Source organism: Janthinobacterium rivuli, assembly GCF_009208735.1.
GTDB lineage: Bacteria > Pseudomonadota > Gammaproteobacteria > Burkholderiales > Burkholderiaceae_D > Janthinobacterium.
In genome coordinates this window covers 1-228,180 of sequence record NZ_WFLJ01000004.1, presented here as the reverse complement: position 1 = coordinate 228,180, position 228,180 = coordinate 1, and the positions used below count along the sequence as shown (strand labels likewise).

Here is a 228,180-nt window from a genome sequence, read left to right as displayed (position 1 = left end):
ATGATGCCCACCATCGTGATGAACACGCCAAGATACGCTGCCGTGTAGCTGCCCGCGTTCATGCCCACGTTCCAGCCCATCAGGGCGACGAACAGCACGTTCGGGCCCGGTGCGGCCTGGGCGATGGCGATCGATTCATTGAATTGTGCCTGCGTCAGCCAGCCGTGCTGCTCGACAAGGAAACGGTGCATTTCGGAGGTGGTGGAAATGGCGCCGCCGATCGACATCAGCGACAGCATCAGGTAGTGGCCGAACAGGTTCAGCCAGTCGCCCGTGCTCAACACCAGTTGCAAGGGTGGATTCATGCGGACAGCTTTCGATACGTGAGCAGGCAGCCGATGCCGCCCAGGCCCAGCAGGATGTACAGCAGGGGCCAGCGCAAGACCGCCACCATCAGCACGCCCAGCACGGTGATGGGCAAGGTCAGCCACAGGGGCAGCGGATGCCTGGCCAGCGCGGTCGCCAGTTTCACGCCCGTGGCGGCGATCATGCCGGCCGACACGGCCGCCATGCCGCGCAGGGCGCCCGCCATCTGCGGGTTATCGCCAAAGCGCGTGTACAGCACCCCCAGCACGAGCACGATGACGAGGGGCACGGTCAGCATGCCGGCCAGCGCCGTCAGCGCGCCTCGCAAGCCGAAATAGCGCCCGCCCACCATCAGGGACAGGTTGACGACATTCGGCCCGGGCATGATTTGCGCCACGGCCCAGTCTTCCAGGAATTCCTCCTGCGTCAGCCAGCGCTTGCGCTCGACCATCTCGCGCTGGATCACGGCCAGCACGCCGCCAAAGCCTTGCAAGGCCAGCCAGGTGAACGAGAAGAACAGGTCGGCAAGCGAGGCGGGCTGCGGGCGGAGCGGGGCGGGCGGAAGGGCGGGCGATGAGGGCATGGCTGATTATCGCCGTGGCCGCGCGCGCTTGTCCATCGCTTTCGGCCGCGCTTGTGCCTGCAAGAAAAAAACCGTGGCACATGTTTCCCTGCCATTGACATCGTGAGTTTATCGGCAATACTTTTAGCGGCAACATGACCGCCGTCCCTGTCCGCGCTGTCGCGGTTCGCGCCGCCACGCCGTCTCCACCCCTCCGTCCCCCTTCGCAGGAGTTGCTTATCATGCCTCATTCCACAGAAACGCTGCATATGCCCGTCAAAACCGTGGTGCCGCATGTCCGGACCGACCAGAAGATGTGCGACATCGTCAACCTGGGCATCGCCGTGCAGGCGGCCTTCAGCACCTTGTGCGCACTGGAATACCTGAAGTCATACAATGTCGCTCCAGAATTGATCGAGCGCGTGCTGCTGCACCCGGAGCAGCGCCGCCAGGCCGTGCATTGAGTATCCGCACAGCAACTGTGTTGCCGGCAGCGTTATTCCGGCGTTGTCGGATTGATCATTACGGCTCAGTTATGCACAAATGATGGGTTAGCGAAATTATTGAAATAATTTTCTTGTGATTATGTGTGAGTTTCTAAGTGATTGATTTTAAAGGTGTTTATTTTTGCCGTTTGATTGAGCAGTTTATTGAAAGCCGCACGGGCTGTGGCTTTGAAGCCTGTCAATAGGCCCTTATCCACAAAGATATCCACAGTCCGTGTGGATATCTGAAAAAGCGCTTAACAATCCGCCACTTAGATACTGACACCGGATCGGCGCGGCAAATCCGGCCTCGTGGCGACCCAAAATGGGGCATCGCACAAGCCTGTATGCCCATCCAGTATTCTTGTTTTATGACTAAAAGTAGCGGCGGCGGTTCAGGGGGTGCCGCCGGCCGGTTCCGCTGGCGCATCGCCGCACTGGGCCAGGGCGGCGGCGAGCTCGGCGACCTGTTGCTGCGCTTCGCGCAAGGCGGCGTAGGTACGCAGCGAAGCGATGACGGTGGTAAACAACTTGCGCGTGGTGAGGTCGGTCTTGCACCAGAAGTCGTTGATGTCGTAGTCGATGATGATGCGGTGTTCCAGCGCCTGGCCGGGCTGGCCCGTGCGCAGGATGATGCGCACGGCGCTGTTGTGCAAATCTTCGCGGATCTGGCGCGCCACTTGCAGCCCGGCATCCTGGGTTTCCATGATCACATCGAGCAGCACCACGGCGATGTCGGGAGTGCCGCGCAGCAAGGCCAGCGCCTCGGCACCTGAATATGCATGCAGAAAGCTCAGCCTGCGGCCCTGGAAGCTGGCCTGGCTGAGGGCGAACTTGGTCACCACATGCACGTCGACATCGTCGTCGACAATCAGCACGCGCCAAGGCGCCGCATTGGCAGGTTCCGCCACCGCGTCAGCCCGTTCCAGCGGCTCGTCGACCAGCCAGTCGGGTTCGTCCGCCCCCTTGGCGGCGCTATCGCTATCCATGTTCATGCGTTTATCCACCGTTGATCGTGCTTGCTACTCCACACTATGCCAGTCTGCGGGGTTTGTCAAAACAATGCTGTTCAAGCAAGACGGCCTGGCGCCTGGACTGCTTATGCACAGAAAAATATATTTTCATGGTGGTAGCGTAACTTTGCGCTAGCGCAAAATCATGATTCTAAGTCATTGATTTCATTGGAGTAAAAAAATGCCTGTGAAATCAGCAAATTGTTGAAACCCGCATCAGTACTGGTTTTGCGGCTTGTCAAGAGGGGCTTATCAACAACTTTATCCACAGTTGCTGTGGATATCTGAAAAAGCCGTGCAAAAACCGGGGCTTAGCGTCCGTTCGTGCGGCTGGGTGGCAGCATTCATGCGGCAAGCCCCAGTCCGCCCAACTGGGCAAAGGCATGCAGGAAGCGCTGCTTGGCTTCGGCCGGGCCCATGGCCTCGATTATGCCGGGCAAGGGAGCGATGCCGTCAAGGTAAGCCCAGCGCTCGGCCGAGTGCGGCATCAGATCGCGCTTTTCCGTGGCCAGCGCGATCAGGTCGGCCCGCTTGATGGGCGCGTAATCGGAAAAATCCAGGCCATAGGTGGCGGCGATGATGGCGCTGACCTTGTCTTCCAGCACGGCAAATTCCGGCAGCAGCACTTTCAAGGGCTTCACCATGTCGCCCAGGTAGGCTTCGGCCGCGTCGTGCAGCAGGGCGGCCAGGCGCAAATGGGGCGGCACCAGGTCGGCAACGATCAGGCTGTGCTGGGCGACCGAGTAAAACACTTGCGTCTGTCCATTGAAGCGGCACTGGTAAGCGAGGCCGTGGGCGATGTCTTCGATGGCGACCTTGTCGATATGCGGGCGCAAGGGATAAAAACGGTTGCCTGAATAGGTCGATACGTAGTCGGTAGTAATCATTTCTGGGTCAGCTCGCCTGCTTTGCACGGATGATCCATCGTACACCGGATGGCCGCCGCTTGCCTTTCGCTGCTACTTTTCGCCCACCTGCCGAGCCTATGCATCTTGGCAAATCCTTTAATTAATTTCATATCATCCATTGATATTTCTCAAATACACTGTGGAAATCTTGTTTGTCTGAAATTTAAATTGGGGGGCAGGGCAATGACGGCGATACCTTTGGCAAGACCTTCGTATATCTATCAGGGCGGTTCGGTGATGATGCACGCGCCGCTGCAATTGAAACAGTCGGAAATGTACGGCTATTTCGTCAAGGGCGACCTGGCGAAATTGCAAGCGACCGTGAATACCACCCTGAACCAGGTGGCGGGCAGCAAGATGACCCTGAAAGCCCTGTCGCCATATGTGATGCTGACGTTTACGCGCGTCAACCATGCGGACTCCGCCAACCCCGTCGACCAGGCCAAGGGCTGGATTACGGAAGTCGACATCGTCACCTGGATCATGGTGGGCCAGATGGACGACAAGGGCAAGCTCGCGCATATCTATTGGTATCCGTGCCATATCTTCGTCGATGACGCGATGGCCCTGATCAACGGGCGCGAGCTGTTCGGCTATCCGAAATACCTGTGCGACTACGAGATCCCCGCCGCCGGCAGCGAGCCGCTGCGCTGCTCCGTGGCCGCCAAGGGTTTCCAGCATTTTTCGCCGGAGACGAAACTGGCGCTGCATCCTTTGCTGGAAGTGAACGCCACCGTGCGGACGGGGCCGGACAAGCCCGTCAACAGTTTCCTCGAACTCATCGAGCAGGCATTCCAGATTTTCCTCTCCATCCCCGATTTCTTTGACCTGGACCAGGCCGGCTGGGCCGATATTTTGTCCTTGCTGCGCAATCCCCGCATCGACCAGATATTCCTCAAGCAATTCCCCGACAGCGCGGGCGTGAAAGCCGTGTACCAGGCCCTGGTGGCCGCGCCGGCCGAGATCAACCGCCTGCACAGCGCGCGCCTGCTCGGCTACGAGCACGCATGCACGCTGCACGCCTTCGACAGCTTCCCGCTGGACCAGACCCTGGGTCTCAAGCTGGGGCCGCAGGCGGCGATATTGCCGTTCAATGTGAATTTCGATTTCACGGCCATGCCGGGCGAGGAGCTGGTCGACAATTCCCGCATCGCGCCGGAAAAGATCGCCATCCTGGGCGGCGGCGTGGCGGCCATGACCACCGCGTATTATTTGACGAACCAGCCTGGCTGGCAAAACCGGCACGCCATCACCGTCTACCAGCTGGGCTGGCGCCTGGGCGGCAAGGGCGCCAGCGGACGCAATGCGCAGGCGGGGCAGCGCATCGAGGAACACGGCCTGCACATCTGGTTCGGCTTCTACGCGAATGCTTTCAGGATGATCAAGGAAGCGTATGCCAGCCTGGATCGCCCGGCAGGCGCGCCGCTGGCCACCTGGCGCGACGCCTTCAAACAGCACGATTACGTGGCCCTGTCGGAAGACGTCAAGGGCGAGTGGCGCAACTGGTCGATCGTCTTTCCCACCTTGCCGGGCGAACCGGGCGAGGGCGGCGAAGATATCACCCTGTGGCAGATGGCCATCGCCATGGTGGGTTGGATCGAGCAGTGGATACGCCAGATCCGACAAGTGGCGGACGCCGACGCGCGCATCGTGCGCGCCAGCGCCTCGCAAGGGGACGGCGTGTGGCCCGGCTGGCTGCGCCGCCTGGCCGATGAAGTGGTGGGGCAGGCCGATGAACTGGGCCTCGACGTGGGCTTGTCCGTGGGCGCCCTGGCGGCGCTGGTGGCCGACCTGGCGCCCGATTCCACGCGCCACGACGAGGCGCGCCACCAGTTGCTGGCCAGCACCCTGAACGGCATCCGCGCCTGGCTGCGCCTGCGCTATCGCGCGCTGATCGACGGCGACGATGAATTGCGCCGCCTGTTCACCTGCCTGGACCTGGGCATCACGGTCATGAAGGGCATGTTCGAGGATGGCGTGTTCAAGAACGGCTTCGACGTCATCAACGACATCGACTTCCGCGCCTGGCTGAAAAAACATGGCGGCGACGAGCAGTTCAGCGTCAATTCGGCGCCCGTGCGCGGCTTCTATGACCTCGTCTTTGCCTACGAGGGCGGCGATTTCGGGAAGCCGAACATCGAGGCGGGGACGCTCTTGCGGGCGATGGCGCGCATCGGCCTGGCCTACAAGGGCGGCATCATGTTCAAGATGCAGGCCGGCATGGGCGACACGATTTTCACGCCGCTGTATGAAGTGCTGAAAAAACGGGGCGTGGAATTCAAGTTCTTCCAGCGCGTGGAAGAACTGGTGCCGGGCGCGGGCGACATCGACAGCATCCGCATCACGCAGCAAGTGCAATTGAAGGATCCGGCCGCCGGCTATGCGCCGCTGGTCGACGTGAAAGGCCTCGCGTGCTGGCCCAGCGCGCCCGATTACGCGCAGATCGAACCGGCCCAGGCGGCGCTGCTGCAGGAGCAGGAAGTCAACCTGGAGTCGTACTGGAGCGACTGGCCGCAGCAATACCAGCAAGCGTTCGGCCGCGCGCTGCCCGCCACGGTATTGAAGAAGGGCGTCGATTTCGACAAGGTGGTGTTCGGCATTTCCATCGGCTCGCTGCAGGCCTTGTGCCCGCAAATGCTGGCGCAAAGCCCGGCCCTGCAACTGGCGGCCGACAAGGTACAAACCGTGGCCACGCAGGCTTACCAGGTGTGGCTCAACAAGGATTTGCGTCAGATGGGCTGGACCACGCAGCCGAAGGGCCAGCAACCGGTGCTGTCGGCCTTCACGGAACCGTACGACACGTGGGCGCCGATGGATCAATTGTTGGCGCGCGAAGACTGGCCGGCGGGGCAGGAACCGAAAAACGTCTCCTACTTTTGCAGCGCCCTCCCCGTCGACAGCTATCCGCCCGTCACCGACACGGGCTTCCCCGCCCGCTGCGCGGCCAGGGCGAAAGCGGGCGCCTTGCACCAGCTGGAGCGCGAGATCGGCGCATTGTGGTCCGAGGCGGGCGCGCCGGGCGCGTTCCCGTGGCAATGGCTGGTCGATGCGAAGGCGGGCACGGGGCCGGCGCGCTTCGACAGCCAGTACTGGCGCGCCAACGTCGACCCGTCAGAGCGCTACGTCATGTCAGTGGTGGGCAGCACGCAGTACCGGCTGGCCACCGACCAGTCGGGCTTTTCCAACCTGTTCCTGACGGGCGACTGGATTAGGACGGGCCTGAACGCGGGCTGCGTGGAGGCGGCCGTGATGGCCGGCATGCAGACCTCGCGCGCCATGACCGGTTATCCGGCCGTGATCCAGGGCGAGACGGATTTCTAGGCATGCGACGCCTGATGCCGTTGTGTCTTGTCCTGCTCCACCTGCACGCGGGCGCCGCGCCGCCTGGCGCCATTGTGCTGTGGCCCGGCGCGCCGCCCGGCGGCGCCGCGCCGGGCCCGCAGCGCGACAGCGCGAAAGGTTCCATCACGCAGGTCGGGCAGCCTTACCTGATCGCGCACCGCCCGGCGCAGCCGAACGGTCTGACGATCCTGCTGGTCAGCGGCGGCGGCTATGCGCATATCGAGGCGGGCAAGGAGAGCGGCCCGGTCGCCAGCTGGCTGCAGGCGCGGGGCGTCACGGCGTTCGAGCTCGTGTACCGCCTGCCGCGGGAGGGCGGCGGGGTGGCCGCGCCGTTCCAGGATGGCCAGCGCGCCATGCGCGTGATCCGTGCGCGCGCGGCCGAGTGGGGCATCGATCCTGCGCGCATCGGCATGCTGGGTTTTTCCGCCGGCGCGCACCTGGCCGGCATGACGGCCGTGCAGCCCGATGCCGCCCTGTATGCACCGGTCGACGCGATGGACGCCGTCTCCGCGCGGCCCGACTTCGCCGTGCTGCTGTACCCCGTGCTGACCATGCAGCCGCCGTTCGACACGACGCACGCGAAGAAGCAGCTGCTGGGAAGTCACCCCGGGCAGGCGGCGCGCGACGCCTGGTCGGTGGAGCGGCACGTCGATGCGCGCACGCCGTCCGTGTTTCTGGCGCAGGCGCTCGACGATCCGATTGCGCCACCCGAGAACAGCCGGCTGATGGATGCGGCCTTGCGCCGCGCGGGCGTGCCCGTCGAGCTGCACCTGTTCCAGCACGGCGGCCATGGCTGGGGCCTGGGCAAGGCGGGCAGCGAGCCGGCCGCGTGGCCGCGGCTGTTGCAGGCGTGGCTGCAAGCGCGCGGCTGGATGTCTCAGCCTGCGGGCTGAGCTTCCAGGTCGCGCCGCGCCACGTCCAGCGCGTCTTTCAGCTGCGGCAGGAACTGTTCCACGTTCTCCAGCTGGCCGTTCGAGGCCAGGGTTTCCAGCTGGTGGCACAGGCCGTGCAAGGTGGGGCGGCTCAGGTAGCCGGCGCTGCCCTTCAAGGCGTGGAAGGCGGCCGCCGCCGCGCTGGCGTTACCATCGCGCACGGCGTGGCAAGCCAGGTCCAGGCGCCGTGGCGCTTCCGTCAGGAACGCTTGCGCGATGCGCTGCAAGTGCTGCGGCGACAGGCCGGCCAGCGGCAGGATGTGCACGGGCGCCGTCATGGGATCGGCCGGCGCGGGAGGTGCGTCGTCGGCGTCGTCCAGGCCGAACTGGCGCGCCAGGCTGTCGTCCCCGGTGGGCGCCGCTGGCGGCAGCGCGTGGCCGCGTGCCAGCAGCAGGTCGATGAGCGCGTCGATTTTCTCGAACAGCAGCGCTTCGTCCACGGGTTTGCTGAGGAAGTCGTCCATGCCGGCGGCCAGGTAGCGTTGCCGGTCATGTTCGCTGGCGTTGGCCGTCAGCGCGAGGATGGGAATGTGCGCGTCGGGAATGGGGAATTCGGCGTTGCCGCCGTCGCGGATCAGGCGCGCGGCCTGTTCGCCATCCATCAGCGGCATGCGGCCGTCCATCAGCACGCAATCGTAGGCGCCCGTGCCCAGCGCGCGCAGCGCCTGTTCGCCGTTTTCCACGATGGTGACCTCATGCCCCATGCTTTCGAGCAGGGTGCCGATGATGATCTGGTTGGTACGCACGTCCTCGGCGCACAGGATGCGCAGGCGGCAGGCGTGGCGCATGTGGCGCGGCGGCCGGCGCGCGTCGGCGGCCGGCGCGCTGCCCGGCGTCAGCGGCAAGGTGAAATGGAAGCGCGAGCCGATGCCGACGCGGCTTTCCACGCCGATCGTGCCTTGCATCAGTTCGACCAGTTCCTTGCAGATGGCCAGGCCCAGGCCCGTGCCGCCGTAGCGGCGCGTGGTGGAATGGTCGGCCTGCTCGAATTTCTGGAACAGGCGCGGCAAGGTGTCCGCGTCGATGCCCGGACCCGTGTCGCTGATGATGAATTCGATCTCGCTGCGGCCGTCGTGGCGCGGCGGCGTGCGGGCGCGTCGCACTTCCAGCAGCACTTCGCCATTGGCCGTGAATTTCAGCGCGTTGCCCAGCAGGTTGATGAGAATTTGCCGCAAGCGCGTGGGATCGGCGCGCACGTAGCGCGGCAAGTCCAGCGCCAGTTCGCGGCGCAGCAGCAGGCTCTTGGCGTCGGCCTGGCCCTGCACGATGCCGGCCGCGTCGCCGATCAGCGCCAGCAGGTCGAAGTCCACGGTTTCCAGGGTCAGCTTGCCGGCGTCGATCTTCGAGAAATCGAGGATGTCATTGAGGATGGTCAAGAGCGAGACGCCATTGTGCAGGCCGATGCGCAGGTATTCCTGCGTGCGGCCTTTGACGGACTGGTCGCGCAGGGCGAATTTCAGCATGCCGATCACGCCGGCCAGCGGCGTGCGGATGTCGTGGCTCATGGCGGACAGAAAATCGATGCGGTGGCGGCTGACCACTTCCGCGTGCTCCTTGGCCTTGAGCAGCGCGTCGTTGCTGAGGGTGAGCGCCAGGGTGCGTTCCTGCACGCGCTGTTCCAGGTTGTTGCGCAGCAGGCGGATCTGGTCGGCCAGGGCAAAGGCCAGCAGCAAGCCGTCGAAGGTGCCGCCCAGCAGGGTCACCAGCTGGGCGTTGGCCACCATGGCCGGCATCAGGCCCAGGTTGGCCGGCAGGATCAGAAAGCCGGGCAGCATCAGCGCGACGAAGGCCAGCACGAAGAAGCGCGCCGGTTGGTAGCCGCGGCACCAGACGACGATGCCGCAGATGAGCGCCAGCAGCATCCAGATGCTGATGGCGATGGTGGCCAGGGTGTGCGCATACGACAGGGCGAAGAAGCAGCTGGGCAGCAGCAGCAGGGGCAGCACCAGGTTGACCTGGCTGATGCGGTAGAGCAGGGGCGAGTAGTCGCGCAGGCGCAGGAAATGCGTGTAGAACAGCGTGCTGAAGACGGGCAGCAGGAAAAACGGCACGTAATGGAGCTGCAGCAGATGCCAGTCGAACAGGTCGGCAAAGACGTGGAAGGTCATGGCCCACGCCAGGCCATAGGTCAGCACGTACAGCGCGTAATAGGCCGAGGCTTTTTCCAGGGTGATGGAAAAGATGAAGAAATTGAACAGGCCCAGCGCCAGCAGGGCGCCGATGGAGGCGACGATGAGGAAGTTTTCCTTGCCCACCAGCTTGCGGTAGTCTTGCTGCGTCTGCACGCCGAACAGAGGGGCGCGCGCATAATAGGGACTGGAAAAGCGGACCAGGATGTCATACGTGGCGCCCGGCGCCAGTTGCACGTTCTTGCCGTAGTGCAGTAAATACTCATGCGGGCGCTGGTAGCCCGTCAGCAAGGTCTGCGGCGCCGCGTGCGTTCCGGGGCCATACACGTGCAGGTCGACCAGGTCGATCAGGGTATCGTTCGGGTCGATGACCCAGGCCGCTTCGCCGCTGTCGTTGCGCACCTGCGCATGCAGCCAGTAGGCGCCGCCGAACAGGTCGACCTGGCCGGCCGGCCGCAGGCGCGCCAGCCAGGCGGGCAGGGCGGCCGCATCGGCAGGCGCGGTTTCATTTTCGGCGAAAAACAGTTGCCCACCATTGCCCAGGTGCTGAATGCCTCCCTTGCCCAGGGGCAAAGGCGCTGCCTGCGCCGCGCCCGCCAGACCCAACAGACCGAGCAGCAGGCCGAACACAAGCGGCCAGCCGCATAGCCAGGCGCGGACGCGGGAGCTGGAAGCGCGGTGGCGGGAGGGGGGCGGGTGGGCTGGCATTGATGAGTGTGGTGATGGTCGCGCTGGGCTGGCGGCAACGCCGTTTGCTGTGGAGTGCCCATTTTAATCGACTCTCGGTGACATACGGACAATTTCCTGTGCTGCCGGGATGGTGCCGGCTCCGGTATCATGGCGCCTTTGCCCGTGAGATATTCATGCTCAGTCCCGACCAGTTCCTGGCCTTCCTGGCCGCCGCCGTTTTGATCACCGCCAGTCCCGGCCCCGACAACCTGATGGTGCTGGGCGTGGGCATGTCGCGCGGCCGCCGCCAGGGCATGGCGTTCGGCCTCGGCTGCGCCCTTGGCTGCCTCACGCACACGGTGCTGGCGACCATCGGCGTGTCGGCCCTGCTGGCCGCCTCGCCCACGGCATTTACCGCGCTGAAAGTGGCCGGCGGGCTGTACCTGGTGTGGCTGGGCATCGGCGCCTTGCGCAGCCGCGGCGGCGCCAGAGTCGATGGCGCGGCGGCCTTGCCCGACGAGTCCTTGCTGCGTCTGTTCGGCAAGGGCTTGTTTGCCAACAGTATCAATCCGAAAGTCGTGCTGTTCTTCCTGTCGTTCCTGCCGCAGTTCATCGTCGCGGGCCAGGGCAATGCCAGCTGGCAAACGGCGCAGCTGGGCCTGGTCTTCACGGCGCAGGCGTGCGTGCTGTTCGGCTTGCTCGGCTATTTTTCCGGCGCCGTCGGTCTGTGGCTGAACCGCCGCCCGCGCGCCGGCCTGTGGCTGGATCGGGTGGCCGGCACCATCTTCATCGGCCTGGGCTTGCGCCTGATCCTGGCGCGTTGAGCTCTTGCCTGGCGGTAATGCGAAACGCCAGTTCCATCTGATCCTGCACGGCCATGGCGCCGCCGAGGACGGCGAAGGGCACGATGCCGAAGTCGCTCTGTTTCAGCAGCAGGCTGCCGCTGGCCTGCAGGCGGCGTCCATCGGCCGCTTGCTCTATGCGCACCGGCAACTGCACCGTGCGCGTCACGCCATGCAGGGTGATGTCGGCCTCGAACACGTCCTGCTTGCCCGCGCGGCGGGCGTCGATGCGCACCCACGGATAGCGTTCCGCCTCGAGCACGCGCACCAGCATGTTGTGGCGCGTGCCGGCGATGGCGTCGGCCGACGGCGTCGTCGTCAGGCCGGCCGCCTGGCGCAAGCTTTCCTCATCCACACTCATCTGATCCAGCAGGAACTGGAATTGCGTGCGCCCCAGTGCGGGCGCCACTACGCCCTGCAAGGTGCGGCTGGCCACCACGTGGTCATGCCCCAGCCGCGCCAGCGCGCCGCCGCGCCGCACGGTGATGGTCAGCAGGGATTCCTCGGGCGCGATGTGCAGCAGTTGTACGCCTTGCCGCTGCCACGCGGGCGCGGGCATGGCGGCCGGGGCGGTTGGTGCAGGGGCCGGCGCCGGCGGCAAGGGCGTGCAGGACGCCAGCACGGCGCAGGCAAGCAGCAACGTGGTGCGAATGTTGGCGGGCAGGCGGTGGTTCTGGCTGGGCATGGGCGGAAGGAACAAGGATGAAAAGGGAATAGTACGCGATCCGCGCCGCGGCACGCATGCAATGTTAGAGCTACGTCATAAGGCGGTCATATGGCGCTGTTATGATGCTTTCGTTGGCACACAGCATGCGGTGCGCAAATCACTACGTTCCGGGAGCGATAGGATGCAGGCATGACTCAACAGCTTAGCCGGTGAGCTCAACCATCGGCACCAGACACGTAAAACTTGTTTTATAGTAATGATCGCAGGGCGGGGCAGGGGAAATGCAGGAATCGGGCGGGGATTTAATGAAGTCCTAAGCCTGTCTAAGGCAAGGGCTGGCATAGTGGATACATGGTGCACGGAAACCCCGGGCGCAAGGTTGCCGGACACCTCAATGACCGGCACGATTTCCACTTTTTCATGTGTTTTCCGTTTTATCCCTGCGCTCTGAAACAGCGTTTCAACCGGCTACCGCACTTTGCGAAGCCGGTTTTTTTTGCCCGGATTTTCGTCCAGGGCAGCTAAATGCCCGGCGCCGCCGTAGCGCGACGCCGGGCGCGGGCGCTTAGCCCGTTTGCTTGGCCAGCCACGCATCGACGGCAGGCAGCCGTTCGGCGCGCACCTTGATGCGGTACTTGATGCCCGCCACGGAACTGTCGGCGTCGCCGCGCGCGCTGGCCGGCAGGTTCGCTTGCGCATACGCTTCCAGCTTGGCGATCATCTCCGGCTGCGCCGAACCGGCCGCCAGGCGCGGGAAGTAGCGGCTGCGCGAACTGGCGTCGATGCGCGCATTGACTTGCTCCAGGTGCGCCAGCGCGAAGTCGAAGGCCAGTTCCGGATGCCTGCGCGACACGCGCGAGATCATGGCCGGGCTGTTGGTCACGCCCGGTTCATCCGTCAGCGCCAGCGCCAGCGCGCGCTGCGCCAGGGCCGCATCGTCGGTCGAGGCCAGCAAGTCGTACAGCTGGTTCTTGACCAGCGGCGTCTTTTCCCGCTGCGCCTTGGCGTGCAATTGCTCCCAGGTGGCGGCGTCCGCATGCTGCGCCACGACGCCCAGGATGGTGCGGCGCAGCGGCGCGGGCATGGCGGCCTGCTCGCCGGCCTGCTCGCTGGCCGCGTAGCGGCGACGCGCTTCAGCGATCACGCCGGGCTCGCCCATGTCGCCGAGGATGGCGATCAGCTGGCCGCGCAGGGTCGCCACGCTGGACGCTTCGCCCGAGCGCGCCTCCCAGCCCGTCTGCGCCATCATCGGCGCCAGGCGAGCCATGGCGAAGCGGCCGAAAGCCTGCTGGCGCACGGCATCGCCGGCGTACTGTTCGTACAGGCCGCCCATCGCGCCGGCCACCCGGCCCAGCACTTGCGGGTCGGCCGACAGCGGCGTGGCTTTCACCAGCTCCAGGAAGGCGGCCGGGTCTTGCAAGCCCGCCATGCCCAGCGACTGGCTGTCCGCCAGCAAGCCCAGTTGGTCGATCGGCGCCAGGCGCGCGAAGCTGCCCGCCAGCGCGCGCGTGTTGGCCGGCGCGTACAGGGTGCGGTAGTAGCCGCTCTGGCCCGCATTGACCAGCAGGGCGCCGCAGCCAGGCACGTTCAGGGTGGCCTTGCCATTCTTGAGCACCACCTTGGCCAGCTTGCCGTTGCCGACCGTCGAAGCGATCACCGGCACTTTCCAGGACAGCGGTTTCTTGTCCGGCTGGTCCTTGGAAAACTCCGTCTGCGTCAGGGTCACGCGCGTGCGGCCCTTCCTGCACACGGCGTCGCCCACCGTGATCATCGGCACGCCCGGCTGCAGGGTGAAATCATGGGCGATGGCGCTGACAGGCTTGCCGGCGGCCGCGTCGACTTCGCGCCACAGGTCGTTGGATACCGTATTGCCATACGCATGCTTGCGCATGTAGCTGCGCACGGCCGTGCGCCACGTGTCGGCGCCCACGTACGCTTCGAGCATGCGGATCACCGCTTCGCCTTTTTGATAGGTGATGCCGTCGAAGGCCTGGCTGGCCTGTTCCACGGTGGCGATGCGTTGCACCACCGGATGCGTGGTGCGCAGCGCGTCCTGGCTCATCGCCGATTCGCGCCCGCCCACGCTGGACAGGGCCGTGTTCCATTCCGGGTGCAAACGCTCCGTGGTGCGGCTTTCCATCCACGACGCAAAGCCCTCGTTGAGCCACAGGTCGTCCCACCAGCGCATGGTGACCAGGTCGCCGAACCACTGGTGCGCCATTTCATGCGACAGGGTGGTATAGATGTTTTCCTTGTCGGCCTGGGTCGAGATGGCCGGGTCGAGCAGCAGGCCGTATTCGAAAGTGAACACGGCGCCCCAGTTTTCCATGGCGCCGAAGAACTGGCTGCGGCCCGGCGCGGCGATGTTGTCGAGCTTGGGCAACGGGTAGCGCACACCGAAATAATCGTTGTATTCGCGCAGCAGGGCGGCTGACTCGTCGAGCGCGAAGCGGCTTTGCGCCAGCGCGCCGCGCTTGGTGATGACGCCGATCTCCGTGCCATCGGCCATCTTTGTCGCCCGCTCGAAGTCGCCCAGGCCGAAGAACAGCAGATACGTCGACATGCGCGGCGTGGTGGCGAAGTACACGTGCTTCATGCCATAGCCCATCTCCTCGCTACGGGCAATCGGCATGTTGCCGACGGCCATCTGGTTGCTCGGCACGACCACGTCCAGCGCAAAGGTGGCCTTGTAGTCCGGTTCATCCCACGACGGCAGCATGCTGCGCGCATCGGAATTTTCGAACTGCGTGTACAGCGCGCGCTGGCGCCCTTGCGGCGTGTCGTAGTCGAGCGAGAACAGGCCCGTGGCCTGTGTGCCGATCTTGCCGGTGTAATCGATGCGCAACAGGTACTCGCCCTTGGCCAGTGGCTCGGCAAAGTGCACGGTGGCCGTCTGCTTGTCCGCATCGAACTCGATCTTGCGCGTCACCTGCTTGCTGCCGCCCTGGCCTTCGATGGCGGCGGCGGAAAATGCCAGGTTCAAGGCATTGAAGGTGATGCTGGCGGTCGGTGTGTCGACGGCCACCTTGATGGCTGCCTCGCCCTTGAAAGTGGCGGCCGCGGCATCCGGCTTGATCGACACAATATAGTGCAGAGGCGTGACGCCGCGCGGCAGCTGTGTGGTGGTGCTGGGTGCATGGCTGGCCGAGACGTACCTGGCGGCGGGAGCGGCGTTGCCCGCATGGGCTGCGGTGATGGAAGCCAGTGCCAGGACGGCGGCGGCCAGTTGGCTGCGCCGGAAGCGCGGAGTCGGTGTGCGATGCATGGTATGCCCTTCGTTCATGAGTAAAACGCCCGCCAGCCGGGTAGGCTGCGAGCGTTGATGGCGGTTGGGGGACATCGCTGGAACTGGCGGCCAGCGTTCCCGTACAGCAATCTAAGGCGAAACGGGGGCGAAGTCAACGCGCCAGGGGCGCCGCACCATGACGGTGCGCTGGTATGATGAGGGCTTGACTGTCCTGCCACAGGCCGGTCCCGCAGCCGATTGTCCACCCTATAACGAGACGAGACCTACGCACATGAAACTGACTATCAGCCCCCGCACGCCCAATCCACGCCGCGTCACCATGTTCATCGCCGAGAAGGGCATCACCGGCATCGAGGAAGTGGCGCTCGACCTGATGGCGGGCCAGCACCGCGATCCCGCCTTCCTGGCCAAGAACCCGCTGGGTCGCGTGCCCGTGCTGGAGCTGGACGACGGGCGCGTGCTGACCGAGACGCGCGCCATCTGCACTTACCTGGAAGGCTTGCAGCCGCAGCCGAACCTGATGGGCGAAGGTTTCGAAGAGCGCGCCTTCATCGAAATGGCCGACCGCCGCGTGGAACTGCATCTGTTCAGCGCGGCCGCCAACTGGGTGCGCCACGGCCATCCGGCCCTGGTGGCGCTGGAAAACCCGCAGTTTCCCGACTTCGCCACGGCGCAGGCGGGCAAGCTGCGCGAGACGGCGCAGTGGCTGGACCAGGTGCTGGCGCAGCAGCCCTACATCGCCGGCGAACGGTTTACGATCGCCGACATCACGGCTTTCTGTGCGCTGGAATTCGCGCGCGGCCTGATGAAGTACCGGCCCGGCGCGGAAGGCTTGCAGCACCTGCAGGCCTACCGCGACCGCATCGCCGAACGCCCCAGCGCGCAGGCGAAGTAGGGACTGCCACCGCCTTACTTCAGCTGCTCCAGCAGGAAGGTGTAGGTCAGCGCCCACATCAGCGCCTGCTGGTCGTTGTTGGCCGCGCCCGCATGGCCGCCTTCCGTGTTTTCCCAGTACAGCACGTCGTGGCCTTGCTCTTCCATCTTGGCCACCATCTTGCGCGCATGGCCGGGGTGGACCCGGTCGTCGCGCGTCGAGGTGGTAAACAGCACGCGCGGATATTTCTTGTCCTTGAAGACGTTCTGGTACGGCGAGTACTTGCTGATGTAGGCCCATTGTTCCGCCACGTCCGGGTCGCCATATTCTCCCATCCACGAAGCGCCCGCCAGCATCTTGTTATAGCGGCGCATGTCGAGCAGCGGCACCTGGCTGACGACGGCGTTGAACAGGTCGGGACGCTGCACCAGCACGGCGCCCGTCAGCAGGCCGCCATTGCTGCCGCCCATGATGCCCAGGTGGCGCGGGCTGGTGACCTTGCGCTTGATCAAATCCTGCGCCACGGAGATGAAATCGTCATACGCGCGCTGGCGGTTTTCCTTCAATGCCGCCTGGTGCCAGCGGGGGCCGAATTCGCCGCCGCCGCGGATATTCGCCAGCACATACACGCCGCCTTTTTCCAGCCACGCCACGCCCGTGGTGCCACTGTAGCTTGGCTTCAGCGATACTTCGAAGCCGCCATAGCCATACAGCACGGTGGGGTTGCTACCGTCGAACTTCGTCTTCTTGCCCATGATGGCGAAATACGGCACCTTGGTGCCATCCTTCGACGTCGCTTCGAACTGCTCCACCTTGTACGGCGCCGCGTCATAGTAGGCGGGTAGCGACTTGATCTTTGTCCGCTTGTCGCTTTGCGCCGTGGCCAGGTACAGGGTGGTCGGGTTGAGGAAGTCGGTCACGGTCAGGAAGTACTGGTCCGAGTCGACGGGATCGAGCGCGCTGACGGCCAGGGTGCCCAGTTTGGGCGCATCGACGGCGCGGCGCTGCCACTTGCCGTTCACGTGGCGTAGTTCCGTCAGGCGGTTCTTGACCTTGTCCAGGGTCGTCACGAGGATGGCCGATTTCGTCGCCGTGACATTGTCCAGCGACGACGTGGCCGTCGGCGCGTACAGCACTTCCAGTTCCTGCTTGCCCTGCATGAAGGCCTTGAAATCCGTCGCCAGCAATGAGCCTTGCAGATAGGTCTTGCCGTTGACTTTCCAGTCCGAGCGCAGGGTGATGATCAACTGGTCGCGCACGGTGAAGGCCGTCGCGTCGTCCGGTTTCGGCACCTTCTTCAACTCGGCGCCGTCGCGCAGGAAGGTTTCGCCGCTGTAGAAATCGATCTGCCGCTCGACAAATTGATGCTCGTAGCCGGGCGTGAAGTCCTTGTAGGCGCTGGCGCTCAGGTCGTCGGGCTTGGCTTCGTACAGCGTTTGCGCCTGCGCCAGCGGCGTGCCGCGCTGCCACTGTTTGATGATGCGCGGGTAGCCCGAGCTGGTCATCGAGCCGGGGCCGAAATCGGTGGAGACGAACAAGGTGTCCTGGTCGATCCAGCTGGCGCTGCCCTTCGCTTCGGGCAGGGTGAAGCCGCCGTCGACGAAGGCGCGTTTGGCCACGTCGTACTCGCGCACCACCTTGGCGTCGCCGCCGCCGCGCGACAGGGAAATGAGGCAGCGTTCGCCCTTCGGATACAGGCAGGAGGCGCCGCCCCAGACCCAGTTTTCATGTTCGCCGGCGGCCAGTTGGTCGAGGTCGATCACGGTTTCCCACGCGGGTTCGGCCAGCTGGTACTGCGCCAGCGTGGTGCGGCGCCAGATGCCGCGCACGTGCTGAGCGTCGCGCCAGAAGTTGTAGTAATACTCGCCTTCCTTGCTGACGTAGGGAATGCGTTCCTTGGAATTGAGGATGGTTTTCAGGCGCGCCTGCAGGGCGGAAAAGCCGGGCTGGGCTTCCAGTTCCCTGGTGGTGACGGCATTGTGCTGTTTGACCCAGTCCAGCGGCTTGTCGCCGAGGACTTCTTCCAGCCACAAGTGGGGATCGGCCGGCGTAGTGGAAGCGGCGGGGGAGGGAGCTTGCGCGTGGGCGATGCCCGCTGCGGCCAGGCCGAGCAGCATGCTGCTGGCGAGAATGCGATATGACGACATGTAAGGTTCCTGGTTGGTCCGATGGAAGCCGCGTTGCAGGCAAAACGGCGCAGCCATGGTGCCATGGATTGCTGTGGGGAACCAGTGTCTATGGGCGACTACTTTAAAAAATAATTACTTTTCCAATATTGTTTGCTGGAACGGAAGCAGGCCGCAGAATCTGCGGCGTGATGCGCCCTTCAGGGGGCGCAAGGCCCAATCAGAGAAGTCACGGTGAGCCGTGTCTTGTCGACATCGCCGCCGTCTGGGTGATAAATCCACAATGCCTCGTTGTCGCGGCTGTCGATGAACAGGATGCGCGTATTTTCCTCGCCGATGGACAGGCAAGCCGCCAGCTCGGCAGGGCTGAACGGTGCTGCCTGCTTTGAGCCTGTTCCCGCCGCTTGCGCCAGGGCCTGGGCAAAGCCTTCCAGTTGCCTGACTGCCAGATAGCTTGTTCCATCCACATCGACGTCCTGACACAGCGCGTCCATCTCGGTCATGGCATAGCGTGTTCAAGCATTGAAGTATTTCTCCATCCGCAAAATGATCTCTTCTTTGTCTTGCGGAAAAGAGGCGTCGGGATTTTTCTTCCAATAGGCAAGGCCCTCGTGCAGTGCCCACAAGGCTTTTTCCTGTTTGCCCGCCATCAGATAAAAATCGCAGGCCCTGGCATGCGAGCCTTGCGCTTCGACCAGGGCCAGGGCCGCATTTTCCCAGTTGGACCGTTGGTCGAGCCAGGGAATGGCCAACTCCAGCAGATTGTCCCGCAGGCAGGCCATGACTGTTGTCCGATGGGACGGATCGACGAGCTGGTGTTCCTTGTCCTCCTTGCCATCGATGACAGGGAATTGCCAGTTTCTGATATTCCAGTCGGCCACATCACCAACGATATTGTTGGCAGGTTCGTGAGCGTAACGCGCCTTGTGCCACGATGTATAGGATCTGGACGAAACCTGATAGTGGCTCCAGAATGCCACGCAGAGATGCTCTTCGTTATGGCGGTTGGCCTGGAAATGGATGGCCTGGACGAATTCGTTCTGCGTGCGCTTGAAAGTTAGCTGGCTTGGCGAGAACTTGAAGCCTGCTGCGCTCAGCGGCTCCAGCAAGAACGCTTCAATATGGGCGATGATCAGCGCTTTTGGCTTCATTACGTTTCCTGGTATGGGTTGCTTGCGCCGCCTTGCTGTCAACATGCTGTCCAAACGGCGCTGCCATGTTGCCACAGATCAGTGCCAGCGCACCTTGCGGCGGGCAATCGTGCGAGGGACAACCTGCCGCTATTTTTCCTGCACGCTTCCAGGGTCTGCGTGGTGGCCAGGCAGCTTGGCCACCACCTTGATCTCGAACTGGAAACCATACAGCCACGTCACGCCCACGGCCGTCACCGTCGGGTGCGGCGCCTGGCCCCAGTACCCGGCCTGCACGATATCCCAGATGCGCTGGAAGTTGGCCTGCGGGTCGACGATAAAGATGGTCACGTCCTGCACATCGTCGAACGAGCAGCCGGCCGCTTGCAAGATGGCGTTCAGGTTGTCGAACGCACGCCGGACCTGGGCGTCGAGCCCGGGTTCGGGCGTGCCGTCTTCGCGGCTGCCGACCTGTCCCGACACAAACAGCAGGCCGTTGGCGCGCACGGCCGGGGAATAGCGGTTCTGTTCATACAGGGCTTGGCGGCCCGGAGGGAATACCACGTCGCGTTTCATCAGCTTTCCTTTGTTGATGCAGCGAAGTTGCTGCCTGGAGAACACTTTATCTGCTGCCAGCCAGCTGATAAAGCGGCCAGAATCGCCTGCACTGTTTGTATAATCCAAACAATCGAATGGCGGAGGTGTGGATGGACAGGTTTGATGCGATGAAGGTTTTCGTGCGGGTGGTCGAGACGGGCAGTTTTACGCGGGCGGCCGCGACCTTGCACATGAGCCGCACCACGGTGACGCAGCTGGTGCAGCAGCTCGAGGCGCGGCTGCGACTGAAGCTGCTGAACCGCACCACGCGCAAGGTCAATGTGACGGCCGATGGCGCCGCCTACTACGAGCGCATCGTGCAGGTGCTCGACACCCTGGAAGAAATCGAAACGAGCTTGCCGCACGCCGCCGCCTTGCCGCGGGGCCAGTTGCGAGTGGACGTGCCCAGTCCGCTCGCCGCTTTGCTGCTGGTGCCGGCGCTGCCCGGGTTCCATGCGCGGTATCCCGATATCGTGCTCGACATGGGTGCCAGCGATCGCATGGTCGACGTGATCGGCGAGAATGTCGATTGCGTGATACGCGGCGGTGCCATCACCGACCAGTCGCTGATGGCGCGCAAGCTCGCCGACTTGCCGCTGGGCGTGTATGCGGCGCCGGCCTATCTGCAGCGGGTGGGCACGCCCTTGCATCCGCTGGACTTGCAGGACAGCGCGCACCGCATCGTGCGCTTTCGCTGGGCCAGCAGCGGCAACGGCTTTCCGTACGTGATGCACCGCGAGGGCAAGAGCGTGAAGATCCATGGCCAGTACGTGCTGTCGATCGACGATGGCAACGCCTATCTGGCGGCCGGGGTGGCGGGGCTGGGCGTGCTGTGGCTGCCCGACTACATGGCGCGGCCGCACGTGGCCAGGGGCGAGCTGCTGCCGCTGTTCCCCGCATGGACGGTCGACGCCATGCCGCTCTATCTCGCCTATCCGCCGAACCGCCATGTCAGCAAGAAACTGCGCGTCTTCATTGACTGGGTCGTCAAACTGATGGACCAGGGTTCCACTCGCCCTGCCAGCATCACGGCAACTGATTGACCCACACGGGCGCCGACCAGACGATATTGCCATCGTCCTGCGTCAGGCGCACATAGTAGAAATGGGGGCCGGGCGCGGGCGTGAGGGTGAGCTCGGCCTGGTCCGATAGCTGCGTGACGGAGCCATTGCTTCCTGGCACGCCGTGGAAGATGGCGATGGCCGCCGCCTGCCGCCCTGCGCTGTTGCTGAAATGGGTGGCCAGCTGCAGCGGGCCGTGGTTGTCGAAACGCTCGCCCATCAACTTGCCATTGGCCGTGAACAGCAGCTGCGCGTGCTTGTCCATGGTGGCAAACACGCGGCGCGCGCGCAGCGCTTCGAGGAAGCCGTCGCGGGAAACGGGCATGCCGGCGGCGGGGCTGGCCACCAGCACGGCCGTGCGGTTGCCGTAGGCCGCGCCCCAGTTGGCGCAATGGTTGTCCTGGTTGCTGCTGAAGGCCACGTGGTATCCGGCCGCCAGGGCGCGGTTGCAAGCCGCCTCGTAATTGCTGCGCCGCGTCTCCGTTTCCTGGTCGTTCGTGGAAAACGCGGACGTGTTCATCACTTCGCACAGCACCATGGCCGCGTCGCCGTCCGGCGTGTAGCCCAGCGGCTGGCCGTTGACGAGAAACTGGCCCGCATAGGCAGGGTGGTTGAACTGGCCAAGCCAGCCCCGTTCGCGCATCAGCGCGTACAGGCCCGCGTAGTCGCCCTTCGGCGTCTCGACCTCGGCCAGCAGCTCGCCCTGGGCATTTCTTTCCCAGCCCAGCAACTGCTCGCTATTGAAGATAGTTAGATGGCCGCCCTTGTTGATGACGCCCCATTCCATGCCGTACAAGGCCAGGAAGCCCGGATGGGCGGCCGTGTACGCGGCCGCTTCAGCCAGCCCGGTCTGATACAGGGCTATCGCTTCGGCAGGGATGGCCGCGCCATTCGTGCCGTCGGAACCGTCATACATATGGTTGTGTTCGGACGCCAGCAGGGCGTCGAGCCCGTGCTGCTGCGCATATTTGTAGGCATCGATGGGGCCGTAGGGCGCCGTTTGCGGGTCTTGCGCGCCATGGCAGGCATCGAGCGGCGCGCCACCGTCGCTGTGGCGTGTCTGGCTGTGCAGGTTGGCGTAGACGATGCTGTAGCCGGGCTGGCCGTCCAGGCCGCGCAGTTGCCGCAAGCCGGCCTGGAAGGCGGGCACCGTGGGCGCCGCGCGGGCGCCCCGCTGCACCTGGATGTGCCATTGCTGTTCCACCTGCGCTTCCTGCGGCGTGCCGGCATCGGCCACGGCCAGCAGGCGCAGTTCATATACACCGTCCGGGACCGGCACGCGCCGTTCGCGCGCATCGGCGTCGGCGCGGCCATCCCAGGGCAAAGTCACGCTCTGGCCGCCGGCGCCCACCTGTTGCGTACCCGACCAGCGCCGCAGCACGGCCCCTTGCGGGCCGGGGCCGGACAGTGTCAAGGTCCAGTGCACGGCATGCGCGCGGCCCTCGTCGGGATAGGCGAGTTGCACGATAAATGTACGGGACTGCGAGGTGCGCGACTGCGTGACCCGCTCGCCGCGCGCGGCGTGAAAGGGCGCGACGACGGTGGCGTCGAGCTCGCTATGCTCCTTCGGCTGCTTCGTCGCTTGCGCGGCGGCAGTGTTGCTCCACGTAAAAAGCAACACGCCGGCGCACAATCCAGCCAGCCATGGCCACCGCAGTGACCTCAATCGGCGGCGCAGTGTTTTGACCATCGAGGCCTCCCGCGACTGCTGCAGATGGTGGTTTAGACAAGAGTTGCCACGTGATGGTTCCCGCATGCACCAGCAAGTGGCGTGCTTGCACCGTGATTGGCCATGATCTGGCGCAAAGCCAGTGCGCATGGTGCCGCGCGCCCCTGGGAAAGCTGGCACGGCGCTTGCTACACAAGAGATACGGATCAACGGCGATCCCCTGAATAAACGCACAACGGTCCAACGACGGACCACATGGACAACGGCGTCCGCCCAGGCTGATTTTTCTCATCGGCGGGGGCGGGCGCCGTTTTGTTTTATCAACGGGATATTTCGGGAACCTATCATGGCCAGCCAAAAAGCAACGCGCATCGCGCTCTTCTCCCTCGCCACGCCGCCCATGCGCGCATTCCACCTGACGTGGATGGCATTTTTCGTGTGTTTCTTCGCCTGGTTCGCCTGCGCACCGCTGATGCCCGTCATCAAGGGCGAGTTCGGCCTGTCCCTGGCGCAAGTGGCCAACATCAATATCGCGGCCGTCGCCATCACCATCCTCGTGCGCCTGATCGTCGGGCCCTTGTGCGACCGCTACGGCCCGCGCAAGACCTACACGGGCTTGCTGCTGCTGGGCGCCATTCCCGTGCTGGGCGTGGCCGCTTCGCAAAGCTATGAAAGCTTTCTATTCTTCCGCCTGGGCATCGGCGCCGTCGGCGCCAGCTTTGTCATCACGCAATATCACACCTCCGTGATGTTCGCGCCCCGCGTAGTGGGGACGGCGAATGCGGCGGCAGCCGGCTGGGGCAATGCGGGCGGCGGCGCGGCGCAGGCGCTGATGCCCTTGCTGCTCGGTGCCGTGCTGATGCTGGGCGTGTCCGAATCGCTGGGCTGGCGCATCGCGCTGCTGGTACCGGGCGTGCTGATGCTGGTCATGGCCGCCCTGTACTGGCGCTATACGCAGGATTGCCCGGAAGGTAATTACTCGGACCTGCGCGCCGCTGGCGTGCCTATCGAGGGTGGCAAGAAGGGGGGCTGGGACAGCTTCAAGGCTGCCAGCAGCAATTATCGCGTGTGGCTGCTGTTCGTCACCTACGGCGCCTGCTTCGGCATCGAAATCTTCATCCATAACATCGCCGCCGTGTACTACGTCGACCATTTCGGCCTGTCCCTGAAATCGGCCGGCCTGGCCGCCGGCAGCTTCGGCTTGCTGGCCCTGTTTGCCCGTGCTTTGGGCGGCTGGATGTCCGACAAGTTGGCCCTGCGCGGCAACCTGAACAGCCGCGTGACCCTGCTGTTCATGCTGATGATCGGCGAAGGCGTGGGCCTGCTGTGGTTTGCCAAGGTCGACAGCGTCACGTACGCCGTCATCGCCATGCTGGTCTTCGGCCTGTTCACCCACATGGCGTGCGGCGCCACCTACGCGCTGGTGCCTTTCATCGACAGCCGCGCGCTGGGCGGCGTGGCCGGCATCATCGGCGCGGGCGGCAACGTGGGCGCCGTGGCGGCCGGCTTCCTGATGAAGGGCACGGGCGATATCCGCCAGACCCTGATCATCTTGAGCGCGCTGGTGGTGATCTCGGCCCTGTGCGCCATCGCCGTGCGTTTTACCCGTGTAGCGGCCGAACCGAACATGGCCGCGGCCTGAGGAGACAGCAATGAACCACCCCTTGAACATCGTCGTCCTTGGCCATGGCATGGTCGGGCATAAATTCCTCGAACGCCTGGCCCTGGAAAACGCGCCGCACCTGCACGTCACCGTGCTGTGCGAAGAGCCGCGCCCCGCCTACGACAGGGTGCACCTGTCGGAATTTTTCAGCGGCAAATCGGCCGAGGACCTGTCGCTGGTGGCGCCCGGCTTTTTCGACAAGGGCAACGTCGTGCTGAAGCTCAATGCGCGCGCCGTGTCGATCGACCGCGCGGCGAAGACCGTGACGGCCAGCACGGGCGAAGTGCTGGCCTACGACAAGCTGGTGTTCGCCACCGGCTCGACACCGTTCGTGCCGCCGCTGCCGGGCAAGGAGCGCGACGGCTGCTTCGTCTACCGCACCATCGAAGACCTGGAAGCCATGCTGGCCTGGGGCGCCAAGTCCACCACGGGCGTGGTGATTGGCGGGGGATTGCTGGGCCTCGAATGCGCGAAGGCCTTGCGCGACTTGAAGCTCGACACCCACGTGGTGGAATTCGCGCCGCGCCTGATGGCCGTGCAGGTCGACGAGGGCGGCGCGCGCGTCCTGCGCCGCAAGATCGAGGAACTGGGCGTGACCGTGCACACGCAAAAGAACACCCTGGCCATCGTCGACGGCGAAGCGGCCACGCACCGCATGCAGTTTGCCGACGGCAGCCACCTGGAAGCGGACATGATCGTCTTCTCGGCCGGCATCCGCCCGCGCGACGAGCTGGCGCGTGCCTGCGGCCTGGAGGTGGGGCCACGGGGCGGCATCGCCATCGACGACAGCTGCGTCACGTCCGACCCGGACATCTACGCCATCGGCGAATGCGCGCTGTGGGGCGGCCTGGTGTTTGGCCTGGTGGCGCCCGGCTATGAAATGGCGCGCATTTGCGCGCGTCACGTGCTGCAGGAAGAGGGCGAAGCGGCGTTCAAGGGCGCCGACATGAGCACCAAGCTCAAACTGATGGGCGTGGACGTGGCCAGCCTGGGCGACCCGCACGGCAATGCGCCGGGCAGCCGCTCCTACCAGTTCATGGACGAGCGCAAGCAGATCTACAAGAAGATCGTCGTCTCCGATTGCGGCAAATACCTGCTGGGCGGCGTGATGGTGGGCGACGCCAGCGAATACGGCACCTTGCTGCAGATGATGCTCAATAAAATCGAGCTGCCGGCATCTCCCGAATTCCTGATCCTGCCGCAGGCGGACGGCCAGCAAAAGGTGGGCCTGGGCGTGGACGCCTTGCCCGACTCGGCGCAAATCTGCTCGTGCAACGACGTGTCGAAGGGTGCGCTGTGCGCGGCCGTCGCCGAGGGCGCCACGACCATCGGCGCACTAAAATCCTGCACGAAAGCCGGCACCGCCTGTGGCGGCTGCGTGCCGCTGGTGACGCAGATCATGAAGGCGGAAATGCAGAAGCAGGGCCTGGCCGTCAACAACCACGTGTGCGAGCACTTTGCGTACTCGCGCCAGGAATTGCACCACCTGGTCCGTGTCGGCAAGATCCGCAGCTTCGGCGCGCTCCTGTCCGCGCATGGCCAGGGTTTGGGGTGCGACGTGTGCAAGCCCGTGGCGGCGAATATCCTCGCGTCTTGCTGGAACGATTTCGTGCTCTCTCCCGTGCACGCCAGCCTGCAGGACAGTAACGATTACTTCCTCGGCAATATCCAGAAGGATGGCACCTACTCCGTCGTGCCGCGCATGCCGGGCGGCGAAGTGACGGCCGACGGCTTGATCGCCGTGGGCATGGTGGCGAAAAAATACGGTCTCTACACGAAAATCACGGGCGGCCAGCGGGTCGACCTGTTCGGCGCGCGCGTCGACCAGTTGCCGGCCATCTGGGAAGAATTGATCGCGGCCGGCTTCGAATCGGGGCACGCCTACGGCAAGTCGCTGCGCACGGTGAAATCGTGCGTCGGCTCCACCTGGTGCCGCTATGGCGTGGCCGACAGCGTGGGTTTTGCGATCCAGCTGGAAAACCGCTACAAGGGCTTGCGCACGCCGCACAAGATCAAGTTCGGCGTCTCCGGCTGCACGCGCGAATGCGCCGAGGCGCAGGGCAAGGACATCGGCCTGATCGCCACGGAAAAGGGCTGGAACCTGTACGTGTGCGGCAATGGCGGCATGAAGCCGCGCCACGCGGAACTGATCGCCTCCGATCTCGATGAAGCGACCCTGGTGCGCTATGTCGACCGCTTCCTGATGTTTTACGTGCGCACGGCGGACCGCCTGCAGCGCACCAGCGTGTGGCGCGACAACCTGGAAGGCGGCCTCGATTACCTCAAGCGCGTCATCATCGACGACAGCCTGGGCATCGCCCACGAGCTGGAAGCGGACATGCAGCACGTGGTCGACACCTATGCCTGCGAGTGGCAGGAAGCCGTGTCCAACCCCGCCGTGCGCCAGCGCTTCCGCCATTTCGTCAACAGCGAGAAAAACGATGAAAACGTGGTGTTCGTGGAAGAGCGGGGCCAGATCCGGCCCGCCACGCCAGATGAACGCCGCGGCACCGTGATCCCCATCCTTGCCGTGGAGGCTTGAGCCATGAATGCGATGAATGAACTTTCCGGCGCCACCGCCGACAACTGGGTGGCCATCTGTCCCTTGATGGACATCGTGCCCGACACGGGCGTGTGCGCGTTGCTGGGTGGGCGCCACGTGGCCGTCTTCCGCGTCGGCGACGTCGCGCCGCGCGTGTACGCCATCGACAATATCGACCCGAACGCGGGCGCTTCCGTACTGTCGCGTGGCCTCGTGGGCAGCATCGGCGAGCGCGTCGTGGTGGCGTCGCCGATCTACAAGCAGCACTTCGATTTGGCCAGCGGCGAGTGCATCGAAGCGCCAGAACACTCGGTCGCCGCCTGGCCGGCGCGCGTGTTTGCCGACATGGTGTGGGTGGCCCTGTGAACCCGCCCCGGCGTCCTTCTTTGGTCGTAGTCGGCAACGGCATGGCCGGCATGCGCACGGTCGAGGAACTGTTGAAACTCGCGCCGGACCTGTACGACATCACCGTGTTCGGCGCCGAGCCGCACGGCAATTACAACCGCATCCTGCTGTCGCCCGTGCTGGCCGGCGAAAAGTCGGTGGACGACATCATGCTGCACACGCGCGACTGGTATGCGCAGCACGGCATCACCCTGCACGCGGGCGACCCCGTGGTGCGCATCGACCGCCAGGCGCGCACGGTGCAAGCGCTGTCGGGCATCGAGGTGCGTTACGACCGCCTGCTGCTGGCCACCGGTTCCACGCCCTTCATCGTGCCCGTGCCGGGCCACGCGCTGCCCGGCGTGATCGGTTTTCGCGATATCGCCGACGTCGACACCATGCTGCAGGCGGCGCGCACGCACCGCCACGCGGTGGTCATCGGCGGCGGCTTGCTGGGGCTGGAAGCGGCCAACGGCTTGCAGCGCCAGGGCATGGACGTCACCGTGGTGCACATGAGCGGCGCCCTGATGAACCAGCAGCTGGACGCACCCGCATCGATGCTGCTGAAAACGGCGCTGGAAGCGCGTGGCCTGCGTTTCCTGATGCACGCGCAGACCGCCGAAATCACGGGCGCCTCGCGCGTGGAAGGCGTGCGGTTTGCGGACGGCAGCAGCATCCCCGCCGACCTGGTGGTGATGACGGCCGGGGTGCGCCCCAACATCGCCCTGGCGCAGGCGGCCGGCCTGCACTGCGAACGGGCCATCGTCGTCGACGACTGCCTGCAAAGCTATGACCCGCGCGTGTACGCGGTGGGCGAATGCGTGCAGCACCGCCGCGCCACCTTCGGCCTGGTCGCGCCCATCTGGGAGCAGGCGCGCGTGTGCGGCGCGCACCTGGCCGGCGCGGGACACCGCCGCTATGTGCAGCAGGCCAGCGCCACCAAATTGAAGGTGACGGGCATTGACCTGTATTCGGCCGGCGACATCCTCGGCGGCGAGGGCAGCGAAGACCTGGTGCTGCGCGATCCGCGCCGTGGCGTCTACAAGCGCCTGGTGGTGCAGGGCAACCGCCTGGCCGGCGCCGTGCTGTACGGCGACGTGCAGGACGGCCCCTGGTACTTCGACCTGATCCAGCAGCGCCGCGACATCAGCAAGCTGCGCGCCCATTTATTGTTTGGCCAGGCGCTGTGCGCCCAGGCCGCCTGACAGGACATTCCATGACAAGCTGCACGCCCGTAAAAACCACTTGCCCGTACTGCGGCGTCGGCTGCGGCGTGGAAGCGACGCGCCTGCCCGATGGCGCCATCCGCATCGCCGGCGATAGCAGCCATCCGGCCAACCAGGGCCGCCTGTGCGTGAAAGGCTCGGCCCTGGGCGACACCCTGGACCTGGAGAACCGTTTGCTGCAGCCGCAGGTGCGCGTCGACGGCGTCCTGCGGCGCGCTTCCTGGGATGTGGCGCTGGACCGGGTGGCCGGCGGCTTGCGCGCCATCATCGACGAGCACGGCGCCGACGCCGTCGCCCTGTATGTCTCGGGCCAGCTGCTGACGGAAGACTATTATGTGGCCAACAAATTCATGAAGGGCTACGTGGGCAGCGCGAATATCGACACCAATTCGCGCCTGTGCATGTCGTCGGCCGTGGCCGGCCACAAGCGCGCGTTCGGCGAAGATATCGTGCCGGGCTGCTATGAAGACCTGGAACTGGCCGACATGGTGGTGCTGGTGGGCTCGAACACGGCCTGGTGCCACCCGATCCTGTTCCAGCGCATTACACGTATCAAGGAAAGCCGGCCGCACATGAAACTGGTGGTGATCGACCCGCGCCGCACGGCCACCTGCGAGCTGGCCGACCTGCACCTGCCCGTCAAACCGGGCACCGACGTGTGGCTGTTCAACGGCTTGCTGTGTTACCTGGCACGCGAAGGCGTGGTCAATGACGCTTTCGTCACGCAGCACAGTGCGGGACTCGATGAAGCGCTGGCGGCGGCGCACATCGATTGCGGCGACCCCTTGCAGGTGGCGGCCATCTGCAAGGTCGACCCGCAAGCCCTGCTGGCGTTTTACCAGGCGTTTGCCGCCACGCGCAAGGTCGTCACCGCCTTTTCGCAGGGCGTGAACCAGTCATCCTCCGGCACGGACAAGGTCAACAGCATCATCAACTGCCATCTGGCGACGGGGCGCATCGGCCAGCCCGGCATGGGGCCGTTTTCCCTCACGGGCCAGCCGAACGCCATGGGCGGGCGCGAAGTGGGCGGCCTGGCCAACATGCTGGCGGCGCACCTCGACCTCGACAAAGCGGCGCACCGCGAGGCCGTGCAAACGTTCTGGGATGCGCCGCGCATGGCCAGCAAACCTGGCCTGAAGGCGGTGGACCTGTTTCACGCCATCGAGGCGGGCAAGGTGAAAGCCGTGTGGATCATCGCCACCAATCCGCTGGTGAGCATGCCGGACGCCGACCAGGTGCGCCGCGCGCTCGAAAAATGCGAGCTGGTGGTGGTGTCGGACATCAGTACGCGGTCGGACACGAACGCGCATGCCGACGTGCTGCTGCCGGCCCTGGGCTGGGGCGAAAAGGATGGCACGGTGACGAACTCGGAGCGGCGCATCTCGCGCCAGCGCGCGTTCTTGCCGGCGCCCGGGGAAGCGCGCGCCGACTGGGAGGTGCTGTGCGACGTGGCGCGGCGCATGGGCCATGCCGGCTTCGATTTTACTTCGCCGCAGGCCATCTTCGACGAACACGCGCGCCTGTCCGCCTTCCGTAACGAAGGGATCACCCAGCGCCTGTTCAAGCTGGGCCACCTGGCGGGCATGGATGCGGCGCAGTACGACGCGCTGGCGCCGCAGCAGTGGCCGCAGGGTCAGGCGAGGCTGTTCGGCGACGGCCGCTTCGCGCATGCGGATGGTCGCGCGCGTTTCATTCCCACGGCGCCGCGCGCGCCGCGCAACCGGCCCGACGAAGACTATCCGCTGATCCTGAACACGGGCCGGGTGCGCGACCAGTGGCACACGATGACGCGCACGGGCAAGGCGGCGAAGCTGTCGGGCCACGTCGCTGAAGCGTTCATCGACATCCACCCGCAGGACGCGCTGCTGTACAGCGTGCGCGAAGGCGAGCTGGCGCGCGTCTCCAGCGCCTGGGGCGCGATGGTGGCGCGCGTCGTGCATGGCGGCGGCATCGCGCGCGGCCAGATCTTCGTGCCGATCCACTGGAGCGACGCGAACGCCTCCGACGCGCGCGTGGGCGCCGTCGTCAATCCGGCCGTCGACCCCGTCTCGGGCGAGCCCGAATTCAAGCACACACCCGTGCGCATCGAGCAGTTCCGCGTGCACTGGCATGCGTTTGTCCTGAGCCGCACGCCCTTGCAGCTGGACGGCGTGGCGCACTGGACGCGCATCCAGGGCGAGCAGTTCCTGCGCTATGAACTGGCGGGCCGCCAGCGCATCGAGGATTTCGGCGCCTGGGCGCGCGCGCTGCTAGGTGTCACGGATGACGACGCCGACTGGCTCGATTATGCGGACGCCAGCGCCGGCGTGTACCGCGCTGTGCACCTGGACGAGGGGCGCATCGCGCAATGCGTGTATGTCTCGCCGCGGCCCGACCTGCCGTCGCGCAGCTGGCTGGCCGGCCTGTTCGAGCACGCCCAGCTCGATGCGGCCGACCGCGCCGGCGTGCTGCTGGGCCAGCCCATCGGCAAGGGCATGGACGCCGGTCCCACCGTGTGCTCATGCTTTGGCGTGGGGCGCAACACCATTTGCGCGGCCATCCGCGAGCAGGGCTTGAGCACCACGGCGCAGGTAACGGCCTGCGTCAAGGCGGGCGGCAATTGCGGCTCCTGCGTACCGGAGATACGACAGTTGCTGCTTGAGGCGCGCAGCGCGGCCTGAAAATCTGTCCTTTCCCGCGCGGCTTTGTTATATTGCCGGCTCTATAACAGAGAGGAAGTGTGATGATAGAAGTGCAACACCCGACGGTCTGGCTGACGGGCTTGAGCGGCGCCGGCAAGACCAGTATCGCCTTGTCACTGGTGCAGGCGCTGAAGGCGCAGGGCCGCGCCGTGGCGATGCTCGACGGCGACCAGCTGCGCCATGGCTTGAACCGCGATCTGGGGTTTACGCCCGAAGACCGGCATGAAAACATCCGCCGCGTGGCCGAAGTGGCGCGCCTGATGAATGGTGCGGGCTTGACCGTCATCGCCGCCTTCATTTCCCCCAGCCGTGCCGACCGGGCCATGGCCGCCGCCATCATCGGCACGGCGCATTTCATCGAAGTCCATGTCAGCACCCCGCTGGCCGTGTGCGAGGCGCGCGACGTCAAGGGCCTGTATGAAAAGGCGCGTGCCGGGCATCTGGCGCAATTCACGGGCGTTTCCGCGCCGTATGAGGCGCCGCTGGCGGCCGCGCTGACCCTCGATACGGGCGCCCTGACGCTGGAAGAATCGGTCGAGCGCCTGTGCCGACATTTGCAGCAGCGGCAGTGACGGTGTGGAGGCGATGCGTATGACCTTGCGTCAGTGGCTGCGCCGGCGCTTGCCCGCCAGCCTGAAGGCGCGCATGAGCGTGGTCGTCTTCTTGCTCGTGCTGGGCGCGGTCGCCTCGCTGGCGCTGGCCACCCTGGCCGTGGCCGAGCGCGGCATGCGCGACGTGACGGGGCGCCAGCAGTACGTATCGCTGGCCAGCGCCGCCGTCTTCATCGATGAAGAACTCGACGCGAAGCGCAATGTGCTGCGCGCGATGGCGGACAGCCTGGCGGCAAGCGGCACGCACGACGAGGCCAGCCTGCAGCGCTTCCTGGCCGCGCAAACGGTGCTGGGCAAGGAGTTTTATTCGGCCGGCGTGGTGGGCGCCGACGGCCGGCTCCTGGCCAGCGTGAGTCCCTTCAAGCCGCAGGCGGGGCTGAACGTCAGGGGCCGGCCCTACTTTGAACAGACGCTGAAGACCCGCCGTTCGGTGATTTCCGCGCCGCTCAACGGCAGCATTTCCGGCATGCCCATCGTCGTGGTGACGCAGCCCGTGTTCGACGCGCACGGCGGCGTGCGCTATGTGCTGGCGGCCAGCGTGAACCTGCGCCAGCCCGATTTCCTGGGCCGTCTCGGCGCGCTCAAGCCGGGCCCGGGCGGCTACCTGTACATCATGACCAGCGCAGGCGTGATCGTCGAGCATCCCGACAAGTCGCGCATCATGCAGCATATCGAAGCCCATGGTCCCCTCAGCGTGCCCACGCGGCGCGCCATGCAGGGTTTCGAGGGCTGGCTGACGGGCACCACCACGCATGGCGTCGATGCCCTGTTCGCCTACCACCGCATCGCTTCGACGGGCTGGATACTGGCGTCCGTGTATCCGATCAACGACGCGTTCGCGCCGTTGCACGCCATCCGCAGCAAGATCCTGCTGGCCGCCGTGCTGCTGGCGGCGCTGGCGGGCCTGGCCGGCTGGCGCGTGGTGCTGCGCCTGTTGCAGCCTTTGGAGCGCTTGCGCCGCCAGGTGCACCAGATCCGCCGCCAGCGCCTGGGCATCGAGGCGCTGCAAATCGAGCGGCGCGACGAGATCGGCGACTTGAGCCGCGATTTCTATTCGCTCGTGGCCGAGCGCGAGATCGCCGAGGCGCAGACGCGCGACAGCGAGCGGCGCTTGAAGCTGCTGACGGACCATGTGCCCGTGGTGATCGTCTACATCGACCGCGAGCACCGCTACCAGTTCATCAACGCCACGTTTGAAAAATGGTTCGGCAGGTCGCAGCAGGAAAGCTTGATGCAGTCGATCCGCGAGGTACTGGGCGAGGAAGCCTACCAGCTGCGCGAGGAGTACCTGCGGCGCGCCTTCTCGGGCGAAGAGGTCGAATATGAATTTACCATCGGCGGCGAGGGCGATGCCGGCCTGCGCGCCTTCCAGACCAGCTACGTGCCCGACGTGGGCGAGAGCGGCGCGGTGGAAGGCGTGTATGGCCTGATCCACGAAATCACCAAGACCAAGGCCGTGCACACGGCGCTGCAGTTTGCCGCCGCCACCGACACCCTGACGGGCATCGCCAACCGTCGCCGCTTCGACGAGCAATTGGCGCAAAGCATGCAGCGCACGCGGGCAGCGCGCGCGCCGATGGCGCTGGCGTATCTCGATATCGACCGGTTCAAGGCCATCAACGACAGCCTGGGACACAAGGCGGGCGACGAGGTGCTGAAGGAATTCGCCGCGCGCCTGGTGCGCAGCGTGCGCGCCAGCGATTTGGTGGCGCGCCTGGCCGGCGATGAATTCGTGATCATTCTCGAAGGCGTGAACGGCGCGGCCGAAGTGCGCCACGTCGGCGCCAAGATCATCGATGCCATCCGCCAGCCCTTTGAGCTGGCCGGCGGCCCGCTGCCGGTGACGACCAGCATCGGCATCGCCATCTTCCGCGAAGGCGCGCTGACGCCGACGCAGTTGCTGGACCTGGCCGACCAGGCCCTGTATGCCGCCAAGGGGCAGGGCCGCGACGGCGTGGCCCTGCTCGAGGCGGCGCCGTAGGTGTTACAGGGTGGCGCTCCAGTGGTCGAGCTGCTGCGTGGTGGCCGTCACGCCGCCGCAGACGATGACGAGCACCTTGCGGTAGGGCGCCAGTTCCGGCACCTTGCCGTAGACGGCAGCCAGCGCCGCGCCGCAGGCCGGCTCCACCACCAGGCGCTGGTCGGTGATAAACCGCTGGCAGGCGTCGACGGCCGCCCGGTCCGAGACCACCACGCTGTGCAGCAAACGCGTCTGGCTGATGGCGAACGCCTGCGCGCACACCTGGCGCGCGGCCAGCGAGGTGGCGATGCTGGTCACGGCCGGCAGGGCCACGTGTTCGCGTGCGGCCACGGCGGCCGCCAGCGAGGCGGCGCCTTGCGTTTCCACGGCCACCAGGGCCACGTCATCCCAACCGTTGCGCTGCAAGCCTTCGGCCACGCCGGCCAGCAGGCCGCCGCCGCCCACCGACAGCACGACGGCGTCCGGTTTCAGGCCCGCGCGGGCCACTTCATCGATCATGCCGGCGTGGCCTTGCCACAGCAGCGGGTCGTCGAACGGATGCAAAAAGGCGTCTTGCGGCGTGAGCATCGACTGCGCCAGCGCGTTCGCTTCCTGCCAGGCGGCGCCATGCACGATGACTTCGGCGCCTTCCTGCGCGATCAGGGCCTTGGCCCGCGCGCTGGTCGTTTCCGGCACGACGACGATGACGGGAATGCCCAGCTGGCGTCCCGCATAGGCAACGGCGATGCCGGCGTTGCCGCCGGAAGAGGAGATGAAACGGCTGGCGCCGCGCCGCGCGTATTCTTCGCAGGCGAGGCCGATGCCGCGGATCTTGAATGAGCCGGGCGGCTGCAAGGCTTCGAGCTTGAGCCAGATGGCGCGTTCGCTGTGCAGGCTCAGGGCGCGCGAGTTGAGCAAGGGAGTTTCGATGTGCAGGGCCATGCGTGTTCCTGGTAAACAGTCAGGCCAGCATCATAGCCGAAGCGCCCGCGCCAGCGTGTCACCCTTGCCGGATGGGTTACTACTGCTAGTTCAGCGGGGCGCTCTTGAGCTGATGCGTGCGCGCCACTTCCTTCATCGCTTCGAGCAGGTCGTCGCGCAGCTGGCGCGGCAGCTGGCCGAAGAATTCCTCGTCGTTCTGGTCGGCCATCTCGGCCAGCACGGGCACCAGCGCCTCGCCTTCCGTGGTCAGTTCGATCGAATGCTGGCGGCGGTCGGCCAGCAGGATCGACTTGCTGACCAAGCCCTTGCTTTCCAGGCGGTCGATCAGTTTCGATACGGCGCCCTTGCTCATGCCCGACACTTGCGCCAGCACCGTGGGCGAGGTGCAGCCCAGGCGGAACATTTCGCGCAGCACCACCCATTCGGAGACCGTCACGCCATTGGCTTCGGCCTTTTTCTGGAAACCGTGGGAAACATGGTTGGACACGAAACGCAGCCAGTAACCGAGATGGGCTTCCAGTTCGCTGACGGGGACGCTGTTCGGAGGGGCGGCTTGCGGCAGGGCGGCCGTTTCAAAATTGTGGCTCATTTCTCTTCCTTCACTGGGCGGCGTTGCCGGCATGGTTAAGGCCTTCACGCTTGCTGTCGAGTGGTTTGTTTGGGAACAATCGTCGTGCTTGAGGTATTTTTAACACTGTTTTCACAGGAAATCACTTACCGGCAACGAGTTTTTCCTTTTTCCTTGCTCTGGATATATAAAAAAGCAATATCAAGCAAATAATCGTATTGCTAGAGAGGAAGATTAAAAAAATAACTCATGTTGCCTCAATGGTAACAGCATTTTTGCCGAATTGATAAATATTTCATATCATTCTGTATGCTGGCCCACACAAGACGTATTGCCCACGCGACAGTGCGTGGTTTTGATGAAGAAATATGGTCCGCTCAGGCCAGCACCACCTTCACGCCCGCTTCGCGCAATACTTCGGCAAAGCGGGGCGGCGGCGGCGCATCCGTAAACAAGATGTCCACTTGCGCCAGGTCGGCCAGGCGCACCAGCGCCTTGCGGCCGAATTTATGCTGGTCGGCCACCAGCCATACTTCGCGCGATTGCTCGATGATGGCTTGCGCCACCTTCACTTCGCGCGCGTCGAAGTCGCGCAGGCTGCCATCCTCGTCGATGCTGGAAATGCCGATGATGCCGATGTCGACCTTGAACTGGCGGATGAAGTCGATGGTGGCTTCGCCCACGATGCCGCGGTCGCGCCCGCGCACCACGCCGCCGGCCACGATGACTTCGCAGGCCGCGTTGTCGGCCAGGATGGCGGCCACGTTCAGGTTGTTCGTCACCACGTGCAAGCCCGTGTGCCGGCCCAGCGCGCGCGCCACTTCCTCGGTCGTCGTGCCGATATTGATCAATAACGAACAGCCGTGCGGCACCTGCGCGGCGACGGCGGCCGCGATGCGCCGCTTGGCGTCGCTGTTGAACACCTGCCGCTGGCTGTAATCGATGTTTTCCACGGACGAGGGCAAGCCGACCCCGCCGTGATAGCGGGCCAGCAGGCGCGCTTCTTCCATCTGCTTGACGTCGCGGCGCACGGTTTGCGGCGTCACGTCCAGCTGCTGGGCCAGCTCCTCGACGGACATGGTGACCTTCTGGCGCACCACTTCGAGCAGGCGGCGCTGGCGGGGATTCAAAATCATGGCTTTGTCTCTTTAAAAATCACAAACGAACAAAAACGAACAAATAACACTGAAAATATGTTGCTATCGATTCGCAATCTGGCGTATCTTATCCATATTGCATTCGAAATGCATCTGTATTGATCTTAACGACAGTCGCCGGCGATGCCTAGTCTTTCCTCGCCGGCCTTTCCCCGACAGACACGGAGTCCCGATGGCCGCAGCACAGCAAGGTGTGGAGACAACGATGGCATGCGACGTGCTGGTGGTCGGCGGCGGCATCAATGGCGCCGGCATCGCGCGCGACGCGGCGGGACGTGGCTTGTCGGTGCTGCTGTGCGAAAAGGACGACCTGGCCGCGCATACCTCGTCCGCATCGACCAAGCTGATACACGGCGGCCTGCGCTACCTCGAATACTATGAGTTCGGCCTCGTGCGCAAGGCGCTGATCGAGCGCGAAGTGTTGCTGCGCTCGGCGCCGCACATCATGTGGCCGCTGCGCTTCGTCATGCCGCACGCCAAGGGCCAGCGTCCGGCCTGGCTGATACGCGCCGGTCTGTTCCTCTACGACATGCTGGCGAAGCGGGAAATCCTGCCTGCCTCCAGCGGCATCGACTTGACGCGCCACGTGGCCGGCACACCGTTGAAACCCGAGTTCAAGCGGGGCTTCGTATATTCCGACGGCTGGGTCGACGATGCGCGCCTGGTGGTACTGAACGCCATCGACGCGGCGGAGAAGGGCGCGACCATCCTGACGCAGACGCGCTGCACGGCCTTGCGGCGCGACGGCAATGGCTGGCAGGCTACTCTGCTGCAAGGCGACGGGCGCGAGCTGTCCGTGCGCGCGCGCAGCGTCGTCAATGCGGCCGGGCCGTGGACGGCCGAGTTCCTGCAGCAAGCGGCGCCCGGCGAACAGGGCCGCCATTTGCGCCTGATCAAGGGCAGCCATATCGTCGTCAAGCGCCTGTTTGCGCATGATCATGCCTACATCTTCCAGCATCCTGACGGGCGCATCGTGTTTGCCATTCCGTATGAGCACGATTTCACCCTGATCGGCACCACCGATCTCGACTATCACGGTGACACTGGCAAGGTGGAAATCGATGACGAGGAAATTCGTTACTTGTGCGAGCTTTCCAGTTACTATTTCAGCAAGCCAATCCTGCCGGCCGACGTGGTCTGGACGTATGCGGGCGTGCGTCCGCTGGTGGAGGACGCGGCGGCCGACGCCAAGGCCGTGACGCGCGATTACCGCTTCGAACTGGACCAGGAAGGTGCGCCGCTGCTCAGTGTTTTCGGCGGCAAGATCACCACCTTCCGCAAGCTGGCCGAGGAGGCGATGGACATGCTGGCGCCCTTGCTGGGCAATACGCTGCCGGCCTGGACAGCCAGCGCCTGCCTGCCCGGCGGCGACGTGTTCGGCAGCACGCCGCAGAACCGCTCTGTGCGCGAGTTCGGCCAGTTCGTGCAAGGCTTGCAGCGCGAGTATGCGTGGCTGCCGGAGGCGCTGGTGGCGCGCTATGCGCGCGCCTACGGCACGCGCATCCACCAGCTGCTCGACGGCAGGGCGGATGTGGCGGCCATGGGCGAGGAAATCGCCGCCGGCCTGTACGCGACGGAAGTCGATTATGTGCGGCGCCATGAATGGGCCGTCAGCGCGGCCGACATCCTGTGGCGGCGCTCGAAGCTGGGCCTGCATCTGTCGCGCGAAACGGCGGACACGCTCGACGCCTGGCTGTTGCAGCACCCTTTGTCTAAGCAGCACCCTTTGTCTAAGCAGCACCCTTTGCCGTAAGCAGCACACGTAAGCGACCGCGCCCCGTAGAGGGTGCGGCGAAGAATAAGAAACCATCACTGGAGGAGAAGCGCGTGCAACTGGTACTGGACAAGATCAGCAGGAAGCAGGGGGCTGACGACTTTTTATATCCGATGTCGCTGGCATTGGTGCCGGGCGCCATCAACGTCTTGCTGGGCACCACGCGTGCCGGCAAGACGACCCTGATGCGCGTGATGGCGGGCCTGGACAAGCCCAGCGGGGGCACCGTCACGGCCGATGGCGTGGACGTGACGGGCGTGCCCGTCAGCAAACGCAACCTGGCCATGGTGTACCAGCAATTCATCAATTATCCGGCCTTCACCGTCTACGACAATATCGCCTCACCCTTGCGCTTGCGCAAGGTGCCCGAGGAGCAGATCCGCGCGAAAGTGCTGGCGCTGGCCGAGCGCCTGCACATCACGCCGTATCTGCAGCGCACGCCGGGCGAACTGTCGGGCGGCCAGCAGCAGCGCACGGCGCTGGGACGGGCGCTGATCAAGGATGCATCCCTGCTGCTGCTCGACGAACCGCTCGTCAACCTCGACTACAAACTGCGCGAGGAATTGCGCCGCGAATTGACGGAACTGTTTTCCAGCGGCAGCACGACGGTCGTGTATGCGACGACGGAACCGCTGGAAGCGCTGCAGCTGGGCGGCCACGTGGCCGTGCTGCACGAGGGACGCCTGCTGCAGCAGGGGCCGACCCTGGACGTCTTCAATGCGCCCAATTCCATCGACGTGGCGCGCACCTTCAGCGATCCGCCCATCAACCTGATCCCCGCGCGCGTGGATGCGCAGGGCGTGGCGCAGGCGGCCGACGGCCTGGCCATCCACCTGAGCGGCGCACAGCGCGCCCGCCTGGGCGACAGCACGGAGGTGATCCTCGGCGTGCGCGCGCACAGCTTGCATTTGTCTCCCCAGTCCGATGGCGACGTGCCCATCGCAGCTACGGTCGATCTGGCGGAAATCAGCGGCTCGGAAACCTATGTGCATGCGCGCCGCGGCGAGCTGGCCCTGGTGGCGCAGCTGGGCGGCGTGCACAACCTGGAGATCGGCAGCCCCTGCACCGTGTATTGCCAGCCGCATGCCTTGCTGATCTTCGCGCAGGATGGCGGGCTGCTGTTTGCGCCAGGAGGAGCTTGACATGGCGCGCATCGAACTGGTGGACCTGGCCCACGCCTACAAACCGAACCCCACGGCGCCAAGCGACTACGCGCTGCGGCCCATGAGCATGGAATGGCATGACGGCGGCGCGTATGCCTTGCTGGGGCCATCCGGCTGCGGCAAGACGACCTTGCTCAACATTATTTCCGGTCTGGTGAAACCGTCGCACGGCAAGGTGCTGTTCGACGGCAAGGACGTCACGCAACTGCCGACCGAGGCGAGAAATATCGCGCAAGTGTTCCAGTTTCCCGTCATCTACGACACCATGACCGTGCACGACAACCTGGCCTTTCCGCTGCGTAATCGCGGCTGGAAAGAGACGGAAGTCAAAAAGCGCGTGCAGCAGGTGGCGCAGATGCTGGAATTGACGGACGACTTGAAGTTGCGCGCCAGCGGCTTGTCCGTGGACGCCAAGCAAAAGATTTCGCTGGGCCGCGGTCTCGTGCGTCCCGACGTGGCGGCCGTGCTGTTCGACGAACCGCTGACGGTGATCGACCCCCATCTGAAATGGCTGTTGCGCAGAAAGTTGAAGGAAATCCACCACGAACTGAAATTGTCATTGATCTACGTCACGCACGATCAGGTGGAAGCCTTGACCTTTGCCGACCAGGTGGTCGTCATGACGCAGGGCGAAGTGGTGCAGACGGGCAGCGCGCAAGCGCTGTTCGAGGAGCCCGAGCACACCTTCGTCGGCTATTTCATCGGGAACCCGGGCATGAACTTGCTCGATTGCACCCTGGACGATGGCGGCTTGCGCGTGGCGGGGCAGGTGCTGGCCGTGTCCGCCGCCGCCCGCGCGGCGCTCTCCGGCGCGCAAGGCAAGATCACGCTGGGCGTGCGGCCGGAGTTCGTCGAATGCCGGCAGGCGGGTGAGGGGGATGATCATTGCCTGGAGGCCACGGTGACGGCCGTGCGCAACATGGGCACGCATTACCTGGCGGAATTCCAGCTGGGCGGCGCGACGGTGGCGGCCAAGCTGCGCGCCATCGATGCCGTCGCCGGCGATGCTGTGCGGCTGCGCTTTCCGCCGCAACGCACCTTGTTCTATGTCAACGATAAGCGGGTGGCCTGATGATACATAACGGTAAAACCGATAACAACCGCCGCGCCTGGCTGTTGATCCTGCCCGTGCTGCTGTGCGTGGCCTTTTCCGCCATCCTGCCCCTGATGACGGTGGTGAATTATTCCGTGCAGGATATTCTGAGCCCCACGCAAAAGGTGTTCGTGGGTACGGAATGGTTCCGCATGGTCATGCTCGACGGCGACTTGCACAGCGCCTTGCTGCGCCAGCTGCTGTTTTCCGGCTCCGTGCTGGCGATCCAGATTCCGCTGGGCATCTTGATTGCCCTGTGCATGCCGGCCGATGGCTGGAAGGCGTCGCTGGCGCTGGTGCTCATCGCGCTGCCCTTGCTGATTCCCTGGAACGTGGTGGGTACCATCTGGCAAATCTTCGGCCGCGGCGACATTGGCCTGATGGGCTACAGCCTGAACCAGCTGGGCTTAGCCTACAATTACAACGGCAATTCGCTCGACGCCTGGCTGACGGTGATGGTGATGGATATCTGGCACTGGACGCCCCTGGTGGTGCTGCTGTGCTATGCGGGCTTGCGCGCCATTCCCGACGCGTATTACCAGGCGGCGCGCATCGACGGCGCCTCGCGCCTGGCCGTGTTCCGCTACATCCAGCTGCCGAAACTGCGCAATGTGCTGATGATCGCCGTCTTGCTGCGCTTCATGGACAGTTTCATGATCTACACGGAACCGTTCGTGCTGACGGGCGGCGGACCCGGCAATGCGACCACCTTTTTGTCGCAATACCTGACGCAAAAGGCCGTGGGCCAGTTCGACCTGGGGCCGGCCTCGGCGTTTTCATTGATTTACTTCCTGATCATCCTGCTGTTCTGCTTTGTGCTGTACACGTGGATGCAGCGCGTCGGCACGGGAGACCAGAAATGATGCGCAAGAAAATGAGCAGCGCCATCCTGATCGTCTTCCTGCTGGGCTCCTTGCTGCCCATCTACTGGATGCTCAACATGTCGCTCAAGACCAACGAGGAAATCGTGGGCGTGCTGAGCCTGTGGCCCCAGCAACTGACGTTCGCCAACTACCACACGATCTTCACGGACCGGTCCTGGTACAGCGGCTACATCAATTCCATGATTTACGTGGCCTTGAACATGGTGATGTCGGTCACGGTCGCCTTGCCGGCCGCGTATGCCTTTTCGCGCTACAACTTCGTGGGCGACAAGCATCTGTTCTTCTGGCTGCTGACCAACCGCATGACGCCGCCCGCCGTCTTCCTCGTCCCGTTCTTCCAGCTGTATTCGACGGTGGGCCTGATGGATACGCATTTGGCCGTGGCGCTGGCGCACATGGTCTTTAACGTGCCGCTGGCCGTGTGGATACTGGAAGGGTTCATGTCCGGCGTGCCGAAGGAAATCGACGAGACGGCGTATATCGACGGCTACAGCTTCCCGCGCTTCTTCATCCGCATCTTCTTGCCGATGATTAAGTCCGGCGTGGGCGTGACGGCGTTCTTCTGCTTCATGTTCAGCTGGGTGGAACTGCTGCTGGCGCGCACCTTGACGTCCGTCAATGCCAAGCCGATCGCCGCCACCATGACGCGCACCGTGTCGGCGGCCGGCATGGACTGGGGCGTGCTGGCGGCGGCCGGCGTGCTGACCATCGTGCCCGGCGCGTTGGTGATCTGGTTCGTGCGGCATTACATTGCCAAGGGTTTCGCGATGGGGAGGGTGTGACGTGGAAAATACTAGCGATAGCACTGCCAGCCTGTTCGGCTGGATGGCCTGGACGCCGGAAGTGGCCATCTTCTTCATATGCATCGGCTTGATGCTCGCGGGCATGACGGTGTGGCAAATCCGTTCGCCCAGCATCGAGCGCAAGGGCTTCCTGCCCATGCCGACCACGCGCGGCGACCGTTTGTTCATCGGGCTGTTGACGGCTGCGTACGTGAATCTGGCGTGGGCGGGGTTCACGGAAATGCAACAGGCGATAGGCGCGGCCATCAGTTTTGTACTTTTATTAGTGGTAATGCGTTGGGGATGACCGGCTTGCCGGTGTTGATGGAGGCCGGACCGCCAGCAGGCGGCCGGTAAAAACTATAAAAGGAGATTCACGATGAAATTGAAGTTCACGGTCTTCGCGGCTGCGGCCATGCTCGTGTCGAATGCGGCCCTGGCCGACGCCAAGCAGGCGCAAACCTGGATCGACAAGGAATTCCAGCCATCCAGCCTGAGCAAGCAGCAACAGCTTGCTGAAATGAAATGGTTCATCGATGCTGCGGCCAAGTTGAAAGCCAAGGGCATCAAGGAAATTTCCGTGGTTTCGGAAACCATCGACACCCACGTCTACGAATCGAAAACCCTGGCCAAGGCTTTCGAGGAAATCACGGGCATCAAGGTGCGCCACGACATCATCCAGGAAGGCGACGTGGTGGAGAAGCTGCAAACCTCGATGCAGTCCGGCAAGAGCATCTATGACGGCTGGATTTCCGATTCCGACCTGATCGGCACCCATTACCGCTATGGCGCCGTCGAGCCGCTGTCCGACTACATGGCCGCCAAGGGCAAGGAATTTACCAATCCCGGCCTGGACTTGAAAGATTTCATCGGCATCAGCTTTACCACGGCGCCGGACGGCAAGGTGTATCAATTGCCCGACCAGCAATTTGCCAACCTGTACTGGTTCCGCGCCGACTGGTTCGCGCGCAAGGATTTGCAAGCCAAGTTCAAGGCCAAGTATGGCTATGAGCTGGGCGTGCCGCAGAACTGGTCCGCGTATGAAGACATCGCCGACTTTTTCACCAACGACGTGAAGGAACTGGACGGCAAGAAAGTCTATGGCCACATGGATTACGGCAAGAAAGATCCATCGCTGGGCTGGCGCTTCACCGATGCCTGGCTGTCGATGGCTGGCGCCGCCGACAAGGGCATTCCGAACGGCATGCCGGTCGACGAGTGGGGCATCAAGGTGGCGGCCGACAAGTGCACGCCCGTGGGCGCCTCGATGTCGCGCGGCGGCGCCACCAATTCGCCGGCCGCCGTCTTTGCGCTGACGAAATATATCGACTGGATGAAGAAATATGCGCCGCCGCAGGCGAACGGCATGAATTTCTCGGAATCGGGCCCCGTGCCGGCGCAGGGTGAAATCGCCCAGCAAATCTTCTGGTACACGGCATTTACAGCGGGCATGACGAAACCGGGCTTGCCAGTGGTCAATAAGGATGGCACGCCGAAATGGCGCATGGCGCCGTCGCCGCACGGCCCGTACTGGAAAGAGGGCATGCAGAACGGCTACCAGGACGTCGGTTCCTGGTTCCTGTTCAAGTCCACGCCGGACGACCGCAAGGCCGCCGCCTGGCTGTACGCGCAGTTCGTCACGTCGAAAACCGTGTCGCTGAAGAAATCCATCGTCGGCCTGACCTTCATCCGCGATTCCGACATCCGCCACGATTATTTTACGAAGCATGCGAACGAGTACGGCGGCTTGATCGAGTTTTACCGCAGCCCCGCCCGCGTGGCGTGGACGCCGACCGGCAACAACGTGCCCGACTATCCGAAGCTGGCGCAGCTGTGGTGGAAGAACGTGGCCACGGCCATCACGGCGGAAAAAACGCCGCAAGCCGCCATGGATAACCTGGCCGAGGAAATGGACCAGGTCATGGCGCGCCTGCAGCGGGCCGGCATGAAGGCGTGCGCGCCGAAGCTCAATCCGAAAGGCGATCCGAACCAGTATCTGTCGGATCAGCATGCGCCATGGAAAAAGCTGGCGAATGAAAAGCCGAAGGGGGAAACGATTGCCTACGATAAATTATTGCAGGCTTGGAAAGAAGGCAAGGTCAGGTAGTCGTGTAAACTTCTGCCGCCGTTGTTCCGGGGCACGGGCGTTTGCCTGTGCCCCTTTCACTGTAAAGACGTAGTAGCGACCATGACCACATACATACTTGCTTTAGATCAGGGCACGACCAGTTCGCGCGCCATCCTGTTCGACCATGCGGGCCGGCCGCACGCCAGCGCGCAGCGCGAATTTCGCCAGATTTTTCCCCAGCCAGGCTGGGTCGAGCATGACGCGAACGACATCTGGGCGTCGCAAGAGGGCGTGCTGCGGCAGGTCTTGCGCGACAGCGGCGTGGCCGCATCCGACGTGGCCGCCATCGGCGTGACCAACCAGCGCGAAACGACGGTGCTGTGGGACCGCGCCACGGGCGAGCCCGTCGCCAACGCCATCGTCTGGCAAGACCGCCGCAATGCGGCTTACTGCGAGCAACTGGTCGAGCAGGGCAAGGCTGACTTAATCCAGCGCAAGACGGGTCTCGTGCTGGACGCCTACTTTTCCGCCACCAAGCTCAAATGGCTGCTCGACAACGTGGCCGGCGCCCGCGCGCGCGCCGAACGGGGCGAGCTGGCCTTCGGCACCGTCGACAGCTGGCTGATCTACAAGATGAGCGGCGCCCACTTGACGGACACGAGCAATGCGGCGCGCACCATGCTGTTCAATATCCACACCCTGCAATGGGACACGGACTTGCTGGCGCTGCTCGACATCCCCGCCTCCCTGCTGCCCGACGTCGTGCCATCGAGCGGCGTGGCGGCGCACACTTACACAGAATTGCTGGGCGTGTCCGTGCCGATCGCCGGTATCGCAGGCGACCAGCAGGCCGCCACATTCGGCCAGGCCTGTTTGAAACCGGGCATGGCGAAGAATACCTACGGCACGGGTTGCTTCATGCTGATGAACGTGGGCAAGCGCCCCTTGCCCTCGAAAAACCGGCTGCTGACGACGGTGGGCTGGAGCCTGGGCAAGGGAACGGACCAGACCGATTACTTATTGGAAGGCAGCGCCTTCATCGCGGGCGCGGCCGTGCAATGGATGCGCGACGGCATCGGCATCATCCGCGATTCGTCCGAAGTGGAAGCGCTGGCCACCAGCGTGCCCGATTCGGGCGGCCTGGTCTTCGTGCCCGCGTTCGCGGGCCTGGGCGCGCCATACTGGGACCCGTATGCGCGCGGCACCCTGATCGGCATCACGCGCGGCACGGGCAAGGCGCACATCGCGCGCGCGGCGCTGGAAGGCGTGGCCTACCAGAACGTGGACGTGCTGTCGGCCATGCAGGATGACGCGGGCATCGCGCTGTCCGAATTGCGCGTCGACGGCGGCGCGGCCCGCAACGACATGCTGATGCAGTTCCAGGCCGACATCTTGAATGTGCCCGTGGTGCGTCCCGTGGTGACGGAAACGACGGCCCTGGGCGCCGCCTACCTGGCGGGCCTGGCCGTGGGTTTCTGGGATTCGCAGGAAGAAATCGCCGCCCAGTGGCAGGTGGGACGCCGCTTCGAACCGGCCATGGCGGCCGACGAGCGCTTGAGCCGGCTGCACAAATGGCAGCGCGCCGTGGAACGGTCGCGCGACTGGAGCGAGTGAAAACGCGTGGTCAGGGACGCATGAAATACACGGCGTAACCGACCGTTTCGCGCGGCACGGAATACAGGTCGCGCAGCTCGAAATACGGCGCGTGCACGTTGCCGCTGACAACGATGCCGGCCCGTTCCAGCGCCAGCCGGAAGCGGGGCACGTGAAAGTATTGCGTGGCCACCATGGCCGTCTTCCAGCCGTGTGTGCGCATGAGCAGCGCCGCGTTGCGGGCCGTGGCGTCCGTGGTCCAGCCTTGATTATCCTCGATGATGGCGCCAGCCGGCACGCCGCGCGACTGCAGATAGCGGACCATCGATGCGGCCTCGTCGAATCCTTCCTTGCCAGTGGCCCCGCTGACGAGGATGCGCGGCGCCCGGTGTGCCTGGAATTGCGTCAGCGCCGCGTCGAGCCGCGCCTGCAGGCGGGGGCTGGGCGTGCCGTCGGGCAGGATCGTGTTGCCAGGCACGACGATCACGTCGGCGGGCGCCAGCTTGTCGTGGAGTCCCGTCAGCAGCAGGGCGGTGGTGGCCAGGAGGAACATAGCAACGGCGCTTGAACCGAGCACAATTATTTTTCGCATAGCGCGTCATCAAGTAAGGAATGGACGCATGATACCCGTCCATTCCCGCCGGCGTCAGTTCGCCTGCGCCTTGCGCGCGCGCTGGTTCGATAGGTAGATATTGTCCTTTTCCAGCGGCTTGCCTTCGCGCACGGCGTCGAGCCACGCCTGCGTGCTGGCGACGGCGGCGAAATTCGAGTGGAACACGGCGCTGAAGACGCGGTGGATTTCCTCGGCGCTGGCCGTGCCGCCCGCATTCGCGTAGGGCAGGGTGCCGGTGGCGTCCTGCAGGAACTCGACCTGCAAACCGTCGTGGGCGGCGTGGTAGATGGTTGCCGCGTCGCAGTTGTGCGTCATGTAGCCGATCACCGTCAGGGTGTCGATGCCGTGGCCCTCCAGCCAGGCGCGCAAGTCCGTGCCCGCGAAGGCGCTGCTCATGACCTTGTTGATGCGGTGGTCGGCGGCAAACGCGGCCACTTGCGGATGCAGCTGCCAGCCGTCGCTGCCCCTGGCGAAGATGGGGGAAGTTTCCGGCGCGTCGTGCTGGACGACGATGACGGGCACGCCGGCGGTGCGGGCGGCGGCCATGGCGGTGACGATGTTGGGCAGCGAGATATCGACGGACGGATATTCGATGGGCAGGTCGCCCGTGAAGTATTCATTTTGCACGTCGATGACGAGCAGGGCGCGGCGCGGGGCGGTGGAAACTGGGCTGGACATGGGTTCTCCTGAGACGGTTGAAAGAGGAAGGGGTTCCTCGATACCGTTATTCTCGGTCCGCGCGCCGCAAACAAAAAGTGGCCCAAAGGCCTATCTGCGATAAAATCGGGCCATGCCTATTCTTCCTGCCTCTTCCTCCCCCTTGAACGTGGCCGTGATCGCCTTCGACGGCATGACGCCCTTCCACTTGTCCGTGCCCTGCCTCGTGTTCGGCGCGCAGACCGACGAGGCCGATCTACCGCCTTTCCACGTGCGTGTCTGTGCCGCCGATCCCGCGCCCTTGCGCACGGCGGCCGGTTTTTCCATCACGCCCGAGTTCGGCCTGGAAGGGCTGGACGGCGCCGATATCGTCATCATGCCGGCCTGGCACGACGATTGCCGCGACGCGGCGGCGCCCCTGGTCGCGGCGCTGCAGGCGGCCAGCCGGCGCGGCGCGCGCATGGTGGGCCTGTGCCTGGGCGCTTTTCCGTTGGCGCAGGCGGGCTTGTTGGATGGCAAAGGCGCCGCCACGCACTGGGGCATGGCGGACCGGCTGGCGGCCCGCTATCCCAAGGTCAGGGTGGACCGGGAAGTGCTGTACGTGGATGATGGCGGCGTGCTGACGTCGGCCGGCGTGGCGGCCGGCCTCGATTGCTGCCTGTATCTGCTGCGCCAGTTGGCGGGCGCCGAGGTGGCCAACCGCGTGGCGCGCCGGCTGCTGGTGGCGCCGCACCGCCAGGGCGGGCAGGCGCAATTCATCGAGCGCCCGCTGCCCGTGTCCGGCAGCGAAGGGCGCTTCGCCGAGGTGCTCGCTGGCGTGACGGCCAGGCTGGACCAGGCGCACAGCATCGACGCGCTGGCCGAACAGGCCGCCATGAGCCGGCGCAATTTCACGCGCCACTTCCGCCAGGCCATGGGCACGTCGTTCAAGCAGTGGCTGCTGAACCAGCGCCTCGCGCATGCGCAAGGCTTGCTGGAAAAAAGCGTGGCGTCGATCGACGTCGTGGCGCAGGAAGCCGGTTTCGGCACGGCTCTGTCCTTGCGCCAGCATTTCCGGGCCAGCTTGCAGACGTCGCCTTCGGCGTATCGCAAGCTGTTCCGGCAGCAACTAAGCCAGGTCGTTTGACCATAGTCTTGCCGGGTCGCGGCTGCCCTGGGGCAGCATTGCGCTGACGGCGAGCTGCCGCGCAATGAAGGCGGCTGGCTCGAAGGCATGGCGTTCCTGGAAGGAAACGGTTTCCGCGCTCATCAGTTCGGCATACGTCTGCATCAGGGTCGCGGCGCAAACGTGCTTGCCCTGCGCCAGGTAGGTGTCGATGGCCGCGAGCAGCACGGGGTAATCGGCATTGTCCTTGCTGCCGCCAAAGTGGAACGACAACTGCCCGCAGGCGCGCCAGATGGGGTCCGGTTCCCCTTCCGGCACCGGCTGCGTGCGCAGCCATTGCAAGGCTTTCAGCGGCGGGCCGCCAAATGACGGTGGCGAAATGATGGCCTGGATCGCCACCGTGACGGCGTCTTCGATTCTTCCCGCGCGCACATATTGGCCATGCAGCAAGGTCAGCGCATCCGTGTATTCGGGCACGATGGCGAGCGCGCCTTCCAGCAGCGCGATGGCCGCGTCCGGCTTGCGCTGGGCGATCTGTTCCTTGGCTTCCAGGAAGGCGGCGCGCGGCGAGGCGGGGTCGTCGGCCAGCGATGGCGTGCCGACATACTCGTCCTCGGCTGCCGCATGGGCTTGCAAAAACGCGTCCAGACTGGAAAAGTGCGGCTGGATGCGCCACTCGTCATGCCACGTTTCGACGACGATGGGTTCGGATGCTTCGCGGCCGATGGGCCAGTACAGGCCGAACGTGTCGCCATTGCCCAGCGCGCCTTCGGAAAACGGGGTGAAGCCGAGCGGTGGATACGCTGTCGTGTGTTGCCAGTCTTGTTCCGCCGAGATGTGGGCGAGGCGTGCGGGTAATAGCATGGGGACACCGGAGAATAAAACGCCAGTGTAGAACAAGAGGACGCGGCGGGCGCATCTTAGCTGTGCGACCTACCTGCGCGGCTCGTGGATGCGGAATTTCTTGACGATGCCCGCCTGGTCGAACATGACGGCCACTTCGCGCGTGCCTTTTTCACCGAGCAGGGGGATCAGGCGCGTCACGCTCGGTGTTTTCAGCTGGTTCTTGTAGACCCAGACTTCATAGCCGGGATCGAAGCTGACGACGGTGGCGTTGCCCAGGGCAGCGTCGAGGTCGAGGCGGGTGGTCTTGCCGACCTGGATGTTTTGATAGATGGCGCCATTGTCCGGCGCACGGTTGACCTTGTATTCACTGGCGGTGCACATGGCCACGGCCAGGCCCGCGAGGCAGGAAGCTGCCAGTTTTATCAATGTGTTCATAGGGACTCCCAGTGTGCATCACTGCTTCCAATCTCAGAGGGGACGGGCGTGATGTCAGGAGGGAGTGTGCTTGTGTCGCTGCGAATGTGCTACCAGATTATACAAAGGCGCAAAATGTGATGCTCTTGGTACCGGCAGGCGCTACCTTTATCGGTTTTGTAATACGTCGGTCGAGAGCGCCAGGGTTTCCTTGATCTCTTCCATCACCACATAGCTTTTCGATTGCGCGGCGCCGGGCAGCTGCAGCAGCATGTCGCCCAGAAGCTTGCGGTACTCGGCCATTTCATGGATGCGCGCCTTGATCAGGTAATCGAAGTCGCCCGACACCAGGTGGCATTCCTGCACCTCGGGAATTTGCAGCACTTCGCGGCGGAATTGCTCGAAGGCGGACGCGGATTTTTGATTGAGGGTAATCTCTACAAAAACGAGCAGCTTGGCGCCCAGCGCGGCCGGGTTCACCTTGGCGTGATAGCCCGTGATGACGCCGTCGCGCTCCATGCGCTTGACCCGCTCGATGCAGGGCGTGATGGACAGGCCCACCTGTTCACCGAGGTCTTTCATCGAGATGCGGCCATCCTGCTGCAGGATGCGCAGGATGTGGCGATCCAGCTTGTCGAGGCCACGTGCCGATTCTTTAAGGATTCTCATGATTTATTGCTGAATATCTCGATTTATACGTGAACAAATACTGGCTCTTTCCCAATATGATAGCGGTTAATCTGGCGTTAGCCTAAAAAATATAATGAGGAAACTATGCGTATCGTGATTCTGGGTAGCGGCGTCATCGGCGTCACCAGTGCTTACTATCTGGCCAAGGCAGGACATGAGGTGACCGTCATCGACCGCCAGCCGGGCCCGGCACTGGAAACCAGCTTTGCGAATGCGGGGCAGATCTCGCCCGGCTACGCTTCGCCATGGGCTGCGCCCGGCATTCCTTTGAAAGCCGTGAAATGGATGATGCAGCGCCACGCGCCGCTGGCCATCTCGCTCGACGGCAGCGCCGCCCAGCTCAAATGGATGTGGCAGATGTTGCGTAATTGCACACCGGAAGCGTATGCGGTGAACAAGGAACGCATGGTGCGCCTGGCCGAGTACAGCCGCGACTGCTTCAAGGTGCTGCGTGCCGAGGCCGGCATCACCTATGAAGGCCGCCAGCAAGGCACGATGCAATTGTTCCGCACGGAAAAGCAATACAACGACGCCGCCAAGGATATCGAAGTGTTGAAAGACGCGGGCGTGCCGTACGAAGTGCTGCAGCGCAATGAGTTGTCGCGCGCCGAGCCGGCCCTCGAAGCGGTCAAGGGTAAACTGTTTGGCGGCTTGCGCCTGCCCAACGATGAAACGGGCGATTGCCAGCTGTTTACCACCCGCCTGTCCGAGATGGCCGAGGCGCTGGGCGTGAAGTTCCGCTATGGCGTGTCCATCGACGCCTTGCTGACGCAGGGCGATGAAATCGCCGGCGTGCAATGCGGCGCGGAAATCGTCAAGGCCGATTCCTACGTGGTTGCCCTGGGTTCCTATTCGACGGGCTTCATGAAGCCGTTGCTCGACATTCCCGTGTATCCATTGAAGGGCTATTCGATCACCGTGCCTATCGTCAACGCGGCCAAGGCGCCCGTGTCGACCATCCTCGACGAAACCTACAAGATCGCCGTCACCCGTTTCGACGACCGCATCCGCGTGGGCGGCATGGCGGAAATCGCTGGCTACAACCTGAACCTGAACCCGCGCCGCCGCGAAACCCTGGAAATGGTCGTCAACGACCTGTTCCCGGGCGGCGGCAACACGGCCGAGGCGACCTTCTGGACGGGCCTGCGTCCGATGACGCCGGACGGCACGCCGATCGTCGGCCGCACGCCGCTGCGCAACCTGTTCCTCAACACGGGTCACGGCACCCTGGGCTGGACCATGTCCTGCGGTTCGGCGCAATTACTGGCTGACCTGATGTCGTCGAAAAAACCGGCGATCCTGGCCGACGACCTGTCCGTCAGCCGCTACAGCGGCGCGCAGGGCAATGGCAAACTGCAACACGCGGTGGCTTGAGATGGCGGCCAGCATGCCTGCCAAGGAACGTAGCGGCGCCATCCTGACGGTGGACCTCGACGCCGTGCGCGCCAACTACCGTTTGCTGCGCGACAAGGCGCACCCGGCCGCCTGTTCCGCCGTCGTCAAATCCGACGCGTATGGCCTGGGCGCCGCGCAAGTGGGCGCGGCCCTGTATGAAGAGGGTTGCCGGCACTTTTTTGTGGCGCATCTGGAAGAGGGCATCAGCCTGCGCCCGCACGTGGCGCCGGACGCGGCCATCTTCGTGCTGCACGGCCCGCCCGTCGATACGGAAGGCGAATTCACGGCCCACGGCTTGATTCCCGTGCTCAACAGCGAGCCGCAGGTGGCTGGCTGGCGCGCGCATGCGAAGGCACTGGGCACCACCCTGGACGCCATCGTGCAGGTCGATACGGGCATGTCGCGCATGGGCTTGTCGCCGCAGGAAATCGACGCCTGGCTGCTGGACCCGCACTTTCTCGACGGCATCAAGGTGCGCTACATCATGAGCCACCTGGCCTGCGCCGACGAGCGTGCCAACCCCATGAATGGCGAGCAGCTGGCCCGTTTCATCGCCATCCGCGCCCGTTTGCCGCAGTATCGCGCCAGCCTGGCCAATTCCTCGGGCATCTTTCTGTCGCCCGACTACCATTTCGACCTGGTGCGTCCCGGTGCGGCCCTGTACGGCATCGGACCGCAGGGCGGCGAACCGAATCCCCTGAGCTCGGTCGTACGCCTGCAAGGCAAAGTGCTGCAGACGCGCACGATCGCCGCTGGCGACCACGTGGGCTACAGCCGCCGCTACACGGCCAGCGAGCCGCGCCAAGTGGCGACGGTGTCCGTCGGCTATGCCGATGGCTGGCTGCGCAGCATGAGCAACCAGGGCCTGGCCATCGTCGACGGCGTGAAAGTGCCGCAGATCGGCGCCATCTCGATGGATTCCATCACCCTGGACGTGAGCGCCATCGCCGGCGACCGCGTCGCGCCGGGCAGCCTCGTCGACCTGATTTGCGCCGAACACCCGGTCGACGCCGTGGCGGCCATGGCCAATACCATCGGCTACGAGGTGCTGACCAACCTGGGCGGGCGCTATTACCGCGAGTATCAAGGCCTCGCGCAAGCCGCACGCTAAACAGCGCAAACCCGATGATTGTGTGGCAAGATAGCCCTGCAGTGACGTTCACTCCAGGGCTATTTTTTTCACCATCATCGGGGATATCTATGAGTCAATATAACGTTGCAATCATCGTCGGCAGCCTGCGCAAGGATTCCTTCAACCGCAAGCTGGCCGACGCCATCGTCAAGCTGGCGCCGCCCGAGTTTTCCTTCAAGCATATCGACATCGGTGACTTGCCGCTGTACAACCAGGATGACGATGGCGCGCAGGCCGAGCAAGTGCTGCGCCTGAAATCCGACATTTCCGCTTCGCAAGCTTTGCTCTTCCTCACCCCCGAATACAACCGTTCGATTCCCGGCGTGCTGAAAAACGCCCTCGACCACGGCTCGCGTCCGTACGGCCAGAGCGTGTGGGGCGGCAAGCCGGGCGCCGTGCTCGGCGTTTCCGTCGGTGCCACGGGCACGGCGCTGGCGCAGCAGCATTTGCGCAATGTGCTGGCCTACCTGGACGTGCCGCTGCTGGGTCAGCCCGAAATGTTTATCCAGGCCAAGGACGGTCTGTTTGACGAGCATGGCGGTATCGGTCCTGCCAGCCTCGGCTTCTTCCAGGGCTGGATGCAGCGCTATGTCGACTGGGTACGCAAGCACGCGATCCACGCTTGATGCAGGTCAAGGCGGCAGCGCATGCCGTTGCCGCGTGCACACATTCCGTGATGGGGGACGGCGACATTTCTATTTTGGCACGTTTTACTCGGTATAATGCGCCCTTTCTTTAGCGCAATACTTTCCCGATTCTTGCCGACCTCATGTGGACTAAACCTGTTCTGCGCATGAATTTGCGCCGTTTGATCGTGCTCGTGGCCTTTGCCAGCGCCCTGGTGTCCCTGGTCAACACGTTTTATGCCAGCTACAGCGTGCAGCGCCAGTTGCTGATCGATACCACCCTGGAAGCGAACCACGCCTACGCGAGCAAGCTGGCCAGCACGGCCGAGGATTTCCTGCAATCGGCGCGCCAGCAGCTGGCCTACAGCGCCGGCAGCCTGCCCTCGCGCATGGGGGACGAACAATGGCTGACGGACGAGGCGCAGCGCCTGCGCCTGCAAACGAACAGCTTCAATTCCGTGCTCATCGTCGATGCCCAGGGCAAGGTGCTGGGCGTGTCGCCGGAAACCCTGGCCCTGAAAAACCGCACGCTCGATTCGGCCGGCGCCGTGCAGGCGCTGCGCGAACGGCGCCCGCTGGTGACGCAGCCCTACGTCTCCTCGGCCGGCAACCTGGTCGTCTTCATTTCGCATCCCATCCTGGGCAAGGATGGTCGCTATCTCGGCTATGTGGGCGGCAGCATCTACCTGAAACAGAAAAACATCCTGTACACCATGCTGGGCCAGCATTACTACCGCGACGGCTCCTACCTGTACGTGGTGGACCAGAACCGGCGCCTGCTGTACCACCCGGATCCCGAGCGCCTGGGCGACGTGGCCGGCAGAAATGACGTCATCGACGCCATCATCGCGCAGCAGGGCGGCGGCAACCGGCGCATGCACAACAGCCTGGGCGTGGACATGCTGGCCGGCTACGCCATCATGCCGTCGACGGGCTGGGGCATCGTGGCGCAGCGGCCGACGGCCATGACCCTGGCGCCGCTGAACCAGCTGATGGCCAACACGGTGTGGCATTCCCTGCCGATCGCCTTGCTGAGCCTGCCATTCATCTGGTGGCTGGCCAGCCTGATTTCGCGTCCCCTGGTGCAACTGGCCGAGGGCGCGCGGCGCATGGACGCGCCGGGCACGGCCGAGCAACTCGCCGCCATCCGCTCCTGGTATGTGGAGGCGGCGCAGATCAAGAAAGCCTTGCTGAAGGGGCTGGCGTTGTTGCAGAACAAGATCGGCAAGCTGAAGACCGACGTGCAGACGGACCCGCTGACGGGCCTGGCGAACCGGCGCGGCATGGCGGCGGCGCTGGACGATTGGCAGGCGCAGGCGCGGCCGTTTTCCGTCATCGCCATCGATATCGACCATTTCAAGCAAGTCAACGACCAGTGGGGCCACGCCGTGGGTGACGACGTCATCCTGCGCCTGGCGCAGCTGATGCGCGCGTGTTCGCGCGATGCCGACGTGCTGTGCCGCAATGGCGGCGATGAATTCATCATGCTGCTGCCCGATGCCGACCTGGACGTGGCCATGCAGGTGGCCGAGCGCCTGCGCGCCAAGGTGGCCGCCGCCGAGATCCCCGGCGCGGGCGCCATCACGGTGTCGCTGGGCGTGGTGTCGTCGTCGCACCGCGACCGCGGCACGGACGCCGTGCTGCTGGCGGCAGACGCGGCCCTGTATGTGGCCAAGGAAAACGGCCGCAACCGCGTGGGCCTGGCCGAGCCCGCCTGAGGCCCGGTTCCGCCGCAGCGGTCCGGCCTTGTCATGGGGGACGACCCAAACTGATCCTATGTTTTCTCCTGTTTCTGAGTCTGTTATGTTTTACCGCAAAAGCCTAGAGTGGAGGCCTGGGTAAAACAGACGTCTCACGTCGGGAAGGCAACACATGTTAGGGCTCTCTGCATTGGAACTGGCGCGCGTCCAGTTCGGCTTCACCATCTCGTTCCACATCATTTTTCCTGCAATCACGATCGGCCTGGCCAGTTACTTGACGGTGCTGGAAGCGGCGTGGCTGCGCACGCAGGACGGCGTGTACCGCGACCTGTACCATTTCTGGTCGAAGATCTTCGCCGTCAACTTCGGCATGGGCGTCGTTTCCGGCCTCGTCATGGCTTACCAGTTCGGCACCAACTGGAGTTTCTTTTCCGATTACGCGGGCAGCATCACGGGGCCGCTGCTGGCCTATGAAGTGCTGACGGCCTTCTTCCTGGAAGCGGGTTTTCTCGGCGTGATGCTGTTCGGCTGGCACCGCGTCGGGCCCGGCCTGCACATGTTCGCCACGGCCATGGTGGCGCTGGGCACCTTGATCTCGGCCACGTGGATCATCGCCTCGAACAGCTGGATGCAGACGCCGCAAGGCCATGAAATCATCGACGGGCGGGTCGTGCCCGTGGACTGGCTGGCCGTCATCTTCAATCCCTCGTTCCCGTACCGGCTGCTGCACATGAGCGTGGCCGCCTTCCTCGCCACGGCCTTGCTGGTGGTGGCGTCGGCCGCCTGGCATTTGCTGCGCGGCAATGACAACGCGGCCATCCGCAAGATGATGAGCATGGGTTTGTCCATGCTGCTGGTCGTCGCGCCCATCCAGGCCGTGATCGGCGACGTGCATGGCTTGAATACCCTGGAGCACCAGCCGGCGAAGATCGCCGCCATGGAAGGCCACTGGGAAAACACGGGCAACGAGGGTACGCCGCTGATCCTGTTCGGCTGGCCCGACATGACGCGCGAGGAAACCCTGTACAAGGTGGAAATCCCCCGCCTGGGCGGCCTGATCCTGGCGCACGACTGGAATGGCACGATACCCGCCCTGAAGGAATTCGCGCCGCGCGACCGGCCCAATTCGGCGGCCGTGTTCTGGTCGTTCCGCCTGATGGCGGGGCTGGGCATGCTGATGATCGGGCTGGGCATCTGGAGCGCATGGCTGCGCTGGCGCGGCACCTTGTGGCGCTCGCGCCTGTTCCTGCGCTGCGCCCTGTGGATGGGGCCCAGCGGGCTGGTGGCCATGCTGGCCGGCTGGTACACGACGGAGATCGGCCGCCAGCCGTGGACCGTGTACGGCTTGCTGCGCACGGAAGACGCCGTCTCGGCGCATGGCGCCACGCAGCTGGGCATCACCTTGCTGTTGTTCGTCGTCATCTATTTTGCCGTGTTTGGCACGGGCATAGGCTACTTGCTGCGCCTGATCCGCGTGGGGCCGCGGCCGCACGAAGGGGAGAGCGTCGAGCATGGCGGTCCCGGCAAGGAACGCACGCCGGCACGGCCGATCTCGGCCGCGCATCTGCAAGAACAAGCGCAAGGAGGACATTCGCATGGGCATTGATCTGCCACTACTGTGGGCCATTATTATCCTGTTCAGCATCATGATGTATGTGGTGATGGATGGCTTCGACCTGGGCATCGGCATCCTGTATCCGTTTTTCCAGGACAAGAGCGAGCGCGACGTGATGATGAATACGGTGGCGCCCGTCTGGGATGGCAATGAAACCTGGCTGGTGCTCGGTGGCGCCGGCATGCTGGCGGCCTTTCCGCTCGCCTATTCCGTCGTGCTCAGCGCCTGCTATCTGCCGCTCAGCTTCATGCTGATGGGCCTGATCTTCCGCGGCGTGGCCTTCGAATTCCGCTTCAAGGCGCGCGAGCATGAGCGCCATGTGTGGGACAAGGCCTTCATCGCCGGCTCGGTGGCGGCCGCCTTCTTCCAGGGCGTGACCCTGGGCGCCTACATCCAGGGCATGCCGGTGGAGGGGCGCAGCTATGCGGGCGGCGCGCTGGACTGGCTCACGCCGTTCTCGCTGTTCACGGGCGCGGGGCTGGTGGCGGCGTATGCCTTGCTGGGCAGCACTTGGCTGATCATGAAGACGCAGGGGAGGCTGCAGGCGCGCGCCAGCCGCATCACGCGCACGCTCGTGTGGCTGCTGCTGGGCGTGATCGCCGTCATCAGCGCCTGGACGCCGCTGGTCGACCCGGCCATCGCCGCGCGCTGGTTTGCGCTGCCGCACCTGTTCTGGTTTTTGCCCGTGCCGCTGCTGGTGCTGGGCGCGGGCTGGTTGCTGCTGCGCTCCCTGCGGCAGGGACGGCAGGTGGCGCCGTTCCTGTGCACGCTGGCGCTCGTCTTCCTCGGCTACACGGGCCTGGGCATCAGCGTGTGGCCCAACATCATCCCGCCGTCGGTATCGATCTGGGAGGCGTCGTCGCCGCCGCAAAGCCAGGGCTTTACCCTGGTGGGCGCGCTGTTCATCATTCCCGTGATCCTGATGTATACGGTGTGGTCATATTATGTGTTTCGTGGCAAAGTCTTGCCGGAAGACGGGTATCACTGATGCGAGGACAAGGACAACAGACATGGTGGAAGCGACTGGCGTGGATGGCCGGCCTCTGGCTGGCCAGCGTGGCGACCCTGGGCTTGGCGGCCTGGGCGATGCGCCTGCTGATGCGGGCGGCGGGGATGGGCAGTTGATGGCGCAGGTATCCGGCGTGCACTGCGAGGTCAATGGCCAGCGCCATCCGCTGGCCTTCCTCGGCTGCCGCGAACTCAACTATGGCCAGCACAGCGTGCTGCCGCTGCACCCGTTTCGCCTGAGCGTGCCGGAAGCGGTGCTGCCTGGCTTGCTCGACGCGCCCTTCAACAGTTTCGTGCAGGATTGCCGCGAAGACGACCTGCAATACGAGGAAAGCGACTTGCCCGCGCTCAGGGACGCTGGCTATCCCGACATCACGGGCATGCTGGCGGGCCACCGGCCGCTGCTGGCCGAAATGATTGATGACTTCATGATCGGCGACCTGATGTGGGCAATCGGGCGCGCCAGCGGCTACTGCCGGCCCCGTGACCGTTACTGGGGCGACGTGGAGGCGGCCGATGGCCGCGCGTATTTCACCGTCAATAAAGTGGAGAAAATCTATTTTGCCGATGGCCAAGTCATATTGGAGGGGCAGGGCTACTACGGCGTGTACGTGATCTGGCTGACGCACGGCCAGCGCGCTTGAATAGGGACTTGACCTTCCTCGTGTGGGAAGGTTTATAGTCGTGCCATGAACCCTGCCTTTTTCCGCTATCTTGCCCGCTCGCTGCTCTGGCTGCTGGCCGTCACGCTGCCCATGCAGGGCTTTGCGTCGGCCATGCGCAGCTGCTGCGTGGACGAGCTGGCGGCAACGGTGACCGTCATGGCAACCCAGGCGCAGGCGCCCCAGTGCCACGACATGACCGAGATGGCCGACATGCGGATGGCGGACCAGCCGATGACCATGGCCATGGACGATGGCGGCGCCACGCACCACGGCCACGATTGCAGCAACCATGGCGCCTGCACCGTGGGCGCCACGGCGCCGCCCGGCATGCCGGCCCTGCACGCCCTGACCCTGCGCGCGCCGCCTCCGGCGCTGGCGCCCGATTCCCGGTTCGCCGGGCATATCCCGCCGGGTCCCGAACGTCCCCCGAGAAGCACGCGCTCCGCCTGACCGCCCGTGAACCCGGCGGTGCGGCCGCCGCACGTCCATCGAGGCCGTGCCGGCCGTACGCCGACGTTCCAGTCGCGCGCCCGCCGCGCCATACCCTGTCATTCAAGGAATACCATGAAACACCTGTTCAGCCTTGCGCTGGCTGTGCTGCCGTTGGCCGCCAGCGCCGCCGGCCCGGCCACATCCACGCCCGCCCCCTCCGCCCCGCAAGAGGCGCAAGCCTCCGTGCCGGCCACCACTTACCGCTCCGCCTTCGCCGGCTACCGTCCCGCCGCCGAGGATGACGCCACGCCCGACCAGACCTGGCGCGCCCTCAACGACAAAGTCGGCAAGGCCGGCGGCCACATGGGCATGATGAAGATGGAAGGCCACAAGATGGAGGGCCACAAGATGCCGATGGAGAAGCCGAGTCCCAAGCCGGCCGCCCAGCCCGCCCAGCAACATCAGCCACACCAGCATGAAGGACATTGACATGGCCAGCTTCACAAAATCAACTTGTTTGACGCCGCTGGCGCTGGCGGCCGTCCTGCTGCTCAGCGGCTGCGCCAGCTTCAGCCCCGATGGCGGCATGCGCACGGTGTCCACGCTGGCCGACGCCCGCACGGGCGCCCCCGACGCGCTGACGGACAAGGGCGGCGAGGAAAAACTGGCTGCCCTGCTGGCCCAGCCGCTGGACGCCGACAGCGCTGTGCGCATCGCCCTGATGAACAATCACGGCATGAAAGTGGCGCTGGCCGAACTGGGCGCGTCCGAGGCGGATCTGGTGCAGGCGGGGCGCTTGCGCAATCCCGGCCTGTCGTTCGGCCGCTCGCATGGCAGCCACGGCAATGAAATCGACCGCGGCGTCAGCTTCGATCTGGCCGGCTTGCTGACCATGCCGATGCGCGTCAACATCGAGCGGGGCCGTTTTGAGCAAGCCAAGCTGCAGGCCGCCAGCAGCGCCGTGCAACTGGCGGCCGACACGCGCCGCGCCTACTTCAATGCCGTGGCCGCCGTGCAGACGGAAGCGTTCATGCAGCGGGCGCTGCTGTCGGCCGAGGCGGGCGCGGAACTGGCCACGCGCTTGCAGCAGGCGGGCAACTGGAGCCGCCTCGACCAGGCGCGCCAGCAAGTGTTTTACGCGGACGCCGTCGGCGACCTGGCCCGCGCGCGCCACCAGGCCACGGCCACGCGCGAACACCTGACGCGGCTGCTGGGCCTGTGGGGCAAGCAGACGGCTTTCACTTTACCGTCGCGCCTGCCCGACTTGCCGGCCGAGCCAGCCGAGGCGGGCAATATCGAGGCGCAAGCGATGGAGCAGCGCCTCGACGTGCAAAGAGCGAAGCTTGACGCACAGGCGACGGCCAGCGCGCTGGGCCTGTCCAAGGTGACGGGTTTCATCAACGTGCTTGACGTTGGTTACACCAACAAGAGCACGAGCGAGGCGCCGCGCGAAAACGGCTATGAAGTGTCGCTGGAATTGCCCCTGTTCGACTGGGGTGCGGCGCGCAACGCCAGGGCGCAAGCGCTATATGAACAGTCGCTGCAGCGCACGGCGGGCACGGCCGTCAAGGCCCGCTCGGAAGTGCGCGAGGCGTATTCCAGCTACCGCACGGCTTACGACCTGGCCCGCCACTACCGCGATGAAGTCGTGCCGCTGCGCAAGACGATCTCGCATGAAGTCTTGCTGCGCTACAACGGCATGCTGGCCAGCGTGTTCGAACTGCTGGCCGACGCGCGCGAGCAGGTCGCCAGCGTCAACAGCGCCATCGAGACCCAGCGCGATTTCTGGATCGCGCAAACGACATTGCAATCGGCCATCAATGGCAGCGGCCCTGCCGAGAAGGAATAATGATGATTACACGTAGAAACTTTTTCATGAACGCGGGCGCCGTCGCCTTGAGTGCCGCGGCCGTCAGCAGAGTCGGTGCGGCATCGTTGCCGGAAGCCGTCAGCATGGCCGGCGCGGAGACGAAGGCGCCGCCACCGCCGCCGAACGGGCGTCCATACAACCCCGTCGTCACCCTGAATGGCTGGTCCTTGCCCTGGCGCATGAACAACAACGTCAAGGAATTTCACCTGGTGGCCGAACCCGTCGTGCGCGAGCTGGCGCCCGGCATGATGGCGAATCTATGGGGCTACAACGGGCAGTCGCCCGGTCCCACCATCGAAGTGGTGGAGGGCGACCGCGTGCGCATCTTTGTCACCAACAAGTTGCCGGAACACACGAGCGTGCACTGGCATGGCCAGCGCTTGCCCAATGGCATGGACGGCGTCACGGGCCTGACTCAGCCGGGTATTCCTCCCGGCAAGACCTTCGTCTACGAATTCGTTGCCAAGCGGCCCGGCACCTTCATGTACCACCCGCATGCCGATGAAATGACGCAGATGGCCATGGGCATGATGGGCTTCTGGGTCACGCATCCGAAAGACCCGAACTTCATGAAGGTGGACCGCGATTTCGTCTTCTTGCTGAGCAACTATGACATCGATCCCGGCAGCTACACGCCGAAGATCATGACGATGACGGATTTTAATCTGTTCACCTTCAACAGCCGCGTCTTCCCCGGCATCGATCCCATGGTCGTGCGCCAGGGCGACAAGGTGCGCGTGCGCGTGGGCAATCTGACCATGACGAACCACCCGATCCACATGCATGGCCACGAATTCGAGGTGACGGGCACGGATGGCGGCTGGACGCGCCCCGAGTCGCGCTGGCCCGAAGTGACGACCGACATTGCCGTCGGCCAGATGCGCGCCGTGGAATTCACGGCCACGGACCTGGGCGACTGGGCTTTCCACTGCCATAAGTCGCACCACACGATGAATGCCATGGGACATGACGTGCCGACCATGATCGGCGTCGACCACCAGGGCGTGGCGGCGAAGATCAACCAGCTTGTGCCCGGCTATATGGTGATGGGCGAGCGGGGCATGGCCGACATGGGCGAGATGCAGATGCCGATCCCCGACAACACCCTGCCGATGATGGCCGGCGACGGCCCCTTCGGCGCGATCGGCATGGGCGGCATGTTTACGACGGTCAAGGTGCGCAAGGACCAGAAACCGGGCGACTACCGCGACCCGGGCTGGTACAAGCATCCGGCCGGCAGCGTGGCCTATGAGTGGACGGGCGCCTTGCCGGAACCCGTGCGCGGCCAGGGGGCGGGCAAGTTGCCGGCCAAGGGGAGCGTCGAGATGACGGTGCGCAAACCTGGCGCGCACGCGGGCCATTAACGGGGGCCGCCAGGCCCATGCCCGAACGGCTTGCCTAGCATGGCAAGCCGTTTTCCATGTTGTTGTAAATCAAGGAATTGTTGTTTGGTGACAATCCGAGCATTTTTTTCCGTGATTTTTCTTTATATTCAAGCCAGTACGCTCCAGTTGCATCGAGTGTCAGCCAGCCTATGGGGGAAATCATGTTGAACCGGATGAAGGTGGGAACGCGCTTGCTGGCGGCATTTTTCTGCGTCGCGCTGATGGGGGCCATCGTGGCCGGCATCGGCATCTTCAACATGGGCAAGATCGATACCATGGCGGGGCAGATGTACAACCATGAATTGCTGGGCTTGTCGTACATCAAGGAAGCCAATATCGCCCTGATCAAGGTGGGCCGCGCGCGCAGCAATTTTTTGCTGGCCACGACCGCCGAGGAACGCGCCACGCGCCAGGCCGACATCGCCAAATTCCTCGAGTTAAATAAAAGTTACCTTGCCAAGGCGGAACCGTTGTTCGTCACGCAAGCGGCCAAGGAACTGTTTGCCCGCTTCGCCGCCGTCGAAGCCGAGTACATCGCCACCATGCAGCAGGCGCTGACCCTGGCCGCGGCCGAGCCGCTGGCCCAGCGCAGCGCGCAACTGGTCGAGCTGCTCAACAAGACGCGCCAGCATGCCGATGAACTCGATGGCGTGCTGGATAAACTCTCGCTGCAGAAGGAAGAGCGCGCCAAGGCGGCGTCCGAGCAGGCCTCCGGCGTGTACCAGGCCAGCCGCAGCTTCATGATCGCGCTGGTGCTGGGCAGCATGGCCGCCGGCCTGGCGCTGGGCGCGCTGATCACGCGCGGACTGACGCGCCAGCTGGGCGGCGAACCGGCGTATGCCGTCAAGATCGCCGGCGCCATCGCCGAGGGCGACCTCACCGTCGATATCCGCACGGCCAGCCACGACAGCGCCAGCCTGCTGTTCGCCATGAAGACCATGCGCGACAAGCTGGTCGGCATCGTCAGCCAGGTGCGCTCGGGCACGGACACCATCAACACGGCCTCGGGCGAAATTGCTCAGGGCAACCTCGACCTGTCGTCGCGCACGGAAGAGCAGGCCAGTTCGCTGGAAGAAACGGCGTCATCGATGGAGGAGCTGACGTCGGCCGTGCGCCAGAACGCGGACAATGCGCGCCAGGCCAATGCGCTGGCCGGTGCCGCATCCGATGTGGCCGGCAAGGGCGGCGCCGTGGTGGGGCAGGTGGTGCAGACGATGGAATCGATCAATGCGTCCTCGCGCAAGATCGTCGACATCATCAGCGTCATCGACAGCATCGCCTTCCAGACCAACATCCTCGCCTTGAACGCGGCCGTGGAAGCGGCCAGGGCGGGCGAGGAGGGGCGCGGTTTTGCCGTGGTGGCGTCCGAAGTGCGCAACCTGGCGCAACGCTCTGCCAGTGCCGCCAAGGAAATCAAGACCCTGATCGGCGACTCCGTCGAGCAGGTGGAAATCGGTTCCCAACTCGTGCATGACGCGGGCAAGACGATGGATGAAGTGGTCGCCAGCGTGCGCCAGGTGGCCGATATCATGCAGGAAATCACGGCCGCCAGCGCCGAACAAAGCGCCGGCATCGAGCAAGTCAACCAGGCTGTGCTGCAGATGGACCAGGTGACGCAGCAAAACGCGGCCCTGGTGGAAGAGGCGGCCGCAGCCGCCGCATCGCTGCAGGATCAGGCGCAGACCCTGACGGAACTGGTGGGCGTGTTCCGCCTGCATGCCCACGCCGAGCACATCGCCGTGGCGTCGGTCAGCAACAACGTCACGCCGCTGCGCCGGCCGGTGGCGAGCGTCAGGCAGGGTGTGCGGCGCCTGGCCTGAGCGAGGCTGGAGCGGACGCGATCGGCGCGGCGGTGGTAGGCTGTCGATATTGCGCGTTTGCCACTTCCGGGTTTCCCATGCCGTCTCCTGCCCTGCCGTTATTCTGTTTTCCCCTGCTGTTGCTGTCCCTGGCGCCCCGGGCGCAGGCGCAGCAGGGCGATCCCGTGCTGCCTTACCGGCCTTCCGTGGCCAGTCCCGCCCAGTTGCCCGTGCCGGGCCAGCTGGAATTCGAGGCGGGCGGCTTGCTGTCGAAAACGGACGACACGCGCCGCGCCAGCCTGCCATACACGTTCAAACTGGCGTTCACGCCCGAATGGGGCCTGTTGCTCGAAGGCGAGGGCTTCGTCCGCGCGCGCGACGACACGGGGCGGCGCGACACGGGCGTGGGCGACACGACGGTCGTGCTCAAGCGCGCTTTTGTGCTCGACGACGCCACGGCGCTGGGCCTGGAACTGGGCTGGAAGTTGCCCACGGCCAAGGACAGCATCGGCAGCGGCAAGAGCGACGTGTCGCTGAACGGCATTTTCAGCCGCGACCTGGGCGCCGTGCACATGGACGCCAACCTGAACGCCACGCGCCTGGGAGCGTCGGACCCTGGCGCCGGCCGGGTGCAAACGGGCTGGGCGACCTCGTTTTCCACGCCCGTCAGCGCGCGCTGGGGTGCCACGGCGGAAGTGTCGGGCACGCGCTTGCGCGGCGCGCCGGCCACGGCGCAGCTGTTGCTGGCCGCCACCTACAGTCCCAGGCCACGGCTGGCCATCGACATCGGCGTGGCGCGCGGCTTGACGGCGGCGTCGCCGGACTGGTCGCTGTTCAGCGGCCTGGTCGTGCCTTTGGGCAAGCTGTGGTGAGATTGCGACGGGATTCCTTATGTGTCCTTGCGAACAAACAGTTGGTTGCACAAGGTCTACAATGACGGCATAACTGATAAAAGGAGTGCCCTAATGAAAACCCTCATTCTCGCCGCCGTCTTGCTGTCGGCCGCCACCGCCGCCGTTGCCCAGGTCGGCGTCTCCGTCACCGTCGGCCAGCCCGGCTTTTATGGCCGCCTCGACATTGGCGACTATCCCGCGCCGCAATTGATCTACGCCCAGCCCGTCATCGTGCAGCGCCCGCAATACTATTCGGCCGCGCCGATCTACCTGCGCGTGCCGCCCGGCCATGCGAAACATTGGTCCAAGCACTGCCGCAAGTATAATGCCTGTAACCAAGAGGTATATTTCGTCCAGGATAGTTGGTATAACAACCAGTATGCGCCCCGTTACCGCCAGCAGCATGGCGACCATGGCCGTCCCGACTATAGGGACCACGACCGTGATCGCGGCCATTATGACAAGCATGATGACAAGCGCGACAAGCATGAAGGCAAGCGTGACAAGCATGATGACAAGCCAGGCAAGGGTCATGGCAACGGTCATGGCAATGGCAACGGGCACCGGGATTAACAAGCAGGAGGATCTTTGCATAGTAAAATCGTTATCGTAGGGGGAGGTGCAGGCGGCCTGGAGCTGGCCTGCAAACTCAGCCGCAAGCTCGGCGCCGGCCAGGTCACCCTGGTCGACAGCCGCCTGTACCACATCTGGAAGCCGTCGCTGCATGAAGTGGCGGCCGGCACCCTGGACATTCATCAAGAGGGCCTGTCGTACCAGATGCTGGCGCATGACAATGGTTTTACCTATGTCTATGGCCCTTTGATCGGGCTCGACGCCGCGTCGAACAGCCTCACCGTGGGCGCCATCGCCACGGACAAGGATGAACAGCTCTTGCCGCAGCGCACTGTCACCTACGACCAGCTGGTGCTGGCCGTGGGCAGCACCTCGAATTACTTCGGCGTGCCTGGCGCCCAGGAAAACACGATTTCCCTGAATGCCACGGAAGACGCCGAACGTTTCCGTCTGACCCTGCTGAAACTGCTTGCCATGGCCGAGCAGCGCCAGGGCGACGCGGGCCATCCCGGCGTCGACATCGTCATCATCGGCGGCGGCGCCACGGGCGTGGAGCTGGCGGCCGAATTGCGCGAAGCGAGCGGCGTGTATGCCGCGTATGGTTTCCAGAATCTCAACGCCATCAAGGATGTGCGCATCACCCTGCTCGAAGGGGCGCCGCGCATCCTCGCGCCGCTGCCCGAGCGCGTCTCCATCGCCGCTTCGAAACTGCTGCACCAGCATGGCATCACGGTGGTGACCGATACGCGCGTCACCACGATCGAGGCCGACAAGGTGACGGTGGCCAGCGGCACCAGCTATGCGGCCGATATCTGCGTGTGGGCCGCCGGCATCCGCGCGCCGGAATTCCTGTCCACCCTGGGCTTGCCGACCAACCGCGCCGGCCAGTTGGAAGTGACGGGCATGCTCAATGTGCAGGGCCATGCGAATATCTTCGCGCTCGGCGATTGCGCCGCCTGCATGGGGCCGGATGGCAAGCTGGTGCCGCCGCGCGCCCAGGCTGCTCACCAGCAAGCCGATTACCTGTTGAAAACCTTCCTGCTGCAAGCGAAGGGCAAGCCGCCGCAAACCAAGCCGTATGAATACCTGGACTACGGTTCGCTCGTCTCGTTCGGCCGCACCACCTCGGTGGGAACTCTGATGGGTTCGCTCAAGGGCCTGAGCTGGTTCGTCGAAGGTTTCGTGGCCCGCATGATGTACGTCAGCCTGCACCTGATGCACCACAATGCCGTGCTGGGCAGCGTGCGCACGGCCGTCATGGCCATGGGCCGCTTCCTGATCAAGCGCAGCACGCCGCAGGTCAAGTTGCATTAAACCAGCGTGTATCCGAACAGAAAGGGGCCGCAAGGCCCCTTTTTATTTGCCGCGCGTGAGGGGCGCCGCTTCGCAACGGCCCCGTGTCATGGGGAAATCGATGGTGGTGAGCTTGCCTTTCATGGTGCCAACGATACTGGCATGCAGGATGCGCTCGCTGTCGTGGCGGTAGATGATGCGGCTGGGGAAGTCATTGTCCAGGTTGGCGAAGATGAATTCATTCGGCTTGTCCTGGCGCAGCAGATTGAAGATCACGGGCGGCTGGCCCGACGGCTGCACGATGTAGGCCAGCTGGCCCGGGTCGGTGAGGCGGATCTGCACGAATTCAAAGGCCGTCGTCTTGCCGCCCTTGACGGTGCGGCTGGTGCCGAGGATGGTGCCGCCGGCGGCCGTGCTCCATTGTTCGCCGGAACCGGGTTCGGCGCCGTCGACGTTCCAGCAGCCGGCCAGCCAGGCCAGCTTGTCCACGGTTTCCGGCGGCGGCACGGTCTTGTCGGCGGCCTGGGCGGCGCCCATGGCCAGCAGCGCTGCCAGTACGGTGGGGATCAGTCCTTGCATGCGGTCTCCTGTCGTTGCAACGTTCAGCGGGGCAGGGCGCTCCGGCGGTGTTCCGGCCTGATGCTGCCAGGGAATGACTATTCTTTGGGACTAATGCGCGGCAAGACGACGGTCAGGGCCGTGCCGCCTTGCGGATTGGCCGTCAGGCTCAGGCTGCCGCCCAGGTAATGCACGCGCTCGCGCACGGCGCGCAGGCCGTGCTTGCTCATTTCGGCCGGTTCGCTGGCTGGCAAGCCCGTGCCGTTATCCTTTACTGTCATCATCAGCGCTTCGTCGTTGTCGTCGATGATGATGTCCACCTGCGTGGCATGGGCGTGCGCGGCGATGTTGCTGAGCGCTTCTTCCAGGGTGCGCAGCAGGGCCACGCCCACGTTGCGCGGGCAAATCAGTTCATCTTCGGGCAGGCTGCAGCGCACGGTGATCTGGTGTTGTTCGGCAAATTGCGTGGCCAGTTCGCCCAGCGCCACATTCACCCCAAGAAATTCCAGCTTGTCGTTCCACAGCTTCATCTGCATCTGGCGGTTGGTTTCAATCACGTTCAGCAGCAATTGCTTCATGGTTGCCGCACGGTCGAGCAAGGCCGCTTCCTGCGGCATTTTTTGCGTCAGCAGCGACAAGTGCATGGTCAGCGCCGTCAGCGAGGAGCCGAGGCTGTCGTGCAGCTGGCGCGACAGGGCGCGCCGTTCATTGTCCCAGCTGGTGTTGACATGGCCGAGCAACTCGCTGAGATCGGCGGCGCGTTCCGCATCGGCCTGGGCCGTTTCCTTGTTCGGATCTGTTTGTGCGGACATAGCGCCCCGTGAATGGTGAAAGGTGAGGACCAAATTCAAGTGGTGGATCATACATGAGGATTCCATCGCGGGGCGCATGGATGGAAAATTTCTGTCTTTTCGGCAATTTTAATCTCCTCCCATTACTTTTATATTGTATGCAATATTTTCGTTTGTGCCAGCAGGGACCGTTCCCTTCGTTACGTACGGCTGCGCACATACTTGGGCGCGGCACGCTGCCATAGTGGGGTTGTGCATTACCCCATGCAGCCTCGCAGCACAGGCCAGCTTACCGAAACGAAAGGACATGCCATGAATATCGATACCATCGTCGACCAGGAATACCTCGACAAAAGCTTCCGCGACATCGTCAATGCGCCCATCAGCGCCCTGCGCGGCGTCAGCGCGAAGGATGCCAAGGCCTTGCAGCAAGCGTTTGGCGTGAACACCGTGCGCGAACTGTCCAACCTCAATTTCGTCAAATGGGCCAGCGCGCTCGCCATTCTGGCCGATGAAGAGGGCATGAGCGGCGAAGAGCGTGCCAAGGAAGAATTGCTCGACGATGCCGTGGAAATGACTTTCCCCGCCAGCGATCCGATTTCCGTCGATGCCGGCATCACGCGCATCGAAGTACCGCCGGAAACCGTCAATGCGCAAACGGACCACCAGCATGCAGGCCAGCATGAAGTCACGGCTGGCAAGAAGTAGGGCGTTTCGCCCATGAAAAAAACCGGCTGGCCGTGAGGCTTGCCGGTTTTTTCCTGGGCAGCGCGCAATAAAAATCAGGCGATCGAGGGGATGCCGCTTTGCTGCAGGTTCACCTGGCTGTTGATCACTTCGTGTGGCGAACAGCAAAAGCGGTTCTTGCCGGCGCGCTTGGCTTCGTACAGGGCCGTGTCCGCCGCGCCGAGCAGCGATTCGACGGTGCTGGCGTCATCCGGATAGATGGCGATGCCGATGCTGGTCGACAGGCGCAGGGTCAGGTCGTTGATGAAATACGGTTCGGAAATGACTTCGATCAGCTTGGCCGCCGGTTCGCGCGCGTCGCCCTTGCCAGCCAGGTTGCCCAGCACGATGACGAACTCGTCGCCGCCGATGCGCGCCACCGTGTCTTCCTTGCGCGACGCGCTCACCAGTCGGGTCGCCACCATTTTCAGGATGTCATCGCCATAGCCGTGGCCATAACTGTCGTTGATGGCCTTGAAACCGTCCAGGTCCAGGTACAGGATGGCCGATTTGCCGCGCTGGCGCGCCGATTGCTGCAGCGTATGTTCGATGCGGTCTTCCAGCAGGCGACGGTTGGGCAGGCCCGTCAGCGGGTCGTGCAGCGCCAGCTCCTGCTGCTGCTTGCTGTATTGCGCCAGTTCCTTATACAGCAGGCGCACTTCCAGCATGTTGTGGATGCGCTTGTGCACTTCCATCAGGTCGAAGGGCTTGCTGATGAAGTCGCGCGCCCCCGCTTCCAGGGCGGCGATCTTGAAACTCGGTTGCGCCGTCAGGGCCAGCACGGGCAGGTACCCGCCATGCTCGATTTCCTTCAAGCCTTTCATGACCTGGAAACCATTGAGCTCCGGCATTTGCAGATCCAGCAAGATCAGGTCGTAGCAATGCTCCCGGTGCAGGGGGCAGACCTGGGCCGGACGCATGGTGGCCGTGACATTGGTGTAGCCGGCATCGCGCAGGATTTCCAGCATCAGGTCGACATTGTCGGGAGAATCGTCGACGACCAAAATTTTGGCTTTCAAAATCTCATCTTGGCTGGGCATGTAAGGTCTCGGTTAATACGGTCTATGCAACGCTGGCTTCCGCCGCGGATGATGGGATGGCGGCGGTGGGAAAGATAGTAGCGCCTTGCAACAAGATAGGGCGCACAACAGCGCTTGAACCCGCTTCTGCCAGTCTGGCCGCTCAAGGCCGCCACCCTCATCCTGTCGTGCAAGTGTCTTTCTGCATTTCAGTGTAGCAAATTTCCACTGAGTTGCTTGTAGGACAGTGCCGCGTCTGAAAGTAGGAAGGCTAACCTATGGAAATAGTCATTTTATACTGCACTATGTATTTCTTTGCATCATCTTTTTAGGGCGGTGTTTTGTGGCCCGGTTCAGGGCGCGGGGCGGCCAGTTGCGCTACGGCCGCCACCAGTTCGGCCGGATCGAGCGGCTTCGAAATCCAGGCCTGGAAGCCGCTGTCGAGTGCCCGCTGGCGATCCTGCTGTTGCGCGAAGGCCGTCAGCGCCAGCGCGGGCAGCCGGGCCGCATCCGCGCAGGCGCGCGCTCGGACTTGCGCCAGCAAGTCGAAGCCGTCGGCGTCGGGCATGCCGATGTCGCTGACCAGCACGTCCGGGTGCACCTGGTCCAATAGGTGTAGCGCTTGCGCCACGCTGCCGGCGTCGTGCACGTCGGCGTGGTGCTCGCGCAGGATGCGTGCCGTCAGTTCGCGCGCATCGGCCTCGTCATCGACCAGCAGCACTGTCACGCCGCGCAAGTCGGGCCTGGCGGAGCGGGCGCCGTCCGCCAGGCGCGCGGCGGCGGCCGGCGTCCCCAGGGGCAGGCGCACGGTGAAGCTGGCGCCCTGCATGTCGCCGGCGCTGCTGGCCGTGACGGTGCCGCCATGCTGTTCCACCAGATGCTTGACGATCGCCAGTCCCAGCCCCAGGCCGCCATGCCGGCGCGTGGTGGAGGCATCGGCCTGGCGGAAGCGGTCGAACACGTGGGGCAGGAAGTCTTGCTTGATGCCGACGCCGTTGTCGGCCACCGTGATGGCCAGCCGGCTCGCCTCGCGGCGCACGCCGATCTCGACCCGGCCCCCTTGTGGCGTGAACTTCAGGGCATTCGACAGCAGGTTCCAGATCACTTGCTGGATACGGCTGGGGTCGCCCGTGATGCGGCCCGCATCGCTGGCGATGTTGCAGTGGATGGCGATGTGCTTGGCCTCGGCCGCCGGGCGCAGGGTTTCGATGGCCGAGGCGATGATGCTGGCGGGCACAATGGTTTGCAGGTCGAGCATCACCTTGTCGGAGGTGATGCGGCTCATGTCGAGCAAGTCTTCGATCAGCTGCGCCTGTGCGCGCGCATTGCGTTCGATGCTTTGCAAGCCGCGGTGCAGGTCGGCCTGGTCACGCGTGCCGCGCCGCAGCACCTGGGCCCAGCCCAGGATGGCCGACAGCGGCGTGCGCAATTCATGCGACAGGGTGGCGAGAAATTCATCTTTCAGCTGGTTCGTGCGTTCGGCCTCGGCGCGCGCTTCACGTTCGCTGTCGAGCAGTACCTTGCGCTCTTCGGCGGCGCGCGTGGCGGCCGCGTACAGGCGCGTATTGTCGAGCGCAACGGCGGCCTGGGCCGCGATGGCCGAGACGATGCGTTCGCTGCGCGCGCTGAACATGCCCGCCTGCGGATGGCCGAGCAGCAAGCGCCCCAGCAGCAGGCCCGAGCGCGAGCTGACGGGCAGGCTCAGGCAACTGCGCAGCGGCGGTGCGCCGTCGGCGCTGGCCTCGGGCGCGGCCAGCAAGTCGTTCTGGCGCGTGGCCGGCCCCTGGCGCAGTTCCGTGGCAATCGCCTCGGCCTGGCGCAGGCTGATGCCGTTGACGGCGCGCGCAGAGGGCAGGGGCGCGGCGCCGTCGTTCGCCTCACCGCCCGCATCGTCATAGTAAAAGGCGCCGAAGCGCGCGCCGCTGATGCGCGTGGCCGCATCGACGGTTTCCTGCAGCAGGGCGGGCAGGTCCAGGGTGCCGGCCAGGGTCGCCCCCGTATTGTTGAGCAATTCGAGCACGCGCGTTTCATCGCGCAAGGCTTCCTGCGCGCGCCGGACCTGGTCGACGTCGGTGCTCGTGCCAAACCAGCGCAGCAACTGGCCGCCCTGGTCGCGCACGGGATTGGCGCGCGTCAGGAACCAGCGGTACTCGCCGTCCGCGCCGCGGATGGGGAATTCCATTTCGAAGGGCGTGCCATCGCGCAATGCAACCTTCCAGGCTTGCAGCATGGGTGCCAGGTGCTGCGCGTCATAGGCGATGCTCCAGCCGTCGCCCGCCATCTGTTCGGCGCTGGTGCCCGTGTAGTCGTGCCAGCGCTGGTTATACCAGGCAATGGTGCCGTCGAAGCCGGCGATCCACGCCAGTTGCGGGATGGAATTGGCCAGCGCGCGCAAGTTCTCCTCGCTGTGGCGCAAAGTTTCCTCGGTCGCCTTGCGCTGGCTGATGTCCTGGATATATGTGGTCAAGCCGTCGCTGGAAGGGAAGATGCGCACTTCCAGCCACCGCCCCAGCGGCGCATACAGCAGTTCGAAACTGCAGCTGTGCTGCTGCGCCATGGCACGCCGGAACTGCACTTCCAGCTCCGTGCCCTGCACGGCGGGACAGGCTTGCCACAAATTGCTGCCTGCCAGGCTGACGCCAGGCGGATGTTGCGGCGCCAGCATGGCGGCGCCGCGCGTATTGAGGTAGCGGATGGTCCAGTCGCGGTCGAGCAGGCAGAAACCATCGGTGATGCTTTCTAGTAAGTTGGCCAGGTGCTCGTCGGCAAGGCTCAGCGGCGCTGATGGGGGAAGCAGATCTTGCTTGCGGTCATGCTTGGCCATCGGAAATCCTGCAACAGCGAGTCTGCCGTCCGGGCTCTTGCCCGGCCGGACCGCCGCCGCTAAGCTTAGTTAAATGGGTCATGATGGGAAATGCCCGCCGTGATGCAGTGGGGGAGGCACAAGCGCCCCTGTCTGGCTGGTATTGTAGCCCCAAGCGGCGCGCCGCCACCGCACGCTTGCGCGGCACTTGCAGATAGCACTGGACAGGCTGGAAAGCAGTCCCTATAATCCCGCTTCTTTCGAGACAGCAACTTCTCGATTCGCTGGATGTCTCCTGTGAAAGCAGAAGCATGCATCGATAAAAAGGCGCAAGCTTTTTGGCAGTGAAAAGGTGGCGGATGATGCGGGGCGGTATTCTGCAAAATCAGCTAAGCGATTGAAAAATCGAACTTTTCAAAGCGAAATGAATACGCTATAATGTTTGCCTGCGCGGCTGTAGCTCAGCTGGATAGAGTACTTGGCTACGAACCAAGGGGTCGTGGGTTCAATTCCTGCCAGCCGCACCAGAATACTGAAAATCAGACTTTGCCTGGTTTTGTTGTAACAAGTTTCACCTCCATGTTGTTGATGGAATGTTGTAGAAGTTTTGCGGCTGTAGCTCAGCTGGATAGAGTACTTGGCTACGAACCAAGGGGTCGTGGGTTCAATTCCTGCCAGCCGCACCAGTATTGCCAACATTGGTTTTTCCGTGTTGATGAAAGTTTCAAGCTTCGCGCCGTTCGGCGAAGTGTGTCAGAGTTTGCGGCTGTAGCTCAGCTGGATAGAGTACTTGGCTACGAACCAAGGGGTCGTGGGTTCAATTCCTGCCAGCCGCACCAGTATCAGCAGTACAGAAAAAACCCGGAAAGGTGACTTTCCGGGTTTTTTTTCGTCCTGACGGCAGCCAGCCGGGGCCTGGGCAATTGTGAAATATCCGCACGGCGCCCTTTGCCATTCTGCAAAGCCCTGCTATAATCTTGTCTTAGGCGGCTGTAGCTCAGCTGGATAGAGTACTTGGCTACGAACCAAGGGGTCGTGGGTTCAATTCCTGCCAGCCGCACCAGAATATTGGGGGTCAGATTGTAAAATCTGATCCCCTTTTTCGTTTCCGAATGGATTTACGCTGCGCCGCTGGCGCCGCGCCGGTATTGCTGGCGAAACGCGCGCGGCGTGACGTGCCTGGCGGCGCGGAACTGGCGGTTGAAATGCGCCAGGTTGCGGTAGCCCGCCTCTTGCGCGATGACGGCGATGGCCAGATTGCTTTCGATTAGCTGTTGGCAGGCGCGGCCAATGCGCAGCCGCGCCAGGTACTCGCCCGGCGTGCAATGCGCGTGGCGCTTGAAACAGCGGTGGAAGGCGCCCAGCGACAGGGCCGCCTTCTGTGCCAGGGTTTCCAGTGCGATCTCTTCCCGGAAATGCGCGTGCATGAAATCGAAGACGATTTCCATGCGCTGTTGCCGCACATCGGCAGGCATCGGCGCCAGCGCCTCCGAGGCGAGCGGCTGCGCGGCGCCATCGGCCGCCAGGTCCAGCAGCACGTCGAGCAACAGCGGCAGGCGCTGCGGCACAGGCAGCGCATGCAATTGCAGCAGTCTGGCCGCGCAGCGCGCACTCGTTGCCGGCGAAAAATGCAGGGCAGGGCCGGCGCGGCGCGCCAGTTGCCGCACGCTGTGCAGCTCCGGAAAACAGGCCGCCAGCCGCTCCACCCATTCCAGTGAAAACCACACGACGACGGCCAGCATCGGCTGCGTGCCGTCGATGCGCTCGCTGGCCGACCACGTGTGCGGCAAATTCGGTCCCAGCAGCACCAGGTCGCCCGGTTCGAAGTCGCCCAGGTGATCGCCGATGTAGCGCTGCCCTCGCGCATTGACCGTCAGGGTCAGCTCGAATTGCGGGTGGTAATGCCAGAGGAAGGGAATGGCGTCGAGTTCGCGCCACAGCAAGCCCCAGGAGTGGCCCGTCGGAATCGTGACTTGTTCGAATAAAGGCGTCATCGTGACGTTTTAGGAAGAGTGATGATCAGGATAGTATCAGTATTGGTTGCTGCGCACGCATTTTCCCCTGATCTTCCATCGCACAATCTGTCTCACACCAACACAGGAGACAGCGATGCACAACCGATATCAGTACGGCGAAGACCGTCCCGGCAATCCGTCCGTGGCCTATACGGAACAAACCCAGTTGCGCGACATCCGGAAACGGCTGCCCCTGCGCGTGCTGTCCGACAGCGATTTCCTGCACTGGCAAACCTACGGCTACGTCATCGTCAAGGATGCCGTGACGCCGGAACAGGTGCGCCGCACAACGGATTTTCTGTGGGAATTCCAGGGACTCGACGAGCATGATGCCGCCACCTGGAACCGGGATCAGTTGCGCGACCACGCGATGAAGGAACTCAACGGTTCCGGCATGGTCGAGGCGTATCACAACCAGACCCTGTGGGATAACCGCCAGACCCAGCGCGTCTACGACGCCTTCGTCGACATCTGGGACCGTCAGGATTTGTGGGTGACCATCGACCGCGCCAACCTGAACACGCCGAACAATGGCAAGCGCAAGTTTGGCGGCTTCATCCATTGGGATGCCGACACCACGCTCGACCCGCTGCCCGTCAACGTGCAGGGCGTGCTGGCCCTGTCCGACACCTCGCCCGAGAGCGGCGGTTTTCAATGCTATCCGGAGCTGTTCAACAATTTGCTGGCGTGGCGCGAGACCGTGCCGCTCGACCGCAACCCGTGGCAGCCGGACCTGGCGACGGTGCCGTATCCGATGGAATTCATCGCCATGAAGAAAGGGGAGTTGTTGATCTTTAACAGCCTGCTGGCGCACGGCATCCGCCCGAACACGTCCACGGACCAGGTGCGCCTGGCGCAATACATTTCCTTCACGCCCGCCCAGGAAGACAATCAAGCCTTGCGCGACTGGCGCGTGCAAAGCTGGCGCGAGCGCAGCGCGCCGCAAGGCTATGCGTTTCCCGGCGACCCCGAGGAAAAAGAAGCGCTGCGCTATCCGCAGGCGCGGTTGAGCGAACTGGGCGAGAAAATCCTCGGCGCGCGCGACTGGTAAGTGTGGCGCCAGGTCCGGTGGCATTGCCTGCCGGATAGACAATTGCGGGTAAATGCACGATCATGGTCCGACTTGCCATCGACCGAGGAAACGCATGAGTATCATCACCTGCATCGAAGACTTGCGCGTGCTGGCCCAGAAACGGGTGCCGCGCATGTTTTACGACTACGCCGATTCCGGCTCCTGGACGGAATCGACGTACCGCGCCAACAACAGCGATTTCGCCAGGATCAAATTCCGCCAGCGCGTGGCCGTCAACCTGGAAAACCGCAGCCTGGCCTCGACCATGGTCGGCCAGGCGGTATCGATGCCGGTGGCCCTGTCGCCCACAGGCTTGACGGGCATGCAGCATGCGGATGGCGAAATCCTCGCGGCCCAGGCCGCCGAGCAATTCGGCGTGCCGTTCACCCTGTCGACCATGAGCATCTGCTCGATCGAGGACGTGGCGGCGAACACGACGAAACCATTCTGGTTCCAGCTGTACGTGATGAAGGACCGCGAATTCATCAACCGCCTGATCGACCGCGCCAAGGCGGCGAAATGCGGCGCTCTCGTGCTGACCCTGGACTTGCAGGTGCTTGGCCAGCGCCACAAGGATTTGCGCAACGGCCTGTCCGCGCCGCCGAAACTCACGATACCCAACATCCTCAACATGGCCACCAAGCCGCGCTGGGTGGCGGGCATGCTGGGCACGAAACGGCGCGGTTTCGGCAATATCGTCGGCCATGCCACGTCCGTGTCCGACATGTCGTCGCTGTCGGCCTGGACGCAGCAGCAGTTCGACCTGAGCCTGTCGTGGGCGGACGTGGAATGGATCAAGCAGCGCTGGGGCGGCAAGCTGATCATCAAGGGCATCATGGACCCCGAAGACGCGCGCCTGGCGGTGGAAAGCGGCGCCGACGCGCTGATCGTCTCGAACCACGGCGGACGCCAGCTCGATGGCGCGCAATCGTCGATCGAAGCCTTGCCGGCCATCGTCGACGCCGTCGGCAGCCAGATCGAAGTGCACATGGACGGCGGCATCCGCTCGGGCCAGGACGTGATCAAGGCCGTGGCCCTGGGCGCGAAAGGCGTGTACATCGGCCGCCCATTTTTATATGGCCTGGGCGCCATGGGCGGGCCGGGCGTCACCAAATGCCTGGACATCATCCGCAATGAACTCGATTTGACGATGGCCTTTTGCGGCTTGCGCGACTTGCAGCAGGTGGACAAGAAAATCCTGCTGCCGGGGACGTTTTAAGCGGCAATCCGCACGACATGAAAACCCTCGGCCTCTGAAGGCGGCACGAAATGGCGCGTGATGGCGTCAAACTCGGCGTCGCTGGTGGAAAACGGGTGCAGCCCGCTGGCATTGCGCTGGCGCAAGCGCGCCTTGCATTCCTCCTCCGGCACGTCGAGGTAGTGCAGCACGTGCGGCACGCCCGCCTGCAGGAACAGGTCGTGCATCCAGGCACGGCTGGCGGGCGTATTCGCGGGGAAATCGAGCACGACGGACACGCCCGCCTGCAGCATCTGCAGGGCCAGAGGGGCGATGGCCGCGCGCAGCCGCGCCGCGCAGGTCATGTAGTCGGCCAGGCTGGCGATCTGGCCCGGATACAGCTGCGCCAGCAAGCTGTCTTCGCTGATGCGCACGGTGTGCGGCGCCGCCGCAAGGCGGGCGGTCAGGGTGGATTTGCCCGAGGCAATCTTGCCGCACACGAGGTGCAGGGTGGGGGTAACGCTGGTGCGGGGAGTGGGTTGCATGGTCGCTCGCTAAAAAAGAAATAAAGCCTGCGAGACGTCTTGACCAGTTGCTGCAAATCAAAGCCGCCTCTCAGGCGGCTTGGTCAATGTCATTCCTGTCCAGCCACCATGTGTGAAATGGCGGCAATAATCGATGGCAGGGGTGGGAATGGCGATTGCATGACTGAACGATGCCATGGAATGGCTGGCGCTGTCAATTGCCGATGCGTGTCCATGGCTCGCGGAAGGTGGCCGCATCGAGCGGCCGCGCATGCGGGTCATCTTGCCGGAACAGGCCGCCGATCAGCATGTCCTGGATGGCGTCCGTGAAACCGCCGTAGGGCGAGGCGCTGCCCCACTGGCGATGCGTGCGGGCGAAAATGACGGCGTCTTGCTGCGCGGCCACTTGTGCCAGCGCCGCCTGCAGGGTGGCAGCGGCGTCCGCTCCCATGTCCGTGGCGATGGCGCACACCAGGCGCTGGCTGAACTGCAAGGGCTTGCCTGCCAAGCCCAGCAGTGCTTCGTTGGCCAGGGCCAGGAACACGTCGGGCGCCTGGCCATCCTTTTCGCAGAGTGTCCAGGCGGGCGCCCATGCTTCCAGGCTCATGAAGCGGGCCTCGGTCGTCTGCGGTGTGTGCGTCCACTTGGCGTGCGATTTGTCGTCCCAGCCCAGGCGGCCAAAGGCAATCGGCTTGCCCTTGGGATTGTATTGATGGCAGCGCACGCTGGCCTTGCCCCGTGCTTGCGCCATGAGGCCGTCGAGGCTGGCGGCAAACGGCGTCCATTGCGCCGCATCCCACAGGGGCGCCGCGCCGGGCGCGGCCAGCAGCAGGAATACCTCGTAATCACGTGAAAAAAACGCCATGCAGCTTCCTCGGCAAACGGGTGAAAAATATTGTCGCAATATTATAGTTGCAGTTGCAACAGGGCGGCGCGCTGGCTGGGGCGCAGCAGGTAGACGCCGTACAGGCACAAGGGCAGCACGGCCAGCAGGGCGATATACGGCAGGATCGATGCACCGTCTTCGGCCGGGTGCGGCAGGGTGGCCGTCACCAGCGCGTAATCCCACAGGCCATGCACGAGCACCATCGGCCAGACCGAGCGGGTGCGCAGGCGGATGGCCGCATAGCCGACGCCCTGCAGGGTGGCGGCCACCGCCTGCCACAAGGCGCCGCTGACGTCGCCCGTGGCCAGGCCGTTGGCGGTATGGGCCAGGCCGAACAGCGCCGATGACATCAGGACGGCCGGCCAGACGGCGTAGCGGTCCAGCATGCCTTGCAGCAAGATGGCACGGAACATCAGCTCTTCCGAGACGGCCACCAGCGCCGCATTGCAAGCGACGATCAGCAGCACGCGCGGCTGCGGCCAGCCGCCGGCCCAGGCCAGCAACAGCATCAGCAGCGCATACAGCAGCGGCGGCCAGACCAGCCACGTGCTTTTCCACGGCTGCGGCGCGCACAGGCCCGCCGCGCGCGGCCGGCTGGACGCCAGCAGCAGCGCCAGCGCGAACAGGGCGGCCAGCGCCCACGACAGGCCGATACGGCCGGTGACGGCGGCGCCCGGCAAGGCGTAGCCGGCCGCTTCCAGCCAGCGGCCGCCCAGGCTCAAGCCCAGCCAGACGGCCAGTGCGCCGATGGCGAGCGGCATGGTGAGGTGGATTCTAGGGATGGACATGGTTGGCTTCGGAGTTGGCTGCGTCGGTTACTGCGTACATAAGCGGATCATGAAGTTGCATCAATGATATGGCGAAAAATATTGCCATAGTACATTAAAGCACCGTCACAAAATTGCCACATCGTTATAGTTGCATGGAATAATAAGCATTCGTCCGTTTGCCGCCAGACTGGAGTGCCATGAGCTACAACAAGACCATCACCACTGAACGATTGATCCTGCGCAAGCCGCAACCTTCGGATGAGCTGGCGCAATTCGCCATGCATTCCGACCCCGAAGTGATGCGCTATTTCAGCGAACCGCCGTGGACCGATGCCAGCCGCGCCGCGCGTCAGATTGCCGAGGACAGTGCCGCTTTCGAAAAAGAGGAATTCTTCCGCTTCGCCGTCGAGTTGAAGGCGACGGGCGAATACCTGGGCAGCTGCAGCCTGTTTTCCGAGCACCGCCAGAACCGCCGCGCCGAGATCGGCTACGCGCTGGGCCGTCCGTACTGGGGCAACGGTTATATGCACGAAGCGCTGTCGGCGCTGATCGAGTACGCGTTTGTCGAGCGCGACCTGAACCGCCTGGAAGCCGATATCGACCCGCTCAACGCCGGTTCGGCCAGCGCCCTGGAACGCCAGGGTTTCAACAAGGAAGGTTTTCTGCCCGAGCGCTGGATCGTCGGTGGCCACGTCAGCGACTCGGCCCTGTACGGCTTGCTGCGCCGCGAGTGGGAAGCGCGGCGCAAGGGCGGCGTGTGAGCGGGCAAGCTATCGACGCGTTCCAGCAGGCGCTTGGCCGCAGCCTGCCGACTTACTATCTGCGTTTTCTCCGGGATGGGCAGGAAGGCATGCGCGGCGAGCAGGTGCTGCTGTATGGCGCGGACAGTTTGATGGAGCGCAATGCCACCTATGACACCGCGCTGGCCTGTCCCGGCTATATCACCATCGGCGACGACAGCGGCGGACGCGCCGTCATGCTGGCGCTCGATGGCATGGACCGCGTCGTGTACCTGGTGGGCCATGGCTCGATGCAGCGCGACGATTTCGAGCGGGTCGCCGATGATTTTCACGCCTGGCTGGCCGCCGATTGCCCGCTGGACTGAGGAGGATGCAAAGCAATGCGCGCTGTCGATTCGCCCGCTTCAGACCACCCGCTGGTGAGCTTGCGCCACCTGGAGCGTAGCGACGCGCCTGCCTGGTATGCCTACCTGGCCGACCCCGCCGTCGTGGAGCACACGAGCTGGGCCTTGCGCAGCGCCGACGACTTGCAGGCCAATTTCGATGACTACGCATCGGCCGGGCCAGCGTCGTCGATCCGCCTGGCCGTGGTGCTGCGCGACGGCGGCCAGCTGGTGGGCACGATCGGCTTCAATGCCATTTCCCCGCAGCACCGGACGGCCGAGATCGCCTACGACCTGGCGCCCGCCGTATGGGGGCAGGGCGTGGCGACGTCCGTCGTGAACGCCGTCGTGGATTGGGGCTTCCGGCACCTCGGCCTCCTGCGCATCCAGGCGGCTGTGTTGGAGAGCAATGAACGTTCGATCCGCGTGCTCGAACGCTGCGCTTTCGCGCGCGAAGGCTATCTGCGCTGCTACCGGCAAATTCGCGGAAGATCCGGCAATTTCTGGCTATACGCACGCATTGCCGCAGCGCGATGAGCAAGCCACCCTTGAGTATCCTGCTGGTGGAAGACCACCTGGCCATCGCGCGCCAGGTGCTCGACTTTCTCGACGGCTTGCGCTGGCAGACGGACCATGCGGGCACGGGCGCGCTGGCCGTGCAATTGGCCACGGGCAATCGCTATGACGTGGTGCTGCTGGACCTGAACTTGTCCGACATGGATGGCTTGCAAGTGTGCCGCGCCATCAAGGCGGCCGCGCCCAGCAATGTGCCGATTCTGATGCTGACGGCGCGCGACGCGTATGAAGACAAGGCGCGCGGCTTTCGCGATGGCGCCGACGACTATTTGACCAAGCCCTTCGACTTGCGCGAGGTGGCCTTGCGCTGCGAAGCGCTGGCGCGCCGGCAGCAACTGCACGTGCACCAGGAAATGCGCGTGGGACCGTTTACCTTGCAGACGCGCGCAGGACGCGCCCTGGTCGGCGACGCACCGCTGCCATTGACGCAGACGGGTTTCAAGATACTGCTATTGCTGTGCCGCGAACATCCGCATGCCGTCTCGCGCTCAGCCCTGTTGCAGCAGCTGTGGGGCAGCCAGCCGCCCGACAGCGACGCCCTCAAATCGCACATCTACGCGCTGCGCAAGCAACTGGAGCTGGTTGGCGCGGCGGGCATACTGGTGACCATACCGCAGCTGGGCTACCGTCTTTCCTTCGACGCAGCGCCGCCGCCATGAGCTGGTCGATCCGCCGTCGCCTGTTCGCCGCCCTGGCCGGCTTCACCGTCCTGCTGTGCCTGTGCTACACGGGCCTGGCGCTGGTGATCGCCTACGTGACGGAAGACATGCTGGTGCAGCGCCTGCTCGAGCGCGAAGCGGCGGCCGTCAGCATGCGCTGGCAGCAGCACGGCAAGCTTACGCCCTCTGGCAGCGACCTCATCACGGTTTATGGCGGCTACCTTGACTTGCCTCAAGCGGTGCGCCAGCAAGTGCCGCCGTCGGCCCCGCGCGGCGAAGTGTTTACCACGACGGGCCAGCATTATCACGTGCTGGCGCTGGACCTCGTCTCCGCTGGCCAGCCGCGGCGCAGCTATCTGCTGGCCGACGTGGCGCCGGTGCTGGTCGTGTCGCGGCTGGCGCGGGAAGTGGGCGGTGTCGTGGCTGGCGTGGCGCTGGCGCTGATCGCCCTGGCCTTGCTGCTGGCGTACTGGCTGGCGCGGCGCCTCGTGCTGCCCTTGCAGAGGCTGGCCCGGGAAGCGCGCCTTCTGGCGCCCGGCGGCGCCGTCCATTTCAGCGAGCGCGATCGTCCCGACGAGATCGGTTTCCTGGCGCGCCGCCTGGAAACCACCTTCGCCGAATTGCAGGCGGTGTTGCAGCGCGAACAGGCTTTCGCCCGCGACGTCAGCCACGAATTGCGCACGCCGCTGACCTTGATGCACAACACGCTGGCGCTGGACCATGCGCAAGCGCTAGGCGGGCAAGAGCAGGCGCAGTTGCGGCAATCGACGCACGAGATGCGCGCCACCCTCGACGTGCTGTTCGCGCTGGCGCGGGCCGAGCAGCTGCCCGGCGAAGTGGTCGAGTTGCGCGGCGGCATCGAGCAATGCCTGCTGCGCCTGCTTGACGAATATCGCTGGGATGCCAGCCTGCTGACCCTGGACTTGCCCGAGCGGCTCGAGGTGGTTGGCAATGGGCAGCTGACGATGTTGCTCATCAATAATTGCCTGGCGAATGCCCTGTTCCATGGCGGCCCCGATTGCCGCATCAGCATAGCGTTCGCGCAAGGTTGCCTGAGCATCGACAATACCGTGCCGGCGGGACAGCCGCGACGCGTCCAGGGCTTCGCGCACGGCCAGAATCTGCTGCTGCGCCTGGCACAAGCCATGCACTGGGACATTGTTTTTCACCCGGGCGCGACGCAGTATCGTGTCGTCATCCGTCCGGCCCTGGCGCAATAAACTCACCGGATTTCACCGCGATTTCACCGGCGCCTGCGTAAGCTGCAAGCTCTTGATTAACGGAGGAAACCGCATGAAATTTCTGATCAGCCTGCTGGTGCTGGCCTGCACCAGCATCCCCGCGCTGGCGCAAGTGAGCAGCATTGTCCACAAGGACGAAAAGCGCCGCTACATCGTCTATACGCCGGCTGCCTATCAAAGCCAGCCGCAGCGAGCCTTTCCCGTCGTCTTCAATTTCCATGGGGGCGGCATGAGCATGGCGGAGCAAATGCTGTACACGCAGATGAACAAGACGGCCGAGCGGCACCAGTTCATCGTTGTGTATCCGCAAGGCATCAAGCAGGATTGGAACGTGGGTTTCGGCATGGATTACCTGGCGGGCACGGACGATGTCGGTTTTACGCAAGCCATGTTAAGTAAACTCAAGCAGGATTACCGCATCGATGAGCAGCGCGTGTATGCGACGGGCCTGTCGCGCGGCGGCTTCTTCGCCCTGCGACTGGCGGCGGAATTGCCCCAGCAGTTCGCCGCCGTCGCCTCGGTGGGCGCGCCCATGCCGGAACCGGTGCGGCAGCATCACCGGAAGACGGACAAGGTCGGCATGCTGCTGATACAGGGGACGGCCGACAAGGTGGTGCTGTTCGAGGGCAAGGCCGCCAGCTATCTGTCGGCCGAGGACACGTTCGGCTACTGGCGCAGGCACAACGGCATCGAAGGCGCCATGCCGCAGCCGCGCCAGATATCCGGCCCCGCTGGCGACGCCACGCAGGTGAGCTGGCTGGAACAGGGCGCCGGCGGTGCCAGCGTGGCCTTGCTGACCGTCAAGGAAGCCGGGCACACGTGGCCCGGCGCCGACGCTTTTAATGTTGGCCTGCCGATCGGCCAGACCACGCGCGCCATCGATGCGAATGAGGTCATCTGGGACTTTTTCAGCCGCCATCGGCGCTGACGCCATGCTAGGATGGCGGCCATCGCCGCAGTGCTATGCGGCAACTTGAGGGGAGCATGGTGGGAATGTCGGAAGCAGGTATCGCGGCCATGGCCGAGGCGATCTTCGCCAAGCCCGGCGCGGCCGTGGCGCAGGCGTATTCGGAGGTGGAACAGGACACGCTGCATTTTCACTCGGCGGCCGAGCTGTGCGCGTATGCGGTCAGGCTGGAGGCCGAAGGCGCCAGCGAGGTGCTCCTGGCCGTGCATTACCCGGACATGGCCGGGCACTTTTCCCCGCGCCGTATCGCGCTGGACCCGGCCCAGTGCGATGGCCGCACGTATCGTCATGTGTGCGAAGGCTGGGGCGTCATCCGCGTGTATCTGCGCCTGTCCGGCGGCAAGGGCCTGGCGTCGCACGTGGGCGTCAATTCGCAGAAGCGCGCGGAAAAATGGCAGCGCCATTACCCGGAATTCGGCCCGATCGATGCGTGGGACTGGGATGCCGTGGGACGCCATGAACGCCGGCTGATCCGCGTGCTGAAAAAGGTCGCCACCCAGGAGGGCTTGTCATGACGGACGCGATGCCGATCAACCCCGCCGCGATCTTTTGCCGCTCGCTGGCGCAGCTTGCCGCCATGCTCGATAAGACCGGTACCGCGCCGCAGCTGCTGGCGGCGCGCTTGCACCCGGACATGCTGCCGTTCGCCCAGCAAGTACGCGCGGCCGTGAGCTTTTCCCTGCGCGGCTGCTGCCCGCTGGCGGGGCTGGCCGTGGCCGATTTCAGCGGCGCCGCCAGCTTGCACGAGCAGATCGCGCAGACCATGCGCTACCTGCAAGCCATCCCCGCCGAGCATTTCGACGGGCCGCCAGACCGCATCTGCCGCGACCGCGCCGGCTTCGCCGACATCGCGCTGCCGGCCGACGAATATCTGAATTTGTATATTCTGCCGAATTTCTATTTTCACTTCAGCATGGCGTATGCGATCGCCCGCAGTGCCGGCGTGGCCATCGGCAAGGGCGATTTCGATGGCTATCATGCGTATGCGCCGGGGTTTTCATTCGAGACGCCGGCCGCGCTGTAAGAATTACAGCCCCGCATCCTTCCAGGAGGACAACCCCAGCCGCTTGAGCAGCCGGCCCGACAGCCCGCAACTCCAGCAACTGATCTGGATTTGCCGCTGCCGCGCCGGGTCCGCATGCCAGGCTTGCTCGGCGTAAGCGAGCAGGGCGTCGCTAAGGGTAGAGCTGTCGGCGACGGGCGGCAGGCGCGACATCAATTCAAGCACGCCGTGCGGCGTCTCCCTGATCTGCAGCAAACCGGCCAGCAGGGCGCGCAGCACGGCCCCGTCGATGTTGCTGCTCGCTTGCGTGAAACGCTGCTGCCAGGACAGATCGCGCTGTTGCCACAAGGCCAGCAGCGCGGGCACGTCGGCCGCTTGCAGCTGACCGATCAGCTCGTCCGCTTCGAGGAACAGGTCGAGGCGGTCGTATTCATCGTCGTCGCTGCGCAGCAGTGCATCGAGTGCGTGCAAGACGTTCATGCCACCACGTTCGTCGGCGCACCGCGTTCGAACGCTTCCACGTTGCCGATCAGGATGTCGGCCAGCTTTTGCATGGCCTCGCCGCTGGCCCAGGCCGTGTGCGGCGTGAGGATGAAGTTGGGCAGGCGCAAGTTCAACAGCGGGTTGTCGGGCAGCGGCGGCTCCTTGGAGAGCACGTCGAAGCCGGCGCCGGCGACCACGCCACGGGTCAAGGCGTCGGCCAGCGCCGCCTCGTCGACGAGGCCGCCCCGCGCCGTGTTGATCAATAGCGAGGTCGGCTGCATGCGTGCCAATTCCTTTGCTCCGATGATGTTGCGCGTCTTGTCCGTCAGCGGCAGGTGCAGGCTCAGCACGTCGGAACTGGCCAGCAGCTCGTCGAACGTCACTGGCGTGACGCCCTCGTCATCGATGGGCGAACGGTTGTGCACGATGACTTGCATGCCGAAGGCGCGCCCCAGCTGGGCCACGGACTTGCCCAGCGCGCCGTAGCCGAGCAAGCCCAAACGGCTGCCGGCCAGGTCGCGGATCGGGTGGCCGAACAGGCAGAAGCGGTCGGACGCCTGCCACAGTCCCGCTTCCACGTCCGCGCGATAGGCGACCAGCTGGCGGCGCAGGGCCAGCATCAGGGCCAGCGTGTGCTCGGGCACGGTGGCGCGCGCATAGTCGCGGATATTCGCCACGACGATGCCCCGTTCGCGGCAGGCGGCCAGGTCGAGGATATCCGTGCCGGTGGCGGCCACGGCGATCAGCCGGAGCTGGGGCAGCTGCGCCAGCTCGGCCGCGCGCAGCGGCACCTTGTTCGTGATGGCGATCGTGGCGCCTTGCAGGCGCGACACCGTCTGCTCGCTGCCCTTGGTGTGCGGAAATTCTTCCCAGCTATGTGCGAAGGCGGGCGGGCGCACGCTGGCGATCAGGCTGTCGCGGTCGAGAAAGACGATGCGGTGCGGGTGCGGCGATGTGCTTGCTGCTGTCATGGCTGGGCCTCGGTCAGGGTGGCGCGCGCGCTGGGCAAGCTGCTCTTGCCCTTCAGCTGCGTGGCCGGGTGGTTGGTAAACATGTCGGCGACCCATTCGACGAACACGCGCACCTTGGCGGACAAATGGCGGTTGGGCGGATAGATCACGTGGATGGGCAGCGGGTCGGATTCCCATTCATCGAGCAATTCCACCATTTTGCCCTGTTCCATCAGCGGCGCAAGCATGAAATGCGTCATTTGCACGATGCCCAGGCCCGCCAGACCGGCGGCGGCGTAGGCGTTCGAGTCGTTCAGGGCGATATGGCTGGGCATGGACATCTGGATGCGTTCGCCGGCGCGCGTGAAATCCCACTCGAACGTTTTACCGGTCTTGGCTGAGAAAAAATTCACGCCGCGGTGCTGCGCCAGGTCGCTAGGGTGCAGCGGCGTGCCGTAACGGGCCAGGTAGCCGGGCGAGGCGCAGGTGATGAAATGCAATACGCCGACCCGGCGCGCGATCAGGTTCAGGTCGCCCAATTCTCCGCCGCGCACGGCGCAATCGACGCCTTCCTCGATCAGGTCGACGGGGCGGTCGCTGCAGCCCAGTTCCAGCGAGATGTCCGGGTAGCGGGCGAAAAAGTCGGGCAGGGCGGGAATGAGCAATTCGCTGGCCAGCGCCGTGGGCGCATCCACGCGCAGCCGTCCGCTGGGGCTCAAGCGCGTGCGCGACAGCGATTCCTCGGCCTCGCGCACATCGGACAGGATGCGCACGCAGCGCTCGTAATACGCGGCGCCGTCGGCGGTGATGCTGACGTGGCGTGTGGTGCGGTTGAGCAACTTAACCGACAGGCTCGCTTCCAGCGACTGGATCAGGGTCGACACGGTGGCTTTTGGCAACTGCATGTTTTCCGCCGCGCGCGTAAAGCCGCCCGCATCGACGACTTGGATGAAAACTTCCATGGCTTGCAGCTTGTTCACTTGATTTCCTATCATGTTACGCTCGATTATTCAGAATCCTGAACAATCAATTCGTCATTGCACTCTTTATCAGATTGTAGATCAAGTCTATAGTTGTTGTACTGCAGCATAAATGTGATGCCGCAGGAAGTACAACAGGAGAAAAATCATGGGTCATCGGAATGGAATCTTTGCAGTGCTTGCTCTCGCTATGAGCTCGCTCGCTCTGGCCGCGATGGTATCGACGGATGCATACTCGATGGCGGCGCAAAGCGAAGCGAGCGGGTATAGCGCCCTGACCCATGAAGTAGGCGGCGGCGTCCTGTTGTGCCTGAACGACACGGTGCTCGATGTGGCGGTGCAGCCGGTGGTGGCGCAATGAGCGTTGCCGACACCGCCGTCGAACTGGCACCTGGCCAGGCGCTGAAGATACGCGACATTGAAGTGCAGGGCGCGCAGGATGCGCTGGCCGCGCGCGTCTACACGGCCGGCGTGCCGGGCGCCAAACAACCCAGCCTGATCGTCTTCTTCCATGGCGGCGGCTTTGTCGGCGGCGACCTCGACGACGCGGACGACTTCCTGCGCTGCCTCGTGCTGAGCAACCCCGACCATGTGGTGCTGGCCTCGAACTACACCTTGGCGAAGGTGCGCCCATTCCCCGCCGCCGTGGAAGACGCGCATGCCGTGCTGCTGTGGGCAAAAAAGAACAAGTCCAAGCTGGGCTGGAGCGGCAAGCAGATGGTGGTGTCGGGCATCGAAGCGGGCGCCAACCTGGCCGCCGTATGCGCCATGATGTCGCGCGACCGGGGCGGACCGCCCCTCGCGGGCCAGGTGCTGATCATGCCCATGCTCGACCCCGGCCTGTCGACGTGTTCGATGCGCCACTTGCCGACCTGTCCTGACCTGGCGGAAGTGGCCGATCAATGCGCCGCCGCCTATCGTGGCTACCTGCCGAATGCCGCTGACCGTACCCATCCGTATGCGTCGCCATTGCAGTCGAGCCGTTTGAAGAACCTGCCGCCAGCCTTGATCTTGTCCAGCGAAGACGACCCATTGCGCGACGAGGCTGAACAATACGGCAGCAAACTGATCGCCTGCGGCATCAAGACCACCGTGCGGCGCATGGCCGCCGCGCCGCTGCAAGACGCGACCGCACGCAATGAGTGTGCCTGCAAGGTGCAGGTATTGAGCGAAATTAGCAGTTTCGTCGCCGGACTGGGGCAGGCGCCCGAGTCATGACGCCGCCATTCGCGGCACCATAAAAAAACTTACACTAATCAGTTTACTTTTTGAGTTTCGGTTGCTACACTACGCAGTGTAGTTCCCTTCCTGTCTGCGTTGTGCGTTCGCACAGCCAGCTTCGTCGTCCCCGTCCGCTTTCAAGCAGCTGGCGGCCTGTTTACCTTTGATCGAGCGCCGTCGGGCGCCATGGCACCACCTTTCACTTTTTCAGTTGGGTTGCTTTCTGCCGCCCATACCATTAGAAATTTTCATAAAACAGGGAAATAAAATGAAAAACGTTCAACAATTTTCCACTCTGCTGAAGCCCCTGGCTGCCTCGCTCGCGCTGGCAGGACTGGTGGCCGTGAGCCTGGCCGGCTGCGATTCGGCCAACAGCAAGGTGCCCGACGCGCCCGCGGCCGGCGGCCCGCCCATCTCGGCCGCGGCCGTGGTGGAAAAACAGATCACGGAAACGCAGGAATTTTCGGGTCGCCTGGAAGCGATCGAGCGCGTGGAAATCCGCTCGCGCGTCGGCGGCTTCATCACGGCCGTCAACTTCAAGCCGGGCAGCGAAGTGAAAAAGGGCGATGTGCTGTTCGTCATCGATCCGCGCCCATTCCAGGCCGAAGTGTCGCGCGCCGAAGGCACGGCCGCCTCGGCCCGCGCCAAGGCGGAACTGGCCAAGCTGGAACTGTCGCGCGCTGAAAAGCTGCTGGCTGAAAAAGCCATCGCCCAGCGCGAATTCGATGAAAAGGCCTCGGGCCTGAAAGAGCTGGACGCGAACGCCCGCTCGGCGCAAGCCGCGTATGAAGCGGCCAGGCTGAACCTGTCGTACACGCAGGTGCAGGCACCGATCAGCGGCCGCGTCAGCAAGGCGGAAATCACCGTCGGCAACCTGATCGACGCTTCCGCCATCCTCACTTCGGTGGTGTCGACGGACCGCATCTACGCCAGCTTCGACGGCGATGAAGATACCTACCTGCGCGTGGCCGGCACGGCGCAAAAGGGCACGCCCGTCACCGTCAAGGTGGGCCTGGCCAATGAAACGGGCTTCCCGCACGAAGGCAAGCTGGAATTCGTCGACAACCAGCTCGACCCGGCCACGGGCAGCGTGCGCATGCGCGCCACCTTCGCCAACGCCGAGCGCCAGCTGGTGCCCGGCCTGTTCGCGCGCATCCAGCTCGACGGCGGCAATGGCCCGCACGCGCAAAGCACGGCGCTGTTGATCTCCGACCGCGCCGTCGGCACGGATCAAAGCCGCAAGTTCGTCTACGTGGTGGGCGCAGACAACAAGGCCGAATACCGCGCCGTCAAGCTGGGCCCGAATTCGGACGGCTTGCGCGTGGTGCGCGAAGGCTTGAAGGCGGGCGAAAAGATCGTCGTCAACGGCTTGCAGCGCGTGCGCCCCGGCGCGCCCGTGACGCCGCAGATGGTGGCCATGGATTTCGACCCGACCGCGCCGGTCGCTCCCGCAAAACCTGAAGCAAAAGACGCCAAGATCGCCGCGAAAGCAGCATCGACTTCCAAGGAATAAACATGAATTTTTCCCGCTTTTTCATCGACAAGCCGATTTTCGCGGCGGTGCTGTCGATCGTCATATTCGTGGCCGGGCTGCTGTCGATATTCGGCTTGCCCATCTCCGAGTATCCGGACGTCGTGCCGCCATCCGTGGTGGTGCGCGCGCAGTACCCGGGCGCCAACCCGAAAGTGATCGCCGAAACCGTGGCCGCGCCGCTCGAAGAGCAGATCAACGGCGTCGAGAACATGCTTTACATGTCCTCGCAAAACACGTCCGACGGCGCGATGATGCTGACCGTGACCTTCAAGATCGGCACCAACGTCGAGCAGGCCGAGACGCAGGTGCAGAACCGCGTGCAGCGCGCCTTGCCGCGCCTGCCCGAGGAAGTGCGCCAGATCGGCGTGACGACCGTCAAGTCCTCGCCGAATCTGACCATGGTGGTGCACCTGGTGTCGCCCAACAAGCGCTATGACGACATGTACCTGCGTAACTACGCGGTGCTGAACGTCAAGGATCAACTGGCCCGTTTGCCCGGCATGGGCGACATCCAGATCTTCGGCGCCGGCGACTATGCCATGCGCATCTGGCTCGACCCGCAAAAAGTGGCGGCGCGCGGCATGACGGCCAATGATGTCGTCGACGCCATCCGCGAGCAGAACGTGCAGGTGGCCGCAGGTGTCATCGGCGCCTCGCCAGCGAAGAACTCGGACTTCCAGCTGACCGTCAATACCCAGGGCCGTCTGCAGACGCCCGAGGAATTCGGCGCCATCATCGTGCGCACGAATGCCGACGGCGCGATCACGCACCTGAAGGACGTGGCGCGCGTGGAAATGGGCGCCAACAGCTACTCGCTGCGTTCGCTGCTGAACAATAATCCTGCCGTCGGCATGGGTATTTTCGAGGCGCCCAACGCCAACGCGCTGCAATTGTCGTCCGACGTGCGCGCCAAGATGGACGAACTGAAAAAAGACTTCCCGCAAGGCGTGGAATACCGCATCGAGTACGACCCGACGCAGTTCGTGCGTTCGTCCATCGAAGCCGTGATCCATACCCTGCTCGAAGCCATCGCTCTGGTGGTGCTGGTGGTGATCATCTTCCTGCAAACCTGGCGCGCATCGATCATTCCGCTCTTGGCCGTTCCCGTGTCGATCGTCGGTACCTTTGCCGTGATGCTGGGCTTTGGCTTCTCGATCAACACGCTGTCGCTGTTCGGCCTCGTGCTGGCCATCGGTATCGTCGTCGATGACGCCATCGTGGTGGTGGAAAACGTCGAGCGCAACATCGAGGAAGGCTTGTCGCCGCGCGACGCCACCATCCAGGCCATGAAAGAGGTGAGCGGTCCCATCGTCGCCATCGCCCTGGTGCTGTGCGCCGTGTTCGTGCCGATCGCCTTCGTGCCTGGCCTGTCGGGCGAGTTCTATCGCCAGTTCGCGCTGACCATCGCCATTTCGACCGTGATCTCCGCCTTCAGCTCGCTGACCCTGGCGCCAGCCCTGTCGGCCGCGCTGCTCAAACCGCACGATGCGCCGAAAGACGCGCTGACGCGCGGCATGGACATGGTCTTCGGCCGCTTCTTCGCCTGGTTCAACCGTTTCTTCGGCCGCGCCTCGCACCGCTACGAAGCGGGCGTGAAGGGTGTATTGGGCCGCAAGAGCGCTTCCCTGGGCGTGTATGCGCTGCTGGTCGTTGCCGCCATCTTCACCTTCAAGTCCGTGCCGGCCGGTTTCGTGCCAGCGCAGGACAAGCAATACCTGGTGGGCTTTGCGCAATTGCCTGACGCCGCCTCGCTGGACCGCACGGAAGATGTCGTGCGCCGCATGTCCGACGTGATCAAGTCGGTGCCAGGCGTCGAATCGACGATTGCCTTCCCCGGCCTGTCGATCAACGACTTCACCAATGCGCCGAATGCCGGCATCGTTTTCGCCACCCTGAAGCCGTTCGACGAACGCACCACCAAGGAATTGTCGGGCGGCGCCATCGCGGCCGAGATCAACAAGCGCCTGGGCGGCATCCAGGACGCCTTCATCATGGTCTTCCCGCCACCGCCGGTCAACGGCCTGGGCACCATCGGCGGCTTCAAGATGATGATCGAAGACCGTGGCAATCTCGGTTACGACGCGCTGTACAACGCCACCCAGGCACTGGCCGCGAAAGCGTACCAGACGCCGGAACTGGCAGGCGTGTTCTCGGGCTACCAGATCAACGTGCCGCAGCTGTTCGCCGACGTCGACCGCGTAAAGGCCAAGCAGATGGGGGTGCAGCTGCAAACGATTTACCAGACCTTGCAGATCAACCTCGGTTCGCTGTACGTGAATGACTTCAACCAGTTTGGCCGCACCTACCAGGTGCGCGTGCAGGCCGATGCCGCGTTCCGTTCGCATGCGCAGGATATCGCGCAGCTGAAGGTACGCAATGACAAGGGCGAGATGATCCCGCTGTCGTCACTGATGCGCGTCAAGGACAGCTATGGTCCTGACCGCGTGCAGCGCTACAACGCGTATGCCGCAGCCGATTTCAATGGCGGCGCCGCACCTGGCGTGTCGAGCGGCCAGGCGCAGGTCGCGCTGGAACGCATCGCCAAGGAAGTGCTGCCGCAGGGGATTTCGTATGAATGGACGGAGCTGACCTATCAGGACATCTTGTCCGGCAATACGATGATCTATGTCTTCCCGCTGTGCGTGCTGCTGGTGTTCCTGGTGCTGGCCGCCCAGTATGAAAGCTGGACCCTGCCGCTGGCCGTGATCCTGATCGTGCCGATGTCCATCCTCTGCGCCTTGCTGGGCGTGAAACTGACCGGCGGCGACAACAACGTGTTCACCCAGATCGCGCTGTTCGTGCTGGTGGGGCTGGCGTCGAAGAATGCGATCCTGATCGTGGAATTTGCCCGCGAGCTGGAAGAGCATGGCCGCACCGTCGTGCAAGCGGCGCTGGAAGCGTGCCGTCTGCGCCTGCGTCCGATTTTGATGACGTCGATCGCCTTCATCATGGGCGTGGTGCCTCTGGTGTTCTCGCACGGCGCCGGTTCGGAAATGCGCCATGCCATGGGCGTGGCGGTCTTCGCCGGCATGCTGGGCGTGACCTTCTTCGGCCTGTTCCTGACGCCCGTGTTCTACGTACTGCTGCGCACCCTGGCGCAGCGTTTTGAGAAAAAACCAGCCGCCGCTGCCGCCAAGCCTGTCGCGCCAGCGCTGGACCTGGAAGGAGATATATATTGAAAACCAACGCAACCACACGGGTAACCGTCCTGCGCACGGCCTTGACGGCCATGGCAGCTGCCGTGCTGCTGGCCGCCTGCGCGGCGCCCGAGTTCAAGCAGCCGCAGATCGACACGCCCACCGCGTTCAAGGAAGCGCAAACCTTGCCGGCCGTGCAAACGGCGGCCGACGGCACGCGCTGGAAGCAGGGCGTGCCAGCCGAGCGCCAGGCGCGCGGCGAATGGTGGCTGGCCTTTAATGATCCGGCTCTCACAAGCCTGATCAGCGAAGCCACGCAGGCGAACGCCAACCTGGCGGTGGCCGCCGCCCGCGTCAAGCAGGCGAGGGCGATTGCCGGCATCGCCGAAGCGGACCGCATCCCGCAAGTGGGCGTGAACGTGGGCGGCCAGCGCAACCGCGCTTCCGCCGTGTCGCTCGGCTTGCCGAACGGTGCGCCGGTGGCGGCGACCAACGTCTACCAGGCGAATCTGACGGCCAGCTACGAAGTCGACCTGTTCGGCCGCGTGGCGGCTAACGTCAGCGCCTCGCGCAGCGATGCGCTGGCCGTGGAGGCGACCTATCGCTCGGTGCTGCTGTCCTTGCAGGCCGACGTGGCGCAGACCTACTTCCAGCTGCGCGCCACGGACGCCGAACTGGCGACCCTGGAGCAGACGGTGCGCCTGCGCGAAGAAAGCGTGCATGTGAACCAGCGTCGCTATGACCTGGGCGACATCGGCGAATTCGATTTATCGCGTGCCCGCACGGAGCTGTCGACGGTGCGCGCCGAAGCCATCGGCCTGCAGCGCCAGCGGGCCACCAGCGAACATGCGTTGGCCGTCCTGCTGGGCAAACCGGCCGCCAGCTTCACGGCGACCGTCAACCCGCTGCAGGACAGCGGCTTCCTGCCCGTGATCCCGGCCGGCATGCCGTCGTCCCTGCTGGAGCGCCGTCCCGACATCGCCTCGGCGCAGCGCACCATGGAAGCGTCGAATGCGCGCATCGGCGTGGCCAAATCGGCCATGTTTCCGGCGCTGACCCTGAACGCCTCCGGCGGCGGCGCGTCCGACACCTTCTCGGACATCTTCAAGTGGAGCAGCCGCTCCTGGCTGCTGGGCGCCCTGATGTCGATGCCCATCATCGACGGCGGACGCAACAAGGCGGCCGTGAGCCGCAGCGAAGCGCAACTGGAAGAGTCGGTGGCGACGTATCGCCAGAGCGTGCTGGTGGCCTTCGCCGAGGTGGAAGACAACCTGGCCGGCCTGCGCATCCTGTCGGGCCAGACGCAGCAGATCGACGAAGCCGTCGTCTCGGCGCGCCGCTCGGCCGACCTGGCGCAAAAGCTGTACGACGCGGGCCGTTCCAGCTACCTGGACTTGCTCGACGCGCAGCGCAACCTGGCGGCCATCGAGCGCAACGCCGTGCAATTGCGCGGCAACCGCGCCGTCACCACGGTGGCGCTGATCCGCGCCCTGGGCGGCGGCTGGGGCGAAACGGAACCGCAAGTGGCGGCCAACTAGTTTCCCGGCACCGCGGGCTGGAGCATTCCGGCCCGCGGCAAGGGATGCATATCAGGAACGGTGTCGTGCGCTTGCACGGCGCCGTTTTTTTTGTTTTAGTCAGTTGAATCCGTTTGCCGACAGGCCGCGTAAATACTCCTGCAATCACGCAAACGCAGTCATCCAGGAGATATCACCATGCGCACCATCGTTCCCGCAGCTCTGTTCATCACCTCCATGCTGGCCGCCAGCAGCCCCTTTGCCGCCGACATGACGACCATGGTGGGTGGCCAGAGCATGTATCCATCCAAGGACATCGTCGATAACGCCGTCAATTCGGCCGACCACACGACCCTGGTGGCCGCCGTCAAGGCGGCCGGCCTGGTCGATACGCTGAAAGGCAAGGGGCCGTTCACCGTGTTCGCGCCGACGAATGCGGCCTTCGGCAAGCTGCCCGCCGGCACCGTCGACACCCTGGTCAAGCCGGAAAACAAGGCGACCTTGACGAAAATCCTCACTTACCACGTGGTGCCCGGCAAATACGACTTCAAGGCGCTGGCCAGGGAAATTAAGATGCACGACGGTAAAGCCAGCTTGCCCACGGCCAGCGGGGGCAAGTTGATGTTCGCCATGAATGGCATGCACAACATCGTCGTGATGGATGAGGGCGGCAACAGTGCCAACATCAGCACCTATGACGTGTACCAGTCGAATGGCGTGATCAACGTCGTCGACACGGTCTTGATGCCGAAATAAATGCACGAAAAAGCGGACGAAAAAAAAGACAGGGAAAACCCTGTCTTTTTGCTTGCTGCCGCCGTGATTACTTGGCTGGCGCTGCTGCCGGTGCGGAAGCTGCCGCTGCGGCCGGAGCTGCAGGCGTCGCAGGCGTTGCCGGTGCGGCTTTTTTCGCCTTGTGATGCTTGGCTTTCTTGTGCGTCGCTGGCTTGACGGCGGCCGCCGGCGCTTCGGCCTTGACGACAGGGGCGACGACAGGAATCGGCGCCACCGGTGCGACTGGTGCGACGGCTGGCGTCTGGGCGAAAGCGGCGGTGGCGAACAGGCTGGCGATCAGGGTGGCGATAACTTTTTTCATGATGAGATCCTTGGTGTATTGTCGGGTTGATGCAGTGTGAAGGAATTACTTCGCTGGCGCCGCTTCGGCGGTGGCCGATGCCAGCTTTTCGTCAGCCTTGGCCTTGGTTTTCTTGGCCTTGTGGTGTGCCTTGGCTTTCGTGGTGGTCGCTTCCGCTTTGGCGCTGGCGACGTCCGTTTTCGCGGCGACGACTGCTTTCGCTTCTTTCGCATCGGCCTTGACGACGGCTTGCGCTTCCTTGGCGTCCGCTTTTACGACGGCCTTGGTGTGGGCCGCTTCCACTTTGGCAGGTACCGAGGCTGCCGCGGTGGCATGCACTGCTGGAGCTGCTGGCGTTTGGGCGAAGGCTGCGGTAGCGAACAGGCCGGCGATCAGGGTAGCGATAACTTTTTTCATGGTGCAGTCCTCAGTGGTGGTTTGTCTGGTATGTCTGTTGGTGTCGGGATGATTCCCGTGTCACTGAGCATAAAACGCGCCCCGGAACCCATGCGTTGACGGTCATTACAAACGCTTACATCTGCGTGGCATCGGCGGCCAAAATGGCTTTCAGGATGTCTTCCGAGCGGCGCTGTCCATAAGCCTTGCCATACGCACTCGAGGCGATGCTGACCACCATGCGGCGCGCGGGTATCACGTAGATTTTGTTGCCGCCATTGCCCGAGGCGAAATGCACGACGATCTGTTGTCCGCCGATGTCCTGCGTCTTTGCGTACCAGAAATAGCCATAGCCGTCGGCGTAGCGGTCCACGGCGCCGATGGCCACGCGCGGCGCCAGCGCCGCTTGCAGCCAGGCGGCGTCGATCACCGTCTTGCCGTCAACTACGCCGGCGTCCAGCACCATCTGGCCGATCTTCGCCGTGTCGCGCGCGCGCAGCGACAGATTGCCCTGGCCTTTCGGGTGGTGTGCCACGTCGCGGCCCCAGCTCCAGCGCGTGATGCCCAGCGGCGCGAACAAGACCTTGGCGGCGTAGTCTTCCAGGTCGGCGCTGCTGGCGCTTTCCACCACGCGCCCGGCGATGTAGGAGCCCAGCGAGTTGTAGCGGTAGATGCCGCCCGGCTTTGTTGCTGCCGGCACGCCGCGCACGAAGGCGGCCGGGTCGGGCGCCGCATCGAGCTTGTCTTCATTGCCTGGCGACTGTTCGTCTTCATCGAAGGCGGCCAGGCCCGAACGCATGGTCAGCAAGTCGTCGAGCGCCACCATGCCCGCCGGGCTGCCAGCGACATCGGGCCAGTAGTCGCCCACCGTTTTTGTTACCGCCAGCTGGCCGCGCGCCACGGCGGCGCCCACCAGCAGCGCGGTGATGCTCTTGCCGGCCGAACGGATGTCGTGCAGGGTGTCGGCCGTCTCGCCGTTGTAATAGCGTTCGGCCACGATGGCCCCGTCGCGCAGCACGACGACGGCGCGCAAGTCGCCATGGCTGTCGCGGTCCTGGGATCGCAGGACTTGATCGAGGGTGGCGGGGGCGCTGTCCTGCGCCAGGACAGGGCAGGACAGGAAGAGGGCACTCAATAGTGAAAAGGACAGGCGGCGCATATGGGGCACTCCCTACGAGGGTCGGAGTACAAGTGTCGCTCATGTGCGCCGCCTTGTCGCGCGCCACGCAAAAAGGACAGCCGAAGCTGTCCCTGGTATTCGCAGTGGCCACGCTGGCGCAGACCCGGCGGACGCGCTCGCGTGACTACATCATCGCGCTTACTTTGCCGGCGTGGCAGCAACAGCTGCGTCTGCTTTGGCCGCATCCGCCTTCACTTTGGCTTTGCTGGCTTTGTGATGCGCCTTGGCCTTGGTGGCTTTGGCATCGGCCTTGGCGCTGGCCACGTCGGCTTTCGCATCGGCGGCAACGACCGCTTCTTTCGCATCGGCTTTCACGACGGCCTTGGTTTCCTTGGCTTCGGCCTTGACCACGGCTTTCGTGTGGGCCGCTTCCGCCTTGGCGGGAACGGATGCTGCCGGAGCGGCTGGGGTTTGGGCGAAGGCTGCGGTAGCGAACAGACCGGCGACGAGGGTGGCGATAACTTTTTTCATTTTATTTTCCTGGCGAGTGGTAAGTGATGGTGTGGGGGATTACTTGGCTGCGGCTGGTGCTGCTTCAGCGGTGGCCGATGCCATTTTTGCGTCAGCCTTGGCCTTGGTTTTTTTTGCCTTGTGGTGTGCCTTGGCTTTCGTGGTGGTCGCTTCCGCTTTGGCGCTGGCGACGTCCGTTTTCGCGGCGACGACGGCTTTCGCTTCTTTCGCATCGGCCTTGACGACGGCTTGCGCTTCCTTGGCATCCGCTTTCACGACGGCCTTGGTGTGGGCCGCTTCCACTTTCGCTGGTACAGAAGCTGCCGGAGCGGCCGCAGGTGCTGCTGGCGTTTGGGCGAAGGCTGCGGTAGCGAACAGGCCGGCGATCAGGGTAACAATTGCTTTTTTCATGGTGCAGTCCTCGGTGGTGGTTTGTCTGGTAAGTCTGTTGGTGTCGGGATGATTCCCGTGTCACTGAGCAGAAAACGCGGCCCGGAAGGTTACGGTTGACCTTGTTTACACTTTCTTACAATCAGGTGATTTAAATGACGTTGATGGAAGAAGCAGACATGAAAATGCAAAAAGACAGCCGAAGCTGTCTTTTTGCGTGGCGCGAAAAAAGCGCGGACGGAATTATTTGGCTGCTGCTGCGGTCGCTTCAGTCTTGGCTTCGTCAGCCTTGGCTTTGGCTTTTTTCGCTTTGTGATGGGCTTTGGCCTTGGTGGCTTTGGCGTCGGCCTTGGCGCTGGCGACATCGGCTTTCGCATCGGCGGCGACAGCGGCTTCCTTGGCATCGGCTTTGACTACCGCCTTGGTTTCCTTGGCTTCTGCTTTTGCCACTTCCTTGGTGTGCTTGGCTTCGGCCTTGGCAGGAGCGGCTGGCGTTTGAGCAAAGGCTGCGGTAGCGAACAAGCCGGCGATCAGAGTAGCGATTACTTTTTTCATGGTGCAGTTCCTCGAGAAGTGGGTTTGTAGTTCAGGAGATGCATTTCCCCTGTCACTGAGCCAAAAACGCGCCGTGCGGCAATAGCGTTGACACGTTTTCTGTGAATTACAAACACTTACATTTGGCGGGGCAGGTGCTCTGTTAGCTGGCGTACCGTGCTCTAGCCTGCGGCGGCCTAGACTCGATGCCATCGTCACCGCATGGGGCCGCCATGAAAGCCGCCTTGAAAACCTATCAAGCCAAGCGCAATTTCGCCGTCACACCCGAGCCTGCAGGTGGCGGCGAGGACGCGAGCGGCGTGCTCGCCTTCGTCATCCAGAAGCACTGGGCCAGCCGTTTGCACTATGACTTCCGCCTGGAACTGGACGGCACGCTGAAAAGCTGGGCCGTGCCGAAAGGGCCCAGCTACGATCCGCGCGACAAGCGCATGGCCGTGCAGGTGGAAGACCACCCGCTTGCCTATGCCGGTTTTGAAGGGACGATCCCCGAAAAACAGTATGGCGCGGGCAAGGTCATCATCTGGGACCAGGGGACTTGGCAGCCGCAGCCGTCCACCCCCGATGCGCGCAAGGCGCTGGCGGCCGGCGAGCTGAAGTTCACCCTGCATGGCCACAAGATGCACGGCAACTGGGTGCTCGTGCGCATGAAGGGCAAGGGCGAAAAGCAGCCCGCCTGGCTGCTGATCAAGGAAAAAGACGGCTATGCGCGGCCGGCACTGGAATTTTCCGTCGTCGACGAGTTCCCCGGCAGCGTCAGGAACAAGGCCATGCCCAGGCGCAGGAAGAGGGCGGAGCAGGCGTCAGCGCCAGCCGCCCGGCTGCCCGCCACCCTGTCGCCGCAGCTCGCCACCCTGGCCGACGCTCCGCCGCCAGACCCGCAGAAATGGCTGTTCGAGGCGAAATTCGACGGCTACCGTGTCCTCGCGCGTTGTGATGGCGAACGGGTTAGCTTGATCACGCGCAATGGCAATGACTGGACGGCGAAGCTGCCCAAGCTGCGGCAGGCGTTGGAACAGCTGGGCTTGCCGCCTGGCTGGTATGACGGCGAAATCGTCGTCATGGACGCCAGCGGCCGCCCGGATTTTGGCGCCTTGCAGCGCGCGTTCGACGCGGAGGCCACCAGCGACATCGTGTATTACCTGTTCGACGTGGCGTATTTCGATGGCCACGATCTGCGGGGCCAGAGCGTCGAGGCGCGCAGGGCACTGCTGCAGGGACTGCTGGAACAATTGCCCGCATCGCCGCTGGTGCGTTTCAGCGCCGCACTCGATGCCGCGCCGCAGCAATTGCTGACCCACGCCTGCCGCCTGGGGCTGGAAGGGGTGATCGGCAAGCGGCGCGGCTCGCCTTACGTCACGCGCCGCTCCGGCGACTGGATCAAGCTCAAATGCGGGCTGCGGCAGGAATTCGTCATCGGCGGCTATACGGCGCCGCAGGGCGCGCGCGAGGGGATCGGGTCGCTGCTGCTGGGCGTGCACGATGAGCAGGGCAAGCTGCGCTATGCTGGCAATGTGGGCAGCGGCTTTGACGCGGCAAGCCTGCGCGATGTGCGGCGCCGCCTCGACGCGCTGGCCAGCGATGCCAGTCCGTTCACGGGCAAGGCGGGCGGCGTGCGCCAGCCCGTCTGGGTGAAGCCGCAGCTGGTGGCCGAGGTCAGTTTTGCGCAATGGACCAGCGGCGGCGCCGTGCGCCACGCCGTGTTCCATGGCTTGCGCGAGGATAAACAGCCGGCCGCCATCGTGCGCGAGCGGCCACAGCGAATCGACAGGGAGAAACCGATGCCAAACCAATCCATGCCCGACGGAGTCTTGCCGGCCAGTTTCAAGGTCAGCCATGCGGACAGGGTGATCGACCGGGACAGCGGCGCCACGAAGATCGACCTGGTGCGCTATTACGCGCTGGTGGGCAAGCTGATGCTCGTGCATTTGCGCGGGCGCCCCGTGTCGCTGGTGCGCGCGCCGGCCGGCGTGGGCGGCGAGCTGTTTTTCCAGAAACATGCGGAGACGTCGACCATGCCCGGTATCAAACAGCTCGATGCACGGCTGGACCCGGAACACCCGCCGATGCTGGCAGTGGCCAGCGTCCAGGGGCTGTTGTCGGCGGCGCAGTGGAATGTGGTGGAATTTCACACGCAAAACGCGCTGGCCAGCGCCTACGACACGCCGAACCGCCTGGTGTTCGACCTGGACCCGGGCAAGGGCGTGGCCTGGCCCGCCATCCGCGAAGCGGCCGTGCTGCTGCGCGCCTTCCTGACGGAGCTGGGCTTGCCAGCCTGGCTGAAAACCAGCGGCGGGAAGGGCTTGCATGTGGTCGTGCCTATCCGCCCGCAACACGACTGGGACACGGTGAAGGCGTTTTCGCAGGCCATCGTGGCGCACATGGCCCAGCTCATTCCGCAGCGCTTCGTCTTGAAAAGCGGGCCAGACAACCGGGTCGGCAAGATCTTCATCGATTACTTGCGCAATGGCCGGGGCGCCACCACCGTGTGCGCATGGTCGGCTCGTACGCGTTCGGGGCTGGGCATTTCCGTGCCGCTGGCCTGGGAAGAGCTCGACGAGCTGAAGGCGGGCGATCAATGGAACGTGGGCAATGTCCACGGCCGCCTCGACGTGGGCAACGCGCCGTGGGCCGCTTATGCGCGCAGCGCGAAGGGCCTCGATGCGGCGATGAAAAAGCTGGCCTTTACTCCTCCGGCTTGAACGGCAGGGCGGCGCGCGCCAGTTGCAGCGCTTCGTCGATGGCCGCGTTGAGCTGGGGAATCTCGACGGGTTTGGTCAGGTAGCGGAAAAAGCCGGCCGCCAGGCCGTGCCGGATGTCGCCCTTCATGGCATTGGCCGTCAAGGCGATGACGGGGATGTGCGCCGTGCGCGTATCGTTGCGCAGGATGCGTTGCGCCTGGTTGCCATTCATGCCGGGCAGGTTGATATCCATCAGGATGACATCGGGGCGGCGTTCCAGCGCCAGCGCGATACCCTGGCGCGCGTCGGTGGCCGAGATCATGCGCAGGTGGGGCAGGAAGCTGACGATGTCTTCCACCAGCCGCAGGCTGGCCGGATTGTCTTCCACGTACAACAGCAGCGCCTGGCCGCCGTCGGCATCGCCCCCGGCATCGCAGGCAGGCTCGGGCAACCCTTCCGTCTCCAGCGGCATCCTTTCGGGCGGCGCGGCCATGGTGTCGAGTTCGATCCAGAACACGCTGCCCACGCCGACGCAGCTGTGCACGCCCATGCCGCCACCCATCAGCTCGACCAGGCGCTTGGTGACGACGAGGCCGATGCCCGTGCCTTCCTCGCTGCCCGCTTCCTGTCCCAGGCGGTTAAACGGCTGGAACAATTCCGCCAGCTGCGCCTCGTCCAGACCCTTGCCCGTGTCGCGAATGGCGATGCGCACGCGCTGCGCTGCGGGCTGAGAAACTTCCAGCGCCACCTTGCCGGCTGGACGGTTGTACTTGATGGCGTTCGACAGCAGGTTCAGCAGCACCTGCTTGAGGCGCGTATGGTCGGCCCTGACCGTCAGCGGCTCGCAGGCCGAAAAGATCATCTCGATCTGGCGCTGCTGCGCCTGTTCCTCCACCATCACGCGCACGTCGTCGAGCAGCGCGGGCAGCGCCACCGGCTCGATCGACAGGCTCAGGCTGCCTGATTCGATCTTCGCCAGGTCGAGGATTTCATTGATCAAGGTCAGCAGATGGCGGCCCGACGTGACGATGTTTTGCACGAAGGCGCGCTTTTGCAACACGGTCGCGGGCAGGGCTTCGTTGGCCAGCAACTGGGCAAAGCCGAGGATGGCGTTGAGCGGCGTGCGCAGTTCATGCGACATGCTGGTAAGAAAACGGTCTTTCGCCTGGCTGGCCCGCTCGAGCTCGATTTTCTGTTCGTTGAGCGTGCGTTCGATGCGCTTGCGCTCGGTGATGTCGCGGATGGCCGACGATACCAGCACGCCTTCCTCCGTTTCCAGCGGCGACAGGCTGATTTCGACGGGAAACTCGGTGCCATCGCGGCGCAAGCCGTACAGTTCCAGGCCCGCGCCCATGGAGCGGGCGCGCGGCGCCTCGGAAAAGGCCTGGCGGTGCTGCGGGTGGTCAATCGCGTAGCGGGCCGGGATCAGCACTTCCACGTTGCGTCCCAGCAATTCCGCGCGCGAATAGCCGAACAGGCGTTCCGTCTGCGAATTGACGAGCACGATCTCGCCATCGCCGTTGACGATGACGATGGCGTCCGGCGCCGATTCGAGCAGGCCGCGGAACTTCTGTTCGGCACGGCGGCGGTCGCTGACGTCGCGGATGGCGCTGATGACGAAGGTGCCGATCTCCGTCTGGATCGGCGAGAGGCTGATTTCCACGGGGAACTCGACGTTGTCCTTGCGCAAGCCCAGCAATTCCAGGTCGGCACCCATGGTGCGCGTGCGCGGCTGGTCGAAATAACGCGCGCGGTGGGCCACGTGCGCATGGCGCAGGCGTTGCGGCAACAGGGTATCGATTTGCCTGCCGCTCAATTCGCCTTCCGCGTAGCCGAACAGGCGCTGCGCCTGCTGGTTGGCCAGCACGATGGCGCCCGTGGCATTGACCATGATGACGCTGTCCGGCGTCGATTCGAACAACACGCGGTAACGCACGTCGACGAACTGGGCGTCGCGCGCCGCCTTCAGCAAGGTCGTGTCCTTCATGGTGGAAATCAGGTAGCGGGGGCCGTCCGGCGCCGCGTGCGCGGCCTGGCACGCCACGTCGACGTAGATGAGTTCACCATCCTTGCGGCGCCGCAGCGATTCGCGGTCGTAGCTGCCTTGCAGGGTCAGCTGCTCATCGATCAGCTGGGCCGCTTCGGCCTGTCCCGGCAGCGAGATCAGTTCCCACAGCGTGCGGCCCAGCGCTTCCTCGCCGGCATAGCCGAATATGCGCTGCGCCCCGGCCGTCCAGCGCACGACGGCATGGTCTTCGTTCGTGATGACAACGCCGCCAGGGGCGCCGCTGAGGATAAGCTGATCTAACTCGGCATCCATTTTTTTCCGCACGCATGACAGGGCTTGCCGGGCGGCAGGCCTGTGCATAACGTAGCGAGAAGCTTGATCAAAGTCAATGCATTTATATGATTGACGAGCCTCCTGTGCAGGCACGGGTGCTTCAGGCCGCCTTGCGCCTGGCTGGTGCCGGCTTGCGGGCAGGGGGCGAGGCCGCGCGCTTGCGGGCCGGCGCCGCGGGCGCTTTCTTGCCCAGGCTTTGCTGCAGCAGGGCGACCAGATCGATCACATTGCTGCCGTGCTCTTCTGCCGGTTCGGGCGCGGGCGCGGTGATGGTCTTGGTCTGCCTTGCCTTGATTTTTTTCTTGACCAGCGCCAGCACGTCTTCGCGGTAGCTGTCGTGATATTGGCCGGGTTCCCACGCTTCGCTCATGCCGTCCACCAGCGACAGGGCCATCTTGAGTTCCTTGTCGGTGATGCCGGCCGCCTTCAGGCTGCTGGCGGGCAAGTCCAGGTCATCCGTGGGGCGGATTTCATCGGCATAGCGCAGGGTGTTGAGCACGATGGCGTCGCCCACGCACACGAGTGCGCACAAATGCTGCTTGGTGCGCATGACCACGCTGGCGATGCCCACTTTATTGGCCTTGCGCAAGGTTTCGCGCAGCAAGGCATAGACTTTCTCGCCACCCTTGGCGGGCAGCAGATAATACGGATGCTCGTAAAAGGTCAGCGGCACCTCGACGGCATCGACAAAGGTGTGGATGGCGATGGTTTGCGTGGCCTTCACATTGGCCTGTCTCAAATCTTCCTCGGACAGCACGACGTACTCATCCGTTTTGTATTCATAGCCCTTGATGATGTCGTCCCACTCGACTTCCTTGCCCGTCGTCTTGTTGTAGCGCTTGTAGCCGATGGGCGCGAAGTCGCGCCGGTCCAGCATGGACAAGTCCAGTTCATGGTCGAGGCTGGCGGAAATCAGCTCGACGGGGATATGCACGAGGCCGAAGCTGATGGCGCCTTTCCATAGTGCGCGCGCCATCGCCTACTCCCCCACGCTGCCGGTGACGGGCAGGACGATGCCGCTGATGTAGCTGGAACAGGCGGGCGAAGCCAGGAAGACGTAGGCGGGCGACAGTTCTTCCGGCTGGGCCGGGCGGCGCATGTCCGTGTCCGCGCCGAATTTCTGGATATCCTCGGGCGACTTGTCGGCCGGATTGAGCGGTGTCCAGACGGGCCCGGGCGCGATGGCGTTGACGCGGATGCCCTTGTCCAGCAAGTTGCCGGCCAGCGCCATGGTGAACGCATGGATGGCGCCCTTGGTGGTGGAATAGTCGAGCAGGTGCTTCGAGCCATGCAAGCCCGTCACGGAGCCCGTGTTGATGATGGAGGCACCGCGCTGCAAATGGGGCAGCACGGCCTTGGCCATGTGAAAGTAACCGTAGACATTGGTTTTCATGGTGAGGTCGAAGCGTTCCTCGCTCAGGTCCAGCAAGGACTCCGCATGTTCCTGGAAGGCGGCGTTGTTGACCAGCACGTCGATGTGGTTGAACTTGTCCAGTACCTGACGCACGGCGTCCTGGCAAAAACCCTGCTCGCGCACGTCGCCGGCGATCAACAGGCAGCTCTGGCCTTCCGCTTCCACGTAACGCTTCGTTTCGTGGGCGTCCGCGTGTTCGTTCAGGTAGATGATGGCGACGTCGGCCCCTTCGCGCGCGTACAGCACGGCCACGGCGCGGCCGATGCCCGAATCGCCGCCCGTGATGATGGCCACCATGCCGGCCAGCTTGCCGCTGCCGCAGTAGTCGGGCGCCAGGAAACGGGGCTTCAATGGCATCTGTGCTTCGATGCCGGGCTTGTCCAGGTGCTGGGCGGGCAGGGGAGGGGCCGGCTGGCTGCGGCTGCCCGTCTGCACGGGCGGCTTGCTGTCCCGTTTGCCTGGCTTGGCGGCATCGGGCTGTTTATCTTTCTGATCTTGCTCCTGCTGTATGCTGCGCTGCAAGTTACCTGCGGACGGATCCTTGTTCTCATTCATGCTGGCCTCCCGGATGCTGGACTCCAGTATCTGCGGGGCGCGCGCGCCTGACGGTGCGCTCGCTAACAGAGTGGCGCAAGCGGGGCGTGCCGCCATCGTCCACCCCGGACATTGATCGTCCCCCTGTCAGCCGGCCTCGTCGCATGATAGGCTTCGGTTTTCAGATTTCAGGATCATTCATGCTGCTCTGGCTCAGGCAATACCGGCGTCCTCTGTTGGCCGGAGACATCACCGCCGGTATCGTGGTCGCCATGATGATGGTGCCGCAAGGCATGGCTTACGCGCTGGTGGCCGGCTTGCCGCCCGTGGTGGGCATCTACGCCAGCATCCTGCCGCCCGTGCTGTACGCCTTGTTCGGCAGCAGCATGACGCAATCGGTGGGCCCCATGGCCATCGTCTCGCTGATGACGGCCGCCGCGCTGGCGCCGCTGGCCGACCCCGGTTCCTCCCTGTACATCGTGCTGGCCGCCCAGTTGGCCTTTATCAGCGGCCTCGTCCTGCTGCTGTGCGGCGTGCTGCGCCTGGGCTTCATGGCCAGTTTCCTGTCGCGCCCCGTGATCAGCGGTTTCAGCAATGGCGCGGCCATCCTGATCATCTGGGGCCAGATCGCGCCCTTGCTGGGGGCGACGCTGCCCCACTGGCATGCGCCCAGCCTCGTGCTGGGGCTGTCCGGCCTGCTGTTCCTGTGGCTGTCCAAGCGCTACGCGTCGCGCGTGCTGCAGCGCTGCGGCTTGAACCCGGTGGCGGCCGACGTGGGCGCGCGCCTGGCGCCGATGGCGCTGGTGCTGACCGGCATCGCGCTCGTCGCCTACGGCGGCCTGGAAGCGATGGGCGTGCAAACGACGGGCCACGTGCCCAGCGGTTTGCCGGGCCTGAACCTGGCCACCTCCGGCGCCCATTGGCGCACCCTGCTGTCGCCGGCGCTGCTGATCGCCTTCATCATCTTCCTGATGAGCATGTCCGCCGCCCAGACCCTGGCGCAAAAACGGGGCGAAAAACTGCATACGAACCGTGAACTGCTGGGTCTGGGCGCGGCCAACGTGGCCAGCGCGCTGTCGGGCGGCTTTCCCGTCACCGGGTCGATTTCGCGCTCGGCCGTCAATTTCCAGGCGGGCGCCAACACCCCCTTGGCCAGCATCATCACGGCCGGCCTGCTGGCGCTGGCGCTGGTGGCGCCCACGGGCTGGCTGGCTCTGCTGCCGCTGCCCGTGCTGGCGGCCACCATCATCTTTGCCGTGTCCAGCCTGCTGGACTGGGATACCTTGAAACTGTCGTGGCGCTACGACCGCAGCGATGCGCTGGCCCTGCTGGCGACGACGGCCGGCGTGCTGGTGCTGGGCGTGGAAGCGGGCGTGGTGATCGGCGTGCTGTTGTCGATGGGCACCTTGATCTGGCGCGCCAGCCGTCCGCACATCGCCGTGCTGGGACGTATCCCGAATAGCGAGCACTTCCGCAACGTGGAGCGCTACGAGGCGCAAACCCTGCCGGACGTTTTGCTGCTGCGCATAGATGCCGGCCTGTTCTTTGGCAATGTCGAGGCGGTGACGGAGAGGGTGGAAGACGAATTGCGCGGCCACCCGACGGCGCGTCATCTGGTGCTGGTGCTGTCGGCCGTCAACCAGATCGACAGCACGGCCTTGCTGGGCTTGATCGAACTCAATGGCGCGCTGGCCAAGCGCGGCATCAGCTTGAACCTGGCTGAAGTGAAAGGTCCCGTGATGGACCGCTTGCGCCAGAGCAGTTTATTGAAAGATCTGAGCGGCAAGCTCTACCTGAGCACGGCGCTGGCGACAAACGATTTGAGCGGGAGCAAGACATGACGATGGAATTGAATCTGCATGGCGAGGCGCGCGCCGTCGACAATCTTCTTGCGCTGGAACAGGCGCTGACGGAAGCGCGCGCCCTGGCCCAGTGCGAACTGTGGCTGACCCTGGCCACGGACGCGGAACAGGGGCCGGCCCTGTGCATGCTGCGCAATGGCGGCAACGCCTGGCTGATGTATCTGTCAGGGCAGGACGACCTGAGTTTCCACTCGCTGGGTGACGAGGAGGAAGCGGGGGAATGCAGCTACCTGCTGGCCAATGGCCAGGTGGATGTGTATCCGGAAAGCTGGTGCGTGGAGGTGGACCTATGCGAGCGTGCCTTTCTCGCCTTTTTCAGGACGGACGGCGCGCGGCCGGCCGCCATCGCCTGGGAGGCGGATTGAGATGGCGCACACCATCATCGCTGATATTGACAGGGACTTGGTGGCCGCGCTCGACGCCAGGGCGGGGTTATTGACGCTGCGCGCCATCTTGCTGCGCTACAAGGATTGCGGCGTGACGGCGGCGCAAGTGGCCGCCTTGCTGCAGGAACTGCGCCCGTCTATGCAGAACGGCGCGCAGGAGGGGCCGCTGGAAGACGGGATACTGGACGCCCTCGACATGGTGACGGGCTGGTGCACGCCACAGTTGCGGGTATGGGACGAGGCAGGGAACGACCATGCATCCTGACAAATTCAAGCAGGTGGCGGGGCTGCCGTCCGCCGAACGCCATGCCTACTTTGTGCGCAAGGTAGCCGATACGCAAGAAGTGTGGGGCTTGCACCGCGATGGCTGGGCCACGGCGCAAGTCGGCGCCAAGGTGGCCATCCCGTTCTGGCCGGAAGCGGCATTCGCGCAAGCGTGCGCCAGCGGTGACTGGGAGCATTGCCAGCCGCGCGCCATCGCGCTCGACGATTTTCTGAACAAGTGGCTGCCTGGCATGGCGAGCAATGGCCAGCTGGCTTCCGTGTTTCCCGTGCCACAAGGCAGCGTCAGCGTCGCGGCGCCGGCCGATTTACTGAAGGATTTGCAACATGAATCAGAGCAATATGAATGAGGGCAAGGCACGCCTGGACGCCTGGTACGACGGCTCGGCCATCTGCCTGATCGCCGTCGGCGCGCAGGGCGACCCGTTTGGACCTGGGCGACGACGAAGTGCGCGCGCTGATCGCGAAGCTGCAGCAATGCCTGGCCGAGTCCGATGCCGGCGCGGCGCCTGACTGAAGGCTCAGATGGGTGGCAGCACCTTTTCCATCGCCACGCTGGCCAGGCTGATGCCGCTCGGATGGGCATACGCTTCCGCGCGCAAGGCAATAAAACCGGCGGCCTGGTAAAGCGGCACGGCGTTCAGCGACGCGGACAGGTGCAGACGCGCCATGCCGCGCTGGCGCGCCAGTTGCTCCAGCGCCGCCAGCAGGCGCTTGCCGATACCCAGCCCCGCGCGCGCCGGATCGACAAACACGGCATCGACTTCGTGCTTGTCGACGTTCAGCATGGCGTAGCCGGCAATGGCCTCGTCCTGCATCGCCACGATGCCGCCGCCCGCGGCCAGCATGGCGACATATGCAGGCGGCACGGGCGAAGCCGTCCATACGGCAATTTGCTCCGGCGCATAGTGCGTGGCGCAACTGACACGCACGGCCACGGTGCGCAGGGCCCACAGGGCGTCGATGTCAAAGGGCAGGGCGGGGCGCAGGGTGATGGGCATGGACGCTTTCCGGGCAAAAGGAGCATGCTAGCGCAATGGCTTGCAAGGCGCCAGCTTGAGCTTATCCAGCCGTCACTGCGCTGGCTGGTCCGGATCGATGTAGTACGAACCGGGCGGCGCACCCGGCACCTTCACCCGGAACTTCAGGCCGGACAGCAGCTTGTCCCACAAGGCGATCGCTTCTTCATCAGTCAGCGACGCGGCTTCGGCGGCGCCGACCATGTTGTGGGCGACTTTGGTGTACAAGGATGCTTCCAATACCGCTGGATAGGCGATATCGCGCGGCGTACCCACCAGCGTCCATTCAAAATCGTGCACGCCATCGGTACGCAGTATCAACGATTCCTCGCCATGCCAGTGCTGCACGTCACGTTTGCCTTCGCGTAGCAGAGTACGAGGAGGGTAATTCTTGCCTTGCTGGTCTTTCGCTTCCTGGATGCGGGCAAGCAATGATAATTTCCCGCGTACTTTTGCATTATATTCAGCAGGAGGGTAATCGCCGTAGGCGTCCTTATTTGAGGTAATGGAAAAGGTCACATCTGGCAAGCTGGGGAAATATAGGCCTGCATCCGCCATTTCCTGACTCTCATACTTGTTGTCGCTCATGAAGCCATGTTTGACGCAGTAGCCAGGTTCATTGGGAACTTCCTCCTCATCGCGCAGACGCAAACTATTGACGCGGAATAGCTGATTTTCGGTGGCACTTTTTATCGATTCACCTTTTCGAATTGAACCATCAAGAATGAATATATGCTTTTCTTTCATGACGTATGTCTTAAAGAATAGATCGCCGTCTTCTTTGGAAAATTTACCATCATAATATTGAAGTTGCCAACTATTTTCTACTGGGCCTTTCCCATTGTATATAATTTCAGATGTTCGGTTATTTTTTCTTATCTTCTCAATTTCTTCTTCGATGCTTTCATTTTTTTCTGCTATTCCGCCTGGAATGGTTTTAATTTCCGAAAGAAGTATTGTTCCTCCTGATATTAGTTGTGCTTCTTGAGGAACTTCTACTGCATAGCGTCCAAAGCATACAATTTTTGTTTTTGAAAATAGTGTTTCCAAGCGTTTACTAAGCTTAAAATTTCCAGGCATTATGGTCTCCTTGGCTGAATTTTTTTTCGCGTAGGCGGATAGGAATATCATCGCAATAACTGTAATCGTGAGGAAAAATTTTTTCGCTATCTTATTATTCATGGTTTACTCCCATTTTGCTGTTTTGGCAATTTTCACGATGGAATACAGCATGGATGCCATTACATTTGTATCCGCGTAGCTGTTCTGGTGTTCATAACCATTCGCTTCCGTCGTGCCGTGTACGAAAAGTGTGCCTGTGATGTGCCGGGCAGAACGGTCTGACGGTACCGTTCCATCACCACGTGCACTGGCTGGCTGTAGCTTTAACTTTAAGAATTTTCCTCCGGCCTGAACCAGGAGTTGTCCCTTTGCATCATCCTCAAGTAGTTTCCATTTTTCAGGTAACGGCTCGAATTTATTCCAGGGGTCATTTGAGCCACTGTGCAGACCTTCAATTAATTTAAATACTACATCGCCATAACTTAAAAAATTGCTGGATGAGCAATAGCTTGCGTAAGTATTTAAGTGGAAGGTTTTCTCTATGGATGATAAGAATTCTGCGGCGTCTTTTATTCGCCTCATTGTTCTTTCTATGCCGCCACCTTTTTCACGGGGGAGGTCTGCGGGATTTACCCAGTTTGGATTGATTAGTCGCCACCATGCATTGGGTGGCTGAAGATAAATACTGTCTAGTGCCGTCGCCTTGTCGCGAGGCCAACTCCATAAAACTTTATCCTTGGCATCCACAATTTTCAGCCAGTTCTGGCCATATGCCACGCCTGGCATCATTTCTAAAGGCGCTGGTGCATTTGCCAGAATTGCGGTGGCGTGTTCACCGTCGATGCCTAGAATGCTGGCCTCTATTTTTGCTATCGACCCTTCTCTTTCCTGAAAGCCAAAACGCATGCGTTTATACGCTCCTGCGGCTCCAATGGTGGGCATGACGTTGTGATAAATGCCGAGGATTTTTACATCTTTATCATCAAGCATCTTTCCATAGCTGGGGTGTATCAATGCACGGGCCAGCAAGCCCCCCATGCTGTGCGTGACGATGATGACTTCGTTGCATTTGAAGCCGCGTTGCTGATAGCCTTTGACCAGGCCGCGTAGTCGTTCTGCAATCGTGACGGCAGATTCGCCATTGCTCTTGATAAAGTTGTAACCCATCGCATGCACGGGATACCAACAGGGAGAAATTTTCTTTAAATCGCTGACGCTAATGGCTTTGCCAGATGACGCGCCAAAATTTGTGGGATCTTGCAAAAGCAGTGCGCCAAGCCCACTCGTTTGACGCCAAACAGGATGTGGTTTACCGTCGGAAATCATGTTGTTGAGATGCAATTCGGCAGCCCGCAACATTGTTCCGTACGCACCGGCAAATAACACTTCACTCCATCCTCGCCAACGGGCTATTTGTGCAGGGCTTTGATATGAGCAGGCTCTACCTTGATTCGGCCGTGTTGTTGTCGCGACCCTGTTCGTTCCCATCAAAGGAGGAATCGGTGTAAAGCTGTCTGGAACATTTTGATGCCGTGCATCTGCAGCTCTGGTTTCCGCACCATCCGGATCGAAGCGGCTGTTGCTTTCGGTGTAATGGTAGTACTCGACCTCGGTTTCTGTGGGATCAAACACCAATTGACGCTGCCGTGGCGACGCATCTTTGAACCAGCCACCCAAGCCATTGCCTGTTAGGACGGCCGTCTTGCCCCCCGCACCCATCATATCGTCTGGCCGCCATGCCCGATTGTCTGGACGACGCAATTCTTCTTGGCGAACTTTGCTCATCCTTAGATTGCTGCCCATTACGCCTGGCAGGAAAATGACAGGAATTACTTTGCCTGGTGGCACAGTGACGTCGTGTCGAGTAGTATCTTTTGTTTCCGTCATCGAAACGGCGAGTTCCGCCCAGCCTCCCACGCCTTGAGTAAATTTTGCAGGATGATTGCCGCGGTTATTCAAGTCATCACATTTACTCATGGCAGTTCTCCCTTATAGCGAATGATGTAGCTTTCCATGCCAGTGGATTTTTGTAGTTGCGTGGAACCATCCTCCGCGCTTTTGCCAACCGCGTTGCCGTCATCGCGCAGGATTTCAAAAGCAATGCCAACAGCTGGCGTATCGTCGGCATTCACTAGCAAGACCTCCTGATCGAAACTGCTGTGTGGCCGTTCATTGAATTCCTGCGACACGCTCTTCGGCGCCAAGGTTTCCAGGTTGCCGTTGAAGAGCACGGGTGAGGAAGTGAAGAACTGCACCTTGTCGCTGATTTCCAGCATGTGGTTGGCGCCGTGCAGGCGTACGCCTTTCTTGCCTTTGATGTTGACCCAGTCCGCCTCGCTGATCAGCGACAGCACTTTCTGGGCGAGGATTTCCACCTCGTCGCTGTGGGCCTGGATGGATACCTTGCCGCTGGCGGCAATCAGCTTCATGCCGGCCTTGTGCACGAACAGGCTGAAGGTCTTGGCGATGCTGGCAAAGATGCTGTCGCCGCTGGCGAGTGAAATATGCTTGTTGCTGGTGAGCGCCACATGCTCGCTGGCGGCCAGGTGGATCGACTGAGCCGTGCTCAGCTCGATGCCGGCTGGACTGGCCAGCAGCAAATGCGGTTCGGCCAACTCCGGGAAATCGCCGGCGCTCCCCTTGATGGCGGCGTTTTGCCGCTGGATGGCGTCGGCCACGGCGCCTTGTTGCGCGGCGCCATCTTGCGCACCTGCGTCGACGGCCATGCTGGCTAATCCCACTTGCAGTTGGTGCGCTTGCGCCAGGCGGGCCTGTGTTTCGTCGAGTTGCTTGACCGAGCCGCCGCCTGCCGGTGTTTCCGTGGTGATCAGCATGCCTTTGGCCGCGCGCAGGGCGCCCCAGGCATTGCTGGCCAGTTCAAAGCCCACGCCGCGCGCCTCCTTGCGGCCGGCGTTGTCGTCGATGCGCGTGATGTTGCCCAACGAGAGGCGGCTATCCTGGTGCTCGCTGCGCAGCTGTGCCTGGATCGCGCCCTTGGTATCGTCGAGCACGAGTTGGTTGGCGCTGCGGGCGCCCAGTTCGCGGCTGCGCACACCGGACAGGGCACGCTGCTGCGGCAGTTGCCACGGCGGTAGGTTCGCACTGTTGTAGACCACGCCGATGACGATCGGGTGGTCGATATTGCCGTCCTGAAATTGCACGACGACTTCCTGACCCACGCGTGGCAAGGCGATGTGTCCCATTTGCGGACCCGCCATCGGCATCATGACCCGTATCCATGGCGAGCTGCGCTCATCGAATTCCCCCAGGCGGTCCCAGTGAAATTGCAGGCGGATGCGTCCCAGCGCATCGGTATGGATTTCCTCCCCGGCCGGCCCGACCACCAGCGCCGTCTGTACGCCGGCAACCACGCACGGTGTGCTGTTGTAGCCACGGCCAGGCCGCCAGCGGATGTCCCGGCGCACGCATACCATATTGTTGGCATAGTGCGAGGGGGCGTTGGAACCCGCTTGATAATTGTTGCTGGCGGTATGCTCGACTGACAGGATCAGGTATTCGCGTTCGGCAATGCTGTCGGGGCGTTCCTGGCCGGGCTGGTAGCGTTTTTCCTCGCCGCTGAAATGTCCATCGAGCCGAAAACATAGGCCAGGTTGTGCGCCACGGTGATTGCCGGCAGCCTCGAAGTACTGGCGCAGATGGTCGCTTTCTTCCATGCGGCGCTGTGCCAGCGCTTCTCCCTCATCGACATTCTTATAGCCATAAGCGCCCGTGTTTTCATACAGTTCGTGCGCAAATACATCACCCTGGCGATTTAATGAGTAGCCGCTGGCCAGGCGCGGCCGGGGATTCTTATAGTCGAAACTGGCCAAGGTCAGTTGCCCGGAGCCGATCCGGCGTATGGCTTGCCATTGTTGCAGACCATCGTCTTCCATGGAACCCGATTCGGAGTGAAAAGGCATGGCGCCGTCGCCGGACACCGTGGCGATCATGTCCGCCAAGGTGCTGTTGTCTGCGAGCCAAAGCGTATGACCATCGGCGCGGTGCTCGTACCAGTAATGCCAGCCCAGCGCCTCCCAGCGACGGTGCAGGTGGTTGTAGTCGGTTTCATTGTGCTGGTTGGCACAGGTGATCTGTGGATCGTCGCCATGGATGCTGGTTTTCCAGTCGCGCTGCTCATAGTGGGCAAACGTTGTTTCGGTCAGCTGCATCACGCTTTGGCCATGAAAGGACACATTGTCCTGGCGTAGTCGGGCGAAGGCCAGCCAGGGTTGCAGCACCGTGCGGTACCAGGCAAAGCCGCCATCGGCGCGCAGCAGGCAAAACTCGCCCACATAGCCGTTAAAGTAACGGAGCGAACCATCGTCGCGCACCATGGAAATGGTGACCATGCGACCCAACATGGCCTTGAGCGCGATGTGCGCGTCATCTGACAGCAATTCGGCCTCGAAGCGGAAGTCGCGCGACACCTCCTCCCTGGCCGTCAGCGAATTGACCAGCAGGATGGCGCCGGCCGGTCCATCTTCGTGGGGGAACTCGATCTTCAGCAGGCGCCGTTCCTGTGCGGCGAGGTCGAAGGCCGAAAGTGCCGCCTGTATGCTTGCATGCATGGCTTGCCTCCGTTATAGCGATGTGATCAGGTGGGCGCCACAGGCGGTGGCATCGCCGTCATAGGCGTACGGCTTGCCCATGTGTTTGGCGCCGGCGCCGTCCGGCGTGATCGGAAAGCTGCCCTTGCACTTCGGGCAGAAGGTCGTGTCATCGGCCAGCGCCGCCATCTTCCCCATCACGGTGCTGCCGGACGATGCACTGGTAACCTTGCCGCCGTGATCGGTTGCATCGCCTAGCCGGATGACGCCGCGTCCCTCATGTTTCATGTGTGCCTCGCTTTTGAGATATGGATTGCTCAAGTCAGCTGCAGCAGATAACGCACTTCGGCGCCGCGTACCTCGCCTTGTGCCGTCCGCAGGAATGTCGTCCAGCCCAGGCGCCGTCTTTCTGAGGGCTTGGAGCTCAGGAGCAGGGGGGTAATGCATGGCGGACTCAATATCAGCCGTACTTCATATTGCAGGTCGGGTACACCAAACAGCGCCAGCATCTTTGACAGCGCCGCCGCGCCTGTGCTGCGCGGCAGGAAGCGTTGCAGGCCGGCGGGATCCAGCGGGCCGATATGCAGGCAGACGCGCATGTCCTGGCGCCACAGCCGCAGGCCAATAGTTGCGCCGCGCGCCAGGGTGAAGTTGGCACTGCCCAGCAGGCTGCGCCGATTTTTTTCCAGATAGTCCCAGCCACCGACAAATTGTTGCAGGGAAATCGGTACGCCGCAGTACTCGGCCAATACGGGGCCGATCGCTTGCGCGGAGACGGGGCGGCAGCGCAGCAGGCCCGCGTACCAGGCCGCAACATCCTGCGTCACGGTATCGGCTTCACCACGCGACGGCAGCGCAGTGCGCCGGACACCTGCCAGTGCCATCAGCAAAGGCAGTTGCTCATCTTGTGCCCGGGTTTCGAATGCTGACTCGATGCGATATTTTTCCCACGCCTGGTAATGCAGCGAAATCATGCGGTGCGAAAAGATATCGAGGAAGGCCGAGACGCCGGCGTCTTTGCTCGACAAACGGTAGGCGGCGATGCGTTCCGAATGGTGCAAGGGCAAGGTGCCGCCGACACCCAGAAAACGCATGAACGTCGGAGTCAGGCTCAGTTGTTCATTGTCATCGAGCGTGAGTTGTTCAATTTCACTGGCAGGAAAACTCAAGGACAAGCTGTTCTTGAAGCGCAACACCTGGCCGAAGGCTTGCGCATGGGACACGTTCTGCCGACGTAGCCAACACAGCAGAATACGCACCGCCTGCACGAATTGGTAGCGGTAGGGTTCGGCCAGCAAGTGGTGCACTACACCAGATTCTGCAATCCGCTTCTTGGTTTGCATCGGATCAGCACCTCTCCGCTTTGCAGTGACAGCACGACCAATTCGATGAAACTGTTGATTTGCACGTACAGCCCAAGGAAGTGATCGATCACCTGCACAAACAGGTGCATGCCGCTGCCGACGAACGCTTCCTCGTCCAGCGTGATGCGTACCTCCACGCCATGCGCCAGCGAGGTGCCGCGTCTGTGTCGCAGCCATGTCGTGGTGGGCGAGTGCGCCAGCGCGACGATGCCGCCGATCTGGCGCTGCGAGCTTGCCGACTGGGACAGGTCATACAGCGTCAGCATTTCTCGCAGGGCCGGCAGCCCCTCCTGGACCAGCGCGTGATGATTCAGCGTCAGGTGCGAAATCAGGCGCCAGTGCAGGCCCGCGCCCGGTGAAAAGCGGCGTGGCTGGCTGGGGCGCCGCAGCATGTGCAGTGCAGTTCCGCCGCCGCACGGTTGCAAGTCTCCCTGCTGCTGGCCGTATTTGAGCGATAGCGGCAGGTCGCGGTTGCTGCAGGTCAGCGACAATGACAGGCTGGCCTTTTCATGGATCAAGGGATTGAAGTCGCCATCGACCAGCGTGATTTTCTTTTCGTGACCAGGACTTTTGATGGCCAACGCCATGTCGTGGCGAACGACCCAGTAATGGCCCTGTTGCGCCGCGCCTTCGCCATGACGCAGGCTGTACAGCGGGCGAAATTCGGTCAGCGTGCTTTCGCCGCCGCGTTGGCGCAACAGACGCACCGCGTCGACATTGACGACTTCGTAGCCATGGGCATGGGTGGCATGGGCCAGCACGGAGTAGTCGGTTTTTTGCCGGGTCACGGCAATGGGCACGCCTTCCTGGCGGAAGAGGTTGATCGCCGGGCTGCAGCCCAGCTTCAGGTTTTCGCTGGAAATACTGGACAACATGCGCGCCGCGGCGGAATCGGGGCGCAGGCCTGCCATGCACAGATGCAGGGTAAAGCTCTTGCAACCAGGCGGCACGGCAGAACTCAGCGCCGCCATATCGATGTCAAAGAAATTGAATTTTTCCGGATACGCAAAATACTCGCTCAGGATGCGGTAGGCCGGCTGCGAACGGGCGCCGAAAGGTATCAAGGCATCCGTGTCGCCGAAGCCGACGGGCGTCACAGGCAAGGCGGGCAAGGCCATCCATTGCCCTGCGTCGGGTGACACAAACGCGCAGACTGTCTGCATGAACAAGGCATTGCGCAATGCGGCGGAAAACGACGCTTCGCCATCGATGAAAACGCGCAGGGAGACGGGCGGCGCATCGAGATGCCGGATACCGATGTTCAGCGAGGAGCTGGCCGACGCGGGCAGGCGTACGCCTGGCGGCGCCTTGATCATCGCATCGAAAACCGCGTTGTCCAGTACCGATGCCCCGCTCGTCATGTCGTAGGCCGTCTTGAAGCGGCAGCGCACGCCGCGCACCGGCGTTGCGTCCATTTCACTGCCGGCCGGGAGGTGCAATACGCCGGCCCCGGCCGCTGGAGGGGGCTGATGCACGATGGTGCACGATGGGACGGGGCGCAGATAATGGGGGAACAGGGCTTCGAACAAGGCTTCGGTAAATTGCGGATAGTCGTCATCGAGCCGCTTCGAGATGCGTGCCGCCAGCATGGCCACCGATTCGATCAAGTGTTCGACGTGCGGATCTTCGCAAGACTCGCCGGACATGTGCAATTTGCCGGCGATTCGCGGATAGCGTTCGGAGAACTCACGGCAATGTCGCCGCAGCATCACCAGCTCGCGCTCGAAATACGGCAGCAAATCCTCCATCTTTTTTCCTGTGTCTCTGCGGCGGAATGGCCAGTATCCGAGCGTTTGCTCAAAGGTAAATTGCGTTTGCGCAAATAATTGGACAGGGTTGCTGCGCAATATCAAGGACTTCCAAGCTGGCAACATCAGACTGGCTAGGCAGCATGATTCCAACGGTCAACATGGAGAACGCAATGACATTGCCGTCCAAATTACTTTGGTCCGAGGGCCTGGCCATCGGTCCCCAGCAATTCCAGCAGCTGGACCGCTACCATGAGGCGCGTCTGCAACGTCTGGCCTCGCTCATTAATCCACATTTGTGGGGCGTGCAGTGCATTCGCTGGAATGCGGATGCACTGGCCAACAATAGCTTGCGGGCGGACAGCATGTCGCTCGTCTTTCAGGATGGAGAGCTGTTTGAAGCGCCGCTTGGCGATGTATTGCCCGGTGCGGTTGACCTGTCCAAGCTGCCTTCCAGCGAACATGGTTTTACTTTTTATGCCGCGCTTCCGGCGCTGCAGGCACATGGCGGCAATGTGAGCACCGCAGGCGCGCGCTATGTCCAGGCGGATATCGAAACCCCGGACCTGTACAGCGAGGCAGTCAGCATAGCCGTGGCTTACCTGAAGAAACGCGTGCATCTGCTGTCGCAACTGGACCCCCTGCATGATTATCTTGCCATCCCGGTGATCCGCTTGTACCGCGCAGGCAATGGCGGCTTTGAAATCGACACCTCCTTCATCCCGCCTGGCCTGACCATCAGCGCCGAGTCTGCACTGCAGAAAATGCTCGATTCGCTGCTCGATCGCATGGGTGCGAAGATCGAGGCGCTATACGGCCGCCACCGTCAGCCTGGTAACAATACGGTGGAATTTCATGGCGGGGACGTTTCCTCGTTCTGGATGCTCCATACATTGAGCACGGCCAGCGCCACGCTCCGTCATTGCGCCAGTTACGGGCGCCACCATCCCGTGCATCTGTTTGAAAAATTGATGGCATTGGCGGGTGGCTTGATGACGTTTTCGAAAAAATACACACTGAGCGACTTGCCGGCTTATTGTCACGATGATGCGGCTCCCGGTTTCGGCAAGCTCGATGGCATCATTCGCGACTTGATCGATACCGTGCTCCTGTCGCGTTACTTCCCGATTGCGCTGGCCAACGACACGCAACAAAACACCCACTATCACGGCTTGCTCGATGCCAAGCGGATTGACCGTCAGACCGAACTCTGTCTTGCGGTAAACGCCGATATGCCGGCGCTGGAGCTGGTCGCCACAGTGCCGTTGCAGTTCAAGATTTCATCTCCGGACAATATCGACCTATTACTGAGCCGGGCACTTCCGGGGGCCGAGTTGCGCCATATGGCCCAGGTTCCTGCCGAGGTGCCAGTACGGCCCAATACGTATTACTTTTCGATCGATAACAAAGGCAGTATTTATGACAGCATGATCAAGGCCCAGGCGATTGCGATCTACGTGCCGTCCGGCATAAAAGGGCTGAGGCTGGAATTGTTCGGGATCAGCAGCACGGCCGCGTAACGGTGTGTGGCGTTGCGAGCGTACGTATCGTTAAAAGATTGCCCTAAGGAATGGACTTGCCCCTGCAGTTGACGTTATCATGTTTTTGTAAATGTCGGTGGCTGAGCAGTCAGCGCATAGTTGAAACATGGTGACAGGCGGGAGTGAGCATGGGCATGGCGAAGGATGCGTGAGGTGCCTGGCGGCGGGATGGGCAGGGCAGCGGTGCGCCGCTGCTGCCGCGCGTTGCTGCTGGTGTTCTGTGTTGCCGCGGCGCCTGCCGCCATGCCGGCCGCGCCGCAGCAGGGCCAGCGCGTGCTGTTCCTCAACGCCTACGATTACGGCCGCGCCGGCGTCGAATCGTACACGCGCACCTACGTCGCCGCCATGGCCGCGGCGGGACTTGCCAGCGAAGACATCATGGTCGAGCACCTGAACCTGAATACCCAGGGCGACCCGGCGCTGCGCAATGAGATGCGTGATTTGTTGCTTTTAAGATACACACAGATGATGGGGCGCAAGGCGGACCTGATCATCGCCATGCAGCAGCCGGCGCTCGATTTTTTGCTGTCGGACCTGGCGCCGCTGGCGCGCGGCGTGCCCGTGCTGGCGATCAACACCTCGGGCAAGGCCTTGCCGGCCGGCAGCCCCGCATCCATCTGGCAGCAAAAGGTGAACGTCGATTTTCCCGGTACCCTGGCGCAAGCCATGGCGCTGTTCCCGGAGACCAAGACCATCGTCATGGCCGTCGGCGCCAGCGAGGCCGACCAGGCCTTGAAGCGCGACATGCAGCAGGCGGCGCTGGCGTGGCAGGGCAAGGTGGCCATGCGCTATCTCGATGACCTGACCCTGGACCAGATGCGCGCGGCGGTGGCGCACTTGCCCGCCGATACGCTGCTGGTGGCGGGCAATGTCAACCGCGACGTGGACGGCAACCTCGCCACGCCCGTGCAATTCTCCACGCAACTGGCGCGGCTGGCCAATGTGCCCGTCTTCGGCATGTATAACGCGACGGTCGGCAAGGGCATCCTCGGCGGCTCCCTCCTGCATATCGAACAGGCCGCGCAGCAGGTGGCGCAGATGTCGCTGGCCGTATTGGCCGGCAAGGCGCCTGCCGCGCCGGGCGCCCTGCTGCCGCCGGCGCGCCCGGTGCCCATGTATGACTGGGATCAGCTGCAGCGCTGGGATGCGGACATCAGCCGGCTGCCGCCGCACACCCTGTTTTTCAACCGCCCGCCGCAGCTGTGGCATGAACACCGTGTCGCCGTGCTGTCGGTGGGCGCCGTGTTCCTCGCCATGGCGAGCCTGCTCAGCGCCTTGCTGCTGCAGCGCCGCCGTCTGCGCCGCGCCGAGAGTGATGCGCGCGAAAGCGAACAGCGCTTCCGCATCCTCGTCGAGCATGCGCCCGAAGCGATCGTCGTGTATGACCTGGACCAGGACCGCTTCATCGACGCCAACAGCAGCGCGCAGCGCATGCTGGGGATGTCGCGCGAAGCGCTGCTGGCGCGTGGGCCGTTCGACCTGTACACGGGCGAGCAACCCGACGGCCTGCCGCTGGGATTGATGATGGAAGAGCATCTGCGCCGCGCCATGCTGGGTGAGCCCATTCTGGTTGAGCGCAATGTGCGGCGCGCCGACGGCAGCGTCTTTCCCTGCGAAGTGCGGCTGGTGCGCCTGCCGATGGACGGACGGCGCCTGGTGCGCAGCGGCATCGTCGACATTTCCGAGCGCAAGCACAGCGAACAGGAGCTGCTCGGCTACCGCGACCATCTGGAGGAACTGGTGCAGCAGCGCACAGCGGCCCTGTCGGTGGCCGTCACCGAGGCCGAATCGGCGAACCGCGCAAAAAGCGTCTTCCTGGCCAACATGAGCCACGAATTGCGCACGCCCTTGAATTCCGTGATCGGCTTTTCGCAGATGATGGCCGATTCGAGCAGCATGTTCGAGGAAGAAAAGCACAACCTGGCGATCATCAACCGCGCCGGCCATCATTTGCTGACCTTGATCAACGATATCCTGGAATTGTCGAAAATCGAGGCGGGCCGCATGCAGCTGCAAGCGGGGCCCGTGGACTTGAATGGCTTGCTCGACGAAATGCTCGAGATGGTGCGCATGCGTTCGAGCGACCAGGGCATCGCGCTGCGGCTCGAGCGCGACGGCGTGCCGCCGCTGGTGCGGCTCGACGGCGCCAAGCTGCGCCAGGTGCTGTTGAATTTGCTGTCGAACGCGCTCAAGTTCATCGAGCAGGGCAGCGTGACCCTGTCGCTGGCCTGCCGGACGGACGGCGATGGGCAAGCGGCGCTGGCGTTTGCCGTGCGCGACACGGGCAGCGGCATCGCGGAAGAAGACCTGGAACGCATCTTTGAACCGTTCGTGCAGGCCGACAGCGCGGTGGCGCAGGCCGGCACGGGCCTGGGGCTGACCATCTCGCGCGAGTTCGTGCGCCTGATGGGGGGTGAACTGCGCGTCGAATCGACCTTGGGTGCCGGCTCCCGCTTCAGTTTCGAGCTGCGCGCGCCGCTGCTGCAGCAAGCGGCCGTCGCGGCGCTGGCGCCAGGCCGCGTGGCGCGCCTGCCATCGGCCCAGCGCGGGCGCATGGTGCTGCTGGTCGACGATGACGACAACTGCCGCAAGCTGCTGGCCGGCTTGCTGGCGCCGCTGGGTTTCCAGCTGCAGGAGGCGGCCGGCGGCGTGCAGGCGCAAGCCATGCTGGCGGCGCAGCGCTACGACATGGTGCTCAGCGACTGGCGCATGCCGGACGTGGACGGCCTGGCGCTGACGCGCTGGCTGCGCGCGCAGCCGGCACTGGTGCAGCCGCGCCTGGTGATCATGACCGCCTCCGCCTTCGAGGAGGAAAAGCAGGAGGCGCTGGCTGCCGGCGCCGACGGCTTCCTGCGCAAACCGATCGAGCAGGAACACCTGTTCGCCATGCTGGAGCAGCAGCTGGGCGTGCGTTTCCAGCGCACCGCCGCCACGCCGCCGCGCGTGCCGGTGGTCGCCTTTGACCTGCAGCAGGAACTGGGCCAGCTGGGCGCGGCCGAGCGGCAGGTGCTGCTCGAATCCGTGCATGCCCTCGATTTGCGGCGCAGCGCCATCGTGCTGGCCGGCGTCGCGACCAGCCTGCCGCAGCTGGCCGCGCATATCGCCGCCATGCTGGAACAGCATCAATACCAGCCGCTGTGCGCCTTGCTGGCGCAGCTGGCCAGCGAGCCGCAGGGCGAAGACGCATGACGATGCGCGCTTCCAGCGGCGCGCGCCTGGGCGGCGTGTCCATCGTGCTGGCCGTCAGCGTGACGCTGACCTTCGTCGTCACCGCGCTGCTGCTGGTGTTTGCCGTGCTGTTTTACCAGTCCGAACGCGAGCAGCGCTGGCAGCAGCTGCATCGCAGCCTGGCCGTCAGTGCGGACCAGCTGGCCGTGGCCATCGAACTGCCCTTGTGGAATCTCGATGAAAAGCAGATGCAGGCCATCATGCGCAGCACGCTGGGCAAGCGCGATCTGGTGGCCAGCTCCCTGACGCCGGGCATCGGCAAGGAAGCGCTGGTGCTGCGCCGCACGGCCACTGGCGCCATCGGCAGTTTCTCGTCGCTGTCCGCCGAACCTGGCTGGCTGGTGCAGCGGCGCCCCGTGACGATGGGCGGGCAAGTCATCGGCAGCGTGGCCGTGTATGCGACGCCGGCCCTGCTGCACGCGCAGCTGCGGCAGCGCGCATTGGGCATCGGCGCCATGATCGTGGCGCTCGACGTGATCCTGGTGGCCAGCATCTGGCTGCTGATGTGGTGTCTGATGCTCAAGCCCCTGAAGGCGATCGGCCAGTATGCGGCAGGCGTCCAGGCAGGGCAGGGCGAGGCGTTCGGCACGCCGCCGAAAGCGTGGTTCCTGGGCGAGCTGCGCACGCTGTACCGTTCCATCCGCGACATGGTGGCGCTGCTCGACAGCCGCTACCGCGCCTTGCAGCGCAGCGAGGAACGCGTGCAGATGGCCACCGGCGCGGCCAGCATCGGCATCTGGGACTGGAACGTCGTCAGCGACGCCTTGCAATGGGATGAACAGATGTACGCGCAGTTCAGGGCCGATGCCGACAGCACCATGGCGCCGGCGGCCATCTGGCGCGCGGCGCTGATGCCGGACGACGTGCCGGCCGCCAAGCAGGCCCTGCGCGCCGCACTGGGCGCCGGGCAGGCGTTCACGCACGAATACCGCATCCTGTGGCCCGATGGCGCCATCCGCTACATCAAGGCCGACGCCGTGATCTTCCGCGACGGCCAGGGCCAGCCCATGCGCCTGGTGGGCTCGAACTATGACATCACGGCGCACCGCGAGGCCGAACTGGAACTGCTGCGCCACCGTCACCACCTGGAAGAACTGGTGGCCGAACGCACGAGCGCCCTGTCGGTGGCCGTCAGCCAGGCGCAGGCGGCGAACCGCGCCAAGAGCACCTTCCTGGCCAACATGAGCCATGAACTGCGCACGCCCTTGAATTCCGTGATCGGCTTTTCGCGCCTGATGGCCGCCTCGCCGCACATGCAGGACGATGAAAAGCGCAACCTGGCCATCATCCACCGCTCCGGCAACCATTTGCTCACCCTGATCAATGAAATCCTCGAACTGTCGAAGGGCGAGGCGGGGCGCCTGCACGCGCAGACGGCCGTGGTGGCGCTGGCGCCGCTGCTGCAGGAAGTGATGGACATGCTGGGCATGCGCGCCGAGCAGCAAGGGCTGGCCTTGCGCCTCGATTGCGCGGACCTGCCGGCGGCCGTGATGCTCGACGCGACGCGCCTGCGCCAGGTGCTGCTGAATCTGATGTCGAACGCCGTCAAGTTTGCCGGCGGCGGCGAGGTCACCTTGCGCGTGCGCGGAGAATGGCGCGATGGCGATCAATGGATGCTGGCGTTCGCCGTCAGCGACATGGGCATCGGCATCGCCCCGGAAGACCAGCAGCGCATCTTCGAACCCTTCGTGCAGGCCGACAGCGCGGGACCGAAGGATGGCACGGGCCTGGGCCTGGCCATCTCGCGCGAATTCGTGCAATTGATGAAAGGCGAACTGACGGTGGAGTCCATGCCGGGGCAGGGCGCCACCTTCCGCTTCAGCATTCCCGCGCAGGCGGCCGAGGCGCCCGTGCAGGTGTCCATGCCGCTGCCGGTGGCGCCGGCGCCCGAGGCGCCGCCGGCACTGCGGGCGCAAGACTTGCTGTTGCTGGCCGGGGAAGAGCGCGCGGCCTTGCTGGTGGCGCTGCGTGAATTGAATCTGGCCAGGGTGGCATTGCTGCTGGCTGCCCTGCCGCCGGCGGCGGCACCCGTGCTGGCGCCGCTGCAAGCCATGCTCGACCAGCATCAGTACCGCCAGCTGTGCGACTTGCTGGAGAACGAGGGGGTACTGGCGCACGCTTGAAAAGTGTGGGCTGACAACATCGGATTGACTGAAAAGACGGACTAAGTGCCGCCGATGGATGGTGCTAAATTGCAATAAAGATTATGATGATAGTACGTAGTTCATCGCAAAGAAATGTCTTGTCCAGCGCGGCAACCGACCGCCGCGCCTCATCCAAAGCTGAGAGAACTGCTACATGCACCGCGATTTTTCCGAAGTGAATGCTAAGGGCGAAGTACTGATCGTTGAAGATACACCGGCTTCGCTGAAGCTGTTGAGCGATTTGCTGGGCGGCGCCGGCTATGCGGTGCGCCAGGCGCCGAACGGCGAACTGGCCCTGTGGACGGCCCAGGCGCGCCCGCCGGAGCTGATCCTGCTTGACGTGCGCATGCCGGGCCTCGACGGCTTTGAAGTGTGCCGGCGCCTGAAGGAGATACCGTCCCTGCGCCAGGTGCCGGTGATCTTCCTGTCGGCCCAATACGATACGGACGACAAGGTGCGCGGCTTCGCGCTGGGCGCCGTCGACTTTATCGCCAAACCCTTCCAGGCCGAGGAAATCCTCGCCCGCACGGACGCCCACGTGCGCCTGGCGCGGGCGCAGCTGCAGCTGGCGCAGGAGCGCGCCAACCTGGAGCGGCGCGTGGCCGAACGCACGGCCGAACTGGAACAGGTGGCCAGCACCTTGGCGCGCGAAGTGCAGATCCGCCGCGCCAATGAAGAATTGCTGCGCCTGTCGGGCCAGGTCTTCGAGGCGACGCAGGACGCCATCCTGATCACGGATCCGACCGGCATCATCGTCACGGCCAATCCCGCCTTCACGCGCATCACCGGCTACGCGGCGCAGGAAGTGGTGGGCACGGACATCCTGCGCCTGCACGCCGAACACACGGGCGAAGCGGTGCTGCAGGCCATGCGCCAGGGCTTGCGCAGCAGCGGCTGCTGGTCGGGCGAGGTGCAGACGCGGCGCAAGAGCGGCGACACCTATCCCTGCCTGCTCAGCGCCTCCACCGTGCACGGCCCGGACGGCGCCGTCGTCAACTACATCGGCGTCTTCCTCGACATCAGCGAGCGCAAGGCCGAGCAGCATCTGATCGATTTCCTTTCCTACCACGACGCGCTGACCGGCTTGCCGAACCGCGTGCTGCTGCGCGAGCGCTTCGAACAGGCGCGCGCGAACGCCGTGCGCGACAGCCAGCAGGTGGTGCTGATGTGCCTGGACCTGGACCGCTTCAAGAACATTAACGATTCGCACGGCCAGGCCGTGGGCGACAAGGCGCTGCAGGTGGTGGCGCGCTTCCTGTCCGGCTGCGTGCGCGAAGGCGACACGGTGGTGCGCCAGGGCGGCGACGAGTTCCAGATCCTGCTGCAGGACGATGCGATGTTGGGCCGCACGCTGGCGCTGGCGCAAACCATCCTGGCCGGTTTGCGCGAAGAGCTCAGCGTCGATGGCGAGCGCCTGGCGCTGACGACCAGCATCGGCATCGCCATGTGCCCTGCCGACGGCGACAGCCTCGACGACGTGCTGCGCCACGCCGACACGGCCCTGGTGCGCGCCAAGGAAATGGGGCGTGACCATTACGCCTTCTTCACGGAGCGCATGGGCAGCGACATCCGCGCCCGCCTGGCCATGCAGCAGCAACTGCGCGGCGCCATCGGCCGCGATGAATTCGAAGTGCACTACCAGCCGCAGATGTGCTTGCGCACGGGCGCCTTGCTGGGCGCGGAAGCCTTGCTGCGCTGGGAAAATCCGGTGCTGGGCAAGGTGCCGCCCGGCCTGTTCATCGCCCTGGCCGAGGAATACGGCTCGATCACGGCCATCGGCGAATGGGTGCTCGAAAGCGTCTGCGCGCAGATCCGCGCCTGGCACGACGCGGGCCTGGGCAGCATCAAGGTGGCCGTCAACCTGTCCGGCAAACAGTTCGCACAGGACCGCACGGTGCCTTTCGTCGAGGCGACCTTGCGCAAATACGGCATCGCGCCCGCCTGCCTGGGGATCGAGATCACGGAAAGCACGGTGATGGGCGACCCGGACAAGGCGGTGGCGGCGCTGACGCGCCTGAAGGATATCGGCGTGGGCATTTCGCTCGACGACTTCGGCACCGGCTATTCCAGCCTCGGCTACCTGAAACGCTTTCCCATCGACGTGCTGAAGATCGACAAATCCTTCGTCGACGACGTCACCACCAGCAGCAGCGACGCGGCCATCGCCCGTTCCGTCATCTCGCTGGCGCACAACCTGGACATGCGCGTCATCGCCGAGGGCGTCGAGACGCGCGAGCAGGTGGATTTCCTGACGGAGCACGGCTGCGACGAGATGCAGGGTTATTATTTCAGCCGTCCCTTGCCGGCGGACGCTTTCACGGTGCTGCTGCGCGAAAAAAGGATGCTGTCGCCGGCGTGAGCGGGTATGCTGGCTCTTTTTCTTTTGGGCAAGTATTCCGTGAAAAGACTGATTCCCGCGCTATTGGGCGCATGCATGCTGTTCAGCGGCGCCGCCTTGGCCGCTTCCGCCACCGTGTTGCCTGCGGGCGCCGCCGGCCAGTTCCAGCAGATTTACAGCGCGGAATGGCAATGGCGCCAGGCGCAGAGGCTCGATGCCGACGCCACGCTGCCGCGCGTGGACGCCGCCACGCAGGAGACGCGGCACGCCTACTGGGAGCGCGTGCTGGCGCAGCTCGACGCGCTCGACGCGGCCAGCCTGCAGGGCGAGGATGGCGTCAATTTTGCCGTCTACCGCGCGCAGGTGGCCGCCTTGCTGGCGGCGCAGCAGTTCCGCGAATACGAGCGGCCCCTCAATGCCGACACGGCTTTCTGGAATGAGCTGGCGTACGCGGCCCGCAAGCCGCGCCGCACCAGCGCCGACTACCGCGCCTACCTCGCGCAGCTCAATGACGTGCCGCGCTATTTCGGCGAGCAGATGGAGAATATGCGCGCCGGCCTGCGGCGCGGCTTCACGCCGCCCCGCGTGACCCTGGCCGGGCGCGAGCAGGCGCTGGCCGATGTGGCCCACGCGGCCGATGCGCGTGCCACCCTGTACTACCAGCCCTTCCTGCAGCTGCCGGCCAGCATGCCCGAACAGGAGCAGTCGGCCCTGCGCGCGGCCGCCGTGCAAGCCATCCGCGACGCCGTCATGCCGGCCTTTGGCGAGCTGCTGGCCTTCATGCGCGACGTGTACATTCCCGGCGCGGGCACGACCCTGGCGGCGGAACGCCTGCCCGACGGCAAGGCCTACTACCAGTCGAAGATCACGGAATTTACCACCACGGCCCTGAGCGCGGCGCAGATCCACGCCATCGGCCTGCGGGAGATGGCGCAGATCCGCGCCGAGATGGATGCCACCATCGCCAAGACGGGCTTCCGGGGTGACTTTGCCGCCTTCCTGCAATTCTTGCGCAGCGATCCGCAGTTCTATGCGCGCACGCCGCAGGAGCTGCTGATGCGCTCGGCCTGGGTGGCGAAAAAGTTCGACGCCAAGGCGGCGCAGTATTTCGGCTACCTGCCGCGCCAGCGCTTCGCCATCATTCCCGTGCCGGACGAGCAGGCGCCCCATTACACGTCGGGCCGCGGCGGCCCGGGCGTCTACCTGGTCAACACCCATGACTTGCCGTCACGGCCCCTGTACAGCATGCCGGCCCTGACCCTGCACGAATCGGCGCCCGGCCACGCCTTCCAGATGCCGGTGGCGCTGGAACAGAAGGGGCGGCCGGAATTTCGCCGCGCGTATATCTCCGCGTATGGCGAAGGCTGGGCCCTGTATTGCGAGCGCCTCGGCGTCGAGATGGGCATCTACGAGAATGCCTATGAAACCTTCGGCATGCTCAGCTACCAGGCCTGGCGCGCCGCGCGCCTGGTGGTCGACACGGGCATCCATGCGCAGGACTGGACGCGCGCGCAGGCGCAGGCCTACCTGCACGACAATACCGCGCTGTCCGCGCATGAAATCGAGACGGAGGTGGACCGCTACATTTCCTGGCCGGGCCAGGCGCTGTCGTATTACCTGGGCGAGATGGCCATCCTCGACGGCCGCCGCAAGGCGGAAACGGCGCTGGGCGAGCGCTTCGACATCCGCGCCTTCCACGACATGCTGCTGGAAATGGGGTCCGTGCCGCTGCCCGTGCTGGAACGGCGCATCGACGGCTTCATCGCCGACGGCGGCAAGAGTCCCTACCTGGCGGCGCCGTGACGGCGTAGCGCACGCCGCGCGGCCAGTGCACCAAGGTGGTGCGCTGGCCGCGCGCTGGTCACGCACGTGTGACTTTGAAGTGCACGATTCTCACTTTCCCATTCCTTGACGGTGCGCCGCACCGTCCAATATTGGCCTCCTTCGTTACTGGCACATTTTCTGCTTTGTTGATCGTTATTTACACGATCGCAGCGCATGCCAGACAGTCTCCCCCTCGCAAGGCTTCCCGATGCCGGCGCGTACAGCGCCTGGCAGGCGCAGCTGCGCCTGGGCTTTGCGCTGCACGATGGCGTCAGCCGCCTCGTCGAGCGCACGCACAGCGGCCCTTTGCGCGTGCAAAAGCCCCTGTATCCGGAGGGCGATGGCGTCTGCCACGCCATCATCATCCATCCGCCCGGCGGCGTGGTGGGCGGCGACCAGCTGGCCGTCGACGTCACGGTGGGCGAGGGCGCGCATGCCTTGCTTACCTCTCCGGGCGCCGCCAAATGGTACCGCGCCAACGGCCACGTCTCGGGCCAGCACCTTGTGCTGCGCGCGGGCAGGGGCGCGGCCATCGAGTGGCTGCCGCAGGAGAGCATCTTTTTCGACCAGGCTTGCGTGCGCCTGCGCCACGAGGTGGAACTGGCGGCCGACGCCGGCTACATCGGCTGCGACATCGTCTGCCTGGGGCGCAGCGCCTCGGGCGAAATGTTCAACACGGGCAGCATCGGCCAGCAGGTGCAGATCCGCCGCGGCGGCAGGCTGCTGTGGTGGGAGCAGGGCGAGCTGGCCGGCGGCGGCGCCCTGATGGCCAGTCCGCTGGGACTGGGGGGACACACGGTGTGCGCCACCCTGATCGCCGTCGGTACGCCCGTATCGGCCGCCGTGCTGGCCGCCGTGCGCGAGATCGCCGTGCCGGCCGGCGCCGCGTTTGGCGCCACGCACATGAAAGCGCTGGTGGTGGTGCGCCTGCTGTGCGGCGACAGCGAGGCGGCGCGCCGCGTCATGCTGGCCGCCTGGCAGTTGCTGCGCCCCGCCATGCTGGGACGCGACGCCGTCGTGCCCCGCATCTGGAACACTTAATCAGGAAAGAAGCGCAAGGAAAACCATGGACCTGACTCCCCGAGAAAAAGACAAGCTGCTCATTTTTACGGCCGCGCTGCTGGCCGAACGGCGCCTGGCGCGCGGATTGAAATTGAATTATCCGGAAGCGGTGGCCCTGATCAGCGCGGCCATCATGGAAGGGGCGCGCGACGGCAAATCCGTGGCGCAGCTGATGTCGGACGGGACGAAAATCCTCTCGCGCGCCGACGTCATGGATGGCATCGCCGAGATGATCCCCGACATCCAGGTGGAAGCGACCTTCCCCGATGGCAGCAAGCTGGTGACCGTGCACCACCCGATACCGTAATCAACCAAGCGACATTGACAGGAGCCCCTCATGACCCCAGGCGAATACCAATTGGAAGAAGGTGAAATCAGCTTGAATGCCGGGCGCGCCACGGCCACCGTGGTGGTGGCCAACCGGGGCGATCGGCCGATCCAGGTCGGCTCGCACTTTCACTTTTTCGAGGTCAATCCGGCGCTGGCCTTCGAGCGCTGGCGCGCTTACGGCATGCGCCTGAACATCACTGCCGGCACGGCCGTGCGCTTCGAGCCAGGCCAGCAGCGCACGGTGGAACTGGTGGCGCTGGCGGGCGAGCGCAAGGTCTACGGCTTCAATGGCGCAGTGATGGGCGAACTGCAAGACACTCCACCGGGAAAGGATTGAGATGGCCAGCATTCCCCGCAGCGCGTATGCCGAGATGTTCGGCCCCACCAAGGGCGACCGCATCCGCCTGGCCGACACGGAACTGTTCATCGAGATCGAGCATGACTACGCGATCTATGGCGAAGAGGTGAAATTCGGCGGCGGCAAGGTGATCCGCGACGGCATGGGCCAGTCGCAGCGCTGCGCGGCCGAGGTGATGGACACCGTCATCACGAATGCCGTCATCCTCGACCACTGGGGCATCGTGAAAGCCGACATCGGCCTGAAAAACGGCCTGATTTTCGGCATCGGCAAGGCGGGCAACCCGGACATCCAGCCCGGCGTCACCCTGGCCATCGGCGGCGCGACCGAGATCATCGCGGGCGAAGGCCTGATCGTCACGGCCGGCGGCGTCGACACGCATATCCACTTCATCTGCCCGCAGCAGATCGAGGAAGCCTTGATGAGCGGCGTGACCACCATGCTGGGCGGCGGCACGGGACCGGCCGTCGGCACGGCCGCCACCACGTGCACGCCGGGGCCCTGGCATTTGCACGCCATGCTGGCGGCGGCCGACGCCTTCCCGATGAACCTGGGCTTCATGGGCAAGGGTAACGTCAGCCTGCCGCTGCCGCTGGAAGAACAGGTGCGCGCGGGCGCCATCGGCCTGAAACTGCACGAAGACTGGGGCAGCACGCCGGCCGCCATCGACAACTGCCTGTCCGTCGCGGACCGCATGGATATCCAGGTGGCGCTGCACAGCGATACCCTCAACGAAGGCGGTTTTCTCGAGCATACGCTGGCCGCCTTCAAGGACCGCACCATCCACACGTTTCATACGGAAGGGGCGGGTGGCGGCCATGCGCCCGACATTATCGCCGCCGTGGGGCAGGCCAACGTGCTGCCGTCGTCGACGAATCCGACGCGCCCGTTCACCGTCAACACGCTCGACGAGCACCTGGACATGCTGATGGTGTGCCACCACCTGGATCCGGCCATTGCCGAAGACGTGGCGTTCGCCGAGTCGCGCATCCGCCGCGAAACCATCGCCGCGGAGGATATCCTGCACGACATCGGCGCCATTTCCATGATGTCGTCCGACTCGCAGGCGATGGGGCGCGTGGGCGAGGTGATCATGCGCACCTGGCAGACGGCGCACAAGATGAAGGTGCAGCGGGGCGCGCTGGCGCCCGACACGGCGCGCAGCGACAACTTCCGCGCCAAGCGCTACATCGCCAAGTACACGATCAACCCGGCCATCACGCATGGGATATCGCACGTGGTGGGCTCGATCGAAGCGGGCAAGATCGCCGACATCGTGCTGTGGAAGCCGGCCTTCTTCGGCGTCAAGCCGTCGATGATTTTAAAAGGCGGCATGATCGCCGCTGCGCAGATGGGCGACCCGAACGCGTCGATTCCCACGCCGCAGCCCGTGCATTACCGCATGATGTTCGGCGCCTTCGGCGGCGGCCTGAAAAAGTCGTTTACGTTCGTCTCGCAGGCGGCCTACGAGCTCGATATCGGGCATCAGCTCAAACTCAATAAATCCGTCATCGCCGTGAAGAACATGCGCGGCTTGCGCAAGGCCGACATGATCCACAACGGCGCCACGCCGCACATGGAAGTGGACCCGGAAACCTATGCCGTGCGCGCCGACGGCCAGCTGCTCGTGTGCGAGGCGGCCGCCGTGCTGCCGATGGCGCAGCGTTATTTTCTATTTTAAGCGGGAGACAAGCATGCTCACTTTGCATACCAAATTAGGTCCCGACGATGGGCGGGCGCCCACCGCGCAACTGGTCCTGCCCTACGACCAACGCGAAAAATGCCGCTTGCGCGCCGTGCTGTCGAATGGCGACGACGTCGCCGTGTTCACCGTGCGCGGCACGGTGCTGCGCGACGGCGAACGCATGACGGGACCGGATGGCCAGGTGGTGCAGATCGTCGCCGCGCGCGAGCCGACCTACCTGGTGCGCTGCGCGGATGCGCACACCCTGCTGCGCTGCGCTTTCCACCTGGGCAATCGCCATACGCAGGCGCAGGTGGGCGACGGCTTTTTGCGCATCCGCAAGGACGTGGTGCTCAAGGAGATGCTGGAAGGTTTACAGGCGACTGTGACGGAAGAAAACGCGCCGTTCGAGCCCGAGGCGGGCGCGTATGGCGGCGGCCATGGCCACCACGATGGCCAAGGTCAGCATTTGCTGGCGCCCGTGCCGCTGCGGCAGAAGATCCACCGTCCCGGCGATACCGCATGATGCAGGCGTCGGCCCTGCTGCATTTGCTGCAGTTCGCCAGCCCGGCCCTGCCGATCGGCGCCTACAGCTATTCGCAGGGGCTGGAAGCGGCGCTGGAATCGGGCCGGGTGAACGACGCGGCCACGGCGCGAGACTGGATCGCCGAACATTTGACCTTGGTGGTGGCGCGCTGGGAAGCACCCCTGTGCTGGCGCCTGATGCAGGCGTTCGCAGCGCAGGATCTGCACGCCGTGCAGCGCTGGAGCGAGCGTTTCATCGCTTCGCGCGACACGGCGGAATTTCGCGCCGAAACCATCCAGATGGGCTATTCGCTGACCAAGCTCCTGGCCGAGCTGGGCGTGGCCGACGGCGTCTTGATCGACATGCTGCAGGGCCTGCCGGAAGTGGCGCTGCCCACGGCCTATGCCTGCGCCGTGGCGGCGCTGGCGATTCCGCGCGAAGAGGCGCTGCTGGCCATGCTGTTCGCGTGGGCGGAAAACCAGGTGCTCGTCTGCGTGAAATCCGTGCCGCTGGGGCAGGTGGCGGGCCAGCGCCTGCTGCTGTCGCTGCGGCCGGATCTGGAAGCGGTGGCCCTCACGGCGCAAACCTTGCAGGACGACGCAATGGGCAACTGGGCGCCCGGCCTGTCGCTGCTGTCGATGCGGCACGAAGTGCAGTACAGCCGGCTGTATCGTTCCTGAACACTACAACGAGAGACTACAACATGACATCGATCACTTCCAATCCGCTGCGCGTGGGCATCGGCGGGCCCGTCGGCTCGGGCAAGACGGCCCTGTGCGAAATGCTGTGCAAGGGCATGCGCGAGCGCTACGACATGGCCGTCATCACGAATGACATCTATACCAAGGAAGACATGGAAATCCTGCTGCGCGCGGACGCCTTGCCGGCCGAGCGCCTGATGGGCGTGGAAACGGGCGGTTGCCCGCACACGGCCATCCGCGAAGACGCGTCCATCAACCTGGAAGCGATCGCCCGCATGCAGGCCGATTTTCCCGACCTCGATTTGATCCTGGTCGAATCGGGCGGCGACAACCTGGCCGCCACCTTCAGCCCGGAATTGTCGGATTTGACGATTTACGTGATCGACGTGGCCGGCGGCGAAAAGATCCCGCGCAAGGGCGGGCCCGGCATCACGCGCTCCGATTTGCTGATCATCAACAAGACGGATCTGGCGCCCTACGTGGGCGCCAACCTGGACGTGATGGCGCAGGACGCCAAGCGCATGCGCGGCGAGCGCCCCTTCGTGTTTACCAACCTGCGCAGCGGCGACGGCGTGCAGGTCGTCATCGATTTTATCCGCGAGCAAGGTTTGCTCGATCAACCAGGCAAGGAGCCGCAATGAGCGCAAGACTGATGAAGAAAACGGCCGCCGTGGCGGCGCTGTGCCTGCTGGCCTTGCCCGCCATGGCCCACCCCGGTCATGGCGAGAGCGCCGGCTTCCTGGCCGGTTTCGCCCATCCGTTGTCGGGCGTCGACCATTTGCTGGCCATGCTGGGCGTGGGCATCTGGGGCGGCCAGCAGCGCGGCGGCTGGGCCCAGCCCGCCACTTTCCTCGGCATGATGCTGCTGGGCGCGCTGGCCGGCATGGCGGGCTTGACGGTGCCGGGGCTGGAAACGGGTATCGCCGCCACGGTGGCGCTGGTGGGGCTGGCCATCGCGCTGGCGCTGGCCTTGCCAAGCTGGCTCGGCATGGGATTGGTGGGTCTGTTCGCGCTGGCGCATGGCAATGCACATGGCCAGGAATTGCCGGCGACAGCGGCCGCGTGCGGCTTCATGCTGGCCTCGGCGGTCCTGCTGTGCGCGGGACGTTTCATCGGCCAGGTGCTGGCCGAGCGCATGCTGCGTGGGGCCGGCGTGGCCTTGACGGCCGCCGGCGTGGTGTTGCTGGGGCTAGCTTAAGCGCCAGGGCGCTTGTCGGACAGCACAATGGGCGCCGCCTTTTCAGGGTGCAAGCCCTGGTGGCCCGCATACACGGCGGCGATGGCCGCCATGTCGGCCTCCTTGTCCCCCGTCAAATATAAATGGTCGACGACGCCCAGCACCTTGTTCGGGTAGTCGATATACACGAGCAACAGCGGCACCTTGGCCGCCAGGGCCAGGTGATAAAAGCCGCTTTTCCAGTTCGGCCGGTAGCTGCGCGTCGCTTCCGGCGTGATCGCCAGCCAGTACCAGTCGGCGGCCAGCATGCGTTCGGCCTGGCGCCCGATGGTGCCGCTGGTGGTGCTGCGGTCGACGGGTTCGCCGCCCAGGTAGCGCAGCACCTTGCCCATCGGGCCGCGGAACAGGGAATCCTTGGCCAGCCAGCGGAAAGGCAAGGACAGCGCCCATTTGCCGAACAAGCCCACCATGAAATCCCAGTTGGACGTGTGCGGGTAGACGACGGCGATGCCGCGCGGACCCGGCAAGGGGCGAAAGCGCATGCGCCAGCCAAACAGGTGCAGCACGCGCAGCGCGCAGCGCTGATGCCAGGTCGGCAAGTCGCCCGCTTGTACAAATAAATCGTCCATTGATACCCTTCAGTGACACTATTCTTAATGGGATGGCGCTGGTGGCCATTTTCCTTGAAGCAAAATTCTGCGCAGGCATTCTATACGGGGCTGGCGATGGCGACAAGCAGCTGAGGCCGCTATTCATGCGGTGTCGGGGCCGTTACTGCCGCTATTTTAACGATGCTTTGTCACGGTGTCGGGCACTAAATGCGCACAGTGTGGTCAAAACTTGATCCAGTGTTGATCCACCCGACAGGGAGCCAGGGCATGAAAAACAGCAGCGACGATGTAACTGGGGAGCATGCGCGAACGGACAAAGTGATGGCCGAGCTCGTCGAGCGGGGCGTCGCTTTCCATCACACCCTGGGGCGGACGGTGGCGACCGCCTATTTGCGCGAACACGCGGTACCGGTCGAGGTGATACGCCGCGTCTTCAGCAGCGTGCAGGCGCGTCGGCCGGCGCGGCCGGCACGGCGCCGATGGCGCTGAAGCCGGGGAAACGGCGGCGCAATAAGAAGGCGGCGGGCGCTGCGATCGTCACGCAGTCAGTTGCGTTGGTATCGTTGCGTCCGCCGCCAAGAAGAGGAGCGGCGCAGCGCCGCTCAGCGTGCTTTCAGGGTGCCGTTCAGGCTTGCGCCGCCAGGGCCGGGTAGTCCGTGTAGCCGGAGGCATCCGGCGCGTACAGAGTATCCGGGTTCAGCGGATTCAAGGGCGCGTCGCTGTGCAGGCGGACGGGCAGGTCGGGGTTGGCGATGAACCACAGGCCAAAGGCGACGGCATCGGCTTCGCCCTTGGCCAGCAGGTTTTCGGCCGCCGCCTTGTCCATTTTCTCGTTGGCAATGTACACGCCGCCGAATTCCTGCTTCAGGTAGGGCCCCAGGCGGTCTTCCCCGAGCGCTTCGCGGGCGCAGATGAAGGCGATGCCACGCTTGCCCAGCTCGCGCGCCACATAGCCGAAGGTGGCGCGCGGGTCGGAATCGCCCATGTCGTGCGCGTCGCGGCGCGGCGCCAGGTGCATGCCGACCCTGTCCGCGCCCCAGACCTCGATGCACGCGTCCGTCACTTCCAGCATCAAACGGGCGCGGTTTTCAATCGAGCCGCCGTAGTTATCGGTGCGCAAGTTGGTGCTGTCTTGCAGGAACTGGTCGAGCAAGTAACCGTTGGCGCCATGGATTTCCACGCCGTCGAAGCCCGCTTTTTTCGCATTTTCGGCGCCCAGGCGGTAGGCCGCCACGATGCCGGGGATCTCCTCCGTGTCGAGCGCGCGCGGCGTGACGAATTCCTGTTTCGGGCGCAGCAGGCTGACGTGGCCGGCCGGCTTGATGGCGCTGGGCGCCACGGGCAAGTCGCCATCGAGGAAGACGGGGGCGGAAATGCGACCCACATGCCACAGCTGCAGCACGATCAGGCCGCCCGCGTCATGCACGGCCTTGGTGATGTGTTTCCAGCCTTCCACCTGTTCCTCGGACCAGATGCCCGGCGTGTCGGCGTAGCCCACGCCCTGCGGCGTGACGGCCGTCGCTTCCGAAATGATCATGCCGGCCGAGGCACGCTGCGTGTAGTACTCGGCCATCAGGGCGTTGGGCACGCGGCCCGGATTGCCGGCGCGCGAACGCGTCAGCGGCGCCATGATGATGCGGTTTTTCAGTTGCAGGCTGCCAATGGTGATGGGGTCGAATAAAGTTGCCATGATTGTCATTTCCTTGTGGGTGCCGGTCAGGCGTCAATGGGTAGGGAGTGCGACGGTATTGCTTGTTTATAAACCTTGCTGCATGTGGTCGAGGAAGGCCGCGATGGTGGCTTCATTGCGGCTGAAGAAGCTCCATTGACCCACCTTGGTCGCCGAAATCAGGCCGGCCTTTTGCAAGCTGGCCAGATGCGCCGAGACCGTCGATTGCGACAGGTTCAGGCGGCGGTCGATCAGGCCGGCGCACACGCCCAGGTGCAGCGGGTGATCCTGCTCCTGGAAATACTGCTCCGGCTCCTTGAGCCATTGCAAAATCTGCCGGCGCACCGGATTGGCCAGCGCCTTGTGGATGGCGTCGATATCCATGTGGTTTCTCCTGAATATGCAATTCGCTTTTCAGCGATGTATATATCGTGTTTTTTCAATTCCAATATCGTCATCTTACGATATAAATGAAAAGCGTGCTGGCGGCGCGCATTTTTTGCAAGGTCAGGCGGGCAGGGAATTGCGCTGCAGCACGGCCGGGCCCGTCAACACGATGCGCACCAGGTCCACCTGGCGCTGGGCGCCGGCCTTGGCGGTGGCGCTCTTGATCTGGGTGCGCGCCGTGTGGATGGAAATGCGCTGGCGTTCGGCATATTCCTGCAAGGAATAGCCGTTGACGAGCGCTTTCGTCAGGCGTGCCAGGGAGGTGATCAGGTCGCTGCTGTCGCTGAGGAACACGGCGATGGCGCTGGTCGAACCGAACGGACTGAGCCAGGAGGGCAGGGGCGTGATGCGCTGGCGCAGCTGTTCGCCCGTCAAGCCGTGCAGTTTGAGCATGCCGCCGTGACCGCCTGCCTCCGTCGTGCCCGTTTGGGCCGCCTCGTGCAGCATGCGCCGCAGCGCGCCGTGTATCGGGCATGTTTCTTGGAAGCATCACCCATTTGGGGTATGCGCCGGCGGCGCGGGGTGGGCCGGCCGGCTGGCCGCCCCGGCAGGAATCAGGCGAAGTGGAACAGCAGCAAGGCGATGACGGCAGGCACCGTTTGCAGGTAGAGGATGCGCGTCATGACGGTCATTGCACCCCATACGCCGGCCACGGCGATGCATGCCAGGCCGAACACGGTGAAGGCATGGGCGATGGCCGCGTCCGGGTGGAAAAAGCCCAGCGCCAGCGCCGCGACGAGAAAACCGTTGTAGCAACCCTGGTTCGACATGGCGGGACGCACGATCTCCGCTTTTTCCTTCGACAGGCCAAACACCTTGCGTCCGCGCGCATCAAACAGCACGGTTTCCAGCAGCACGATATACACGTGCAGCAGCAGGATGAGGGCGGTAAGGATTTGGGCCAGTAGCAGCATCATTGTTCCCGAGAGTGAATGGATGCGCAATTATGCCGCCAAGTGCATGTTTTTTGGCAACTTTCGAATACAGCGGCCGCACTGGCGATAGTGTGCTTGGGGCAAGACTTTTCACCCAATGGTATACTTTTCCCTTTGCTCCTGTGGGGACGACCCCGCTCGATGACGGGGCTGCATGGCGGGGACGACCCTGCCGCCTCGGGAGAAGAGCATGGCGTGGATCATTCTGGTATTGGCAGGGTTGCTGGAAATTGGCTGGGCCATCGGCCTCAAATACAGTGCCGGCTTCACCCGCCTCGTGCCGTCCGCGCTGACGGCCATCTCCATGCTGGGCAGCGTGGTGATGCTGGGCCTGGCCCTGCGCACCTTGCCGCTGGGCACGGCGTATGCCATCTGGACGGGCATCGGCACCGTCGGCACGGCCATCTTCGGCATTATGGTATTGGGCGAGCCGGCCAGCGCCGCGCGCATCGCCTGCATCGCCCTGATCGTCTCGGGCATCCTGGGCTTGAAGCTGCTCAGCCCCCAATAAAGGATGCCAGCATGAGTCTTGCCATGACATATTTTTACCTTGCCATCGCCATCATCGCCGAAGTGATCGCCACCAGCGCCTTGAAGGCATCGGACGGCTTCAGCCGCTTGTGGCCCAGCGTCATCACCGTGGTCGGCTACAGCATCGCCTTCTGGTGTTTGTCGCTGACCTTGAAGGTCATTCCTACCGGCATCGTGTATGCCATCTGGTCGGGCGTGGGCATCGTGCTCATCTCCGCCGTCAGCTGGCTCTGGTTCAAGCAAAGCCTCGATACGCCAGCCCTGATCGGCCTGGGGCTGATCATTGCCGGCGTGCTCGTCATTAACTTGTTCTCAAAATCCGTCGGACATTAATCAAAAGCTGCTGGCCACCCGCGCCAGGTAATACCACTCCGCATTGGCTTGCGCGTTGACGTCCGGGAACAGGATGTAGGCGTCGAATTCGGCCGTCACGGGCGTGCCGTCGGCGCGCACGCCGATCTGCTCGCCCTGTTTCACCTTGTCAAAGCTGGACCAGGTCTTGATGAAGCGGTCGCTTGCATGCAGCTTGTCGTGCACGACGACCATGTTCAGCGCTTCCATGTCGGCGTCGGCGATCGGCTCCGGCTGCGGCGCGTCGATGAAGCCGAGGAAGGCCAAGGTGTTCATGATGGCGCGGTAGGCCACATCCGGCGCGGCCGGGTCCGCATGCTGGCCGCATTCCAGGGTGAGGGCGTAGCCGCCCGTCGAGCGCATGTATTCGGTGGTGCCCACGCCGTAGCGCAAGACCAGGCCCACCTGGTCGCTATTGCCCAGGCGGCGCTGCACGCCTTGGCCATACGCATGCAGCCAGCCATCGACGAAGCGGCGCACGCCCAGGCGGCGCGCCAGCGCGCGTTCCTTGTCTTCATGTTGAAACGGTTGCAGCGGGCCATCGTTGTTGCGCGGCCCCACCATGACGAAAGGCTGGCTGTCGGCATTGAACGAGTGCAAGTCCAGCAGCACGTCGTGCTGGCCCAGCAGCGGGCACAGCCAGTTGGCGATGCGGTCTTCGAAATCCTGCGGATGGTCGTTCGGGAACAGGTTGCGGTTCAGGTTGCGGTCGCCGCTGCGCACGCCATTCGCGTAAGCGAGCGGGTTGGTGATGGGCACGAAGGTGACGCTGCCGGCGAGAATCGAGAGGGCGCCGCTGTCGAGTTCAGCCATCACGCGGTGGATGCCCTTGGTGCCGCAGGTTTCATTGCCGTGCACGGCGCCGGTGACGATCAGGCGCGGGCCGCTGCCCTGGCCCGTGTAGTTGATGGACTTGAAGTGGAGTGCGCTACTCATGCTGGACATATCCTATTGGTATCAGGGAAGGGAAAGCGGGGTCGGCATATTTTAGCGGCATTCCCGGGGCGCGCCCGTAAAAATGTGGCCATGGCAGGGTGCGCCGTGGCATGATCGGCGCCACCGTTGTTTTTCCTTGCCGAGATCCATGTCGTTTTCTTCCTCTTCTTCGCGCCTGTACGGCCTCGACACCTTGCGCGCGCTGGCCATCGTGCTCGTCTTCATGAACCATTATTTGCTGTTCGTCAGCGACGGCGGGGCGTTTGGCTTCTGGGGCGAAATCGGCTGGACAGGTGTGGACCTGTTCTTTGCCCTCAGCGGCTACCTGATCGGCAACCAGATCTTTGCGGCCTTGCGCAGCGAGCACGGCTTTTCCTTGCCGCGCTTCTATGCGCGCCGTTTCCTGCGCACCTTGCCCAGTTTCTATGCCGTGCTGGCGCTGTATTATTTGTGGCCCGCGTTTCGCGGCGATAGCGCGCTGCTGCCGCTGTGGAAATTCCTGACCTTTACGCAAAACATCAATCTGACGCCGGGCACGGCGTTTTCCCATGCGTGGTCGCTGTGCGTGGAAGAACAGTTCTATGTGCTGCTGCCGGCCGTGGCATTGTTGATTGCGGCTTGCCGCAAGTCGCTGCTGTGGGCGTGGCTGGCCGTGGCCGCCAGCTTTATCGTCGGCATGCTGGTGCGCGCGTATCTTTGGGATGAATATGTGCACCTGCCGCGCGGCGGCCTCGGTTATTACAAGTATATTTATTACGCGTCGTGGTGTCGTTTCGACGAGCTGGTGGCGGGCGTCGCGCTGGCGCTGCTGAAAAATTACCACCCGGCCGCCTGGACGCGCCTGACCTCCCATGGCAACCGCGCCTTGCTGGCGGGAATCGCGGGCACGGCGCTGATGTTTTATGTGTTTCTCACCGATCACTATGGATATTGGGTGACGGTGTTTGGTTATCCGGCCCTGGCGGCCAGTTTTACTTTATTGTTGATCGCCGCGCTGAGCCCCGCCAGTGCTTTGTATCAACTGCGCGTGCCGGGCGCGGCCAGCCTGGCCCTGTGGTCGTATGCGATTTACCTGCTGCACAAGCAGTTGTGCATTCTGCTGCGGCCCTTGTTGCAAGGCTTTGGCCACGGGCCGGACGGTGCGCCGGCGATACTGGCCAGTATCACTGTCAGCATCGCCATGGGCTGGCTTTTATATAGAGTGGTGGAAACGCCGTTCATGCGTTGGCGGGCGCGCTATGTGCCCGCCAATCATGCGTGACGACTACATGTCGATCACATGTCGATCACATCGAGTCCCCGCGGCGTGCCCACCAGTAATTCCAGGATGGCATGCACGCGCAGGTTCGTGTCTTCATGTTCCGTGTTGTAGATCAAGGTGCGCAGGCCGGGCACGGTTTCCGTGATGTGGTCGCTGGTGTAGGCATTGATCAATAACAAGACCAGGTCCGTGGCGCCCGCGCCGGGCTGGCGCCGCAGCCGGTCGTGGATCACGTTCAGCAGCGCGCGCTGCATGCGCGGCGTGGGATTGGTGATGTAGGCGAAGACGCTCGGCGTGTTGGCGATGGCCGCGCAGATGCGCCGTTCGATCTCGTCGGGCTTCACGTCGGAGGCGATATCGAAATACGCGGCATCCCAGCGCGTGCGCGCATACGGGTGATTGGGCGGGAAGGAGTCGGCCGTTTCAAAACCGCAGATGCGGCTCAGGGTTTTCAGCCAGGCGAATAGGGTGGAGTTCATGCCGCGATTCTAGCGGCATTCCGCATGTGCCGGGTCGACTCACTATAATAGAGGGCTGACGCCCGGGAAGCGGATCAAAAACAGATTAAAGTTTCCTGTAAAACAGCCCTTGTCATTCTGGGAAAGCCTCTCTATAATGCTGGTCTTCGGGGCGGTTAGTTCAGCTGGTTAGAATACTTGGTCGACATCCAAGGGGTCGGGGATTCGAATTCCTCACCGCCCACCAGAATTTAGCAGTAGGCAGTTTTCAAGAGTTTTAAGCTGGCGCAAGCCGCAAGCGGTCATTTGAAATACAATGATCAACAAAAGTTTTACGGGCGGTTAGTTCAGCTGGTTAGAATACTTGGTCGACATCCAAGGGGTCGGGGATTCGAATTCCTCACCGCCCACCAGAATGCAGTTAGAGAGAAAGGTAAAACCGGTTATGACACCGCGAACTACTACCAAGCTTTGGGAGTGACGCTAGTCGAACGGGTTTCCTTTGTCTCAAGAAAGTGAAAAACGCGGCTAGTCCGCGTTTTTTTGCGTCTGCGTTTTCCTTTCAGTTATTTACACATCACATTGCAGTTTTACCTGGCGCCAGCGCCGATATGGAGATCAATATGCTTACAATCCGACTTCCCGATGGTTCCGCCCGTCAATTTGACGGCCCGGTCACCGTGGCCCAGGTTGCGGCCAATATTGGTACCGGCCTGGCCAAGGCTGCGCTGGCCGGCAAGGTCGACGGCAAGCTGGTCGATACCTCCTATCTGATCGAGCAAGACGCGGAACTGGCGATTGTGACGGACAAGGACGCCGATGGCCTGGAAGTGATCCGCCACTCGACGGCCCACTTGCTGGCCTATGCCGTCAAGGAATTGTTCCCTGAAGCGCAAGTGACCATCGGTCCCGTGATCGACAACGGCTTCTATTATGACTTCGCCTACAAGCGTCCGTTCACGCCGGAAGACCTGGTCGCGATCGAAAAGAAGATGGCGGAACTGGCCAAGAAGGATGAGCAAGTCACGCGCAAGGTTGTCGCGCGCGACGAAGCCATCGACTACTTCAAGGGTATCGGCGAAGCCTACAAGGCTGAATTGATCGGTTCGATCCCGGCCGACCAGGAAGTGTCGCTGTATTCCGAAGGCAAGTTCACGGACTTGTGCCGCGGCCCCCACGTGCCATCGACGGGCAAGCTGAAAGTGTTCAAGCTGATGAAGCTGGCCGGCGCCTACTGGCGCGGCGACTCGAAAAACGAGATGCTGCAGCGTATCTATGGCACGGCCTGGGCCAAGAAGGAAGACCAGGAGCTGTATCTGCACAACCTGGAAGAGGCGGAAAAGCGCGATCACCGCAAACTGGGCAAGCAGCTCGATTTCTTCCATTTCCAGGAAGAAGCGCCGGGCCTGATCTTCTGGCACCCGAAAGGCTGGTCGATCTGGCAGCAAGTCGAGCAATACATGCGCAATGTGTACCAGGTCAATGGCTACCAGGAAGTCAAGGCGCCGCAAATTCTCGACCGTGGCCTGTGGGAAAAAACCGGTCACTGGGATAATTATCGTGAAAACATGTTCATCACGGAATCGGAAAACCGCGCCTATGCGCTGAAACCGATGAATTGCCCTGGCCATATCCAGATTTTCAACAACGGCATGCGCAGCTACCGCGACCTGCCTTTGCGCTACGGCGAATTCGGCCAATGCCACCGCAACGAGCCGTCGGGCGCCTTGCACGGCATGATGCGCGTGCGCGGCTTTACGCAGGATGATGGCCACATCTTCTGCCTGGAAGAGCAGATCGCCGGCGAAGTGACGGCCTTCCACCAGCAGGCGATGGATGTGTACACGGCGTTCGGCTTCACGAACATCGATGTGAAACTGGCCTTGCGCCCGGATAACCGCATCGGCACGGAAGAGTCGTGGGATTTCGCCGAGGAATCGTTGCGTTCGGCCTTGCGCGCCTGTGGCGTGGAATGGACGGAATTGCCGGGCGAGGGCGCCTTCTACGGTCCGAAGATCGAATACCACCTGAAGGATAGCCTGGGCCGCGCATGGCAAGTGGGCACCGTGCAGATCGATCCCTCGATGCCGGGCCGTCTGGGTGCCGAATACGTGGCCGTGGACAATACGCGCCAGGTGCCGATCATGCTGCACCGCGCGATCGTCGGTTCGCTGGAACGTTTTATCGGCATCCTGATCGAACACTATGCTGGCGCCATGCCGTTGTGGTTGTCGCCAGTGCAGGTGTCGGTGTTGAATATTTCCGACGCTCAAGCCGACTATGTACAGGAAGTTACAACAAAACTGCGCAAAGCGGGGCTGCGCGTACAGGCTGATTTGCGTAACGAGAAGATTACCTATAAAATACGTGAACATTCCGTACAAAAATTGCCTTACATCTTAGTAATTGGCGACAAAGAGCGGGATGCGAATACAGTGGCCGTGCGGGCGCGGGGCAATGTCGATCTGGGCGTCATGTCCGTCGATGCCCTGATTGAGCGACTCAAACATGAAGTCGACACCAAGGCCTGACGAGGAAACTCGCTGCACGACCGTCTTACAAGATTTTTAAAGGAAATTACAATAGCTACTGACAAGTCACATCGCATCAATGGCGAAATCACTGCCCCTGAAATGCGTTTAAGCGGGGTCGATAACGAGCCACTCGGTATCGTAAGTTTGGCTGAAGCCTTCCGCCTGGCGGAAGAGGCAAACGTCGACCTGGTGGAAATTGCGCCTACCGCGCAGCCACCGGTGTGCCGTTTGATGGACTACGGCAAATTTAAGTATTCGGAGCAAAAGAAAGCTCACGAAGCCAAATTGAAGCAAAAGATCATCCTCGTGAAGGAAGTTAAATTCCGTCCGGGGACTGATGATGGTGACTACAATATCAAGTTGCGTAATCTCATCAAGTTCCTTGAGGACGGCGATAAAACCAAGATCACCTTGCGTTTCCGCGGTCGTGAGATGGCGCACCAGGATATTGGCTTCCGCATGCTGGAACGTCTGAAAGCCGATCTGGAGCCGTACGGCCAGGTCGAGCAGTTCCCGAAGATGGAAGGCCGCCAAATGATCATGGTTCTTTCGCCTAAGAAGAAGAAGTAAGTTACAATAGCGTTTTACTGTGGGTGGAAACTGCGCGTGCCAGCATTGGCGCGGCGTCAAGCCCCAGGCAGAATTTGCGCGGCCCGGCCAGTGATGTCCGGGCCGCGTGAACTGTAGTGGACTCGCATCCGCTGCACAACATGTGAAAGCAGGCATCTAAGCGCAGCGTCGTGTTGCCACCTGCAATCCTGTTATAAATGGAGCTGTCCGTAAGAGGACAGATTGCTATGCCTAAAATGAAGACCAAAAGCTCCGCGAAAAAACGTTTTCGCGTGCGTCCAGGTGGAACAGTCAAGTCGGGTCACGCGTTCAAGCGCCACATCCTGACCAAGAAAACCACCAAAAACAAACGTCAGTTGCGCGGTACCCGTAACATCAACGCATCGGATGTCACATCCGTCATGCGCATGATGCCGACTGCTTAATCTCACACTCAATTTAAGGAGTTACTATGCCTAGAGTAAAACGTGGGGTTACAGCTCGTGCCCGTCATAAGAAGATTCTTGTTCAAGCTAAAGGCTACCGTGGTCGCCGCAGCCGTGTATACCGTGTTGCCAAGCAAGCAGTTATGCGCGCTGGCCAATACGCTTACCGCGATCGCCGCAACAAGAAACGCGTTTTCCGCCGCCTGTGGATCGCCCGTATCAACGCCGCTTCCCGTGAGCATGGCGTAACGTACAGCGTATTCATGAACGGCTTGAAAAAAGCAAATATCGAACTGGACCGTAAAGTCCTGGCCGATATGGCTGTGATGGACAAGCCAGCATTCGCTGCGATTGTCAACGCAGTTAAAGCAAAAATCGCTGCGTAAGCACGGTCATTGCACAACGTCATCCTCAGGGTGACGTTATAAAGAGCGGGGCAGGGGTGTGAACCTTATGCCCCGTTTCCGTTTTTGATTGTTGGATTTTAGATAACCGAGTCCAGAATTGATGTCCAAAACAGGAAATGCCGCATGAACTCCCTAGAAGAACTCGTCGTCTCGGCCCAGGCTGACTTTATCGCCGCCGCAGACGCTGCCGCACTTGAAAACGCCAAAGCCCGCTACCTGGGCAAGACTGGCCAGATTACTGAAATGATGAAGGGCCTGGGCAAGCTGGACCCGGACGCGCGCAAGGCGCAGGGCGCCCTGATCAACGCCGTCAAAGTGAAGATCGAAGACGCGCTGACGGCGCGCCGTGATGCGCTGGCCGATGCCCAAATGCAAGGCCGTCTGAACGCCGAAGCGATCGACGTGACCCTGCCAGGCCGTGGCCGCATGCCCGGCGGCATCCATCCCGTGATGCGCACGTGGGAGCGGGTCGAGGAAATCTTCCGCTCCATCGGTTTCGACGTGGCCGACGGCCCCGAAATCGAGAACGACTGGACCAACTTCACGGCGCTCAACAGCCCGGAAAACCACCCGGCCCGTTCCATGCAGGATACGTTCTACATCGATGGCAACGACACCGATGGCAAACCCCTGCTGCTGCGCACGCACACGAGTCCGATGCAGGTGCGTTATGCGCGCACGCATACGCCGCCGATCAAGGTCATCGCGCCGGGCCGCACCTACCGCGTCGACAGCGACGCCACCCATTCGCCGATGTTCCACCAGGTCGAAGGCCTGTGGATCGCCGAAGACATCAGCTTTGCCGACCTGAAGGGCGTGTACCTGAACTTCGTCAAGGCCTTCTTCGAGACGGACGACCTGCAGGTGCGCTTCCGCCCGTCGTACTTCCCGTTCACGGAACCGTCGGCCGAGATCGACATCGCCTTCGGTTCCGGCCCGCTGAAAGGCCGCTGGCTGGAAGTGTCGGGCGCCGGCCAGGTGCATCCGACCGTGGTGAAGAACTTCGGCCTCGATCCCGAGAAATTCATCGGTTTTGCTTTCGGCTCCGGCCTGGAACGCTTGACGATGCTGCGTTACGGCATCAACGACCTGCGTCTGTTTTATGAAGGCGACTTGCGTTTCCTGAAGCAGTTCAACTAAGCATTGTTCCGTTTGATTCATGGCGCTTGAGCGCCTGTGCGCTCGCGCTGTGAGCTTTGACCCTTTGAAGGCTTGATTATGCAATTTTCCGAAAACTGGCTCCGTACCATGGTCGATCCGAAGATGACTTCGGACGAACTGGCCCATCTGCTGACCATGTCCGGTCTCGAAGTCGAGGACGTCGATCCTGTCGCGCCCCCGTTCTCGAACGTGGTGGTAGGCCTGGTCCTGGAGATGGAAAAACATCCGAATGCGGACCGCCTGAATGTGTGCCAGGTCGACGTCGGCACGGGCACCATGCTCAACATCGTCTGCGGCGCGCCGAACGTGCGCCCGGGCTTGAAAGTCGTTTGCGCGATGGCGGGCGCCGTGCTGCCGCCTGGCGCCGATGGCAAGCCGTTTGAGATCAAGGTGGGCCAGCTGCGCGGCGTCGAGTCGCAAGGCATGCTGTGCTCCGCGCGCGAATTGAAATTGTCGGAAGAAAACGCCGGCCTGATGGAATTGCCGGACGACGCGCCGATCGGCCAGAATTTCCGCGATTATTTCGCGCTCAACGACTTGAAATTCACCATCAAGTTGACGCCGAACAAGGCGGATTGCCTGTCCGTGCTGGGCGTGGCGCGCGAAGTGTCGGCCCTCACGGGCGTGCCGCTGAACGTGCCGCAGTTCCGCACCGTGCCTGTTTCCAGCGATGAAATCCTGCCCGTCAAAGTCAGCGCGCCGGACCTGTGCGGCCGTTTCACGGGCCGTGTCATCCGCGGCTTGAACGCCAAGGCCACCACGCCGGACTGGATGAAGCAGCGCCTCGAGCGCAGCGGCCAGCGTCCGTTGTCGGCCCTGGTCGACATTTCCAACTATGTCATGCTGGAACTGGGCCGTCCCAGCCACGTGTTCGACCTGGCAAAGATCCACGGCAGCCTGGATGTGCGTTGGGGCAAGGCGGGCGAATCCGTCAAGCTGTTGAATGGCAACACCATCGCCGTCGACGAGTGGATCGGCGTCATTGCCGATGACCAGGAAATCGAATCGCTGGCCGGCATCATGGGCGGCGACGCCAGCTCCGTGTCGGACGATACGGACAGCATCTACCTGGAAGCGGCCTTCTGGTGGCCGAACGCCATTCAAGGCCGCGCGCGCCGCCTGAATTTCTCGACCGATGCGGCGCACCGCTTCGAGCGCGGCGTCGACTTCGCCACCACCGTCGAGCACATCGAGCGCATCACGGCCTTGATCGTGGAAATCTGCGGCACGCCAGCGACCACCGTCGGCCCTGTCGACGACCACGTGGTGAACTTGCCGCAACGCCAGCCCGTGGCCATGCGCACGGCGCGCGCGCAAAAAGTCATCGGCGTGCCGCTCAACGACGAGTTGATCGCCGACATTTTCACGCGCCTGGCCCTGCCATACACCCTGGCGGACGGCGTGTTTTCCGTGACCTCGCCCAGCTACCGTTTCGACATCGAGATCGAGGAAGACCTGATCGAGGAAGTGGCGCGCGTGTACGGCTTTGAAAACATCCCGACCTTGCCGCCCGTGGCCGCGAACGTGATGCAGATCGCACCGGAAAATACCCGCTCCTTGTTTGCGGTACGTCATGAGCTGGCCGACCTGGGCTTCCAGGAAGTGGTTAACATGAGCTTTGTCGATACGGCATGGGAGCGCGATTTCTCGGGCAACACCCATCCGATCAAATTGCAGAACCCGATCGCCAGCCAGATGAGCGTGATGCGTTCGTCGCTGATCGGCAGCCTGATCGCCAATGTGCGCTATAACCTGAACCGCAAGACGAACCGCGTGCGCATCTTCGAAGTGGGCGCCATCTACCAGCGCGACGACAGCGTGGAAAATGGTCCCCTGTCGGTGGCCGGTTACGCCCAGCCGAAGCGCGTGGCCGCCATGGCCTACGGCGCGGTGGCGGAGGAGCAATGGGGCCAGCCGTCCCGCACCGTCGATTTCTTCGACGTGAAGGCGGACCTGGAAGCGCTGTTCGCGCCGCTGGTCTTGCGTTTCACCAAGGCGGAACATCCGGCCCTGCATCCTGGCCGTTCGGCCAACGTGGAACTCGATGGCAAGGTCATCGGTTTCATCGGCGAATTGCACCCGCGCTGGATGCAAAAGTACGACTTGCCGCTGGCACCCGTGCTGTTCGAAGTCGACGCCGCCGCCTTGACGCAGCGAGTCGTGCCCGTGTACCAGGAAATCTCGAAATTCCCTGGCGCCAGCCGCGACCTGGCCGTGGTCGTCAAGCAATCGGTGGCCGTGCAGGATCTGCTCGACAGCTTCCATGCCGCCGCCAAGTCGAGCCCGGCAGCGCGTATCGTGCAAGCCATTGTTTTATTTGATGAATATCGTGGAAAAGGGCTGGAAGCGGATGAAAAAAGCCTTGCTTTCCGGATTAGCTTGCAAGATACTCAAAACACCCTGCAAGACGATGTCGTCGATGGCCTGATGGCTGTCCTGATCGATGCGGCCAAGCAGGGCCATGACGCGAAACTGCGTTCGTAATTACCGGACTGGCCGTCGCCTTGCGTGACGGCCTTTCCGTCGTCAACCGTAGACGAGCTTGCCATGTGGCGAGCTCGGGCGCACAGAAAAGGCAGGGCAGGAAAATTAATAACAGCGACGTTGATTCCGCCGTACTGCAGTCCGCACTGGCCGCCGATCTGCATCGGGCCATGCTGGTTGCCAAAGTGCGCCAGGAAGCGGAAAAAGATTTACCCACCTTGACCAAGGCGGAACTGGCCGAACTGTTGTTCGAGCAAGTGGGCCTGAACAAGCGCGAAGCGAAGGATATGGTCGAGACCTTTTTCGACGAGATCCGCAATGCGCTCGAGCGTGGCGAAGCCGTCAAATTGTCCGGTTTCGGCAATTTCCAGTTGCGCGACAAGCCGCAGCGGCCGGGCCGCAACCCGAAGACGGGCGAAGAGATTCCCATCACGGCACGCCGTGTCGTGACCTTTCATGCGAGCCAGAAGCTGAAAAGCATGGTCGAAGAGACCAGCCCGCTGGCACGTGCTGCCTGAGTGAGTGGCGATGAACGAGCGCATCAGTAAAACCGAGTTGATCGCCTTGCCGCCCATTCCGGCGAAACGCTATTTCACGATCGGCGAGGTGAGCGAGTTGTGCGGCGTCAAACCGCACGTGTTGCGCTACTGGGAACAGGAGTTTTCCCAGCTCAAACCGGTCAAACGACGTGGCAACCGCCGTTATTATCAGCACCACGAGGTGCTGCTGATACGCCGTATCCGCGAATTGCTGTACGAGCAAGGTTTTACCATCAGCGGCGCGCGCAACAAGCTCGACAGCCGTGGCGCATCGCATGCCATCGCCGAAGAACTGCCCGTGCTGCCGGCGATGCCCGCCGTGCCGCAGGAAGCGCCGCTGGACCGCGTGTGGATACGCAATGAATTAATTGCGATTTTAAACTTGCTAAAATAAGATTTGTACCCATATAGGTGGGGTTGTCCGATACCGGTTGACTAGACCGCATGGACGCTCCGCTTGGCGCTGATGCTGCCATATGGCGCGCCATATTTTGAATATAATGTTAATGTTGCGTTTTTGTTAGTGACGCTAGGCCGGAGCCGCGTTCAGGTTCCGGTAGTCTTTCCCAGGCCAGGAAAATTTAAGGGGAAACAATGATACGCGTTGCCATTTGTGATGATCACCAAATAGTACGAGCTGGATTCAAACAGATTTTTTCATCGTCGAGCGATTTCAGTGTGGTGGCGGAAGCCGGTACCGGGCGCGAAGCGCTCGATATCGCCCGCCGCGAAATTTGCGACGTGCTGTTGCTCGATATCGCCATGCCCGACCAGAGCGGCATCGATACCTTGCGCACGATTCGCCAGGGACAGCCGGAATTGCCCGTGCTGATACTCAGCGGCTATCCCGCGCAGCAATACGCGCTGAACCTGTTCAAGATGGGCGCGAATGGCTATCTGAACAAGGAATGCGAAGCCGACGAGCTGATGACGGCCGTGCGCACCGTGTTCCAGGGGCGCCGCTATGTCAGCTCCACCGTGGGCGAGTTGCTGGCGCAGTCGTTCGACCGCGACACGAATGCCGCCCTGCATACGGAATTGTCGGATCGCGAGTTCCAGGTCTTCCTGCGTCTGGCGCGCGGCGCCACCGTGTCCGATATCGGTGTGGCCTTGTCGCTGAGCATCAAGACGGTGAGTACTTACCGTACGCGCATCATGGAAAAAATGGGCTTGCAATCCAACAGCGACTTGACCTATTACGCAATGAAAAACAATTTGCTTGACTAACGCTGCGGTGCGATCATGGAAACATGATCGCTCAGCCAGCTAGCCAGCACGACTTGTGCAGTGCAGCAGTTTGTAGCGAGGACTATAATTGGCCGGCGCTGGCGCTCTCTCCCGCGCCGAACCTTGCTAAGGATGCACATCAGGATGTATTTCACCGCTGAACCGGCCCCGCATCACCGCCTGCCCCTGTACAAGACGATCCTGTGCGTCACGTGCGCCTTGCTGCTTGTACTCAATGGTTTCAGTCTCTATCATAATCTGCAGTCGCTGAAGGGCACGAACGCCTTGCTCAGCCAGAGCGCCCGCGTGGCGGACCGCCTGCAGTATCTGAACGTGCTCGTGCTCGATGCGGAAAGCAGCTTGCGCGGCTATTTCATTTCCGGCTCCGAAACGTATCTTGGACCGTCGAAGACGGCGTCCACCGAAATCGAGAATGAATTCAACGAGCTGCAAACCTTGCTCGCGGGCAGTCCTACCCAATTGAAAAACCTGGGCCAGCTGAAAAGCTTGATCCGTCGCAAGATGTCGATGCTGCAACAATCGATCGACGTCTATAAGCAGGGCGGACTGGCCGAGATCGTCAATATTTCCCGCGTGACCGATGATCGCGCCACCATGGACGAGATCCGCCTGCAAGTGGTGATCATGACGCGCGAGCAGAATGAGGCGCTGTCGTCGGGCAGCGCCGCCTTTTACCATGAGTACCAGAAAGCCGTGCTGCTCGGCATCGGCATCAATGCCCTGGCCATCCTCGTGCTGATCATGTTTTACCAGCTGGTGCGGCGCAGCTTCCAGAACCGCGCGGCCGTCGAGTATGCGCTGCAAAATGCCAATGACACCCTGGAATCGACGGTCAGCAAACGTACGGAGCAGTTATCCGTGCTGTCGCGTCATTTGATCAGCGTCAATGAAGTGGAAAAGGCGCGCCTGGCGCGCGAGCTGCACGATGAGTTGGGCGCCAACTTGACGTCGATCAGCATGGACCTGGGCGCCGTCACGCAGCAACTGGCGCACACGCAGCCGGAACTGGCCGCGCAATTGCGCCACGCCAAGGCGACCTTGCTGGAAACGGTGGAACTCAAGCGCCGCATCGTCGAGGATTTGCGCCCCAGCCTGCTGGACAACCTGGGCCTGTGCGCCGCCATCGAAAGCTATTGCGAGGATTTTGCGCGCATGAGTTCGGTTCGCTGCGAAACGGACGTGGCCATCAACATCGACAACCGCGAATCCACTCTGACGATCGCCCTGTTCCGCATCGTGCAGGAATCGCTGACGAATATCCTCAAATATGCGCGCGCCGGCATGGTCAGCGTGACCTTGAAACGCAATGAACACGGCTTAGTGCTGCGCGTGATCGACGACGGCATCGGCATCACGGAAGATGCGCTGCAAAAACCCATGTCGCACGGCTTGCTGGGCATGCGCGAGCGCGCCTTGTTGCTGGGCGGCACCCTCACCGTGCGCCAGGGTCCGTCAGGCAAGGGCACATGCGTGGAAGCCGTGATTCCTTTGCCGCTGACGCCGGAGCCGGACGAGATCAATGAGGATGCCAGCGTCTGATTTCTTGTGGGCATAAAAAAATGGCCGGGCATGCAGCCCGGCCATTTTTTTATGTTGCATTGATTTCGTTCATCAGCAGCGTGATACGTCGCGCAGCAAACGGTCGTATTCCGTCTTGGCCACCTTGTAGCACTCGCCCGCATAGCATTCCAGGCCGGCGCGGTCCAGCACCGTGATATTGCCGCGGCGATAATGGATCAAGCCTTCTTCCTGCAGCTTGCCGGCGGCGGCCGTGATGCTTTCGCGGCGCACGCCCAGCATGATCGAGATCAGCTCTTGCGTCACCTTCAATTCGTTCGATGGCGAACGGTCCAGGCGGTCCAGCAACCAGCGGCACAGCTTTTGCTCGATCGAGCTGTGGCGGCCGCCGACGGCGTTCTGCGCCATCTGCGCAAACAGGGCGTTCGTGTAGCGCATCAGCAGCTGGGGCAGGGCGCCGCCCTGGTTGAAGGCGTCGCGCAAGCTTTGCGTCTTGAGACGGTAGCCGTAGCCGGCGCTTTGCACGACGGCCGTGCACATGGCGCGCTCGCCTGCCAGCAGCGAGGCACCAGCCACGCCTTCATGGCCGACGACGGCGATTTCCGTCGTGGCGCCGTCTTCCATCACGTACAGCAGCGAGATGATGGCGGTGGTGGGGAAATAGCTGTATTCCAGGTTGTTACCGTAGGCATACAATTCCTTGCCGAAAGGCAGTTCCACCAGTTCCAGGTCTTCGAACAGCGATTCGAGCGCGGCGCGCGGCAGGGCGGCCAGCAATTCATTCTGTTGGGCACTGCTGAGGCTAACCCGCGACGCAAGCTTGATTTCGCGTCCGGCCGCTGGCATGGCGCGCGGCAGCAGCTGGTTCTTCTGGACCGGGGCGATAAGTTGAACATGGCTCATAGTATTCCTCACAGGCTTTTTACATCGGAGTGCGACTGCCGCGTTGCTGGTCAAAAAACTTGCCGACTCCATCTGGAGACGGCGTTTTTTCCAACCGCGCGGTGCAGATCGCGATGTAGCTACTTTAAAAGCTTATGTTAGTGGCGAACATAAGATTAGCAGTCGCCACTTTGTAGTCTCTTTTGAGGCGAAATTGTAGTCCTTGTCCTACATCCACACTTTGGCCTAGCTAGCCTTGCGCCGTTCCGCGCGATTTTGTGATATGACGCGCGGTTTGTTGGCGCTCCACAGGCCGGCCGGACGCACGCTGGGCAAGCCGTCGCGCACGGCCGCGGCCGGTGCCTGGCGCGTGGCGGACAGCTCGTGCTCCCCCAGGCGGAAGCGGCTGACGGCCTGCGTCAGCGCCTCGCCTTCCTGGTGCAGGCGCTGCGAACCGGCGCGCGCCTCGTCGACCAGGCCCGCGTTCTGGCGCGTCATGTCATCGATTTGCGCCAGCGCGCCGTTGATGCGGGCGATCTCGCCATTCTGCTCGGCGCCGGCGCTGCTGATGCGTCCGATCACCACGGCCACCTGCTGCACCGCATCGACGACTTGCCGCATGGTGTTGCCGGCCGCATTGACGAGCTCACCGCCCGCGTCCACGGTGGCCACCGAATCGCCGATCAGGCGCTTGATTTCCAGCGCCGCCTCGTTCGAGCGCTGCGCCAGGCTGCGCACTTCGGACGCGACGACGGCAAAGCCGCGCCCTTGCTCGCCGGCCCTGGCCGCTTCCACGGCCGCATTCAGGGCCAGGATATTCGTCTGGAAGGCGATGCCGTTGATGACGCCGATGATGTCGACGATCTTGTGCGAACTGGCCTTGATCGAGGCCATGGTCTCGACCACCGCGCCGACGGTCTGGCCGCCGCGCAGGGCCACGTCGGCCGCTGTCGCCACCAGGGTGCGCCCCTGTCCTACGTGGGCTTCGTTGCGCCCCACGGTGGCCGTCAGCTCGCGCATCGACTCCACGGTGGCGCCCAGCGCATCGGCTTGCGTGGCCGTGTGGCCGGACAGCGCGGCATTGCCCTGCGCGATATCGGCGCCGGCCGCCGCGATGACGGCCGCGCCGCCGCGGATTTCCTGCACCAGGGTGGCCAGGCCATGCGTCATGGCGCCGAAGTCGCGTACCAGGTCGCCGATCTCGTCGTGCGCCTGCGAAGTGATGCGCTGCGACAGGTCGCCCGCCGCAGCCGCGCCGACGGCCACGCGCAACTGCGTCACGTCGCGCGCGAACGCGGCATAAAAGCCCGCGCACAGGTAGGCGGCGGCCAGCAGCACCAGCAGCATGGCCGCCAGGATCAGGGCGCGGCGCGCCTCGTCGCGCGCGATGCGCTGCGCCAGCAAGCCGTCCAGCGCCGTGGCGGAGGCGCCCGAGAGCGCCTGCAGGGCGTCGATCGCCTGCATGCCGGCCGCGTGGAATTGCCCGCCCGAGGTCTGGTCGTAGGAATTCGTCACCTCATTTTTTGTCCGTTCGAGGAAGGCCAGCGCGGCCGGCACGGCTTTCAGGGCCGGCTGCAGATTGGCGCGCAGTGCCGGCTTGGCGGCGAGGATTTCGTCGAAGCGGGCTGGCAGGCGTTCCAGTTCGTGGCGCGCGATCAGGGCGTTGGCGTTGACGAGTTGATCTTCATTCGCTTCGAACAGGCCCGTGTCGATGTAGGCGGCGCCGCGCCCGGCGATGTCCGACAGGCTCTCGGCCAGGTCGGGCAGGGTGGCGGTAAACGCGGCGCTCAGGTGGTTGGCGCCCGCGTCCGGGTCCAGGCTCAAATGCGAGCGGTCGGCCACCAGCTGGCCCAGTTTGGCGGCCTGGCGCAGCAGCGCCGTGTGCGCCGCGTAGCTGTCGCGCGCGGCGAGTCCCGCCTGGCGTCCCAGCAGGGCTTGCCACTGCTTCGTCAGCTCCGCCGCCTGGGGCAGGCCGGCGCCGGCCGGCAAGCGCGCCAGGGCCGCCAGCGCGGCCGTGATGCGCGCGTTCAGCGCCGTGTTGTCCATGCCCGCCTTGCCGCTCAGGCGCAAGTGCTCGAGACCGCGCCGCTGCTGCAGCAGGCGCGTGCCTTCCTGCAGCTGGCGCACATAGGCCACGCCCCGCTGCGCATCCTGCGCCTGGGCCAGCGACTTGCCCAGCTCCGAGATCAGCAGGGTGGTCGCCAGCGCCAGCGGCAGCAGGAAGACCAGGCAGACAAGCATGAATTTGGGCAGCAGGCGCAAGCGCTGCATGAGTCGGATGGCGGGGGTGAGGAGCATTTTCATCGGGTTTCCAGGGTAGGGTGACAACATTTCTGCAGTGCAATGTTGCCTGCGGATTGTGACCCCTTGATGAAGTGGGCGATTTTGCTGGTCGCCACAGTGAAGCAGTTCACACGGAAGGCCGATCCTTCTGTAAAATCGAGGGTTTTTTGCGAGGGCCATATTATGGTCACCAATATGGCCAACGAGAACGACAGCAACACCCCCGATTCCACTGACAACGCGGACATCGCCGCGGCGTCAGTCAGCAGCAAGGCGCCGGCCGTGATCGCGCGCGAAGTGCAGCGCCGCCGCACCTTCGGCATCATTTCCCACCCGGATGCGGGTAAAACCACCCTGACGGAAAAACTGCTGCTGTTCTCGGGCGCGATCCAGATGGCCGGTACCGTCAAGGCGCGTAAATCGGGCCGCCACGCGACGTCGGACTGGATGGAGATCGAGAAGCAGCGCGGCATTTCCGTCGCCTCCTCGGTGATGCAGTTCGAATTCCGCGACCACGTCGTCAACCTGCTCGACACCCCGGGCCACCAGGACTTCTCGGAAGATACCTACCGCGTGCTGACGGCGGTCGACTCGGCGCTGATGGTGATCGATGCGGCCAAGGGCGTGGAAGCGCAGACGATCAAGCTGCTGGCCGTGTGCCGCATGCGCAATACGCCGATCGTCACCTTCATGAACAAGATGGACCGCGAGACGCGCGATCCGCTGGACCTGCTCGACGAACTCGAATCGGTGCTGAAGATCCAGTGCGCGCCCGTCACTTGGCCTATCGGCATGGGCAAGAACTTCCGCGGCGTGTACCACCTGCTGAACGACGAGATCATGCTGTTCAAGGCCGGCGAGGAGAAGGCCGACGGCGCCTTCGAAATCATCAAGGGCATCGACAACCCGCGCCTGCAGGAGATGTTCCCGCTGGAGATGGACCAGTTGCGCATGGAAGTGGAACTGGTGCATGGCGCGTCGAACCCGTTCAACCTGGAGGAATTCCTCTCCGGCGTGCAGACGCCCGTGTTCTTCGGTTCGGCCATCAACAACTTCGGCGTGCGCGAGATCCTGTCGGCCCTGGTCGACTGGGCGCCGGCGCCGCGTCCGCGCGACGCCACCGTGCGTTCCGTCGATCCGACCGAGCAGCCATTCACCGGTTTCGTCTTCAAGATCCAGGCCAACATGGACCCGGCCCACCGCGACCGCATCGCCTTCCTGCGCGTGTGCTCGGGACGTTTCGAGCGCGGCATGAAGGTCAAGCATTTGCGCCTGGGGCGCGAGATCAAGGTGTCGAACGTGGTGACCTTCATGGCATCGTCGCGCGAACAGGTGGAAGAAGCGTACGCGGGCGACATCATCGGCTTGCCGAACCACGGCAACATGCAGATCGGCGACAGTTTTTCCGAAGGCGAGATGCTGACCTTTACGGGCATCCCGTACTTCGCGCCAGACTTCTTCCGTTCCGTGCGCATTCGTAATCCGCTGAAGATCAAGCAGCTGCACAAGGGCTTGCAGCAGCTGGGCGAAGAGGGCGCGGTGCAGGTCTTCAAGCCGGTGCAGGGCGGCGAGCTGGTACTGGGCGCCGTCGGCGTGCTGCAGTTCGAAGTGGTGGCCAGCCGTTTGCTCAACGAGTATGGCGTGGACGCCGTGTTCGAAGGCACCAGCATCAGCAGCGCGCGCTGGGTCAGCTGCGACGACAAGCGCATCCTGCAGGATTTCGAAAACGCGCTGGGCCACAACGTGGCCTACGATGCGGCCGGCAACATGGCCTATCTGGCCACGTCGGGCGTGAACCTGCGCCTGACGGAAGAGCGCTGGCCGAAGCTGACGTTCCACGCGACGCGCGAGCATTCGGCCAAGCTGGCCTGATGACTCTGATGTAGCGACCAGGGGCAGAACCAGTGGTTCTGCCCTTTTTTTACGCCGGCAGTATCGTGCGCGTGCTCCAGTCGCGCCGCTCCAGCAGCAAGGCCGTCAGCTGCGCCGCCGTCATCGGGCGCGCAAAGAAAAAGCCCTGCACGTTGTCGCAGCCGGCTTTTCTCAAGAACTCCACCTGCTGCAGCGTTTCCACCCCTTCGGCCACCACTTTCAGATGCAGGCTGTGCGCCATGGCGATGATGGCCGTGACGATGGCTTCGCCCTCGCCGGGCAGGTCGTGCACGAAGCTGCGGTCGATCTTCAGCTGGTCGATGGGCAGGCGTTTTAAATACGACATCGACGAATAGCCGGTGCCGAAATCGTCGATCGACAGGTGGATGCCCGTTTCCTGCAGGCGCCGCATCAGTTCCACGTTGGCGTGGACATTGTCCATCAGGACGCCCTCCGTGATTTCCAGTTCCAGCAAGCCATGCGGCAGCTGCGTTTCATCGAGGATGGCGCGGATATCGTCCATCAGGCCCGGGTCGCGCGCCTGGCAGGCCGACAGGTTGACGGCCACGTGCTCGAGCGAATCGAGCAGGCCCGCCTTGCACCACAGGGCCGCCTGGCGGCAGGCGCTTTGCAGCACCCAGCGTCCCAGGTCGACGATGATGCCGCTTTCCTCGGCCACGGGGATGAATTCGGCGGGGCTCAGCTGGCCCATGTCGCGGCAGTTCCAGCGTATCAGCGCTTCCACGCCGACGATGCGGCCGCTGCGCAAGTCGATCTGCGGCTGGTAGTGCAAGTACAGTTCCTCGTTTTGCAGCGCGCGGCGCAGGTTCGCTTCCATGCGCAGGCGGCGCTGCGCGCGCAATTCCATTTCCGCCTTGAACACGGTGTAGCGGTTCTTGCCCTGGTGCTTGGCGTGGTACATGGCCGTATCGGCATTGCGCGTCAGCGTGGCCACGTCCTGCGCGTCGAACGGATACAGGCTCACGCCGATGCTGGCGCTGACATACAGCTGGTGGCCTTCGAGGTCGAACGGCGCGGCCAGCACGGCGAGGATCTTGCGCGCTACGCTGGCCATTTCCGAGGCGTCGTCGGCCGGTTCGACGATGACGACGAATTCGTCGCCGCCGATGCGGCAGATGATGTCGGTGCCGCGCAGGATGGCCACCAGGCGCTCGGAGACGAGCTTGAGCAGCTGGTCGCCGCAGTGGTGGCCCAGCGTATCGTTGACGATCTTGAAGTTGTCCAGGTCCAGCAGCAGCAAGCCCACGCTGCTGTCCTGGCGGTCCGCGCGCCCCAGCGCGTAGGCCAGGGCGTCATTGAATTCATGGCGGTTCGGCAGTTGCGTGACCGGGTCGACATGGGCCAGGTAATGCAAATGGCGTTCCGCATCCTGGGCGGCGGTGCGCGTGCGGCGCACCATCAGGAAGGTCAGGCCGAACGCGCACAGGCAGACCAGCAGGGTGAAGGCGGCAAACTGCGCCAGGCTGGCGTACAGCGGCGCCAGGCTGGCGCGCAGGTACAGCGCGCCACCGCCGGGCAAGGCTGTCAGGATGGCGGCGCTGCCGTCCAGGTAATCGATGTGCAGGCCGTTGCGCGGCGCCGTGGGCGCGGCATCGGTGCCGCTGCGCGCGTAGCGGGCAAACGGCGTGCCATAGGGGCTGTAGAGGATTGCTTGCCGGACATGCGGGGCGGCGGCGAGGGAAGCGAGGAGTTGTTGCGCGGCAAGACGATTGTCCTCGCGCATGGCCTGGGTGGCGGCTGGCGCCAGCATGTCGGCCTGGATGCGCAGCGTGCGCTGGAAGGATGCCTGGAGGGAAAACAACTGGAAGAGGATCAGCAGCAGGCTGGCCATGGCCAGCATGGCCGCCGCGGCCAGCAAGTTCAGCTTGGCGATCCGGTCGCCGCGCAATTGCGCCGATGGCAGCGTCAATGGCGCCATCATGACGCTTTCTCCTGCCTGCCCCGCTTGCCGTCGCCCCCTGTGATCGCGCCTCGCCCTGCCATACTTTACGTTCCAGTCTGATGAAAACCGAAGTGAGCCGGAACTCTCAACGTGTTGTTAAGGCCGACATATTGTCATTTCGCAGCGTGAAAGTACAGGGCGCGCGGCAATTTTGTATGCCTGCCACAGGCCGGTGGCGGCAGGCTAAGCAGGTCGTAATAAATTATTGTGATTTCTGACTTCCATCACCGGCGCTCTGCGGCGTTACCCGCTGCTAGCAGTGCCTGCACTGCGTCGCAACGGGCGCCTTGCAGCGCATCCGGTTCTGTTCGTCATAACTTCACAATCATTTCCCGCGACCTACGTAGGCAACAAGTCAGGCGGAAAAGGCAAGGGGTGTCTTTCTAATAATAATTTAAACTGAATTCTAATCCTTTTTTTGCCAGCCGGTTTTTTCCTTTAAAAACATGCTGACAATAAACAAAATGCCATCAAGAATAACTTCCATGTCGCCGCCATCCCGGTATGGATTAACTTTTTTGTCCGTATGGTGCATTGCAAGTCATTGATTTTAATAAATTTTAATGAAGAATGCGAGAACGCTATGGCCTTGCTCCGCGAGTTCGTCCATAATCCGCTGATGATGGACGTTCTGATGCTGTTTGTTTTGTCTGCCGCGGCCAAGCAAGCTGCCGCCAGCAAAACCGGACGTCGCCCTAATGATCAATAGTGAGGATATCTTGGAAAAAAAACCAAAAATTATTTTGTCGTCACAAGACCTGGAACGACTGGAAGCGTTGTTGTATGCCTTGGGTAATAATCTGTCGCCGGACAAGGCCGCCTTGCTCGACGAGCTGGGCCGCGCCGAGGTGCTCGAGCCGCAAGAGATTCCGCCGACCGTCGTGACGATGAATTCCACCGTGCGTTTCACGGTGGAAAACAAGGAAGAGTTTTGCCTGACGCTCGTGTATCCGAAGGACGTGGAAGGCCAGGCCGACCGCATTTCCGTGCTGGCGCCCGTCGGCAGCGCGCTGCTGGGTCTGTCCGTCGGCGACAGCATCGCCTGGCCCATGCCGGGCGGCGTGGTGAAGGTCAAGATCGAGGAAATCGTTTACCAGCCTGAGCGGGCTGGCGAATACCACCGCTAAGCGCGGCAAGCAGTGATGGCGGACGGCGCCTGCCGTTCGCCTGCCAGGCCGTGTTTCCAATAGTCAGCTATTGCGTTGCACGCGCACCACCAGCCATCCCGCCACGACCGTGAACGTGACGATGATGGCAACGATGATCCAGAAACCCTGCGGGTGCTGGGCCAGCGGAATTCCCCCCACATTCATGCCCAGCATGCCGGCGATGATATTGATCGGCAAGGCCAGCACGGTGACGATGGTCAGCACGAACAGGCTGCGGCTGTTTTCCTCGTTGACGCTGGCGGCGATCTCTTCCTGCAGCAGCTTGATGCGCTCCTGCAAGGACGACATATCGCTAAGCACCACGGAAAATTCCTCCGTCGACTGGCGCAATTCCAGGCTGTCCAGTTCCGAAACCCACGCGGGCGGGCGTTGCAGCAGGCGGAACAGGGCGGCCGGTTCCGGCGCCAGCAGGCGCTGCAGCCGCACCAGCACGCGCCGCATGGCGCCCAGGTCTTCGCGTTTCGGCACCAGGCGCCCGGCCAGCAAGTGATCCTCGATATCGTCGACCCGCGCCACGGCGTCGCGCACGATGTTGACCAGCACGTCGGCCTGGTCGCGCAGCAGGTGGATCAGCAGCTCCACCGACGAGCGGATCGGCTCATGGTTCTTGATGACGGCCTGGCGCAGGCGCTCGATCGACTGCAGCGGCGCGCGGCGCGCCGTGATGACGAGGTCTTGCGCCACGCTGGCCCACATGGTGGAAATGTCGGACGCCTCGAACGAGAAATTGTGCACCACATCGTTGACCACGGCGATCAGGGTGTTTTCCGCCTGTTCGATGCGCGTCGAGCGCGAGCCCTGGTGCAGGGTTTCATAGAATTCGTCGGCCAGCCGCGTATGCGTCATCAGCCATTTTTCGCTGGCCGCATGCGATAAATTGAAATGCAGCCAGACGAATTCCTGCGCCGGGCGCGTCGCGCCATCGGCCAGCCAGGCCAGGGCCGCCGTCGAGTCGAGCGCCAGCGGCTGCCCGTCGCGGCCAAACAGGAAGCCCCAGACCAGGCCCGAGGTGTCCGAGCCGTAGGTAAAACCGGCAATTTCCATCGCCATCGTGAATCTTTCTCGCGCAGTGTGATTGATCGTCGCGCGATGTTAATACACGGATGTGTCCGGAAAATGACAAGGCCACCGCGAACGGTGGCCTTGTCGGTCACTACAACCGCGTGTCAGCTGCGGTTCGGGTTGTCCGGACGCCGGTCGTCGCGGTTGGGCACGCCATCGCCATCGCGGTCGCGGCGGTTGCCATTGTCGCGGTCATGGCGGTTGCCATTGTCGTGGTCATAACGATTCGGGATGCCGTCGCGGTCACGGTCGCCGTTCGGTCCGCGTGGCGACCAGCGGCCTTGTTCCATCTGCCAGCGGCCGTCGCGCTGGTTCCAGACGGGCGCCGCATACACGTAGCCGGGGCGTTCGGCGATCCACACGCCCGGTGTCCAGGCGTAGCGCTGGCTGCGCCATTCCCAGTGGCCCGGGGCCCAGACATAGCCATGGCGGGCGCGCGGGATGGCCTCGCGGCGTGGTGGCGGCGGGGCGATGCGGATTTCGTCATAGCGCACGGGCTGCACTTGCGCGGCGACCCAGCCGCCACGGTCCAGGCGCCAGCGGTTGTTCTCCTGTATCCAGGCGGCGCGGCGGTACTGATTGCCGCCCCGTTCGCGCAGCCATTCGCCGCCGGTCCAGACGTGGCGCTGGCCATCCCAGTTCCAGTAGCCGGGCGCCCAGACATAGCCGACGCGCGGCGCTGGCGCGCTCTCGAACCGTGGCGGAGGCGGGGCGTTGCCGACGACAATACTGACGCCGAGCTGATTCTGCGCCATGGCCTGCACGGGCAGGAAGGCTGCGGCGCTGATGGCAAGCATGGCGGCTGCGTAGAGTGTGATGGGTTTCATGGTGTGCTCCATTTCGGTGATTGCGTGAAATGGACTATAGGCGCTTGCTGGCGGTTTTTCGCCTTTGATTCAACTTATTACAATTGACACAATGCTGTGTGTCCGTGTATCCGTGGCAGATACAAATCGGAGGCAAATGGCGGCCTGGCGTGGGGGCTATTCAAGCGCGCGCCAGGCGGCGTGGGGGTCAGCATCGGTGGCTCACAGGGTGCTGGCGGTGGCATTGCCCAGCAAGGCTTGCCGTTCCTCGATCAGCGAGATTTTCTTTTCCTGTTCCGTCAGGCGCTTGGCGCTGACCACCACCACGGGGATGGCGTTCGCTTGCGCCACATCAGCGGCCTTGGCGGCCGATGGTTGCACGAAGCTGACATAGCTGGCGCCGCAGGCGATGGCGACGGCGACGGTGAAGATGGCTTCCATGTTTTTCAGGGTTTTCATGATGGTTCCTTTCGGGTGGCGGGTGGGTATGCATGCACTGTAGCCAGGCGCGCGCCGATGCGCCATGCGCATGCGACCAGCCGTGGTTTTGGCGGGATGGCCTGCAAAAAAACGGCGCTGAAATGCCGCCGCACGGGACTGGCGGGCGACCGCTTGAATTGAGGCCTAATTCGCCCTGTATCCGTGCATATGAATGCAATTGCCCTATGGCATTATTCGACGCTGCACAGTGTTGTGCGCCGTGCCGCGCCGGACGTCCTGCTAGAATCAGCATGGCAGCGGTGTTGCGCACACAATCATTCTCATCAGGAGTCACACATGTTCCAATTGTTTGGTTTTGGCGGCGCCCGCTGCCCGCGTTGCGAGCACAAGAACGGCGCCGCCGCCGGCTATTGCGCGCAATGCGGCCTGTCGCTGGGGGCACCCGACAGCGACGCGGTGCTGCATGCCAATCAATGGCAACTTGCTGATGGGCAACTAGCCCTGTTCTTCGGCGTGCGCGAACTGTCCTCGCTGTTCGGCAGCGCGGCGCGGCGCCTGCAGGTGCCCGCCCAGTCGCGCGCCTGGATCGTGCAATCGGACGCTTTCACCTTGATACCGGCCGGCGACTACGACAGCGCCGCCTTCTTCGCGCGCCTGCCCGCGCTGCTGCCGGCGCGCGCCGCCGAAGTGCTGATCGCGCGCGCCGACGCCGTCAGCCTGGAATTCGACCTGCCCGGCCTGGCCAGCACGGAACTGCTCAACGTCGCCGCGTCGCTGCGCGTGGATATCGCGCTGGGCCAGCCCGACGCGTTCGCGCGCCAGTTCATGCGCGCGCCGGGCGCCGTCACGCGCGCCCACCTGCACGCCTTGCTGCTGCCATCCGTGCGCCAGATCGCGCTGGAATTCATCGGCAGCCGCGCGCTGCGCGAGATGGACGCGAATGCCGACCTGCGTCCCGAACTCAATGAACGCCTGCAATCGGCGCTGACGCAGCGCCTGGCGCCCAGCGGCCTGGCCGTGGCCCGCGTGGAGACGCTGGCCCTGCGGCACGACAAGCGCGAGGGTGACGCCGGCGCCAGCATCGGCACCCTGTGGCTGGGCGGCTTGCCGGCGCAGGAACTGGAGCAGCGCAGCCTGGAACGCATGAAGCAGCTCGACCAGCTGTATGACGAGGAAGAGTGGCAGCGCATCCGCCGCGAGGAACTGGCGGCGCGCCACGCGCATCGCCGCGCCGAACTGACGCAGGACGCGACGGTGGAAAAGGCGGAACTGAACCACCAGGAAGCGGAGCGCCTGCAAGCGCTGCGCGGCCGCCAGATCGACCTGTATGGCCGCATCCTGGAAGCGAAGTCGCGGCGCCAGGCGCTCGACCATGGCGCCGCGCTGGCGCTGGGCGAACTGGAACAGGAACTGGCGCAGAAGGGCGCGCAGCGGGCCGATGACGCGGCCAACTGGGAGCACGTGCGGGCGCTGGCCGCCATCAAGATGCGCAGCGAGCTGGAATTGTCGCAGCTGCATGGGCGCGAACAGATCCAGCTGGCGCAGCAGCGCTTTACGCACCAGGTGCACTTGCAGTCGATCGCGCAGCAAGTGGAAAGCGCGCTGCTGATCGACGACGAGACGGGGCGCCGCACCCAGCTGGCGCGCCTGCGCCAGGCGGAAGCGGATGCGGCCCAGCGCGAGGCGCAGCTGGAGGCGGAGCAGCACCAGGCCGCCTGGCAGGGCCTGATGCTGGCCAACGCGGCGCGCAAGCGCGAGGCGGAGCGGGTGCAGGAGTGGGAAGACCAGATGCAGCTGGCGCGCCAGCGCGAGTTGCTGCGCGCCGAGGCGCACAAGGATGAAGCGGCCCAGGTGCAGGCGGCGGAAATCGCGGAAAAGGTCGCGGCGCTGCGGCGCGGCGGCGCGCGCGAGGACGCCATCGCACAGCAGGAAAAGCTGCTGCGCACCATCGAGGCCGACGGCGTGCATGCGCGCCAGCTGCAGCAGCAAACGCAGCTGGCGCAGCTCGACGCGCTGGCCATCGAGGAACAGCGCCAGCAGCTGCGGCAGCTGGAACAGGAGGCGCAATGGCAGCGCGACCTGCTGGCCATGGCGCAGCAGCGCGAAAGCGATTACGCGCGCTGGAAGGGCGAGTATGAAGCCCTGCTGGCGCGGCAGGCGCATGCGGCCGAACTGGCGCGCATCGACATCGACCGCATCGAGAAAATCGGCAGCTTGAGCGACACGGGCAAGGTGGCCATGGCCGCCGGGCAGAACGCGGCCGCGCTGGCGCAAGTGCTGAAAGTGCAGCTGCAGGCGGGCATGAGCGCCGAGCAGATCCACGCGCTGGCGGCGCTGGCGGCGGCCGAGAACAGCGTGTCTCCCGCCGATGCGCTGCGCATGGCGCAGGACGGCGTGGCGCAGGAGCGCAGCTACCTGGAAGGCCAGGCGGAGCGCGAACGGCGCCAGCAGCTGGACTTGATCAACCTGCAGAACGCGGCGCACGCGCATGGTTTGTCGGCGCAGGCGCAGCTGGGCGTGGCCGTGGCGCAGGCGCTGCAGCCAGGTGTCGGGCCGGGCGCCGCCGCGCCGGCCCGCTGCAAGAACGGCCATGTGCAGCGCGCCGGCCATCCCGAAGATAAATTCTGCGCCGCCTGCGGCGTCGCCCTGCAGCCTTGATGGAAGCGTTTCACCCCCGATGATGCAAAAAGCACGAGACAAACTGCGGGAACTGCGCGCCCTCCACGACGACGGGCTGCTCAGCGAGCAGGAATTTGAACGCCGCAAGAACGCCATCCTCGACGCCGAGTACGCGCCGCCCGGCGCCGCGCCTGTGGCCGCGCCGTTGCCCGTGCGCCAGGGCACGGAGCTGGGCTTCATGACGGGCCAGGAAATCGGCCCGCAGAACCGCCGCTACCGTCTGGAACGGCTGATCGGCACGGGCGGCATGGGGCAGGTGTGGCAAGCGACCGACCTGGCCACGCACGCGGAGCTGGGCAGCAGCGAAATGGTGGCGCTGAAGATCTTGCCGCCGCAGCTGACGCAAAGCGCCACGCACGCCAAGCTGCTGATCGAGGAAGCGACCCAGGCCCGGAAGCTCGCGCATGAAAACATCGTGCGCGTCTACGAGTGGGCGCAGGACCCGGCCACGGCCAGCTATTTCATCATCATGGAATGCCTCGACGGCGAAGACCTCGAGCACTATCTGGCGCGCGAGGGCGCGCTGCCGCTGTCGACCGTGCAGCGATTGCTGCAGCCGGTGGCCGACGCCCTGTCGTATGCGTGGGAAAAGCACAAGCTGGTGCACCGCGATATCAAGCCGGGTAATGTCTTCCTGACGGCGAAGGGTGACGTCAAACTGCTCGACTATGGCATCGCGTCGCGCGTGCGCAATGCGGACAGCAGCCTGGCGCTGGACATGCCGAACGCCGGCACGCACGGTTATCGGGCGCCCGAGGCAGGCGCCAACCAGCGCCAGCCCAGTCCGCGCCTGGACGTGTATGCGGTGGCCGTGATGATTTACCAGATGCTCGAAGGGCGCATGCCGTTCGACGATGCGCGCAGCGCCAGCCATCTGCCGTCGGCACCGCAGGCGCTCAACGCGCAGCAGTGGCAGGTCTTGCAGAACGGGTTTTCCTTGACGGCGGAACTGCGGCCGCAATCCGTGCAAGCCTTGCTGGAAGGGCTGGAGCGCGCGGCCGGGCCGTCGCCCGAAGAACTGGCGGAACAGGCGCGCCAGCAGCAGGCGCGCGCGGCGCAGCAGGCGCAGCAACAACGGCAGGCGGCGCTGGCCGCCGAACGGGCCCGCGAGGAAGAGCTCAAGCAGGCCCGCATACGCCAGGAAGAGCTGGACCAGCGCCGCAAGGCGGAAATCCAGGCGGCGGCGCTGGAAAAGCAGCGGCAGGACAAGCTGCGCCGCGAGCAGGAGGCGCAGCGCCATTTCGAAGCGGAAGAGGCGCGCAAGCTGCGCAAGGAAGCGCTGCGCGGCCAGTTGCGCGCGCGCCGCGAAGCCGATGCCGCCACGGCACTGCAGGAACACCAGGAATTGCAGCGCAAGGCCATCGTCGCCAAGGCGGAGGCGGCCTATCGCGCCGAGCAGGAACGGGCGCGCCGCGAAGAGGCCAGCCGCGCCGCCGCACCGGTCGCCGCAGCTGCGCCGGCAGCGGCAGCGGAACACGTGGAACCGGTGGCCAATGCGGAAGGCATCTTGCGCGATGATTTTCTCGATGGCTCGGGACAGGGGCCGGAGCTGGTGCTCATTCCCAGCGGCCGCTTCCAGATGGGCGCGCACGAGACGGAACACAAGGCGGCCATCCAGGCCGGCTCGCAGCAGGCCTGGCTCGAGCGCGAGATGCCGCAGCACTGGGTCGGCATCGAGCGCCCGTTCGCGCTGGCGCGCCACCCCGTCAGCGTGGGCGAGTGGCGCGCCTTCGTCAAGGCGACCGGATGGGGTGGCGGCTCCGAGACGGACTGGGACAATCCCGGTTTCGTGCAGAACGAGCAGCACCCGGTGGTTGGCGTGAGCTGGAATGACGCGCAGCTGTACCTGGCGTGGATGAGCGAACGCACGGGCAGGCATTACCGCCTACCCAGCGAGGCTGAATGGGAATACGCGTGCCGCGCCGGCACGCGCACGGCCTTCAACGTGGGCGACACCATCAGCACGGAACAGGCCAACTACGACGGCCTGTACGTGTACAACGGCGGTCCGCGCGGCGTGTACCGCGGCGGCACCACGCCGCTGGGCACCTTCGCGCCGAATTCCTGGGGCCTGTTCGACATGCATGGCAATGTGTGGGAATGGGTGCAGGACGTGGTGCACGACAATTACGAAGGCGCGCCCGTCGATGGCAGCGCGTGGGAAGAGGGCAGCGACAGCAGCCGACGCATCCTGCGCGGCGGCTCCTGGCTGTACCACCCGCGCTACCTGCGTTCGGCCCTGCGCAACGGCTTTTCCACCGTGCTGTCGAACGACATCGTGGGATTCCGGGTGGCGCGCACGCTCGATTAGGGCGGCTACGACGAGATGGCCAAATCGATCGTCCTGGTCTGATGATGACGCAGGCGGTCGACGCCCTGTTCCGTATCAAATGACCAGGTAGCAGGGGCGCGGGCTGCGCCGGGCGGGCAAACGGTGTAAATTGTGGCTTTCCAAACGCACCAAGGAACGCCATGACCATCAAAGCCATCCGCGACCAGTCGCAACCCATGCGCCACATCGTGCACGTGCGCGATCACATCATTTCCGCCGACGCCTCGGTGGAGGAGGGCGGCGGCGACGCCGGCCCGTCGCCGCACGACCTGTACGACGCCGCCCTGTCCGCCTGCAAGGCGCTCACCGTCGTCTGGTACGCCAGACACAAGGGCATCCCGCTGGAGCACGTGGAAGTGTCGACCGAGCGCGATGCCGGCGAAGAGCGCAAGGGCGTCTACCGCCTGGCCGCCACCCTGCACCTGACGGGCGAGCTGACGGATGCGCAGCGCCAGGAATTGCTGGCCGTGGCCGGCAAATGCCCGATCCACAAGCTGATGACGGCCGTCACCACGGAAATCACGACGGTGCTGGCATGAGCGCGTCCATCCTGAAAAGCCACGAGAAGGACCTGGGCGGCGGCTTCGTCGTGCGGCGTTTGCTGCCTGCCGCGGCAAAACAGGCCGTCGGCCCCTTCATTTTCTTCGACCACTTCGGTCCCATCGACGTGGCGCCCGACGCCAACCACGACGTGCGCCCCCATCCGCATATCGGCCTGGCCACCGTCACCTATCTGTTCGAGGGCGCGATCGACCACCGCGACAGCATCGGTTCGTACCAGCGCATCGAGCCGGGCGCCATCAACTGGATGACGGCCGGACGCGGCATCGTGCATTCCGAGCGCACGCCGCACGACCTGGCGGGCCAGCCGCACCGCACGCACGGCCTGCAGCTGTGGGCCGCGCTGCCGAAGGCGCATGAAGAGGACGAGCCGAGTTTCACGCACACGCCGCAAGCCGACATTCCCGCCGTGCCGCTCGATGGCGCCGTGGTGAAAGTGTTAATCGGCACGGCGTTTGGCCAGACCTCGCCCGTGCGCACCTACATGCAGACGCTGTACCTGGACGTGGCGCTGGAAGCAGGTAAAGAGCTGCGACTGGAGGGCTTGCCGGCGGAAGCGGCGATCTACCCGATCAGCGGGGAAGTGCTGCTCGACGGCGTGGCACTCGCGCCGCACACCATGGCCTTGATCGAGGCGGGCGCCGTGCCTGTCGTGACGGCGGGAGGCGCGCCGGTGCAGTTCGTCGTCATCGGCGGCGAGCCGCTGGACGGCCACCGCTTCCTGTTCTGGAATTTCGTCTCGTCGAGCAAGGAGCGCTTGTCGCAGGCGGCCGACGACTGGAGCGCCCAGCGCATGGGACAGGTGCCGGGCGAGACGGAATTCATCCCGTTGCCGAAGGCGCCCCTGCGCCCGGCGACCTGATAGCGTTCAGAAGCGCGCGCGCAGGGTCAATGCGGCCTTGCGCGGCTCGCCATAGAAATTGCCCCAGGCCGGTGCGCCCACCGTCTGATAGTAGCGCTTGTCGAGCAAGTTCGTCACGGACAGCGCCGCCGTCCAGTTGCGATCGATCTGGTACGCGGCGCGCGCGCTCCACAAGGCATACGCGCCTTGCGCCACGGTCACGTCGCGCGTGATGCGCGAGCTCTCCGTCTGGAAGTTCACGCCGCCGCCCACGCTCCACTTCCGCAAGGCGCCGGACAGGCGATAGTCGCTCCACGCGCGCAGCATGTGGCGCGGCGAGTAGGTGCTGGCGAACATCACGCCCGCGTTCGAGGTCTGCTCCAGGTATTTGAAGTTGTTCAAGGTGTAGCCGGCGAACAGCTGCCAGCCCGGCGCCACTTCGCCGCTGATTTCCGCATCGATCCCTTCGCTGCGTACCTTGCCCGCCGAGAAATAGCACTCCGTGCCGCTGGAGCAGGTATTGGCCAGGTCGAGCTCCGCGCGGTTGCGCTGCTCGATGCGGAACAGCGCCAGCGAGGTATTGACCTTGCCGTCGAACAGTTCCCCTTTTACGCCCACTTCCAGGTTGCGGCCCTTGAGCGGGTCGAGCAGGGCGCCGTCGGCCGTGCGCTGGTTTTGCGGCTGGAAGATGTCGGACACGCTGGCGTAGCCGGACCAGCGCTTGTCAAACGCGTAAATGACGCCGCCATATGGCGTGACGACGCCGTTTTCGCGGTACGGATCGATATACACCTCGCCCGTGTCGCGGTACACGCTGCTCCATTTGTAGTTTGACACACGTGCGCCCGCCACCACGGTGAGCGGATCGCTGACGCTGAAGCGGGCCACGCCGTAGGCGCCCGTCTGCGTCATCTTCGTCACACTGGGGTCGCCCCGGTAGCTGTGTTCGCGGAACCAGGCGTCGCTCGGCTCGGCCACGCCGTGGTTCGGTTGCAGCGGCTTGTTCGGCTGCTGTAGCAGGGCCAGGCTGAAATCGCTGTCGCTTTCCAGGCGGTTGGTGCTGACACCGGCGCTGAAACCGTGGCGGCGGCCGAAGGCGTTGAATTTGCCATCGAGCGACAGGTCGATGCCCTTGTTGGTGGTGCCATAGTCGAACACGCCGCCATACATCATCATGCCGGCCAGGGTAGCGGGGTTGATCGCGCCCTGGCTGAACATGTATTTCACGTCATGCCGCTCGCGCGTGTAGTTGGCGCTGGCCTTGAGCGACCAGTCGGCGTCGAAGCGGTGCTCGAATTCGGCGAAGACGGCCGTCTGGCGGCTGTTCCAGCGGTTCCAGTCGGCGCCCAGGTAGGTCGAGCGGGGCAGCTTCGGGTCGCCGCCATCGAGGTAGCGGGGCATGCCGGAAAAGAACGGCGTCGAGTGCAGTTTCTCGTAGCTGGCGCCCGTCGTCAGCTTGCTGCCCGGCGCCAGGTCGAATTCCAGCACGCCGTACAGCACGTCCGTGCGGCTGTCGGCCACGTCATAAAAATAATCGCGCTGCTCATGCGCGGCCACGGCGCGGCCGCGGATGCTGCCCGATTCGGTCAAAGGACCGGTGACATCGACTTCGCCGCGCACGTCGTTCCAGCGGCCCGCGCCCAGCGCCAGTTGCACCTGCTTTTCCGCCAGCGGGCGCTTGCGCACCATGTTGATGGCGGCGCCGGGCGAACCCGTGCCCTGCAGCAGTCCCGTGGCGCCGCGCACGATTTCCACCCGGTCCAGCATGGCCGTATTGCTGGTAAAGCTGTTCGCCTGCGGGTAGTACATGGCGCGGTTGACGCCGTCGAACTGGTAGGTTTCCACCATGAAGCCGCGCGAATACACATAGCGCCCGCCCATGGGGCTGTCGTACATGGTGATGCCGGTGGTGTTGGCCAGCACGGCGTCGATGGTGTTGAGGTTCTGGTCGTCCATTTTCTGGCGCGTGACGACGCTGACGGACTGGGGAATCTCGCGCAGGGTTTGCACGCCCTTGCCGACGGTGACGGCACGCGCCGCGTACGAGTTGCTGTGTTCACTGACGGGGTCGCGCTCCATGCTGGCGCTGACCGTCACGGGCGCCATGGTCTTTTCCACGCCGGCCGCCGACGCGGAGGAGGGCACCGCATGGCGCAGCACGTAGGCGCCGTTCGGCAGTTGCACGGCTTCCAGGCCGCTGCCGGCCAGCACCTGGGCGAAACCCTGCGCCACAGTGTGGCTGCCGCGCACGCCGGGCGAGCGCAGGCCGCGCGTCTGCGCGGGATCGGTCGACAGGCTGACGCCGGCGGCGACGGCAAAATCGTTCAGCGTGGTGGCCAGCGGGCCGGCTGACACGGCGTAGGCTTGCTGCGCCGTGGCGGCAGCCTGCCCTTGTGCCAGCGCGGGCGCGGCGATGAAGGCGGCGGGGGCGGCGCACGCCATGGCGAGGATGGCCAGGCGGATGGCGCGCGCGGCGGGATGGAGGACGGGGGTGGTCAGCTGCATGCTCGGTCTTTCTGCTCTAAGGGATAAGAAAATGGCCAATGAATCGGCTTCTTACTTGTCAAGCCGAAGCAGCGCATCAAAACACCAACCCCTGGCGCAAAAAAACGGAAAATAATTATGCCGGCCGGGCCGCCAGCGTGGCCCAGTAGCGCGTGAAGTACGTCACTTGCAGCCCGTGCGAGGCGCACAGGCTTTCCAGCACGGCGTCGATATCGTCAAGGCGGTAGGTGCCCGTGACGGGGCGCCGCGCCACGCGGGCGTCGCAGACGAGACGCCCGCGCCGGTAGCGCGCCAGCTCCGCCACCAGCTGTTGCAGCGGCCAGTCGGCGGCCACCAGCATGCCGCGCAGCCAGCTGTCCTGATGCGCCGGCATGGCTTCCACGTCATCCGCGCCAGTGGCACCGAAGCGCAGCTGCTGTCCCGCTTCCAGGCGGCGCACGGCATCCGGTCGCGCCGCGCAGCGCACTTCCACGGCGTGCTCGAAGACGCTGACGGTGCCGCCATCGTCGTCGCAGCGTATGCCGAAGCGCGTGCCCAGCGCGCGGATCACCCCGTGCGGCGTGTCGACGAGGAAGGGGCGCGGATCGGGCGCCGTCGTGATCATGATTTCGCCATGGTGCAGGCGGATACGGCGCTGCGTGGCGCTGTAAGCGACGTCCAGCGCGCTATCCGTATTGACCTCCAGGCGCCCGTCATCGGCCAAGGTGAGGTGGCGGCGCTGGCCCGGCGCCGTGCGCAAGGACGCCGTCAGGGCTTGCCATGGGCCGGACTGCAGGCCCGCCTGGCCCAGCGCGATGCCGCCGCCGGCCGCCACCAGCAGGGCGAGTATCCTGGCGGCCGCGCGCCGGCGCTGCTGCGCCGCCTGCAGCGTGGGCAGGGCCAGCGCGGGCTGCAGCGCGGCCAGCTGGCCATCCATGCGTTGCAGCAGCTCCCAGGCCCGTTCATGCTCGGCGCTGGCGTCGCGCCAGGCCTGCAGGGCGGCCGGGTCGGCGCTGCCGCCCTGGAGTTCCACGTGCCAGTGGGCGGCGGCGGCCAGCACCTTGCGGGCGATGGGCGTGGAAGCGGTTATCGTGCCGGACATCATGTGGCCGCCAGCATCAGGCATTCCGTGTAGGCGCGCACCAGGTGTTTTTTCACCGTTGGCAGCGAGACGCCGAGGCGCTGGCTGATGTCCGCATGACTGAGCTCCTCGATTTGCGCCAGCAGGAAGATGGCCCGCGTGCGCGCGCCCAGCCTATCGAGCAGGCGGTCGATGGCGAGCAGGGTTTCGATGATGATGGCATGCGTTTCGGCGCACGCCGATACTGGCTCGGCTTGCTGCGCCAGCGCTTCCATGTAGGCCTGTTCCAGCGCCTGGCGCCGGTAGCGGTCGATCAGCAAGCCGCGCGCGATGGTCGCCAGGTAGCCGCGCGGCTCGCGCAGCGGTGCCGCCTCGCGCTTGCCCAGCAGGCGCAAAAAGGTGTCCTGCGCCAGGTCGGCCGCTTCGGCGCGGTTGCCCAGCTTGCCGCGCAGCCAGCCATACAGCCAGCCGTGGTGCTCGCTGTACAGGGTGCTCAGGTGGTTGGCATGGACGGGACTGACGGTGCTCACTGCGTTCTCCAGGCAAGGGAAGGGCTGGGCTGACGGAACACGCGGTGCCGGCTGGCTGGGCTGTTTGAGAATGATACTCATTATCACATTGCCACGCCGCCGGGTCAATTGGCGTGGGCTCCCAGGCGCCAGCGCTCCTGCCACTGTTGCAGATCCGCCCAGGCTTGCTGCAGGGCGGTGGCGGACCAGTGCAGCAAGCCGTCCAACGCCAGCACGGTGCGCCGCAGGTGGATGCCGTCAAAAAACACGTGATCGGCCACGACGGTGGCGGCCAGCCAGGCGGCGATGATGACGATGATGTCGTGGCGGCCGCTTTTCCACCAGCGCAGCGAGTGGCGGCGGAAGATCCACGGCACGCCCAGCGGATTGGGCCAGTCTGCCAGCAAATGCATGATGCCGCCGGCGGCAAAGCCGAACAGGGGCGGCGCCCACAGGTGGTGCGGCAACTGCACATAGGTATAGACGAGCAGGGCGATCCAGGCCAGGCCCCAGTGCGTCCACGTGCGGTGCGTGATCCACAGCCGGTGCGTGCGCGCCCACCAGGCCACTTCCAGCCAGTCCGGCGCCGTGCCGCCCAGCGCGCCCATGACAAAGGCGAGCATGCTCAGCACTTGATAGGGGCCACCGGCGCCGGCGTGCGCGACCAGGGCCGCGGCGATCACGCCGGCAGCCCAACCGGTCGCATGATGCGCTTTATTGGAAGCCATAAAATGTAAAACGCCATGCTGGCGTTGTGTGAAATGCCGGGGGATATTAACTGGATGAATATACAGTATTGATGGGCGTGGAGGGGTGCTATTTGCAGAATATCTGCCATTAAATTGTTAAATTGTGTGTCGCGCAGGCCAGGACGGCGAACGCGGCAGGTCATGCCGGGCGGTCAAGTCTATTGTGCGGCTGATAATGCAATTGGCGCACGGCGCGCTATGCTGAAGGCAGTCCCACGTTTTGAAGAGGTGTCGCCATGAAAATCCCGCGCGAATTGCAGATACCGGCCATCGTGTTTACGCTGGAAGCGGTGTTTATTCTGGGCCTGTCGATGATTTTTCTCGTGCTGATACCGCGCTAGCGTCCGAAGCCATAGCTGCGTCGCACCGCCTCGCCGTACATGCCTACTGTCTTCGGCAGCGCGCCTTGCTCTGACCATTTTTCAGACGCTGGCGTATGGGGGGATTGCTATGCTGTCAGCGCGCTGCTGTCGCACAGCGCCGCGCCTTCGGTGCGGATGATCCAGCATTCCGGATACGGTTCGCTGGCGAAGCGCTTGTGCCGCGCGAAGCCGCTGAGCTTGTCGAGCGCGGTGGCGGGCGCCAGCGCGGTTTCCTTGCCGCTGGCGGTGTCCAGGTGCCAGAAACCGCCATGGCGGTGGAACAGCACGGGCAGGCAACTGGCCTGCGGCGTGGCCAGGTGGCTGGCCGGTGCAGGCTGGGCCTCGGGCAGCAGCAGGTAAAAACACTCGGCGCGGGCGCCATGGTCGATGCGGTGCAGGATCACGCCATGCGCGAGCAGGGCCGTGACGCTGAGCACGACGATGCCCTTGATGCTGGCGGACAATTCGATGCGCATGCCCAGACGCAGGGCGACGGGCTTGTGCTTGCCGGGCCACACGCCGTCCAGCAGCACGCCGTAGCGCGACACATCCTCGATTTCAAAGCCTTGCTGGCCGCGCCGGATGATGGCATGGCGGCCTGACAGGCGGCGCGTCAAGCCATTGTTGTCCTGGCCGTCGGGGCTGAAATGGCTGAGCAGCACGTCGGCTTCCGGGTCCACCAGTTCGAAACGGCCCAGCATGCATTCTTCCAGCGCGAACAGGCGGATCTGGCGCTGTTCGCCCGCTTCCGGCGCCGCGTTGACGAGGCAGGCGGCCTGGCTCGGGTGCGGATGGCAGTGGCTGCCGGCGGGCAGGTCGACTTCGATCAACTCCTCATCCCAGGCGATGGTGGTAAAGCCCATGTCGATCTTGCCTTGCGGCGCGGACAAATCCACGTGGGCAATGCCGGCATTGCGCGCCGTCACGTCGAGGTTGCAGCCGTCGCCGCCCGTCACGCGGGCGATCGAGGCGTCGTCGGCCATCACGCGCACGTTTTTATGCGTGCTGAGGAAGATCTGGTGGATTTCCGTCAGGGTGGCGTCGCGGCGCGGCACGAGGATGACGAAGGTGCATACCCATTTTTGCGCCACGGCGCCATCGACATGGCTGCGCACTTCGACGTCGATCTGATATTGCCCGTGTTCCTTGTTGCGTGAGGAAAACTCGACAAACACGGGACGCCAGTCGCCGCGTGTGGTGCGCACGAAATCATGCTGGACAGCACCGCGCGGGATCAGGTCCGAGCGCAGACGCAAGGTCAGCTGCGGCGCGCAGGCGGCGCTCATGCCGCGCAATTCCATTTTCAGGGTTTGCCGTCCGCCCGCCGCGCGGGGATCGAAGCCGCTGATATGCAGATGGGCTTGTACCGGCTGGTAGGCCGGGGGCACCGCTGGCGCGGCGACTGGGGCTGGCGTGAACGCCGCAGGCGCGGCGGAGACCGGTACTGGGCCGCTCGCGGCGTGAACGACAGCGTCATGGGCCGGGGCGTGCGAAAGCGCCGTTGCCGATGGCTCGGAACGGGCGCTGCGCAGTGCGGTCAACAGGTCGTAGCTGCTGGGGACAGGCATCGCTTGCGGGTGGTTGCCCGCGCAGACTGTTTCCCCAGGCAAGACCCAGAACGTACAGTGCGGGTGCTCCGGGTTGCTGCATTTTTTCATGACATTCTGACTCGAATCGAGCGGGGACTTTTTGCCCTCTGTTATACATGAGAGCTTACGCGCTTTTGCGCCCGCTTGGCAACTTCCGCAGCGCCGGAATGCGCTCTTTTTGCCCAAATTCATGTCCCTCGTCACACCGCGTCATGCATGCCATGGAAACTATTGCTCAAAAACACATTTTATATCTTTCTGGATATGTTATTTTGATATTGCAAGGAGTCGCTGCCCATCAATGCACGTGCGCGCGGGGCGGGCATTTTTACGTCCTCGATGCGAGCCAGGGGTGTTTTGCATTATGCTGGCACAGCCGTTCCCCCAACGCTTGAATCGAGAGACGATCATGTCCGTCCAACGCCCGCTCCAGCTTGCCATTGCCTATGGCGCCACCTTGTGCGCCTTCCTCGCCATCGATGCCCTGTGGCTGGCGGTGCTGATGAAACCCGTGTACGCCGCGGCGCTGGGGCCGCTGCTGGCGGCGTCTCCCCGCTGGGCGCCGGCCGTGTTGTTTTATCTGCTGTACGTGGCGGGTTTGCTGGTCTTTGCCATCCTGCCCGGACTGCGCGCGCGCCGCGGGCGCACGGCGGCGGCACTGGGCGCGCTGCTCGGTCTGCTTGCCTATGGCACCTATGACTTGAGCAACTATGCGACCTTGCGCGACTGGCCGCTGGCCTTGACGGTGATCGACATGGCCTGGGGCACCGTGTTGTCGGGCGTGTCGGCGACGGCCGGTTATCTGGCCGCTAGCCGCCTGGGGCGGTGAACTCCGCATCGAAGCGCAGCGCCAGCATGGTGATGTTGTCGCTATACAAGCCTTTTGGCGGTCGGGCGAGAAAGTCCTCGAACAGGGCGCTGACGGCCTGTGCCGCAGTCTTGCCCGCACACAGGGCGGGCCAGCGGGCCGTAAGAGCGAGCGGATCCCCGCAGGCCCAGAAACCGTCGCTGGCCAGCAGATAGTGGGTGCCTGGGCGTACGCGCAACACGCGGCGGTCGCCCAGGTGGGCGAGGAAGGGCGGCAGGGTGGCCGCATCGAGGCCGCGCAGGGGCTTGTCGAGCTGCAAGCTGTCGCTGATGGCGTTGCCTAAGATGAAGGCCTGCGAGATTTGCGGGTGGTGTTCGCCATGCACGGCGGCGCGCCAGCGCGTCTCGTCGAGCGCGCCGCGCATGGCGTAGGCGGTGGCCGGCACGTGATCGACGGTGAGGATGCCGGCCGCCCCGTCGGCAATTTCATACAGGCGCGAATCGCCCACGTGATACAGCAGCGGCGCTTCGCCGGGCGGCACTTCCAGCAAGGTCAGCGTGGTGCCGGGCGGACGCGCCTGGTCGGGTGCCGTCCTGGCGAAGGTGTCCTGCAAGCGCGTGTGCAACTGGTCGAGCCGGGTTGCCAGGCTGGCCGTATCGAGACAGGCGGGCATGGCCAGCAAGCCTTGCACGGCCGCTTCCGCCGCTTCGCGCCCCTGGCCGTGGCCGCCCATGCCGTCGAGCACGGCGGCGCGCACATGGCCGCGCGGCCAGCCGGGCACCTGGCAGTGGAACGGCGCCTGGCGCGACAGGCAGACGGCGTGGCCCGTCGCATCGATCAGCAGGAAATTGTCCTGGTTCTCGCGGCGCGGCAGGGGACCGGCGCCCACGCTGCTGCCGGCGGCGGCGTCTAGCCAGGGGCCGAAATCGAGCTCGTCTTTGATTAAATGCATCGGTTGGTGCGGTCCAGGCGGCCAGCAATGTTGATCATAGGATACAGCTTAGCCGATATTGTGCAGGGGCGATACCTTGCCGGTGACGCAAAAAAACCTGCGGCAGCAGGCTGGCGCAGGTTTTTCATGGTGCAGGCGCAGGGCGGCGCTTAACGGCGATGGCCCCAGCCATGACCGCGGTCATGGTAGTCTCGGTCATAGTAGTCGCGGCGGCCATGGTCGCGGTAGTAGCCGCGGCCCGGTTGCACGTAGACGACAGCCGGCGGGCCGTAGTAGCGCGGTGGCGGGGCGTAATACACGGGCTGCGGGGCAGGGGCGTAGTACACGGGCTGCGGCGCCGGCGCATAATAGGTTTCGCGGTAACCGCCGCGATAGCCGCCACGGTCGTAATAGCGGTCATTCGTGCTGATGCTGTTGCCGACGGCGGCGCCAAGCACGCCACCGACGATCGCGCCATTGCGCCCGCCGGTGCTGTTGCCAATGGCCGCTCCGACAACGGCGCCTGCAACGGTATTGAAGTCGCGGTCACCGGCGACTGCGGCCGAAGACACAGCCACTGCCGCTACCATTACCGCACCCAGGAGTTTCTTGTTCAACATGGCATTTCCTTCCATTCCGGCGAGATCACAATGATCTGCATGGACTGGACTATATCTGCTGCTCCCCGCTTGTTCCACGTCTAATACAACTTATTACAATCCTGCCTCGACGGTAACAAGTCAGCGCGCCCGCGCCTGCCATTCGGGACGCAGCAGGCTGTACATTTTGACATCGCGCATCACGCCGTTGATGAAGAAGGCCTGGCGCATCAAGCCTTCCTGGGTAAAGCCGTTCTTTTGCGCGATGCGTTCGGAGCCGACGTTCAGCGGGTCCATCAGCAGCTCCAGCCGGTGATACGGATAGGCCTTGAACAGGTAGTCGACCAGCAGGCGCGTCGCTTCGCTGATGTAGCCCTGTCCGTCCCGCTGCCGGTCGAACAGGCGGTAGCCGATCTCGCGCGCGGCTGGCGTGCGGCTCTTGAAGTGCGTGATCGTGCCGATGATGTGCTGGGCCTTGTCCTCGATGAGGAACAGTTCGCTATCCTCGGTGACGAAGCCCGTTTGCAGAAAGTCGCGCCGCATGGCCTCGGGCGACTTGAACTGCATCGAAAAGAACTCGCCGCGCGAGGGCAGGTCGTTGACGAGGGAAATATAGGTATTCAGGTCGGCGGCCTGCAAATGCCGGATGGTGCAAAGTGTTCCCTTGAGCATGGCGGTATCCGGTAGCGATCACGATCCTGATGGTAATCGACTCCGGGGGGAACAGGCAATCGATCCCTTAAAAGTTGCTGCAGTGACAGAATAAATACGCTATCGTGGGAAAAGTCGCGCCTTGCCCCCTGGCCAAGGCGTACCCGCTACGACCTTGTTGACTGGAACTGAAATCACATGCATATCGTCTTGACTGGCGCGCCACTGCGCCGTTCCGCCGTATCCCTTGCCCTTGGCTGCATCGTCAGCGCCGGCGCCTTTGCCGCCGCGCCGGGCAATGCGCCGCAGGCGCTGGCGCAGGTGCGCGACACGGCGCTGCAAAGCGACTGGGCGTATGCCCGCCTGGCCGACATGACGGATCTGATCGGCCCGCGCCTGTCCGGTTCCGCCGGCGCGGCCGCCGCCGTGCGGCAGGTGGCCGACACCATGCGCCAGCTGGGCGCCACCGTCACCTTGCAGCCCGTGAAGGTGCCGCACTGGGTGCGCGGCGTGGAAACGGCGGAAATCGTCGACTACGCGGGCCGTCCGCAGGGCGTGTCGCAGCGCGTGGTGCTCACCGCCCTGGGCGGCTCCGGCGCCACCCCGGCCGCCGGCCTGACGGCGCCCGTGATCATCGTCAAGAGCCTGGATGAACTCAAGGCCCGCGCCTCGGAAGTGAAGGGCTCCATCGTGCTGATCGACACGCCGTTCGACCAGGAGATGGCCGAGCGGGGCCTGGCCGGCGTCACCTATGGCCAGGGTTCGCGCGCGCGCTTCCTCGGACCGAAGGCGGCGGCCGACCTGGGCGCGGCCGCCGCGCTGGTGCGCTCGGTCGGCGGCGCGAATTTCCGCATCCCGCACGCGGGCGCCACGGGCCTGGACGAGAATAAGCGCATTCCCGCCGCCGCCGTCACCGTGGAAGACGCCTTGCTGATCGGCCGCCTGGCCGCGCGCGGCCCCCTGAAAATGCACCTGACCCTGACGCCGAAAAACCTGCCGGAAGCGGACAGCTACAACGTGATCGCCGACTGGCCGGGCACGGACAAGGCCGACGAAGTGGTGGTGGTGTCGGGCCACCTCGATTCCTGGGACCTGGCCACGGGCGCGCACGACGACGGCGCCGGCGTGGTGGCGGCCATGGGCGTGGTGGAAACCCTGAAAAAGCTCGACTACCGCCCACGTCGCACCATCCGCGTGATCGCCTGGATGAACGAGGAAAATGGCGGTCGTGGCGGCCAGGCGTATTTCGAGGCGCACAAGCAGGCTTTGGGCAAGCAGTATGCCGCCATCGAGATGGACAGCGGCGCCGGCCGCCCGTTCGGCATCCTCGCCAGCGTGGGGCCGAAGTCGGAAAAACTGTTCGCGCCCCTGCGCGCCGCCCTGCAGCCGATGGGCGCGCACGCCTTCACGCGCCGCGACGCGCTGGGCACGGGCGACTTGCACCGCCTGGAAACGGGTGGCGTGCCCAGCTTCGAGCCGCTGGTCGACAGCCACAGCTACTTCCACTATCACCACACGCCGGCCGACACGCTGGACAAGGTTGACCCGGAGAACCTGAAGCGCAACGTGGCGCTGATGTCGTCGCTGGCCTGGTTCCTGGCCAATCTCGATGGCGAGATCGGGCGGGCGCCGGAGCAGGGCGAGTAAGGGACGCGGGCGACTGCCTTGCCGGAATCTTCGCAACTTTGCCCACAAGGATTGATATGACACAAAACGACACCGACATCGAGACCGTCAGCGGCCAGATCCGCGCCTACCTGGCCATCCGCCCGCACGGCGTCGACACGCCCGAAGGCGTTGCGCAGTGGTGGCTGGGCGGCGGTTTTCCGCCGGACGTGGTCGAGGCCGCGCTGGAACGGCTGCTGGCCTCGGGCGAGATGGAACGGGTGAACATGGGCCAGCGTCAGCTGTGGCGCGGCGTGCGGGCCGTGTAGCACCGCAGCGCCTTATTTGGAATAGCCCTGCATATCGTCCGCCGCGTCGTGGCGGATGCCCCACCACGGCAGATACGCATGGTTTTCGCCGCGCGCGCGGAACCACGGTTTGTCGTGATTGATGGGCCGCACCGTGGCCGGCGGCGACACCAGCACGCCCGTGACGCTGGCAGGATCGCTGGTGCCCGCCACCAGCACCGGCTTGCCGACGTGGTTCGCATGGGCGATGCCCAGGGCGACATTGGTCAGCGCCGTGCCGGCGCCCATCTCGCCCAGTAGGGCGGGTGTATTGAAGGTCTGCGGCAGGAAGTCGAAATCCGCTACTTCCAGCGTCAGCGAATGCGCCAGCTGGCCCAGACGGTCGGATGACGTGGGCAGGGTTTTATTGGCATCGTGGATGACGTAGCCGATGTCTTCTTCCGTCTTGCCGCCATGGCGCGCCGCTTCGGCAAACACGGCCTGCCACGCTTGCACGGCGCGTGGCGGCTTGTCCTTGGCCAGTTCAAAGTCCGCCACATTTTTCGTAGCAGGATAGCCTATCCACGCCAGCGCCGCCCGCTCCGTTTTGTAATCAGGGCCGGCCAGCACCAGCAGCACCAGGTTTTCATTGATCTGCATGGTCTTCGGCCGGCTCGGCGCATCCCAGTTCATGACCCATACGGTTTGCTGCGGATGCGCTTCCAGATAGGCCAGCGCGGCTTGCAGGGAGACGAAGCCTGCATTGTTGCCGCCCAGGGTGATGCGCACGTCGGGTGGGGTTGCGCGGGTCCAGAGGGTGGGGAAATTGACATTGCCGATGCTGAAGGTGTCGGTGATGCGTTCGCGCGTAGTGTTTCTTGCCTCTTCTGGGTCCAACTTACCCGCAGGCAGGGCATATTCCACGCGGATGCCTGCCAGTTCGCGCCAGTTCTGTTTTTGATCCTTGGGATATACCCGATAAAAGTAGGTGGGGCTGGAGTAGTAAATGTCATGAAATAGACTGGTTAATTTCCGCACATATTTATAGTGATAGCCCTTGAACGTTTCCGTGCCATCGAGATCGTGAGCAATGGGGGCGACGGCCTGCAAGGTACTGAAGCCCCTGGGATCCGTCCTGACCATATCGTCATTCTTGTTGGGTTTTGCCAATCCCAACGTCCATAGCAGCTGCCACTCGGTCGGATAGTCGAGCCGCTGCAGGGGATTGAGCCACTGCAGGCCCACCACTTGTGCCCGGAAGGGAACGTGGGCCGTGCTTGTTGGGTGATCGTCTTCTTTCTGCGCAGGCTGCACGGCGCAGGCCGTCAATAGCGCAAATAGGGAGAAAGCGGCGAGCATGGGCAGCGCAAGGAACTGTTTCATGAGTTCTCCAGGTGAATGGATAGTCTGGTGACCTGCATAGCTTGGCCAGTTGAGCCAGAGCACAAGACAAATGACAATGAAAGATACGGCGAGCGCCCAGGCCAGTCGCTGGCGCGGCGTGGCAATGAACTTACGCACCGTCAGTCCTTAGCGCAAAGTTGGTGGAATGGTCGGCAGGCCTAGCATTCTGACGCTCGTCAACGATGCTTTTCGGTTTTCTGGCAGGGCTGTCTTTGGCGTTAGCCCATTTGTATAAAGATGTTTTTTTGAATTCTCCGCTGTCGTAATACTCAAAAAAACTCGGCGCTATCATCGGTGGCATTGAGAGGCTCTAACAACCTCCAATCCGCCGCTACTCGTAACTCGCGCAACGCCTCCTGCCTGATCGTGCACACCCCCACCGCCACGTCATACGCCAGCGCCTTCTGCGCATGCTCGGGATTGGTCATGATGGTTGAGTGATCGGTGGCGTGGGTGTCGATGTTGGCGGCCAGGTAGTTCTGAATTTCGTTCTTGCGCCAGGCATTGAATTCCTTGCTAGCCTCCTCCGGCTTGTCCACCGCCGTCACAGGCTTGCCTTTTTCCACCCAGCCGTCGCGCCTGGCCTGCATGCGCAGCATGGCGTTCTGTTCATAGCGCAGCGCCGCCTCGGTTTGCGCATCGCCCTTACCCTGGGAACGGTAGGGCGCATACGCGCCATCGGCTTCGGCGGCGCGGTCCTTGTGCAGGGAGTCGGCCGGGGCATCGCAGCCTTCGTCAAACTGATCGCTGATGTCGGCAAAGCGCTTCGAGTGCGGCAGGAATGCCTCGGGCAGCCTGGGCGCCTTCATCGGCAGCCGCCAGGACTTGGGTGGCAGGGCGTTGATGCGCGTGCCGGCAGTCTTGGCGAGAATGATGACGATGGGCGCGAACAAAAAGGTCAGGATTTTGCGCCCGATGCCTTTGCTGGCCCGCATGCCCTTTTCGATCGAGTACTCGGCGACCAGTGAGCGCGGGTGCCAGAAATCGAGGCTGTCCGGCGTCAAGGGCTGGCCATGGCGCTGCCAGATATCGTAGTCCTTTTCATTTTCCTGGCCAACAAGGTGGTTTTGCGCAAACACGCGCTGCGTGAAGACGCCTTCGCCGCCCGTATCGGCAATTTCCTGCGCCGACATGCCGCGCCAGCCTATGCCCTGCACGGGCGTGGCCGAAATCACCTGGTCGTGCGGATTGAAGTACAGGGTGACCCTGCCATAGGTGGAGCCATGCAAGCCGTGGTCTGCGCGGTCGAACGCGGCCGTGTAGCTGTCCTTGCGTTCAGGCTTGCGATTGGCGCTGCACTCGTCGACCAAGTCGGCATCCTGCTGCATGGCCGAGCGTGTGCGCAGGATGTTGAAAAACGCTTTCAAGGTTTGCGTGCGGGCTTCGTACTTTTGCCGGCCCGTGTTGCCATGTTCGTCCGTCAAATGGCCGCTGACCCAGTTTTCCGTGAAATTGCTGTCGAGCAGGCTGTAGGGCGGGTTGCACAGCACGTAACTGTCGGCCACGGCGGAAGCGCCCAGCGTTTCGCCGAGAAAGGCGGCCGCCATGGCCACCATATTGCCCTGGCTATGGCAGACGATGGTGACGGGCGCGTCGTGCTGGCAAGCCCTGATCGACTGCACGAGGCGCGCCAGGCGCCAGGCGGCGAACACGAAATACGGGCGCGGCGGACACGCATACACTTGCCGGTCATTCGTCGGGTTCATGTGCTGGATATGCATCCACAGGAACAGTTCCTCGGACAAGCCCTGGCCCCACAGGTCGGGCAGGGCGCTGCAGCCGTTGGCGAACGGTCCGCCGCCCCAGTAATTCTTTTCGTTGAGATAGATGCCGTCGCCAAATGCCTGCAACTCCTCGCCATTGGCCTTGTAACCCCATCGGAAGCGGATCACGGGCGAATTGGCATCGTCCGCCTGCAGGAAGGTGGTGGCGTTGCGCTTGGGGTTGAGGAAACCGTCGTCCGTCAATTCGCGCGCGTAGGTGGCGGTCTGCATCTGCCCGGCGGCCGGGCCGGGGATCGCCAGATCCTCGTCGCGGCGTTTCAGGCGCGTATTCAGGCCGGCGCACAGGCCTTGCTCGGCTTGCTCATACCATTCGCCGTCGGAATTGACGCCGTGCACGAAGATGACAATGCCGGGACGGGGCAGGCGCGTGACGGCCTGGAGCAGCGGATGGCTGAACAAGGTCGTGCCTTCGGCTTCGGCGAGCAGGATGCAATTGGAATCGAGCGTAGGGTCGGGCGACATGCGGGCGCTCCGTCAACGTGAAAGAGGAAAGGCGCCAAAGCGAACTCAGGCAATCTGCACTGTATGCGGATTGCCTGAGGTGGGACTTGCGTGGTGTCAAGAAAGGCGGAGCGGCGGGCAGGGACCGCCGGGGCGGTCAGATCGCGTTCAGCGGTATTTTGAGGTAGCGCACGCCGTTGTCTTCCGGCTCGGGCAGCTTGCCCGCGTTGATGTTGACCTGGATGGCGGGCAAGATCAATGTCGGCATGTCCAGGGTGGCGTCGCGGCTGGTGCGCATGGCCACGAATTGCTCTTCCGTGATGCCATCGCGCAAGTGGATATTGTTGGCACGCTGTTCGGCCACCGTCACCTCCCAGCGCGGTGCGCGGCCGTTGGGCGGGTAGTCGTGGCACATGAACAGCCGCGTCTGCGGCGGCAGCGACAGCAATCGTTGCGCCGAGCGGTACAGCAGGGACGCGGAGCCGCCGGGGAAGTCGCAGCGGGCCGAGCCCACGTCCGGCATGAACAGGGTGTCACCGACAAACACGGCGTCGCCGATCTGATACGCCAGGTCCGCCGGCGTGTGGCCGGGCACGTGCAGGGCGCGCACTTCCAGTTTGCCAATATGAAACACCTGGTCGGGCGCGAACAGCTGGTCGAACTGTGAACCGTCGGCCCTGGCGCCGTCCTGGTGGTAGACCTGGGCGAAGGCGCGCTGTACCGTCTGGATGGCCGCGCCGATGGCCACATCGCCGCCCAGCTGCTGCTGCAGGTAGGGCGCGGCGGACAGGTGGTCGGCGTGCGCATGGGTTTCCAGCAGCCAGCGGCACTGCAAGCCGTGTTCGCGCACGAAGGCGATCACCTTGTCGGCCGAGGCGGTCGAGGTGCGGCCCGCCTTCGGATCGTAGTCGAGCACGGAATCGATGATGGCGCAATCCCCGCCATCGGCCTTGTACACAACATAGGTGACGGTGGCGGTGGCGGGGTCGAAGAAGGCTTGGATTTGTGGAGTCATCACGGCGGCAAGGGACGGGCAAGGGATGGACAGGACTGGGAAGGTCATTATAGCGCCAGAGTCCGCTGAAAAAATGCTGCAAATTGACATTTGACATGCGAAAAACAGATAAGCGGCCGTCACAGTCGTGCGCACCCTGGCGCTTGCAGCATGGTAACCTCATTCTTCCCAGGAGGAATTCATGAACGATATCACTGCACGAAGCGAACAGTACCGTGGTTTTACGATTTCCGTGACCCCGCAAAAGGATAACGACGATTTATGGGATTTTACCTACCGCCTGCAGCGCGACGGTGAATCCGCGGCGCAGGCGATCACGCGCAGCCGCACCCTGGGCGGTTATGCTGCACCCGAGACGGCTTGCACGGCCGGCCTGGAAGTGGCCAGGACGGAAGTGGATAATCTGCTGCGTCCTTGAGTCAGCGTAAATCGTTTAGCCCGAAAGTGAGCCTGACTACGGCGCGGCGCGTGAAACTCGTCGCCGCCTGCCGCGCTTCGTGCTACGATTTCCACTATTGAGTCAGTCACGAAGGAGGCACCCCATGGATAGCAGTTCTAAAATTCACTATAAAGGCTGGGAAATCGTTCCCCTGGCCGTGCCCACCACCGACGGCAAATGGTCGGCCAGTTGCGACATCGAACGCGCCACCGCGGAAGGCCTGGAAGTGTTCGAAGGCTCGACCATGCAATTCGTGCGCGACGACGAGGATGGCGCCATTGCCGCCGCCTGCGAGGAAGCCGTGCGCCAGATCGACAACATCATCGCCAACCCGCTGGTACGGCTGGCGTAATCCTTTATTCTTTCAGTCATTGTGTTCCGCAGCCGGCATCCGCCGGCTGTTTTTTTGCGCGTTACCGGCCGCACGTCGGCCTGCCTGCCTCCTTTCCCTTCAATGTTGTTGCATGTTTCAATATGTTGTTTCAAAATGAAATTGTGAAACAATAATGAAACGTGGTACAGGGAAAACGTGACCTCGCTGTTCCCTGGTGGCACAGTGCTGGAACGGCGCTGGCCAGCACGGCGCCCCTTGTTTTCACTCTGCGTTCATGGGTTTTTCATCGCGCCGCGCCGGCCTGGCACGGCATTTGCAATACCCATGTTCATAGCCACTCCGTGAAACATTCGCGACCATCCGAAACCCATAAGGTGAACACATGACTCAATACTCCGCAGGTGCCGCATTCCGCAAGGCCGTCCAGGAAGAATCCCCGTTGCAAGTCGTCGGCGCCATCAACGCCAACCACGCCTTGCTGGCCAAGCGCGCCGGCTACAAGGCCATCTACCTGTCCGGCGGCGGTGTCGCGGCCGGCTCGCTGGGCTTGCCCGACCTGGGCATTTCCAGCCTGGACGACGTGCTGACCGATATTCGCCGCATCACCGACGTGTGCGACCTGCCGCTGCTGGTCGATGCCGACACGGGCTTCGGTTCCTCCGCCTTCAACGTGGCGCGCACGGTGAAATCGATGATCAAGTTCGGCGCGGCCGGCCTGCACATCGAAGACCAGGTGGGCGCCAAGCGCTGCGGCCACCGTCCGGGCAAGGAAATCGTGAGCAAGGAAGAAATGGTCGACCGCATCAAGGCCGCCGTCGACGCGCGCACGGACCCGAACTTCGTCATCATGGCGCGCACCGATGCGCTGGCCGTCGATGGCCTGGAAGCGGCACTGGAACGCGCCGTCGCCTGCGTGGAAGCGGGGGCCGACATGATCTTCCCGGAAGCCATCACCGACCTGGACATGTACGCCACGTTCGCCAAGGCCGTCAACGTGCCGATTCTGGCCAACATCACGGAATTCGGTGCCACGCCGCTGTTCACCCTGGACGAACTGCGCAGCGCCCATGTGGGCCTGGCCCTGTACCCGCTGTCGGCTTTCCGCGCCATGAACAAGGCGGCCGACAACGTCTACCGCGCGCTGCGCCGCGACGGCACGCAAAAGAACGTCGTCGACACCATGCAGACGCGCATGGAGCTGTATGAATCGATCAATTACCACGACTTCGAGCAAAAGCTCGACGCGCTGTTCGCCGCGCAAAAGAAATAAGAAAAGAAAAGTAAAGAAGCAGGGGCCGCATGCCGGCCCCGCAGTGACGCAACCGAGACTAGTCAATTTTTGGAGAAATCAATGAACGCACCGCAAGCCGCCACTTTCAAGCCTAAAAAATCCGTCGCCCTGTCCGGCGTCACCGCCGGCAATACGGCGCTGTGCTCGGTCGGCAAGACCGGCAACGATTTGCACTACCGCGGCTATGACATCCTGGACGTGGCCGACAGCTGCGAGTTCGAGGAAATCGCCTACCTGCTGGTGCACGGCAAGCTGCCGACGTCCGCCGAATTGAAAGGCTACAAGGCCAAGCTGAAATCGCTGCGCGGCCTGCCGTCGGCAGTGAAATCGGCGCTGGAAGCCTTGCCCGCCGCCGCCCACCCGATGGACGTGATGCGCACGGGCGTGTCCGTGCTGGGCTGCACCCTGCCGGAAAAGGACGACCATAATGCGCCAGGCGCGCGCGACATCGCCGACCGCCTGATGGCGTCGTTCGGCTCCATGCTGCTGTACTGGTACCACTACAGCCATAACGGCAAGCGCATCGAAGTGGAAACGGACGACGACTCGATCGGCGGCCACTTCCTGCACCTGCTGCACGGCGAAAAACCGTCCGCGTCGTGGGAAAAAGCCATGCACACCTCGCTGATCCTGTACGCGGAACACGAATTCAACGCCTCGACCTTCACCAGCCGCGTCATCGCCGGCACGGGTTCGGACATCCACTCGGCCATCACGGGCGCCATCGGCGCGCTGCGCGGTCCGAAACACGGCGGCGCGAATGAAGTGGCGCTGGACATCCAGAAGCGCTACGACAACGCCGACGAAGCGGAAGCGGACATCCGTGAGCGCGTGGCCAACAAGGAAGTGGTGATCGGCTTCGGCCACCCCGTCTACACGATTTCGGACCCGCGCAATAAAGTCATCAAGGAAGTGGCCCGCTCGCTGTCGCAGGAAGCCGGTTCCACCAAGATGTTCGACATCGCCGAGCGCCTGGAATCGGTCATGTGGGAAATCAAGAACATGTTCCCGAACCTGGACTGGTTCTCGGCCGTGTCGTACCACATGATGGGCGTGCCGACGGCGATGTTTACGCCGCTGTTCGTCATTTCGCGCACGTCGGGCTGGGCTGCCCACATCATCGAGCAGCGCATCGACAACAAGATCATCCGCCCGAGCGCCAACTACGTGGGACCGGAAGACCTGGAATTCGTGCCGATCAAGGACCGCAAATAATGGTTACGAACATGAATACACTGCACCGAAAATCCTTGCCGGGAACAGGGCTCGATTACTTCGACACGCGCGCCGCCGTCGATGCGATCGCCCCGGGCGCCTACGCCACCTTGCCCTACACCTCGCGCGTGCTGGCCGAAAACCTCGTGCGCCGCTGCGACCCGGCCACCCTGAACGCGTCCCTGAGCCAGTTCATCGAACGCCGCCGCGACCTCGATTTCCCATGGTTCCCTGCCCGCGTCGTGTGCCATGACATCCTGGGCCAGACGGCCCTGGTGGACCTGGCCGGTCTGCGCGACGCCATCGCGGCCCAGGGCGGCGACCCGGCCCTGGTCAACCCGGTGGTGCCGACGCAGCTGGTGGTCGACCATTCGCTGGCCGTCGAATGCGGCGGTTTCGATCCCGACGCCTTCGCCAAGAACCGCGCCATCGAAGACCGCCGCAACGAAGACCGTTTCGATTTCATCGACTGGACCAAGAAGGCGTTCAAGAACGTTGACGTGATCCCGCCGGGCAACGGCATCCTGCATCAGATCAATCTCGAGCGCATGTCGCCCGTGATCCAGGTGCAGGGTGGCGTGGCCTATCCCGACACCCTGGTGGGCACGGATTCGCACACGCCCATGGTCGATGCGCTGGGGGTGATCGCCATCGGCGTGGGTGGCCTGGAAGCGGAAAGCGTGATGCTGGGCCGCGCCTCGTGGATGCGCCTGCCCGACATTATCGGCGTCAAGCTGACGGGCAAACCGCAGCCGGGCATCACGGCCACCGACACGGTGCTGGCGCTGACGGAATTTTTGCGCAAGCAGAAGGTCGTCTCGTCCTACCTGGAATTCTTCGGCGAGGGTGCTTCGCACCTGACCCTGGGCGACCGCGCCACGATTTCCAACATGGCGCCGGAATTTGGCGCCACGGCCGCCATGTTCTACATCGATGCGCAAACCATCAAGTATCTGAAACTGACGGGCCGCGACGACGAGCTGGTGAAACTGGTGGAGCTGTACGCGAAAGAGACGGGCTTGTGGGCCGACAGCCTGGTCGACGCGCAATACGAGCGCGTCTTGAGCTTTGACCTGTCGTCCGTGGTGCGCAATATCGCCGGGCCGTCGAATCCGCACAACCGTGTGCCGACGTCTGAACTGGCCGCGCGCGGGATCTCCGGCGTGGTGGAAAACGAGCCGGGCAAGATGCCGGACGGCGCCGTCATCATCGCGGCCATCACCAGCTGCACCAACACGAACAACCCGCGCAACATGATCGCCGCCGGCCTGATCGCGCGCAACGCGAATCGCCTCGGCCTGACGCGCAAGCCGTGGGTGAAATCCTCGCTGGCGCCCGGCTCGAAAACCGTGGAACTGTATCTGCAGGAAGCGGGCCTGCTGCCGGAGCTTGAAAACCTGGGCTTTGGCGTCGTGGCTTTCGCCTGCACCTCGTGCAACGGCATGTCGGGCGCGCTCGATCCTGTCATCCAGGAAGAAGTGGTGTCGCGCGACCTGTACGCCACGGCCGTTTTGTCGGGCAACCGCAACTTCGACGGCCGCATCCACCCGTACGCGAAGCAGGCCTTCCTCGCTTCGCCGCCGCTGGTGGTGGCGTATGCGATCGCCGGCACCATCCGTTTCGATATCGAGAAGGATGTGCTTGGACATGACGCGGATGGCAAGCCGATTTTATTGAAGGATATCTGGCCGTCCGACGAGGAAATCGACGCCATCGTCGCGTCCAGCGTCAAGCCGGAGCAGTACCGCAAGGTGTACATCCCGATGTTTGCCGCGCAGGCGGACGACGGCATCAAGGTCAGCCCCCTGTACGACTGGCGTCCGCAGACGACGTACATCCGCCGTCCGCCATACTGGGAAGGCGCGCTGGCTGGCGCGCGCCCATTGAAAGGCATGCGTCCGCTGGCCGTCCTGGGCGACAACATCACGACCGACCATTTGTCGCCATCGAACGCCATCATGCTCGATAGCGCGGCCGGCGAATACCTGGCGAAAATGGGTTTGCCCGAGGAAGACTTCAATTCCTACGCCACGCACCGGGGCGACCATTTGACGGCGCAGCGCGCCACGTTTGCCAACCCGACCCTGAAAAACGAGATGGTCATCGAGGACGGCAAAGTGAAAGCGGGTTCGCTCACGCGCATCGAGCCGGAAGGCACGATTTCGCGCATGTGGGAAGCCATCGAGGTGTACATGGAGCGCAAGCAGCCCCTGATCATCATCGCCGGCGCCGACTATGGCCAGGGTTCCTCGCGCGACTGGGCCGCCAAGGGCGTGCGCCTGGCCGGCGTGGAAGCCATCGTGGCCGAAGGCTTCGAGCGCATCCACCGCACCAACCTGGTGGGCATGGGCGTCTTGCCGCTGGAATTCCTGCCTGGCGTGAACCGCAAGACCCTGGGCCTCGATGGCAGCGAAACCTACGACGTCGTGGGCGAGCGCACGCCGCGCTCCACCTTGACCCTCGTCATTCACCGCAAGAACGGCGAAACGGTTGAAGTGCCCGTCACCTGCCGCCTCGACACGGCGGAAGAAGTGTCGATCTACGAGGCCGGCGGCGTCTTGCAGCGCTTCGCGCAGGATTTCCTCGAGTCGTCGAAAGCCGCGTAGTGGCGATGTGATCGTGCAATTCACCCCAAAGGCAAGGTCTGGGGTCGGACCCTCAGGGGCCGACCCCGGCAATTCGCCGTTGGGTTTAATCAGCCATTCAACGCAGGAATTTCAATGACCCACACCCCCCAAATCAAGATCCCCGCCACCTACATGCGCGGCGGCACCAGCAAGGGCGTGTTCTTCCGCCTGCAGGATTTGCCCGTCAGCGCGCAAGTGCCGGGCGCGGCGCGCGATGCCTTGCTGCTGCGCGTGATCGGTAGCCCCGACCCGTACGGCAAGCAGATCGACGGCATGGGCGGCGCCACCTCGAGCACCAGCAAGACGGTGATCCTGGCCAAAAGCGCCAGGCCTGAGCACGACGTCGACTATCTGTTCGGCCAGGTCTCCATCGACAAGCCATTCGTCGACTGGAGCGGCAACTGCGGCAACCTGTCGGCCGCCGTCGGCTCGTTCGCCATCGCCAGCGGCCTGGTGGACCCCGCCCGCGTGCCGGCAAACGGCATCGCCACGGTGCGTATCTGGCAAGCCAATATCGGCAAGACCATCATCGCCCACGTGCCCATGACGCATGGCGAAGTGCAGGAAACGGGCGACTTCGAGCTCGATGGCGTGACCTTCCCGGCCGCCGAAGTGAAACTGGAATTCATCGATCCGGCCGCCGAGGAAGAGGGTGGCGGCGGCGCCATGTTCCCGACCGGGAATCTGGTCGACGACCTCGACGTGCCCGGCATCGGCGTGCTGAAAGTCACGATGATCAACGCCGGCATCCCGACGATTTTTGTCGATGCGCAGGCCATCGGCTACACGGGCACGGAACTGCAGGACGCCATCAATGGCGATCCGGCCGCGCTGGCCCGTTTCGAGACCATCCGCGCGCATGGCGCGCTGCGCATGGGTTTGATTTCCCACCTGGACGAGGCGGCGAAGCGCCAGCACACGCCGAAAGTGGCATTCGTCGCCAAGCCGGCCAGCTATGTCTCGTCCAGCGGGAAAAAGGTGGCAGCCGGTGATATCGACCTGCTGGTGCGCGCCCTGTCCATGGGCAAGCTGCACCACGCCATGATGGGCACGGCCGCTGTCGCCATCGGCACGGCGGCGGCCATTCCCGGCACCCTGGTCAACCTGGCGGCGGGCGGCGGCGAAAAAAGCAGCGTGCGCTTCGGCCACCCGTCCGGCACCTTGATGGTGGGGGCGCAAGCGCAGCAGGTCGATGGCGACTGGAGCGTCACCAAGGCCATCATGAGCCGTAGCGCGCGCGTGTTGATGGAAGGCTTCGTGCGCGTGCCCGGCGACGCGTTTTAGGAAGAAATACGCAGGCAGGTGGTACACATCAGCGGCGCCCAGGCCCGCTACAGATTGCACGCACACCGGAGGAGACATGAATTTCGCAGCATTTTACCAACGCTCGATCGACACGCCCGACGCTTTCTGGCGCGAGGAAGCGGACAAGATCGACTGGCATGCCCCGTTTTCGCAAGTGCTCGATTATTCGCGGCCGCCATTCGCCAAATGGTTCGTTGGCGGTACCACCAATTTGTGCCACAACGCCGTCGACCGCTGGGTCGATAGCCAGGGCGATGCGCCCGCCCTGATCGCCATTTCCACCGAAACGAACACCGAGCGCAGTTACAGCTTCCGCGAACTGCAGCGCGAAGTGGAGCGCTGCGCCGCCATGTTGCTGTCGCTGGGCGTGGTCAAGGGCGACCGCGTCCTGATCTACATGCCGATGATCGCCGAGGCGGCCTTCGCCATGCTCGCGTGCGCGCGCATCGGCGCCGTGCATTCCGTGGTGTTCGGCGGCTTTGCCGCCAACAGCCTGGCCAGCCGCATCGACGATGCGCAGCCCAAGCTGGTGTTTTCCGCCGATGCCGGTTCGCGCAATGGCAAGGCGATTGCCTACAAGCCGCTGCTCGACGAGGCCATCCGCATGGCCGCGCACAAGCCGCGGCAAGTGCTGCTGGTCGACCGCCATCTGGTGCCGATGGAACTGACGCCTGAGCGCGACGTCGATTATGCGACCCTGCGCGAGCAGCACCTGGATGCGCGGGTGCCCGTCACCTGGCTCGAATCGAACGAGCCGTCGTACGTGCTGTACACCTCGGGCACGACGGGCAAGCCGAAGGGCGTGCAGCGCGACGTGGGCGGCTATGCGGTGGCGCTGGCGTCGTCGATGCAGTACAACTTCTGCGGCAAGCCCGGCGAAACCTTCTTTGCCACCTCGGATATCGGCTGGGTGGTGGGCCATTCCTACATCGTGTATGGCCCGCTGATCGCCGGCATGGCCACCATCCTGTACGAGGGTTTGCCCATCTGTCCCGATGCGGGCATCTGGTGGAGCATCGTCGAGAAATACAAAGTCACGCGCATGTTCTCGGCGCCGACGGCCATCCGCGTGCTGCGCAAGCATCCGGTGGAACTGATGCGCAAGTACGACCTGTCGTCACTGAAGGCGCTGTACCTGGCGGGCGAGCCGCTCGATGAAACCACCTCGCAATGGATCGCCGACGAACTGAAGGTCGACATCATCGACAACTACTGGCAGACGGAGACGGGCTGGCCTATCCTCTCGGTGGCCAAGGGCGTGGCCGACACGCCGACACGCCTGGGCAGCCCGGGCATGGCCATGTACGGTTACCAGGTCAAGCTGCTCAACGAGGCGACGGGCGAGGAGTGCGGCGCCAACGAGAAGGGCGTGCTGGTGCTGGAAGGCCCGCTGCCGCCCGGCTGCATGCAGACGGTGTACGGCGACGACGAGCGCTTCGTCGACACCTACTGGTCCACTTTCAGCGGCCGGCAAGTGTATTCGACGTTCGACTGGGGCGTGCGCGATGCGGACGGCTATTACTTCATCCTGGGGCGCACCGATGACGTGATCAACGTGGCCGGCCACCGCCTGGGCACGCGCGAAATCGAGGAAAGCATCACCAGCCATCCGAATGTGTCGGAAGTGGCCGTGGTGGGCGTGGAAGACAAGCTCAAAGGGCAGGTGGCGATGGCTTTCGTGATCCTGAAGAACCCGCAGGGTGTCGACAGCGTCGAGGCGAAAGCGGCACTGGAACGCGAAGTGATGGCCGTGGTCGACCGCCAGCTTGGCGCCGTGGCGCGGCCTGCGCGTGTGCTGTTCGTGTCGCAGTTGCCGAAGACGCGTTCGGGCAAGCTGCTGCGCCGTTCGATCCAGGCCATCTGCGAAGGACGCAGCCCGGGCGACCTGACGTCGATGGACGATCCGGCATCGCTGCAGCAGATCCAGGCGGTGCTGGCGTCAGCGCCATGACGGAAACGAAGTTTATCAATCGATAAACTTCGTTTTCAGATACGGTCGCTTTCCTTGCGCACGACCCTGCCCACGATCAGGCATTCATTGCCGCGGCACAGCTTGCGGTGGTATTTGCGCTGATCCGGGTTGTCCGACGTCAGCCACCATTCGCCGATATCGCGCGCCATGCGCTTGACCACCGGCTCGCCTTCGTAATTGATGGCAAACACAATGCCATCGGCCGGCCGGTTGTCGGCCGTGTTGATGATCACCACGTCGTCCTCGTACAGGGCCGGCTCCATGCTCTCGCCCTTGACCTTGATCGCCACCAGTTTTTCAGGGTGGTAGCCATTGCGCTCGACCCAGCTGCGCGGCACGCTGATGGTGCTGCCGTCGTGCGTTTCCGGTTCGATGGCAAAGCCCGTGATGCCAGCCGACAGGCGCAGCTTCACCTTGCGGATCGGGTAGAAGCGCTCATCCTCGCCATCGACCACCACCACCGGTTGTACTTCACCCGGCGCGCCCAGGGCACGCGCGGCCAGCGTCGCCTGGTCGGGCGCCGCACCCTGGTCGAAGTACATGCTGTCGAGCTGCAGGTCCGCTTCCAGCTTGCGCGCGATCTTTTCGCTGAAGGCGCGTCCTTCGCGGTACGTGGGCGAGAGGATTTGCGAGATACGCGCCTCGCTCCAGCCGCTGACGTCGGAAATTTTCTTGCGCGTGTTGTCGTAGTGCTCGCGGATCAGGGCCAGCAGGCGGTCGCGTCTGTATTGATACATATTCATCTCCACATTAAACCTGAAATTTACCGTTTGATAAATTACCAAATGCTTGACTTTAACATTAGCGATTGATAAAGTCCACTCGTTGCCTGTCGCAAACGCACTACAGCGTTTGCCGGTGGGCAGCACCACGGGAGGTCAGGCAGATGTTGAACAGCAGTCAGTTGGTTGAAGGCAGGGCGGCGCCACGGCAGGGGCGCCAGTTACAGGGACGCAGCAAGAAGTCGCAGCTGCATATCGCCCGCATCGCGCAGTACATCCGCGAGCAGGGCCAGGCCAGCGCGGCGCAGTTGTCCGCCTTGCTGGGACTCGATGCGGGCACCATGAGCCGCTATCTGCGCCACATGTGCGGCATGGGACAGATTCACCTGGCGCAGCGCCATTGCACGGAACCGGGGCGCCAGCGGCCCGCCCTGTATGCGCTGGGCGAGCAGGACGACGAGGTTGACGGCTGGGCCGAACTGCCGCCGCAGGTGCGCCGCACGGCCAGCTGGGCGCGCGGCACGGCGCACCGCGATCCGCTGGTGGCGGCGCTGTTTGGCCCGGCACGGAATAACGATTAGCATCAACGAGGAGAAATCATGGGATTTGCAGAAAAATTCATCGCATCGCTGTCGTCGCGGAACCTGCGCGACGATGCCGTCCACCACGACCTGGACGTGATCGCGGCGGCCGCGCTGGCCGGCGACATGGGCGCCTTGCTGTGCCGCGTCAAGTACGCGGACGGCACCATCAGCCGCCTGTTCGAGGGCAATGCGGGCAACCTGGCCCAATTGCTGCGCGCCTGGACGGCGGCCGTGACGCAGAGGGGCCGCGCGCGGCGCTGGGTCAAGGCGCAGACGGCCTGGGATGCGCAGGCGGCCAATACCTTGTACCGCCGCGTGGCCGAAGCGTCGCTCGCGCATTGGCTCGACAGCAAATGCAAGGTCTGCCACGGCACGGGCGTCGTCGCCGCCATGCAGGCCGGCGCGCCCGTCGTTTGCAAGGCGTGCCACGGCGCCGGCGAAGCGGCCATCAGCTGCTCCGGCGGCTTCGAGCTCGAACGCATCAAGGACATGGTCAGCGAACTGGAAGCCATCTTCCAGTCGCACGGCGCCCGCGCCATGCGCCGCCTCGGTCACTGACAAATTTTTTGCAATATGCCTGGCGCTGAAAAAAACGCCCCTACAATAGAGTCTCGATCAGGCAGCAACAGCAACACCGGCAACACCCGTCACACCGCAGTACACCACATGCTTCTCCACTCGTAATAGACGCGCTTTCGGCGCGACACCGATAGGGGAATTCAGCGCAGCGAACGGCCTTCATGGCCCCTTCGCCCATCTTCCGTCCGGCATGGCCCCGCGCCATCTGGACGCCAGCCCGCCACCTCACCGTGTGCGGGCTTTTTCGTTTCATCGCCCATTTTTCAGTTTTTCCCACAAGGCCGCTCCGGCGGTTTTCATCCCACGAAAGGTTTTACAACTATGGCATCGACAGCAAACGGTATCGACAGCTTGATCGTTATCAGCAAACAAAGCGCCGAAGGCAGCAAGGCCGCCGCCGGCGGCGGCCAGATTTATCCCCGCGTCACGGCCACCTTCGACACGGAAGCGGACAAATACGCGAGCGCCGAAATCGACGCCAGCCAGCAGCAGGGCGATACCCGTCTGGGCAACTTCCGCACCACGGGCGCCATCAAGGCCGAAGCGGCGTGCGGCACGTATGCACCGCTGATGGCCGCGCTGCTGCGCCGCGATTTCACGGCAGGCGGCGTGGCTGCCGCGCAAACCACCATCGCCGCTGCCGCCACGGGCCTGACGCGCAGCGCCGGTTCCTGGCTGGCGGAGGGTTTCCGCGCCGGCAGCGTGGTGCGCATCACCGGCATGACGGCACCGGCCGCCGCCAACAACGCGAAGAACTTTTTCGTCACGTCGGTGACGGCCACCAACCTGAATGGCCAGTTTATGGATGGTTCGGCGATGATCGTCAAGGCGGCCGGCGACTCGGTCGGCGTGGCGGCGGTGGGCAAGCGCAGTTTCACCCCGTTGACGGGCCATACCACCGACTGGTTCACGGCCGAAGTGCAGGACCCGAAGATCGGCGTGCATCGCAGCTTCGTCGACCAGCTGGTCAGCAAGATGGACATCGCCGTGCAGCCGAACGGCATCACCAGCCTCGATTTCACCCTGATGGGCAAGGCGGAAGGCCCGACCACGGCCGTGCCGTACTTCCCCACGCCGCTGGCCGCGCCGGGTTCCGGCAAGTTCTCGGGCGCCACGGCCATGCTGTCCGTGAACGGCATCCCGTCGCAGATCTGCACCGGCATGTCCGTCTCGCTCGACGGCCAGGTCAAGGTCGATCCGGTGATCGGCTCGAAGTACGCCACGGCCGCCTCGCGCGGCAAGGTGATGGGCTCGGGCCAGTTCACGGTGTTGCTGCAGGACGCCACCTACCTCGACTACTTCAAGTCCGAGACGGAAATCCCGCTGGCCTACGCCATGGCGTCGGGCACGGCGCCGACGGCCGACGTGCTGGCGCTGGCCATGGGCCGCATCAAGATCACCTCGGCCAAGATCGACGACGGCGAAAAAAACAAGATCGTCACCTGCGCCTTCGACGTCCTGCGCTACAAGGGCACCGACGCGCAGCATGAAGCGACCACCCTGAGCATCCAGGACAGCGCGCTGTAAGCGGCTAGCGTCTGTACCGGGGCCGCCGTGATGGCGGCCTTTTTTATACTTTTCTACTTCATCCAGAAAGCAGCACACATGAACAACGCACAAAAAATCCAGGCAGGTTTCGACATCGGCAACATCCACGCGGCTGCCACTCCCGTCACCTTCGACGTGCCCGTCATCTTCGACGCGGATGGCGAAGCGGTGGCCGGCCTGACCATCGTCGGCAAGAACAGCGAGCAATACCGCCTGGCCAACAACGCCGTGCGCGCCGAGGGCTACAAGAAATCGGCGCGCCGCAAGACGGCCATCGACGCGTCCACCGACGAAGGCGCGGAGCTGCTGGTGCAAGCCATCGACGGCAACCAGAAGCGCCTGGCGCTGGCCGTGGTCACCGGCTGGTACGGTTTCACCAGCAATGGTGCACCCGTGCCGCTCGATGCCGCGCTGCTGGAAGCGGCCTTTGAAAAATACCCGACCTGGCAGGAAAAGGTCACCACGGCGCTGGAAAACGAGTCGAATTTTTTGAAACTCTGACGGCCAGCCTGCTGCGCTACGCCGGGCACCAGTTCGAGCGCGGCGCGCGGGCGGCCGACGGCCATGCCAAGGGCGAGCACATCGATGCGGCCCGGCGCCATCCGCTGTACCGCGCGCCGCCCGAAGAGGCGACGCCGCCCATGCCGTTCGAGCTGGCCCACGTGTGGGAATGGTTCGTGCAATTGAACCGCAAGCGCCAGAACGGCATGGCCGTCAACCCCATCGCCAGCACGGAAATCCTCGCCTGGCAGGCGCGTCACGCCATCGCCATCGAGCCGTTCGAGCACCAGCTGCTGGACCAGCTCGACGCGCTGTTCCTGTCGCACCAGCATGCGGCGGGCTGACCCGCATTTTCCAACCCGGCCGCCATGCGCGGCCTTTTTTTATGGGCCAACCATGCCAGAGATAACAGAATTAAAACTTGTCATTGACTTGACGAAGGCGACCGATACCACACAGGTACTGAAAGCAATCAGCGAGGCCAGCCTGGCTGCGGCCGAGGGCATGAAGGCGGCCAATACGGAGGCGGAATCGTCGGCGGTGTTGCTGCGCGCCCTGGCCGAGCAGGCACGCGATGCCACCGCCGCCTCGAAGGCCCTGGGGACATGGAATGCCGGCGAGGCGAAGTCGTTGGCCGATGCCTTCAAGGTGGTCAATGGCCTGGGCAATGCCTATACGCGGCTGGCGGCTTTCCGCGCCGCAGGTAGCACAGCCACGGCCGGCGCAGGCGCCAAATATGGCGCTTTTGCGATTGAGGAGCTGCGCCAGGACAAGCTGGACACGGCAGGCAAAGAGGCCGCCGATGTCAAGGCAAAGGCAGCACCGGCAACCCCCACACGCAAATATAGCGAGGCGGAATGGAAGGAGGCGGGTGAATTTGCCAAGACGTTCGGTGAAAAGCTGGAGCGCGCGTTTGGCAAGGTGGGCGGCACTATCGGAAAAATGACCACGGCCTTGCTGGGCTTCAGGAAGGCGCAGGACGATATCGATTTTAACTTCGCCAAGGAAGTGAAGGAAGACCCGTCCGAAAAAGGGCAGGAAAAGGCGCAGGAAAACAGGAAAAGGGCCACGGTCAAGCAGTATCACGACATGGCGACTGCCGCGAAAGGCTTTTTCAAAGAGAAGTCGGCCGGCTATGAACTCATGGAAAAGGTGGAAAAAGGCTTCCGTGCCTATGAATTTGCCATGAATGCCAAGTCGCTGTTTGAAAAACTAACGAATATCACCCTGGTGACGACGGCGAAAACAGCAGCGACGACTGCGGAAGTTACAAGTACTGCGGCATCTGTCGCTCCGGTGGCTGCGGCGGAAGCGGCCAAGTCCAGCGCCTACGGAACGTCGGCCCTTGCCGCTTCGCTGGCTGCGCCATTCCCAGCCAACATCGGCGCATTCGCCATGGTGGCTGGCATGCTGATGGCCATCGGCGTTGCCGTTTCCGGCGGCGGTGGTGGCGATACCACCGCCAAGGACAGGCAGGCGGCAACTGGCACGGGCACGGTATTGGGCGACAGCAGCGCAAAGAGTAATTCGATCGCGAATTCGCTGGAAATCATGGAGAAAAACTCCGGACTCGGGCTCGCGTACTCCGCCTCGATGGCTTACTCGCTGCGCCAGGTGGCGGCGGGCATAGGTGGCTTGGGCGGACTGTTGGTGCGCAATTCCGGCGTGACGGGCGCGATGGCGCCGGATAGCAAGGGCAGCGCGGCGACGTTTGGCTCTTCCGCACTTGGCGTTGCCATCACGGGAGGTGTCATTGGCCTGACGCTCGATAAGCTGACAGGAGGGCTGGTCGGAAAAATCACGGGCGGCATCCTTGGCTCTATCTTCGGCGGTAAAACGACGACGATCGACACGGGCCTCATGTTGCACAAGGCTACGCTGGACAGCATTCAGGAGGGAGGCGTATCGGCCAGTCAGTACACGGATACCAAGACGTCGGGTGGCTGGTTTTCCCGTGACAAGAAACGTACGGCATTGAGTGGTCTCGACCGCGAAGCGAACGATCAATTCGGTAAAGTCATTCTCGGCCTTTCCGATACCGTCAAGGCGGCGGCCGGCATGCTGGGAATGGGCGGTGATGCATTCAACGCGCGGTTGAAGTCCTTCGTGGTCGATCTGGGCAAGATCTCGCTGAAAGACCTGAAAGGTGACGAGATTCAGAAAGCGCTGGAAGCTGCCTTTTCCAAGCTGGGCGACGATATGGCCAAGTTTGGTGTGGGCGGCCTGGAGCAGTACCAGAAGGTCGGCGAGGGGTATCTGGAAACCTTGGCGCGCGTTGCGAATGACTACATGCAAGTGACGGATGTACTGGCGGTGCTGGGCAAGGCATTCAATACGACAGGCCTGGGTGCCGTGAAGTTGAGCGAACATCTGATCGACGCAGCTGGTGGTATCGATAAACTGACAAGTGGTACGGGGTTTTTCGTCGAAAACTTCCTGACTGAAGCCGAAAGAATGGCGCCGATCACCAATTCGGTGAATGACGCCATGGGCAAGCTGAGCTTGGGTGGCGTGACGACGATGGATGGCTTCAAGGCTGCCGTACTGTCCGCTGCTGATGGCGTGGCTATCGGAAAAGAAGGGTCGGCTGAATTGTATGTGGCCCTGCTGTCCTTGGCCGAACCGTTCAAGAAGGCGGCCGACTATGCCGCCGACCTCAGCGCCGCCACGGGCGAGCTGGCCGTAGTGAGCAAGACGGCCAGCGACATCGCCAGCGAACGGCGGGACTTACAACAGCAGTTGAATCAGCTGACGCAAAGCGAAGCGCAATTGCTGGCCGCCCAGCGCGCCGGCATCGCCGACGGTAATCGGGGATTGTTTGACCAGATCCAGGCTGTCAAGGCGGTGACCAGCGCGAAGGATGCGCTGGCCAAGGCCTACGAGACGGAATCGGCGGCGGCCAAGTCGGCGCTGGAGAAATCGAAATCGTGGGTGACGACCCTGAATGGCCTGAACTCCAGCATGGCGTTGGGGGCCCAGTCGACGCTGACGCCTGAGCAGAAGTACGCTGAAGCGCGGGCCCAGTTCGAGAAAACCCTGGCGGCCGCGAATGCGGGCGACACGACGGCGCAATCGGGTTTGTCTGCCGCCGAGCAGGCCTTTTTGACGGCCTCGCAGGTGGTCAACGCGTCCGACGCACGTTATGCGGCCGATTACGCCCGCGTGGTGGAAGCGAACAAGGAAGCGTTGAAATGGGCTGCCGCGCAGGTCGACGTGCAGCAGGCCAGCCTGGATGCGCTCCATGCCCAGGTGTCAGGCCTGATCACCATCAACGACAGCGTGCTGACGGTGGTACAAGCCATCGCCGGCCTGCGGGCGGCGATGGGCGGTGCGGCGGATCTGGGGGTGCAACTCGGTAATCCTCCCGTGGTCGCGGCACTGGCTGCGATGACTTCCCCTGTTGCAGCGGTAGTCTTCGACCCCGTGCGCTACTCGTCGGCGGCGAACGTCGGCTCCGAGGTGCTGGTGGCCGAAATCCGCGGCCTGCGCGAAGACAACCAGGCCATGCGTGTCGAACTGGAAGGCTTGCGCGCCGACCAGCGGGCGCAAACGGGCGCCACCATCCAGGCTACCTTTGAATCGAATGCCAACGCCGCCAGGACGGTGGTCGATGGCGTGGATAAATCGTCCCGGGCATCCGCCTGGGCCAATGCAGTGAAAGGAGAATACGCATGACCGATGCGCAATTTCAGGATTGGCTGCAAAGCCCGTCGGCCATCCGCATGGTGCTGATCGAGGCGCAGGTGAACGTGGCCGGCAGTGAGGTGACGCGGTATATCGCCTCGCGGCCCTACGTCACCGGGCCGGTTGAGGTGCCGGCGAATACCGCGTACCAGCCGCTGGCCAAGGGCGGCCTGGCCTTCACGGAACAGGTCAGCCTGTCCGGCGAGGCGGGGCTGTCGGGCGGCGATATCGAACTCGATAACGCCGACGGGGCTCTCGATGGCTGGCTGGATGACGTCTGGATGAACCGGCCGATCAAGGCCTGGGCCGGCGATGCATCGTGGCCGCGCGCCGACTTCCGGCTGGTCTTCGACGGCATCATCGCCGACGTGGCCAGTGCGGGACGCGAGTCGGTCAACCTGGTACTGCGCGACAAGCTGCAGCGCCTGAATACGCCGATTTCCGAAGCCAAGCTGGGGGGCACGACGCCGAACAAGGACGCCATCCTGCCAATTCCGTTTGGCGAATGCCACAACGTGGCGCCCTTGCTGACCAATCCAGCCACCCTGGAGTACGGTTTTCTCGGCGCGGTCGAATCGACGTTCGAGGTGCGCACCAACGGCAAGCCGATCGCCGTGGCGCTCAATGACCAGGCGGGGCGCTTCAACCTGACGACCGATCCGTTTTCCACCACGATCACGGCCAGCGTGCAGGGCGACAAGGGCGGCGGCTATGCACCGCGCATCGCCCCGCTGGTGCAGCGCATCGCCACCGCCTACGGCAAGGCGGCCGACCGTTTTACCCCGGACGACCTGGACCTGGTCAACCTGGCCGCCTTCGATGCGGCACACCCGCAGCCGGTGGGCCTGTATGTAGCGGACCGCGCGAACCAGGCGCAAGCCATCCAGCAGCTGGCGGCCAGCGTGGGGGCCCAGGCGATCATGTCGCGCACCGGCCAGCTGCGCCTGGTGCAGATCGCGTTGCCGGCCGCCGGCGTGCCGGTGGAGATCGGTCCGGAGCAGATGCGCGAGCGCTCCTTGCGTCCCGCGCAGCGCGTGCCGGTGACGGCGGCCGTGAAGATCGGCTTCGACCGCAACTACACGCTGCAAGCCGCCCTGACGACCAGCATTCCGCCCGCGCATGCGGATTTGTACGCCACGGAATGGCTGACGGAGACGGTGGTCGATGAGGCGGTGCGTGCGCGCTATCGCCTGAGCGACGACCCGGTGCAGATCGATACATGCCTGAAGACGCGGGCCGACGCCCGCGCGGAAGCGCAGCGGCGCCTGGCCTTGAACAAGGTGCCGCGCACCATTTATGAATTCGATGGAGAACCCGAGATGATGATGCTCGAATTGGGACAGCCCGTAACTTTGCGCGTTGAGCGCTTCGGCTTGCAGGATGGCGTACCGGGCGTGGTGGTGCTGCTGTCGCGCTTCTGGCTGACGGGCCGGGTGACGGTGGGGGTGCTCGTATGAGCGCGATTGTGGGGGAGCGCGACAGGCTGCTGCAGGCAACGGCGGAGCGTTTCAGTACCGTTGCCGATGGCAAGGCGATCCTGATGTCCGCCAGCACGCCCGTCTTTCGCGTCAATAGCGCCGGCGAGGGCGCGCCCGGCTCGATCCCCATCACTGCCAAGCCCGTGAACGTGGTGGGTGATATCGTGTTTTCCGTATCCGCCGGCACGGCGTTGCGGGTCAACGGCAACGTGGCCACGGTCGATTTTGCCAGCATGACTACCGATACGGCGCTGGTGCAGGCACGTATCCGCGAGTTTGGCGTTGATTACCTCGCCAATTACATGGTCAGCAAGGTCTTCGACGGCGCCGCCGGCGAGACGGGCCTGGCGGGATTGAACACGGGCCAGGCCTTCGCCTACAAGCGTGCCGCCGCTGCGCCCGGTGATTCACCGGGCGACGTGATCTTTACCTTTAGTACCGCCGCCATCACGACGCCGGTCGGCAATGATTTGGCCAATGGCTGGTCGAAAAATATCCCGGCCGGCACGGCGCCGCTGTACGTGCGTGTGGCCGCCGCCAGTTCGCGCAATGCCACGGACAATATCGCCGCCAATGAGTGGGCGGGGGCGGTGCAGCTGGCCAAGGACGGCACTGATGGTTTGAACGTGATTTCCGTACCCATCTACCAGCGTGGCGCGACCAATATTGCGCCACCGCTGCCCACGGCTGTCTGCACGTTTACGTTTGCCACGGGCAAATTGGCCGGGTTGAACAACGGCTGGTCCACCCAGGTGCCGTCGGCGGGCGGCGCCTATCTGTTCATGTCCGGCGCCACGGCCGTTTCAAGTGCGGCGGCCGACGACATCGCGCCAGGCGAATGGGCCGCCGCTGCGCGCCTGGCCGCCGACGGTGCTACTGGCCAGCGCGGCACGGTGACGGTGACGGCGCCTGGTTACTCGGCCTGGTCGGATGCGTCGGCCGTGTATGAGCTGGGCCACGCCGGATATGGCGCACCGCTCAACCGCGACGTGGTGACCTTGTATGACGCGACGCATGCGGTGACGAAGTTCTTTGTCGATGGTGGATGGCTGGAACTGGGAACCGTATTAAATGGAAACCTGCTTGTGCCTGGAACAGTGGCAACAAAGGCGCTGGCGGCAGACTCAGTTACAGCCGAAAAGATTGATGCGCGAGGGCTGAGCATCAAGGATACAGCTGGCAACATTATCCTCAGCGCCGGCACGCCCTTGACGTCGAACTTTATGAATGCAGGGATAGGCGCAGGCAATCTGATCAGTAATTCCGGTCCGTACCCTGGCACCGTGGTGGGCTTCGGCGTGGAATATTCCTTCGCCCCGGGGCTAACCGCCGTTGTTGAGAGTCCAGAGCTCTACCGCCCGACCGGCGCCGGTGGCGTCTACATGCGGTGCCCCGGGACTGTTCCAGTAGATGCGGTGGCTATCATGACCCCGAGGCAGGCAGGCGCATTCCGAAAATTTCCGGTGATTTCCGGTGTGCACTATGAATTCAGTATCTACATGACGACTCACCGCTGCAAGGGGGCGGCGAATGTTGCCTTTTACGACGCCGCAGACAAGTATATAACGGAGGTGGGTGGGAACGCTGTGGACGACGTGTCGACTACAGGCCCCCTGAGCGTGTGGCCAAGATCCGTTGTATTTGCTGTGGCGCCGGCAGGGGCCGCTTACGCGTCTGTGCGCGGCGTGCTTGTTGGCAAAGGTGCCGTCGACGCCTACCTTTTTACCTCGTCGTGGTACTTCGGCGTGGCGCTTGCCGCGCAGACGGTGCCATCGGCTTGGGCCGATGGCCCAGGAGCGAGGTTTGGAGACAATCTTTATGGCCAGATCACGCCGTCCAATTCGCCGACTTACATCGCCAACGCCGCCATCTTAAACGCCCAGATCGGTGGCGACATTTACAGCAGCAACTGGAATGGCTGGGATACGGGGTGGCTTTTGGACCGGAACGGGAATTTTTATGCGAATAGCGGAACTTTTCGTGGTGAACTGATAGGGGCAAAGGGAACTTTTTCCGGGACGTTGACGGCATCCACCATTATTGCCGGACGTGGTCAGAACGAAAATAATACGACGTTTATCGATTTTAACGCTACCGGCAGTATGCCGTTTATCTATGCTGGCTCGGGAGCAGTGCGTATCACCGCCGATGGCGAAGGTACTTTTGCCCGCAGAATCTTGTCGCCACCGAATCTGGTGAAGCATGGAGTGGAGTATATCTCGCCAGGAATAGTGGGATGGACTGGTAACGAATATCGTCCATTTACTGTTTATATCGATACCGGGCATACATTCGAGTCTACATGGCATGCCGTACCGTCGGACACTTTTTTGGCCAATGCCACGATTTCAGGTGGTCAGAGCTGGCGCGGTGGCTGCAATGGTTATGGCGAAGCGTCTATTGTTGTTGGTGATGGCCTCAACAATGGAGCCTCCCTCTTGCCTCTCGATAATCGGATATACATTCGATTTACTTGGACCCCGGTCAGTGGGAACGGCTACATCAACCCAACTGAGATCACCTGGAAACTGGTGAAAGTTTAATGAAAACTCTACGTATTCTCTATGACAACGCCGCTGACCGAGCGATCTTGACCGCATCGAGCCAGGCCGGCACCTTGGGGCCGGCTAACCTGCAGCGCGAGGGAAAGTCTCTGGTATTGCGCTCAACCGGCGCTGCGCTGAGCATCACGGCAACATGGCCGTCACCGGAAATCATCGGCGGCGTGGCGCTGCCGTTTTGTAACCTGACTCCAGCGGCGACCATCCGCGCACGCGGCTACATCGAGCCTGGCCACACTGCGCCTGCATTCGATACGGGCGTCATGCCAGCGTGCGAGTATGCGCGGCTGGGCATGTGGGACTGGGGCGCATTGCCATTGGGCTTGAATGCCTACAGTTACGGCGGCGGTACCTACGCCCGCTGCTGGTTCCAGATGCGCAGCATCAGGAAGCTGGTGATCGACCTGGCCGACCCCGACAATCCTGCCGGCTACATCGAGGCCGCGCGCCTGGTGGCTGGCCCTTACTGGAGTCCCGAGCAGAACGCGTCGTATGGCGCCGGTGTCACGCCAATCGATACCAGCAGCCAGTACCGCAATGGCGCCGGCGAACAGAAGGTGGAGCGGGGCGTGATGTACCGCAAGCTGTCGCTGGCGCTCGATCACATGACGCCGCTGGACCGCGCCGAGCTGTGGCGCATCGTGCGCGGCAACGGACTGTCACGCCCACTTTTTGTCAGCCTGTATCCGGATAGCGACGACGTCGAGCTGGAGCAGGCGCACCAGGTGTATGGGCGTTTGGCCAATCTGGCCGCCATCACCACGCCATCTTTCCAGGCATATGCCACCAACATCGAAATCGAGGAACTGTAATGGGTGATTTTTTTTACTATGGTCAGAAGGATACGATCCAGCGCTTGAATGAGCTGGCGGGGCGCGGTGCCGTAGTGGCATCGTATGCGCCAGCTGTGGGGCGGTCGCCGCTTGGCGGACCGAATGGATACATGACCCCGGAGTGGCTTGATCCTGCAATTCCTGTCAGATCAGGCCCACCTATCGGTGCTGGAACGACTGCCAAGTATGGCTTTAACTTTTTATCGCAAGGAACTGGAACCACTCGCTGGCTCCTTATCGCCACAATGAACGAAGAAAGTTTAGGGGAACTTTCAAATCTTCTTATTCGGGGCGTATTCAATAATGGCTGGGCGGCGTCTACTTCATCTCCCTTCACGATATTTATGGGCGTGCGAGGCGGTTTCTACGTGGACTGGCATATTGAAGGTCCGGTAATTTGGCAATCTCGGATTATGGTTGTGCGACGTGCAGACGGGAAGAATGACGTCTATGCTTTTTTTGATGCCGGGGTTTTTTCAACCATTTCATTCGATTTAACGGGAATTGGCACAACAACGTATGCATTGCCGGTTGAGACTAACTCAACGCCAGTTGGAACAATAGTTTTTGACTCGGCTACTTCCCCGGCCAACCCCATCCACATTGCCCCGCGTTGGAAAGGTGTTACTGGGAGATTGGGAGGAGCACGGTCAACCATGTTTTCAGACGCTATTTATACCGGGCAGAATGGCGACGTGGCATCAGGATGCAATTCGTTCCTTGCGGGTGGCATTGCTGGAGGCACTGCCGCTCCCCTTGAAACTTTAAGACTCGGGGTATCTGGTGTAGCTGGCCTTGCTTATCCCGGGCATTTTGGTTTTCTGACAGCCCCCGGGAGTGTGCTCTATACCCCGGGGTATCATCTTACTCTGCGGGCTTATGACACTGGCAGCAGTAATTGGACCAGTGCATTACTTGACATTAAAGGAGACGGCTTAGTAACCATACCCGGTATTCTTGATATTGGGGAACCCAATACACAGCCGCAAGGTTCCCCGAAACTTCGTATTGGCAACTGCGTTAATGCGTATGTAGTTAGTGGCAACTATGGAAACAGTGCAGGGGCCGCCTTGAATGTGGCGACGCATACTGTAACAGGCAGCAGTATTAGAACCGGTGGAACAGTAAATACTAGCGGCAACGACTATGCCGAGTACATTTTCAAAAGTCCAATCTGCGGTGTCGTCTCCCCCGGCCAAATAGTCGGTATCACAGCCGACAACACGGTCACTGACAAGTGGGCCGATGCCATCATGTTCTCGATCAAATCGACAGCGCCCTCGTTCGTCGGTGGCGACTCCTGGGCGAATGAGGTCGGGCAGCGACCATCTCCCCAGGCTGGGCCCGCCCCGACTCACCCCCTCCGCAGTAAAGATGTGGTCGCGAAGCAGGCAGTACCTGGCACCAACCCACCCGAATACGAGGACGTGGTGACCGAAACCGGCGACAGCGACGACGAATGGGCTGAGAAGCAGGAAGCCTTCGCTGCCGCACTGGCCGCCCACAACGCCGCCGTGCTGCAGGACGCCGAAGCCATGGCCGCCTTCGACGCGGCGCTGGAAGCCGCGCGCCAGACAGTCGACCGCATCGCCATCGCCGGCCGCGTGCCGGTCAACGTGCTGGGTACCCAGCCTGGTGATTACATCGTGCCGGTGCAGGACGGCGCCGGCATCAAGGGCATCGCCGTGCACGAGGACGATCTCAGCATGAAGCAGTACCTGCAGGCAGTCGGCCGCGTGATCTCGATCGAGCCAGATGGCCGGGCTTATGTGATGGTCAAGGCCGTGTGACCAGGCAGTCATCCCTCTCAAACCCGCTTCGGCGGGTTTTTTCATTTCGTCCACCAGTACCGGGATAGTCGAGGTGATGCTGTCGAAGCGGCGCTGGGAAATTGCCGCCACCGAGCCTATCGGCGTTGCCACTGGGTTTATTTCACCAATCACTTACCTCATTCTGGAAAGGGCATTGCCGCCATGAGCAATCTTCGCATCATCCACGACAACGCCGCTGACCGCGCGGTGCTGACTGCCTCGAGCCAAACCGGCGAACTGGGCCCGGCCAACCTGCAGCGCGACAGCAAGAACGCCGTGCTGCGCGCCAGCGGCACTGCACAGACCATCACCGCCACCTGGCCGACGCAGGAGTCCATCGCCTGCGTGGCGCTGATCTCCACCAACATGACCAGCAGCGCGCGCATGCGCGTGCGCGGCTATGCCCAGCCGGGCGACGCCGTGCCGGTATTCGACACAGGCAGCATCTTCCCGTGCCCGGCTGCCGTGCATGGCTCCTATCCCTGGGGCGTTCTGCCGCTCGGCTGGAACGCCTATCAGTGGGGCGGTGCAAACACCTGGCCGTGCGGCGGCGGCGCGGACGGCGTGACATGGTTCGCTCCTGTGCGCGTGCGCCAGGTAGTGATCGACGTGTCTGCGCCACAAAGCCCGGAAGGCTACCTGGAAATCTCGCGGCTGGTGGTGGGCAATTACTGTTCACCGCAATACAACGCCGAGTATGGCGCCCAGTTGCAGACGCAGGATAGCAGTGAAAATTACCGCACGGGTGCAGGCAACCTGAAAACTGCGCTGGGTACGAGCAGCGACAAGCTGAGCATCAATCTGACGCACCTGACATCGATGGACCGGGCGCGCTTCATGCGCATCCTGCGCGAGAACGGCAAGGGCAAGGCGATGCTGTTCAGTTTGTTCCCGGAAAACCCGGATCCGCTGCTGGAGCAGGACTACATGTTGTATGGCAAAGCCAGCAATAGCGATGCGGTAACTACGCCGTACTTTGACACTTATTCAGCACCACTACAAATTGAAGGAATCTAAATGGCGGATAAATTTTATGACGGTATGCCCAACGTCAACGAGAAATTGAATGAAATGGATCGGGCGTTTGCGGCGGGACCGTACAATGCGCTGCCTTTAACTGGCGGCACCATGTCAGGACCGATCACGACGCCGAGCTTCATTACCATGGCGGTGCGTGGCCCTGGCCAGCAGCAGAATGTTGGTCTAAGCAATGGCTGGTGGCGTATTGCCAAATTCAATGTGGCCGCCTTGGGCGGCGAAGCCACTATCCGGATTTCCGGTGCGACCTCGTATTCATCCTACGAAGGTTTCTCCAATGGCATCGAAACGGTCATTTTGTTGCGTTGTGATAACGACGGCAAGATTCGCGGCTCCTGGTACAGCACCGGCGATGGCAAGCATGCCGATATCCAGGGAGTAAAGATAGGCAGCGATGGCGTCATCTATGTGGGCGCGGTGCAGTTTTCCACGCTGTCCTGCTACATCGATTCAAACATGTGGTTTCAGCAAAAGCTGGAGTTCCTGGGGACCGAGCCGCCCAAGGATTCGTGGGATGCCATCGCTGTGTATGCGCTGAGTGTTGGCGGCGCACCGGCCATGACGGTGCGACCGGGAGCCGTCGAGTTGCAGACCAACTCAACGTTAAATGGTCCTAAAACCATTCATGCAGGTACGCGCGGCGCACAGCAAAGCAGCTTGACGATACCGAATGGCGGCAATCCATTGTTGGCAAACACATATTACGAAGTGGGTGCGCTTGGTGTCGGTGGCATACCTGGCGCTGCGTTTCCCGGCCGCTTCCTCTGGTCCACCTCGGCAGGAGCCGGGAGCCTTTACTATCAAGGCTACAAGATGAATCTGCGGGCCTATGATGAAAGCACCGGGACTTTCTCCGCACCTTTGCTGGGCGTTACCGGCACGGGCCAGGTGGCGTGGCCGGGCAATATGCGCTGCGGTCCGGCCTCCACAAGTGCGGGCGCGCGCGATCTCCATACTATTTACAAGGACACGACACCGGCGGGAGAGATACTGTACGTGGGCCGTACTGGCGAACCGGCGACGGCGACCCTGGCGGTTTTGGCTGGCGCCGGTACCGCATCGTGGGCAGGGAGCACCGCCGTGCTGTATGTGGGCGTCCAGGCCACCGGCCGCAGCATCAATGCCGCCGGCACAATCAATGCCAGTGGCGCCGACTATGCCGAATACATGTTGAAGTCTCCTGCATGCGGCATCGTCGCGGCAGGTCAGTTGATCGGCATCGGCGCGGATGGCAAGCTGACCGATCGCTGGGGCGACGCCATCTCGTTTGCCGTGAAATCCACCGATCCCTGCATGGTGGGTGGCGACAAATGGTCGCAACAACTTGGCCAGCGTCCGGCATCCGTGACGCGTACTGTTGATCGCGTTGAATCGCAACTGGTCAGCGAAGCGCAACCTGCAGTCGAAGCCGTCTACGATGGCCTGACCCTGCTCTCGCCGGCGATTCCCGCCAAGGCTGCCGTATACCGCGAGGTGCCGCTGGCAGGCGATACGGATGAAGAGTGGGCTGTTCGGCAGGCTCCCGGGCGTGCCTTCGATGCGGCACTCGAAGCGCTGCGCCAGACGGTCGACCGCATCGCTTTCGCCGGTCAGGTGCCATGCAACGTCCTGGGAGCCACTTCCGGACAGTTCATCTTGCCGGTGCAGCAAGGCGAGGGCATTGCGGGCATTGCCATCAGTGAGGAAGACATGACGCTCCAGCAATATATGCGTGCCATCGGCAAGGTCATCGCCATCGAAGACGATGGACGCGCCCGTGTCATCGTGAAGGTGGCATAAAGACTGAGACTGCGCATGCAACATCCCAACCCGCTTCGGCGGGTTTTTTCATTTCCACCACCTGAAAGGCAATCATGGCCCTCGAAACCACCGCCGCCGGCGGCGCATTGATCAAATTGTTTGGCGTGCCCGTGCTGGCCGGCGCCGCCGCCACGTCGCTGGGCTTCATGTTCATGTGGCCCCAGTCCACCAAGGAGGCATTCATTCGGTTTTGTTCCAGCATCATCATTTCCACCTTCCTCGGCCCCGTGCTGGTGGCCGCCGTGCTGTCGTGGTGGCCCAGCCTGTTCGACAGCGCGAAGACCGTGGCAGGCCTGTATGGCGGCGATCCGGCCACGGGTTTTTTGTTCATCGCCGCGCCGCTGATGGTGGCGGCCGGCTTGCCAGCCTGGTGGGTGCTGGGCGCCTGCGTGCGCTGGTTCGACAAGCGGCGCGGCAAGGATATCGGCGAACTGGCGGCCGACGCGGCCGCTGCCGTCAAGGATGTGCGGGGCATGCTGTGACAGGCGCCCAATTGATGCAGATCATGCCGCTGGCTGGCCGCCGCGCTACGCTGTTCCTGGCGCCCCTGAATGCGGCGATGGCCGAGTTCAGCATCGATACACCGCTGCGCCAGGCGTCGTTCCTGGCGCAGGTGGGCCACGAATCGGGACAGTTGCGCTATGTGCGCGAGTTGGCCAGCGGCGCTGCCTATGAAGGAAGGGCGGACTTGGGCAATGTGATCGCTGGCGATGGCGTGCGTTTCAAGGGGCGCGGTTTGCTGCAGGTGACGGGGCGCGCCAACTATGCCGCGTGCGGCGTGGCGCTGGGCCTGGATTTGCTGGCGGCGCCGCAGTTGCTGGAGCAAACGATGTTCGCGTGTCGCTCGGCGGGCTGGTTCTGGCAATCGCGCGGCTTGAACCGCCTGGCCGACGCGGGCGACCAGGAACGGGTGACGCGCCGCATCAACGGCGGCGTGAACGGCCTGGCCGAACGCCTGGCCTTGTATGTAGCTGCGCGCAAGGTGCTGGCATGAAGCCGTCGTTGAGCATGGTGGCCATGCTGCTGTTGCTGGGTGCCGCCGTGTTTTGCGCCCAGCGCTGGGGCCGCGAAGCGGGTCGTGCCGCATGCGCGACGCAAGTGCAGGAGGTGCAGGGTCTGTTGCGGCGCCAGAGTCAGGCCCTGAATGCGATGCGGGAGGAAGAAGTACGGCGGTCGACACGGGCTCGGCAGGCATTGGCCAGTGCGCAGGCTGGGCAGGCAAACGCCCAGGCGGCAGCGGCGCGCATCCTGGCATTGCAGCCAGGTGACGACGCTTGCCGCGCGGCCGAGGCGCTGATCGCCAGTGAAATGCCATGAGGCGGCCGCAATGTGAGCAATGTGAGCGTAGCGGATGGCTGGCAAGGAGGCGGAGTATCAAGTATGCCGGCAAGGTATTGCTGGTGAGTGTATTGACCGGCTGTGCGGCATGGGCGCCCGCATCGAAGGTGGACACTTGGCCGGTGAGCGCGCCCTGCATCGCTACGCTCCCGGCCGCTCCCGCCTTGCCGGCGGTGCCATCCCATGGCATCTTCGAGCAAGTGCAAGCCCTGCTGGCGCGCGAGCAATTGCGTGCCGCCCATGTGCGCCAGCTGGAATCGCTGCTTGAGGCCTGCTCTGGCGGCTAAAAGCCTGTCCCGGTAGGGCGCGTCTTCTGCTGTCACACCATCAGGAGCGCGGACAAGGCGTGAGGAGAACGCGTGGCGAACCATGCGACGACGCTCAACGCAGTCCCCGCTGCCCAGAGGCGCCAGCAGGGGAGGTATTCCTCTACCGGGATGGGCGCCAGGTACCAGTCAGCGGCTTCCAGCTTTCCACTTCCACTTCCACTTCCACTTCCACTTCCACTTCCACCTCCACCTCCACCTCCACCTCCACCTCCACCTCCACTTCAGCTTCAGCTTCCAGCCATCCGTCCCCGCAGCCTGCCAGCACTGCCGCCTTTGCCGCCTTCTGGTGCATGCGCGGGGCGGCATGCGAGAAAACGGTGCGGTCGCCGCCAGCTTGGCCGATCTTTGATGATTTTTGCCACAATTTCTGTATACAATCCACCTGGCACGATGCGTGCATGGGATGCCTTGGTCGTCCCATCCAAGGAGCTTCGCATGCCTCATCCGCCGCCAGTGTATTCCTGTCGTCCCGTTTCTCTCTTGCTTTTCCCATTCAACTGCGCCCAGCCGGAGCGTGGCAACCCAGGAAATGGAGCGTAAATGGCCACTCCCCGTTTGAAATCCATCCACCGCAGCGTGCCAGGTGCCGTCCCTGCCGCGCCATCGCCTGTCGATGAAGTGCTGCCAGCGGGAAAACTGTTCACCCTGGGCTTGCAGCACGTGCTCGTCATGTATGCGGGCGCCATCGCCGTGCCGCTGATCGTCGGGCGTGCCCTCAAGTTGCCGCCCGAACAGGTGGCGGCGCTGATCAGTGCCGACCTGTTCTGTTGCGGCCTCGTCACCCTGATCCAGTCCCTGGGAATCGGCAAGACCTTCGGCATCCGCCTGCCCGTCATGATGGGCGTGACCTTTGCCGCCGTCAGTCCCATGCTGGCCATGGCAAACAATCCGGTGCTGGGCATCACCGGCATCTTTGGCGCCGTGATCGGCGCCGGCGTCGTCTCCATGCTGATCGCTCCCTTCATCAGCCGCCTGCTGGTCCTGTTTCCGCCTGTGGTTACCGGCAGCATCATCGCCGTGATCGGCGTGTCGCTGATGCGCGTGGGCGTGAACTGGGCCATGGGCGGGCCGCCCGCCATGGCGCAGATTGCCGATCCCGCCTTTCTCAAGATGGCCGCTGCCGCCACGGCGGCCGGCTTGCCGGCCCCGGCCGGCCCCGCGCCCCTGATCGCCAATCCCGGCTACGGCGCGCTGGATAACATGGGCATCGCGTTCTTCGTGCTGGCCGTCATCTTGTTGGTGGCCAAGTATGGCCGCGGTTTCCTGTCGAATATCGCGGTATTGATCGGCATCATCGCCGGCACGGCCCTGTCGTTTGCGCTGGGCAAGGCCGATTTCGCCAAGGTGGCCAGCGCCAAGGCCTTTGCCATCGTCACGCCGTTCCAGTTCGGCATGCCGACCTTCGACGTGGTCGCCATCGTCACCATGAGCCTGGTGATGATCGTCGTCATGATCGAGTCCCTGGGCATGTTCCTGGCGCTGGGAGAAATGACGGACAAGCGCATCACGCAGGCCGATATCAGCCGCGGCTTGCGCGTCGATGGCCTGGGCACCCTGATCGGCGGCATCTTCAACACTTTTCCCTACACCTCGTTCTCGCAAAACGTGGGCCTGGTGGGCGTGACGGGCGTGCGCAGCCGCTGGGTCTGCGTGGCGGCCGGCCTCATCCTGCTCGTCATGGGGGTGATTCCGAAGATCGCGCAGACGGCCGAAGCCGTGCCGGCGTTCGTGCTGGGCGGGGCAGGGCTGGTGATGTTCGGCATGGTTGCCGCCACCGGCATCCGCATCCTGGCCGGCGTCGACTACAAGAGCAACCGCAACAACCTGTTCATCGTGGCCCTGGCTATCGGCTTCGGCATGCTGCCGCTGGTGGCCGAGCAATATGCGCAGCACATGCCGAAGGCCTTGTCGCCCTTGCTGCACAGCGGCATCCTGCTGGCCGCCGTCGTCGCCGTGCTGCTCAACCTGTTCTTCAACGGTTTTTCGTCGCAGGAAACGGCGCAGGCGCAGGCACGCGAGACCAGTCATGGCAGCGAGTGAGGCGTCGCCCCGCGCCGTGAAATATGGCGCGCGCCGCATGCCGCTCAGCCAGGCGACAGCATCCTCAGCACCACGCAATTGCGCCCCGCATCCTTGGCCTGGTATAGCGCGGCATCGGCCAGGCGCAACAGGGCGTCCGGATCGGCGGCGCCCGGCGCCGACTGGACCGCGATGCCGACGCTGATCGTCACCTGCCGCGCCTGCGTGCTCGCGTGGACGATGCCCAGGTCTTCGATGGCGCGCCGCAGCGCTGCGCCGATCTGGCGCGCCTCGTCCGCGCCGGTGTTCGGAAGCACGATCGAAAACTCTTCGCCGCCATAGCGCGCCGTCAGGTCGCCAGCGCGCCGCATGCCGGCCGCCAGCGCCTGCGCGACCCGGATCAGGCAGGCATCGCCGGCCTGGTGGCCGTGACGGTCGTTAAACAGCTTGAAGTAGTCGACATCGAGCATGATGACGGCGAGCGGCTGGCCGACGCGCGTGGCACGCGCACATTCGGCGCGCAGCACGTCGTCGAAATGGCGCCGGTTCGACAGGCCCGTCAGGCCGTCGGTGATGGACAGGGTCGCCAGCTTGCGGTTGGCGTCCTCCAGTTGTTCCGTGCGCTCGGCAACGCGCCGTTCCAGGCTGTCATGCAGCCTGGCGCTGGAGATCGAGATCATCGCCTGTGCACCGAGCATGCGCAGGAAGCCGACGCGCTCCTCCGTGAACGAGGCGTCGGCCAGCCGGTTCTCGAAGTACAGGATGCCATCGATCTGGCCGCCGTGCCGGATCGGCAGGCACATGACGGCGCGCGGCCGTTGCAACTGCACGTACGGGTCGGCGGCAAAGCGCGAGGCGCCCGCGATGCAGTCTTCGATCACCTCGGCGCCGGTGCGGATGACGTAGCGCAGCAGCGACAGCGGGAATTGCGGGTCGCTGGCGGCGTTCAGGTCGAGCTGGCGCGCTTGCAGGACGCTGACGCCATCGCCATCGAGATTGGCTTCCAGTTGGTAGCTGCCCTCGGACAGCAGCAACAGGCGCGCCACCTGCCCGCCGGCGTTTTCGCAGACGATGGAAATGAGGCGTGTCAGCACGTTGCGCAGGCCGACTTCGTTCGACAGAATTTGCGCCGCCTTCAGCAGCGACACCAGGTCGAGCGCGGCACTTCCGTGCGTGAGAGAGACCGAATGGCGCTGCGTGGCGCGGCCATCCATCCTGGACAGCGGCGCGGCATGGCGTTCCCGCAGCTGCGCCACCTTGCCCTGTGCGCCCCACTGGTCGTAGTGCGCGATGGCGTCCCTGATGAAGACGGCGGCCACGCGCGGCTGTCCCTGGTCGCACCAGCATTCACCGCACAGTTCATTGCCCAGCGCCTGCATGTTGACGTAGCCCGCCAGGCCGGCCGCGTCGATCGCCTGCTGGTAAAGGCGCGTGGCCAGTTGCAGGTCGTCCCGGTAGCGGGCCATCTCGGCCATCACCAGCAGATGCTTGGCGGCGCTATTGTCCGAGCCTTGCCTGGCCCACTCGGCGAGATTCGCTTGCAGCGCGCCGATCACCGTCAGCACGGCGCCCGCGTCGGGGCGCGCGGGCGCGCGCCGCAAGGCGCGGATCAGGATCAGCGCGGCGTAGAAGCTGCACTCGGCCACCTTGGCCTGGCCGCGCATGATCTGCGTGACGATGCCGAGCTGGCCGGCCAGCGGCTCGGCGTCGGCGCCATCGAACAGGTAGGCGTTGCGTATCTTCCCTTGCAAGAAGTAGGCGCGGTACAGCTGCGAGTCGCCATATTGTGCGAGGAAGCCTGCCTCGCTGAAGACGGCATCGTCGTAGCTGTCATGACGGGGCAGCAGGGCCATCAGGCACTTGATCGGCTGGACGGCGGCGGCGACGCAGCAATCGGCCATCGCCTGCTGGCCGTTGGCGCGCATCAGCGCCAGGTCGTGCTCGATGTCGTGCATCAGGTGCGGCAGGTAGTCGCCCAGGATGATCCGGTCGGTGGCGCGCACGGCCGCCACCACGCCGACCTGCACGAAATCGGCGATTTCCAGCGCCCAGCCAAACGCTTCTTCGTACAGGGCGTCGGAGCTGCGCAACGGCTGTGTCCAGTGGCTGCTGAGCGCGCCGAACATCAAGCCCGTGAGCGTGCGCGTCTGCAGGTTGGCACGCCGCCTGGCCAGGGTCATCGCCATCGCGCCGAAGTCGTAGCCGCGCGCGATGTCGCCGCTGTACAGCGCCAGCATCAGCGCGTAGCCGACATAGGCGACGGCGCTGAAATCGCTGGTCCCCCGCTGCATGGACAGGCGCGTCATCGACACCACCATCAGCGCGCTGAGATCCTGTTGGCCGGCGTAGTAGCTGGCCATCCACAGGCCCTGCATCATCTGCATCGCGGCCACCGCGTCCGGCTCGTACATGTCGCCCGCTTCCAGCAAGGTCTCGGGCGCATGCGCGCCAGGCTGCCGCCCGATGTCGGCGAGAATGTCTGCGAAGCGCGCCTTCATGTGCGCCACCTCGTGCGGAATGTCGATGTGCAGCAGCGCCAGGCCGTCGCGCTGCACGGCGATGGCGTCGAGCAGGCGGCCCTGCAATTGATACTGGTGCGCCTGGATGGCGATGCAGCGCACCCGCTGCAAGGGGCTCAAGGCACGGGCGCGCACGAGTGGATACATCGCTTCGGCGGCTTCGAACTGGCCGCACAGGTAGGCCGCTTCGGCCGCGCCCAGCTGCAGCTCGAGCCAGAGACCGGCGTGGACGCTCCACGCGTCCGCCGGCAACAGCTCGAGACCAATGCGCATGTGTTCCAGCGTGGACTGGAACGCGGCGGAACGTCGTGCCTTGACGCCGGCCTGGAGATTGAGCGTCGCCAGCTGCACTCGCTCGCCCGCATCGTCGATCAGCGCGCGGCCCGCGTTGAGCTGTTCGACAATGTCAAACAGTATCTCGTCCTGGCGTTCCGGCGGCGTATGCCGCAGCAGCAAGCGGCCGATGAGAAGATGGTTGGCCACGCGCGCATCGGCATCGGCGACCAGGTAGGCCGCCTGCTGCACCCGGTCGTGCAGGAAGCGGTAACTGACGCCGCTGTTGCCCGCAGCGGTGTCGCCATTGACATATTTATAGCGTTCGTCGAGCGGCTGGACCAATCCGGCCCTGAGCGCCGGCCACAGGTCTTGCTGCGCCTGCCGAGGCGTTCGGTCCCCCGCCAGAGTGAGCGTGTCGAGCGTGAAGCGGTTGCCGCTGGAGGCGGCCAGTTGCAGCAGGTGCTGCGTCGCGGTGGGCAGGCGGCGGATTTTCTCCAGCAGCACCTCGACCACGTTGTCCGTGTATTTGGCCTGTTCGATCGCCGGCAAGTCCCAGTCCCAGCAATCGTCGGCCGGCCGGTAGCGCAGATGGCCCGTCTCATTGAGCGCGGCGAGGAACTGGTTGAGGAAAAAGGGATTGCCGGCCGTCTTGCGGTAGCAAATGCTGGTCAGTGGCGCGCAATCGGGGGCCGCCACGCGCACGGTGGCCGAGACCATTTGCGCAACCTGCGGCTCGGTCAGTGCGCTCAGTAGCAGCGTCGACAGCCGCACGTCCCGGGCGAGCAGCTTGTCGCGCAGCGCCATGAGCGGATGCGCGGCGCCCACTTCGTTGTCGCGGTACGCGCCGATGAACAGCATGTGGCTCTTGTCGCACGAGACCATCAGCAGTTCGATCATCCGCAGCGTGGCCGCATCGGCCCATTGCAGGTCGTCGAGGAACAGCACCAGCGGATGCCCGGCGCAGGCGAAGACTTCGACGAAGCGGGGAAACAATCGGTCCAGGCGCAGCTGGGCCTGATCCGGCGCCGACGCGGGCAGCGCGTCGGTGGGGCCGACGATCAAGGCCAGTTGGGGAATCAGCTCGACGATCACGCCCACCCCGCCGCCCAGGGCCTGGTGCAGTTTCGCGGACCACTGCCGCAGCGTTTCCTCGGGCTGGCCCAGCAGCTGGCGCACCAGTCCCTGGACGGCCTGGATCAGCGGGGCATACGGCACGTCGCGCTGGAACTGGTCGCATTTCCCGGACAGGAAGCCGCCGCGCCGGGCGATGATGGGCTTTTGCACTTCGTTGACGACCGCCGACTTGCCGATGCCCGAATGGCCGGCCACCAGCAGCATCTCGCCGGCGCCGGCGGCACTGCGTTCAAACGCCACCAGCAGCATGGCGATGGCATCCTCGCGCCCGTGCAGGGTTTGCGGCACCAGGAAGCGGCCGTTGTGGTCGGACAGCTTGAGCGCCTGCGCCGGCTTTTTCGCGCGGCATGCCGCGAGGTCGCTGCGCAAGCCTTGCAGGCTCTGATAGCGCTGATCGGCATTTTTTTCCAGCAGCCGCTGGATGATCGGCAGCAGCTGGCCGGGCAAGCCTGCCAGCGCCGGGTGCGACCAGTCCGGACTGCGCGCAATGTGGCAATGCACGAGTTCCATCTCGTCGCCCGCCTCGAACGGCGCCTGGCCAGTCAGCAATTCGTACAAGGTGGCGCCGAGCGCATAGAAATCGGCGCGCCAATCGACCCGCCGGTTCATGCGCCCGGTTTGTTCCGGCGCCATGTAACGCAACGTGCCTTCCAGGGTCTGGAGATTGACAACGCCATGACTTTCGCAGGGCAGCTCGCAGGCGATACCGAAATCGATCAGCTGCAGCAGACGCCGCTCGTCATTCCACACCAGATTGGAGGGATTGATGTCCTTGTGGATCACGCCCTGACGATGAACTTCGTCCAGCGCCGCGCACAGTTGCAGCGCGATGTCGAAAAAATCGTCCAGCGCCAATGCGGGCTGCGACGGCGTACTGCGCGCCGCCACCTGCGCGCGCAACACCCGGTCGAGGGCCAGGCCGCCGGTATCCTCCTGAATCATCGTCCAGTGGCCGCCGTGCAGCTGCAGCGCCAGCGGATGCGCCACGCCAGCATGGCGACAGCGGCGCGCGATCGCATACTCGCGCTTGAATTGCGCCAGTTGCTGAAAGGAGGGGAACTGCTGATTCGGCGTCTTGACGATCAGCGCCGTGCCATCGGCGGCCCTGGCACGGTAGACGCGCGAGCGGGTGCCGCTGTGCAGCTGTGTGATGATCTCGTGGTCGAAAAGGGAGCGCATGGGCTGGGCTTGGCGTTACACAGACGGTTGCGGGAGCCTTGAGGCGCTCATTGCCGGGTATTAGTTGATTGTTAGTATTATATCAGCAGGGCATCGCGGGGGAGGGGGCGGGGCGATGGACGTTGTTGTAAAAACGTCAGCGGGGGCGGGTACGCAGAGGGAGCGACAAGGGACGCGGCACCAGCGCCAGCTGGAAACCGGATAACGGGCATGATGGCACACCATGTACGCCATCGGAAAAAGAATTCAGGCTCAGTGCGGTCGCGCCCTGCTTACTGGTAAATCGTCAGGTATTGCGCGGGAAGGTCGAGCGGGTGGAGCATGCCTGCCAGCGCCAGGTGAATCAGCAGGGCGACCACCAGGCCGGCTCCTGCCGGAATGCCAATGGCGAGCCTGCGCGCCATTGGCGAATGCGCTTCGACTTGCCAATATGCGGCACAGCCCAGGTGCGTGAATCGGGCATACACTGCGAAGAAATAATACGGTGCAAAGAATAATTCATACGGCATCAGCACAAAGCCGGCTGCCGCGTAGTAAAAATTGGTGTCGAGCTTGAGCGCGGCGCGGCCAAACAGCACCGCACCGACATGAAAAAGCAGGAACAGGGCCAGGTAGATCCCTGAGCCGGTCTGCAGCCATGCCACGAACCCGGACCGTTTTTTCCATCCCCGCAGCACCATCCATATTCCGCTGCCACGTTGAAACAGCACGCACGCCAACAGCAGCGGCTCGACAACGGCATGTCGATAGAGGGGCCGTGTCGCTTCCATGAACGTGATGTGCATGTCGGCTCCGCCAATGGCCACCAGATGATTAACCATATGCAGCAATATATAGGCCGCCAGGACGCATGCCGACAGGCGGTGAAATTTACGCAGTGACATATGAATCCATGAGTGAGTTTGATTTCCCCAATGTTGCACTGGCAAGCCATACCTCATCGAGGGTTGCAGATACTGCACCGAAAATTTTCATGTACTAATACATCGGTACTCTTGGACAAGGTGGACATGGCAGCGGTATTCATGAGACACCCTCGGATGGCATGAGATGGAGGTAGTATCGGTTGGTCGCTTAAGCAGGTCTTGAACGTTTGCGACACGCTGCAATACAGGCGCTCTTGCGCGCTGGAACAGCCGAAGTAGGCCGCAGCGCACGAATGGTAGGCTGTCGCGTACTTATCTGGACAGGGCATCCCTTACGTATGCGCCGCCGCCTGGTTTAGGCTACGTAGATCAGACTCATCTGAAGGCGAGCGAGGGGCAGAGACCGTCTTGCGTGGTGCGATGGGCGATGTTGTACAAAAGCCGGCAGCGCTGTGACTGCGGCGTGCTGGTCGTCCCGGAGCCGGCTGACCAGATGTTCATTGCGCGCTGCGACGATGGTTTAGAAACCCGCTACTTCCTCCACGCAGGGCGCCGCAACTGGCGAGATCGATGGGCGCGCGTGCGACGCTTACTTGGTTTACGGGCACGGTCAGGGTGAGGGCTTGGTCGGACAGGTCGGTGTTCATGCAATGCATGACGCCGAAATCCGCGTGCAGATGCACGCGGTAGCGGGGTGATTCAGTTCTTTATCATTTTTATGAAGCTGATCAGGACAATGAAAAAGACAATAAGGCTGATCCAGATAGAGACGTTATTGGTTTTTGTAGCGTTATCTAAAAGTTGGTTGGCGGTTTGTGAATTAATCGCCATGGTCTTGTTGATCGAGGCTTGGGTAGCTGCATTCAACTCCTGTTCGTAGAGAGTAGAAAATTTTGACCTATCTTCAGACGGCAAAGTTTTGATGAAGTCCTCTATTTCGTCGCTCTGGTCAAGGGCTAGTTGGTGAGTATTCTTCCCAGCAATGGCGGCTGCCTGTAGCGCCTCAAAGTTTTTAACAGCCAGGTTTCTGACAAATGCTCTATCTACAGCAGGAGCAACACTGCCTTCGGCGGATGATGGAATTTCTTTTTCTAAGTTCATACTTTCCTCAACTTGCTATTGTGAAAAATGATTATGTCTTTTGGTATCTTGTCTTCCGACCATGCGTCGCCATGCCACTTATAGTGATCAGGGGCGTTCATCGTTTCGGAGGGGGATAATCCTCATTGCGCGGAATCAAAAACGACTTCGCCAGTAACAACTATGCCACGTTGCCTGTGTTTTTTGAAGCTGGGTTCTCGCATATCTATTTTTCGACCTAATACTTGCCCGCCTGTGGTTCCACACGGGCGCGATAAAGGACGCAAAATCACCAGACGAGAATCGGAAGTTGCAATACTGAAGGACAAAGGCCCGAATTTTTGAGGCCACGAGATCGAATCGGTCGACGAGGGCGCTAGGTCAGCGGGCGGCGCTTCCTGGATGCGCAGGCGGCAGGCGTCGTTATCTTCCATGACGGCGTCCACGGGCGGCAGGGCGTTGGGATTGGCCGGCGTGATGACCAGGCGCGGCACGTTGACGTTGGCGCCGAGCTGGTCCAAGTCGCCGTCGAGGGCAAACGCCAGCATGACGGCCTTGCCGGCCTCGTTGACGCGGTTGGGCAGGATGGTTTCCTGACACGCGTTTTCTTCCAGCGGCTTGGTGGCCGGTTCCGATTCCAGTTCCAGCAAGGCCGTGACGGCGGCGCGCTCGGTTTCCGGCAGCAGGCTCACCGGGTGGGCTTTGCGTGTAGCGAGGATGGTTTCGAAGTCCAGCACCTCGACCACGCTCGGTGCCGGCAACTGGGTCAGGTCGATGGGCGTGCTCATACGGCACAGCCTTGCTTGACGGACACGGCCATCGTGATGCCCTGGCCATTCGCCGTGCCATCGAGCAGCAGCGCGATGGCGCCGTCCGTGTCGCGCGTGAGCTGCACGCTGGCGAGCTGCAGGCGCGGCTCCCAGCGGCGCAGGGCAAAGGCGGTGGCCGCGTAGATGCGCAACTGCGTGGCGCTGTTTAATGGTTGGTCGATCAGCTCGGGCACGTCGGAACCATAGCGGCGGCGCCGGATGCGCGAGCCGATGGGTGTCGTGAGAATGTCGGCCACTGATTGGCGCAGGTGGCGCAGGCCCGTCAGGCTGCGCCCGGTGGCGGCGTGCATGCCCATCATGGCAATGGCCCTTCTGACTGGTCGTCACCTTGCTTGACGCCGCCGTGCGGATGCTTGAGCAAGCTGATGGCGCCGGCCTGCACGTCTTCGCTGGCTTTGATCGTCCCTTGCTCGGCCATGACCACGCCGCCGGCGGCGCCGGCCTTGGCGTTCACGCCGCCGTTTAGGGTGGTGACGCCTTCCACGGTGGCGGATTGCTTGACGATCAGGTTTTTCATGACGGTCAGGTCGCCCGTGCAAATGGTGCTGGGCGCGTTCGACGTGACTTTGTCGGCCGTGATGGTGGCAGTCCCGCCGGGGAGCGTGGCAGTCAGGGCGTGGGTCGCATGGTCGTACTGCACCACGGCGCCGTCGGGGTAATGCGTGGTGTGGATGGTGCCGCTGGTTTCGGGCGCGTCAAATTCCTGCGAGTACAGCGCCGGCAGGATGATGCCGCGCGTCAGGTCGCCGCCGGGGGAAAAGAAGATCACTTGTTCGCCCACGGTGGGCGCCGACCAGGTGCGCGTGCTGCCGGCGCGCCGGGTGGCCCATTTCAGCCATTCGGTGGTGAGTGTCGGCCCGAGCCGCACGCGCGCCTTCGCTCCTTTGACTTCGGCGATGGTGCCCAGGCGGATCAGGTTTTGCAGCAGGCGGAGGAGGTCGGACAGGTCGGCGTTCATGCAGTGCATGTTGCCGAAGTCCGCGTGCGGATGCACGCGGGGACGGGTTGATAAACGACTTAGCGACTATGGCAGAGTATAGTATTCCTAGTTAGGCAACGCCGATTTTTAACTATCCTTAAATTACCAGACGCGATATGGAATTTGGCTCTCTTGTACCTGAGTAGTAAGTCTATATTTAAGTGCTAACGCCCTAAGCGATGCGATAGCTAAGCAGGGATGCGGAGTCGGCCCTAAGAGAATACTATCGAATAGCCATTCGTCATCTGGTAACTTCCATTTCAGATACGGCATCAACATACTTGCACCGGGCCTGAACTCAGCGAGCGATAAGTCAAAGTGTGCATTTGGTTCGGATTCTGAAATCAACCGCCACTCACGCTCTTCACTAAAGGCTTCATGCTTAATTAGCGCGAGCGTCCTTATTATGTACTGAGTTTCTTCTCTCAAAGCAAGCGCACATTTTGAGTAATTTTTGAGGTGCTCCGCCCCCTTTTTACCCAACTTGGCCTGAAGGGTCTCGATCAATTGGTCAAACAAATTTTCTTTTTCACAGCAAGTGTAAATGCATTTGGCGAGGTGGCAACCATTGATTTCTTGTAGTTTTCTCAAGAGAGCCGGAGAAAACCCTATGCTTACACCTTTACCATGCGGCGTGTAACTTCGCCACTGGCTGAGCAAGCTTGGTTGCTCCGATAACGAGAAAATGTAAAGATTGTGGCGCTGCGGCTCCCATGATTCATTCTCGACCCATCTCGAGAATGCCCTCAAAAACATTGACCGCCTTCCGTCTTTGACGTCACACTCACTAATCCTAAAGCTCAAGTGATCTTGGAGCATGTCCACTGCATGGGTTAACTCTTCGGAGTCATTCATATAGTGGATGTTTCCCACCCAAAGTTCCCGATTGCTTGCCATTCCAAGTAAAGCTTCGATACCGGTGTAATGGTAGAGCGGAATGTCGGGAGGCGAAAGGAAATATTCCGACATGGATACTCCTTTAAATTATTTGATTAAACTATGTTTTTTTCCAGGTTTTGATCGAAATAAGTAAAGGTAGATCAGCTAGCGCCAATAATGCAGACCAATGTACCTAAAAATACTAATGCCAATGAAAAAGCGCCGCACCATTCATAAAATTTAGGCAACTCTTCATTTGCTAATTCTATTTGATGTTTAGAATTTTTGATATCTTGTTTTGCTGCCTCAATTTGATTCGTATATGTACCGTGCTCTTCTGCTGGCAAAGCAATTATTCTTTCAATTAAAATATTTTCTCTTTTAATTATTTCATTTGCAAGGCTTAAGTTATGTCTCGCTTTTGCTGACCATACAAATGGCAAACCGGCCAATAGGGCTGCGAAATATAGAAAAACGAGACCGGTTTGTGTAAGAATTTTTTTCGTCTTATCGCCGATATCGGGAAGAAGTAAACTCCCCGAAACGACAAAAATCAGATAGCCTACAATTGCAATTGAAATGATAGTGAGCTGACGTTTTTTACTAGGAAGATTAAAGAACATATATGATTTCTGATTTAAATTAAAAGCTCTATCGAATTATTTATTTGACAATCTCAGCCATTCGTTAGCCACCGCTCAAATGGTAGATGTTGGCCGGCTGTCGTCGTTGCAAGTTTCCGCCCCGAAGCGGGCCTATCCGCCGGCATAAGCACAGAAGACACTACATCGCCTCAGTTTATGCGGTCGTTGAGAACTTCTTGAATTTCAGGTTGAGTGGCTTGATCGCGCTGCTTTCGTGCCTCAATCGCGGCAATTGAGCGAATGTCTAGAGCATGCCTTTCGGCCTCTTCAAGCAGGGAAAGCACGCGCTCCAGATTTTTTGTATGGAAATCCCAATGATCGACAGTAGTCAACTTGGCATAGTCGATACAAACAGGAGTACGCCAAGACTCAAATGCCTTGAGACAACTGATTCGTTGTTCGATATCTACGACGCCGCGATTCGCTGGAGATTTCGAAGCAGAGCTACGCATCCATGTTTCCCAATCCCTGTTCCCGCGCGACTGATTGCACTTACCACATGCGGGAACAAGATTTGCAATTTCAGTAATGTAGCCCGTAGGCTTTCGCTCCCTGACCACTGCACGAAAATGGTCCCATTCAGATTTCTTATCCCCGCAGTATGCGCAGACGCACGATCCGCGCTTCATGCCGAGCACTGCAAGAGCCTCGTCTACCTCCTCCTCTGTCGGTTCGAGGTACGGTGTTAATGTTGTGAAAAATAGACCAGTCAACGTTGAGCGGCGACTGGTGAGTTTTGGTGCCTTCCCTGGCGGATTAAAGTCTGGATGTCGCATTCGATTCCTATATTTATTGTTTGTTGGAGCGAGGCGAACATTCTTTTCACCTAGCGTACCGCCCCTTTTGCCGCTGGCGGCCAAAAGCATAACGAATTACTACGCTCGAAAAGTCACGGATTGTCACGGTGACGTGAATTGCTGTTCCGGGCCGGCACGGATGTAATTATGTGAATATAGTTAATTTGGCAACTTGTGTTGGTTAAAGTTTACAGTGAAGCGTCTTAGTTTTTTTTCCATGTGACGCAACAGTGATTCACGTATCAAGTTTCGATTCGCTTCACTTAACCCGAGCAGCGACCTCACCGGGTACTTGTAGACATGGCCTTTTTTTGAAACTTGGTCTTGCCGACCAAACTGATGCACATGCGCCACGCGCGCCACCCAGCCAAAGAACCCGACCTCGATCTGGTCGCCGCTCGCCTTCACTTTCAGGTGCTTCGCGGTGCGAATCTTCGCAAACATGGCCGCCTTTTGCCGCTTGATCCGCCCATTCTTCCCCTTGAATTCCTTGTGCCGCTTGCGCGCCGGATAGGCTGCGCCATCCGGCCCCCGCTGCGCCTTGATGCGCTGCGCCTGGCTGCGGCGCAGGTCGATGGCCACCTTGTGATTGATGGCGCGGCGCTGGGCCGGCTGCAGCCTGGCCAGCAGTGCGCCGGCCCAGGCTTCCAGCGCATGCAGGTCGTCGTTCATGGTGCGGCCTCGGGCGTGCGCCATTCGGCCAGCAGGATGTCGCCGTCGTACAGCTTTCAGAACTCATCCGCGTAGGGTGGCGTGTGCTGTATCTCGACCAGGTGCTTGATGTCGAGGCAGCTCGCCTCGCCGGTCTTGACGGCCGCGCGCTCGGTCAGGTCCAGCTTGATGGGGATATCGACCGTTTCATGGTTGTTAAAATCCACTTCGAAGGCGATGCCTTGCTTGCGGGTTTCCTCGTTGGCCATCAGGTCGAGCTGGTGGACTTTCAGCCAGGCGATCAGGCCCACCATGATGGCGTCGGCGTCGGCGTCGCTCGCGTAATCATGGCGTAAATTTGGCGGAATCGCTACCAGTTTTTGTCGGGTTTAGAACGCCTAACAAAACCGCTGAATGTATCTCCAGCAGATGAGTATGCAGGCAAGCGAGAGGAATGCCTGATGGATATCGGCACGGCGCTCGTAGCGGATGCGTAATCGGCGGAAGCGGTGTAGCCAGCCCAGCGTGCGTTCGACCACCCAGCGCCATTTACCCAGGCGTTCGCGCGACTCGATGCCATAGCGGGCTATGCGTGGAGCGATGCCACGGCTGCGCAACCAGGCCCGATGGGCGCGCGAAGCATAGGTTTTGTCGGCATGCAGTTTGGCAGGACGTTTGCGTGGACGGCCGGCAAGCCCTGCTACTGAAGGAACGGCCTCAAGCAGGGTAACCAGCATGCGGGAATCATGCACCTGAGCCCCTGATATGCTCGCC

207 protein-coding genes and 6 tRNA genes (1 of these 213 only partly in view) are annotated in these 228,180 nt (G+C 63.4%); 127 read left to right on the top strand and 86 right to left on the bottom strand.

The genetic code is table 11. The features are described 5' to 3' along the window. On the bottom strand, positions 1–305 hold the 5' portion of the coding sequence (locus GCN78_RS07150) for a chromate transporter (RefSeq protein ID WP_152251075.1). Its footprint begins 280 nt before the window's first position; only the first 305 of its 585 coding nucleotides appear in the window; the start codon lies at positions 303–305; its stop codon lies off the left edge, out of view. Next, a complete protein-coding gene (locus tag GCN78_RS07145; RefSeq protein WP_152251074.1) occupies positions 302–889 on the bottom strand; it encodes a chromate transporter in 588 nt (195 codons plus the stop codon). Before GCN78_RS07145 ends, GCN78_RS07150 begins: the two co-directional genes overlap by 4 nt. Before the next feature lie 221 nt (positions 890–1,110). Between GCN78_RS07145 and GCN78_RS07140 the strand changes: the two genes are divergently transcribed. Then, on the top strand, positions 1,111–1,332 hold the full coding sequence (locus GCN78_RS07140) for a hypothetical protein (protein ID WP_152251073.1): 222 nt from the start codon (positions 1,111–1,113) through the stop codon (positions 1,330–1,332). A gap of 416 nt (positions 1,333–1,748) precedes the next feature. On the opposite strand, the gene GCN78_RS07135 is transcribed toward GCN78_RS07140, so the two are convergent. Together GCN78_RS07135 and GCN78_RS07130 are read right to left on the bottom strand one after the other, a co-directional pair. Further along, on the bottom strand, positions 1,749–2,348 hold the full coding sequence (locus GCN78_RS07135; RefSeq protein WP_226939515.1) for a response regulator: 600 nt from the start codon (positions 2,346–2,348) through the stop codon (positions 1,749–1,751). Between the two features lie 362 nt (positions 2,349–2,710). Continuing rightward, entirely contained in the window at positions 2,711–3,253 is a 543-nt protein-coding gene (locus GCN78_RS07130) for a phosphohydrolase (protein WP_152251072.1), read from the bottom strand. 258 nt (positions 3,254–3,511) lie between these two features. Between GCN78_RS07130 and GCN78_RS07125 the strand changes: the two genes are divergently transcribed. Continuing rightward, positions 3,512–6,595 (top strand): NAD(P)-binding protein, encoded by a 3,084-nt coding sequence (locus GCN78_RS07125; RefSeq protein WP_152251155.1) that lies wholly within the window; start codon positions 3,512–3,514, stop codon positions 6,593–6,595. Between the two features lie 2 nt (positions 6,596–6,597). Next, positions 6,598–7,509, top strand: coding sequence for an alpha/beta hydrolase (locus GCN78_RS07120; RefSeq protein WP_152251071.1), 912 nt, complete (start codon positions 6,598–6,600; stop codon positions 7,507–7,509). Here the strand turns inward: GCN78_RS07120 and GCN78_RS07115 are convergent. Next, the gene (locus tag GCN78_RS07115) at positions 7,494–10,307 is read right to left on the bottom strand and encodes a hybrid sensor histidine kinase/response regulator (protein WP_152251070.1); all 2,814 of its coding nucleotides are present in this window, start codon (positions 10,305–10,307) and stop codon (positions 7,494–7,496) included. The genes GCN78_RS07120 and GCN78_RS07115 overlap by 16 nt on opposite strands. A 233-nt stretch (positions 10,308–10,540) precedes the next feature. On the opposite strand from GCN78_RS07115, the gene GCN78_RS07110 reads away from it, so the two are divergent. Beyond that, positions 10,541–11,170 carry a LysE family translocator gene (locus GCN78_RS07110; RefSeq protein ID WP_034754929.1) on the top strand — a complete coding sequence of 210 codons (630 nt, stop codon included), beginning with the start codon at positions 10,541–10,543 and terminating at the stop codon, positions 11,168–11,170. Here the strand turns inward: GCN78_RS07110 and GCN78_RS07105 are convergent. Further along, positions 11,133–11,873, bottom strand: coding sequence for a YceI family protein (locus GCN78_RS07105; protein ID WP_226939513.1), 741 nt, complete (start codon positions 11,871–11,873; stop codon positions 11,133–11,135). The genes GCN78_RS07110 and GCN78_RS07105 overlap by 38 nt on opposite strands. Before the next feature lie 547 nt (positions 11,874–12,420). Beyond that, positions 12,421–15,120 (bottom strand): M1 family metallopeptidase, encoded by a 2,700-nt coding sequence (locus GCN78_RS07100; protein WP_152251069.1) that lies wholly within the window; start codon positions 15,118–15,120, stop codon positions 12,421–12,423. Between the two features lie 253 nt (positions 15,121–15,373). Between GCN78_RS07100 and GCN78_RS07095 the strand changes: the two genes are divergently transcribed. Then, entirely contained in the window at positions 15,374–15,997 is a 624-nt protein-coding gene (locus tag GCN78_RS07095) for a glutathione S-transferase family protein (RefSeq protein WP_152251068.1), read from the top strand. A 14-nt stretch (positions 15,998–16,011) separates the two neighbouring features. Here GCN78_RS07095 and GCN78_RS07090 read toward each other — a convergent pair whose 3' ends face one another. From GCN78_RS07090 to GCN78_RS07075, 4 genes are all read right to left on the bottom strand, one after another. After that, positions 16,012–18,123: a prolyl oligopeptidase family serine peptidase gene (locus tag GCN78_RS07090; RefSeq protein ID WP_152251067.1), complete on the bottom strand. Its 2,112-nt coding sequence runs from the start codon at positions 18,121–18,123 to the stop codon at positions 16,012–16,014. Between the two features lie 179 nt (positions 18,124–18,302). Then, positions 18,303–18,605 (bottom strand): hypothetical protein, encoded by a 303-nt coding sequence (locus GCN78_RS07085; protein ID WP_152251066.1) that lies wholly within the window; start codon positions 18,603–18,605, stop codon positions 18,303–18,305. A gap of 12 nt (positions 18,606–18,617) precedes the next feature. Further along, positions 18,618–19,253 (bottom strand): DUF4304 domain-containing protein, encoded by a 636-nt coding sequence (locus GCN78_RS07080; protein ID WP_152251065.1) that lies wholly within the window; start codon positions 19,251–19,253, stop codon positions 18,618–18,620. Between the two features lie 129 nt (positions 19,254–19,382). Continuing rightward, complete coding sequence (locus GCN78_RS07075) at positions 19,383–19,811, bottom strand: RidA family protein (protein ID WP_152251153.1); 429 nt, start codon at positions 19,809–19,811, stop codon at positions 19,383–19,385. A gap of 128 nt (positions 19,812–19,939) precedes the next feature. Here GCN78_RS07075 and GCN78_RS07070 point away from each other — a divergent pair, with 128 nt between their 5' ends. Further along, entirely contained in the window at positions 19,940–20,872 is a 933-nt protein-coding gene (locus tag GCN78_RS07070; protein WP_152251064.1) for a LysR family transcriptional regulator, read from the top strand. On the opposite strand, the gene GCN78_RS07065 is transcribed toward GCN78_RS07070, so the two are convergent. Beyond that, positions 20,856–22,511 carry a CehA/McbA family metallohydrolase domain-containing protein gene (locus GCN78_RS07065; protein ID WP_226939512.1) on the bottom strand — a complete coding sequence of 552 codons (1,656 nt, stop codon included), beginning with the start codon at positions 22,509–22,511 and terminating at the stop codon, positions 20,856–20,858. The two genes, GCN78_RS07070 and GCN78_RS07065, sit on opposite strands and share 17 nt — an antisense overlap. Positions 22,512–22,905: 394 nt before the next feature. On the opposite strand from GCN78_RS07065, the gene GCN78_RS07060 reads away from it, so the two are divergent. The 7 genes from GCN78_RS07060 to GCN78_RS07030 all read left to right on the top strand — a co-directional run bounded on the left by GCN78_RS07060 (position 22,906) and on the right by GCN78_RS07030 (position 33,647). After that, positions 22,906–24,201 (top strand): MFS transporter, encoded by a 1,296-nt coding sequence (locus tag GCN78_RS07060; protein ID WP_152251062.1) that lies wholly within the window; start codon positions 22,906–22,908, stop codon positions 24,199–24,201. 10 nt (positions 24,202–24,211) lie between these two features. Continuing rightward, complete coding sequence (gene nirB, locus GCN78_RS07055; protein WP_152251061.1) at positions 24,212–26,764, top strand: nitrite reductase large subunit NirB; 2,553 nt, start codon at positions 24,212–24,214, stop codon at positions 26,762–26,764. Positions 26,765–26,776: 12 nt separating this feature from the next. After that, positions 26,777–27,130 carry a nitrite reductase small subunit NirD gene (gene nirD / locus GCN78_RS07050; RefSeq protein ID WP_152251060.1) on the top strand — a complete coding sequence of 118 codons (354 nt, stop codon included), beginning with the start codon at positions 26,777–26,779 and terminating at the stop codon, positions 27,128–27,130. A 20-nt stretch (positions 27,131–27,150) separates the two neighbouring features. Continuing rightward, the gene (locus GCN78_RS07045) at positions 27,151–28,353 is read left to right on the top strand and encodes an NAD(P)/FAD-dependent oxidoreductase (RefSeq protein ID WP_413465200.1); all 1,203 of its coding nucleotides are present in this window, start codon (positions 27,151–27,153) and stop codon (positions 28,351–28,353) included. 11 nt (positions 28,354–28,364) lie between these two features. Further along, the gene (locus GCN78_RS07040) at positions 28,365–31,034 is read left to right on the top strand and encodes a nitrate reductase (protein ID WP_152251058.1); all 2,670 of its coding nucleotides are present in this window, start codon (positions 28,365–28,367) and stop codon (positions 31,032–31,034) included. 62 nt (positions 31,035–31,096) lie between these two features. After that, on the top strand, positions 31,097–31,627 hold the full coding sequence (gene cysC / locus GCN78_RS07035; protein WP_152251057.1) for an adenylyl-sulfate kinase: 531 nt from the start codon (positions 31,097–31,099) through the stop codon (positions 31,625–31,627). Between the two features lie 19 nt (positions 31,628–31,646). Continuing rightward, entirely contained in the window at positions 31,647–33,647 is a 2,001-nt protein-coding gene (locus tag GCN78_RS07030; RefSeq protein ID WP_193316642.1) for a diguanylate cyclase domain-containing protein, read from the top strand. A 3-nt stretch (positions 33,648–33,650) separates the two neighbouring features. Here the strand turns inward: GCN78_RS07030 and GCN78_RS07025 are convergent, their stop codons facing one another. The 3 genes from GCN78_RS07025 to GCN78_RS07015 form a co-directional block, all read right to left on the bottom strand. Beyond that, complete coding sequence (locus GCN78_RS07025) at positions 33,651–34,568, bottom strand: pyridoxal-phosphate dependent enzyme (protein WP_152251055.1); 918 nt, start codon at positions 34,566–34,568, stop codon at positions 33,651–33,653. A gap of 85 nt (positions 34,569–34,653) precedes the next feature. Then, the gene (locus tag GCN78_RS07020; RefSeq protein WP_152251054.1) at positions 34,654–35,157 is read right to left on the bottom strand and encodes a MarR family winged helix-turn-helix transcriptional regulator; all 504 of its coding nucleotides are present in this window, start codon (positions 35,155–35,157) and stop codon (positions 34,654–34,656) included. Between the two features lie 356 nt (positions 35,158–35,513). Then, positions 35,514–36,272 (bottom strand): DeoR/GlpR family DNA-binding transcription regulator, encoded by a 759-nt coding sequence (locus GCN78_RS07015; RefSeq protein ID WP_193316641.1) that lies wholly within the window; start codon positions 36,270–36,272, stop codon positions 35,514–35,516. A gap of 226 nt (positions 36,273–36,498) precedes the next feature. Here GCN78_RS07015 and glpD point away from each other — a divergent pair, with 226 nt between their 5' ends. From glpD to glpK, 8 genes are all read left to right on the top strand, one after another. After that, a complete protein-coding gene (gene glpD / locus GCN78_RS07010) occupies positions 36,499–38,046 on the top strand; it encodes a glycerol-3-phosphate dehydrogenase (protein ID WP_193316640.1) in 1,548 nt (515 codons plus the stop codon). A gap of 74 nt (positions 38,047–38,120) precedes the next feature. Next, positions 38,121–39,209 (top strand): ABC transporter ATP-binding protein, encoded by a 1,089-nt coding sequence (locus GCN78_RS07005; protein ID WP_152251052.1) that lies wholly within the window; start codon positions 38,121–38,123, stop codon positions 39,207–39,209. 1 nt (position 39,210) lies between these two features. Further along, on the top strand, positions 39,211–40,302 hold the full coding sequence (locus GCN78_RS07000) for an ABC transporter ATP-binding protein (RefSeq protein ID WP_152251051.1): 1,092 nt from the start codon (positions 39,211–39,213) through the stop codon (positions 40,300–40,302). Next, complete coding sequence (locus tag GCN78_RS06995) at positions 40,302–41,186, top strand: carbohydrate ABC transporter permease (RefSeq protein WP_131686321.1); 885 nt, start codon at positions 40,302–40,304, stop codon at positions 41,184–41,186. The genes GCN78_RS07000 and GCN78_RS06995 overlap by 1 nt, the downstream gene beginning before the upstream one ends. Continuing rightward, entirely contained in the window at positions 41,183–41,989 is an 807-nt protein-coding gene (locus tag GCN78_RS06990; protein WP_152251050.1) for a carbohydrate ABC transporter permease, read from the top strand. The genes GCN78_RS06995 and GCN78_RS06990 overlap by 4 nt, the downstream gene beginning before the upstream one ends. Positions 41,990–42,020: 31 nt before the next feature. Next, complete coding sequence (locus GCN78_RS06985; protein WP_034779613.1) at positions 42,021–42,296, top strand: DUF2160 domain-containing protein; 276 nt, start codon at positions 42,021–42,023, stop codon at positions 42,294–42,296. A 72-nt stretch (positions 42,297–42,368) separates the two neighbouring features. After that, on the top strand, positions 42,369–44,096 hold the full coding sequence (locus GCN78_RS06980; RefSeq protein ID WP_092794480.1) for an ABC transporter substrate-binding protein: 1,728 nt from the start codon (positions 42,369–42,371) through the stop codon (positions 44,094–44,096). A gap of 81 nt (positions 44,097–44,177) precedes the next feature. After that, positions 44,178–45,671, top strand: coding sequence for a glycerol kinase GlpK (gene glpK / locus GCN78_RS06975; RefSeq protein WP_152251049.1), 1,494 nt, complete (start codon positions 44,178–44,180; stop codon positions 45,669–45,671). A gap of 10 nt (positions 45,672–45,681) precedes the next feature. On the opposite strand, the gene GCN78_RS06970 is transcribed toward glpK, so the two are convergent. After that, positions 45,682–46,203: a YdcF family protein gene (locus tag GCN78_RS06970; RefSeq protein WP_152251048.1), complete on the bottom strand. Its 522-nt coding sequence runs from the start codon at positions 46,201–46,203 to the stop codon at positions 45,682–45,684. Between the two features lie 93 nt (positions 46,204–46,296). Beyond that, a complete protein-coding gene (locus GCN78_RS06965; protein ID WP_152251047.1) occupies positions 46,297–46,941 on the bottom strand; it encodes a cysteine hydrolase family protein in 645 nt (214 codons plus the stop codon). Positions 46,942–47,083: 142 nt separating this feature from the next. On the opposite strand from GCN78_RS06965, the gene GCN78_RS06960 reads away from it, so the two are divergent. Further along, positions 47,084–48,046, top strand: coding sequence for a GlxA family transcriptional regulator (locus tag GCN78_RS06960; protein ID WP_152251152.1), 963 nt, complete (start codon positions 47,084–47,086; stop codon positions 48,044–48,046). Here GCN78_RS06960 and GCN78_RS06955 read toward each other — a convergent pair. The 3 genes from GCN78_RS06955 to GCN78_RS06945 form a co-directional block, all read right to left on the bottom strand. After that, entirely contained in the window at positions 48,029–48,889 is an 861-nt protein-coding gene (locus tag GCN78_RS06955; RefSeq protein WP_152251046.1) for a tetratricopeptide repeat protein, read from the bottom strand. The two genes, GCN78_RS06960 and GCN78_RS06955, sit on opposite strands and share 18 nt — an antisense overlap. A gap of 69 nt (positions 48,890–48,958) precedes the next feature. Beyond that, positions 48,959–49,306 carry a hypothetical protein gene (locus GCN78_RS06950; RefSeq protein WP_152251045.1) on the bottom strand — a complete coding sequence of 116 codons (348 nt, stop codon included), beginning with the start codon at positions 49,304–49,306 and terminating at the stop codon, positions 48,959–48,961. 147 nt (positions 49,307–49,453) lie between these two features. After that, on the bottom strand, positions 49,454–49,954 hold the full coding sequence (locus GCN78_RS06945; protein WP_070222192.1) for an Lrp/AsnC ligand binding domain-containing protein: 501 nt from the start codon (positions 49,952–49,954) through the stop codon (positions 49,454–49,456). 105 nt (positions 49,955–50,059) lie between these two features. Between GCN78_RS06945 and GCN78_RS06940 the strand changes: the two genes are divergently transcribed. The 16 genes from GCN78_RS06940 (at position 50,060) to GCN78_RS06865 (ending at position 66,382) form a co-directional block, all read left to right on the top strand. After that, positions 50,060–51,349 (top strand): D-amino acid dehydrogenase, encoded by a 1,290-nt coding sequence (locus GCN78_RS06940; RefSeq protein WP_152251044.1) that lies wholly within the window; start codon positions 50,060–50,062, stop codon positions 51,347–51,349. 13 nt (positions 51,350–51,362) lie between these two features. Then, complete coding sequence (gene alr, locus GCN78_RS06935) at positions 51,363–52,481, top strand: alanine racemase (RefSeq protein ID WP_226939511.1); 1,119 nt, start codon at positions 51,363–51,365, stop codon at positions 52,479–52,481. Between the two features lie 89 nt (positions 52,482–52,570). Next, positions 52,571–53,128 (top strand): NADPH-dependent FMN reductase, encoded by a 558-nt coding sequence (locus tag GCN78_RS06930; protein WP_152251042.1) that lies wholly within the window; start codon positions 52,571–52,573, stop codon positions 53,126–53,128. Positions 53,129–53,295: 167 nt separating this feature from the next. After that, positions 53,296–54,846 carry a sensor domain-containing diguanylate cyclase gene (locus tag GCN78_RS06925; RefSeq protein ID WP_226939510.1) on the top strand — a complete coding sequence of 517 codons (1,551 nt, stop codon included), beginning with the start codon at positions 53,296–53,298 and terminating at the stop codon, positions 54,844–54,846. Positions 54,847–55,000: 154 nt separating this feature from the next. Then, positions 55,001–56,434, top strand: a complete 1,434-nt coding sequence (locus GCN78_RS06920) for a cytochrome ubiquinol oxidase subunit I (RefSeq protein WP_152251040.1) — start codon at positions 55,001–55,003, stop codon at positions 56,432–56,434. Next, positions 56,424–57,431 (top strand): cytochrome d ubiquinol oxidase subunit II, encoded by a 1,008-nt coding sequence (cydB, locus tag GCN78_RS06915; protein ID WP_152251039.1) that lies wholly within the window; start codon positions 56,424–56,426, stop codon positions 57,429–57,431. Before GCN78_RS06920 ends, cydB begins: the two co-directional genes overlap by 11 nt. Next, positions 57,431–57,568, top strand: a complete 138-nt coding sequence (locus GCN78_RS06910) for a DUF2474 domain-containing protein (protein ID WP_152251038.1) — start codon at positions 57,431–57,433, stop codon at positions 57,566–57,568. Before cydB ends, GCN78_RS06910 begins: the two co-directional genes overlap by 1 nt. Beyond that, positions 57,568–58,095 (top strand): hypothetical protein, encoded by a 528-nt coding sequence (locus GCN78_RS06905; RefSeq protein ID WP_152251037.1) that lies wholly within the window; start codon positions 57,568–57,570, stop codon positions 58,093–58,095. Before GCN78_RS06910 ends, GCN78_RS06905 begins: the two co-directional genes overlap by 1 nt. A gap of 45 nt (positions 58,096–58,140) precedes the next feature. Then, on the top strand, positions 58,141–58,566 hold the full coding sequence (locus GCN78_RS06900) for a hypothetical protein (protein ID WP_152251036.1): 426 nt from the start codon (positions 58,141–58,143) through the stop codon (positions 58,564–58,566). A 114-nt stretch (positions 58,567–58,680) separates the two neighbouring features. Continuing rightward, positions 58,681–59,037: a hypothetical protein gene (locus tag GCN78_RS06895; protein ID WP_152251035.1), complete on the top strand. Its 357-nt coding sequence runs from the start codon at positions 58,681–58,683 to the stop codon at positions 59,035–59,037. A gap of 1 nt (position 59,038) precedes the next feature. Beyond that, the gene (locus GCN78_RS06890; protein ID WP_226939509.1) at positions 59,039–60,397 is read left to right on the top strand and encodes a TolC family protein; all 1,359 of its coding nucleotides are present in this window, start codon (positions 59,039–59,041) and stop codon (positions 60,395–60,397) included. A 2-nt stretch (positions 60,398–60,399) separates the two neighbouring features. Continuing rightward, entirely contained in the window at positions 60,400–61,782 is a 1,383-nt protein-coding gene (locus GCN78_RS06885; RefSeq protein ID WP_152251033.1) for a multicopper oxidase family protein, read from the top strand. A gap of 182 nt (positions 61,783–61,964) precedes the next feature. After that, on the top strand, positions 61,965–63,623 hold the full coding sequence (locus GCN78_RS29970) for a methyl-accepting chemotaxis protein (protein WP_152251032.1): 1,659 nt from the start codon (positions 61,965–61,967) through the stop codon (positions 63,621–63,623). A gap of 77 nt (positions 63,624–63,700) precedes the next feature. Then, the gene (locus GCN78_RS06875; protein ID WP_226939508.1) at positions 63,701–64,474 is read left to right on the top strand and encodes a transporter; all 774 of its coding nucleotides are present in this window, start codon (positions 63,701–63,703) and stop codon (positions 64,472–64,474) included. 93 nt (positions 64,475–64,567) lie between these two features. Continuing rightward, positions 64,568–65,068, top strand: a complete 501-nt coding sequence (locus GCN78_RS06870; RefSeq protein WP_152251031.1) for a hypothetical protein — start codon at positions 64,568–64,570, stop codon at positions 65,066–65,068. Positions 65,069–65,083: 15 nt separating this feature from the next. After that, a complete protein-coding gene (locus tag GCN78_RS06865) occupies positions 65,084–66,382 on the top strand; it encodes an NAD(P)/FAD-dependent oxidoreductase (protein ID WP_152251030.1) in 1,299 nt (432 codons plus the stop codon). 42 nt (positions 66,383–66,424) lie between these two features. On the opposite strand, the gene GCN78_RS06860 is transcribed toward GCN78_RS06865, so the two are convergent. Further along, positions 66,425–66,940, bottom strand: a complete 516-nt coding sequence (locus GCN78_RS06860; RefSeq protein ID WP_152251029.1) for a DUF6265 family protein — start codon at positions 66,938–66,940, stop codon at positions 66,425–66,427. A 77-nt stretch (positions 66,941–67,017) separates the two neighbouring features. After that, complete coding sequence (locus GCN78_RS06855) at positions 67,018–67,731, bottom strand: sensor histidine kinase (protein WP_152251028.1); 714 nt, start codon at positions 67,729–67,731, stop codon at positions 67,018–67,020. Between the two features lie 291 nt (positions 67,732–68,022). Here GCN78_RS06855 and GCN78_RS06850 point away from each other — a divergent pair, with 291 nt between their 5' ends. Further along, a complete protein-coding gene (locus tag GCN78_RS06850; RefSeq protein ID WP_152251027.1) occupies positions 68,023–68,418 on the top strand; it encodes a hypothetical protein in 396 nt (131 codons plus the stop codon). A 74-nt stretch (positions 68,419–68,492) separates the two neighbouring features. On the opposite strand, the gene GCN78_RS06845 is transcribed toward GCN78_RS06850, so the two are convergent. Then, a complete protein-coding gene (locus GCN78_RS06845; protein WP_152251026.1) occupies positions 68,493–69,476 on the bottom strand; it encodes a GGDEF domain-containing response regulator in 984 nt (327 codons plus the stop codon). Positions 69,477–69,783: 307 nt separating this feature from the next. After that, positions 69,784–72,279, bottom strand: coding sequence for an ATP-binding protein (locus GCN78_RS06840; protein ID WP_152251025.1), 2,496 nt, complete (start codon positions 72,277–72,279; stop codon positions 69,784–69,786). Positions 72,280–72,708: 429 nt separating this feature from the next. Between GCN78_RS06840 and GCN78_RS06835 the strand changes: the two genes are divergently transcribed. The 4 genes from GCN78_RS06835 to GCN78_RS06820 all read left to right on the top strand — a co-directional run bounded on the left by GCN78_RS06835 (position 72,709) and on the right by GCN78_RS06820 (position 73,321). Beyond that, positions 72,709–72,785 (top strand) — tRNA-Arg (locus tag GCN78_RS06835). Between the two features lie 82 nt (positions 72,786–72,867). Beyond that, positions 72,868–72,944, top strand: a tRNA-Arg gene (locus GCN78_RS06830). Between the two features lie 76 nt (positions 72,945–73,020). Continuing rightward, a tRNA-Arg gene (locus tag GCN78_RS06825) sits at positions 73,021–73,097 on the top strand. A gap of 147 nt (positions 73,098–73,244) precedes the next feature. Further along, positions 73,245–73,321 (top strand) — tRNA-Arg (locus tag GCN78_RS06820). Positions 73,322–73,376: 55 nt separating this feature from the next. On the opposite strand, the gene GCN78_RS06815 is transcribed toward GCN78_RS06820, so the two are convergent. After that, a complete protein-coding gene (locus GCN78_RS06815; RefSeq protein WP_152251024.1) occupies positions 73,377–74,252 on the bottom strand; it encodes a helix-turn-helix domain-containing protein in 876 nt (291 codons plus the stop codon). Between the two features lie 115 nt (positions 74,253–74,367). On the opposite strand from GCN78_RS06815, the gene GCN78_RS06810 reads away from it, so the two are divergent. Both GCN78_RS06810 and GCN78_RS06805 read left to right on the top strand, forming a co-directional pair. Continuing rightward, positions 74,368–75,324: a phytanoyl-CoA dioxygenase family protein gene (locus tag GCN78_RS06810; protein ID WP_152251023.1), complete on the top strand. Its 957-nt coding sequence runs from the start codon at positions 74,368–74,370 to the stop codon at positions 75,322–75,324. Between the two features lie 94 nt (positions 75,325–75,418). Further along, a complete protein-coding gene (locus GCN78_RS06805; RefSeq protein ID WP_152251022.1) occupies positions 75,419–76,564 on the top strand; it encodes an alpha-hydroxy acid oxidase in 1,146 nt (381 codons plus the stop codon). Here GCN78_RS06805 and GCN78_RS06800 read toward each other — a convergent pair. From GCN78_RS06800 to GCN78_RS06790, 3 genes are all read right to left on the bottom strand, one after another. After that, positions 76,561–77,067 carry a P-loop nucleotide/nucleoside kinase family protein gene (locus GCN78_RS06800; protein WP_152251021.1) on the bottom strand — a complete coding sequence of 169 codons (507 nt, stop codon included), beginning with the start codon at positions 77,065–77,067 and terminating at the stop codon, positions 76,561–76,563. The two genes, GCN78_RS06805 and GCN78_RS06800, sit on opposite strands and share 4 nt — an antisense overlap. Before the next feature lie 193 nt (positions 77,068–77,260). Beyond that, on the bottom strand, positions 77,261–77,911 hold the full coding sequence (locus tag GCN78_RS06795) for a hypothetical protein (RefSeq protein WP_152251020.1): 651 nt from the start codon (positions 77,909–77,911) through the stop codon (positions 77,261–77,263). Between the two features lie 41 nt (positions 77,912–77,952). Beyond that, positions 77,953–78,720 carry a CPBP family intramembrane glutamic endopeptidase gene (locus GCN78_RS06790; RefSeq protein WP_152251019.1) on the bottom strand — a complete coding sequence of 256 codons (768 nt, stop codon included), beginning with the start codon at positions 78,718–78,720 and terminating at the stop codon, positions 77,953–77,955. Between the two features lie 179 nt (positions 78,721–78,899). On the opposite strand from GCN78_RS06790, the gene GCN78_RS06785 reads away from it, so the two are divergent. From GCN78_RS06785 to GCN78_RS06750, 8 genes are all read left to right on the top strand, one after another. Beyond that, positions 78,900–79,463 (top strand): GNAT family N-acetyltransferase, encoded by a 564-nt coding sequence (locus GCN78_RS06785; RefSeq protein WP_152251018.1) that lies wholly within the window; start codon positions 78,900–78,902, stop codon positions 79,461–79,463. Further along, positions 79,460–79,807: an SMI1/KNR4 family protein gene (locus GCN78_RS06780; RefSeq protein WP_193316638.1), complete on the top strand. Its 348-nt coding sequence runs from the start codon at positions 79,460–79,462 to the stop codon at positions 79,805–79,807. The genes GCN78_RS06785 and GCN78_RS06780 overlap by 4 nt, the downstream gene beginning before the upstream one ends. 15 nt (positions 79,808–79,822) lie before the next feature. Further along, positions 79,823–80,362, top strand: coding sequence for a GNAT family N-acetyltransferase (locus GCN78_RS06775; protein ID WP_152251017.1), 540 nt, complete (start codon positions 79,823–79,825; stop codon positions 80,360–80,362). Beyond that, entirely contained in the window at positions 80,359–81,060 is a 702-nt protein-coding gene (locus GCN78_RS06770) for a response regulator transcription factor (RefSeq protein WP_152251016.1), read from the top strand. The genes GCN78_RS06775 and GCN78_RS06770 overlap by 4 nt, the downstream gene beginning before the upstream one ends. Next, entirely contained in the window at positions 81,057–82,280 is a 1,224-nt protein-coding gene (locus tag GCN78_RS06765; RefSeq protein ID WP_152251015.1) for a sensor histidine kinase, read from the top strand. The genes GCN78_RS06770 and GCN78_RS06765 overlap by 4 nt, the downstream gene beginning before the upstream one ends. Before the next feature lie 73 nt (positions 82,281–82,353). Continuing rightward, on the top strand, positions 82,354–83,229 hold the full coding sequence (locus tag GCN78_RS06760) for an extracellular catalytic domain type 1 short-chain-length polyhydroxyalkanoate depolymerase (protein WP_152251014.1): 876 nt from the start codon (positions 82,354–82,356) through the stop codon (positions 83,227–83,229). A gap of 65 nt (positions 83,230–83,294) precedes the next feature. Further along, a complete protein-coding gene (locus GCN78_RS06755) occupies positions 83,295–83,783 on the top strand; it encodes a hypothetical protein (RefSeq protein ID WP_152251013.1) in 489 nt (162 codons plus the stop codon). Continuing rightward, entirely contained in the window at positions 83,780–84,292 is a 513-nt protein-coding gene (locus GCN78_RS06750; RefSeq protein WP_226939507.1) for a DUF1993 family protein, read from the top strand. The genes GCN78_RS06755 and GCN78_RS06750 overlap by 4 nt, the downstream gene beginning before the upstream one ends. Before the next feature lie 3 nt (positions 84,293–84,295). Here the strand turns inward: GCN78_RS06750 and GCN78_RS06745 are convergent, their stop codons facing one another. The 3 genes from GCN78_RS06745 to GCN78_RS06735 are packed head-to-tail and all read right to left on the bottom strand — an operon-like array spanning position 84,296 to position 86,684. Beyond that, positions 84,296–84,751 carry a hypothetical protein gene (locus GCN78_RS06745; RefSeq protein WP_152251012.1) on the bottom strand — a complete coding sequence of 152 codons (456 nt, stop codon included), beginning with the start codon at positions 84,749–84,751 and terminating at the stop codon, positions 84,296–84,298. Next, the gene (locus GCN78_RS06740; RefSeq protein WP_152251011.1) at positions 84,748–85,725 is read right to left on the bottom strand and encodes a D-2-hydroxyacid dehydrogenase; all 978 of its coding nucleotides are present in this window, start codon (positions 85,723–85,725) and stop codon (positions 84,748–84,750) included. The genes GCN78_RS06745 and GCN78_RS06740 overlap by 4 nt, the downstream gene beginning before the upstream one ends. Then, positions 85,722–86,684 carry a LysR family transcriptional regulator gene (locus GCN78_RS06735; RefSeq protein WP_152251010.1) on the bottom strand — a complete coding sequence of 321 codons (963 nt, stop codon included), beginning with the start codon at positions 86,682–86,684 and terminating at the stop codon, positions 85,722–85,724. Before GCN78_RS06735 ends, GCN78_RS06740 begins: the two co-directional genes overlap by 4 nt. Positions 86,685–86,874: 190 nt before the next feature. Between GCN78_RS06735 and GCN78_RS29255 the strand changes: the two genes are divergently transcribed. The 6 genes from GCN78_RS29255 to GCN78_RS06710 all read left to right on the top strand — a co-directional run bounded on the left by GCN78_RS29255 (position 86,875) and on the right by GCN78_RS06710 (position 94,849). Continuing rightward, positions 86,875–87,045: a hypothetical protein gene (locus tag GCN78_RS29255; protein WP_166446692.1), complete on the top strand. Its 171-nt coding sequence runs from the start codon at positions 86,875–86,877 to the stop codon at positions 87,043–87,045. Then, entirely contained in the window at positions 87,042–87,902 is an 861-nt protein-coding gene (locus tag GCN78_RS06730; protein WP_152251009.1) for an alpha/beta hydrolase, read from the top strand. The genes GCN78_RS29255 and GCN78_RS06730 overlap by 4 nt, the downstream gene beginning before the upstream one ends. A gap of 271 nt (positions 87,903–88,173) precedes the next feature. Further along, on the top strand, positions 88,174–89,418 hold the full coding sequence (locus tag GCN78_RS06725; RefSeq protein WP_152251008.1) for an efflux RND transporter periplasmic adaptor subunit: 1,245 nt from the start codon (positions 88,174–88,176) through the stop codon (positions 89,416–89,418). 2 nt (positions 89,419–89,420) lie between these two features. Further along, complete coding sequence (locus GCN78_RS06720; protein WP_152251007.1) at positions 89,421–92,618, top strand: efflux RND transporter permease subunit; 3,198 nt, start codon at positions 89,421–89,423, stop codon at positions 92,616–92,618. Positions 92,619–92,668: 50 nt separating this feature from the next. Further along, a complete protein-coding gene (locus GCN78_RS06715) occupies positions 92,669–94,114 on the top strand; it encodes an efflux transporter outer membrane subunit (protein ID WP_152251148.1) in 1,446 nt (481 codons plus the stop codon). A 177-nt stretch (positions 94,115–94,291) separates the two neighbouring features. After that, the gene (locus tag GCN78_RS06710) at positions 94,292–94,849 is read left to right on the top strand and encodes a fasciclin domain-containing protein (protein WP_226939506.1); all 558 of its coding nucleotides are present in this window, start codon (positions 94,292–94,294) and stop codon (positions 94,847–94,849) included. A 67-nt stretch (positions 94,850–94,916) separates the two neighbouring features. Here GCN78_RS06710 and GCN78_RS06705 read toward each other — a convergent pair whose 3' ends face one another. The 6 genes from GCN78_RS06705 to GCN78_RS06680 form a co-directional block, all read right to left on the bottom strand. Further along, positions 94,917–95,189 carry a cell envelope biogenesis protein TolA gene (locus GCN78_RS06705; protein ID WP_152251006.1) on the bottom strand — a complete coding sequence of 91 codons (273 nt, stop codon included), beginning with the start codon at positions 95,187–95,189 and terminating at the stop codon, positions 94,917–94,919. A gap of 45 nt (positions 95,190–95,234) precedes the next feature. Continuing rightward, positions 95,235–95,585 carry a hypothetical protein gene (locus tag GCN78_RS06700; RefSeq protein ID WP_152251005.1) on the bottom strand — a complete coding sequence of 117 codons (351 nt, stop codon included), beginning with the start codon at positions 95,583–95,585 and terminating at the stop codon, positions 95,235–95,237. A 115-nt stretch (positions 95,586–95,700) separates the two neighbouring features. Continuing rightward, positions 95,701–96,723, bottom strand: coding sequence for a serine hydrolase domain-containing protein (locus GCN78_RS06695; RefSeq protein ID WP_152251004.1), 1,023 nt, complete (start codon positions 96,721–96,723; stop codon positions 95,701–95,703). 159 nt (positions 96,724–96,882) lie between these two features. Then, the gene (locus GCN78_RS06690) at positions 96,883–97,215 is read right to left on the bottom strand and encodes a hypothetical protein (RefSeq protein ID WP_152251003.1); all 333 of its coding nucleotides are present in this window, start codon (positions 97,213–97,215) and stop codon (positions 96,883–96,885) included. Between the two features lie 39 nt (positions 97,216–97,254). Continuing rightward, the gene (locus GCN78_RS06685) at positions 97,255–97,605 is read right to left on the bottom strand and encodes a hypothetical protein (RefSeq protein ID WP_152251002.1); all 351 of its coding nucleotides are present in this window, start codon (positions 97,603–97,605) and stop codon (positions 97,255–97,257) included. A 222-nt stretch (positions 97,606–97,827) separates the two neighbouring features. After that, positions 97,828–98,139, bottom strand: a complete 312-nt coding sequence (locus tag GCN78_RS06680; protein ID WP_152251001.1) for a hypothetical protein — start codon at positions 98,137–98,139, stop codon at positions 97,828–97,830. A gap of 212 nt (positions 98,140–98,351) precedes the next feature. Here GCN78_RS06680 and ligD point away from each other — a divergent pair, with 212 nt between their 5' ends. Beyond that, positions 98,352–100,838: a DNA ligase D gene (ligD, locus tag GCN78_RS06675; RefSeq protein ID WP_152251000.1), complete on the top strand. Its 2,487-nt coding sequence runs from the start codon at positions 98,352–98,354 to the stop codon at positions 100,836–100,838. On the opposite strand, the gene GCN78_RS06670 is transcribed toward ligD, so the two are convergent. The 3 genes from GCN78_RS06670 to GCN78_RS06660 all read right to left on the bottom strand — a co-directional run bounded on the left by GCN78_RS06670 (position 100,822) and on the right by GCN78_RS06660 (position 105,127). Next, positions 100,822–103,137 (bottom strand): PAS domain S-box protein, encoded by a 2,316-nt coding sequence (locus GCN78_RS06670; RefSeq protein WP_193316637.1) that lies wholly within the window; start codon positions 103,135–103,137, stop codon positions 100,822–100,824. The two genes, ligD and GCN78_RS06670, sit on opposite strands and share 17 nt — an antisense overlap. Before the next feature lie 121 nt (positions 103,138–103,258). Further along, entirely contained in the window at positions 103,259–104,134 is an 876-nt protein-coding gene (ku, locus tag GCN78_RS06665) for a non-homologous end joining protein Ku (RefSeq protein WP_152250999.1), read from the bottom strand. A gap of 3 nt (positions 104,135–104,137) precedes the next feature. Beyond that, complete coding sequence (locus GCN78_RS06660; protein WP_152250998.1) at positions 104,138–105,127, bottom strand: SDR family oxidoreductase; 990 nt, start codon at positions 105,125–105,127, stop codon at positions 104,138–104,140. A gap of 179 nt (positions 105,128–105,306) precedes the next feature. Between GCN78_RS06660 and GCN78_RS06655 the strand changes: the two genes are divergently transcribed. From GCN78_RS06655 to GCN78_RS06640, 4 genes are read left to right on the top strand one after another with little or no spacing between them, the layout of a single operon-like run. Beyond that, on the top strand, positions 105,307–106,947 hold the full coding sequence (locus tag GCN78_RS06655) for a SulP family inorganic anion transporter (RefSeq protein ID WP_152250997.1): 1,641 nt from the start codon (positions 105,307–105,309) through the stop codon (positions 106,945–106,947). Beyond that, complete coding sequence (locus GCN78_RS06650) at positions 106,944–107,333, top strand: Imm1 family immunity protein (RefSeq protein WP_152250996.1); 390 nt, start codon at positions 106,944–106,946, stop codon at positions 107,331–107,333. Before GCN78_RS06655 ends, GCN78_RS06650 begins: the two co-directional genes overlap by 4 nt. Position 107,334: 1 nt before the next feature. Next, entirely contained in the window at positions 107,335–107,619 is a 285-nt protein-coding gene (locus tag GCN78_RS06645; RefSeq protein WP_152250995.1) for a hypothetical protein, read from the top strand. Then, positions 107,609–107,986 (top strand): DUF2750 domain-containing protein, encoded by a 378-nt coding sequence (locus tag GCN78_RS06640; RefSeq protein WP_152250994.1) that lies wholly within the window; start codon positions 107,609–107,611, stop codon positions 107,984–107,986. The genes GCN78_RS06645 and GCN78_RS06640 overlap by 11 nt, the downstream gene beginning before the upstream one ends. 171 nt (positions 107,987–108,157) lie before the next feature. On the opposite strand, the gene GCN78_RS06635 is transcribed toward GCN78_RS06640, so the two are convergent. The 7 genes from GCN78_RS06635 to tssF all read right to left on the bottom strand — a co-directional run bounded on the left by GCN78_RS06635 (position 108,158) and on the right by tssF (position 117,376). Further along, on the bottom strand, positions 108,158–108,637 hold the full coding sequence (locus GCN78_RS06635) for a GNAT family N-acetyltransferase (RefSeq protein WP_152250993.1): 480 nt from the start codon (positions 108,635–108,637) through the stop codon (positions 108,158–108,160). Between the two features lie 72 nt (positions 108,638–108,709). Further along, positions 108,710–109,837 carry a T6SS immunity protein Tli4 family protein gene (locus tag GCN78_RS29250; protein ID WP_226939505.1) on the bottom strand — a complete coding sequence of 376 codons (1,128 nt, stop codon included), beginning with the start codon at positions 109,835–109,837 and terminating at the stop codon, positions 108,710–108,712. A 3-nt stretch (positions 109,838–109,840) separates the two neighbouring features. After that, a complete protein-coding gene (locus GCN78_RS06625) occupies positions 109,841–111,694 on the bottom strand; it encodes an esterase/lipase family protein (RefSeq protein WP_152250992.1) in 1,854 nt (617 codons plus the stop codon). Next, complete coding sequence (locus GCN78_RS06620) at positions 111,691–114,285, bottom strand: type VI secretion system Vgr family protein (RefSeq protein ID WP_152250991.1); 2,595 nt, start codon at positions 114,283–114,285, stop codon at positions 111,691–111,693. The genes GCN78_RS06625 and GCN78_RS06620 overlap by 4 nt, the downstream gene beginning before the upstream one ends. Before the next feature lie 12 nt (positions 114,286–114,297). Beyond that, the gene (locus GCN78_RS06615; RefSeq protein ID WP_152250990.1) at positions 114,298–114,552 is read right to left on the bottom strand and encodes a PAAR domain-containing protein; all 255 of its coding nucleotides are present in this window, start codon (positions 114,550–114,552) and stop codon (positions 114,298–114,300) included. A gap of 29 nt (positions 114,553–114,581) precedes the next feature. Then, the gene (tssG, locus tag GCN78_RS06610; RefSeq protein WP_152250989.1) at positions 114,582–115,607 is read right to left on the bottom strand and encodes a type VI secretion system baseplate subunit TssG; all 1,026 of its coding nucleotides are present in this window, start codon (positions 115,605–115,607) and stop codon (positions 114,582–114,584) included. Next, positions 115,571–117,376, bottom strand: a complete 1,806-nt coding sequence (tssF, locus tag GCN78_RS06605; protein WP_152250988.1) for a type VI secretion system baseplate subunit TssF — start codon at positions 117,374–117,376, stop codon at positions 115,571–115,573. The genes tssG and tssF overlap by 37 nt, the downstream gene beginning before the upstream one ends. A 173-nt stretch (positions 117,377–117,549) precedes the next feature. On the opposite strand from tssF, the gene tssK reads away from it, so the two are divergent. The 13 genes from tssK (at position 117,550) to GCN78_RS06540 (ending at position 134,310) form a co-directional block, all read left to right on the top strand. Next, a complete protein-coding gene (tssK, locus tag GCN78_RS06600) occupies positions 117,550–118,896 on the top strand; it encodes a type VI secretion system baseplate subunit TssK (RefSeq protein WP_152250987.1) in 1,347 nt (448 codons plus the stop codon). Between the two features lie 189 nt (positions 118,897–119,085). Next, complete coding sequence (locus tag GCN78_RS06595) at positions 119,086–122,106, top strand: sensor histidine kinase (RefSeq protein ID WP_152250986.1); 3,021 nt, start codon at positions 119,086–119,088, stop codon at positions 122,104–122,106. Next, positions 122,103–124,268, top strand: coding sequence for a sensor histidine kinase (locus tag GCN78_RS06590; RefSeq protein ID WP_152250985.1), 2,166 nt, complete (start codon positions 122,103–122,105; stop codon positions 124,266–124,268). The genes GCN78_RS06595 and GCN78_RS06590 overlap by 4 nt, the downstream gene beginning before the upstream one ends. 175 nt (positions 124,269–124,443) lie before the next feature. Beyond that, positions 124,444–126,648: a two-component system response regulator gene (locus tag GCN78_RS06585; RefSeq protein ID WP_152250984.1), complete on the top strand. Its 2,205-nt coding sequence runs from the start codon at positions 124,444–124,446 to the stop codon at positions 126,646–126,648. Positions 126,649–126,687: 39 nt separating this feature from the next. Then, the gene (locus GCN78_RS06580) at positions 126,688–128,430 is read left to right on the top strand and encodes a DUF885 domain-containing protein (protein ID WP_226939504.1); all 1,743 of its coding nucleotides are present in this window, start codon (positions 126,688–126,690) and stop codon (positions 128,428–128,430) included. A gap of 195 nt (positions 128,431–128,625) precedes the next feature. Next, the gene (locus GCN78_RS06575; protein ID WP_193316636.1) at positions 128,626–129,492 is read left to right on the top strand and encodes an urease accessory protein UreD; all 867 of its coding nucleotides are present in this window, start codon (positions 128,626–128,628) and stop codon (positions 129,490–129,492) included. A gap of 25 nt (positions 129,493–129,517) precedes the next feature. Then, positions 129,518–129,820 carry an urease subunit gamma gene (locus GCN78_RS06570; protein ID WP_034751936.1) on the top strand — a complete coding sequence of 101 codons (303 nt, stop codon included), beginning with the start codon at positions 129,518–129,520 and terminating at the stop codon, positions 129,818–129,820. 30 nt (positions 129,821–129,850) lie between these two features. Beyond that, positions 129,851–130,180 (top strand): urease subunit beta, encoded by a 330-nt coding sequence (locus tag GCN78_RS06565; RefSeq protein ID WP_035819980.1) that lies wholly within the window; start codon positions 129,851–129,853, stop codon positions 130,178–130,180. 1 nt (position 130,181) lies between these two features. After that, positions 130,182–131,882 carry an urease subunit alpha gene (gene ureC, locus GCN78_RS06560; RefSeq protein WP_152250983.1) on the top strand — a complete coding sequence of 567 codons (1,701 nt, stop codon included), beginning with the start codon at positions 130,182–130,184 and terminating at the stop codon, positions 131,880–131,882. A 13-nt stretch (positions 131,883–131,895) separates the two neighbouring features. Next, entirely contained in the window at positions 131,896–132,411 is a 516-nt protein-coding gene (gene ureE, locus GCN78_RS06555) for an urease accessory protein UreE (RefSeq protein WP_152250982.1), read from the top strand. Next, positions 132,411–133,091, top strand: a complete 681-nt coding sequence (locus GCN78_RS06550) for an urease accessory protein UreF (protein ID WP_152251143.1) — start codon at positions 132,411–132,413, stop codon at positions 133,089–133,091. The genes ureE and GCN78_RS06550 overlap by 1 nt, the downstream gene beginning before the upstream one ends. Positions 133,092–133,114: 23 nt before the next feature. After that, entirely contained in the window at positions 133,115–133,753 is a 639-nt protein-coding gene (gene ureG, locus GCN78_RS06545; RefSeq protein WP_152250981.1) for an urease accessory protein UreG, read from the top strand. Further along, positions 133,750–134,310, top strand: coding sequence for a HupE/UreJ family protein (locus tag GCN78_RS06540; RefSeq protein ID WP_226939503.1), 561 nt, complete (start codon positions 133,750–133,752; stop codon positions 134,308–134,310). The genes ureG and GCN78_RS06540 overlap by 4 nt, the downstream gene beginning before the upstream one ends. On the opposite strand, the gene GCN78_RS06535 is transcribed toward GCN78_RS06540, so the two are convergent. Beyond that, a complete protein-coding gene (locus tag GCN78_RS06535; protein ID WP_152250980.1) occupies positions 134,307–134,918 on the bottom strand; it encodes a 1-acyl-sn-glycerol-3-phosphate acyltransferase in 612 nt (203 codons plus the stop codon). The genes GCN78_RS06540 and GCN78_RS06535 overlap by 4 nt on opposite strands. A 249-nt stretch (positions 134,919–135,167) precedes the next feature. On the opposite strand from GCN78_RS06535, the gene GCN78_RS06530 reads away from it, so the two are divergent. Continuing rightward, a complete protein-coding gene (locus GCN78_RS06530; RefSeq protein ID WP_152250979.1) occupies positions 135,168–135,389 on the top strand; it encodes a hypothetical protein in 222 nt (73 codons plus the stop codon). Positions 135,390–135,525: 136 nt separating this feature from the next. Here the strand turns inward: GCN78_RS06530 and GCN78_RS06525 are convergent, their stop codons facing one another. The 4 genes from GCN78_RS06525 to GCN78_RS06510 form a co-directional block, all read right to left on the bottom strand. Next, positions 135,526–136,590, bottom strand: a complete 1,065-nt coding sequence (locus GCN78_RS06525) for an alkene reductase (protein ID WP_152250978.1) — start codon at positions 136,588–136,590, stop codon at positions 135,526–135,528. A 66-nt stretch (positions 136,591–136,656) separates the two neighbouring features. Next, complete coding sequence (locus tag GCN78_RS06520) at positions 136,657–136,953, bottom strand: ArsR/SmtB family transcription factor (protein ID WP_152250977.1); 297 nt, start codon at positions 136,951–136,953, stop codon at positions 136,657–136,659. Positions 136,954–137,076: 123 nt separating this feature from the next. Then, the gene (locus tag GCN78_RS06515; RefSeq protein ID WP_152250976.1) at positions 137,077–137,463 is read right to left on the bottom strand and encodes a helix-turn-helix transcriptional regulator; all 387 of its coding nucleotides are present in this window, start codon (positions 137,461–137,463) and stop codon (positions 137,077–137,079) included. A 107-nt stretch (positions 137,464–137,570) separates the two neighbouring features. After that, the gene (locus GCN78_RS06510; RefSeq protein ID WP_413465197.1) at positions 137,571–137,933 is read right to left on the bottom strand and encodes a DUF1304 domain-containing protein; all 363 of its coding nucleotides are present in this window, start codon (positions 137,931–137,933) and stop codon (positions 137,571–137,573) included. A 208-nt stretch (positions 137,934–138,141) separates the two neighbouring features. On the opposite strand from GCN78_RS06510, the gene sugE reads away from it, so the two are divergent. Then, positions 138,142–138,462 (top strand): quaternary ammonium compound efflux SMR transporter SugE, encoded by a 321-nt coding sequence (gene sugE / locus GCN78_RS06505; RefSeq protein WP_092832182.1) that lies wholly within the window; start codon positions 138,142–138,144, stop codon positions 138,460–138,462. Between the two features lie 23 nt (positions 138,463–138,485). Beyond that, positions 138,486–138,815 carry an SMR family transporter gene (locus tag GCN78_RS06500; RefSeq protein WP_152250974.1) on the top strand — a complete coding sequence of 110 codons (330 nt, stop codon included), beginning with the start codon at positions 138,486–138,488 and terminating at the stop codon, positions 138,813–138,815. On the opposite strand, the gene GCN78_RS06495 is transcribed toward GCN78_RS06500, so the two are convergent. Further along, entirely contained in the window at positions 138,816–139,778 is a 963-nt protein-coding gene (locus tag GCN78_RS06495; protein WP_152250973.1) for a M14 family metallopeptidase, read from the bottom strand. A 139-nt stretch (positions 139,779–139,917) separates the two neighbouring features. Here GCN78_RS06495 and GCN78_RS06490 point away from each other — a divergent pair, with 139 nt between their 5' ends. Then, a complete protein-coding gene (locus GCN78_RS06490; protein WP_152250972.1) occupies positions 139,918–141,030 on the top strand; it encodes an acyltransferase family protein in 1,113 nt (370 codons plus the stop codon). Between the two features lie 14 nt (positions 141,031–141,044). On the opposite strand, the gene GCN78_RS06485 is transcribed toward GCN78_RS06490, so the two are convergent. Further along, positions 141,045–141,509: a hypothetical protein gene (locus GCN78_RS06485; RefSeq protein WP_152250971.1), complete on the bottom strand. Its 465-nt coding sequence runs from the start codon at positions 141,507–141,509 to the stop codon at positions 141,045–141,047. Positions 141,510–141,658: 149 nt separating this feature from the next. On the opposite strand from GCN78_RS06485, the gene GCN78_RS06480 reads away from it, so the two are divergent. From GCN78_RS06480 to GCN78_RS06425, 12 genes are all read left to right on the top strand, one after another. Continuing rightward, positions 141,659–141,735: transfer RNA gene (locus GCN78_RS06480), tRNA-Val, on the top strand. Between the two features lie 89 nt (positions 141,736–141,824). Next, positions 141,825–141,901: transfer RNA gene (locus GCN78_RS06475), tRNA-Val, on the top strand. Between the two features lie 210 nt (positions 141,902–142,111). Beyond that, positions 142,112–144,019 (top strand): threonine--tRNA ligase, encoded by a 1,908-nt coding sequence (thrS, locus tag GCN78_RS06470; protein WP_152250970.1) that lies wholly within the window; start codon positions 142,112–142,114, stop codon positions 144,017–144,019. Between the two features lie 12 nt (positions 144,020–144,031). Beyond that, positions 144,032–144,592 (top strand): translation initiation factor IF-3, encoded by a 561-nt coding sequence (infC, locus tag GCN78_RS06465; RefSeq protein ID WP_205711303.1) that lies wholly within the window; start codon positions 144,032–144,034, stop codon positions 144,590–144,592. A gap of 227 nt (positions 144,593–144,819) precedes the next feature. Next, positions 144,820–145,017, top strand: a complete 198-nt coding sequence (rpmI, locus tag GCN78_RS06460; RefSeq protein WP_038493025.1) for a 50S ribosomal protein L35 — start codon at positions 144,820–144,822, stop codon at positions 145,015–145,017. Between the two features lie 26 nt (positions 145,018–145,043). After that, positions 145,044–145,403, top strand: a complete 360-nt coding sequence (gene rplT, locus GCN78_RS06455; protein ID WP_010399214.1) for a 50S ribosomal protein L20 — start codon at positions 145,044–145,046, stop codon at positions 145,401–145,403. A 144-nt stretch (positions 145,404–145,547) separates the two neighbouring features. Next, positions 145,548–146,564, top strand: coding sequence for a phenylalanine--tRNA ligase subunit alpha (gene pheS, locus GCN78_RS06450; protein WP_152250969.1), 1,017 nt, complete (start codon positions 145,548–145,550; stop codon positions 146,562–146,564). A 78-nt stretch (positions 146,565–146,642) separates the two neighbouring features. Then, entirely contained in the window at positions 146,643–149,069 is a 2,427-nt protein-coding gene (gene pheT, locus GCN78_RS06445) for a phenylalanine--tRNA ligase subunit beta (RefSeq protein WP_152250968.1), read from the top strand. Between the two features lie 170 nt (positions 149,070–149,239). Next, positions 149,240–149,587 (top strand): integration host factor subunit alpha, encoded by a 348-nt coding sequence (locus tag GCN78_RS06440; protein WP_010399205.1) that lies wholly within the window; start codon positions 149,240–149,242, stop codon positions 149,585–149,587. Between the two features lie 10 nt (positions 149,588–149,597). Next, positions 149,598–150,002 (top strand): MerR family transcriptional regulator, encoded by a 405-nt coding sequence (locus GCN78_RS06435; protein WP_152250967.1) that lies wholly within the window; start codon positions 149,598–149,600, stop codon positions 150,000–150,002. A gap of 200 nt (positions 150,003–150,202) precedes the next feature. Then, the gene (locus GCN78_RS06430; protein WP_034783185.1) at positions 150,203–150,835 is read left to right on the top strand and encodes a response regulator; all 633 of its coding nucleotides are present in this window, start codon (positions 150,203–150,205) and stop codon (positions 150,833–150,835) included. 144 nt (positions 150,836–150,979) lie between these two features. Next, complete coding sequence (locus GCN78_RS06425; RefSeq protein WP_152250966.1) at positions 150,980–152,395, top strand: sensor histidine kinase; 1,416 nt, start codon at positions 150,980–150,982, stop codon at positions 152,393–152,395. A gap of 72 nt (positions 152,396–152,467) precedes the next feature. On the opposite strand, the gene GCN78_RS06420 is transcribed toward GCN78_RS06425, so the two are convergent. Then, positions 152,468–153,277 carry a Crp/Fnr family transcriptional regulator gene (locus GCN78_RS06420; protein ID WP_152250965.1) on the bottom strand — a complete coding sequence of 270 codons (810 nt, stop codon included), beginning with the start codon at positions 153,275–153,277 and terminating at the stop codon, positions 152,468–152,470. 225 nt (positions 153,278–153,502) lie between these two features. Further along, positions 153,503–155,560, bottom strand: coding sequence for a methyl-accepting chemotaxis protein (locus tag GCN78_RS06415; protein ID WP_152250964.1), 2,058 nt, complete (start codon positions 155,558–155,560; stop codon positions 153,503–153,505). A gap of 162 nt (positions 155,561–155,722) precedes the next feature. Between GCN78_RS06415 and GCN78_RS06410 the strand changes: the two genes are divergently transcribed. Further along, a complete protein-coding gene (locus GCN78_RS06410; protein WP_413465195.1) occupies positions 155,723–157,411 on the top strand; it encodes a peptide chain release factor 3 in 1,689 nt (562 codons plus the stop codon). Between the two features lie 49 nt (positions 157,412–157,460). Here the strand turns inward: GCN78_RS06410 and GCN78_RS06405 are convergent, their stop codons facing one another. Continuing rightward, positions 157,461–159,353, bottom strand: coding sequence for a putative bifunctional diguanylate cyclase/phosphodiesterase (locus GCN78_RS06405; protein WP_152250963.1), 1,893 nt, complete (start codon positions 159,351–159,353; stop codon positions 157,461–157,463). A gap of 427 nt (positions 159,354–159,780) precedes the next feature. Beyond that, entirely contained in the window at positions 159,781–159,909 is a 129-nt protein-coding gene (locus GCN78_RS29885) for a hypothetical protein (protein WP_264372675.1), read from the bottom strand. Positions 159,910–159,957: 48 nt separating this feature from the next. Between GCN78_RS29885 and GCN78_RS29880 the strand changes: the two genes are divergently transcribed. Together GCN78_RS29880 and rnk are read left to right on the top strand one after the other, a co-directional pair. Further along, on the top strand, positions 159,958–160,083 hold the full coding sequence (locus GCN78_RS29880) for a hypothetical protein (protein WP_264372674.1): 126 nt from the start codon (positions 159,958–159,960) through the stop codon (positions 160,081–160,083). A gap of 10 nt (positions 160,084–160,093) precedes the next feature. Next, positions 160,094–160,501: a nucleoside diphosphate kinase regulator gene (gene rnk, locus GCN78_RS06400; RefSeq protein ID WP_162835757.1), complete on the top strand. Its 408-nt coding sequence runs from the start codon at positions 160,094–160,096 to the stop codon at positions 160,499–160,501. 63 nt (positions 160,502–160,564) lie between these two features. Here rnk and GCN78_RS06395 read toward each other — a convergent pair whose 3' ends face one another. From GCN78_RS06395 to GCN78_RS06385, 3 genes are all read right to left on the bottom strand, one after another. Then, complete coding sequence (locus tag GCN78_RS06395) at positions 160,565–161,593, bottom strand: transporter (RefSeq protein ID WP_226939501.1); 1,029 nt, start codon at positions 161,591–161,593, stop codon at positions 160,565–160,567. Positions 161,594–161,709: 116 nt separating this feature from the next. After that, positions 161,710–162,432 (bottom strand): YXWGXW repeat-containing protein, encoded by a 723-nt coding sequence (locus GCN78_RS29585; protein WP_226939500.1) that lies wholly within the window; start codon positions 162,430–162,432, stop codon positions 161,710–161,712. A gap of 201 nt (positions 162,433–162,633) precedes the next feature. Continuing rightward, entirely contained in the window at positions 162,634–162,870 is a 237-nt protein-coding gene (locus tag GCN78_RS06385) for a hypothetical protein (RefSeq protein ID WP_152250962.1), read from the bottom strand. Positions 162,871–163,188: 318 nt separating this feature from the next. On the opposite strand from GCN78_RS06385, the gene GCN78_RS06380 reads away from it, so the two are divergent. The 4 genes from GCN78_RS06380 (at position 163,189) to GCN78_RS06365 (ending at position 169,286) form a co-directional block, all read left to right on the top strand. Continuing rightward, the gene (locus GCN78_RS06380) at positions 163,189–165,510 is read left to right on the top strand and encodes a coiled-coil domain-containing protein (protein ID WP_152250961.1); all 2,322 of its coding nucleotides are present in this window, start codon (positions 163,189–163,191) and stop codon (positions 165,508–165,510) included. Positions 165,511–165,529: 19 nt separating this feature from the next. Then, on the top strand, positions 165,530–167,842 hold the full coding sequence (locus GCN78_RS06375; RefSeq protein WP_193316634.1) for an SUMF1/EgtB/PvdO family nonheme iron enzyme: 2,313 nt from the start codon (positions 165,530–165,532) through the stop codon (positions 167,840–167,842). Between the two features lie 161 nt (positions 167,843–168,003). Beyond that, positions 168,004–168,402 (top strand): OsmC family protein, encoded by a 399-nt coding sequence (locus GCN78_RS06370; RefSeq protein WP_152250959.1) that lies wholly within the window; start codon positions 168,004–168,006, stop codon positions 168,400–168,402. Then, positions 168,399–169,286, top strand: coding sequence for a pirin family protein (locus GCN78_RS06365; RefSeq protein WP_152250958.1), 888 nt, complete (start codon positions 168,399–168,401; stop codon positions 169,284–169,286). The genes GCN78_RS06370 and GCN78_RS06365 overlap by 4 nt, the downstream gene beginning before the upstream one ends. Before the next feature lie 6 nt (positions 169,287–169,292). On the opposite strand, the gene GCN78_RS06360 is transcribed toward GCN78_RS06365, so the two are convergent. From GCN78_RS06360 to GCN78_RS06340, 5 genes are all read right to left on the bottom strand, one after another. Then, positions 169,293–171,770 (bottom strand): TonB-dependent siderophore receptor, encoded by a 2,478-nt coding sequence (locus GCN78_RS06360; protein ID WP_152250957.1) that lies wholly within the window; start codon positions 171,768–171,770, stop codon positions 169,293–169,295. A 115-nt stretch (positions 171,771–171,885) separates the two neighbouring features. Beyond that, positions 171,886–172,851: a FecR domain-containing protein gene (locus GCN78_RS06355; RefSeq protein ID WP_193316633.1), complete on the bottom strand. Its 966-nt coding sequence runs from the start codon at positions 172,849–172,851 to the stop codon at positions 171,886–171,888. Next, positions 172,851–173,360, bottom strand: coding sequence for a sigma-70 family RNA polymerase sigma factor (locus tag GCN78_RS06350; RefSeq protein WP_226939499.1), 510 nt, complete (start codon positions 173,358–173,360; stop codon positions 172,851–172,853). Before GCN78_RS06350 ends, GCN78_RS06355 begins: the two co-directional genes overlap by 1 nt. A 104-nt stretch (positions 173,361–173,464) precedes the next feature. Next, a complete protein-coding gene (locus GCN78_RS06345; protein WP_152250954.1) occupies positions 173,465–174,067 on the bottom strand; it encodes a metal-dependent hydrolase in 603 nt (200 codons plus the stop codon). Between the two features lie 469 nt (positions 174,068–174,536). After that, on the bottom strand, positions 174,537–176,108 hold the full coding sequence (locus tag GCN78_RS06340) for an FHA domain-containing protein (RefSeq protein ID WP_226939498.1): 1,572 nt from the start codon (positions 176,106–176,108) through the stop codon (positions 174,537–174,539). 340 nt (positions 176,109–176,448) lie between these two features. On the opposite strand from GCN78_RS06340, the gene GCN78_RS06335 reads away from it, so the two are divergent. Beyond that, entirely contained in the window at positions 176,449–176,868 is a 420-nt protein-coding gene (locus tag GCN78_RS06335) for a DUF2177 family protein (RefSeq protein WP_152250953.1), read from the top strand. Here GCN78_RS06335 and GCN78_RS06330 read toward each other — a convergent pair. The 3 genes from GCN78_RS06330 to GCN78_RS06320 form a co-directional block, all read right to left on the bottom strand. Beyond that, positions 176,849–177,799, bottom strand: a complete 951-nt coding sequence (locus GCN78_RS06330) for a PP2C family protein-serine/threonine phosphatase (protein ID WP_152250952.1) — start codon at positions 177,797–177,799, stop codon at positions 176,849–176,851. The two genes, GCN78_RS06335 and GCN78_RS06330, sit on opposite strands and share 20 nt — an antisense overlap. Before the next feature lie 149 nt (positions 177,800–177,948). After that, positions 177,949–178,350 carry a glycine zipper 2TM domain-containing protein gene (locus GCN78_RS06325; protein WP_413465192.1) on the bottom strand — a complete coding sequence of 134 codons (402 nt, stop codon included), beginning with the start codon at positions 178,348–178,350 and terminating at the stop codon, positions 177,949–177,951. 168 nt (positions 178,351–178,518) lie between these two features. Next, positions 178,519–179,049 carry a GNAT family N-acetyltransferase gene (locus GCN78_RS06320; protein WP_152250950.1) on the bottom strand — a complete coding sequence of 177 codons (531 nt, stop codon included), beginning with the start codon at positions 179,047–179,049 and terminating at the stop codon, positions 178,519–178,521. A 177-nt stretch (positions 179,050–179,226) separates the two neighbouring features. Between GCN78_RS06320 and GCN78_RS06315 the strand changes: the two genes are divergently transcribed. Both GCN78_RS06315 and GCN78_RS06310 read left to right on the top strand, forming a co-directional pair. Continuing rightward, complete coding sequence (locus GCN78_RS06315; protein ID WP_152250949.1) at positions 179,227–180,675, top strand: M20/M25/M40 family metallo-hydrolase; 1,449 nt, start codon at positions 179,227–179,229, stop codon at positions 180,673–180,675. Between the two features lie 56 nt (positions 180,676–180,731). Further along, complete coding sequence (locus GCN78_RS06310) at positions 180,732–180,962, top strand: hypothetical protein (protein WP_152250948.1); 231 nt, start codon at positions 180,732–180,734, stop codon at positions 180,960–180,962. Positions 180,963–180,974: 12 nt separating this feature from the next. Here the strand turns inward: GCN78_RS06310 and GCN78_RS06305 are convergent, their stop codons facing one another. The 3 genes from GCN78_RS06305 to GCN78_RS06295 all read right to left on the bottom strand — a co-directional run bounded on the left by GCN78_RS06305 (position 180,975) and on the right by GCN78_RS06295 (position 185,564). Then, on the bottom strand, positions 180,975–182,441 hold the full coding sequence (locus GCN78_RS06305; RefSeq protein ID WP_413465191.1) for a virulence factor: 1,467 nt from the start codon (positions 182,439–182,441) through the stop codon (positions 180,975–180,977). A 152-nt stretch (positions 182,442–182,593) separates the two neighbouring features. Further along, positions 182,594–184,570 (bottom strand): T6SS effector phospholipase Tle3 domain-containing protein, encoded by a 1,977-nt coding sequence (locus tag GCN78_RS06300; protein ID WP_152250947.1) that lies wholly within the window; start codon positions 184,568–184,570, stop codon positions 182,594–182,596. A gap of 136 nt (positions 184,571–184,706) precedes the next feature. Next, entirely contained in the window at positions 184,707–185,564 is an 858-nt protein-coding gene (locus tag GCN78_RS06295) for an MBL fold metallo-hydrolase (RefSeq protein ID WP_152250946.1), read from the bottom strand. 181 nt (positions 185,565–185,745) lie between these two features. Here GCN78_RS06295 and GCN78_RS06290 point away from each other — a divergent pair, with 181 nt between their 5' ends. The 7 genes from GCN78_RS06290 to GCN78_RS06260 all read left to right on the top strand — a co-directional run bounded on the left by GCN78_RS06290 (position 185,746) and on the right by GCN78_RS06260 (position 194,726). Further along, complete coding sequence (locus GCN78_RS06290) at positions 185,746–185,982, top strand: hypothetical protein (protein ID WP_152250945.1); 237 nt, start codon at positions 185,746–185,748, stop codon at positions 185,980–185,982. 124 nt (positions 185,983–186,106) lie between these two features. Beyond that, on the top strand, positions 186,107–186,355 hold the full coding sequence (locus tag GCN78_RS06285; RefSeq protein WP_100873472.1) for a hypothetical protein: 249 nt from the start codon (positions 186,107–186,109) through the stop codon (positions 186,353–186,355). Positions 186,356–186,719: 364 nt separating this feature from the next. Then, complete coding sequence (prpB, locus tag GCN78_RS06280; RefSeq protein ID WP_152250944.1) at positions 186,720–187,607, top strand: methylisocitrate lyase; 888 nt, start codon at positions 186,720–186,722, stop codon at positions 187,605–187,607. An 81-nt stretch (positions 187,608–187,688) separates the two neighbouring features. Next, positions 187,689–188,843, top strand: coding sequence for a bifunctional 2-methylcitrate synthase/citrate synthase (gene prpC, locus GCN78_RS06275; protein ID WP_152250943.1), 1,155 nt, complete (start codon positions 187,689–187,691; stop codon positions 188,841–188,843). A gap of 11 nt (positions 188,844–188,854) precedes the next feature. Beyond that, positions 188,855–191,449 carry a Fe/S-dependent 2-methylisocitrate dehydratase AcnD gene (gene acnD / locus GCN78_RS06270; protein ID WP_152250942.1) on the top strand — a complete coding sequence of 865 codons (2,595 nt, stop codon included), beginning with the start codon at positions 188,855–188,857 and terminating at the stop codon, positions 191,447–191,449. Between the two features lie 114 nt (positions 191,450–191,563). Further along, positions 191,564–192,754, top strand: a complete 1,191-nt coding sequence (gene prpF / locus GCN78_RS06265) for a 2-methylaconitate cis-trans isomerase PrpF (protein ID WP_152250941.1) — start codon at positions 191,564–191,566, stop codon at positions 192,752–192,754. A gap of 76 nt (positions 192,755–192,830) precedes the next feature. Further along, entirely contained in the window at positions 192,831–194,726 is a 1,896-nt protein-coding gene (locus GCN78_RS06260) for a propionate--CoA ligase (protein WP_152250940.1), read from the top strand. Between the two features lie 35 nt (positions 194,727–194,761). Here GCN78_RS06260 and GCN78_RS06255 read toward each other — a convergent pair whose 3' ends face one another. Then, positions 194,762–195,484, bottom strand: a complete 723-nt coding sequence (locus GCN78_RS06255; protein ID WP_152250939.1) for a S24 family peptidase — start codon at positions 195,482–195,484, stop codon at positions 194,762–194,764. 149 nt (positions 195,485–195,633) lie between these two features. On the opposite strand from GCN78_RS06255, the gene GCN78_RS06250 reads away from it, so the two are divergent. The 16 genes from GCN78_RS06250 (at position 195,634) to GCN78_RS29245 (ending at position 213,511) form a co-directional block, all read left to right on the top strand. Beyond that, positions 195,634–196,050, top strand: a complete 417-nt coding sequence (locus GCN78_RS06250) for a FeoC-like transcriptional regulator (protein ID WP_152250938.1) — start codon at positions 195,634–195,636, stop codon at positions 196,048–196,050. Positions 196,051–196,068: 18 nt separating this feature from the next. Then, positions 196,069–196,611: a DnaJ-like cysteine-rich domain-containing protein gene (locus GCN78_RS06245; RefSeq protein ID WP_152250937.1), complete on the top strand. Its 543-nt coding sequence runs from the start codon at positions 196,069–196,071 to the stop codon at positions 196,609–196,611. A gap of 342 nt (positions 196,612–196,953) precedes the next feature. Then, positions 196,954–198,159: a phage tail tube protein gene (locus tag GCN78_RS06240; protein WP_152250936.1), complete on the top strand. Its 1,206-nt coding sequence runs from the start codon at positions 196,954–196,956 to the stop codon at positions 198,157–198,159. 78 nt (positions 198,160–198,237) lie between these two features. Then, the gene (locus GCN78_RS06235) at positions 198,238–198,681 is read left to right on the top strand and encodes a hypothetical protein (RefSeq protein ID WP_070289666.1); all 444 of its coding nucleotides are present in this window, start codon (positions 198,238–198,240) and stop codon (positions 198,679–198,681) included. Beyond that, entirely contained in the window at positions 198,615–199,025 is a 411-nt protein-coding gene (locus tag GCN78_RS30080; RefSeq protein ID WP_461419035.1) for a phage tail assembly chaperone, read from the top strand. The genes GCN78_RS06235 and GCN78_RS30080 overlap by 67 nt, the downstream gene beginning before the upstream one ends. A 52-nt stretch (positions 199,026–199,077) precedes the next feature. After that, on the top strand, positions 199,078–202,356 hold the full coding sequence (locus GCN78_RS06225; protein WP_152250934.1) for a hypothetical protein: 3,279 nt from the start codon (positions 199,078–199,080) through the stop codon (positions 202,354–202,356). Beyond that, complete coding sequence (locus tag GCN78_RS06220) at positions 202,353–203,822, top strand: hypothetical protein (protein ID WP_152250933.1); 1,470 nt, start codon at positions 202,353–202,355, stop codon at positions 203,820–203,822. The genes GCN78_RS06225 and GCN78_RS06220 overlap by 4 nt, the downstream gene beginning before the upstream one ends. Continuing rightward, positions 203,819–206,386 carry a hypothetical protein gene (locus GCN78_RS06215; RefSeq protein ID WP_152250932.1) on the top strand — a complete coding sequence of 856 codons (2,568 nt, stop codon included), beginning with the start codon at positions 203,819–203,821 and terminating at the stop codon, positions 206,384–206,386. The genes GCN78_RS06220 and GCN78_RS06215 overlap by 4 nt, the downstream gene beginning before the upstream one ends. A gap of 47 nt (positions 206,387–206,433) precedes the next feature. Next, on the top strand, positions 206,434–207,216 hold the full coding sequence (locus tag GCN78_RS06210; RefSeq protein ID WP_152250931.1) for a hypothetical protein: 783 nt from the start codon (positions 206,434–206,436) through the stop codon (positions 207,214–207,216). Next, positions 207,216–209,027, top strand: a complete 1,812-nt coding sequence (locus tag GCN78_RS06205) for a hypothetical protein (protein WP_152250930.1) — start codon at positions 207,216–207,218, stop codon at positions 209,025–209,027. The genes GCN78_RS06210 and GCN78_RS06205 overlap by 1 nt, the downstream gene beginning before the upstream one ends. Before the next feature lie 183 nt (positions 209,028–209,210). Beyond that, positions 209,211–210,065, top strand: coding sequence for a hypothetical protein (locus GCN78_RS06200; protein ID WP_152250929.1), 855 nt, complete (start codon positions 209,211–209,213; stop codon positions 210,063–210,065). After that, on the top strand, positions 210,066–211,865 hold the full coding sequence (locus tag GCN78_RS06195) for a hypothetical protein (protein ID WP_152250928.1): 1,800 nt from the start codon (positions 210,066–210,068) through the stop codon (positions 211,863–211,865). 74 nt (positions 211,866–211,939) lie between these two features. Continuing rightward, positions 211,940–212,368: a hypothetical protein gene (locus tag GCN78_RS06190; RefSeq protein ID WP_034785835.1), complete on the top strand. Its 429-nt coding sequence runs from the start codon at positions 211,940–211,942 to the stop codon at positions 212,366–212,368. A gap of 14 nt (positions 212,369–212,382) precedes the next feature. After that, complete coding sequence (locus tag GCN78_RS06185) at positions 212,383–212,880, top strand: glycoside hydrolase family 19 protein (protein WP_152250927.1); 498 nt, start codon at positions 212,383–212,385, stop codon at positions 212,878–212,880. Further along, complete coding sequence (locus tag GCN78_RS06180; RefSeq protein WP_152250926.1) at positions 212,877–213,203, top strand: hypothetical protein; 327 nt, start codon at positions 212,877–212,879, stop codon at positions 213,201–213,203. Before GCN78_RS06185 ends, GCN78_RS06180 begins: the two co-directional genes overlap by 4 nt. Positions 213,204–213,346: 143 nt before the next feature. Beyond that, complete coding sequence (locus tag GCN78_RS29245; protein ID WP_171985052.1) at positions 213,347–213,511, top strand: hypothetical protein; 165 nt, start codon at positions 213,347–213,349, stop codon at positions 213,509–213,511. A gap of 142 nt (positions 213,512–213,653) precedes the next feature. On the opposite strand, the gene GCN78_RS29240 is transcribed toward GCN78_RS29245, so the two are convergent. Then, complete coding sequence (locus GCN78_RS29240; RefSeq protein ID WP_193316632.1) at positions 213,654–213,953, bottom strand: hypothetical protein; 300 nt, start codon at positions 213,951–213,953, stop codon at positions 213,654–213,656. A gap of 140 nt (positions 213,954–214,093) precedes the next feature. Here GCN78_RS29240 and GCN78_RS06170 point away from each other — a divergent pair, with 140 nt between their 5' ends. After that, positions 214,094–215,593, top strand: a complete 1,500-nt coding sequence (locus GCN78_RS06170) for a nucleobase:cation symporter-2 family protein (protein ID WP_193316631.1) — start codon at positions 214,094–214,096, stop codon at positions 215,591–215,593. A gap of 44 nt (positions 215,594–215,637) precedes the next feature. On the opposite strand, the gene GCN78_RS06165 is transcribed toward GCN78_RS06170, so the two are convergent. The 12 genes from GCN78_RS06165 to GCN78_RS06110 all read right to left on the bottom strand — a co-directional run. Next, the gene (locus GCN78_RS06165; protein WP_152250924.1) at positions 215,638–220,680 is read right to left on the bottom strand and encodes a diguanylate cyclase domain-containing protein; all 5,043 of its coding nucleotides are present in this window, start codon (positions 220,678–220,680) and stop codon (positions 215,638–215,640) included. A 272-nt stretch (positions 220,681–220,952) separates the two neighbouring features. After that, positions 220,953–221,564: a hypothetical protein gene (locus GCN78_RS06160; protein ID WP_152250923.1), complete on the bottom strand. Its 612-nt coding sequence runs from the start codon at positions 221,562–221,564 to the stop codon at positions 220,953–220,955. Positions 221,565–222,245: 681 nt separating this feature from the next. Beyond that, positions 222,246–222,647 (bottom strand): hypothetical protein, encoded by a 402-nt coding sequence (locus tag GCN78_RS06155; RefSeq protein ID WP_152250922.1) that lies wholly within the window; start codon positions 222,645–222,647, stop codon positions 222,246–222,248. Between the two features lie 122 nt (positions 222,648–222,769). Continuing rightward, positions 222,770–223,414, bottom strand: coding sequence for a baseplate J/gp47 family protein (locus GCN78_RS30020; RefSeq protein WP_152250921.1), 645 nt, complete (start codon positions 223,412–223,414; stop codon positions 222,770–222,772). Beyond that, positions 223,411–223,755, bottom strand: a complete 345-nt coding sequence (locus GCN78_RS06145; protein ID WP_152250920.1) for a GPW/gp25 family protein — start codon at positions 223,753–223,755, stop codon at positions 223,411–223,413. Before GCN78_RS06145 ends, GCN78_RS30020 begins: the two co-directional genes overlap by 4 nt. After that, a complete protein-coding gene (locus GCN78_RS06140) occupies positions 223,752–224,414 on the bottom strand; it encodes a phage baseplate assembly protein V (protein ID WP_152250919.1) in 663 nt (220 codons plus the stop codon). Before GCN78_RS06140 ends, GCN78_RS06145 begins: the two co-directional genes overlap by 4 nt. Before the next feature lie 123 nt (positions 224,415–224,537). Continuing rightward, a complete protein-coding gene (locus tag GCN78_RS06135; RefSeq protein WP_152250918.1) occupies positions 224,538–225,404 on the bottom strand; it encodes a DUF2971 domain-containing protein in 867 nt (288 codons plus the stop codon). Between the two features lie 71 nt (positions 225,405–225,475). Continuing rightward, entirely contained in the window at positions 225,476–225,937 is a 462-nt protein-coding gene (locus GCN78_RS06130) for a hypothetical protein (RefSeq protein ID WP_152250917.1), read from the bottom strand. Between the two features lie 170 nt (positions 225,938–226,107). Beyond that, positions 226,108–226,734, bottom strand: coding sequence for an HNH endonuclease signature motif containing protein (locus GCN78_RS06125; protein WP_193316630.1), 627 nt, complete (start codon positions 226,732–226,734; stop codon positions 226,108–226,110). A 180-nt stretch (positions 226,735–226,914) separates the two neighbouring features. Then, entirely contained in the window at positions 226,915–227,427 is a 513-nt protein-coding gene (locus tag GCN78_RS06120) for a phage virion morphogenesis protein (RefSeq protein WP_152250915.1), read from the bottom strand. 56 nt (positions 227,428–227,483) lie between these two features. Further along, a complete protein-coding gene (locus GCN78_RS06115) occupies positions 227,484–227,774 on the bottom strand; it encodes a phage tail protein (protein ID WP_226939518.1) in 291 nt (96 codons plus the stop codon). Positions 227,775–227,804: 30 nt separating this feature from the next. After that, positions 227,805–228,180 (bottom strand): transposase (locus GCN78_RS06110; protein WP_152250913.1); only part of this gene is annotated, 376 nt, incomplete at its 5' end.

Bases quoted from the DNA above. Each gene is read 5' to 3' on its own strand.
- GCN78_RS06995 (WP_131686321.1), top strand. From the start codon at position 40,302: ATGATACATAACGGTAAAACCGATAACAACCGCCGCGCCTGGCTGTTG.
- GCN78_RS07095 (WP_152251068.1), top strand. From the start codon at position 15,374: ATGAAACTGACTATCAGCCCCCGCACGCCCAATCCACGCCGCGTCACC.
- GCN78_RS06240 (WP_152250936.1), top strand. From the start codon at position 196,954: ATGGCATCGACAGCAAACGGTATCGACAGCTTGATCGTTATCAGCAAA.
- GCN78_RS06165 (WP_152250924.1), bottom strand. From the start codon at position 220,680: ATGCGCTCCCTTTTCGACCACGAGATCATCACACAGCTGCACAGCGGC.
- GCN78_RS07025 (WP_152251055.1), bottom strand. From the start codon at position 34,568: ATGGCCCTGCACATCGAAACTCCCTTGCTCAACTCGCGCGCCCTGAGC.
- GCN78_RS06320 (WP_152250950.1), bottom strand. From the start codon at position 179,049: ATGCTCAAGGGAACACTTTGCACCATCCGGCATTTGCAGGCCGCCGAC.
- GCN78_RS06375 (WP_193316634.1), top strand. From the start codon at position 165,530: ATGATGCAAAAAGCACGAGACAAACTGCGGGAACTGCGCGCCCTCCAC.
- GCN78_RS06790 (WP_152251019.1), bottom strand. From the start codon at position 78,720: ATGTCCATCCCTAGAATCCACCTCACCATGCCGCTCGCCATCGGCGCA.
- cysC (WP_152251057.1), top strand. From the start codon at position 31,097: ATGATAGAAGTGCAACACCCGACGGTCTGGCTGACGGGCTTGAGCGGC.
- GCN78_RS06160 (WP_152250923.1), bottom strand. From the start codon at position 221,564: ATGTCACTGCGTAAATTTCACCGCCTGTCGGCATGCGTCCTGGCGGCC.
- alr (WP_226939511.1), top strand. From the start codon at position 51,363: ATGCCTGCCAAGGAACGTAGCGGCGCCATCCTGACGGTGGACCTCGAC.
- GCN78_RS06850 (WP_152251027.1), top strand. From the start codon at position 68,023: ATGAATATCGATACCATCGTCGACCAGGAATACCTCGACAAAAGCTTC.
- GCN78_RS06440 (WP_010399205.1), top strand. From the start codon at position 149,240: ATGCTGGTTGCCAAAGTGCGCCAGGAAGCGGAAAAAGATTTACCCACC.
- GCN78_RS07135 (WP_226939515.1), bottom strand. From the start codon at position 2,348: ATGAACATGGATAGCGATAGCGCCGCCAAGGGGGCGGACGAACCCGAC.
- GCN78_RS07015 (WP_193316641.1), bottom strand. From the start codon at position 36,272: ATGATTTTGAATCCCCGCCAGCGCCGCCTGCTCGAAGTGGTGCGCCAG.
- nirB (WP_152251061.1), top strand. From the start codon at position 24,212: ATGAACCACCCCTTGAACATCGTCGTCCTTGGCCATGGCATGGTCGGG.
- tssK (WP_152250987.1), top strand. From the start codon at position 117,550: ATGACATTGCCGTCCAAATTACTTTGGTCCGAGGGCCTGGCCATCGGT.
- GCN78_RS06595 (WP_152250986.1), top strand. From the start codon at position 119,086: ATGGGCAGGGCAGCGGTGCGCCGCTGCTGCCGCGCGTTGCTGCTGGTG.
- GCN78_RS06800 (WP_152251021.1), bottom strand. From the start codon at position 77,067: ATGCAACCCACTCCCCGCACCAGCGTTACCCCCACCCTGCACCTCGTG.
- GCN78_RS06890 (WP_226939509.1), top strand. From the start codon at position 59,039: ATGGCCAGCTTCACAAAATCAACTTGTTTGACGCCGCTGGCGCTGGCG.
- GCN78_RS06815 (WP_152251024.1), bottom strand. From the start codon at position 74,252: ATGACGCCTTTATTCGAACAAGTCACGATTCCGACGGGCCACTCCTGG.
- GCN78_RS06250 (WP_152250938.1), top strand. From the start codon at position 195,634: ATGTTGAACAGCAGTCAGTTGGTTGAAGGCAGGGCGGCGCCACGGCAG.
- ligD (WP_152251000.1), top strand. From the start codon at position 98,352: ATGAAAGCCGCCTTGAAAACCTATCAAGCCAAGCGCAATTTCGCCGTC.
- GCN78_RS06295 (WP_152250946.1), bottom strand. From the start codon at position 185,564: ATGACTCCACAAATCCAAGCCTTCTTCGACCCCGCCACCGCCACCGTC.
- GCN78_RS06930 (WP_152251042.1), top strand. From the start codon at position 52,571: ATGAGTCAATATAACGTTGCAATCATCGTCGGCAGCCTGCGCAAGGAT.
- GCN78_RS06620 (WP_152250991.1), bottom strand. From the start codon at position 114,285: ATGCATGCAAGCATACAGGCGGCACTTTCGGCCTTCGACCTCGCCGCA.
- GCN78_RS06720 (WP_152251007.1), top strand. From the start codon at position 89,421: ATGAATTTTTCCCGCTTTTTCATCGACAAGCCGATTTTCGCGGCGGTG.
- rplT (WP_010399214.1), top strand. From the start codon at position 145,044: ATGCCTAGAGTAAAACGTGGGGTTACAGCTCGTGCCCGTCATAAGAAG.
- GCN78_RS06530 (WP_152250979.1), top strand. From the start codon at position 135,168: ATGAAAAACAGCAGCGACGATGTAACTGGGGAGCATGCGCGAACGGAC.
- GCN78_RS06245 (WP_152250937.1), top strand. From the start codon at position 196,069: ATGGGATTTGCAGAAAAATTCATCGCATCGCTGTCGTCGCGGAACCTG.
- GCN78_RS06920 (WP_152251040.1), top strand. From the start codon at position 55,001: ATGTTAGGGCTCTCTGCATTGGAACTGGCGCGCGTCCAGTTCGGCTTC.
- GCN78_RS06130 (WP_152250917.1), bottom strand. From the start codon at position 225,937: ATGTTCTTTAATCTTCCTAGTAAAAAACGTCAGCTCACTATCATTTCA.
- GCN78_RS06170 (WP_193316631.1), top strand. From the start codon at position 214,094: ATGGCCACTCCCCGTTTGAAATCCATCCACCGCAGCGTGCCAGGTGCC.
- GCN78_RS06855 (WP_152251028.1), bottom strand. From the start codon at position 67,731: ATGTCCGCACAAACAGATCCGAACAAGGAAACGGCCCAGGCCGATGCG.
- GCN78_RS06510 (WP_413465197.1), bottom strand. From the start codon at position 137,933: ATGATGCTGCTACTGGCCCAAATCCTTACCGCCCTCATCCTGCTGCTG.
- GCN78_RS06315 (WP_152250949.1), top strand. From the start codon at position 179,227: ATGCATATCGTCTTGACTGGCGCGCCACTGCGCCGTTCCGCCGTATCC.
- prpF (WP_152250941.1), top strand. From the start codon at position 191,564: ATGACCCACACCCCCCAAATCAAGATCCCCGCCACCTACATGCGCGGC.
- GCN78_RS06770 (WP_152251016.1), top strand. From the start codon at position 80,359: ATGAGCAAGCCACCCTTGAGTATCCTGCTGGTGGAAGACCACCTGGCC.
- GCN78_RS06120 (WP_152250915.1), bottom strand. From the start codon at position 227,427: ATGAACGACGACCTGCATGCGCTGGAAGCCTGGGCCGGCGCACTGCTG.
- GCN78_RS06215 (WP_152250932.1), top strand. From the start codon at position 203,819: ATGAGCGCGATTGTGGGGGAGCGCGACAGGCTGCTGCAGGCAACGGCG.
- GCN78_RS06370 (WP_152250959.1), top strand. From the start codon at position 168,004: ATGACCATCAAAGCCATCCGCGACCAGTCGCAACCCATGCGCCACATC.
- GCN78_RS06425 (WP_152250966.1), top strand. From the start codon at position 150,980: ATGTATTTCACCGCTGAACCGGCCCCGCATCACCGCCTGCCCCTGTAC.
- GCN78_RS29250 (WP_226939505.1), bottom strand. From the start codon at position 109,837: ATGAATAATAAGATAGCGAAAAAATTTTTCCTCACGATTACAGTTATT.
- GCN78_RS06485 (WP_152250971.1), bottom strand. From the start codon at position 141,509: ATGAACTCCACCCTATTCGCCTGGCTGAAAACCCTGAGCCGCATCTGC.
- GCN78_RS06585 (WP_152250984.1), top strand. From the start codon at position 124,444: ATGCACCGCGATTTTTCCGAAGTGAATGCTAAGGGCGAAGTACTGATC.
- GCN78_RS07105 (WP_226939513.1), bottom strand. From the start codon at position 11,873: ATGCCCAGCCAGAACCACCGCCTGCCCGCCAACATTCGCACCACGTTG.
- GCN78_RS06700 (WP_152251005.1), bottom strand. From the start codon at position 95,585: ATGAAAAAAGTTATCGCTACCCTGATCGCCGGCCTGTTCGCTACCGCA.
- GCN78_RS06310 (WP_152250948.1), top strand. From the start codon at position 180,732: ATGACACAAAACGACACCGACATCGAGACCGTCAGCGGCCAGATCCGC.
- GCN78_RS06670 (WP_193316637.1), bottom strand. From the start codon at position 103,137: ATGGATGCCGAGTTAGATCAGCTTATCCTCAGCGGCGCCCCTGGCGGC.
- GCN78_RS06220 (WP_152250933.1), top strand. From the start codon at position 202,353: ATGACCGATGCGCAATTTCAGGATTGGCTGCAAAGCCCGTCGGCCATC.
- GCN78_RS29970 (WP_152251032.1), top strand. From the start codon at position 61,965: ATGTTGAACCGGATGAAGGTGGGAACGCGCTTGCTGGCGGCATTTTTC.
- GCN78_RS06200 (WP_152250929.1), top strand. From the start codon at position 209,211: ATGAGCAATCTTCGCATCATCCACGACAACGCCGCTGACCGCGCGGTG.
- GCN78_RS06205 (WP_152250930.1), top strand. From the start codon at position 207,216: ATGGGTGATTTTTTTTACTATGGTCAGAAGGATACGATCCAGCGCTTG.
- GCN78_RS06260 (WP_152250940.1), top strand. From the start codon at position 192,831: ATGAATTTCGCAGCATTTTACCAACGCTCGATCGACACGCCCGACGCT.
- GCN78_RS06635 (WP_152250993.1), bottom strand. From the start codon at position 108,637: ATGCCCATCACCCTGCGCCCCGCCCTGCCCTTTGACATCGACGCCCTG.
- ureE (WP_152250982.1), top strand. From the start codon at position 131,896: ATGCTCACTTTGCATACCAAATTAGGTCCCGACGATGGGCGGGCGCCC.
- GCN78_RS06885 (WP_152251033.1), top strand. From the start codon at position 60,400: ATGATTACACGTAGAAACTTTTTCATGAACGCGGGCGCCGTCGCCTTG.
- GCN78_RS06570 (WP_034751936.1), top strand. From the start codon at position 129,518: ATGGACCTGACTCCCCGAGAAAAAGACAAGCTGCTCATTTTTACGGCC.
- GCN78_RS06185 (WP_152250927.1), top strand. From the start codon at position 212,383: ATGCAGATCATGCCGCTGGCTGGCCGCCGCGCTACGCTGTTCCTGGCG.
- GCN78_RS30020 (WP_152250921.1), bottom strand. From the start codon at position 223,414: ATGAGCACGCCCATCGACCTGACCCAGTTGCCGGCACCGAGCGTGGTC.
- GCN78_RS06755 (WP_152251013.1), top strand. From the start codon at position 83,295: ATGTCGGAAGCAGGTATCGCGGCCATGGCCGAGGCGATCTTCGCCAAG.
- GCN78_RS06340 (WP_226939498.1), bottom strand. From the start codon at position 176,108: ATGAAAAAATGCAGCAACCCGGAGCACCCGCACTGTACGTTCTGGGTC.
- GCN78_RS07145 (WP_152251074.1), bottom strand. From the start codon at position 889: ATGCCCTCATCGCCCGCCCTTCCGCCCGCCCCGCTCCGCCCGCAGCCC.
- GCN78_RS06345 (WP_152250954.1), bottom strand. From the start codon at position 174,067: ATGGCTTCCAATAAAGCGCATCATGCGACCGGTTGGGCTGCCGGCGTG.
- GCN78_RS06430 (WP_034783185.1), top strand. From the start codon at position 150,203: ATGATACGCGTTGCCATTTGTGATGATCACCAAATAGTACGAGCTGGA.
- GCN78_RS06415 (WP_152250964.1), bottom strand. From the start codon at position 155,560: ATGAAAATGCTCCTCACCCCCGCCATCCGACTCATGCAGCGCTTGCGC.
- GCN78_RS06385 (WP_152250962.1), bottom strand. From the start codon at position 162,870: ATGAAAACCCTGAAAAACATGGAAGCCATCTTCACCGTCGCCGTCGCC.
- GCN78_RS07140 (WP_152251073.1), top strand. From the start codon at position 1,111: ATGCCTCATTCCACAGAAACGCTGCATATGCCCGTCAAAACCGTGGTG.
- GCN78_RS29885 (WP_264372675.1), bottom strand. From the start codon at position 159,909: ATGCACCATACGGACAAAAAAGTTAATCCATACCGGGATGGCGGCGAC.
- pheT (WP_152250968.1), top strand. From the start codon at position 146,643: ATGCAATTTTCCGAAAACTGGCTCCGTACCATGGTCGATCCGAAGATG.
- GCN78_RS07090 (WP_152251067.1), bottom strand. From the start codon at position 18,123: ATGTCGTCATATCGCATTCTCGCCAGCAGCATGCTGCTCGGCCTGGCC.
- GCN78_RS06495 (WP_152250973.1), bottom strand. From the start codon at position 139,778: ATGTCCAGCATGAGTAGCGCACTCCACTTCAAGTCCATCAACTACACG.
- GCN78_RS06950 (WP_152251045.1), bottom strand. From the start codon at position 49,306: ATGAACACATTGATAAAACTGGCAGCTTCCTGCCTCGCGGGCCTGGCC.
- GCN78_RS07080 (WP_152251065.1), bottom strand. From the start codon at position 19,253: ATGAAGCCAAAAGCGCTGATCATCGCCCATATTGAAGCGTTCTTGCTG.
- GCN78_RS06655 (WP_152250997.1), top strand. From the start codon at position 105,307: ATGCTGCTCTGGCTCAGGCAATACCGGCGTCCTCTGTTGGCCGGAGAC.
- GCN78_RS07120 (WP_152251071.1), top strand. From the start codon at position 6,598: ATGCGACGCCTGATGCCGTTGTGTCTTGTCCTGCTCCACCTGCACGCG.
- GCN78_RS06765 (WP_152251015.1), top strand. From the start codon at position 81,057: ATGAGCTGGTCGATCCGCCGTCGCCTGTTCGCCGCCCTGGCCGGCTTC.
- GCN78_RS06225 (WP_152250934.1), top strand. From the start codon at position 199,078: ATGCCAGAGATAACAGAATTAAAACTTGTCATTGACTTGACGAAGGCG.
- GCN78_RS06810 (WP_152251023.1), top strand. From the start codon at position 74,368: ATGCACAACCGATATCAGTACGGCGAAGACCGTCCCGGCAATCCGTCC.
- GCN78_RS06730 (WP_152251009.1), top strand. From the start codon at position 87,042: ATGAGCGTTGCCGACACCGCCGTCGAACTGGCACCTGGCCAGGCGCTG.
- GCN78_RS07085 (WP_152251066.1), bottom strand. From the start codon at position 18,605: ATGACCGAGATGGACGCGCTGTGTCAGGACGTCGATGTGGATGGAACA.
- GCN78_RS06190 (WP_034785835.1), top strand. From the start codon at position 211,940: ATGGCCCTCGAAACCACCGCCGCCGGCGGCGCATTGATCAAATTGTTT.
- GCN78_RS06750 (WP_226939507.1), top strand. From the start codon at position 83,780: ATGACGGACGCGATGCCGATCAACCCCGCCGCGATCTTTTGCCGCTCG.
- GCN78_RS06715 (WP_152251148.1), top strand. From the start codon at position 92,669: ATGGCAGCTGCCGTGCTGCTGGCCGCCTGCGCGGCGCCCGAGTTCAAG.
- GCN78_RS06660 (WP_152250998.1), bottom strand. From the start codon at position 105,127: ATGAATGAGAACAAGGATCCGTCCGCAGGTAACTTGCAGCGCAGCATA.
- GCN78_RS06135 (WP_152250918.1), bottom strand. From the start codon at position 225,404: ATGTCGGAATATTTCCTTTCGCCTCCCGACATTCCGCTCTACCATTAC.
- GCN78_RS06540 (WP_226939503.1), top strand. From the start codon at position 133,750: ATGAGCGCAAGACTGATGAAGAAAACGGCCGCCGTGGCGGCGCTGTGC.
- GCN78_RS29240 (WP_193316632.1), bottom strand. From the start codon at position 213,953: ATGCACGCATCGTGCCAGGTGGATTGTATACAGAAATTGTGGCAAAAA.
- GCN78_RS06640 (WP_152250994.1), top strand. From the start codon at position 107,609: ATGCATCCTGACAAATTCAAGCAGGTGGCGGGGCTGCCGTCCGCCGAA.
- GCN78_RS06965 (WP_152251047.1), bottom strand. From the start codon at position 46,941: ATGTCCAGCCCAGTTTCCACCGCCCCGCGCCGCGCCCTGCTCGTCATC.
- GCN78_RS06745 (WP_152251012.1), bottom strand. From the start codon at position 84,751: ATGAACGTCTTGCACGCACTCGATGCACTGCTGCGCAGCGACGACGAT.
- GCN78_RS29880 (WP_264372674.1), top strand. From the start codon at position 159,958: ATGGCCTTGCTCCGCGAGTTCGTCCATAATCCGCTGATGATGGACGTT.
- GCN78_RS06775 (WP_152251017.1), top strand. From the start codon at position 79,823: ATGCGCGCTGTCGATTCGCCCGCTTCAGACCACCCGCTGGTGAGCTTG.
- GCN78_RS06125 (WP_193316630.1), bottom strand. From the start codon at position 226,734: ATGCGACATCCAGACTTTAATCCGCCAGGGAAGGCACCAAAACTCACC.
- GCN78_RS06955 (WP_152251046.1), bottom strand. From the start codon at position 48,889: ATGCTATTACCCGCACGCCTCGCCCACATCTCGGCGGAACAAGACTGG.
- GCN78_RS06405 (WP_152250963.1), bottom strand. From the start codon at position 159,353: ATGATGGCGCCATTGACGCTGCCATCGGCGCAATTGCGCGGCGACCGG.
- GCN78_RS06710 (WP_226939506.1), top strand. From the start codon at position 94,292: ATGCGCACCATCGTTCCCGCAGCTCTGTTCATCACCTCCATGCTGGCC.
- GCN78_RS06180 (WP_152250926.1), top strand. From the start codon at position 212,877: ATGAAGCCGTCGTTGAGCATGGTGGCCATGCTGCTGTTGCTGGGTGCC.
- GCN78_RS06685 (WP_152251002.1), bottom strand. From the start codon at position 97,605: ATGAAAAAAGCAATTGTTACCCTGATCGCCGGCCTGTTCGCTACCGCA.
- GCN78_RS06590 (WP_152250985.1), top strand. From the start codon at position 122,103: ATGACGATGCGCGCTTCCAGCGGCGCGCGCCTGGGCGGCGTGTCCATC.
- GCN78_RS06895 (WP_152251035.1), top strand. From the start codon at position 58,681: ATGAAACACCTGTTCAGCCTTGCGCTGGCTGTGCTGCCGTTGGCCGCC.
- GCN78_RS07100 (WP_152251069.1), bottom strand. From the start codon at position 15,120: ATGCATCGCACACCGACTCCGCGCTTCCGGCGCAGCCAACTGGCCGCC.
- GCN78_RS06725 (WP_152251008.1), top strand. From the start codon at position 88,174: ATGAAAAACGTTCAACAATTTTCCACTCTGCTGAAGCCCCTGGCTGCC.
- GCN78_RS06285 (WP_100873472.1), top strand. From the start codon at position 186,107: ATGGATAGCAGTTCTAAAATTCACTATAAAGGCTGGGAAATCGTTCCC.
- GCN78_RS06760 (WP_152251014.1), top strand. From the start codon at position 82,354: ATGAAATTTCTGATCAGCCTGCTGGTGCTGGCCTGCACCAGCATCCCC.
- GCN78_RS06140 (WP_152250919.1), bottom strand. From the start codon at position 224,414: ATGAACGCCGACCTGTCCGACCTCCTCCGCCTGCTGCAAAACCTGATC.
- ku (WP_152250999.1), bottom strand. From the start codon at position 104,134: ATGGCGCGCGCACTATGGAAAGGCGCCATCAGCTTCGGCCTCGTGCAT.
- GCN78_RS06740 (WP_152251011.1), bottom strand. From the start codon at position 85,725: ATGACAGCAGCAAGCACATCGCCGCACCCGCACCGCATCGTCTTTCTC.
- pheS (WP_152250969.1), top strand. From the start codon at position 145,548: ATGAACTCCCTAGAAGAACTCGTCGTCTCGGCCCAGGCTGACTTTATC.
- GCN78_RS07125 (WP_152251155.1), top strand. From the start codon at position 3,512: ATGATGCACGCGCCGCTGCAATTGAAACAGTCGGAAATGTACGGCTAT.
- GCN78_RS06380 (WP_152250961.1), top strand. From the start codon at position 163,189: ATGTTCCAATTGTTTGGTTTTGGCGGCGCCCGCTGCCCGCGTTGCGAG.
- ureC (WP_152250983.1), top strand. From the start codon at position 130,182: ATGGCCAGCATTCCCCGCAGCGCGTATGCCGAGATGTTCGGCCCCACC.
- GCN78_RS06155 (WP_152250922.1), bottom strand. From the start codon at position 222,647: ATGAACTTAGAAAAAGAAATTCCATCATCCGCCGAAGGCAGTGTTGCT.
- GCN78_RS06870 (WP_152251031.1), top strand. From the start codon at position 64,568: ATGAAAACCCTCATTCTCGCCGCCGTCTTGCTGTCGGCCGCCACCGCC.
- GCN78_RS06575 (WP_193316636.1), top strand. From the start codon at position 128,626: ATGCCAGACAGTCTCCCCCTCGCAAGGCTTCCCGATGCCGGCGCGTAC.
- GCN78_RS06420 (WP_152250965.1), bottom strand. From the start codon at position 153,277: ATGAGCCATGTTCAACTTATCGCCCCGGTCCAGAAGAACCAGCTGCTG.
- GCN78_RS07020 (WP_152251054.1), bottom strand. From the start codon at position 35,157: ATGAGCCACAATTTTGAAACGGCCGCCCTGCCGCAAGCCGCCCCTCCG.
- GCN78_RS06235 (WP_070289666.1), top strand. From the start codon at position 198,238: ATGAACAACGCACAAAAAATCCAGGCAGGTTTCGACATCGGCAACATC.
- glpD (WP_193316640.1), top strand. From the start codon at position 36,499: ATGGCATGCGACGTGCTGGTGGTCGGCGGCGGCATCAATGGCGCCGGC.
- prpC (WP_152250943.1), top strand. From the start codon at position 187,689: ATGAACGCACCGCAAGCCGCCACTTTCAAGCCTAAAAAATCCGTCGCC.
- acnD (WP_152250942.1), top strand. From the start codon at position 188,855: ATGAATACACTGCACCGAAAATCCTTGCCGGGAACAGGGCTCGATTAC.
- cydB (WP_152251039.1), top strand. From the start codon at position 56,424: ATGGGCATTGATCTGCCACTACTGTGGGCCATTATTATCCTGTTCAGC.
- GCN78_RS06900 (WP_152251036.1), top strand. From the start codon at position 58,141: ATGAACCCTGCCTTTTTCCGCTATCTTGCCCGCTCGCTGCTCTGGCTG.
- GCN78_RS06300 (WP_152250947.1), bottom strand. From the start codon at position 184,570: ATGTCGCCCGACCCTACGCTCGATTCCAATTGCATCCTGCTCGCCGAA.
- GCN78_RS06515 (WP_152250976.1), bottom strand. From the start codon at position 137,463: ATGCTGCACGAGGCGGCCCAAACGGGCACGACGGAGGCAGGCGGTCAC.
- GCN78_RS06705 (WP_152251006.1), bottom strand. From the start codon at position 95,189: ATGAAAAAAGTTATCGCCACCCTGATCGCCAGCCTGTTCGCCACCGCC.
- GCN78_RS07030 (WP_193316642.1), top strand. From the start codon at position 31,647: ATGACCTTGCGTCAGTGGCTGCGCCGGCGCTTGCCCGCCAGCCTGAAG.
- GCN78_RS06625 (WP_152250992.1), bottom strand. From the start codon at position 111,694: ATGAGTAAATGTGATGACTTGAATAACCGCGGCAATCATCCTGCAAAA.
- GCN78_RS06355 (WP_193316633.1), bottom strand. From the start codon at position 172,851: ATGTCCGGCACGATAACCGCTTCCACGCCCATCGCCCGCAAGGTGCTG.
- GCN78_RS06395 (WP_226939501.1), bottom strand. From the start codon at position 161,593: ATGGCGATGGAAATTGCCGGTTTTACCTACGGCTCGGACACCTCGGGC.
- GCN78_RS06410 (WP_413465195.1), top strand. From the start codon at position 155,723: ATGGTCACCAATATGGCCAACGAGAACGACAGCAACACCCCCGATTCC.
- GCN78_RS06645 (WP_152250995.1), top strand. From the start codon at position 107,335: ATGGCGCACACCATCATCGCTGATATTGACAGGGACTTGGTGGCCGCG.
- GCN78_RS06565 (WP_035819980.1), top strand. From the start codon at position 129,851: ATGACCCCAGGCGAATACCAATTGGAAGAAGGTGAAATCAGCTTGAAT.
- GCN78_RS06690 (WP_152251003.1), bottom strand. From the start codon at position 97,215: ATGAAAAAAGTTATCGCCACCCTCGTCGCCGGTCTGTTCGCTACCGCA.
- GCN78_RS06840 (WP_152251025.1), bottom strand. From the start codon at position 72,279: ATGGCCAAGCATGACCGCAAGCAAGATCTGCTTCCCCCATCAGCGCCG.
- sugE (WP_092832182.1), top strand. From the start codon at position 138,142: ATGGCGTGGATCATTCTGGTATTGGCAGGGTTGCTGGAAATTGGCTGG.
- ureG (WP_152250981.1), top strand. From the start codon at position 133,115: ATGACATCGATCACTTCCAATCCGCTGCGCGTGGGCATCGGCGGGCCC.
- GCN78_RS07060 (WP_152251062.1), top strand. From the start codon at position 22,906: ATGGCCAGCCAAAAAGCAACGCGCATCGCGCTCTTCTCCCTCGCCACG.
- GCN78_RS06925 (WP_226939510.1), top strand. From the start codon at position 53,296: ATGAATTTGCGCCGTTTGATCGTGCTCGTGGCCTTTGCCAGCGCCCTG.
- GCN78_RS06520 (WP_152250977.1), bottom strand. From the start codon at position 136,953: ATGGATATCGACGCCATCCACAAGGCGCTGGCCAATCCGGTGCGCCGG.
- GCN78_RS06785 (WP_152251018.1), top strand. From the start codon at position 78,900: ATGAGCTACAACAAGACCATCACCACTGAACGATTGATCCTGCGCAAG.
- GCN78_RS06980 (WP_092794480.1), top strand. From the start codon at position 42,369: ATGAAATTGAAGTTCACGGTCTTCGCGGCTGCGGCCATGCTCGTGTCG.
- GCN78_RS06490 (WP_152250972.1), top strand. From the start codon at position 139,918: ATGTCGTTTTCTTCCTCTTCTTCGCGCCTGTACGGCCTCGACACCTTG.
- GCN78_RS06860 (WP_152251029.1), bottom strand. From the start codon at position 66,940: ATGCAAGGACTGATCCCCACCGTACTGGCAGCGCTGCTGGCCATGGGC.
- glpK (WP_152251049.1), top strand. From the start codon at position 44,178: ATGACCACATACATACTTGCTTTAGATCAGGGCACGACCAGTTCGCGC.
- GCN78_RS06875 (WP_226939508.1), top strand. From the start codon at position 63,701: ATGCCGTCTCCTGCCCTGCCGTTATTCTGTTTTCCCCTGCTGTTGCTG.
- GCN78_RS06535 (WP_152250980.1), bottom strand. From the start codon at position 134,918: ATGGACGATTTATTTGTACAAGCGGGCGACTTGCCGACCTGGCATCAG.
- prpB (WP_152250944.1), top strand. From the start codon at position 186,720: ATGACTCAATACTCCGCAGGTGCCGCATTCCGCAAGGCCGTCCAGGAA.
- tssF (WP_152250988.1), bottom strand. From the start codon at position 117,376: ATGGAGGATTTGCTGCCGTATTTCGAGCGCGAGCTGGTGATGCTGCGG.
- GCN78_RS06550 (WP_152251143.1), top strand. From the start codon at position 132,411: ATGCAGGCGTCGGCCCTGCTGCATTTGCTGCAGTTCGCCAGCCCGGCC.
- GCN78_RS06910 (WP_152251038.1), top strand. From the start codon at position 57,431: ATGCGAGGACAAGGACAACAGACATGGTGGAAGCGACTGGCGTGGATG.
- GCN78_RS06335 (WP_152250953.1), top strand. From the start codon at position 176,449: ATGTCCGTCCAACGCCCGCTCCAGCTTGCCATTGCCTATGGCGCCACC.
- GCN78_RS06290 (WP_152250945.1), top strand. From the start codon at position 185,746: ATGAACGATATCACTGCACGAAGCGAACAGTACCGTGGTTTTACGATT.
- GCN78_RS06680 (WP_152251001.1), bottom strand. From the start codon at position 98,139: ATGAAAAAAGTAATCGCTACTCTGATCGCCGGCTTGTTCGCTACCGCA.
- GCN78_RS06255 (WP_152250939.1), bottom strand. From the start codon at position 195,484: ATGTATCAATACAGACGCGACCGCCTGCTGGCCCTGATCCGCGAGCAC.
- GCN78_RS07110 (WP_034754929.1), top strand. From the start codon at position 10,541: ATGCTCAGTCCCGACCAGTTCCTGGCCTTCCTGGCCGCCGCCGTTTTG.
- GCN78_RS06940 (WP_152251044.1), top strand. From the start codon at position 50,060: ATGCGTATCGTGATTCTGGGTAGCGGCGTCATCGGCGTCACCAGTGCT.
- GCN78_RS06650 (WP_152250996.1), top strand. From the start codon at position 106,944: ATGACGATGGAATTGAATCTGCATGGCGAGGCGCGCGCCGTCGACAAT.
- GCN78_RS06365 (WP_152250958.1), top strand. From the start codon at position 168,399: ATGAGCGCGTCCATCCTGAAAAGCCACGAGAAGGACCTGGGCGGCGGC.
- GCN78_RS06360 (WP_152250957.1), bottom strand. From the start codon at position 171,770: ATGCAGCTGACCACCCCCGTCCTCCATCCCGCCGCGCGCGCCATCCGC.
- GCN78_RS06615 (WP_152250990.1), bottom strand. From the start codon at position 114,552: ATGAAACATGAGGGACGCGGCGTCATCCGGCTAGGCGATGCAACCGAT.
- GCN78_RS06695 (WP_152251004.1), bottom strand. From the start codon at position 96,723: ATGCGCCGCCTGTCCTTTTCACTATTGAGTGCCCTCTTCCTGTCCTGC.
- nirD (WP_152251060.1), top strand. From the start codon at position 26,777: ATGAATGAACTTTCCGGCGCCACCGCCGACAACTGGGTGGCCATCTGT.
- GCN78_RS06195 (WP_152250928.1), top strand. From the start codon at position 210,066: ATGGCGGATAAATTTTATGACGGTATGCCCAACGTCAACGAGAAATTG.
- GCN78_RS06945 (WP_070222192.1), bottom strand. From the start codon at position 49,954: ATGAGAATCCTTAAAGAATCGGCACGTGGCCTCGACAAGCTGGATCGC.
- GCN78_RS06525 (WP_152250978.1), bottom strand. From the start codon at position 136,590: ATGGCAACTTTATTCGACCCCATCACCATTGGCAGCCTGCAACTGAAA.
- GCN78_RS06805 (WP_152251022.1), top strand. From the start codon at position 75,419: ATGAGTATCATCACCTGCATCGAAGACTTGCGCGTGCTGGCCCAGAAA.
- GCN78_RS29585 (WP_226939500.1), bottom strand. From the start codon at position 162,432: ATGAAACCCATCACACTCTACGCAGCCGCCATGCTTGCCATCAGCGCC.
- GCN78_RS07070 (WP_152251064.1), top strand. From the start codon at position 19,940: ATGGACAGGTTTGATGCGATGAAGGTTTTCGTGCGGGTGGTCGAGACG.
- GCN78_RS07000 (WP_152251051.1), top strand. From the start codon at position 39,211: ATGGCGCGCATCGAACTGGTGGACCTGGCCCACGCCTACAAACCGAAC.
- GCN78_RS29255 (WP_166446692.1), top strand. From the start codon at position 86,875: ATGAGCTCGCTCGCTCTGGCCGCGATGGTATCGACGGATGCATACTCG.
- GCN78_RS06435 (WP_152250967.1), top strand. From the start codon at position 149,598: ATGAACGAGCGCATCAGTAAAACCGAGTTGATCGCCTTGCCGCCCATT.
- rpmI (WP_038493025.1), top strand. From the start codon at position 144,820: ATGCCTAAAATGAAGACCAAAAGCTCCGCGAAAAAACGTTTTCGCGTG.
- GCN78_RS06845 (WP_152251026.1), bottom strand. From the start codon at position 69,476: ATGCCCAGCCAAGATGAGATTTTGAAAGCCAAAATTTTGGTCGTCGAC.
- GCN78_RS06500 (WP_152250974.1), top strand. From the start codon at position 138,486: ATGACATATTTTTACCTTGCCATCGCCATCATCGCCGAAGTGATCGCC.
- thrS (WP_152250970.1), top strand. From the start codon at position 142,112: ATGCTTACAATCCGACTTCCCGATGGTTCCGCCCGTCAATTTGACGGC.
- tssG (WP_152250989.1), bottom strand. From the start codon at position 115,607: ATGCAAACCAAGAAGCGGATTGCAGAATCTGGTGTAGTGCACCACTTG.
- GCN78_RS07130 (WP_152251072.1), bottom strand. From the start codon at position 3,253: ATGATTACTACCGACTACGTATCGACCTATTCAGGCAACCGTTTTTAT.
- GCN78_RS06330 (WP_152250952.1), bottom strand. From the start codon at position 177,799: ATGCATTTAATCAAAGACGAGCTCGATTTCGGCCCCTGGCTAGACGCC.
- GCN78_RS06970 (WP_152251048.1), bottom strand. From the start codon at position 46,203: ATGTTCCTCCTGGCCACCACCGCCCTGCTGCTGACGGGACTCCACGAC.
- GCN78_RS07040 (WP_152251058.1), top strand. From the start codon at position 28,365: ATGACAAGCTGCACGCCCGTAAAAACCACTTGCCCGTACTGCGGCGTC.
- GCN78_RS06905 (WP_152251037.1), top strand. From the start codon at position 57,568: ATGGCGCAGGTATCCGGCGTGCACTGCGAGGTCAATGGCCAGCGCCAT.
- GCN78_RS06795 (WP_152251020.1), bottom strand. From the start codon at position 77,911: ATGGCGTTTTTTTCACGTGATTACGAGGTATTCCTGCTGCTGGCCGCG.
- GCN78_RS06990 (WP_152251050.1), top strand. From the start codon at position 41,183: ATGATGCGCAAGAAAATGAGCAGCGCCATCCTGATCGTCTTCCTGCTG.
- GCN78_RS06145 (WP_152250920.1), bottom strand. From the start codon at position 223,755: ATGATGGGCATGCACGCCGCCACCGGGCGCAGCCTGACGGGCCTGCGC.